At 69.5% G+C, this 229,451-nt stretch carries 201 protein-coding genes, 1 tRNA gene, 2 pseudogenes and 2 riboswitches (1 of these 206 cut by a window edge); of the genes and pseudogenes, 95 read left to right on the top strand and 109 right to left on the bottom strand.

The genetic code is table 11. From position 1 onward, the window contains the following. The first annotated feature begins 90 nt into the window (after positions 1 to 90). From aroA to bcp, 3 genes are read left to right on the top strand one after another with little or no spacing between them, the layout of a single operon-like run. Positions 91 to 1,419 carry a 3-phosphoshikimate 1-carboxyvinyltransferase gene (gene aroA / locus KYX17_RS11155; protein ID WP_243227046.1) on the top strand — a complete coding sequence of 443 codons (1,329 nt, stop codon included), beginning with the start codon at positions 91 to 93 and terminating at the stop codon, positions 1,417 to 1,419. Continuing rightward, entirely contained in the window at positions 1,416 to 2,459 is a 1,044-nt protein-coding gene (gene rsgA, locus KYX17_RS11150) for a ribosome small subunit-dependent GTPase A (protein WP_243227045.1), read from the top strand. The genes aroA and rsgA overlap by 4 nt, the downstream gene beginning before the upstream one ends. 17 nt (positions 2,460 to 2,476) lie before the next feature. Further along, positions 2,477 to 2,947, top strand: coding sequence for a thioredoxin-dependent thiol peroxidase (gene bcp / locus KYX17_RS11145; protein WP_243227044.1), 471 nt, complete (start codon positions 2,477 to 2,479; stop codon positions 2,945 to 2,947). A gap of 2 nt (positions 2,948 to 2,949) precedes the next feature. Here bcp and KYX17_RS11140 read toward each other — a convergent pair whose 3' ends face one another. After that, positions 2,950 to 3,339, bottom strand: a complete 390-nt coding sequence (locus tag KYX17_RS11140; protein WP_243227043.1) for a histidine kinase — start codon at positions 3,337 to 3,339, stop codon at positions 2,950 to 2,952. A 245-nt stretch (positions 3,340 to 3,584) separates the two neighbouring features. On the opposite strand from KYX17_RS11140, the gene KYX17_RS11135 reads away from it, so the two are divergent. Further along, the gene (locus KYX17_RS11135) at positions 3,585 to 3,833 is read left to right on the top strand and encodes a WhiB family transcriptional regulator (protein ID WP_121060093.1); all 249 of its coding nucleotides are present in this window, start codon (positions 3,585 to 3,587) and stop codon (positions 3,831 to 3,833) included. 77 nt (positions 3,834 to 3,910) lie between these two features. Here the strand turns inward: KYX17_RS11135 and KYX17_RS11130 are convergent, their stop codons facing one another. Genes KYX17_RS11130 through KYX17_RS11120 form a run of 3 tightly spaced genes read right to left on the bottom strand, consistent with a single transcriptional unit; the run spans position 3,911 to position 7,047 of the window. Beyond that, positions 3,911 to 5,404 (bottom strand): sensor histidine kinase, encoded by a 1,494-nt coding sequence (locus KYX17_RS11130; protein WP_243227042.1) that lies wholly within the window; start codon positions 5,402 to 5,404, stop codon positions 3,911 to 3,913. 9 nt (positions 5,405 to 5,413) lie between these two features. Then, positions 5,414 to 6,691: a P-loop NTPase gene (locus KYX17_RS11125; protein WP_243227041.1), complete on the bottom strand. Its 1,278-nt coding sequence runs from the start codon at positions 6,689 to 6,691 to the stop codon at positions 5,414 to 5,416. Beyond that, positions 6,688 to 7,047, bottom strand: coding sequence for a hypothetical protein (locus tag KYX17_RS11120; protein WP_243227040.1), 360 nt, complete (start codon positions 7,045 to 7,047; stop codon positions 6,688 to 6,690). The genes KYX17_RS11125 and KYX17_RS11120 overlap by 4 nt, the downstream gene beginning before the upstream one ends. Positions 7,048 to 7,427: 380 nt before the next feature. On the opposite strand from KYX17_RS11120, the gene KYX17_RS11115 reads away from it, so the two are divergent. Continuing rightward, positions 7,428 to 7,709: an excisionase family DNA-binding protein gene (locus tag KYX17_RS11115; protein ID WP_243227039.1), complete on the top strand. Its 282-nt coding sequence runs from the start codon at positions 7,428 to 7,430 to the stop codon at positions 7,707 to 7,709. 5 nt (positions 7,710 to 7,714) lie between these two features. On the opposite strand, the gene KYX17_RS11110 is transcribed toward KYX17_RS11115, so the two are convergent. Beyond that, the gene (locus KYX17_RS11110) at positions 7,715 to 8,311 is read right to left on the bottom strand and encodes a hypothetical protein (RefSeq protein WP_243227038.1); all 597 of its coding nucleotides are present in this window, start codon (positions 8,309 to 8,311) and stop codon (positions 7,715 to 7,717) included. A gap of 116 nt (positions 8,312 to 8,427) precedes the next feature. Here KYX17_RS11110 and KYX17_RS11105 point away from each other — a divergent pair, with 116 nt between their 5' ends. After that, on the top strand, positions 8,428 to 8,862 hold the full coding sequence (locus tag KYX17_RS11105; RefSeq protein ID WP_243227037.1) for an Rv3235 family protein: 435 nt from the start codon (positions 8,428 to 8,430) through the stop codon (positions 8,860 to 8,862). Positions 8,863 to 8,924: 62 nt separating this feature from the next. Here the strand turns inward: KYX17_RS11105 and KYX17_RS11100 are convergent, their stop codons facing one another. After that, positions 8,925 to 10,151, bottom strand: a complete 1,227-nt coding sequence (locus KYX17_RS11100) for a pyridoxal phosphate-dependent aminotransferase (RefSeq protein WP_283818115.1) — start codon at positions 10,149 to 10,151, stop codon at positions 8,925 to 8,927. A 140-nt stretch (positions 10,152 to 10,291) separates the two neighbouring features. On the opposite strand from KYX17_RS11100, the gene KYX17_RS11095 reads away from it, so the two are divergent. Continuing rightward, positions 10,292 to 10,750: an Lrp/AsnC family transcriptional regulator gene (locus tag KYX17_RS11095; RefSeq protein WP_243227036.1), complete on the top strand. Its 459-nt coding sequence runs from the start codon at positions 10,292 to 10,294 to the stop codon at positions 10,748 to 10,750. A gap of 40 nt (positions 10,751 to 10,790) precedes the next feature. On the opposite strand, the gene secA is transcribed toward KYX17_RS11095, so the two are convergent. Next, positions 10,791 to 13,565 carry a preprotein translocase subunit SecA gene (secA, locus tag KYX17_RS11090; RefSeq protein ID WP_243227035.1) on the bottom strand — a complete coding sequence of 925 codons (2,775 nt, stop codon included), beginning with the start codon at positions 13,563 to 13,565 and terminating at the stop codon, positions 10,791 to 10,793. 220 nt (positions 13,566 to 13,785) lie between these two features. Between secA and KYX17_RS11085 the strand changes: the two genes are divergently transcribed. Both KYX17_RS11085 and KYX17_RS11080 read left to right on the top strand, forming a co-directional pair. Continuing rightward, positions 13,786 to 14,358, top strand: coding sequence for a PadR family transcriptional regulator (locus KYX17_RS11085; RefSeq protein ID WP_243227034.1), 573 nt, complete (start codon positions 13,786 to 13,788; stop codon positions 14,356 to 14,358). 56 nt (positions 14,359 to 14,414) lie between these two features. Further along, positions 14,415 to 15,731, top strand: a complete 1,317-nt coding sequence (locus tag KYX17_RS11080) for a hypothetical protein (protein ID WP_243227033.1) — start codon at positions 14,415 to 14,417, stop codon at positions 15,729 to 15,731. Between the two features lie 63 nt (positions 15,732 to 15,794). Here KYX17_RS11080 and hpf read toward each other — a convergent pair whose 3' ends face one another. From hpf to mtrA, 5 genes are all read right to left on the bottom strand, one after another. Further along, on the bottom strand, positions 15,795 to 16,454 hold the full coding sequence (gene hpf, locus KYX17_RS11075) for a ribosome hibernation-promoting factor, HPF/YfiA family (RefSeq protein ID WP_243227032.1): 660 nt from the start codon (positions 16,452 to 16,454) through the stop codon (positions 15,795 to 15,797). A gap of 65 nt (positions 16,455 to 16,519) precedes the next feature. Further along, on the bottom strand, positions 16,520 to 17,179 hold the full coding sequence (locus tag KYX17_RS11070) for a ComF family protein (protein ID WP_243227031.1): 660 nt from the start codon (positions 17,177 to 17,179) through the stop codon (positions 16,520 to 16,522). A 93-nt stretch (positions 17,180 to 17,272) separates the two neighbouring features. After that, on the bottom strand, positions 17,273 to 18,937 hold the full coding sequence (locus tag KYX17_RS11065) for an LpqB family beta-propeller domain-containing protein (protein WP_243227030.1): 1,665 nt from the start codon (positions 18,935 to 18,937) through the stop codon (positions 17,273 to 17,275). Continuing rightward, entirely contained in the window at positions 18,934 to 20,616 is a 1,683-nt protein-coding gene (gene mtrB, locus KYX17_RS11060) for an MtrAB system histidine kinase MtrB (RefSeq protein ID WP_243227029.1), read from the bottom strand. The genes KYX17_RS11065 and mtrB overlap by 4 nt, the downstream gene beginning before the upstream one ends. A 2-nt stretch (positions 20,617 to 20,618) precedes the next feature. After that, entirely contained in the window at positions 20,619 to 21,299 is a 681-nt protein-coding gene (gene mtrA / locus KYX17_RS11055; protein WP_137416386.1) for an MtrAB system response regulator MtrA, read from the bottom strand. 149 nt (positions 21,300 to 21,448) lie between these two features. On the opposite strand from mtrA, the gene KYX17_RS11050 reads away from it, so the two are divergent. The 5 genes from KYX17_RS11050 to KYX17_RS11030 are packed head-to-tail and all read left to right on the top strand — an operon-like array spanning position 21,449 to position 26,762. After that, entirely contained in the window at positions 21,449 to 22,726 is a 1,278-nt protein-coding gene (locus KYX17_RS11050) for a glycerophosphoryl diester phosphodiesterase membrane domain-containing protein (protein WP_243227028.1), read from the top strand. Beyond that, complete coding sequence (locus tag KYX17_RS11045; RefSeq protein WP_243227027.1) at positions 22,723 to 23,358, top strand: DUF4129 domain-containing protein; 636 nt, start codon at positions 22,723 to 22,725, stop codon at positions 23,356 to 23,358. The genes KYX17_RS11050 and KYX17_RS11045 overlap by 4 nt, the downstream gene beginning before the upstream one ends. Further along, positions 23,355 to 24,497 (top strand): DUF4350 domain-containing protein, encoded by a 1,143-nt coding sequence (locus KYX17_RS11040; RefSeq protein ID WP_243227026.1) that lies wholly within the window; start codon positions 23,355 to 23,357, stop codon positions 24,495 to 24,497. Before KYX17_RS11045 ends, KYX17_RS11040 begins: the two co-directional genes overlap by 4 nt. Further along, the gene (locus tag KYX17_RS11035; protein ID WP_243227025.1) at positions 24,494 to 25,453 is read left to right on the top strand and encodes a MoxR family ATPase; all 960 of its coding nucleotides are present in this window, start codon (positions 24,494 to 24,496) and stop codon (positions 25,451 to 25,453) included. Before KYX17_RS11040 ends, KYX17_RS11035 begins: the two co-directional genes overlap by 4 nt. A gap of 1 nt (position 25,454) precedes the next feature. After that, positions 25,455 to 26,762: a DUF58 domain-containing protein gene (locus tag KYX17_RS11030; RefSeq protein ID WP_243227024.1), complete on the top strand. Its 1,308-nt coding sequence runs from the start codon at positions 25,455 to 25,457 to the stop codon at positions 26,760 to 26,762. Positions 26,763 to 27,094: 332 nt separating this feature from the next. Here the strand turns inward: KYX17_RS11030 and katG are convergent, their stop codons facing one another. From katG to KYX17_RS11015, 3 genes are all read right to left on the bottom strand, one after another. Then, positions 27,095 to 29,338 carry a catalase/peroxidase HPI gene (gene katG, locus KYX17_RS11025; protein ID WP_243227023.1) on the bottom strand — a complete coding sequence of 748 codons (2,244 nt, stop codon included), beginning with the start codon at positions 29,336 to 29,338 and terminating at the stop codon, positions 27,095 to 27,097. A 20-nt stretch (positions 29,339 to 29,358) separates the two neighbouring features. Beyond that, on the bottom strand, positions 29,359 to 29,790 hold the full coding sequence (locus KYX17_RS11020) for a Fur family transcriptional regulator (protein WP_243227022.1): 432 nt from the start codon (positions 29,788 to 29,790) through the stop codon (positions 29,359 to 29,361). Positions 29,791 to 29,873: 83 nt separating this feature from the next. Beyond that, positions 29,874 to 30,869, bottom strand: a complete 996-nt coding sequence (locus KYX17_RS11015) for a stage II sporulation protein M (protein ID WP_243227021.1) — start codon at positions 30,867 to 30,869, stop codon at positions 29,874 to 29,876. A 16-nt stretch (positions 30,870 to 30,885) separates the two neighbouring features. On the opposite strand from KYX17_RS11015, the gene KYX17_RS11010 reads away from it, so the two are divergent. Then, the gene (locus KYX17_RS11010) at positions 30,886 to 31,710 is read left to right on the top strand and encodes an RDD family protein (RefSeq protein WP_243227020.1); all 825 of its coding nucleotides are present in this window, start codon (positions 30,886 to 30,888) and stop codon (positions 31,708 to 31,710) included. Here the strand turns inward: KYX17_RS11010 and KYX17_RS11005 are convergent. Further along, the gene (locus KYX17_RS11005) at positions 31,707 to 31,916 is read right to left on the bottom strand and encodes a DUF3499 family protein (RefSeq protein WP_137416377.1); all 210 of its coding nucleotides are present in this window, start codon (positions 31,914 to 31,916) and stop codon (positions 31,707 to 31,709) included. The genes KYX17_RS11010 and KYX17_RS11005 overlap by 4 nt on opposite strands. A 58-nt stretch (positions 31,917 to 31,974) precedes the next feature. Between KYX17_RS11005 and KYX17_RS11000 the strand changes: the two genes are divergently transcribed. Next, positions 31,975 to 32,412, top strand: coding sequence for a metallopeptidase family protein (locus KYX17_RS11000; protein ID WP_243227019.1), 438 nt, complete (start codon positions 31,975 to 31,977; stop codon positions 32,410 to 32,412). 6 nt (positions 32,413 to 32,418) lie between these two features. Here KYX17_RS11000 and KYX17_RS10995 read toward each other — a convergent pair whose 3' ends face one another. The 4 genes from KYX17_RS10995 to manA form a co-directional block, all read right to left on the bottom strand. Then, on the bottom strand, positions 32,419 to 33,828 hold the full coding sequence (locus KYX17_RS10995; RefSeq protein WP_243227018.1) for a DUF5719 family protein: 1,410 nt from the start codon (positions 33,826 to 33,828) through the stop codon (positions 32,419 to 32,421). After that, the gene (locus KYX17_RS10990; protein WP_243227017.1) at positions 33,825 to 36,695 is read right to left on the bottom strand and encodes a glycosyltransferase; all 2,871 of its coding nucleotides are present in this window, start codon (positions 36,693 to 36,695) and stop codon (positions 33,825 to 33,827) included. Before KYX17_RS10990 ends, KYX17_RS10995 begins: the two co-directional genes overlap by 4 nt. Before the next feature lie 74 nt (positions 36,696 to 36,769). Then, positions 36,770 to 37,096: a WhiB family transcriptional regulator gene (locus KYX17_RS10985; protein ID WP_243227016.1), complete on the bottom strand. Its 327-nt coding sequence runs from the start codon at positions 37,094 to 37,096 to the stop codon at positions 36,770 to 36,772. Between the two features lie 168 nt (positions 37,097 to 37,264). After that, on the bottom strand, positions 37,265 to 38,428 hold the full coding sequence (manA, locus tag KYX17_RS10980) for a mannose-6-phosphate isomerase, class I (protein WP_243227015.1): 1,164 nt from the start codon (positions 38,426 to 38,428) through the stop codon (positions 37,265 to 37,267). A gap of 41 nt (positions 38,429 to 38,469) precedes the next feature. On the opposite strand from manA, the gene KYX17_RS10975 reads away from it, so the two are divergent. The 4 genes from KYX17_RS10975 (at position 38,470) to KYX17_RS10960 (ending at position 44,157) form a co-directional block, all read left to right on the top strand. Continuing rightward, positions 38,470 to 39,879, top strand: coding sequence for an O-antigen ligase (locus KYX17_RS10975; RefSeq protein ID WP_243227014.1), 1,410 nt, complete (start codon positions 38,470 to 38,472; stop codon positions 39,877 to 39,879). Beyond that, positions 39,876 to 41,183 (top strand): O-antigen ligase, encoded by a 1,308-nt coding sequence (locus tag KYX17_RS10970; protein WP_243227013.1) that lies wholly within the window; start codon positions 39,876 to 39,878, stop codon positions 41,181 to 41,183. The genes KYX17_RS10975 and KYX17_RS10970 overlap by 4 nt, the downstream gene beginning before the upstream one ends. A gap of 89 nt (positions 41,184 to 41,272) precedes the next feature. After that, positions 41,273 to 43,183: a glycosyltransferase gene (locus tag KYX17_RS10965; RefSeq protein WP_243227012.1), complete on the top strand. Its 1,911-nt coding sequence runs from the start codon at positions 41,273 to 41,275 to the stop codon at positions 43,181 to 43,183. Next, complete coding sequence (locus KYX17_RS10960) at positions 43,180 to 44,157, top strand: glycosyltransferase family 2 protein (RefSeq protein ID WP_243227011.1); 978 nt, start codon at positions 43,180 to 43,182, stop codon at positions 44,155 to 44,157. The genes KYX17_RS10965 and KYX17_RS10960 overlap by 4 nt, the downstream gene beginning before the upstream one ends. On the opposite strand, the gene KYX17_RS10955 is transcribed toward KYX17_RS10960, so the two are convergent. Genes KYX17_RS10955 through glf form a run of 3 tightly spaced genes read right to left on the bottom strand, consistent with a single transcriptional unit; the run spans position 44,142 to position 46,843 of the window. Then, complete coding sequence (locus tag KYX17_RS10955; protein WP_243227010.1) at positions 44,142 to 44,885, bottom strand: ABC transporter ATP-binding protein; 744 nt, start codon at positions 44,883 to 44,885, stop codon at positions 44,142 to 44,144. The genes KYX17_RS10960 and KYX17_RS10955 overlap by 16 nt on opposite strands. Beyond that, positions 44,885 to 45,676: an ABC transporter permease gene (locus tag KYX17_RS10950; RefSeq protein ID WP_243227009.1), complete on the bottom strand. Its 792-nt coding sequence runs from the start codon at positions 45,674 to 45,676 to the stop codon at positions 44,885 to 44,887. The genes KYX17_RS10955 and KYX17_RS10950 overlap by 1 nt, the downstream gene beginning before the upstream one ends. A gap of 30 nt (positions 45,677 to 45,706) precedes the next feature. Beyond that, positions 45,707 to 46,843: a UDP-galactopyranose mutase gene (glf, locus tag KYX17_RS10945; RefSeq protein WP_243227008.1), complete on the bottom strand. Its 1,137-nt coding sequence runs from the start codon at positions 46,841 to 46,843 to the stop codon at positions 45,707 to 45,709. An 88-nt stretch (positions 46,844 to 46,931) separates the two neighbouring features. Here glf and KYX17_RS10940 point away from each other — a divergent pair, with 88 nt between their 5' ends. The 3 genes from KYX17_RS10940 to KYX17_RS10930 are packed head-to-tail and all read left to right on the top strand — an operon-like array spanning position 46,932 to position 50,085. Beyond that, complete coding sequence (locus tag KYX17_RS10940; protein ID WP_243227007.1) at positions 46,932 to 47,822, top strand: glycosyltransferase; 891 nt, start codon at positions 46,932 to 46,934, stop codon at positions 47,820 to 47,822. Between the two features lie 38 nt (positions 47,823 to 47,860). Beyond that, positions 47,861 to 48,997 (top strand): NAD(P)-dependent oxidoreductase, encoded by a 1,137-nt coding sequence (locus KYX17_RS10935; RefSeq protein WP_243227006.1) that lies wholly within the window; start codon positions 47,861 to 47,863, stop codon positions 48,995 to 48,997. Then, on the top strand, positions 48,994 to 50,085 hold the full coding sequence (locus KYX17_RS10930; protein WP_243227005.1) for an acyltransferase: 1,092 nt from the start codon (positions 48,994 to 48,996) through the stop codon (positions 50,083 to 50,085). Before KYX17_RS10935 ends, KYX17_RS10930 begins: the two co-directional genes overlap by 4 nt. Here the strand turns inward: KYX17_RS10930 and KYX17_RS10925 are convergent. Then, positions 50,055 to 50,813 (bottom strand): glycosyltransferase, encoded by a 759-nt coding sequence (locus KYX17_RS10925; protein WP_243227004.1) that lies wholly within the window; start codon positions 50,811 to 50,813, stop codon positions 50,055 to 50,057. The genes KYX17_RS10930 and KYX17_RS10925 overlap by 31 nt on opposite strands. Before the next feature lie 44 nt (positions 50,814 to 50,857). Here KYX17_RS10925 and KYX17_RS10920 point away from each other — a divergent pair, with 44 nt between their 5' ends. Beyond that, positions 50,858 to 52,084, top strand: coding sequence for a polysaccharide biosynthesis protein (locus KYX17_RS10920; protein ID WP_243227003.1), 1,227 nt, complete (start codon positions 50,858 to 50,860; stop codon positions 52,082 to 52,084). Positions 52,085 to 52,087: 3 nt separating this feature from the next. Here KYX17_RS10920 and KYX17_RS10915 read toward each other — a convergent pair whose 3' ends face one another. The 4 genes from KYX17_RS10915 to KYX17_RS10900 are packed head-to-tail and all read right to left on the bottom strand — an operon-like array spanning position 52,088 to position 56,126. Continuing rightward, positions 52,088 to 53,020: a glycosyltransferase gene (locus tag KYX17_RS10915; RefSeq protein WP_243227002.1), complete on the bottom strand. Its 933-nt coding sequence runs from the start codon at positions 53,018 to 53,020 to the stop codon at positions 52,088 to 52,090. Beyond that, positions 53,017 to 53,418 (bottom strand): DUF2304 domain-containing protein, encoded by a 402-nt coding sequence (locus KYX17_RS10910; RefSeq protein WP_243227001.1) that lies wholly within the window; start codon positions 53,416 to 53,418, stop codon positions 53,017 to 53,019. The genes KYX17_RS10915 and KYX17_RS10910 overlap by 4 nt, the downstream gene beginning before the upstream one ends. Then, positions 53,415 to 54,170, bottom strand: a complete 756-nt coding sequence (locus KYX17_RS10905) for a glycosyltransferase family 2 protein (RefSeq protein ID WP_374208938.1) — start codon at positions 54,168 to 54,170, stop codon at positions 53,415 to 53,417. Before KYX17_RS10905 ends, KYX17_RS10910 begins: the two co-directional genes overlap by 4 nt. 12 nt (positions 54,171 to 54,182) lie before the next feature. Further along, on the bottom strand, positions 54,183 to 56,126 hold the full coding sequence (locus KYX17_RS10900; RefSeq protein ID WP_243226999.1) for a DUF6541 family protein: 1,944 nt from the start codon (positions 56,124 to 56,126) through the stop codon (positions 54,183 to 54,185). Positions 56,127 to 56,233: 107 nt separating this feature from the next. Here KYX17_RS10900 and rfbA point away from each other — a divergent pair, with 107 nt between their 5' ends. Both rfbA and rfbB read left to right on the top strand, forming a co-directional pair. Then, positions 56,234 to 57,103, top strand: coding sequence for a glucose-1-phosphate thymidylyltransferase RfbA (gene rfbA, locus KYX17_RS10895; protein WP_243226998.1), 870 nt, complete (start codon positions 56,234 to 56,236; stop codon positions 57,101 to 57,103). Next, on the top strand, positions 57,103 to 58,101 hold the full coding sequence (gene rfbB, locus KYX17_RS10890; protein ID WP_243226997.1) for a dTDP-glucose 4,6-dehydratase: 999 nt from the start codon (positions 57,103 to 57,105) through the stop codon (positions 58,099 to 58,101). Before rfbA ends, rfbB begins: the two co-directional genes overlap by 1 nt. Before the next feature lie 64 nt (positions 58,102 to 58,165). On the opposite strand, the gene KYX17_RS10885 is transcribed toward rfbB, so the two are convergent. The 8 genes and pseudogenes from KYX17_RS10885 to KYX17_RS10850 all read right to left on the bottom strand — a co-directional run bounded on the left by KYX17_RS10885 (position 58,166) and on the right by KYX17_RS10850 (position 66,183). After that, positions 58,166 to 59,386 (bottom strand): ABC transporter ATP-binding protein, encoded by a 1,221-nt coding sequence (locus tag KYX17_RS10885; RefSeq protein ID WP_243226996.1) that lies wholly within the window; start codon positions 59,384 to 59,386, stop codon positions 58,166 to 58,168. Position 59,387: 1 nt separating this feature from the next. Then, positions 59,388 to 60,296 (bottom strand): ABC transporter permease, encoded by a 909-nt coding sequence (locus tag KYX17_RS10880; protein ID WP_243226995.1) that lies wholly within the window; start codon positions 60,294 to 60,296, stop codon positions 59,388 to 59,390. 75 nt (positions 60,297 to 60,371) lie between these two features. Continuing rightward, a pseudogene (locus tag KYX17_RS10875) lies at positions 60,372 to 60,932 on the bottom strand (dTDP-4-dehydrorhamnose 3,5-epimerase family protein); the annotation flags it as partial. Continuing rightward, a complete protein-coding gene (locus KYX17_RS10870) occupies positions 60,932 to 61,795 on the bottom strand; it encodes an NAD(P)-dependent oxidoreductase (protein ID WP_249223549.1) in 864 nt (287 codons plus the stop codon). The gene KYX17_RS10870 and the pseudogene KYX17_RS10875, both read right to left, overlap by 1 nt. 139 nt (positions 61,796 to 61,934) lie before the next feature. Then, positions 61,935 to 63,062: a glycosyltransferase family 2 protein gene (locus KYX17_RS10865; protein WP_243226993.1), complete on the bottom strand. Its 1,128-nt coding sequence runs from the start codon at positions 63,060 to 63,062 to the stop codon at positions 61,935 to 61,937. Next, on the bottom strand, positions 63,059 to 63,235 hold the full coding sequence (locus tag KYX17_RS10860; protein WP_243226992.1) for a hypothetical protein: 177 nt from the start codon (positions 63,233 to 63,235) through the stop codon (positions 63,059 to 63,061). The genes KYX17_RS10865 and KYX17_RS10860 overlap by 4 nt, the downstream gene beginning before the upstream one ends. Before the next feature lie 303 nt (positions 63,236 to 63,538). Beyond that, positions 63,539 to 65,911 (bottom strand): hypothetical protein, encoded by a 2,373-nt coding sequence (locus KYX17_RS32280; protein ID WP_243226991.1) that lies wholly within the window; start codon positions 65,909 to 65,911, stop codon positions 63,539 to 63,541. Continuing rightward, entirely contained in the window at positions 65,908 to 66,183 is a 276-nt protein-coding gene (locus tag KYX17_RS10850; RefSeq protein WP_243226990.1) for a hypothetical protein, read from the bottom strand. The genes KYX17_RS32280 and KYX17_RS10850 overlap by 4 nt, the downstream gene beginning before the upstream one ends. A gap of 425 nt (positions 66,184 to 66,608) precedes the next feature. Here KYX17_RS10850 and KYX17_RS10845 point away from each other — a divergent pair, with 425 nt between their 5' ends. Next, a complete protein-coding gene (locus KYX17_RS10845) occupies positions 66,609 to 67,208 on the top strand; it encodes an HAD-IIIA family hydrolase (protein WP_243226989.1) in 600 nt (199 codons plus the stop codon). Here the strand turns inward: KYX17_RS10845 and KYX17_RS10840 are convergent. The 11 genes from KYX17_RS10840 to KYX17_RS10790 all read right to left on the bottom strand — a co-directional run bounded on the left by KYX17_RS10840 (position 67,193) and on the right by KYX17_RS10790 (position 79,648). After that, positions 67,193 to 67,774, bottom strand: a complete 582-nt coding sequence (locus tag KYX17_RS10840) for an SIS domain-containing protein (RefSeq protein ID WP_243226988.1) — start codon at positions 67,772 to 67,774, stop codon at positions 67,193 to 67,195. The genes KYX17_RS10845 and KYX17_RS10840 overlap by 16 nt on opposite strands. 27 nt (positions 67,775 to 67,801) lie before the next feature. Then, on the bottom strand, positions 67,802 to 69,223 hold the full coding sequence (rfaE2, locus tag KYX17_RS10835) for a D-glycero-beta-D-manno-heptose 1-phosphate adenylyltransferase (protein ID WP_243226987.1): 1,422 nt from the start codon (positions 69,221 to 69,223) through the stop codon (positions 67,802 to 67,804). 112 nt (positions 69,224 to 69,335) lie between these two features. Continuing rightward, positions 69,336 to 70,580 (bottom strand): glycosyltransferase family 9 protein, encoded by a 1,245-nt coding sequence (locus KYX17_RS32025; protein WP_243226986.1) that lies wholly within the window; start codon positions 70,578 to 70,580, stop codon positions 69,336 to 69,338. Further along, the gene (locus tag KYX17_RS10825) at positions 70,577 to 72,847 is read right to left on the bottom strand and encodes a glycosyltransferase (RefSeq protein WP_243226985.1); all 2,271 of its coding nucleotides are present in this window, start codon (positions 72,845 to 72,847) and stop codon (positions 70,577 to 70,579) included. The genes KYX17_RS32025 and KYX17_RS10825 overlap by 4 nt, the downstream gene beginning before the upstream one ends. 2 nt (positions 72,848 to 72,849) lie before the next feature. Beyond that, entirely contained in the window at positions 72,850 to 73,776 is a 927-nt protein-coding gene (locus KYX17_RS10820; RefSeq protein WP_243226984.1) for a glycosyltransferase family A protein, read from the bottom strand. Between the two features lie 22 nt (positions 73,777 to 73,798). Next, positions 73,799 to 74,905 (bottom strand): glycosyltransferase, encoded by a 1,107-nt coding sequence (locus KYX17_RS10815; protein ID WP_243226983.1) that lies wholly within the window; start codon positions 74,903 to 74,905, stop codon positions 73,799 to 73,801. A gap of 60 nt (positions 74,906 to 74,965) precedes the next feature. Then, a complete protein-coding gene (locus KYX17_RS10810) occupies positions 74,966 to 76,441 on the bottom strand; it encodes an LCP family protein (RefSeq protein ID WP_243226982.1) in 1,476 nt (491 codons plus the stop codon). Next, positions 76,438 to 76,905 carry a 5-(carboxyamino)imidazole ribonucleotide mutase gene (purE, locus tag KYX17_RS10805; RefSeq protein ID WP_243227294.1) on the bottom strand — a complete coding sequence of 156 codons (468 nt, stop codon included), beginning with the start codon at positions 76,903 to 76,905 and terminating at the stop codon, positions 76,438 to 76,440. Before purE ends, KYX17_RS10810 begins: the two co-directional genes overlap by 4 nt. Before the next feature lie 108 nt (positions 76,906 to 77,013). Next, positions 77,014 to 78,150 (bottom strand): 5-(carboxyamino)imidazole ribonucleotide synthase, encoded by a 1,137-nt coding sequence (locus KYX17_RS10800; RefSeq protein ID WP_243226981.1) that lies wholly within the window; start codon positions 78,148 to 78,150, stop codon positions 77,014 to 77,016. A 74-nt stretch (positions 78,151 to 78,224) separates the two neighbouring features. Beyond that, positions 78,225 to 78,782: a PH domain-containing protein gene (locus tag KYX17_RS10795; protein ID WP_243226980.1), complete on the bottom strand. Its 558-nt coding sequence runs from the start codon at positions 78,780 to 78,782 to the stop codon at positions 78,225 to 78,227. A 71-nt stretch (positions 78,783 to 78,853) separates the two neighbouring features. Then, positions 78,854 to 79,648, bottom strand: a complete 795-nt coding sequence (locus KYX17_RS10790) for a biotin--[acetyl-CoA-carboxylase] ligase (protein ID WP_243226979.1) — start codon at positions 79,646 to 79,648, stop codon at positions 78,854 to 78,856. Positions 79,649 to 79,807: 159 nt separating this feature from the next. Here KYX17_RS10790 and KYX17_RS10785 point away from each other — a divergent pair, with 159 nt between their 5' ends. Both KYX17_RS10785 and KYX17_RS10780 read left to right on the top strand, forming a co-directional pair. Further along, entirely contained in the window at positions 79,808 to 81,397 is a 1,590-nt protein-coding gene (locus tag KYX17_RS10785; protein ID WP_374208937.1) for an acyl-CoA carboxylase subunit beta, read from the top strand. Beyond that, a complete protein-coding gene (locus KYX17_RS10780; protein ID WP_243226977.1) occupies positions 81,394 to 81,621 on the top strand; it encodes an acyl-CoA carboxylase subunit epsilon in 228 nt (75 codons plus the stop codon). The genes KYX17_RS10785 and KYX17_RS10780 overlap by 4 nt, the downstream gene beginning before the upstream one ends. Positions 81,622 to 81,883: 262 nt before the next feature. Here the strand turns inward: KYX17_RS10780 and KYX17_RS10775 are convergent, their stop codons facing one another. From KYX17_RS10775 to KYX17_RS10760, 4 genes are read right to left on the bottom strand one after another with little or no spacing between them, the layout of a single operon-like run. Next, positions 81,884 to 82,930 (bottom strand): hypothetical protein, encoded by a 1,047-nt coding sequence (locus KYX17_RS10775; protein ID WP_243226976.1) that lies wholly within the window; start codon positions 82,928 to 82,930, stop codon positions 81,884 to 81,886. Next, a complete protein-coding gene (locus KYX17_RS10770) occupies positions 82,927 to 84,165 on the bottom strand; it encodes a sensor histidine kinase (RefSeq protein ID WP_243226975.1) in 1,239 nt (412 codons plus the stop codon). The genes KYX17_RS10775 and KYX17_RS10770 overlap by 4 nt, the downstream gene beginning before the upstream one ends. Then, positions 84,155 to 84,817: a response regulator transcription factor gene (locus tag KYX17_RS10765; RefSeq protein ID WP_243226974.1), complete on the bottom strand. Its 663-nt coding sequence runs from the start codon at positions 84,815 to 84,817 to the stop codon at positions 84,155 to 84,157. Before KYX17_RS10765 ends, KYX17_RS10770 begins: the two co-directional genes overlap by 11 nt. 4 nt (positions 84,818 to 84,821) lie before the next feature. Then, on the bottom strand, positions 84,822 to 86,102 hold the full coding sequence (locus KYX17_RS10760; RefSeq protein ID WP_243226973.1) for a class I SAM-dependent RNA methyltransferase: 1,281 nt from the start codon (positions 86,100 to 86,102) through the stop codon (positions 84,822 to 84,824). A 77-nt stretch (positions 86,103 to 86,179) separates the two neighbouring features. Between KYX17_RS10760 and KYX17_RS10755 the strand changes: the two genes are divergently transcribed. Then, complete coding sequence (locus KYX17_RS10755) at positions 86,180 to 86,833, top strand: nucleoside triphosphate pyrophosphatase (protein WP_243226972.1); 654 nt, start codon at positions 86,180 to 86,182, stop codon at positions 86,831 to 86,833. 99 nt (positions 86,834 to 86,932) lie between these two features. Next, positions 86,933 to 88,699, top strand: coding sequence for a biotin carboxylase N-terminal domain-containing protein (locus KYX17_RS10750; RefSeq protein WP_243226971.1), 1,767 nt, complete (start codon positions 86,933 to 86,935; stop codon positions 88,697 to 88,699). A gap of 247 nt (positions 88,700 to 88,946) precedes the next feature. Here the strand turns inward: KYX17_RS10750 and KYX17_RS10745 are convergent, their stop codons facing one another. Next, complete coding sequence (locus tag KYX17_RS10745; RefSeq protein WP_374208936.1) at positions 88,947 to 90,407, bottom strand: NAD(P)H-quinone dehydrogenase; 1,461 nt, start codon at positions 90,405 to 90,407, stop codon at positions 88,947 to 88,949. Between the two features lie 89 nt (positions 90,408 to 90,496). Between KYX17_RS10745 and KYX17_RS10740 the strand changes: the two genes are divergently transcribed. The 8 genes from KYX17_RS10740 (at position 90,497) to KYX17_RS10705 (ending at position 97,760) form a co-directional block, all read left to right on the top strand. After that, the gene (locus KYX17_RS10740) at positions 90,497 to 91,330 is read left to right on the top strand and encodes a purine-nucleoside phosphorylase (protein ID WP_243226970.1); all 834 of its coding nucleotides are present in this window, start codon (positions 90,497 to 90,499) and stop codon (positions 91,328 to 91,330) included. Continuing rightward, entirely contained in the window at positions 91,327 to 93,000 is a 1,674-nt protein-coding gene (locus tag KYX17_RS10735; protein WP_243226969.1) for a phospho-sugar mutase, read from the top strand. Before KYX17_RS10740 ends, KYX17_RS10735 begins: the two co-directional genes overlap by 4 nt. Further along, positions 92,997 to 93,590: a GNAT family N-acetyltransferase gene (locus KYX17_RS10730; protein ID WP_243226968.1), complete on the top strand. Its 594-nt coding sequence runs from the start codon at positions 92,997 to 92,999 to the stop codon at positions 93,588 to 93,590. The genes KYX17_RS10735 and KYX17_RS10730 overlap by 4 nt, the downstream gene beginning before the upstream one ends. 366 nt (positions 93,591 to 93,956) lie before the next feature. Next, entirely contained in the window at positions 93,957 to 94,931 is a 975-nt protein-coding gene (gene trxB / locus KYX17_RS10725) for a thioredoxin-disulfide reductase (RefSeq protein ID WP_155048605.1), read from the top strand. Further along, positions 94,928 to 95,254 (top strand): thioredoxin, encoded by a 327-nt coding sequence (gene trxA, locus KYX17_RS10720; RefSeq protein ID WP_243226967.1) that lies wholly within the window; start codon positions 94,928 to 94,930, stop codon positions 95,252 to 95,254. The genes trxB and trxA overlap by 4 nt, the downstream gene beginning before the upstream one ends. Beyond that, on the top strand, positions 95,251 to 96,339 hold the full coding sequence (gene arsB, locus KYX17_RS10715) for an ACR3 family arsenite efflux transporter (protein WP_155048603.1): 1,089 nt from the start codon (positions 95,251 to 95,253) through the stop codon (positions 96,337 to 96,339). The genes trxA and arsB overlap by 4 nt, the downstream gene beginning before the upstream one ends. Further along, positions 96,336 to 97,340, top strand: coding sequence for a metalloregulator ArsR/SmtB family transcription factor (locus KYX17_RS10710; RefSeq protein WP_243226966.1), 1,005 nt, complete (start codon positions 96,336 to 96,338; stop codon positions 97,338 to 97,340). Before arsB ends, KYX17_RS10710 begins: the two co-directional genes overlap by 4 nt. 15 nt (positions 97,341 to 97,355) lie before the next feature. Continuing rightward, on the top strand, positions 97,356 to 97,760 hold the full coding sequence (locus KYX17_RS10705; RefSeq protein ID WP_155048601.1) for an arsenate reductase ArsC: 405 nt from the start codon (positions 97,356 to 97,358) through the stop codon (positions 97,758 to 97,760). Between the two features lie 64 nt (positions 97,761 to 97,824). On the opposite strand, the gene KYX17_RS10700 is transcribed toward KYX17_RS10705, so the two are convergent. Beyond that, positions 97,825 to 99,159 (bottom strand): NAD(P)-binding domain-containing protein, encoded by a 1,335-nt coding sequence (locus tag KYX17_RS10700; protein WP_243226965.1) that lies wholly within the window; start codon positions 99,157 to 99,159, stop codon positions 97,825 to 97,827. Between the two features lie 83 nt (positions 99,160 to 99,242). Here KYX17_RS10700 and KYX17_RS10695 point away from each other — a divergent pair, with 83 nt between their 5' ends. From KYX17_RS10695 to KYX17_RS10665, 7 genes are all read left to right on the top strand, one after another. Then, positions 99,243 to 99,584, top strand: a complete 342-nt coding sequence (locus tag KYX17_RS10695) for a helix-turn-helix transcriptional regulator (protein WP_155048599.1) — start codon at positions 99,243 to 99,245, stop codon at positions 99,582 to 99,584. Then, positions 99,584 to 100,141, top strand: a complete 558-nt coding sequence (locus tag KYX17_RS10690) for a GNAT family N-acetyltransferase (RefSeq protein ID WP_155048598.1) — start codon at positions 99,584 to 99,586, stop codon at positions 100,139 to 100,141. The genes KYX17_RS10695 and KYX17_RS10690 overlap by 1 nt, the downstream gene beginning before the upstream one ends. Before the next feature lie 409 nt (positions 100,142 to 100,550). Then, positions 100,551 to 100,910, top strand: a complete 360-nt coding sequence (locus tag KYX17_RS10685; protein ID WP_243226964.1) for a helix-turn-helix transcriptional regulator — start codon at positions 100,551 to 100,553, stop codon at positions 100,908 to 100,910. Continuing rightward, a complete protein-coding gene (locus tag KYX17_RS10680) occupies positions 100,907 to 102,823 on the top strand; it encodes a heavy metal translocating P-type ATPase (protein WP_374208935.1) in 1,917 nt (638 codons plus the stop codon). Before KYX17_RS10685 ends, KYX17_RS10680 begins: the two co-directional genes overlap by 4 nt. Beyond that, positions 102,823 to 103,431, top strand: a complete 609-nt coding sequence (locus tag KYX17_RS10675) for a cadmium resistance transporter (protein WP_036297875.1) — start codon at positions 102,823 to 102,825, stop codon at positions 103,429 to 103,431. Before KYX17_RS10680 ends, KYX17_RS10675 begins: the two co-directional genes overlap by 1 nt. Then, complete coding sequence (locus tag KYX17_RS10670) at positions 103,428 to 103,958, top strand: signal peptidase II (RefSeq protein ID WP_243226962.1); 531 nt, start codon at positions 103,428 to 103,430, stop codon at positions 103,956 to 103,958. Before KYX17_RS10675 ends, KYX17_RS10670 begins: the two co-directional genes overlap by 4 nt. 11 nt (positions 103,959 to 103,969) lie before the next feature. Continuing rightward, positions 103,970 to 104,287 carry a hypothetical protein gene (locus KYX17_RS10665; RefSeq protein ID WP_058631820.1) on the top strand — a complete coding sequence of 106 codons (318 nt, stop codon included), beginning with the start codon at positions 103,970 to 103,972 and terminating at the stop codon, positions 104,285 to 104,287. On the opposite strand, the gene KYX17_RS10660 is transcribed toward KYX17_RS10665, so the two are convergent. From KYX17_RS10660 to KYX17_RS10645, 4 genes are all read right to left on the bottom strand, one after another. After that, on the bottom strand, positions 104,288 to 106,141 hold the full coding sequence (locus tag KYX17_RS10660; RefSeq protein ID WP_243226961.1) for a hypothetical protein: 1,854 nt from the start codon (positions 106,139 to 106,141) through the stop codon (positions 104,288 to 104,290). It lies immediately after the preceding gene. 101 nt (positions 106,142 to 106,242) lie between these two features. After that, a complete protein-coding gene (locus tag KYX17_RS10655; RefSeq protein ID WP_058631822.1) occupies positions 106,243 to 106,578 on the bottom strand; it encodes a helix-turn-helix transcriptional regulator in 336 nt (111 codons plus the stop codon). Then, positions 106,568 to 107,686 carry a tyrosine-type recombinase/integrase gene (locus KYX17_RS10650; RefSeq protein ID WP_243226960.1) on the bottom strand — a complete coding sequence of 373 codons (1,119 nt, stop codon included), beginning with the start codon at positions 107,684 to 107,686 and terminating at the stop codon, positions 106,568 to 106,570. Before KYX17_RS10650 ends, KYX17_RS10655 begins: the two co-directional genes overlap by 11 nt. A gap of 462 nt (positions 107,687 to 108,148) precedes the next feature. Next, the gene (locus KYX17_RS10645; protein ID WP_243226959.1) at positions 108,149 to 110,059 is read right to left on the bottom strand and encodes a transcription antiterminator; all 1,911 of its coding nucleotides are present in this window, start codon (positions 110,057 to 110,059) and stop codon (positions 108,149 to 108,151) included. A 159-nt stretch (positions 110,060 to 110,218) separates the two neighbouring features. Here KYX17_RS10645 and KYX17_RS10640 point away from each other — a divergent pair, with 159 nt between their 5' ends. From KYX17_RS10640 to KYX17_RS10610, 7 genes are all read left to right on the top strand, one after another. Further along, positions 110,219 to 110,542 (top strand): PTS sugar transporter subunit IIB, encoded by a 324-nt coding sequence (locus tag KYX17_RS10640; RefSeq protein WP_243226958.1) that lies wholly within the window; start codon positions 110,219 to 110,221, stop codon positions 110,540 to 110,542. Positions 110,543 to 110,559: 17 nt separating this feature from the next. Further along, positions 110,560 to 110,835: an HPr family phosphocarrier protein gene (locus tag KYX17_RS10635; protein ID WP_137416332.1), complete on the top strand. Its 276-nt coding sequence runs from the start codon at positions 110,560 to 110,562 to the stop codon at positions 110,833 to 110,835. Between the two features lie 11 nt (positions 110,836 to 110,846). Beyond that, complete coding sequence (gene ptsP / locus KYX17_RS10630; protein WP_243226957.1) at positions 110,847 to 112,526, top strand: phosphoenolpyruvate--protein phosphotransferase; 1,680 nt, start codon at positions 110,847 to 110,849, stop codon at positions 112,524 to 112,526. 36 nt (positions 112,527 to 112,562) lie between these two features. Then, a complete protein-coding gene (locus tag KYX17_RS10625) occupies positions 112,563 to 114,251 on the top strand; it encodes a PTS mannitol transporter subunit IICB (RefSeq protein ID WP_243226956.1) in 1,689 nt (562 codons plus the stop codon). A 116-nt stretch (positions 114,252 to 114,367) separates the two neighbouring features. After that, positions 114,368 to 114,799 (top strand): PTS sugar transporter subunit IIA, encoded by a 432-nt coding sequence (locus KYX17_RS10620; protein WP_243226955.1) that lies wholly within the window; start codon positions 114,368 to 114,370, stop codon positions 114,797 to 114,799. Continuing rightward, entirely contained in the window at positions 114,796 to 115,941 is a 1,146-nt protein-coding gene (locus KYX17_RS10615; protein ID WP_243226954.1) for a mannitol-1-phosphate 5-dehydrogenase, read from the top strand. The genes KYX17_RS10620 and KYX17_RS10615 overlap by 4 nt, the downstream gene beginning before the upstream one ends. 90 nt (positions 115,942 to 116,031) lie before the next feature. Further along, positions 116,032 to 116,799, top strand: a complete 768-nt coding sequence (locus KYX17_RS10610; RefSeq protein ID WP_243226953.1) for an alpha/beta hydrolase — start codon at positions 116,032 to 116,034, stop codon at positions 116,797 to 116,799. A gap of 279 nt (positions 116,800 to 117,078) precedes the next feature. On the opposite strand, the gene KYX17_RS10605 is transcribed toward KYX17_RS10610, so the two are convergent. The 9 genes from KYX17_RS10605 to KYX17_RS10565 form a co-directional block, all read right to left on the bottom strand. Continuing rightward, positions 117,079 to 117,993 carry a hypothetical protein gene (locus KYX17_RS10605; protein ID WP_243226952.1) on the bottom strand — a complete coding sequence of 305 codons (915 nt, stop codon included), beginning with the start codon at positions 117,991 to 117,993 and terminating at the stop codon, positions 117,079 to 117,081. Positions 117,994 to 118,451: 458 nt separating this feature from the next. After that, positions 118,452 to 119,567 carry an adenosine deaminase gene (locus KYX17_RS10600; protein ID WP_243226951.1) on the bottom strand — a complete coding sequence of 372 codons (1,116 nt, stop codon included), beginning with the start codon at positions 119,565 to 119,567 and terminating at the stop codon, positions 118,452 to 118,454. A 30-nt stretch (positions 119,568 to 119,597) separates the two neighbouring features. Further along, the gene (locus KYX17_RS10595) at positions 119,598 to 120,890 is read right to left on the bottom strand and encodes a thymidine phosphorylase (protein WP_243226950.1); all 1,293 of its coding nucleotides are present in this window, start codon (positions 120,888 to 120,890) and stop codon (positions 119,598 to 119,600) included. Beyond that, positions 120,887 to 121,288 carry a cytidine deaminase gene (locus tag KYX17_RS10590; RefSeq protein ID WP_137416324.1) on the bottom strand — a complete coding sequence of 134 codons (402 nt, stop codon included), beginning with the start codon at positions 121,286 to 121,288 and terminating at the stop codon, positions 120,887 to 120,889. Before KYX17_RS10590 ends, KYX17_RS10595 begins: the two co-directional genes overlap by 4 nt. 30 nt (positions 121,289 to 121,318) lie before the next feature. Beyond that, positions 121,319 to 122,623, bottom strand: a complete 1,305-nt coding sequence (locus KYX17_RS10585) for an ABC transporter permease (protein ID WP_243226949.1) — start codon at positions 122,621 to 122,623, stop codon at positions 121,319 to 121,321. Continuing rightward, positions 122,620 to 123,933, bottom strand: a complete 1,314-nt coding sequence (locus tag KYX17_RS10580) for an ABC transporter permease (protein ID WP_243226948.1) — start codon at positions 123,931 to 123,933, stop codon at positions 122,620 to 122,622. The genes KYX17_RS10585 and KYX17_RS10580 overlap by 4 nt, the downstream gene beginning before the upstream one ends. Next, complete coding sequence (locus KYX17_RS10575) at positions 123,930 to 125,444, bottom strand: ABC transporter ATP-binding protein (protein WP_243226947.1); 1,515 nt, start codon at positions 125,442 to 125,444, stop codon at positions 123,930 to 123,932. Before KYX17_RS10575 ends, KYX17_RS10580 begins: the two co-directional genes overlap by 4 nt. A 103-nt stretch (positions 125,445 to 125,547) precedes the next feature. Beyond that, the gene (locus tag KYX17_RS10570; RefSeq protein WP_243226946.1) at positions 125,548 to 126,672 is read right to left on the bottom strand and encodes a BMP family protein; all 1,125 of its coding nucleotides are present in this window, start codon (positions 126,670 to 126,672) and stop codon (positions 125,548 to 125,550) included. 172 nt (positions 126,673 to 126,844) lie between these two features. Then, complete coding sequence (locus KYX17_RS10565; RefSeq protein WP_243226945.1) at positions 126,845 to 127,960, bottom strand: mannose-1-phosphate guanylyltransferase; 1,116 nt, start codon at positions 127,958 to 127,960, stop codon at positions 126,845 to 126,847. Positions 127,961 to 128,189: 229 nt separating this feature from the next. Here KYX17_RS10565 and sdhC point away from each other — a divergent pair, with 229 nt between their 5' ends. The 7 genes from sdhC to trpS are packed head-to-tail and all read left to right on the top strand — an operon-like array spanning position 128,190 to position 134,932. Continuing rightward, on the top strand, positions 128,190 to 128,624 hold the full coding sequence (gene sdhC / locus KYX17_RS10560; protein WP_243226944.1) for a succinate dehydrogenase, cytochrome b556 subunit: 435 nt from the start codon (positions 128,190 to 128,192) through the stop codon (positions 128,622 to 128,624). Beyond that, complete coding sequence (locus KYX17_RS10555; RefSeq protein WP_243226943.1) at positions 128,624 to 129,067, top strand: succinate dehydrogenase hydrophobic membrane anchor subunit; 444 nt, start codon at positions 128,624 to 128,626, stop codon at positions 129,065 to 129,067. Before sdhC ends, KYX17_RS10555 begins: the two co-directional genes overlap by 1 nt. 46 nt (positions 129,068 to 129,113) lie before the next feature. Next, positions 129,114 to 130,943: a succinate dehydrogenase flavoprotein subunit gene (sdhA, locus tag KYX17_RS10550; RefSeq protein WP_243226942.1), complete on the top strand. Its 1,830-nt coding sequence runs from the start codon at positions 129,114 to 129,116 to the stop codon at positions 130,941 to 130,943. Between the two features lie 2 nt (positions 130,944 to 130,945). Beyond that, entirely contained in the window at positions 130,946 to 131,725 is a 780-nt protein-coding gene (locus KYX17_RS10545; protein ID WP_243226941.1) for a succinate dehydrogenase iron-sulfur subunit, read from the top strand. A gap of 43 nt (positions 131,726 to 131,768) precedes the next feature. Further along, on the top strand, positions 131,769 to 133,001 hold the full coding sequence (locus tag KYX17_RS10540; protein WP_243226940.1) for a YihY/virulence factor BrkB family protein: 1,233 nt from the start codon (positions 131,769 to 131,771) through the stop codon (positions 132,999 to 133,001). 36 nt (positions 133,002 to 133,037) lie between these two features. After that, positions 133,038 to 133,886, top strand: coding sequence for an exodeoxyribonuclease III (locus tag KYX17_RS10535; RefSeq protein WP_243226939.1), 849 nt, complete (start codon positions 133,038 to 133,040; stop codon positions 133,884 to 133,886). A 41-nt stretch (positions 133,887 to 133,927) separates the two neighbouring features. Further along, the gene (gene trpS, locus KYX17_RS10530) at positions 133,928 to 134,932 is read left to right on the top strand and encodes a tryptophan--tRNA ligase (protein ID WP_308220868.1); all 1,005 of its coding nucleotides are present in this window, start codon (positions 133,928 to 133,930) and stop codon (positions 134,930 to 134,932) included. A gap of 421 nt (positions 134,933 to 135,353) precedes the next feature. Here trpS and KYX17_RS10525 read toward each other — a convergent pair whose 3' ends face one another. Both KYX17_RS10525 and KYX17_RS10520 read right to left on the bottom strand, forming a co-directional pair. Further along, positions 135,354 to 136,193 (bottom strand): type IV toxin-antitoxin system AbiEi family antitoxin domain-containing protein, encoded by an 840-nt coding sequence (locus KYX17_RS10525; protein WP_243226938.1) that lies wholly within the window; start codon positions 136,191 to 136,193, stop codon positions 135,354 to 135,356. A gap of 413 nt (positions 136,194 to 136,606) precedes the next feature. Continuing rightward, positions 136,607 to 137,338: a FadR/GntR family transcriptional regulator gene (locus KYX17_RS10520; RefSeq protein ID WP_243226937.1), complete on the bottom strand. Its 732-nt coding sequence runs from the start codon at positions 137,336 to 137,338 to the stop codon at positions 136,607 to 136,609. A 134-nt stretch (positions 137,339 to 137,472) separates the two neighbouring features. On the opposite strand from KYX17_RS10520, the gene KYX17_RS10515 reads away from it, so the two are divergent. The 10 genes from KYX17_RS10515 (at position 137,473) to KYX17_RS10470 (ending at position 148,062) form a co-directional block, all read left to right on the top strand. After that, positions 137,473 to 138,729, top strand: coding sequence for an alpha-hydroxy acid oxidase (locus KYX17_RS10515; protein ID WP_243226936.1), 1,257 nt, complete (start codon positions 137,473 to 137,475; stop codon positions 138,727 to 138,729). Positions 138,730 to 138,750: 21 nt separating this feature from the next. Beyond that, positions 138,751 to 139,317, top strand: coding sequence for a GNAT family N-acetyltransferase (locus KYX17_RS10510; protein WP_243226935.1), 567 nt, complete (start codon positions 138,751 to 138,753; stop codon positions 139,315 to 139,317). A gap of 31 nt (positions 139,318 to 139,348) precedes the next feature. Continuing rightward, positions 139,349 to 140,212 (top strand): Fpg/Nei family DNA glycosylase, encoded by an 864-nt coding sequence (locus KYX17_RS10505; protein ID WP_243226934.1) that lies wholly within the window; start codon positions 139,349 to 139,351, stop codon positions 140,210 to 140,212. 64 nt (positions 140,213 to 140,276) lie between these two features. Continuing rightward, a riboswitch (FMN riboswitch) is annotated at positions 140,277 to 140,424 on the top strand. Positions 140,425 to 140,490: 66 nt separating this feature from the next. Next, on the top strand, positions 140,491 to 141,546 hold the full coding sequence (gene ribD / locus KYX17_RS10500; protein ID WP_243226933.1) for a bifunctional diaminohydroxyphosphoribosylaminopyrimidine deaminase/5-amino-6-(5-phosphoribosylamino)uracil reductase RibD: 1,056 nt from the start codon (positions 140,491 to 140,493) through the stop codon (positions 141,544 to 141,546). After that, on the top strand, positions 141,546 to 142,175 hold the full coding sequence (locus KYX17_RS10495; RefSeq protein WP_243226932.1) for a riboflavin synthase: 630 nt from the start codon (positions 141,546 to 141,548) through the stop codon (positions 142,173 to 142,175). Before ribD ends, KYX17_RS10495 begins: the two co-directional genes overlap by 1 nt. Continuing rightward, positions 142,172 to 143,443: a GTP cyclohydrolase II gene (gene ribA, locus KYX17_RS10490; protein ID WP_243226931.1), complete on the top strand. Its 1,272-nt coding sequence runs from the start codon at positions 142,172 to 142,174 to the stop codon at positions 143,441 to 143,443. The genes KYX17_RS10495 and ribA overlap by 4 nt, the downstream gene beginning before the upstream one ends. Continuing rightward, positions 143,440 to 143,913 (top strand): 6,7-dimethyl-8-ribityllumazine synthase, encoded by a 474-nt coding sequence (ribH, locus tag KYX17_RS10485; RefSeq protein ID WP_243226930.1) that lies wholly within the window; start codon positions 143,440 to 143,442, stop codon positions 143,911 to 143,913. The genes ribA and ribH overlap by 4 nt, the downstream gene beginning before the upstream one ends. 50 nt (positions 143,914 to 143,963) lie before the next feature. After that, positions 143,964 to 144,317: a Fe-S protein gene (locus KYX17_RS10480; RefSeq protein ID WP_243226929.1), complete on the top strand. Its 354-nt coding sequence runs from the start codon at positions 143,964 to 143,966 to the stop codon at positions 144,315 to 144,317. 196 nt (positions 144,318 to 144,513) lie between these two features. Beyond that, positions 144,514 to 145,953, top strand: coding sequence for an MFS transporter (locus KYX17_RS10475; RefSeq protein ID WP_243226928.1), 1,440 nt, complete (start codon positions 144,514 to 144,516; stop codon positions 145,951 to 145,953). Between the two features lie 213 nt (positions 145,954 to 146,166). Continuing rightward, a complete protein-coding gene (locus KYX17_RS10470; RefSeq protein WP_243226927.1) occupies positions 146,167 to 148,062 on the top strand; it encodes an ABC transporter ATP-binding protein in 1,896 nt (631 codons plus the stop codon). Positions 148,063 to 148,209: 147 nt separating this feature from the next. On the opposite strand, the gene KYX17_RS10465 is transcribed toward KYX17_RS10470, so the two are convergent. Beyond that, positions 148,210 to 150,090, bottom strand: coding sequence for a phosphoenolpyruvate carboxykinase (GTP) (locus KYX17_RS10465; protein ID WP_243226926.1), 1,881 nt, complete (start codon positions 150,088 to 150,090; stop codon positions 148,210 to 148,212). Positions 150,091 to 150,214: 124 nt separating this feature from the next. Here KYX17_RS10465 and KYX17_RS10460 point away from each other — a divergent pair, with 124 nt between their 5' ends. After that, positions 150,215 to 151,651, top strand: a complete 1,437-nt coding sequence (locus tag KYX17_RS10460; RefSeq protein ID WP_243226925.1) for a helix-turn-helix domain-containing protein — start codon at positions 150,215 to 150,217, stop codon at positions 151,649 to 151,651. Positions 151,652 to 151,721: 70 nt separating this feature from the next. On the opposite strand, the gene KYX17_RS10455 is transcribed toward KYX17_RS10460, so the two are convergent. Genes KYX17_RS10455 through KYX17_RS10445 form a run of 3 tightly spaced genes read right to left on the bottom strand, consistent with a single transcriptional unit; the run spans position 151,722 to position 155,665 of the window. After that, positions 151,722 to 153,008: a monooxygenase gene (locus tag KYX17_RS10455; RefSeq protein ID WP_243226924.1), complete on the bottom strand. Its 1,287-nt coding sequence runs from the start codon at positions 153,006 to 153,008 to the stop codon at positions 151,722 to 151,724. Beyond that, complete coding sequence (locus KYX17_RS10450) at positions 153,005 to 154,231, bottom strand: acyl-CoA dehydrogenase family protein (RefSeq protein WP_243226923.1); 1,227 nt, start codon at positions 154,229 to 154,231, stop codon at positions 153,005 to 153,007. The genes KYX17_RS10455 and KYX17_RS10450 overlap by 4 nt, the downstream gene beginning before the upstream one ends. 12 nt (positions 154,232 to 154,243) lie before the next feature. Continuing rightward, entirely contained in the window at positions 154,244 to 155,665 is a 1,422-nt protein-coding gene (locus KYX17_RS10445) for an LLM class flavin-dependent oxidoreductase (RefSeq protein ID WP_243226922.1), read from the bottom strand. Between the two features lie 207 nt (positions 155,666 to 155,872). Between KYX17_RS10445 and KYX17_RS10440 the strand changes: the two genes are divergently transcribed. The 4 genes from KYX17_RS10440 (at position 155,873) to KYX17_RS10425 (ending at position 160,139) form a co-directional block, all read left to right on the top strand. Next, positions 155,873 to 157,186 (top strand): sugar ABC transporter substrate-binding protein, encoded by a 1,314-nt coding sequence (locus KYX17_RS10440; protein ID WP_243226921.1) that lies wholly within the window; start codon positions 155,873 to 155,875, stop codon positions 157,184 to 157,186. After that, positions 157,179 to 158,096: a carbohydrate ABC transporter permease gene (locus KYX17_RS10435; protein ID WP_243226920.1), complete on the top strand. Its 918-nt coding sequence runs from the start codon at positions 157,179 to 157,181 to the stop codon at positions 158,094 to 158,096. Before KYX17_RS10440 ends, KYX17_RS10435 begins: the two co-directional genes overlap by 8 nt. Further along, positions 158,089 to 158,931, top strand: a complete 843-nt coding sequence (locus KYX17_RS10430; RefSeq protein ID WP_243226919.1) for a carbohydrate ABC transporter permease — start codon at positions 158,089 to 158,091, stop codon at positions 158,929 to 158,931. Before KYX17_RS10435 ends, KYX17_RS10430 begins: the two co-directional genes overlap by 8 nt. A gap of 230 nt (positions 158,932 to 159,161) precedes the next feature. Next, on the top strand, positions 159,162 to 160,139 hold the full coding sequence (locus KYX17_RS10425) for a type IV toxin-antitoxin system AbiEi family antitoxin domain-containing protein (protein WP_243226918.1): 978 nt from the start codon (positions 159,162 to 159,164) through the stop codon (positions 160,137 to 160,139). Between the two features lie 104 nt (positions 160,140 to 160,243). On the opposite strand, the gene KYX17_RS10420 is transcribed toward KYX17_RS10425, so the two are convergent. Further along, on the bottom strand, positions 160,244 to 161,716 hold the full coding sequence (locus KYX17_RS10420; protein WP_243226917.1) for an NAD-dependent succinate-semialdehyde dehydrogenase: 1,473 nt from the start codon (positions 161,714 to 161,716) through the stop codon (positions 160,244 to 160,246). A gap of 280 nt (positions 161,717 to 161,996) precedes the next feature. On the opposite strand from KYX17_RS10420, the gene KYX17_RS32275 reads away from it, so the two are divergent. Both KYX17_RS32275 and KYX17_RS10410 read left to right on the top strand, forming a co-directional pair. After that, positions 161,997 to 162,434, top strand: coding sequence for a MarR family winged helix-turn-helix transcriptional regulator (locus KYX17_RS32275; protein ID WP_243226916.1), 438 nt, complete (start codon positions 161,997 to 161,999; stop codon positions 162,432 to 162,434). Next, the gene (locus KYX17_RS10410) at positions 162,431 to 163,135 is read left to right on the top strand and encodes an NAD(P)H-dependent oxidoreductase (RefSeq protein WP_243226915.1); all 705 of its coding nucleotides are present in this window, start codon (positions 162,431 to 162,433) and stop codon (positions 163,133 to 163,135) included. Before KYX17_RS32275 ends, KYX17_RS10410 begins: the two co-directional genes overlap by 4 nt. A gap of 167 nt (positions 163,136 to 163,302) precedes the next feature. Here the strand turns inward: KYX17_RS10410 and KYX17_RS10405 are convergent, their stop codons facing one another. The 4 genes from KYX17_RS10405 to KYX17_RS10390 all read right to left on the bottom strand — a co-directional run bounded on the left by KYX17_RS10405 (position 163,303) and on the right by KYX17_RS10390 (position 167,402). After that, positions 163,303 to 163,950: a pyridoxamine 5'-phosphate oxidase family protein gene (locus KYX17_RS10405; RefSeq protein WP_243226914.1), complete on the bottom strand. Its 648-nt coding sequence runs from the start codon at positions 163,948 to 163,950 to the stop codon at positions 163,303 to 163,305. Continuing rightward, positions 163,947 to 164,732 carry a creatininase family protein gene (locus KYX17_RS10400; protein ID WP_243226913.1) on the bottom strand — a complete coding sequence of 262 codons (786 nt, stop codon included), beginning with the start codon at positions 164,730 to 164,732 and terminating at the stop codon, positions 163,947 to 163,949. The genes KYX17_RS10405 and KYX17_RS10400 overlap by 4 nt, the downstream gene beginning before the upstream one ends. Continuing rightward, positions 164,729 to 166,051: an FAD-binding oxidoreductase gene (locus KYX17_RS10395; protein ID WP_243226912.1), complete on the bottom strand. Its 1,323-nt coding sequence runs from the start codon at positions 166,049 to 166,051 to the stop codon at positions 164,729 to 164,731. The genes KYX17_RS10400 and KYX17_RS10395 overlap by 4 nt, the downstream gene beginning before the upstream one ends. Positions 166,052 to 166,187: 136 nt before the next feature. After that, on the bottom strand, positions 166,188 to 167,402 hold the full coding sequence (locus KYX17_RS10390; protein WP_243226911.1) for an amidohydrolase family protein: 1,215 nt from the start codon (positions 167,400 to 167,402) through the stop codon (positions 166,188 to 166,190). Between the two features lie 118 nt (positions 167,403 to 167,520). Between KYX17_RS10390 and KYX17_RS10385 the strand changes: the two genes are divergently transcribed. Beyond that, a complete protein-coding gene (locus KYX17_RS10385; protein WP_243226910.1) occupies positions 167,521 to 168,498 on the top strand; it encodes a PDR/VanB family oxidoreductase in 978 nt (325 codons plus the stop codon). A gap of 15 nt (positions 168,499 to 168,513) precedes the next feature. Here KYX17_RS10385 and KYX17_RS10380 read toward each other — a convergent pair whose 3' ends face one another. The 3 genes from KYX17_RS10380 to glyA form a co-directional block, all read right to left on the bottom strand. Next, positions 168,514 to 169,830 carry an amidohydrolase family protein gene (locus tag KYX17_RS10380; protein WP_243226909.1) on the bottom strand — a complete coding sequence of 439 codons (1,317 nt, stop codon included), beginning with the start codon at positions 169,828 to 169,830 and terminating at the stop codon, positions 168,514 to 168,516. Positions 169,831 to 169,978: 148 nt separating this feature from the next. Next, a complete protein-coding gene (locus KYX17_RS10375; protein ID WP_243226908.1) occupies positions 169,979 to 170,863 on the bottom strand; it encodes a bifunctional methylenetetrahydrofolate dehydrogenase/methenyltetrahydrofolate cyclohydrolase in 885 nt (294 codons plus the stop codon). A gap of 138 nt (positions 170,864 to 171,001) precedes the next feature. Continuing rightward, positions 171,002 to 172,276 carry a serine hydroxymethyltransferase gene (glyA, locus tag KYX17_RS10370; protein WP_243226907.1) on the bottom strand — a complete coding sequence of 425 codons (1,275 nt, stop codon included), beginning with the start codon at positions 172,274 to 172,276 and terminating at the stop codon, positions 171,002 to 171,004. A gap of 36 nt (positions 172,277 to 172,312) precedes the next feature. Next, a riboswitch (ZMP/ZTP riboswitch) is annotated at positions 172,313 to 172,396 on the bottom strand. 96 nt (positions 172,397 to 172,492) lie between these two features. Here glyA and KYX17_RS10365 point away from each other — a divergent pair. The 4 genes from KYX17_RS10365 to KYX17_RS10350 all read left to right on the top strand — a co-directional run bounded on the left by KYX17_RS10365 (position 172,493) and on the right by KYX17_RS10350 (position 177,074). After that, positions 172,493 to 173,980 (top strand): family 20 glycosylhydrolase, encoded by a 1,488-nt coding sequence (locus tag KYX17_RS10365; RefSeq protein WP_243226906.1) that lies wholly within the window; start codon positions 172,493 to 172,495, stop codon positions 173,978 to 173,980. Further along, complete coding sequence (nagA, locus tag KYX17_RS10360; RefSeq protein WP_243227292.1) at positions 173,977 to 175,125, top strand: N-acetylglucosamine-6-phosphate deacetylase; 1,149 nt, start codon at positions 173,977 to 173,979, stop codon at positions 175,123 to 175,125. Before KYX17_RS10365 ends, nagA begins: the two co-directional genes overlap by 4 nt. Before the next feature lie 213 nt (positions 175,126 to 175,338). Continuing rightward, a complete protein-coding gene (locus KYX17_RS10355) occupies positions 175,339 to 175,713 on the top strand; it encodes a YrdB family protein (RefSeq protein WP_243226905.1) in 375 nt (124 codons plus the stop codon). Continuing rightward, positions 175,710 to 177,074 carry an FAD-binding oxidoreductase gene (locus KYX17_RS10350; RefSeq protein ID WP_243226904.1) on the top strand — a complete coding sequence of 455 codons (1,365 nt, stop codon included), beginning with the start codon at positions 175,710 to 175,712 and terminating at the stop codon, positions 177,072 to 177,074. Before KYX17_RS10355 ends, KYX17_RS10350 begins: the two co-directional genes overlap by 4 nt. Positions 177,075 to 177,182: 108 nt before the next feature. On the opposite strand, the gene nagB is transcribed toward KYX17_RS10350, so the two are convergent. The 6 genes from nagB to KYX17_RS10320 form a co-directional block, all read right to left on the bottom strand. Beyond that, positions 177,183 to 177,962, bottom strand: coding sequence for a glucosamine-6-phosphate deaminase (nagB, locus tag KYX17_RS10345; RefSeq protein WP_243226903.1), 780 nt, complete (start codon positions 177,960 to 177,962; stop codon positions 177,183 to 177,185). Beyond that, a complete protein-coding gene (locus tag KYX17_RS10340; protein ID WP_243226902.1) occupies positions 177,955 to 178,881 on the bottom strand; it encodes an ROK family protein in 927 nt (308 codons plus the stop codon). Before KYX17_RS10340 ends, nagB begins: the two co-directional genes overlap by 8 nt. Beyond that, positions 178,878 to 179,720 (bottom strand): carbohydrate ABC transporter permease, encoded by an 843-nt coding sequence (locus tag KYX17_RS10335; RefSeq protein WP_243226901.1) that lies wholly within the window; start codon positions 179,718 to 179,720, stop codon positions 178,878 to 178,880. Before KYX17_RS10335 ends, KYX17_RS10340 begins: the two co-directional genes overlap by 4 nt. Continuing rightward, positions 179,717 to 180,676 carry a carbohydrate ABC transporter permease gene (locus tag KYX17_RS10330; RefSeq protein ID WP_243226900.1) on the bottom strand — a complete coding sequence of 320 codons (960 nt, stop codon included), beginning with the start codon at positions 180,674 to 180,676 and terminating at the stop codon, positions 179,717 to 179,719. Before KYX17_RS10330 ends, KYX17_RS10335 begins: the two co-directional genes overlap by 4 nt. A 136-nt stretch (positions 180,677 to 180,812) precedes the next feature. Further along, positions 180,813 to 182,081: an extracellular solute-binding protein gene (locus KYX17_RS10325; protein ID WP_243226899.1), complete on the bottom strand. Its 1,269-nt coding sequence runs from the start codon at positions 182,079 to 182,081 to the stop codon at positions 180,813 to 180,815. Between the two features lie 63 nt (positions 182,082 to 182,144). Further along, the gene (locus KYX17_RS10320; RefSeq protein WP_243226898.1) at positions 182,145 to 183,344 is read right to left on the bottom strand and encodes an ROK family transcriptional regulator; all 1,200 of its coding nucleotides are present in this window, start codon (positions 183,342 to 183,344) and stop codon (positions 182,145 to 182,147) included. A 176-nt stretch (positions 183,345 to 183,520) separates the two neighbouring features. Here KYX17_RS10320 and KYX17_RS10315 point away from each other — a divergent pair, with 176 nt between their 5' ends. After that, on the top strand, positions 183,521 to 184,972 hold the full coding sequence (locus KYX17_RS10315; RefSeq protein WP_243226897.1) for a L,D-transpeptidase family protein: 1,452 nt from the start codon (positions 183,521 to 183,523) through the stop codon (positions 184,970 to 184,972). A 56-nt stretch (positions 184,973 to 185,028) separates the two neighbouring features. On the opposite strand, the gene KYX17_RS10310 is transcribed toward KYX17_RS10315, so the two are convergent. After that, entirely contained in the window at positions 185,029 to 187,245 is a 2,217-nt protein-coding gene (locus KYX17_RS10310; RefSeq protein WP_243226896.1) for an NADP-dependent isocitrate dehydrogenase, read from the bottom strand. 181 nt (positions 187,246 to 187,426) lie between these two features. Between KYX17_RS10310 and KYX17_RS10305 the strand changes: the two genes are divergently transcribed. The 3 genes and pseudogenes from KYX17_RS10305 to KYX17_RS10295 all read left to right on the top strand — a co-directional run. After that, positions 187,427 to 187,879: an N-acetyltransferase gene (locus tag KYX17_RS10305; RefSeq protein ID WP_243226895.1), complete on the top strand. Its 453-nt coding sequence runs from the start codon at positions 187,427 to 187,429 to the stop codon at positions 187,877 to 187,879. A 257-nt stretch (positions 187,880 to 188,136) separates the two neighbouring features. Further along, on the top strand, positions 188,137 to 188,979 hold the full coding sequence (locus tag KYX17_RS10300) for an endonuclease domain-containing protein (protein ID WP_243226894.1): 843 nt from the start codon (positions 188,137 to 188,139) through the stop codon (positions 188,977 to 188,979). A 131-nt stretch (positions 188,980 to 189,110) separates the two neighbouring features. Further along, positions 189,111 to 189,356, top strand: a pseudogene (locus KYX17_RS10295) (acetylxylan esterase); the annotation flags it as partial. A gap of 35 nt (positions 189,357 to 189,391) precedes the next feature. Here KYX17_RS10295 and KYX17_RS10290 read toward each other — a convergent pair. The 4 genes from KYX17_RS10290 to KYX17_RS10275 form a co-directional block, all read right to left on the bottom strand. Beyond that, positions 189,392 to 191,203, bottom strand: a complete 1,812-nt coding sequence (locus tag KYX17_RS10290) for an ABC transporter ATP-binding protein (protein WP_243226893.1) — start codon at positions 191,201 to 191,203, stop codon at positions 189,392 to 189,394. Continuing rightward, positions 191,200 to 193,008, bottom strand: a complete 1,809-nt coding sequence (locus KYX17_RS10285) for an ABC transporter ATP-binding protein (protein WP_243226892.1) — start codon at positions 193,006 to 193,008, stop codon at positions 191,200 to 191,202. Before KYX17_RS10285 ends, KYX17_RS10290 begins: the two co-directional genes overlap by 4 nt. Before the next feature lie 293 nt (positions 193,009 to 193,301). Next, the gene (locus tag KYX17_RS10280; RefSeq protein WP_243226891.1) at positions 193,302 to 193,793 is read right to left on the bottom strand and encodes a methylated-DNA--[protein]-cysteine S-methyltransferase; all 492 of its coding nucleotides are present in this window, start codon (positions 193,791 to 193,793) and stop codon (positions 193,302 to 193,304) included. Continuing rightward, positions 193,790 to 195,280, bottom strand: coding sequence for an AlkA N-terminal domain-containing protein (locus KYX17_RS10275; RefSeq protein ID WP_243227291.1), 1,491 nt, complete (start codon positions 195,278 to 195,280; stop codon positions 193,790 to 193,792). The genes KYX17_RS10280 and KYX17_RS10275 overlap by 4 nt, the downstream gene beginning before the upstream one ends. A 538-nt stretch (positions 195,281 to 195,818) precedes the next feature. On the opposite strand from KYX17_RS10275, the gene KYX17_RS10270 reads away from it, so the two are divergent. Then, positions 195,819 to 197,243: an NAD(P)/FAD-dependent oxidoreductase gene (locus KYX17_RS10270; RefSeq protein WP_243226890.1), complete on the top strand. Its 1,425-nt coding sequence runs from the start codon at positions 195,819 to 195,821 to the stop codon at positions 197,241 to 197,243. Between the two features lie 90 nt (positions 197,244 to 197,333). Here KYX17_RS10270 and purH read toward each other — a convergent pair whose 3' ends face one another. The 3 genes from purH to KYX17_RS10255 are packed head-to-tail and all read right to left on the bottom strand — an operon-like array spanning position 197,334 to position 200,884. Continuing rightward, complete coding sequence (purH, locus tag KYX17_RS10265; protein ID WP_243226889.1) at positions 197,334 to 198,941, bottom strand: bifunctional phosphoribosylaminoimidazolecarboxamide formyltransferase/IMP cyclohydrolase; 1,608 nt, start codon at positions 198,939 to 198,941, stop codon at positions 197,334 to 197,336. Between the two features lie 32 nt (positions 198,942 to 198,973). Continuing rightward, the gene (purN, locus tag KYX17_RS10260) at positions 198,974 to 199,564 is read right to left on the bottom strand and encodes a phosphoribosylglycinamide formyltransferase (protein WP_243226888.1); all 591 of its coding nucleotides are present in this window, start codon (positions 199,562 to 199,564) and stop codon (positions 198,974 to 198,976) included. 9 nt (positions 199,565 to 199,573) lie between these two features. After that, on the bottom strand, positions 199,574 to 200,884 hold the full coding sequence (locus KYX17_RS10255; protein WP_243226887.1) for a DUF6350 family protein: 1,311 nt from the start codon (positions 200,882 to 200,884) through the stop codon (positions 199,574 to 199,576). Positions 200,885 to 200,995: 111 nt separating this feature from the next. On the opposite strand from KYX17_RS10255, the gene KYX17_RS10250 reads away from it, so the two are divergent. Beyond that, the gene (locus KYX17_RS10250; protein ID WP_243226886.1) at positions 200,996 to 202,444 is read left to right on the top strand and encodes an NCS2 family permease; all 1,449 of its coding nucleotides are present in this window, start codon (positions 200,996 to 200,998) and stop codon (positions 202,442 to 202,444) included. Positions 202,445 to 202,543: 99 nt separating this feature from the next. Here the strand turns inward: KYX17_RS10250 and KYX17_RS10245 are convergent, their stop codons facing one another. The 4 genes from KYX17_RS10245 to KYX17_RS10230 form a co-directional block, all read right to left on the bottom strand. Then, a complete protein-coding gene (locus KYX17_RS10245; protein ID WP_243226885.1) occupies positions 202,544 to 202,984 on the bottom strand; it encodes a nitroreductase family deazaflavin-dependent oxidoreductase in 441 nt (146 codons plus the stop codon). Positions 202,985 to 203,067: 83 nt separating this feature from the next. Further along, complete coding sequence (gene sucD / locus KYX17_RS10240) at positions 203,068 to 203,970, bottom strand: succinate--CoA ligase subunit alpha (protein WP_243226884.1); 903 nt, start codon at positions 203,968 to 203,970, stop codon at positions 203,068 to 203,070. 27 nt (positions 203,971 to 203,997) lie between these two features. Then, a complete protein-coding gene (gene sucC / locus KYX17_RS10235) occupies positions 203,998 to 205,164 on the bottom strand; it encodes an ADP-forming succinate--CoA ligase subunit beta (protein ID WP_243226883.1) in 1,167 nt (388 codons plus the stop codon). A 100-nt stretch (positions 205,165 to 205,264) separates the two neighbouring features. Next, positions 205,265 to 206,794: an FAD-dependent oxidoreductase gene (locus KYX17_RS10230; protein ID WP_243226882.1), complete on the bottom strand. Its 1,530-nt coding sequence runs from the start codon at positions 206,792 to 206,794 to the stop codon at positions 205,265 to 205,267. Between the two features lie 100 nt (positions 206,795 to 206,894). Between KYX17_RS10230 and KYX17_RS10225 the strand changes: the two genes are divergently transcribed. Beyond that, positions 206,895 to 207,563 (top strand): TetR/AcrR family transcriptional regulator, encoded by a 669-nt coding sequence (locus tag KYX17_RS10225; protein ID WP_243226881.1) that lies wholly within the window; start codon positions 206,895 to 206,897, stop codon positions 207,561 to 207,563. A gap of 139 nt (positions 207,564 to 207,702) precedes the next feature. Here the strand turns inward: KYX17_RS10225 and KYX17_RS10220 are convergent, their stop codons facing one another. Beyond that, positions 207,703 to 208,851: a pyridoxal phosphate-dependent aminotransferase gene (locus tag KYX17_RS10220; RefSeq protein WP_243226880.1), complete on the bottom strand. Its 1,149-nt coding sequence runs from the start codon at positions 208,849 to 208,851 to the stop codon at positions 207,703 to 207,705. Positions 208,852 to 208,945: 94 nt separating this feature from the next. Here KYX17_RS10220 and KYX17_RS10215 point away from each other — a divergent pair, with 94 nt between their 5' ends. The 3 genes from KYX17_RS10215 to KYX17_RS10205 all read left to right on the top strand — a co-directional run bounded on the left by KYX17_RS10215 (position 208,946) and on the right by KYX17_RS10205 (position 212,458). After that, entirely contained in the window at positions 208,946 to 210,169 is a 1,224-nt protein-coding gene (locus tag KYX17_RS10215; protein WP_243226879.1) for an acyl-CoA dehydrogenase family protein, read from the top strand. 71 nt (positions 210,170 to 210,240) lie between these two features. Continuing rightward, positions 210,241 to 211,416 (top strand): AI-2E family transporter, encoded by a 1,176-nt coding sequence (locus KYX17_RS10210; protein WP_243226878.1) that lies wholly within the window; start codon positions 210,241 to 210,243, stop codon positions 211,414 to 211,416. Positions 211,417 to 211,450: 34 nt separating this feature from the next. After that, a complete protein-coding gene (locus KYX17_RS10205) occupies positions 211,451 to 212,458 on the top strand; it encodes an ATP-dependent DNA ligase (protein WP_249223528.1) in 1,008 nt (335 codons plus the stop codon). 4 nt (positions 212,459 to 212,462) lie between these two features. Here the strand turns inward: KYX17_RS10205 and ligD are convergent, their stop codons facing one another. From ligD to KYX17_RS10190, 3 genes are all read right to left on the bottom strand, one after another. Further along, the gene (gene ligD / locus KYX17_RS10200; protein ID WP_243226876.1) at positions 212,463 to 213,485 is read right to left on the bottom strand and encodes a non-homologous end-joining DNA ligase; all 1,023 of its coding nucleotides are present in this window, start codon (positions 213,483 to 213,485) and stop codon (positions 212,463 to 212,465) included. A 74-nt stretch (positions 213,486 to 213,559) separates the two neighbouring features. Then, positions 213,560 to 214,588: an SseB family protein gene (locus tag KYX17_RS10195; protein WP_243226875.1), complete on the bottom strand. Its 1,029-nt coding sequence runs from the start codon at positions 214,586 to 214,588 to the stop codon at positions 213,560 to 213,562. A gap of 44 nt (positions 214,589 to 214,632) precedes the next feature. Further along, complete coding sequence (locus KYX17_RS10190; protein WP_243226874.1) at positions 214,633 to 217,059, bottom strand: ATP-dependent helicase; 2,427 nt, start codon at positions 217,057 to 217,059, stop codon at positions 214,633 to 214,635. A 277-nt stretch (positions 217,060 to 217,336) separates the two neighbouring features. On the opposite strand from KYX17_RS10190, the gene KYX17_RS10185 reads away from it, so the two are divergent. After that, positions 217,337 to 217,412 (top strand) — tRNA-Met (locus KYX17_RS10185). Between the two features lie 124 nt (positions 217,413 to 217,536). On the opposite strand, the gene KYX17_RS10180 is transcribed toward KYX17_RS10185, so the two are convergent. The 5 genes from KYX17_RS10180 to KYX17_RS10160 all read right to left on the bottom strand — a co-directional run bounded on the left by KYX17_RS10180 (position 217,537) and on the right by KYX17_RS10160 (position 225,929). Further along, complete coding sequence (locus KYX17_RS10180) at positions 217,537 to 220,914, bottom strand: glucodextranase DOMON-like domain-containing protein (protein ID WP_243226873.1); 3,378 nt, start codon at positions 220,912 to 220,914, stop codon at positions 217,537 to 217,539. A gap of 71 nt (positions 220,915 to 220,985) precedes the next feature. After that, the gene (locus tag KYX17_RS10175; protein ID WP_243226872.1) at positions 220,986 to 222,707 is read right to left on the bottom strand and encodes an alpha-glucosidase; all 1,722 of its coding nucleotides are present in this window, start codon (positions 222,705 to 222,707) and stop codon (positions 220,986 to 220,988) included. After that, the gene (locus KYX17_RS10170) at positions 222,704 to 223,633 is read right to left on the bottom strand and encodes a carbohydrate ABC transporter permease (RefSeq protein WP_243226871.1); all 930 of its coding nucleotides are present in this window, start codon (positions 223,631 to 223,633) and stop codon (positions 222,704 to 222,706) included. Before KYX17_RS10170 ends, KYX17_RS10175 begins: the two co-directional genes overlap by 4 nt. Then, the gene (locus KYX17_RS10165; RefSeq protein ID WP_243226870.1) at positions 223,630 to 224,565 is read right to left on the bottom strand and encodes a carbohydrate ABC transporter permease; all 936 of its coding nucleotides are present in this window, start codon (positions 224,563 to 224,565) and stop codon (positions 223,630 to 223,632) included. The genes KYX17_RS10170 and KYX17_RS10165 overlap by 4 nt, the downstream gene beginning before the upstream one ends. A 59-nt stretch (positions 224,566 to 224,624) precedes the next feature. Further along, positions 224,625 to 225,929 (bottom strand): extracellular solute-binding protein, encoded by a 1,305-nt coding sequence (locus KYX17_RS10160; protein WP_243226869.1) that lies wholly within the window; start codon positions 225,927 to 225,929, stop codon positions 224,625 to 224,627. Positions 225,930 to 226,334: 405 nt separating this feature from the next. On the opposite strand from KYX17_RS10160, the gene KYX17_RS10155 reads away from it, so the two are divergent. After that, positions 226,335 to 227,228: an ROK family protein gene (locus tag KYX17_RS10155; protein ID WP_243226868.1), complete on the top strand. Its 894-nt coding sequence runs from the start codon at positions 226,335 to 226,337 to the stop codon at positions 227,226 to 227,228. A 176-nt stretch (positions 227,229 to 227,404) separates the two neighbouring features. Here the strand turns inward: KYX17_RS10155 and ykgO are convergent, their stop codons facing one another. Beyond that, the gene (gene ykgO, locus KYX17_RS10150) at positions 227,405 to 227,527 is read right to left on the bottom strand and encodes a type B 50S ribosomal protein L36 (RefSeq protein ID WP_243226867.1); all 123 of its coding nucleotides are present in this window, start codon (positions 227,525 to 227,527) and stop codon (positions 227,405 to 227,407) included. Between the two features lie 77 nt (positions 227,528 to 227,604). Between ykgO and KYX17_RS10145 the strand changes: the two genes are divergently transcribed. Next, positions 227,605 to 228,588 (top strand): GTP-binding protein, encoded by a 984-nt coding sequence (locus KYX17_RS10145; protein ID WP_243226866.1) that lies wholly within the window; start codon positions 227,605 to 227,607, stop codon positions 228,586 to 228,588. Here KYX17_RS10145 and pntB read toward each other — a convergent pair whose 3' ends face one another. Continuing rightward, positions 228,589 to 229,451 carry the 3' portion of a Re/Si-specific NAD(P)(+) transhydrogenase subunit beta gene (gene pntB / locus KYX17_RS10140; protein ID WP_243226865.1) on the bottom strand. The gene runs 538 nt beyond the window's last position, so 863 of the gene's 1,401 nt are visible here — the last part of the coding sequence; its start codon lies off the right edge, out of view; it ends in the stop codon at positions 228,589 to 228,591. It lies immediately after the preceding gene.

Below are 229,451 nucleotides of genomic sequence, written 5' to 3'. Positions count from 1 at the left end.
GCCCGCGAGCGACCTTCGGGCGCTCGAGCACGGCATTCATGCGCGTCCTTCCTTCACCGTCGATCGGAACGGTTCAGTAGGGTGGAACCGATGAGCGACGAGCGCTATTCCCCCGATCTCGCCGGCTGGGCCGCACCGACCGCGCCCGCGACTGTGCGCGCGGTCGTCCAGGTGCCCGGCTCCAAGTCGCTGACCAACCGCGAACTCGTGCTTGCGGCTCTGGCCGACGGCCCCGGCATCCTGCGCGCACCGTTGCACTCCGACGACTCCGCACGGATGTTGGAGGCCCTCACCGCCCTCGGTGTGGGCATCGAGCGGATCGAGGGATCGGGCCCCTTCGGTGACGACCTGAGGATCACGCCCGCGACCACGGCGCCCGCCGATGTCGTCGTGGACTGCGGTCAGGCCGGCACCGTCATGCGCTTCGTGACACCCCTGGCCGGCTTCGCGCGGGGCGACGTGACCGTCACGGCGCACGAGAGCGCACTGCACCGGCCGATGGGCGAGATGATCCGAACTCTTCGCGAGATCGGCGTCGACATCGACGATGCCGGCACGTGGTCGTTGCCCTTTCTCGTGCGCGGGCGCGGGCATGTGCGCGGCGGCGAGGTGACGATCGACGCGAGCGCGTCCAGCCAGTTCGTCTCCGGCCTTCTGCTGTCGGCGGCTCGGTTCGACGTGGGTCTGCACCTGCGACACGAGGGCGGGCGTCTGCCCTCGATCCCGCACATCGACATGACCGTGGAGTCCCTCGCGCACCGAGGCGTACATGTAGAGCGCCCGGCGCCGGGCGAGTGGATCGTGCCGCCCGGACCGATCCGCGCGAAAGACATCGCCATCGAGCCGGACCTCTCCAATGCGGCTCCGTTCCTCGCAGCGGCGCTGATCACGGGCGGCGAGGTGACCGTGGACGGATGGCCCGCCCACTCCACGCAACCGGGCGCCCAGCTGCCCGAGCTGCTGGCAGCGTTCGGTGCGCGAAGCAGCCGCCGTCACGGAAGTCTGACCGTCGCCGGCGGCGACGCCATCACCGGCGTCGATCTCGACCTCTCGGCCGTCGGGGAGCTCGCTCCGACCCTCGTCGGCGTCGCGCTCCTCGCGGATGCGCCCTCCACGTTCGTCGGCATCGGTCACCTGCGCGGCCACGAGACCGACCGCCTCGCAGCGCTCGTGCACAACGTCCGCGCTCTGGGCGGAGACGCCGAGGAGCTGGACGACGGCATCCGCGTCACACCACGGCCCCTCACCGGTGGACTGTGGCGCGCGTTCCACGATCACCGCATGGCCACCACCGGCGCATTGGTCGGGCTGGCCGTGCCCGGAGTCGTCGTCGACGACATCGCCACGACGGCCAAGACCATGCCAGAGTTCCCCGAGTTGTGGCAGCGCATGCTCGCGGGCACGGAGTCCGCCGGGTGAGCTGGCTGCCCCCGGACGACGACGAGGAGGACCTCGCCTACGACGAGTCCGCCTTCCGCGCGCGCCCAAACCCCAAGGCCAACAGACCGCGCACGAAGCGCCGACCCGCCCACTCCGACGCACGCATCGCGCGCGTCCTCGGCGTGGACCGCGGTCGCTATCAGGTGCTCGTCGACGAGGACGAGCCCACGGAACGCGAGATCGTGGCCACGCGTGCGCGGGAGCTGCGACGCACCCCGATCGTCACCGGCGACCGCGCGCGCGTGGTCGGTGATGTGAGCGGCACGGAGGGCACACTCTCACGGATCGTCGGCATCGAAGATCGCACCACACTCCTCCGGCGCAGCGCCGACGACACCGACCAGGTGGAGCGCGTCGTGGTCGCCAACGCCGATCAGATGCTCGTCGTCGTGGCCGCCGCCGACCCCGAGCCGCGTGCGCGCCTGGTCGACCGCTATTTGATCGCGGCGCTCGATGCCGGGATTCGGCCGCTTCTCGTAGTGACCAAGACTGATCTCGCCGACCCCGCGCCCTTCCTGTCGCACTTCGACGGCATCGACATCGAGGTCTTCACGAGCGCCCGTGGCGAGATGCCGGTCGAACGCATCGGCGCGGCCCTGATCGGTCACTCCACCGTCTTCGTCGGTCACTCCGGGGTCGGCAAGTCCACACTCGTGAACGCGCTCGTGCCGGGGGCCAGGCGTGCGACAGGTCACGTGAACGAGGTCACCGGACGCGGGCGCCACACGTCGAGTTCGACGGTGTCGCTGCGCTACCGGGGCGACGGCGGATCGGGCTGGGTGATCGACACGCCAGGCGTGCGCTCCTTCGGCCTCGGCCACGTGGACCCGGCCAACATCCTGCGCGCCTTCACCGACCTGGCCACCGTCGCGGAGGACTGTCCGCGCGGCTGCACCCACCTGCCCGACGCGCCGGACTGCGCGATCATCGCCGCGGTCGCCGAGGGCAAGCTCGGCCCCAGCGGCGCGGCACGCCTGGACTCGCTGCAGCGACTGCTGACCACGTTCGGCGGCCGCTGAACGCCTACCCTGGAAGCATGACTCAGCTGCAGCCCGGCGACATCGCCCCCGACTTCACGCTCCACGACCAGGACGGCACCGCGGTCTCGCTTCAGGAGTTCCGTGGCCGCCCCGTCATCCTCTACTTCTACCCCGCGGCGATGACGCCCGGGTGCACGACGCAGGCATGCGACTTCCGCGACAGCCTCTCCTCGCTCACGGCTGCCGGGTACACCGTGCTCGGGGTCTCCCGCGACTCGTCGGAGAAGCTGCGGACGTTCCGCGAGCGCGACGGTCTCACCTTTCCGCTGCTGTCCGACCCCGATCACGCCGTGCACGACGCCTACGGCGCATGGGGCGAGAAGACGAACTACGGCAAGACCGTCGAGGGCGTCCTCCGCTCGACGTTCGTGATCGACGCGGACGGCCGCATCGCGCAGGCGCTGTACAACGTCAAGGCCACCGGCCACGTCGCCCGGCTCCGCAAGCTCCTCGGCATCGACGGCTGAGATCAGTCCTCGCGCCGGGCGTTCTGAGCCGCCCGGCGCGCCGCCGAGACCAGCAGCACGAGCACGATCACCGCGGGAACGCCCAGCTGCAGCCCATTGAGCGGATGTCCGTACGTCCCCGTCACGGCGCCGATCGCGACCGCGAGCACCAGCAGCTGGACCACGATGCCCCCCGAGCGCCCGCCGGATCTGCCGCGTGCCGCGGCGACGCCGAACCAGGCGACGAGCGCGGCCCCGATGAGAGTCAGCACGAGAAGAGCGATCGCCGTCGCCGGGGATGCGGTGTCGCCCTGGGCCAGCGCGACGAGCTGCCAGACCGCGAGCCCCGCGAGAGCGACGCCCTCCAGGACGACGAGTCCACCCGCAACCAGGCTCAGCAGATCGTTGCGCATGACACCTCGGGAGTTGTGGGAATGGACAGTATTCGGACGCATGCAGTTGGTGACGGGACACAAAACAACCGGTGAACCCTTGATTCACCCTGGTCACTGTGGAACCATTGACGACGTCGTGTGCTCCCACAGCGGCGTGGGGCGAGCTCAAGCTCGCACATCACACAGGGTACCGGACCCCGATCCGGGCTCTTTCACAACCCACCCGTTCTCACCATTTTCCGACGCCTGAGGAGCAACATCACATGGATTGGCGCGACAAATCAGCCTGCCTGACCGTAGACCCGGAGCTGTTCTTCCCGGTCGGTAACACCGGTCCGGCGGTCGACCAGATCGAGAAGGCCAAGTCCGTGTGCGCACGCTGCACCGTCACCGAGATCTGCCTGCAGTACGCGCTCGAGACCGGCCAGGACTCGGGCGTCTGGGGAGGCCTCTCGGAGGATGAGCGTCGCGCCCTCAAGCGCCGCGCCGCTCGCGCCCGCCGCGCCTCCTGAGCACTCCGACACCCGTCGGATTCCGCATCCGCCGTTCCTGCGCCGACAGGCGCCAGGTGTCGGCGGATGCGTCGTTCTCAGACTTCGCCTCGGTCGATGTAGCGCAGCGGGATGTCGATCGTGACCTCGGTACCGCGGCCCATGATCGTGTGCCAGTCGATGGTGCCGCCCAGTTCACCCTGGATCAGGGTGCGCACGATCTGCGTGCCCAGTCCCCGGCCCACCTGACCTTCGGGCAGACCCACCCCCGTGTCACGGACACGGACCTCGAGGTTGTGGTCGGAGCGTTCGGCGGCGATCTCGACCTCGCCCTCCTGCCCGGCGAGTCCGTGCTCGACGGCGTTCGTGACGAGCTCGGTCAGAGCGAGCGCAAGCGGGGTCGCGTACTCGCTGGGAAGCGTGCCGAAGGACCCGGTCTTGCGGGTACGAGCCCGCGTCGTGGGAGCGGCCGCCACTTCGGCGACGAGCTTCAGCACCCGTGAGAAGACCTCGTCGAAGTCGACGTTCTGCGTGAGTCCCTCGGAGAGCGTGTCGTGCACCACGGCGATCGCCGAGACGCGCCGGGTGGCGTGCGTGAGTGCGTCACGGGCCTCATCCGAGTGCGTGCGGCGAGCCTGGATCCGCAGGAGCGAGGCGACGGTCTGCAGGTTGTTCTTGACGCGGTGATGGATCTCGCGGATGGTCGCATCCTTGGTGATCAGCTCCTGATCCCGGTGGCGGAGCTCGGTCACATCACGGCACAGCACGATCGCGCCGATCCGGTTGCCGTGGTCGCGCAGCGGAATGGCCCGCAACGCCACCGTGACGCCTCGCGCTTCGATGTCGACCCGCCACGGCGCGCGGCCGGTGGCGACGACGGGCAGCGACTCGTCGAACTGCCTCTTCTCGGGGAGGATCTGCGTGATGACCTCCACGAGCGGCTCACCCTCGAGCTCGTCCTCGAATCCCATCCGGTAGAACGCGGACAGTGCGTTGGGGCTCGCGAACGTGGTGAGTCCGTCCACGTCGATCCGGATGAGGCCGTCCGACGCACGAGGCGCGCCGCGCCGCGGCGACGCGGGTGCGGCGACGTCGGGGAACTCCCCCGTCGCCACCATCCCGAACAGATCGTCGGCGCAGTCGTTGAACGTGATCTGCTGGCGGGAGGGCGTGCGGGCCTCACCGAGGTTCGTGTGGCGCGTCAGGACGCCAAGGATGCGGGCCGGAGAGTCCGCCCCGGCGCGAGCGCGGACCACGGGGACGGCGCGCACACGCGTGGGAGTCTCCTCGAACCAGTCCGGCGACGCGGAGTCGACGATCCGGCCGGTCGTGAAGGCCTCACGCACCTGGGCACGCCATTGCGGCCGGACGCGGTCGCCCACGATGTCGCGGTAGAAGAGCGTCGCCGCGCCGGAGGGACGTGTATGCGCGACGGCGATGAAGGTGTCGTCCTCCGTGGGCACCCACAGCACGATGTCCGCGAAGGCGAGATCCGCCAGGAGCTGCCCGTCGCCGGCCAGCCGGTGCAGCCACTCCACATCGGCGGGATCGGAGAAGCCGTGCGCGTAGACGAGATCGCTGAGGGTCGACACCCCTCCACCCTATGCGGAGGCGACCAATCGCTCGTGCGGACTTCGACGACCGCGGCGCTCGCGTCGGGTCGCGGTGACCGGGACCGGCGGAAGCAGCGCCTCCCCGACGATGCGCCGGATCGCCGAGACCATCGCGGACCTCCCGGCCACCTCGGCGGCGGGCCGGGCGGCGAGCATCGCCGCATCCGCCGCCCTGCGGTCCTCGGGCACGAACCACACGTCGCGGATGTCTGCATACCGCTCCAGCGTTCGGCGAAGCTGCCCGCGCGCGTCGATGCCGACGCCGCCACGACGGAGCCGGTTCACGACGACGGTCAGCGGCGTCGTTCCGATGACCGCCCGCAACTCCCCCACCGAGCGCAGGAAGCGCGCGACCGAGACCGGATCGGCGGCGAGGACCGCCACGACGTGATCCGCGGTCTCCAGCGCGGCCAGCGTCGCGGCGTTGCGGCGAGGGCCCGCGATCACATCGCTCACGATCTCCTCGTCCCGCTCCAGGGATGCGGCGACGTCGACCACGGTGTGCTCGGCCCATCCGGCGCAGGCGGCGAGCGCGGCACGCACGCGCTTGTCACTGAGCTCGGGCCACCTCGACGGGCGGTTGATACCCGTGAGCACGTCGACGTCGGCGCCGCCGAGGGGCACCGAGATGCGCTGGAGCTCGATCTCGTCCAACGCGTCCAGTTCGGCCTGGCGGCATGCGACCGCGAATCCAGGCCCTTCGTCCGGAAGACCGAGGGCCATGGCCAGGGACGGCGCATGCGCGTCCGCATCGACGAGCGCCACGTGACGGCCGCCGCGGGCGAGCTCAGCCGCGAGACCCACGGCGATGGTGGATCGCCCAGGGGCGCCGTGCGCGCCCCAGACGGCGATCAGGCGGGGCCCGGCGACGGCCGGCCGGGCGACGGCCGACGCCGACGCGGTGGCGAGGGCGGCCGCCACATCCCGCGCCGAGCCGGTCGCCGGAACGGGTGAGGCGAGACCGAAAGCCGCCGCCAGACGGGCGGCGGCCGCATCGTCGCCGAGCGGCAGGACGCGCACGCCCCGCGCGTCCGCGAGGGTGACGGTGTGAGCCGTGAGCTGGTCGACGCGCGCGGCGAGCACCAACGTGTCGGCAGTAGCGAGGAGCGCGGACAATCCCGCATCCGGTCCCTGACCGACCGCGACTGTCGCCGCGAACCTGTCCGGAGGATAGATCGCCACCTCGCGGGCCCCGTCCAACAGCAGCTGCTCCCGCAGTGCGAGGGCGGCAGGCTGCGCGAGGACGAGCACCACGCGCGTGATCACGACGCCCCCTGCGCGGGGACCACCGAGAGCGTCGCCTCACCCGCCAGCGCCGCGAGCACATCCGCCACGGACTCACGAGGAACGACGAGTTCGACGGAGGGCGCGTTGGTCGCCATCACGGAGTCGCTGCTCGCCAGCGCCGCGACCGCCGCGTCGGCGACCAGGATGCGCGGAGCCTGCCGCACCCCCTCCTCGTCGAGCGGGGCGGCCCACACCTCCACCGGCGTCCCGACCTCGACCGACGCGGGGATCGCCGTGCTGCTGGGGACGACGATGGTGGTGGTGCGGACCTCGGACGGGGCTCCCACGGCCGCCGCGGGGATGAGCTCGCCGGCCGGAATCGTGCGGGTCGCCACGGCGTCGGGGGCAGGGTGTCCCCCGACGCGTACGCACCTTCGAGCGACCCCAGGGCGACGTCGACGACGCGCAGTTCCGAGGGCGAGATGCTCTCGCCGGGTACGATCGTGCGGGTCGTCGCGTAGACGGGGACCGTCTGCCGCGACGATGCGACGACGAACCAGACGCCCGCGATCGAGACGAGCACGAGCACGACGCCGATCACAAAGCGCGCGTCCGCCCAGAGCGCGCGGGGACGCTGGCGGGGCGTGACCTGAGCTGTCATGGCGTACATGCTGACCGAGGCCGGGTCGGGCCGTCGGATCTTATCCACAGCACTCTTATCCACATGGCGCGCCGCCGCGCCGAGGTGTCGGAACGGCACCGCATAATTGAGGGCATGCCCGACACGACCCCGCCCGAGGGCCGCCTCCTCGCCCCGGCATCCGTTGCCGAGGCACTGGCGGTGTCGGTCGATGAGGTCATCGCGTTGGTGATGGAAGGAAGGCTGCGCGGCGTCCGCGTGGGCGAGAGCCGCCAGTGGCGCATCGAGGAGGCCAGCGTGTCGGATTACCTCGACGACGAAGCCGAGGACGCCCGCCGGATGGCGCTGTGGCGTCAGTCCAATGCGGCCAGTTTCCCCGAGCTCTGGGGTCACGGGCGCGTCCGCAACCCCGACTGAACTCCTCAGAGCACGTCGGCGCCCTCCCAGCGCACCCAGGACAGCGCGGTGAACGGGACCAGACGGTAACCGCGGACCGTCGCTGAACGACGCGGCTCATCGATGTCGTGCAGTGCGAGGTCCAGGTGATCCGCCCCCGCCCGGTCGATGGTCCCCGCCACAGTGCGCGTTCCCACCTGCATCGCGACGGGAACGCGTCGACGCGCGAGATCGCGCAGGACGAAGCCGATTCCCATACGTTCCGAGACGCCCACCCGCGGCGACGGATGCGGCCGGGCCGCGCGCAGGAGGTCGCCCTCTCCCACCCCGACGGCCGCCACCGCTGCCACCGGGACGAGGACGCTGCGTCGCTGCACCTCGAGTCCCATCCAATCGGCGCCGACCGCGACGAGCATCCCGGTCAGAGCATCCGCGGCGACCAGATCGACGACGAGGTCGGGGCGTTGCGTCTCATCCGTGCGGGCGAGGACGAGGAGCCTCTCACGCAGCGTGACGCGCGACAATCGCAGCCGCTCGGCCTCCGTGTCCAGGACCGCGCGCTCCGCTTCCCACTCGGCATCGAACTGCCCCTGCAGGTCTTCGAAGAAGCGTTCCCAGCGCACGCCGCGAGATTAGACCGATACCCCGCCAATCATGAGAAGTTTTCCACAAACCGTTTCTGACCTGGCCGAACTGCTCTACTGATCCCGCTCAGGATCCCCATTCATGTGAGGCCCAGATGGTTCAGATCGCCACCGGCGCGACGCGCCCCGAACGCAGCTTCATGCGCTTGTCCGCCGACTTCTTCGCGCCGCAGCCGACATCATCGTCCGAGCTGCCCGATCCCGTGCCGCTGGTGCGCAACCTCACCAACGGCGTGCTCGAGGCTCTCGCGGGGGTTCGCGACATCGATCAGCTCGCGCGATGGATGACCGAGGACACCTACCGCGCGCTTCTCACGCGTGTGAACCTCGCCACCCGCGCCCGCAGCGCGCGAGGCGTCGCCGCCGCCCGCCCCGTGCACTCGATCCTGAGCGTGCACCACTCGGAGCCCGCCGATGGCGTCGTCGAGGCGGTCGTGGTCGTCGCCGGTCCCGCACGTACCCGCGCGGTGGCCGTCCGCCTGGAGGGCATGGACCGGCGCTGGCGGGCCACGTCGCTCGCGCTCCTGTGAGAATGCTCTCATCGCCAGCGGGTTGCTGAACGCCGGTCGCGGGTGACCCGCCGGCTCCCGGACTACTGGCGGTAGGACGCCAGGAAGTTGCCGAGACGCTCGATGGCCTCCGAGATCACTCGGGCCTCCGGGAGGGTCACGATCCGCAGGTGATCCGGGGTCGGCCAGTTGAAGCCCGTCCCGGGCACGAGCAGGATGTGCTCGGCCACGAGAAGATCGTGCACGAGCTTCGCGTCGTCGCGGATCTCATGCACCTCCGGGTCCAGCCGCGGGAACGCGTACAGCGCACCGGCGGGCTTGACGCAGGACACTCCCGGAATCGCCTCCAGGCCCTCCCACGCCGCATCCCGCTGCTCGTGCAGGCGCCCGGTCGGAGCGATCAACGCATCGATCGACTGGACACCCGACAGCGCCGCCTGAACCGCGTGCTGTGCTGGGACGTTCGGGCACAACCGCGTGGATGCGAGCAGGTTGATGCCCTCGAGGAAGCCGCGCGCGTGCTGGCGAGGTCCGGTGATCACCATCCACCCGCTGCGGTACCCGGCGACACGGTAGGTCTTGGACAGGCCGTTGAAGGTGAGGCAGAGCAGGTCGGGCGCGAGCGTTGCCAGCGGGATGTGGCGGGCGCCGTCGAACAGGATGCGGTCGTAGATCTCGTCGGCCAGCAGCAGGAGCGAGTGCTCGCGGGCCAGTTCCACGATCTGTGTCAGCACCTCGCGGGTGTACACCGCCCCCGTCGGGTTGTTGGGGTTGATCACGACGATCGCCTTGGTGCGGTCGGTGATCTTGGATCGGATGTCCTCGATGTCGGGCTGCCAGCCGTTCTGCTCGTCGCAGACGTAGTGCACGGGCGTGCCGCCGCCGAGGCTCGTCATCGCCGTCCACAACGGGTAGTCCGGTGCGGGGATGAGAACCTCGTCGCCCTCGTCCAGCAGAGCCTGCATCGTCATCGTGATCAGCTCGGAGACGCCGTTGCCGAGATACACGTCGTCCGGGGTGAAAGGGGGAAAGCCCGGCTCCTGCTCATACCGGTACACGACGGCGCGGCGCGCGGACATGATGCCTTTGCTCTCGCTGTACCCGTGCGCGGAGGGGATCGCGTCGATCATGTCGCGCACGATCTGGAACGGCGCATCGAAACCGAAGACCGCCGGGTTGCCCGTGTTGAGCTTCAGGATCGTGTGCCCTTCGGCCTCGAGCCGGTCGGCCTCCACCAGGGCCTCGCCGCGGATCTCGTAGAGGACATCCTTCAGCTTCCGGGACTGATCGAGGGGGCGCAGCGAACTCATCCGATCAGGATAGTCCGGGCGGGGCCGGGCCAATCCGCATCCGCTGGCACGACTGGCGGTTCCCGCACGTCATTCGACGGTTCTCACACAATCGCCGCCGATACGGTGAAGAGGTAACACCCCGTACCCGAAGGACTCCCATGGCCGCACGCGATCATCTCGACGACACCTCCAAACGCATCATCGAACAGCTTCAGGAGAACGGGCGCCGCTCCTACGCCGAGATCGGCAAGGCCGTGGGGCTCAGCGAGGCTGCCGTGCGACAGCGGGTGCAGCGGCTGACGGATTCGGGGATCATGCAGGTCGTCGCCGTCACCGACCCGATGCGGCTCGGCTTCCACCGCCAGGCGCTCGTGGGCCTGCGCGTCAGCGGCGACAGCCGCGCCGTCGCTGCCGAACTCGAGCAGATCTCCGCCGTCGACTACCTCGTGCTCACCGCCGGAAGCTTCGACATCCTGATCGAGGTGGTCTGCGCGTCCGATCAGGACCTCGCCGATCTGCTCAACGCCCGCATCCGGACGATCCCCGGCGTCATCTCCTCGGAGACGTTCGTCTACCTCGAGGTGCGCAAGCAGTCGTTCGACTGGGGCACGCCCTGAACGAGCGAGCGCCCCGCATCCTGCGGGGCGCTCGCTTCTCTCACTTCTTCTTCGCTCTGCGCTGCGCCCGGTTCTGGGCCTCGGGCTGAGAAGCCTCGGTGCGCTGACCGAACGCGCCGCGCGGGGCTTCCGCGGCGGGCGGCGCCGCAGCGGCTTGACGCGCGCGACCCGTGGCCGCCTTCTGCACCTGGCCACGGTCGTTGCGCACCTCGACGTCGCCGTCCTCGGTGGGAGCGCTGTACTCGAGCCGCTGGCCTTCGACCGAGGGGGCGACCAAGCCCTTGGCCTCGACCTCGGTGTGCTCACCGTCCGGGCGACGCACCTCGACCTCGAGGTTGAAGAGGAATCCGACGGACTCCTCCTTGATCTGACCCATCATCGCCTGGAACATCTCGTAGCCCTCGCGCTGATACTCGATCAGCGGATCGCGCTGAGCCATCGCGCGAAGTCCGATGCCGTCCTTCAGGTAGTCCATCTCGTACAGGTGGTCTCGCCACCGGCGGTCGAGCACCTGCAGCACCACGCGGCGCTCGAGCTCGCGCATCGCCTGCTCGCCGAGCTGCTCCTCGCGGGCGGCGTACGCGATGGACGCGTCGCTGCGCAGCTCCCGCTTGAGACCGGCGGGGGTGACGCGGCCCTTCTCGCCCGCCTCGGCGACGACCTCGTCGATCGTCACGCCCACGGGGTAGACCGTCTTGAGCTCGGTCCACAGGGCGTCGAAGTCCCAGCTCTCGGTGTGCCCGCTGCCGGTGTGGTCGTCGACGATCGCATCGATCGCGTCCTCGATGAACTTCGTGACGCGCTCCTGGATGTCGTCGCCGTGCAGGATCTGGCGGCGGTCCGTGTAGATCGCCTCACGCTGACGGTTGAGCACGTCGTCGTACTTCAGGACGTTCTTGCGCATCTCGGCGTTGCGCGCCTCGACCTGGGCCTGCGCGCTCTTGATCGCGCGCGAGACCATCCCGGACTCGATCGCGACGTCGTCGGGGAAGTTGGTGCGCGCGAGGATCGCCTCGGCGGCGCCGGACTGGAACAGCCGCATCAGATCGTCGGTCAACGACAGGTAGAAGCGGCTCTCGCCGGGGTCGCCCTGGCGACCGGACCGACCGCGAAGCTGGTTGTCGATGCGGCGCGACTCGTGGCGCTCGGTACCGAGCACGTACAGACCGCCGGCCTCGACGACCTTCGTGGCCTCTGCCGCGACCGTGTCACGCACCTGCTGGTAGACCTCGTCCCACGCGGCCTCGTACTCCTCGGGGGTCTCGACCGGGTCCAGGCCCTTGCTCTTCATCTCCTGGACCGCGAGGAACTCCGCGTTGCCGCCGAGCATGACGTCGGTGCCTCGACCGGCCATGTTGGTGGCGACCGTGACGGCACCCAGGCGTCCGGCACGGGCGACGATCTCCGCCTCACGGGCATGGTTCTTGGCGTTGAGGACCTCGTGCTTGACGCCCTTCTTGGCGAGCAGACGCGAGAGGTATTCGCTCTTCTCGACGCTCACCGTGCCCACGAGCACGGGCTGACCCTTCTCGTGACGGGCAGCGATGTCCTCGACGACCTGGGCGAATTTGGCCTGCTCGTTCTTGTAGACGAGGTCGGGCTGATCCTTGCGGATCATCGGCTTGTTCGTCGGGATGGGCACCACGCCGAGCTTGTAGGTCGACATGAACTCGGCCGCCTCGGTCTCGGCGGTACCGGTCATGCCGGAGAGCTTGTCGTACAGGCGGAAGTAGTTCTGCAGCGTCACCGTGGCGAGCGTCTGGTTCTCGGCCTTGACCGGGACGCCCTCCTTCGCCTCGATCGCCTGGTGGATGCCTTCGTTGTAGCGGCGCCCGACGAGGATTCGGCCGGTGTGCTCGTCGACGATCATGACCTCGTCGTTCATGACGACGTAGTCGGTGTCGCGCTTGAAGAGCGCGAGTGCCTTGATCGAGTTGTTCAGGAACGAGATGAGGGGCGTATTGGCCGACTCGTACAGGTTATCGATGCCGAGGTAGTCCTCGACCTTCTCGATGCCGGGCTCCAGCACACCGATCGTGCGCTTCTTCTCGTCCACCTCGTAGTCGACGCCGGCCTCGAGCGTGCGCGCGATCTTCGCGAACTCCGCGAACCAGCGGTTCGCCTCACCCGAGGAGGGCCCGGAGATGATGAGCGGCGTGCGGGCCTCGTCGATGAGGATCGAGTCGACCTCGTCGACGATGGCGAAGAAGTGGCCGCGCTGCACGAGGTCTTCCTTGCGCCATGCCATGTTGTCGCGCAGGTAGTCGAAGCCGAACTCGTTGTTCGTGCCGTAGGTGATGTCGGCGTTGTACTGCTCGCGGCGGACCTCGGGCGTCTGGCCGGACACGATGGTGCCGGTGGTCATCCCCAGCGCGCGATACACGCGACCCATCAGCTCGGCCTGATAGCTGGCGAGGAAGTCGTTCACGGTGATGACGTGCACGCCCTCGCCCGCGATGGCGTTCAGGTAGGCCGCGAAGGTCGCCGTGAGGGTCTTTCCTTCACCGGTCTTCATCTCGGCGATGTTGCCGAGATGCAGCGCCGCGCCACCCATGATCTGGACGTCGTAGGGCCGCTGGCCGAGCGTGCGCTTGGCGGCCTCGCGGATCGCGGCGAAGGCTTCGGGCATGAGTTCGTCGAGCGTCTCGCCCGCCTGATAGCGCGCGCGCAGTTCCGCCGTCTCGCCGCGGAGCTCCTCGTCCGTGAGCTGCGTGTACTCCTCTTCGAGTGCGCCGACGGCTTTCACGACCTGCTGGAGGCGGCGGATGACGCGGCCTTCGCCGGCGCGGAGGAGTTTCTCGAGAGGGTTGGCCACGTGGCATCTCCATCTGTCGGGTGGGCGTGCTTCTGCCCAGTCGTGCCCGGAGTCCGGGCACACCGCCCCCATGTTATCCGTCTGTGACCTCCGAGAGCACGACGAACGACGGGTTCAAAGCCATTGCCCACCCAGTCGCCGCCGCGCGGCGCGCCGTGAGGACGCCCCGGACGTTTCCGAGTATGCATATATGCGTCCCCCGCACCTCCGAAGGAGCCCCATGTCGGTCAGGCAGTCACTGCTCGCGATCCTCGCCCAGGGCGCGTGCTACGGCTACCAGCTGCGCGCCGAACTCGAGCGGCGCAGCGGGTCGGACTGGACCGTGAACGTCGGGCAGATCTACAACACGCTCGACCGGCTCGAGCGCGATGGCCTCGTGGTCAAGGGCGCCGTCGACCCACAGGGCCACGTCTACTACGCCGCGACCGAGGCGGGCATGGCGTCCGCCTCGGCATGGTTGCTGCGCGCGCTTCCGACGGCGAGCGGTGCGCGAGACGAGATCGCGACCAAGATCGCGCTCGCGGCGACGCTGCCGGGCGTGGATGCGGGCGCCGCGGCCCGCGCGGAGCGGGATGCGGCCGCCGAGCGGCTCGCCCGCGCACGGGCGGCCGCGATCGAGGAGCACGACCTGGCGCGCTCGATCGCGCACGAGGCGCGCGTGGCTCGAGCGGAAGCAGAGTTGCGGTGGTTGGAGCGTGTCCTCGAGCGGCTGGCGGCGATCCCCGAAGCCTCGCGCGTGCAGCCGATCTCACAGTCGCGCCCGCGCCGGGGGCGCCCCGCGCGGATCGCGTGAGCGTTCGATCCGCTCACGCTGAGAACAGCCACATCCACCGCGCCTAGGATCGAGCCATGGCCGGTTTCTGGGGTAAGCGCAAGCGCGAGCAGCAGGCCGAGATCGACGCGCAGGACGCGGATCTCGCCCGTCGCGCGCAGCAGAGTCTCGTCGCCGCGGACGAGCGCATCCGCGCGACGACGGAAGAGCTCGCCTTCGCGGAGGCGGAGCTGGGCGAACGCTCGACGAAGGAGCTGCGCGAGGCGTTGCAGGCGGTGCGCACCCACCTCGGCGAGGCCTTCCAGCTGCACCAGCTCAACCACGACGAGATCCCCGACACCCCCCAGGAGCTGCGTACCCGCAACGCGCGGATCGTGCAGCTGTGCGAGTGGGCCGAGGACCTGCTCGACGACCGCACCTCCGCGCTGGCGGGCGCGGTCGCCCGCATCCGACAGGCGCCGCAGGTGCTCGCCGGCGTCCGGGCGGATGCCGAGAGGCTGCGGGAACGCGTGCCCGGCGCGCGCGAGGTGGTGGAACGTCTGCGGCAGCGATACTCTCCCGCCGCTCTCAGCCAGATCGAGAATGCCCCCGCCGAAGCGGAGCAGGTGCTGACCTTCGCCGCCCACAGCGCGGAGGTCTCGGTGCGGCGTCGGGAGGCGAATCGCGCCGAGGAGGCCAACATGGCCCTCGAAGCCGCGACGGAGGCCGTGCGGCGGGCCGAATCGCTCCTGGACGGCGTGGAGGACTTCGAGATCGAGGCGCTGCGCGCCGAGTCCACCCTCGCGGAGGTCATCGCGGACTCGCGCGACGACATCATCCGTGCCCGGTCGCTGCCGACCAATCCCGAGATCCAGCAGGCGATGACCGATTTGGAGAGGGCGCTGGCCGCGCTCCCGCCGGCAGGCAGCCCCGCCGACCCCTTCACGCAGCTCTCGCAGCTGCGCGCCGCCAACACGGCGCTGGACGAGGCGGTCGCCAAGGCACGCCGCCGTGCCGAGCACCCACTCCCAAGCCCCGCGCAAGTCCGCCACGCCGTCGACGACGCCGAGCGGCAGATCGCTGTCGCCCGCAGCCTCATCAACGGGCACAGCGGCTGGATCGGCGCCGACGCGCGCACGCGTCTGGCCGAGGCGGAGCGCACGCGACTCGAGATCGACGCCCTCCCCGATGAAGAGGACTCCCGCGAGAGCGCTCTGCAGCTCGCGCGTCGCAGCGGACAGCTCGCCAGCGAAGCACTGCAGCTTGCCCAGCGCGACATCGACTCGTCTCGCCCGCGCCACGACGATTGGGGCGGCTACGGTCGCGGCGGTCGCGGCGGCGGCATGGGCGACGCGATGGGCGGCATCCTGGGAGGCCTCGTCATCGGCGGCCTCCTAGGCGACATGTTCGACTGACGCTCTCACCGACACCGCGAAGGGGCCGCCCCTGTCCAGAGGCGGCCCCTTCGTGCTCTGTCGTCAGGAGGCGACGCGTGCGGGCTGCGCGAGGGTGTCGAGAGAGATGACTCCGTAATCCCATCCCTTGCGGCGGTACACGACGCTCGGCTGGTCGCTGCGCGCGTCGATGAAGAGGAAGAAGTCGTGTCCGACCAGCTCCATCCGGTCGACGGCGTCCTCGACGCTCATCCATTCGGCGTCGAACTGCTTGGTGCGGATGACGACGGGCGTGTAGTCCTGCTCGTCCTCGGCCCCTGTCAGCACGGGCACCTCGCCCGTGGCGACAGCCTTGAGCACATCGACGGATGCGGGCTGCACATCGATTCCGGCGATCTCGCCCGTGCCCTTCTCGTAGTGGGCACCACGCGGATGGTTGCGGGCGTCGACGCGCTTGTCCTTGGCCCGGCGCACCTGCTCGCACAGCTTGTCGACGGCGAGGTCGAGGGCGGTGAACTTGTCCCCGTCGACCGCCTCCGCGCGGATGACCGGTCCTTTGCCGGTGAGGGTCAACTCGACGGTGGAGTCCTCGTGAGCACCGTTTCGGTATGCCCGGTGGGTCACCTTGACCTCGAGTCCGGCGGCCCGCGGCGCGATGTTCTCTATGCGGCTGGACTTCTCGTCCACGACAGAGCGGAAACGGTCCGAGATGCCGACGCCCACGCCGACGATGTTGGTTTCCATCCTTGACCTCCTTGTTCCGGTCCACCCGGTCAAGGGCGGACCTTCGTCGCCTTGTCACCCCCACGCTAGCCCGGGTTCATGTCCGTGTCACGAACGAATCCGGTGCGGCGCGTATGAGCGACGCAGGCGACTCCCATGACCTCGGCCCCCGCCTCCCGGAGCGCCCGCGCGGCCTCGCCGACGGTCGCTCCCGTCGTCACGACGTCATCGACGATGACGACTCGTCGGCCGTCCAGCCGCCGGGTCGCGCGCAGGCTTCCGGCGACGTTCTGCGCGCGCTCGGCGCGGCCGAGCTCGCGCTGATCGCGTGTGCTCCGGATGCGGCGGAGCACCGCCAGCGCCGGCAGGCCGCTGCGACCGAGGATCGCCTCCACCACCCGGTGTCCGCGCCGCCGGAACGCCGGCGCGGAGGTGGGGATCGGAACGAACACCACCTCCGCGGCATCCGGGAACCCGCCGGCCGCGACCGCGGCGAGCGCACTGGAGAACGGCCGCACGAGCCCGGTGCGTCCCTCCTCCTTGAGGGCGCGCAGTGCGCGGGCCGGTCGGTCGGCGAAGTCGAAGGCCGCGTGGACGACGAGGCCCGACGCCACCACGTGGCGGTGCGGCCTCGGCGCGGCGAGCAGCTCGGCGCACGTCTCACACAGCGAGCTGTCGGGGGTGCCGCAGCCCGCGCAGTCGACGGGCAGGATGAGGGCGAGGGCGGCGGAGAGGGCGGCGATCACCCCACCACCGTGCTCCGCGAAGGCCATCGCGCGGCGACGGCACTGTCTACGACGAGCGCGACGCGCCGCTGACGGCCTCGTGGGGAGGACGACTCAGTCGGCGTCGCCCTGCTGCGTGGCGAGCACCTGGACTCCGGTGGCGGTCTGCACCCAGTTCGACTGGCGACGCACGTAGAGGGTGCCGTCGGCCGCGAGGATCCGCACGGCCGCCGGCGAGTTCGCGCCGGAGATGGCGACCGCATCCACCGGCGCGTCGACGACGGTGGCGGCTCCCCCCACGACCTGCTGCACGAAGACGGGTGCGGACGCTTCGCCCGACACGACACCGATCGTCGTCGTGTCGAGCCACGCCAGCCCGTGCGTGGGTGCGTCGACCGTCGTCAGCGACACGGCCGGCCCCAGCGCGCTCGGGACACCGGCAGAGTCCCGCTCGACGCCGGCCACGACCAGCATCGACCGGCCGCCGGCGGTGAGCACGGCCGCCATCCGACTGCCGTCGCGGGAGATCTGCATCGCGTCGATGAGACTCGCCCCCCAGGCCGACGGCACCTCGATCACGGTGCCGTCGGTCGCCGTCGCCCGGACGCGGGTCGGATCGGCGGCGGGGACCGTCCAGATGATGCCGAAGGGATCGATCGTGGGCGCGAGAACACCTGCGCGCTCGTCGACCACGCGGCTCACGCCGGCGTCGGTGATCTCCGCCGCCGATCCGTCCGGGAGCAGGACGGCGGCGGCGCTGCGGCCGACCCCGAGCTGCACGGCCGTCGGCTCGGCCTCGATGAGCGCGGAGGACAGTCCGGGCAGCGGCGTGAGCTCCCCGGACAGGAGGTATCCGAACCCGTCCGCATCGCGCACCAGCGCCCGCGAGTCGACGAGCGTGGAGCGCGTCGGGATCCGCGACGCGTTCACCCGCGCGCCGTCGACCTGCATCTCGACAGCGGTGACCTGGGCGGTGACCAGGCTCGCGGAGAGCTGGGTCTGCATCCGGTCCAACGTGACCTGATCCAGCCCAAGCGCCTGCTCGCTGAGCTGTGCCTGCGCGACGCCGTTGGTCAACGGCACGGAGGGGACGAGCGTGACGTTGTCGGGGAAGGCGGAGACGACGGATGCGGCCAGCCAGGGCGAGGGCTCGCCGTTCACGACGGCCGCCGCGATCCGTGTCAGCGCGTTCGTGGTGGGAAACCAGCGCACGTCGGGAACCAGGTACCGCCAGGTCGGGTCGAAGTACATGACGTCGTAGGAGCGGAACACGTTGCGGAACAGATCCTCGTCGAGCACGATCCCGTCCGGCGCGTGCGTGATGCGCCACTCGCCGTCCGCCTGCTGCGCAAGCGAGAACGGCAGCGGGACGCTGGCGCCCTCGTCCGACAGCGTGTAGGTGCCGGCCTCGTCGATCGTCGCCTGCGGGGTGACATCGAGCACGATCTCGTCGTCGACCTCGGTGTAGCTGCGGTCGGCGAGCACGTCGACGATGACCCCCGCCTCCGGCTTCCACTGATCGCGGTAGTCCTCCGAGAGGAACTGGCGCGCCACCTGCCAGTTGTCCTGCGGCCCGGATGCGGCGCGCACGAAGCCGTCGACGATCTGCCGGGCCGTCGCGCCGGGCTGCGGGCCGTCCGGACGGTAGATCACGTCGGGCGCCGTGGAGTCGGAGCCCAGCTGCGGGCCCGGCTGCACCGTTCCCGTCGTCGGCAGACCGGCGCACGCGGTCAGCACGAGCGCGAGGGCTCCCAGCCCAGCAATGAGGATCCGTCTCATGTGGACTCCTTGCCTCGCAGCGCGCTGTCGACGTCGATCGGCTGTGTGAGCCCGAGGTCGTCGAGGCCGTCGCCCTCCGGAGCCAGCGACAGCGGCGAAGAGGCCGGCTCCGCGCCGGCGCGGCGCGGCAGCGTCAGCACGAAGTTGGTGCCGACCCCCGGCGACGACCAGACGCCCAGCGTTCCGCCGTGCAGGCGGGTGTCTCCCAGGGCGATGGCCAGGCCCAGTCCGGTGCCGCCGATCGTCCGCTTGCGCGACGGGTCAGCGCGCCAGAAGCGGTCGAAGACACGCTCCTGGTCTTCGGGCCGCATGCCCATCCCGTAGTCGCGCACACCCACGGCGACCGCGTCCTGATCCGAATCCACGGTGACGACGATGGGCCGGCCCTCGCCGTGCTCGATCGCGTTGCCCAGGAGGTTTCGCACGATCCTGCGCACCCGGCGCGGGTCCATCTCTACGGGCGAGTAGCCGCCCGGCGCCACGAGACGTACATCGCTGCCGTGCTGTTCGGCGAGCTGGTGCATCTGAGCGACGACGTCCTCGGCGAGATGCGCGAGGCTCGTGGGCTCGAGTTCGAGCTGCACGGATCCGGCGTCATAGCGGCTGATCTCCAGCAGGTCGGTGAGCAGCGTCTCGAACCGCTGCACCTGCGCGTGCAGGAGCTCTGCGGCGCGGGTGCTCACCGGGTCGAAGGCCTCCCGATGGTCGTTGAGCACGTCGGCGGCGAGACGGATGGTGGTCAACGGTGTGCGCAGCTCATGCGAGACGTCCGAGACGAAGCGCTGCTGCACGAGCGAGAGCTCCGCCAACTCCTTGATCTGCGCCTGGATGCTGTCGGCCATCGCATTGAACGAACGGCCGAGCGTGGCGATCTCGTCCTCCCCGTGCACGTCCAGCCTCACGTCGAGCCGACCCGCCGCGAGCTCCGCCGACGTGTGCGCCGCCTCGCCGATCGGCACGGTGACCGAGCGCAGGACGAACCACGAGATCCCGGCGATGATCGCGATGAGGGCGAGACCCACGACCCAGAGGGTGCCCTGCACGAAGCCGAGGGTCTGATCGGCTGCGGCGAGATCGTAGGCGATGTAGAGCTCATATGCGCCGACGCCCGCGACGTTCAGCTGCTGCCCGACGGCGATCCCGGGCACCACGCGCCCCGAGGCATCGGTGAGCGCGATCGACTGCCACCACTGCACGTCGGCGTCCGAGCGCACCTTGTCGCGCAGCGCGTCCGTGATCTGGCCGTCCCAGTTGCCGCCGCCGAGGACGAAGTCCTGCGGCGCGGTCGCCGAGGGGGTCTGGTCGACGCGGAACATCGCGACCAGGTCCGAGTCGGACTGGCGCCCGAGGCTCGCCATGACGCTGTCGACGACGTTGCGCACCTGGGCGCTGTCGCCCTGCAGGGCGGAGTCGAGCGTCGCCTGCGCGGCGGTCGTGGCGCGGCGGGCATCACCCAGCACCTGGTCGCGACGCGACTGGAAGAGGTCGTTCTGAATCGCCAGCGCCATCCAGACGCACGCGACGAGGATGGCCAGAGTCGACAGGGCGATCGTGAGCACGAGGGTGCGGAAGCGCAGCGATCGCTGCCACGAGCCCAGCACCCGCGACGGCCACGTGCGCCAGGCGCGCAGTTCGCGCCGCAGCCGCACGGACGGCCGGGGGGCGGTCGCGGCGGGCATCCTCAGCTCGCGGCGCCGGCGCGGTATCCGACGCCGCGCACCGTCGTGACGATCTTCGGGTTGTCGGGGTCGAGCTCGACCTTCGCGCGCAGCCGCTGGACGTGCACGTTCACGAGTCGCGTGTCCGCCTTGTAGTGATAGCCCCAGACCTGCTCCAGGAGCATCTCGCGGGAGAAGACCTGCTGCGGCTTGGACGCGAGTGCGACGAGCAGTTCGAACTCCAGCGGCGTGAGCGGGATGGGAGTCGATCCCCGGCGCACCTCGTGGGCGGCCACATCGACGGTCAGGTCGCCGATGCGCAGGCTCTCCCCCGCATCCGTCGCAGCCGGACGAAGTCGGGTGCGGATGCGGGCGACCAGCTCTTTCGGGTTGAACGGCTTGACGATGTAGTCGTCGGCGCCCGACTCGAGGCCGGCGACGACGTCGGCGGTGTCGGTGCGCGCGGTCAGCATGATGATCGGAACGCCGGACTCCGCGCGCAGGCGGGTGCAGATCTCGATGCCGTCCATACCGGGCAGCATCAGATCGAGCAGCACGAGATCCGGGCGCTCGGCGCGGAAGGCGTCGACCGCCTGGGCGCCGTCGGCGCAGAAGACCGTCTCGAAGCCCTCGGTGTCCAGCACGATCCCGATCATCTCGGCCAGCGCCGTGTCGTCGTCGACCACGAGAATGCGTGATGTCATGAAACGCGTTCTTCCTTTGCGTCCGCTCGGCGGCCGGGTTCCACCGATGCCCCCGTGCGCCCCTTCAGAGTAGTCCACACCGGACCCGGCGCTCACGAGCGCTCACCCAGGTGTGTCACGATGAAGGCGATGACGACCGCGAGGAGATCATGACGACCGCGCAACCCGGATGGATGCCCGCTCCGCGTGCCGGAATCGTCCCGCTGCATCCGCTGACGTTCGGAACCGTGCTGGGGCGCTCCTTCGTCGCCCTGCGGCAGAACCCCCGTGTGCTGCTGGGGTTCGCTCTGGGCATGCAGATGGCGACGTATCTGGTGCTGCTGGTCGCGGTCGGCGGCATCGCCTTCGCCAGCTTCTCGCGGCTCGCCACCGTGCCGGTGTCGAGTCCCGACTACCCCGACCTGTTCGCGGGCGCGACGGCCATCACCGTGATCTCCAGCGTGGTGCTCGGCATCGCGAGCTCCGCGCTGACGGTCATCGTCCAGGGCGTCGTCGTGGCGGACGTGGCACACGGCGTCGTCGCGGAGAAGCTGACGGTCGGCGCCCTGTGGCGGCGGATCCGGCCCGCGTTCTGGCGCTTGTTCGGCTACACCCTGCTGTCTTCGGGCGCCGTGCTCGTCGCCGTGGCGGTCCTGGCCGCCGCCGCCTTCGCGCTCGGCCTGCTCGCCCTGGCCGCGGGGATCATCGTCGCCATCCTGTTCTTCCTGGCCGCGATCCCCCTCGCCTTCTGGCTGACGACGCGACTGTTCCTCGTCACGCCGATCCTGGTGCTCGAGGATACGGGCGTCTTCGCGGCGATCGCCCGTTCCTGGCGCCTCACCCGCGGCAGGTTCTGGCGCACCCTCGCGACATGGTTCGTCATCCAGACCGGCTTCGGAATCATCACCCAGATCGTCGTGGTGCCGCTGAACTTCTTCAGCGGCATGTTCGTCGGCGTGCTCTCCCCTACGGGCGACCCGAACGTCACCGCGGTCGTTGGCACCGTCGGTGTCAGCCTTGTGGTGCAGATGGTGTCGCTGCTGGTGCAGTCGATCGCGCTCGTCGTGAACGCCACGGCGGCGTGCCTCGTCTACGTGGACGCGCGCATGCGCACCGAGGGCCTCGATCTGGACCTGCAGTCGTACGTCGATCAGCGTCAGATGGGCGCGGGCGTCGCCGATCCCTATCGGTGGCACGTCGGCCGGACGGTGGCGCCGCCCGTCGCCTGGCCGCCGCAACCCGCTCCATGGCCTGGTCCCTCCCCGGCCCCGCAGGCGTACGGCTACGGCCCGCCTCCCGCGTACACGCCGCCCGGGGTCGATACACCCGCACCGACCGCCGCCGATGTGCCGCCTGCCGCCGCTCGGCCCGCGAACGAGCATCCGCCGGCAGGGCCGCCCGCCGCGACCGACTGGGCTCCGCCGCAGGCGGGCCCGGAACAGCGGTGATCCTCGCCGCGGCCGCGCCGTTGATCCCCGACGGCGACGAGGCCAGACGTCTCGCCGAACGAGAGCTCGCAGACCCGAGCTATCGCGCGGCCGAGCCGACCCCGTTCGACCGCATCGCCCGCGCCATCGGCGACGGCATCGCCAAGCTGTTCACCGGCGACGTGGATGCGGCCTGGGCGCCGCTGGTGGCGATCGGCGCGCTGCTGCTGGTCGTACTCCTCGTCGTGCTCGCCATCGTCATCTGGGGACGACCGCGCTCCCGAGGTCTCGTCCGCGCCGCCCGCGGGGAGCTTTTCGGCGATCCCGTGACCGCCGGGTCAGGCGAGCTGCGGCGCACGGCGACCTCCCTCGCCGAGCGCGGCGACTGGCAGGCTGCGACCGTGGCCGCCGTGCGAGCACTCGCTCGCGGGCTCGAGGAGCAGCAGCGCGTCACTGTGGCGCCCGGGGCGACGGTGACGTCCTTCGCCCGATCCGCCGGCGCCGTGTTCCCGGAGGAGGCTGCCTCGCTCATCGAGGTCGCACACGACTTCGATGACGTCCGCTATCTGCGTCGGCCGGGCAGCCGCGACGCCTACGAGCGGGTTCGCGCTCTCGACGATCGGCTCTCCCGCGCCTCGGCGGCGCACCGATGAGCGTTCGACCCCGCCTCGCCCGCGCCCGCACCTGGGCCGTGATCGGCGCCGTCATCGTGGTCGTCGGCATCATCGGCGCGGTCGTCTCCGCCAACATGCGCTTCAGTGCATACGACAGATACGACCCGGAGGATCCCGGCCCCGACGGGGTGCGCGCACTCGCCCGCATCCTGTCCGATCAGGGCATCGACGTCGTGGTGACGCGCGACGTCGCCGCAGCGGAAGCCGCTCTCCGGGACGGCGGGAGCACCCTCGTGCTGCCCGACTCGCCGCTGCTGTCGGACACGCAGCTGACCTCCTTGGCGACGGCCGCGGACTCGGTGGTCGTGTCGGATCCGCGCGCCCGTTCGATCCGGCTTCTCTTCGACGGCAGGGTCCAGGGATACGGCACCGCCGCTGCCGTGGAACCCGAATGCGATCTGCCCGTGGCACGGCGCGCGGGAGCGGTCAGCGTCGGGGCGACGTTTGCCGCACCGGATGCTGTCGGCTGCTACCCGGTCGATGACGCGTTCGGCCTACTCTGGCAGCAACGAGGGAACGCGACGCTCGCCGCCGTGGACGGGTCGGTTCTCTTCACCAACGAGCACCTCGCCTCCGACGGCAATGCGGCTCTGGCGCTCGGTCTGCTGGGCGCGCACGATCGCCTGGTGTGGCTCGTACCGGCTCTCTCGGCCGGTTCCGGTACGTCGGGCGCGACGCTGGGAGAGCTGACCCCGCCGTGGGTGACGCCCGCGATGGTGCTGCTGGGCGCGACGGCTCTGGCCGCCGCGATCTGGCGCGGCCGCAGATTCGGTCCGCTCGTGCACGAGCGGCTCCCGGTGACGGTGCGCGCCGACGAGACCACGCGCGGTCTCGGCCGGCTCTATGCCCGCGCCGGCGCGCGCGATCATGCTGCGGCGCTCTTGCGAGAGCGCGCCCGCGAGCGCGCGGCCGTCGCACTGTCCGTGCCGCATGGCGCCGACGCCACGGCGATCGCCGATGCCGTCGCTGCCGCCACCGGCATCCCACCCGCGCGCAGCCGTGCCCTGCTCGGCGACGAGCCTGTCCCCGACGACAGGTCACTCGCCCGCCTCGCCGCAGACCTCCGCGCCCTCGAGGCGCGACTGACCCCGTCCGGCCCGCGAAAGGAACCGCAATGACCGAGAACTCCGACGACGCTCTGCGGATGGCGATGCACGGCGTGCGCACCGAGATCGGCAAGGCCGTGGTGGGACAGGACGGCGCCGTGACAGGTCTTCTGGTCGCGCTCCTGGCTCGCGGCCACGTGCTGCTGGAGGGTGTGCCCGGCGTCGCGAAGACGCTGCTCGTACGCGCGTTCAGCCGCGCGCTCGGGCTCGACACGCACCGGGTGCAGTTCACCCCCGACCTGATGCCGGGAGACGTCACCGGATCGCTCATCTACGACGCCCGCTCCGGCGAGTTCGAGTTCCGTGAGGGTCCGGTGTTCACTCAGGTGCTGCTCGCGGACGAGATCAACCGCACACCCCCCAAGACCCAGTCGGCACTGCTGGAGGCCATGGAGGAGCGCCAGGTCTCCGCCGACGGCGTGACCCGTCCACTTCCGACACCGTTCCTCGTGGCGGCGACCCAGAACCCCGTGGAGCACGAGGGCACCTACGATCTGCCCGAGGCGCAGCTCGACCGGTTCCTGCTGAAGCTCCGCGTCGATGTGCCCGAGCGGGACGCGGAGGTGCAGGTGCTGCGCCGTCACGCGGACGGGTTCGACCCGCGCGCGCTCGACGCGGTGGTGCCGGCCACGGATGGTGCGGGCATCGCCGCCGCCCAGCGCGCGGCCGCATCCGTCGAGGCCTCCGACGACGTGCTCGGATACATCGTCGATCTGGCGCGGGCGACCCGCGACGCTCCGTCGGTGCAGCTGGGCGCGAGCCCCCGCGCCGCGACCGCTCTGCTGGCCACCGCGAAGGCGTGGGCCTGGCTGGGCGGTTACCCGGCCATCACGCCGGATCACGTGCAGACGATGCTCACCCCGACCTGGCGCCACCGGCTGCGCCTGAACCCCGAGGCGGAGTTCGAGGGCGTCACCGTGGACGGCGTGCTCACCTCGATCCTCGCCCAGACGAGGGTTCCGATCTGACGTGTTCGTCACCGGCCGTCTTCCGATCGTCGTCGCCGGCGGTCTCATCCCCTTGGTGCTGCTGTCGGCCGTGGCAGTGCCGGCTTGGGCGGTGTTCGGCGTATGGCTCGCCCTCGTCGTCGCGGCGGTCGCGGTCGACACCGCGCTCGCGCCCAGCCCCGCCGACCTGAGCGTGGCGCGGTCCCTCCCCGCGCGCGCCCGGCGCGGCGAGGTCGCGCTGAGCGAGCTGCGCCTGACGAACCCCGGCAGCCGCGCGGTGAGGGGGTGGGTGAGAGACGCCTGGCAACCGACCGCCGGGGCTCCTACGACTCGCGCGCGCATCGACGTCCCCGCCGGGGGCGCCGTCACGCTCCGCGCGTCGCTCGTTCCGCGTCGGCGCGGTGAGCTCACGAGCGACTTCGTCGTCGTGCGCTCACTCGGCCCTCTCGGCCTCGCCGGCCGGCAGCAGCGCATCGATGCGCGCGGAACGCTGCGTGTTCTGCCTCCGTTCTCGTCGCGCCGCCATCTGCCGTCCCGTTTGGCGCGCCTGCGCGAGCTCGACGGCGAGACGAGCGTCCAGGTGCGCGGGCGCGGCACGGAGTTCGACAGCCTGCGCGAGTACGTCCGTGGCGACGATGTCCGCTCGATCGACTGGCGCGCCACGGCGCGCTCCGGCACGACGATGCTGCGCACGTGGCGTCCGGAGCGCGACCGGCACATCGTCGTGGTGATCGACACCGGTCGCACCGCCGCGACCCGCGTCGACGACGGTGTGAGACTCGATGCCGCGATGGAGGCAACCCTGCTGCTCGGCGCGCTCGCCGCGCGCGCCGGGGATCACGTGCACCTGGTGATGATGGATCGCGTCGTGCGGGCGCGCGTGAGCGGCGTCGACGGCGCTGCGCTCGTGCCTGCGCTCGTTGATGCCATGGCACCCGTCGAGGCCCAGCTGATCGACACGGACTGGAGCGAGGTCGCGTCCCTGGTGCGCAGGTTGACGGTGCGCCCCGCCCTGGTGGTGCTGCTCACGGCGCAGGACGACCCCGCCGCGGCGCGCGGCTTCCTCGCGGCCCTTCCCACGCTGACCGCCCGCTCACGAGTTCTCGTGGCATCCGCATCCACCGTCGAGGACGCCGACGACGACACCGCGACGACGGATGCGGATGCGGCCTACGCCTGGGCCGCGACGGAGCACGTCCGTCAGGACGGCGAGCGCGTCGCGGCGGCGATCGGACGCACGGGTGCTGTCGCCGTGACGGCGGATGCGGCATCCCTCCCGCCCCGCGTCGCCGACCACTACCTCGCGCTCAAGCTGCGCGGCCTGCTCTGAGCTCAGGCGCCGTCGAGGGCCGCCGATCGCGCGCGGAGCGCTCCGCCCCCTCGCTTCCCCTGTCACAGATCGACGCGCGCGGCTCGATCTCTGACAGGGGAAGAGTCTCTGTCTCCGTTCCGCCGAAGCTCTCGGTCACGCGAACGCGCCACACTTTTCCGCATCCGCGACAGCGATTGACTATGGCGGATGCGGAAACCTGGCGCATCTGCGCATATGCGACGCAACTCGGGCACGCGGATGTGACCCCCGCGGACAGGCGGACGGCCGCGCCGCGCGGAGAACGCGGAACGCCCCTCCGCGCCGGGCGGAGGGGCGTTCCGGGTTGGGGATCAGACGAGGTCGAAGCGGTCGAGCTCGGTGACCTTCGTCCACGCCGCGACGAAGTCCGTCACGAACTTCTCGGTCGCGTCGTCCGAGGCGTACACCTCGGCGAGCGCGCGCAGTTCGGAGTTCGAGGCGAACACGAGGTCGGCCCGCGTGCCGATGCCGACCAGCTCGCCGGTGGCGTCTTTCGTGCCCTGGAACGCGTGGGATCCGGGGTCGAGGGGCTTCCACGTGTTGCCGAGCTCGAGCAGGTTCACGAAGAAGTCGTTCGTGAGCACACCCACGCGGTCGGTCAGCACGCCGTAGCGCGATCCGTCCCAGTTCGCACCGAGCACACGCAGGCCGCCCACGAGCACCGTCATCTCCGGCGCGCTCAGGGTGAGCAGGTTGGCCTTGTCGACGAGCAGGTACTCGGCGGGAAGCGACGGGCGCCCCTTGAGGTAGTTGCGGAAGCCGTCGGCGGCCGGCTCGAGGAACGCGAAGGAGTGCTCCTCGGTCTGCTCCGCCGTCGCGTCGGTGCGTCCCGGACGGAACGGCACCTCCACGATCACGCCCGCGTCGGCCGCGGCGCGCTCGACCCCCGCGTTGCCGGCGAGCACGATCAGATCCGCGAGCGAGACCCGGCGACCCGCCGCCTCGAACTCTGCCTTGACCTCTTCGAGGACCGCGAGCACCTTCTGCAGCTGAGCGGGGTTGTTCACCTCCCAGTCCTTCTGCGGCGCCAGGCGGATGCGGGCGCCGTTGACGCCACCGCGCTTGTCGCTGCCACGGAAGGTGGATGCCGCCGCCCACGTCGTCGACACCAGCTCGGACACGCTCAGCCCGGACTCGAGGATGCGGGACTTCAGCGCGACCGCATCCGCTGCATCGATCAGGTCGTGATCGACGGGAGGCACCGGGTCCTGCCAGATCAGATCCTCCTCCGGCACCTCGGAACCGAGGTAGCGGACCTTCGGCCCCATGTCGCGGTGGGTCAGTTTGAACCATGCGCGGGCGAAGGCGTCCTGGAACTCATCGGGGTTCTCGAGGAAGCGCTTGGTGATCTTTCCGTACTCCGGGTCCACGCGCAGAGCGATGTCGCTCGTGAGCATGCGCGGCTCACGGCGGCCGTCCGAGTGCGCCAGCGGCACCATGTCGCTGCCCGCGCCGTTGGCGGGACGCCACTGCCAGGCGCCCGCAGGGCTCTTGAACAGCTCCCACTCGTAGGCGTACAGGATGTGCAGGAACTCGTTGTCCCAGCGCGTCGGGTGATAGGTCCAGGTGACCTCCAGCCCGCTCGTGATCGTGTCGTCACCCTTGCCGGTGCCGTGCGCGTTCTTCCAGCCGAGCCCCTGCTCCTCGATGCCCGCGGCCTCGGGATCCTCCGCCACGTTCTCGTCGGATGCCGCGCCGTGCGTCTTTCCGAAGGTGTGGCCGCCGGCGATGAGCGCGACCGTCTCCTCGTCGTTCATCGCCATGCGGGCGAACGTCTCACGGATGTCGCGCGCCGAGCGCAGGGGGTCGGGCTCGCCGTTCGGGCCCTCCGGGTTGACGTAGATGAGTCCCATCTGGACGGCCGCGAGCGGCTTCTCCAGCTCGCGGTCGCCCGAGTAGCGCTCGTCGCCGAGCCAGGTGGTCTCGGGGCCCCAGTAGACGTCGTCGTCGGCCTCCCAGACGTCGGCACGTCCCCCGGCGAATCCGAAGGTCTTGAAGCCCATCGACTCCAGCGCCACATTGCCGGCGAGGATCATGAGATCCGCCCACGAGATCGACTGGCCGTACTTCTTCTTGACCGGCCACAGCAGGCGGCGCGCCTTGTCGAGGTTCACGTTGTCCGGCCAGCTGTTCAGCGGTGCGAACCGCTGCTGACCCTGCCCGCCGCCGCCGCGTCCGTCCGTCACGCGATAGGTGCCGGCACTGTGCCAGGCCATGCGGATCATCAGCGGGCCGTAGTGACCGAAGTCGGCCGGCCACCAGTCCTGCGACGTCGTCATGACCTCCAGCAGATCCTGCTTGACCGCGGCGAGATCCAGCGCTTCGAAAGCGGCCTTGTAGTCGAAGTCCTCACCGAGAGGATTGCCCACGACCGGGTTCTTCGCCAGCAGACGCAGGTTCAGCTTCTTCGGCCACCACACGCGGTTCGCGGAGCCGGCGGTGGGATGCGGCAGCGCACCGTCGGGCTCGGCGTCGATCGGCGAGGGCCCGACGGGCAACCGCGTCTCGTCGGCACCGTCGTGGGGTACAGGGCAACCCGTCGTGATGTCGGACATCTGTTTCCTTTCGTGGGGGATCATTCGCTCTGGGCGGCACATGCCGGACACATGCCCCAGAAGGTCACCTCGGCAGCCTCGACCGAGAAGCCATGCGTCTGCTGGGGATGCATGCACGGCGCCGCTCCCGCGACGCAATCCACATCCTCGACGCGGCCGCAGCCGCGGCAGACGAGGTGGTGGTGGTTGTCGGCGACGCGCAGCTCGAACAGCCCGGGATGACCCGCGGGTTCGATGCGCCGGGCCAGCCCCGCGTCGACGAAGTCGCCGAGCGCGTTGTAGACCGACTGCATGCTCGTTGCGGGCAGACGCTCGCGCACGCGAGCGAACACCTCGTCGGCCCGGGCGTGCGGCAGCGCGTTCAGCGCGTCGTAGACCCCACGCCGCGTCTCGGTGACACGAAGGCCCGCGTGACGCAGGGCGATCTCTGTCTCGACGGATGCGGGGGCCACCCCCGTATCCTGACATTGTTTTGATCTATTCAAAAATACGACACGCCCACGAGCGGGTGAACGATCGCTGAAGCCGTTCCGGCTCAGCCCGCGACGAGCTCGGCCTGGCCGATGTCGTCCTCGTCCAGATCGCCCGTCTGGCCACGCCGCGCGGCCCGGCGCCCGGCCACGAGCATGTAGAACAGGAAGACACCGAGCGCCAGGGCTCCGAGCACGAGCTTCACGGGCCACGGCCACGGCTGGGGGGTGACGTAGGCCTCGACGACCCCCGACAGCGCGAGGGCGAAAACCAGGCCGATCGCGACGGTGGCGAGCGAGCGACCCGCTGCGGCCAGCGACTCCCGTCGCGACCGCGGGCCGGGCGCCACCCATGCCCAGAAGACGTGGAGCCCCGCCGCCGCAGCGACGAACACGCTGGTCAGCTCGAGCAGGCCGTGGGGAAGGATGTACGCGAAGAACACGTCGAGCCGGTCGAAGGATCCCATCACCGCTGCCGCGGCGCCGAGACCGACCGCATTCTGGATGACGACGGAGACCGGCCAGATACCGGTGATCCCGAACAGGACGCACTGCGCCGCGATCCAGGCGTTGTTCGTCCACACCGTGCCGGCGAACACGGCCGCCGGGTTGTCGGAGTAATAGGCGACGAACTCATCGTTCGCATACGACGAGAGTTGCGCGTCGGAGCCGAGGGTCGCCACGAGAGCGGGATCCGACGAGATCCACAACGCCACGAGCGCCGCGACCAGGACGAAGGCGCCCGCGACGGCGAGTGTCGTCCAGCGCACGCGGTACAGCGCCGCGGGCAGTTGGTCGAGGAAGAACTGCGGGATGCGACGGAGCAGATTCCCGTCGCCCGCGGTGAGCCGCAGGCGGGCACGGGCGAGCACGAGCGACAGGTGATCGGCCTGCGGACTGCGCCCGGCAGCCGTCTTCAACTCGGCCAGATCCGCGGAGGCCGCGCGGTAGCGCATCACGAGCTCGTCGGCCTCGGCCCCGCTCAGACGCCGACGGCCGGCCAGCTCGTCGAGACGCTCCCACTCGGACCTGTGGGCGGCCGTGAGCGCGTCGAGGTCCATGTGTTTCACTGTAGCCATGCCCTCCGCCGTGACGATGGTCGAGATCGGTCAGGACGAGATCCTCACCGGCGAAGCCGTCGCGCTCGACGTCCAACCGGCGGGGTTCTTCCTGCGCCTGGCGGGGGCCGCCATCGACATGGTCGTGACCGTGGCCGCCGCCCTCATCGTGATGCTGGCGCTCGGGCTGACCGGGGTCCTCTCCGCAGCTTCGGGATTCGGTACGATCCTCTCGATCCTGCTGGCGGTCCTGCTGCTGGTCATCGCGCCCACGACGATCGAGACCGCCACGCGCGGACGCAGTCTCGGCAAGCTCATCGTCGGCGCGCGCATCGTCCGCGCCGACGGCGGGGCGGCGGGATTCCGGCAGGCTCTGATCCGCTCTCTCGTCGGAGTTCTGGAGATCTGGTTCACCCTCGGCGCCGTGGCGGCGCTGACCGGGATGTTCACGCCGCGCGCACAGCGTCTGGGCGACCTCATGGCGGGCACCTTCAGTCAGCGCACGCGCACCGGACGCCTCCCGGCCTTCGAGCCGCAGGTGCCGGCTCCCCTCACCGATTGGGCCCGCATCGCCGACGTGGCACCGCTGCCGGCGCCGGTCGCGCGGCGCCTCGCCCGGTTCGTCCGGCAGGCGGAACAGCTGCAGCCGGGGGCGCGCCGGATGCTGGCCGCGCAACTGGCGACGGAAGCGGCAGCATCCGTCTCCCCGGTTCCGGCCGCGGATCCGGAGCTGTTCGTGCGGGCTGTCGCGGCGCTGCGCTTCCAGCGCGAACTGTCGGCCATCCGCTCGCGCGATGCGCGTGCCGCAGCGCTCCTGCCTGCGCCCAGGGAAGCCCGCGACTAAGAGGCGCGGAGCGTCTCGTGACGCACGACCAGCCATCCCTTGGGCACCGACAGTCGCTCGGTGTGCACCTGGCACAGATCGTGCGCGTGCGGATCTCCGGCACGTCCGAGCGGACCCACCGCTGCCATCTGGTCGGCATAGTCGTAGGTGAGCGTCGCCACCGCTTCACGCGCGCACGCGACCTTGGAGCACTGACGTTCCTGCACGGTGCGACCCTAACGCGCCCCGGGGACGCCGCTGGTGCGCCGCGCCTAGGATGGTCAGATGATCCGCCGCCGGTCGCGCCCCGCACCCGCAGCCCCCCGTCCCGAACGTCACGGACGCCACGGCCGGCAGGGCCGGAGCGCGGTGGTGCGCCCACCGCTGCCGCCCCTGGAGACGCGCGTCGACCGGTTCGACCTCGCCGTCGGTTCGGTCGCGGAGTTCCTCCGTGGAGCGTGGCCGGAGCTGCGCGAGGTGCGCTTCGAGATGGCCGACATGCCTCCGGCCGCGGATGCCGATGGCATCCCGCGCTGGAGCGTGCTCCCCGACGAGAAGCGCATCGTGCTCTACCGGCTGCCCATCGAACGTCTCGCGCACCTGCACCGCAACGACGACGCCCATCGGCGCATGATGATCGAGAGCTGCGTCTTCCGCGCGGCTGCCGAGTTCCTGGGGCGCGACCCGTGGGACCTGGGCCCCGATCGCTTCCGCTTTCTCTGAGCGGACTCAGGGGCGGACGATGATCTCCGACGCCGCCGCATCCGCCGGCCACACGGGGAACGCGCTGATCGCGCCGTCCGCGAGGTAGCTCACGGACGCCCGGACCGGGTTCGAGGTGTCGATGCGGTACACCGCACCCGGCTGGACCGGCACGGATGCGGTGTCGCCCGCCGCGACGCTGACCCGCTCGGTCTGGGTGGCACCGCTCAGCGGCGTCAGCACGACATCTGCGGAACCGACCGTCGATCCCGCCACCACGAGCAACGGCGACGGGCCGTCCGATACGGCGACGACGCTCGGGTCGACGATGGCCTCGGCCGCGGTGTACCAGGCGAAGTCCGCACCGTTGCTGAAGCTCGTCGTCTGCCACACGGCGCTGACGACGGCCGAGCTGGCCTCGACGCGCACGGTGTACGTCCCGGCCGGCAGACCGGCGAGGTCGAGCTCGGTCGGAAGGTCCGCGCCGAGCGGAACATCCTGCGTCAACGCGGTGCGGCCCGTGTCATCCTGGACGGTGACGGTGGCTGTCGCCGCGGCGCCAGGAGCGAGCAGCCGCAGAAGGGTCGTCGCGCCGGCGGAAGCCGCATCGACCGCGCTCTGCGGGACACGCACTCCGGGGATCACCTGCTGCGTGGCGGAACCCACGATCACGCCGCTCTGCTCGATGCCGCCGGTCAGCAGGGTCCGGGAGAGGCTGGATTGCAATGCCGCAGCGACCGGCGCACCGGAGGCGGTGACACGCACGACGGGCGCGCCCTCGCCGACCGCGAGCGCGGCCAGCGGCACGAGCCGTTGCGTGTGGGCGTCGACGCGGAGCCCGCTTCCCGACGGCGGGGTGGAGGCGCCGGTCGCGCTGTACAGCGTGAGATCGACGGTGGCGGCGACATCCGACGGGTTCGAAAGCAGGATGACATCCGCCGAGCCCGTTGTGGTCGCACCGGCGACGAGCCACGACTCGATGAGCGGGGGCTGACACGCGGAGGCGGCGAAGCCGCGAAGATCGTCGGCGGCTGCCGAACCGCTCGATGATGCGGCGGCATCCGATCGTGTCGCGTCCACAGGCGGGGCGACGAACACGAGGTGCCCGTCGGAGCCGACGACGTCAGGGTCGCTCGGCTCCGTGGTCTGCTCGAGCGTCGCGCCGTCCGATCCCGACACGGTGGCCGTCGGCGCCGCGCTGGCGATCTGGCCGGCCTGCGTGGCGTCACGGCCGAGGGCGAGCAGCGGCCCGGCGCAGGCGAGCACCGTGTCCGCCGGCGTGGGCGTCACGCCCACCGCGAGCGGCTCGTGTGTGTGCGTGGGCCAGTTCGCGGCCACACCGACGCCCACCGCGCCGACCATGCCGACGGCGAGGGCCGCGCCGACGACGAGCCGCGTACTGGTGGCGGCCCAGCGCCATGCCCGCTGCCTGCTCATACCTGCTCCTCCCGCGAACGCGGTCCGACGGTGCGCGGAGTGCGGCGAGCCTCACGGCGCGACGCTGCGGTGGGGAACGAGAGCAGCAGGGCGATCGCGACGACCACGAGCTGCACCGCGGCGACCGCCCACCCCTGGCGAACCAGCTCCGCGCTCGGCGCGGGCCGCTCGGCCACATCCGTCGTCACGCGCCAGAGCGTGCCCTTCGGCGTCGCGCCGACGACGTCGAGATCGTCGCGCTGATCGAGGGCCGTCTGGGCCGAGAGGCGCAACGCGCGCGCCGCGTCGCTCTCGTCGGATGTCTCGGGAGCCACGACGATGAAGCGGATTCCGGCGGCCGCGACGCGTGCGACGACGTCCTCCGAGGTCGACGTCACCAGATCGGCGGTCAGCTCGGCCACTTCCCGGTCGGATGCCGAGGCGACCGAGCGGGTCGCGTCCAGCGTGGAGCCGCCCGACAGTGTTTCGCTGCCGCCCCACACGACCTGGGCGGCGACGGAGCCGTCGGCCAGGGGGGAGATCACGATCGTGCCGACATTCGAATCGTCGCGCCCCTGCGCGGCGACGTAGGCGGGCAGTGTGGACGGCGAGCCGCTCTGCAGCTCGCTCTGTCCCCGGCCCATCGCGGTGACCGAGGGAACGGCCAGGAGCGCGAGAGTACCGATGACGGCGACGGCGCCGAAGACGCGCAGGCCGCCGGCGCGCGCCGGAACGCCCGAGTCGAGCGTGAGGGTTGCGGCCGCGACGATCCCCAGCCACGCGAGACTCAGCGCCGCACCCGGCCACAGTGCGACGGGAGTGCCCCGGGTGTCGACCGACACGGCGAAGCCCACGGCCGCGAACGCGGTGGCGATGCCCAGGAGCGCGATCACGAGCAGAACACCGGCCACCATCCACCGCGGGGTCAGCAGCGACAGCAGGGCGAGCACCGCGAGCGGGGCCACGAGCACGACCACCGCGGTCACGAACGGCGCGATGGTCGTTGAGCCGAGCAGACCGGCCCAACCGGCGAAGTCCGTGCTCGGGAAGCCCGTCGCCAGCGCGAAGCGGCCAGCGGCATCAGCTCCCGCCTGCGGTCCCGCCCACACCGGACCCGGATCGGCGACCAGACCCCACACCGTCCCGCCGTGCAGCTGGGCCCAGATGAGGGGGGCGAACAGCGCCAGCGCGGGCACGCCCGTCCAGACGATCTGTCCCGCCCCGCGACCGCCGCGTGCGACCACGACGAGCATCATCGCCAGCATCCAGACCAGGATCAGTGCGGGAGCCAGCGACGGCGCGCACGCGAGCACGCCCGCCAGGAGCAACGACGCCGCCCCGGCGGCCGCCCATGACCGATGGGCCACCGCGCCGGCGTAGAAGAGCCACGGCAGCAGGAGGTGCACGATGACACCCGTGGGGCGGCCGTCGACGAGCGCGGACCAGAAGGTGGGCGCGAGCGCCCAGGCGACGGCGGCGGTGTTGCGCAGCAGCGAACGGGACGTGAGGCGTGTGGCCGCGAACCAGCCTCCCAGCACGGCGAGCGGCAGTGCAGCGAGCCACAGCACGATGAGGATCCGCGACGGATCCGCCGGCCAGAGCGAGCCGAGCAGCGCCACCACGGCGGCGAACGGATCGGCCGGTCCCGCCACGCCCAGGCCAGTCGCTCGGGCGCCGAACGCCGCGTCGGCCCAGAGCTGGCCGAGCGTCGCCCGCAGCGGCTCGAGTGCGCCGCCGCCGAGAGCCGGCCATGCCAGGAGAGCGGGGAACGCAGCCGCCGAGACGACCAGGCCGGCCAGCACGAGCCAGGCGCCGCCGCCCGTGAAGAAGTGCAGCTCGCCGCGCACCGGTCGATTCATCGCGTCGGCGTCGGCATCCGCGTCGAAGCGCTGCCGGAGCGCGGACCGGGTGATGCGCAGGAGGGAGAGCTGCGACCATGCGACGCTGCGCGAGCGACGGATGACACCTCGGGATGCGGCGATCGCGCCCCACCGGAAGAAGGCGACGATCGAAGCGCCCCACTCGGGCAGCACCCGAGAGGGCTGCTTCGCCACCAGCAGCGCCGCGGCGCGCCACAGCGCGAGCGGGATGAGAGACAGCAGATGCAGCGGCACCGCCGCAGCCGGGGCGTACGACAGGCGGCGGTGGATCTGCGCGAGCCGACGCGCGTAGGCGCGACGGCGACGGGCGCGCCGCGTCGGGGCGACGGGCAGGCCCGCGACGCCGTCACCGGCAACCGCCACCCGCGCGGTGGGCACGAGGCTCACCCGGTGACCCGCCAACCGGGCGCGCACGCCGAGATCGAGACCCTCGTCGGCCCCGCCGAGAGCGGGATCGACGCCGCGGAGGGTGCGCCACAGGTCGGCGCGCACGAGAAGCCCGCGCACATCGGCCCCGAGAACGTCTTCGTCACCGTCGTGCTGGCCCTGATCGAGTTCGTCCTGAACCATCTCGACGGCGCGGCCGAACGTCGTCATCGTCACACCCAGCGACGCGATGCGGGCGGGCTCGTCCCACTCCACCAGCTTGGGGGCGACGACGGCGACCGAGGGCGCGCGCTCGAGTCCGGCGAGCAGGCGCTGCAAAGCCTCCGGCTCGGGTGCGGTGTCCTGGGCGAGAAGCCAGACGAACTCGCCGCTGATTCGCACCGAGGCCAGGCGCACCGCATCGGCGAACGACGTCGAGGCGCCGGCGGTGATCACGCCTTCGGCGCCGGATGCCGTCACCAGCTGCGTCAGCGCGGAGTCCCCGCCGCACAGCACGATGGTGAGCGCGTCGACCCTGCGGGTCTGTGCGGCGAGGGCGGACAGCGTGCGCTCGAGATGCGCCGCGGCGGCCGTACGCCCTTCAGGGCGCACAACGAGGAGAGCGTGGACACGGGCCGACATGACTGAGTCAGCCTAAGCACGAGTTCGCGGCACGCGAGGTGCACGCGCCGCAATCGGTGATGTCGATAGGGCGTTCAGCTCACACGACGCTTGAGTTTGCGACGCTCGCGCTCGCTGAGTCCGCCCCAGATCCCGAACCGCTCATCATTGCGCAGCGCGTACTCCAGGCACTCGTCGCGAACATCGCACGTGGTGCAGATGCGCTTCGCATCGCGGGTGGAGCCGCCCTTCTCGGGGAAGAACGCCTCAGGGTCGGTCTGCGCGCACAGTGCGTCCGTCTGCCACGACAGCGGATTGTCGTCCTCGACCGGGGCTTCGCGACGGACGCCCGGGACCCCGAGGAAGACCGGATCGACGTGCCAATTGTCGGGAACGCCTGAGCGGTACGGTGCGCTCGCCATGTGCTCTCCCCACGATCTCGAATCACGCCCCGCGGTGGGCGGGTGCCTAAATTACACAGGTGTGATTCGAGGAAAGCAAGTCGCGGATCGTAAACCCTCAACCCACGCTTTAATCTTCGCGACGCGCCGTCGGCGTGTCGATGGAGCGGATTCGTTACGAGCCGGCGATCAGCGTCCCGGCATCGCGAGGAACAGCTCCCCGGTACCGGTGATCTCGAGGTGCTGCTCGTCGGGCGTGGCGAACGCCGCGGCACCCGGCGCGAGTTGCACCCGTGCATCCGCAGCCGCCACGATCGGCGCACCGACGGTCGCCACGGCGATGGCGGGACCGCGCAGGCGCACGCGACGCACGTCCCCCTCGTCCACGCTCACCCGCAGCAGCTCGAAGTCGGTGATCCCGGGCGCGAAGACGTCGACACCCGGCTCTCCCACGATCGCCGGCAGCCGCGGCGCGTCGCCGGGTGTCGTATCGAGGATGCGCAGCAGCTCCTCGACATCGATGTGCTTGGGTGTCAGCCCCCCGCGCAGCACGTTGTCGCTGGCGGCCATGATCTCGACCCCGAGGCCGGAGAGGTATGCGTGCAGCACACCGGCCGGGACGAAGATCGCCTCGCCGCGCGCCAGCACGACGTGGTTCATGAGCAGCGCCACCACGACGCCCGGATCGGACGGGTACGCGTCGGCGATGCGCGTCAGTGCGGCGAAATGGTCGGTGGGTGTCGTCTGGGCCGCCTGTCGCACAGCGGCGATCACCCCGTCCACGACGCTCTGCGCCTGGCCGGAGAGCAGCCAGCCGAGAGCGTCGCGCAGCGCGGAGGCTTCGTCGGACCCTTGCAGCGCCCGGTCGAGAGCCGTCACGCCCTCGTTCTGGACGAGGGTCGCGAGGATCTCCCGGGTCGCGCCGAGGGGACGCAGGCCGGCAAGCGCCTCGAAGCGGTCGCTGACAGCCACGATCACCTCGGGCTTGTGGTTGTCGTCCTTGTAGGTGCGGTGCGCCGCATCCCGCGGGATGCCCGCAGCTTCCTCCCGCGCGAAGCCTTCCACCGCCTGCTCGCGCGAGGGATGTACCTGGATCGACAGGGGCGAGCCCGCGGCGAGCAGCTTGAGCAGATACGGCAGTCGCATCTTCGGGCCCGCGCCGGGGTCCTGCGCATCGAACCAGGCGTCCAGCGTCATCCCGAGGGAGGGCAGCTCGGCGGGCGAGCCGGGGTGGTCACCGAACCAGACCTCGGCTTCGGGCGCTCCGGAGGGCTCGCGTCCCTGCAGGTCTGCGATGAGATGGGAGGATCCCCAGGAGTAGTCGCGGGGGACGTTGGTCAGCTCGGCCAGCACACCCCCAGCCTAGAAGGGTCGCGGGCTAATCTGGGGGCATCATGGCCGTCCGAACCCAACACCCGGCGGGTCCCGCCCCCGCGCCGCCGGTGCGCGAGCGCACGGGACACCTGCTGCTGCGCGCGTGGTGCGTCTTCGTCGTGTTCCAGGCGATCGCGGGCACCGCATGGACGCTGGCCTTCGGGGTCGCCGTGTCGACCGCGATCGTGGTCGCCACCGCGGTCGTCTCCCTCGTGGTGTGGCTCCTGCTCCGACCGCCGGTCGACGTGCGGCGCCTGCCGTGGTTCGTCCTCGCCTACGGCGTCTGGGCGGCGGCCTCGCTCATCTGGTCCGCGTGGCCGGGGACGACCGGCACCACCCTCGCGCTGTGGCTGATCACGACGGGCCAGGGCCTGTTCGTGGCGGCGATGCTCACCTGGCGCGAGATCATCGCCGCCATCTCGGCCGCACTGAAGTGGTCACTGGGACTGTCGCTCGTCTTCGAGCTCGTCGTGTCGCTGTTCGTCCGGCGTCCCATTCTGCCGGGGTGGGTGCTTCCGGAGCGGGGCGTGAAGTACGACCCGATCGTCTACTGGTCCCGCAACAACCTCTTCGATCTCGACGGGCGCATCCAGGGCATCCAGGGCAACGCCAACCTCCTCGCCGTCGTCGCACTGCTCGGGCTGATCGTCTTCGCCATCCGCTGGGCGGCGCGTGCCGAGCGACGCTCCTCCGCGATCGTCTGGATCTCCATCGCGGCGCTGTTGTTCGTCCACGCAGGTTCCGCGACCGCCTATCTCTCGGCGGCCGCGGTCGTCGTCGTGCTCGTGACGGTGTTGCTCATGCGAACCGTCACCAGGCCAGGCGGGCGCACCGTGTACTACGTCGCGTACGCCGGGGTGGCGCTCGTCGGCGCCGCGATCCTCTTCTTCGCGCGCGACACGCTCTTCACGGCCCTCGGCCGGTCTGCGGATCTCACCGGACGCGAGGGCATCTGGGAGCAGGTGCTGGCGCGAGCCGGCGAGCATCCCCTGATCGGATGGGGCTTCGCCTCGCCGTGGTTGCCGTGGGACAGCCACTTCGACGGCTGGATCGTCGACCACGGCGAGACGGTCATGCAGGCGCACAACATGTGGATCGACATCTTCCTGCAACTCGGGGTGATCGGCGTGCTCCTGATGGCGGGCGTCTACGCGACCTTCATCTGGCGCGCCTGGTTCTTCGCGATCGACCGCCCACGATGGGACCTGCGCGATGACCGCCCGTACTCGCCCTTGACGCTGCTGCCCACCCTCGTCGCCACCGTTCTGCTCGTGCAGGGGCTCGCCGAGTCCGGCCCGCTGGTGGTGTGGGGCTGGATGCTCATCGTGCTGTTCGGACTCAAGGTGCGCCAGTCGCCGCTGCTGGGCGTCGGCCCCGCGGAGACGTCGTGGCGCATCGAGCGCGGCGACCCCGTGACGGATCAGGGATGATCGCCGCCGCTTCGTCCGGCATCGGCGAACTGCTGCGCTCGGCCCGGATGGCGCGCGCCTTCACCCTTCTCGTCTTCGGCACGACCTTCGGCGCCTTCGCCATCGAACGTCTCATGGGCCGGGTGACCTACGTGACGATGGTCGCGGGGCTCTGCGCTCTCGCCGTCGCCATGCTCATCGCGCGCCGCGGGGAGCTGTCGCCGCTGCGGCTGGCATCCGCGACCCTGGCCCTCTTCCTCGGATGGACGCTGGTGAGCGTCTTCTGGTCGACCGACCATCCGAAGTCCCTCATCGGCTGGGTGGCGCTGGCGGCACTCTCCCTGCTGGGCGTCACGATCGCTCACGTGCGCGACACCCTCCAGACGGCGCGGGCGCTGGGAGATGTCATGAGGTGGCTGCTCGCCATCTCTCTGGGCGTCGAGATCCTCTTCGGCATCCTCATCGACATGCCCTTCCCGCTCTTGGGCGTGCAGGGGCTCATCGCCGAGCTCGGACCCGTGCAGGGGATCTTCGGCACCCGCAACGCGCTCGGCTTCGTCGCCGTGCTGGCGTTGATCACCTTCCTCGTCGAATGGCGAACCTCGTCCGTGCGTCCCGGTGTCGCCGTGTTCTCGGTGCTTCTCGCGGGCGGTCTGGCCGTGCTCAGCGACTCCCCCACGGTGATCGTGATCGCGCTGATCGTGGGGCTGGCGACGCTCACGCTCATGGTCGTGCGCCACACCCGGCCCGAATCGCGGCCCATGCTGCAGGCGACGCTCGCCGGGATCGTCGTGGTCGCCCTGGCGGTCGCCTACGCTGCCCGCGGCCCCATCATCGCGATGCTCGGCGCCGGCAGCGACTTCTCGACGCGCGCGGATCTGTGGAACACGATCCTCGACTACGTCCGGTATTACCCGGTGCAGGGATGGGGCTGGTACGGCACCTGGTCCACGACCGAGTTCCCGTTCCTCTCGATCAATGTCAGCCTCGGCGAGCGCCATGCATCCGCACTCAACGCCTACTTCGACATCCTCCTGCAGGTGGGATGGTTCGGACTGCTGCTGTTCGCCGGTTTCTGCGTCGTCGCGCTCGTGCGGTCGTGGCTCGAGGCGAGCAACCGCCGCGCCGTGGTGTACACCTGGACCCCCCTGATCCTCACCGCGCTGCTCATCGATTCCGTGTTCGAGAGCTTCACCCTCTTCGGATACGGATGGCTCCTTCTCGTCGTATGCGCCAGCCGTGCCGGGCAGTCGCGATCGTGGCGCGACCGCATCGACAGCGGTGACCCGATGCCGACCGTCCTTCCGGAGGAGCCTGGTCGCTGAGCGCCCTCAGGGTGGTTCACGAGGTCGAGCCGGTAGGATCGTGCTCCGGCTCTACGTAGCGCGCCGCCGACCGAACCGGAGATCCACCCGTGCCGCATGTCCTACAGAAGGTCGTGTTCCCGCTCGACCGCGACCCCGACCTCCTGCCGCTCTACGCGGATCCCGAGACCTGGTCGGTCATCGACGACGAGCCCGTGCGGGTCTCCAATCGAGCGCAGCTGACGAACATCCTGGGCCGCACCCGTGCGCGTGTCGTCAGCGGCCGCCGCGTGTCGTTCGGTACATACTTCAACGCCTTCCCCGCGTCGTACTGGCAGCACTGGACTCCGGTTCGCGACGTGGCACTCACCGTGCGCACCCAGGGACCCGCGACGATCCTGCTCTACCGATCGAACGGCAGCGGCACCAAGCAGCGCATCGAGACGCGCGAGGTGGACGGCGAGGCGACGAGCACCTTCCACGTCACACTCGACCAGTACAGCGACGGCGGCTGGATCTGGTTCGACATCGCCGCCGACGAGAAGGCGATGACCTTCGAGGGCGCCGAGTGGACCACCGAGACCGCTCCGGTCCGCCACGGCAAGGCCTCGATCGGCATCACGACATACAACAAGCCCGACTACTGCGTCGAGACGCTGCGGAGCCTCTCCGACGCCCCGGATCTGCTGGAGCTGCTCGATCGTGTCTTCGTGATCGACCAGGGCACGCAGCATGTCGCCGACGAGGACGGCTACACCGACGTCGCCGCCGCGCTCGGGGAGACCCTCGCCGTACTGACCCAGCCCAACCTGGGCGGATCCGGCGGCTTCGCGCGTGCCATGAGCGAGACGCTGGCCCGGCCGGAGAGCGACTTCATCCAACTCCTCGACGACGACGTGCGCATCGAGCCGGAGTCGGTGCGGCGCTCCGTCGTCTTCGGGCGCTACGCGTCGACTCCGACGATCGTCGGCGCACACATGTTCGACCTACTCGATCGCCCCAAGCTGCACGCGTGGGCCGAGGTCGTCGACGAGGCGCCCTTCATGTGGCGCGCGCTGTATCAGGAGAAGCTCCCGCACGACTTCAGCGTCGCCAACCTCCGCCAGTCCCCCATGCTGCACATGCGTTTGGACGCGGACTACAACGGATGGTGGATGTGCCTCATCCCGCTCGAGATCATCCGAGAGATCGGCCTCTCGCTGCCCGCCTTCATCAAGTGGGACGATGCGGAGTTCTGCCTGCGCGCGGGTGAGGCGGGCTTCCCGACGGTGTCGATGCCGGGCGTCGCCCTGTGGCACGTCTCCTGGGTCGGCAAGGACGACTCGATCGACTGGCAGGCGTACTTCCACGCCCGTAACCGGATCGTCGCGGCGCTCCTGCACTCATCGCTGCCGGGCGGCGGCACCCTCCTGCGACACAGTCGCCGGTTGGATCTCAAGCACCTGATGATGATGCAGTACTACCCCGTCGCGCTGCGGCATCGGGCCATCCGCGACGTGCTGTCGGGACCGGCGCACATGTGGGCGAATCTCGCCACGGCGATGCCGGCAGCTCGAGCCCTCGCAGCGGACTACCCCGAGACGGTCGTGCACACCGACAGCGGCGTGCCGTTGCGCTCGCGACGGGGCCGGCAGGTGTTTCCGCTGCGCCGCCGTCACGAGTACGACAACCCGACCGGCTGGCGCCTGCGGTGGTTCACCGCTTCGACGATCGCGTCACACTGGCTCCGCCCGACGCCCCACGACTCGGGACGACTGCCCGAGGTCGAATACGGCAAGGAGGACGCACACTGGTGGCGGGTGCCGCTGGTGGACAGTGCCATCGTGAGCGCGGCGAACGGTTCGGGCAAGAACGTGTACGTCCGCGATCGCGAAACGTTCCGCCGCATGCTCGTTGAGAGCGTACGCCTCCACCGACGCCTGCGCCGGGAGTGGGCCGGTCTTTCTCGCCGATACCGTGCCGCCGCATCCGATCTGACCAGCGTCGAGCGCTGGCGTACCGTCTTCGAGGACAACGCATGACCGCTTCGCTGCCGGGGTTCGATCCCGCCACGGCCACGATCACGATCGTGACCTACAACCGTTCGGCGCTGTTGACCAGGCTGCTGACGAGCATCGAGGCCATGGATCCCAAACCAGGGCACGTCGTGATCGTGGACAACGCGTCCACCGACGACACGACCGCGGTGGTCGACTCCTTCCGGGGCCGCATCGCCACCGAGATCGTCTATCGCCGCCTGGAGACCAACACGGGCGGTTCGGGCGGGTTCAGCGAGGGGATGCGGGTCGCGTATGAGCTCGGCTCGACGTGGATCTGGCTGATGGACGACGATGTCGAGGTCCTCCCCGACGGCCTCGCCCGCATGGGCGGGTGGGCCCCTCGCTTCAAGAGCATCCAGGGCCGGCGCTACGACTACGACGGCAGCGAGTTCTACTGGCAGTACCGCGTCGCCGACCGGATGGGCATTCCCATCCCCTTCGCCCCGGCCGGCTTCGACGATTCCGGGTACAAGGAGATGAACTCCGGCTGCTTCGAGGGCATGTTCATCCACCGCGACATCGTTGGACAGATCGGTCTGCCCGATCCCCGCTTCTTCATCTACTGGGACGACCAGCTCTACGGTTGGCTCGCCTCGCGCGTCACGACCTCGGTCATTGTCGACGAGTTCGTGCTGCGCCGCACTCGCGAGATCAAGCAATGGGACATGGGCATCCGCCACATGAACGCGTCCAGCGACGCGTACCGGTACTACATCATGCGAAACCGCGCCTACATCAAGCGCTACTACCGCACGCTGGGGGTCTACAACCCGGTCCTGTTCGGGCTGGGCACGGCGATGACCTTCGGCAAGGAGCTCATCCGCCTCGTGGTGGTCGAGCGGAAGGTGCGCGGGACGAGCCACCTGGTGCGGGGGCTGCGAGACGGGCGCAAGATCGGGCGCGATCGGTCCTGGCGGCCGATGCCGCCGCTGGTGCAGACTCAGCCCGCCGCGTAGTCCTCGTTGTAGCGCTCCAGCACGCGTTCGATGGGCGCATCCATCTTCAGTGTCCCCTTGTCGAGGTAGAGGCCGCGCGTGCAGAAACGGCGGAGGTCCTTCTCGTTGTGGCTCACGAAGAACAGGGTGCGTCCTGCGGCGAGCAGCTCGTCGATGCGGCGGTAGCACTTCTCCCGAAAGGCCTTGTCACCCACCGCGAGCACCTCGTCCACGAGGAGGATGGGCTCGTCGAGCTGCGAGACGACGGAGAACGCGAGACGCACCTTCATCCCGTTCGACAGATGCTTGTACGGGGTATCGACGAAATCGTGCAACTCGGCGAAGTCGATGATGGAGTCGAAACGCCGCGATACCTCGGCTCGGCTCATCCCGTGCAGCCCCGCCGTCAGCCGCACGTTCTCGCGCACCGTGAGATCGCCGACGAAACCGCCCGTGATCTCGATGAGCGGGGCGACGCCGCCGTTCACTCGCACGGCGCCTTCATCGGGAAGCAGGACGCCGGCGACGAGCTTGAGCAGCGTCGACTTGCCCTGTCCGTTGCGACCGACGACGCCGATCGACTCACCGGGGCGCACGGTGAAGCTGACACCGCGAAGCGGCCAGAACTCACCGGGCCGCGCGCGGCGGGATGCGCCTCCGAAGAGATCCTTGAGGCTGCGGCGCCCCCGCCGATTGCGACGAAAGCGCACCCCCAGCCCGTCGACGTCGATCGCCAGTTCCGCGGGCATCACAACTCCTTCAGCACGGGTCGCTCGAGACGTCGGAAGACCAGGATGCCGAGTCCGAGGATCGCGAGGCTGACCAGGGCTCCGGTCACCACCGAGAGGGTGTCCCACTGGTCGGGGAAGAAACCTGCGCGATAGAGCGTGAAGATGCCGGCAAGAGGGTTGAACGCGGCGACCTCGCGAAAGCCCCCGGGAAGATCTGACACCCCGTAGATGATCGGCGAGGCGTAGAACAGGGCGCGCAGGATGAGGCGGGTCGTCCGCTCCAGGTCACCCCAGAGCACACACAGCGGGGCGACGATGAGCCCGAGGCCGACCAATAGCGCCGTCTGCAGCAGGACCGCGAGGGGGAAGCACAACAGCCCCCAGCCCACCGTCGCCCCTCCGAAGACGGCGAACAGCACGAGCACCGGGATCGAGCACAGGAACTCGACGCCCTTGCTGAGCACGATGCGATTCACCCAGATGGAGCGCGGGATCGCGGTCGATCTCACGAGTCGGGCATCCTTGTTGAAGGCGCGGGTGAAGTCGGTGACAGCGGCGTTGAACCACACCCAGGGCAGGAGCGCCGTGATGAGGAACACGATGTAGGGAGTCTCGCCCACATCCCGCCCGAAGACCTGCGTGAAGACGAACCAGTAGATCACGCTCATCACGAGCGGATCGAGCACAGACCAGAGGTATCCCAGCGCGCTGGTGGCGTAACGGACCTTCAGGTCGCGCGCCGACAGCAGCCACAGGGAGTGGAGGTAGCGCCGGGGTGACCCGGGCGCACCCACGGTGGTCGTGGTCATCAGAGGAGTCTACGAACCGGACGCGCGCCCTCAGGCGAGTGTGTTGTTCCACATGGACAACGCCGACCCGATGGCCATGTGCATATCGAGGTACTGGTAGGTGCCCAGGCGGCCACCGAAATGCACGTCGCGCTCCCCCTTGGCGAGCTCTCGGTAGGCCAGGAGCCCCGCCCGGTCCTGCGGGGTGTTCACCGGATAGTACGGCTCGTCCTCGCGGTGGGCGAACCGGGAGAACTCACGGACGATGACAGTGCTGTCCTTCGGGTAGCGCTCGGCCCGTTCGGGGTGGAAGTGCTTGAACTCATGGATGCGGGTGTACGGGACGTCCGCGTCCGCATAGTTCATGACGCTCGTGCCCTGGAAGTCGGAGATGTCGAGCACTTCCTGCTCGAAATCCAGTGTCCGCCACGACAGCGCCCCTTCGGCGTCGTCGAAGTATCGGTCGATGGGGCCCGTGTAGACGATCGGCACCTGTCCGACGACGGCACGCTTGTTCACCGGCTGGGATTCGTCGAAGAAGTCGCAGTTCAGCTTCACCTCGATGTTCGGGTGGTCGGCCATGCGCTCGAGCCACGCCGTGTAGCCGTCGACCGGCAGCCCCTCCCAGGTGTCGTTGAAGTAGCGGTTGTCGTAGGTGTATCGCACAGGAAGGCGCGAGATCACCTCGGCCGGAAGGTCTCTCGGGTCCGTCTGCCACTGCTTGGCCGTGTAGTCGCGGATGAACGCCTCGTACAGGGGGCGGCCGATGAGTCCGATCGCCCGCTCCTCGAGGTTCTGCGCCTGCTTCGGGTCGAACTCCCCCGCCAGCTCCTGCACCAGCGCACGCGCTTCGCCCGGGGTGTAGGCGGCCTGGAAGAACTGGTTGATCGTGCCGAGGTTGATCGGCAGCGGATACACGACTCCCTTATGGGTCGTGTAGACGCGGTGCACGTAGTTCGTGAAGGCCGTGAACCGGTTGACGTACTCCCACACGGTCGCGTTCGAGGTGTGGAAAAGGTGTGCACCGTACTTGTGCACCTCGATGCCTGTTGTCGGCTCGTCCTCGGTGTACGCGTTGCCGCCGATGTGGTGACGACGCTCAATCACGGTGACCTTGCGGCCCGCCGCGGCGGCGCGCTCGGCGATGGTCAGGCCGAAGAAACCGGAGCCGACGATGAGGAGATCCATGGGGTCACGGGTTTCTGGACGGGCGCTGCGCGCGACGGACGACGGGCTCTCCATCCTATCCGCGGTCGTTGCGTAGGCTGAGGACGCCATGACGCTCGACATCTTCATCCCCTACTGGGGGGATCCCGCGCTGCTGAAGCAGACAGTCGCATCCGTGCTCGCACAACGTGATCCGCAGTGGCGGCTCACCGTCATCGATGACTGCTATCCGGACGCCTCGGTCGCGGAGTGGTTCGCACAGATCACGGATGAGCGGGTGCGTTACCTGCGCAACGATACGAACCTCGGAATCACCGAGAACTATCGCGAGGCCGTGCGTCTCGCGGACGAGCCCCACATGATGCTGCTGGGCTCGGATGACCTTCTGCACCCCGAGTACGTCGGCCTCATCTCGCAGACGATCCGCGCCGTCCCGGGTGCGGACGTCGTGCAGCCGGGCGTGGACGTCATCGACGAGAACGGGGATATCGTGACGCCGCTCGCGGATCGGGTCAAGCAGCGCCTGCTCGCGCCACGACGGGGCGAAGGAGTCGCGGTGCTGCGCGGCGAAGCGATGGCGACGAGCCTCATCCGAGGCGATTGGCTGTACTGGCCGTCACTAACCTTCCGCACCGCCGCTCTGAAGAGGACGGACTTTCGGGAGGGGCTGCCGATCATCCAGGACCTCGCGCTGCTGATGGATCTCGCCTTCGCGGGGGCAACGCTGGCCTACAACCCGACGGTGGCCTTCTCCTATCGCCGACACAGCGCCTCGGCGTCTCAACGCACGATCCTCGACGGAACCCGTTTCCGCGACGAACGCGCCTACTACCGCCAGGCTCACGATCTGGCTGCCGCCCGAGGATGGACGCGCACGGCGCGCGCCGCCAGGCTGCGAACGATCTCTCGCCTGCATGCGCTGACGGAGCTCCCCGGCGTGATCCGAAGCCCGTCCCCCGCCGGACTAAGATCGACTCTGTCTCATGTGTTTTCGCTGTGACTCCAGCCCGTTCCTATCGACCGTCTCCGGGAGCACCGATGTCTGAACACGTCCTCATCACCGGGGGTGCGGGCTTCATCGGATCGCGGCTGGCGGCCCGTCTGGCCCAGGCCGGGCATGAGGTCAGCGTTCTCGACGCCTTGATCCCGCAGGTGCATGGCGAGGATCCCGAGACGACGTCACCGATGCTGCGCTCACTCGACGGCGTCGCGAGCGTCATGCACGGCAGCGTGACGTCGGAGGCAGATCTGCGCCGCGCCCTCGCGCCTGCGACCGTCGTGGTCCACCTCGCCGCGGAGACCGGCACGGGACAGTCGATGTACGAGATCGACCGGTACTGCGAAACCAATGTCGGCGGCACCGCGAAGCTGCTCGACGTGCTCGCCAACGATTCGCACTCAACGCGTCGCATCGTGATCGCATCGTCTCGCTCCATCTACGGCGAGGGGGCGTACCGCACCGCGGACGGACGCATCGTGTACCCGCCGCATCGCGCCGACAGCGACATGGCGGTCGGAGACTTCGAGGTGCATCTGAGCGGTGAGGGCGCCCTCGAACTCATCCCGACCGCGGAGGATGCGAAGCTTCATCCTTCTTCGGTCTACGGCATTACCAAGCAGACGCAAGAGGCCCTCGTGATGACGGTGGCCCCCACCATCGGCATCGAACCCGTCTCGCTGCGGTATCAGAACGTGTACGGGCCGGGTCAGTCGCTGAAGAACCCGTACACCGGAATCCTCTCCATCTTTTCCACGCTCATCCGTCAGGGCAAGGAGATCAACGTCTTCGAGGATGGCCGGGAATCCCGCGACTTCGTCTACGTCGACGACGTCGTCGAGGCGACGTTCCTGGCAGCGACACACCCTCGCGCGGCGGGTGAGACCTTCAATGTGGGCTCGGGGGTGGCAACGACGGTTAACGAGGTGATCGAGGCCCTCTTCGCCGCCTTCGGCACGCGGGTCCCTACGCGGGTCTCGGGCAACTATCGCCTGGGCGACATCCGTCACAACGTCGCCGACACGACGCGCATCTCCGAGATGCTCGGTTTCGTCCCCGCGACGCCGTTCGCCGAGGGTGTGCGGCGGTTCGTCGACTGGGTCCGCTCCGAGCCCGTCGACGACGACGGCTATCAGCGATCACTCGACGAGATGTCGGCGCGGAATCTCCTGAAGTGAGCACCGCGTCCACCGGCGCGTTCCCGTACCGCCACAACTCGCTGAACCTGTTCCGGCTTCTGCTTGCGGCCCTCGTGCTCGTGGCCCATGCCTACTACATCGCGGGCGTGGGAAGCGGCCCGAGTTTCAACGGCGAGAATCTGGGCGGATGGGCCGTCGCCGGATTCTTCGTGATCAGCGGCTTCTTGATCACCCGCAGCCGTTTCCGTACGCGCGCCGGCGACTATCTGCTGCACCGCGTCGCCCGCATCTTCCCCGCCTACATCGTCTGCCTCCTGGTCATCGCGGTATTCTTCGCCCCGCTCGCGTTGATGATCAAGCAGGGCAACCTCGGCGGGCTCCTCTCGACCGCCCCGAATCCCCTCGAATACGTGTGGAGCAACATCACGCTGTACATCCGCGTGTATGGGATCGGAACCACGCTCAGCGGCGTGCCCTATCCGGATGTGTGGAACGGTTCGCTGTGGACGCTCTACTTCGAGTTCCTGTGCTACGTGATCACCTGGCTACTGGGAGCCCTCGCGATCTACCGTCGATCGATCGTGGCTGTGGGCACCGTCTGGGCCGGCAGCGTCGTGGTTCGCGCGATCACGGTGCTGTGGACGACCGGCGGCCTCGACAACGACTTCTTCCAGTTCGCGCGTCTCTTCTCGTTCTTCGCCGCCGGCGCGCTCGCCTTCATGATCATCGACCGCTGGGGACTCAATCGATGGGTCGGACTCGCCAGCATCCCGCTGGCCGCCCTCTGCATCGTGTTCGTCCCGGACGTCGGCGGGCAGCTGGGCGCGCCTCTGCTCGCCTACGCCCTCTTGTACCTGTCCACCGTGGTTCCGCAGCCGGGATGGATCGCACGCAACGACGTGTCCTACGGGTTCTACATCTATGCGTGGCCGGTACAGCAGCTCACCTACCTCGCCGGGGGGATGAAGCTCGGCTTCTGGCCGTACGTGGCAGTGACCGTGGTCGTCACCTTCGTCTTCGCGTGGGCGAGCTGGGTTCTCGTAGAGCGTCCTGCTATGGCTCGCGTCAGGCCCCGCACCGTTCGCGCCGGTGACATTCAGGCCCCGACCGCACCCCCGCCTGCCTGAACGCCGCGACGACGCCGGGCCTCACCCCATAGCCGCAGCATGAGCAGGCGCGAGCGCAGCGCCGCGCGAACCCCTCGCGGCGAGGAGCTCGACGCATTGGAGTCGTGCACCCGTCGACGCACCGTCACGCCGTCGACGTGCGCCAGACGGCGCCGCGCGTTGGCCGCGGTCGCGATCCACAGATCGTGCGACTCACGTAACCCGTCGGGGAAGGGCAGCAGATAGTCGAGCGCCGAGTGACGCAGAGCCATCGCACACCCGTAATAGGGCGCCACGCCGGCGAAGATGGCGAGCTGCCGCCGGATCGGAGAGCGGGTACGCGACAAAACCCACGGCTTGCCGGTCAACGGGGATGCCAGCGGCGCACCGGTACCGAGCATCTCGAGATTGGAGGCGACGACGTCGGCGCCAGCGAGCGCGGCGACGAGCCGGGCACGACGACCGGGTACCCACTCGTCGTCCTGGTCGGACAGCATGAGGACCTCGCCCCGCGCTTCGGCGAGCGCCCGCCCGAAACTGGCCACGTAGCCGGCATTGCGCTCCTGAGCGATCACGCGAACACGGTCGTCCTCGATGCCGCGGACGATCTGCACAGTGTCGTCGCTGCTCGCATCGTCGACCACCACGACCTCATCGTCAGGGCCCAGTTCGGCAAGGATGGACCTCAGCTGATGCGCGACATACGCGGCCCCGTTGTAGGTCGCCATACAGACGCTCACGGTCGTCATGTCGGCACTCATCTCTTGTTCCATCCGCGAATAGACTTCTGACGATGCGGTCTTTCATTCTCCGCCTCGCGGGATTCGCGGGCGCACCGATCATCTCGGCGCTCGCACCCTTCATCATACTTCCGGTGATCTCGCGGTTCGTCGGCGACGGCGGTTGGGCGAACATCAACTCTGGCCAGGCCATCGGCCTGCTCGGGATGGTGGGCGTGCTGTTCGGCTGGAGCGTCATCGGGCCCGTGCGGGTGGCACGCACGACCGACGCGCACGAGCGAGCGGTCATCCTGTCAGAGAGCCTTCGTTCCCGCGCGTTCACGGCGTTCCTGGTCGTTCCGCTCGCCGGCGCGGTGACGTACCTCGTCTGCTCCCCCGACTACCGCACCGAGTCCGTCATGATCGCGGTCGCGATGACGCTCGGCGGGTTCACCCCGGCATGGTTCTGCATCGGGGAGGGCAACCCACGGGCACTGATGCTCTTCGACGGCGTCCCCAAGCTCACCGCCTCCGCGCTCGCCTTGCCGTTCCTGCTCCTGACGGGTCAGGTGTTCTGGTACCCGGTGCTTCTCGTGTTGCTGACCGTTCCGGCCTTCGCCGTGCACGCGCGTCTGGTACGCACCGGCCACGACCCCGCGGGTGTCCCGGCGCGTCCCACGCGCCAGGTCCTGACCTCGCTCGTGCCGACGGCGGCCATCGATGCTGCGGGCAACGTCTACGGCTCCACAGGGATTCCCATCGCCACGGTCGGACTCTCCGCAGCGGCGGCGAGCTCGTTCGCCTCGACGGACCGCGTCTATCGCATCGGGCTGCTCGCGGTCATCGCCGTGGGCAATGCCTTCCAAGCCTGGGTGCTCGACCCCCACGCCGTGAACCGTTCACGCCGTCACGTGATCGCCTTCGCCGCACTCGGCGGCCTCGGCGCCGTCGGCGGGACCGCGATCGCCGTGCTCGGCCCCTGGGCCACCGGGGTTGTCTTCGGCGCCGCAGTGGCCGCCGCGCCGCTGCCGAGCGCCCTCTTCGGAGCCGCATTCTTCTTCATCTCTTGCGGCACGCCCTTGATACGGAATGTGCTGATCCCCGCGGGTCGCTTCCGGCTCGTGTTCACCGCCACGATCTGCTCGGCTGTTGTGGGCGTCACGACCATGCTGATCGGCGCCGCGCAGGGCTCCGCGGACGGGGTCGCGCTCGGCGTCGCCGTCGCGGAGGCGGTCTCTGTGATGATTCTGGTGCTGCCAGCGTGGCGCCAGTTCCGCCGGGAGTCCTCGGCCGCGTCCTGAGCGTCAGGCTTCGCGCGCGCCCCAGACGATCTCGGCCGCCACCTCCTGCAGCTCGGGCGACATGCGCCCGCCCCGCCCCCGTCCCCCATCGCGCCAGCCACTCCGGTACAGCATGAACAGCGCCCGGCGCGGCCGGGCGAGCATCAGGGCGTTGACGAAGTGAATGACCTCCAGAGCCGTATCACGCAGCACCCACCCCGGCGCGCTGCGCAGATAGAGCTTGTTGATGACTCGTCGATTGCGCACTCGGTAGTAGTACCGGAACGGCGAGCTCAAGGTGACCACATCCGGAATGCCCGGGAGCCGGATACGTCGACCGAACAGCTCGCGTGCGTACTGACGGCCCAAGGCGTGGCCCAGGGCGAGCCCCGGCGCCGCTACACCGACCAGTCCCGCGGCGGCGCACCGCAGCTCGAACTCGGTATCGACGAGATCGATGAACAGGTCCTCGCGCAGCAATCCCACGCGTTCCCACGTCGAGCGCGGGACGAGCATCCCCGACTGGATCGAGTGGCGCGTGCGAAGGACGTCTCCATCGCGCTCGTGCACCTGGCTGACGCCGGCGAAGCGCTCCGGGACCACGAAGGCGACCGGCACTCCCGCACGTTCGGCCTCCGCGAGCGCGCGCAGCAGGGCATCGACGAAGCCCGGTGAGATGGTCGAGTCCTGATCGAAGGTGAGCACGGCGGAGGCTCCCGCATCGAGAGCGTGCCGGACCCCGCGATTCAGCGCCGCGCCGATGCCGCTGTTCTCATCTGCGCGCAGAACCCGCGCGCCGACCGACTCCACCTCGGCCCAGAGCGGTTCCCAATCGGGGCCGCTGCCGTCGTCGACGACGACGATCCGCTGCGCGACCTCGGCAGCCGCCGCACGAACCGCATCCACGAGATCCGAATCGGGACGGAATGCGGAGAAGACGATCCACGTCTGCGTCACGACGAGGAGTCCGACAACGGGTCGCGGTCATCGTGCGCCCCGGCCTCGAGCGCGTCGATGCGAGCAGCGAGCGCCGTCAGCTCAGCCCTGCTGATGGCGGCTTCCTCGGCGAGCCGACGGATTTCTTCCTCCGCCTGCGAGAGCTCCCATGACAGGTGTAGCGCGACCCCGAGCAGCAGAACGATCGCGAGCGCGAATAGCAGGTTGGCGGGCAGCTGGACGCCTAGCGCAGCGGTAAGCCACAGCAGGAGCTGCGGGAAGACTCCCAAGACCAGGACGACCACGCCGATCACCAGCCACAGGACCGCGTACTTCTCACGCAGCCGGCGTGTCAGCAGCAGCCACATCACGACGACGATGATGAGCAGGGCGAGAGCGATGGCGGCGAAGATGATCATGAGGGCGCCCCCTGCAGTTCGCTGGGGTGGATGGCTCGAGAGCCGCGGAGCAGAGCCAACCCGAGAGCGAAGACGGAACGCAGCAGATACACGGTCGAGCCGATCGGCCCCTGACTCGGCCGTCCGTGAGCCCGGGGACGCATCGCAACGGGAACCTGGGTCACCTTCAGTCCAGCGTGCACCGCAGCAACCAGGGAATCCAGAGTGTCACCGAGGTACTCCGCGGGGTAGTAGCTCACGTACTGATCGATCGCTCTACGGTTCGCCGCCCGGAACCCGCTCGTGACATCGGTGAGCCGCGTACCGGCGGCGCGGGATACGACTCTGGCGAGGAACACCATCGCCCAGCGGCGCGGTCCGCGCACCTCGTAATCGCCCACCTCGGCGAAACGCGCGCCGATCGCGATGTCAGCGTCCTCCAGGCCGGCCAGGACTCGTGCGATGTCCGCAGGGTTGTGTTGGCCGTCCGCGTCGACCTGGATCGCCTGGGCATAACCGTGCCGCTGGGCATAGGTGAAGCCGGTCTTCATCGCGCCGCCGACGCCGAGGTTGAACGGCAGATTGAGCACTGTCGCGCCGGCAGAACGGGCCACCGCGACCGTATCGTCCGTGGATCCGTCGTCGATGACGATGACGTCATAGTTCGGGGATGCTGACCGGATCTCGCTCACGGTGGTACCGACGCTTCGTTCCTCGTTCCACGCGGGAACGATCACCAAAACACGCGCGCCCGAAGAACCCATCAGGACCATTCTAGAGGCCGACTATCCGGCCGGCGAGCATCCGGTCAGCTCATACAGGCGAGCATCGCCCTGCTCGTCGACGAGAGTGAGCTGCGTCGAATCGCGCACGCCAGGGTATCCCTCGATGGGGCCGTGGACGCCCACCGTCCCGAAATCGAGGACGTACCGGACATCGTCCTCATCGGCGGCCTCGCATGCGGCGGCATCGAAGTGCCCCGTGCGCAGCGCCTCCACGATCCGCGTGCGCGCGTCGTCCATCTCCACGAGCGTGTGAGGCAGCAGCACCCGGCGATCAGCGAGGGCGTAGGCCAAACCGGCACCCGCGAACGGATCCCCCGCCACGACGGCCGTTTCGGGCACCTCATCGTCGAGGCGGCTGAGGAGCGCGTACTCGTCGGTGGATACGAGGGCGGAGTCCGCCGTCATCCGGTAGGGCAACGATGCCCACTCGACGGCTCTCGGGACCGCGCCGATTTGCGCGAGGGCGACCAGAGCCACGGCGGCGACCATCCCCGCCGCCACCCGGAGCGCCCGTGGGAAGGAACGGCCTGCATCCCCCTTCATCCGCGTGTCGAGCCACGCCCACGTCCGCGCCGCACCGAAGGCAGCGAGCGGCAACAGTGCGACAACGAAGATCGCCGCGAGTCGGGGGGCGTTGTTGTACCAGCTCCCGGTGAAAGCGTCACGGAGGTTGCCGAGCGGCAGCGCGACGACGACGACGTAGAGCCATGCACCGATGGCGTACATCCCCAACATCAGCCATGCATCGCGCGTGCGGTCGATGACCGCCCAGACGGCACCCAGGACGACGAGCACCGCCACGGCATAGGCAGGGACCTGATACCACATGGAGCCGGAGAGCGCCGTGATCACCGCGTCGCCCATGGACTGTGAGAGCGGCCATCCGCGCGCTTCCAGCGGAGGTCGGAGGACCTTGAGCAGCAGGACACCCGCGACCAGGTAAGAGAGGAAGCCGGCGATCGTGAGCGCGCGGCGACGCCATCCTCGACGATGCAGCCCCCGCAGCATCACAGCACACGCCATGGGCGCAGACAACGCCAGGAGCGCGACGAACGCCCCGGGATGAGCGAGCGACATCCCCGCGACCGCACCGGCGAAGACGAGCAACCACCATCCGGGGGCCAGAGGTGGCGCATCCCGCGCGACGGCGAGCATCGCCGCCGTCACCGCCAACGCGAACGGCAGCAGAGCGAGCCCGTACAGCAACGGGTACAGCACTCCGTAGTCCAACAACAGGATGGGAAACGCCGGCACCCCGGCGGCGACGGCACCGGCGGCAACGGACACGGCTGGCGTGGCTCCGGCGAGGGTGCGCGCGAGAAGGACAGCTCCAACAGGCCACACCCCCGCAGCGACCACGATGATCATCGCGTTGGTCGCGACAGGAATCGTCACGCCGGTCAGCTGGACGATGAGAGCGACGACGCCATGCCAAGCTGCCGGGTAGAACGCGAGACTGCCGCTGGGGCTCGTCATCAGACCCAAGTGCAACGACGAGGCATTGGCCGTGTCGAGCACGTAGCGCACACCGTTGAGGTGGAAGACGTTGTCGAAGGTCTGCGAGAAGCTGTCAGGCGAGCCGAGGATCTCCGCGCATCGCCACGTGAGGACCGCTGCCGGCAGAGCGATGGCGACCAGCGCCCATCCGTCGAACCGAGGCGCACGGCGAAGAGGACGAGACCGCCGCCTTTCGGCGACGAAACGCACCGCCCCCGCGGCACCGCCGATCAGCAACGCCACCGCGACAACGGGCACGAGCGACCAGCTAAGACCCGCCCACGGAGCGATGACAGCGGCGCCGGCGGCGATCGTGGCGAAAAACGCCGGCGCGGCAGCGACCAGCCACAGCCCTCGCAAGCCGACCGCCCAGGCCACTCCGCCGCCGATCACAGCGCACATCGCGAGCAGGACGCCGATGGCGCCGATGAGGTCTAGCCAGGTCACAGGTTCTCCACTCACGGCACGGCACGGTCGCAGTCAGGATATCGAGGCCCGTCGGCCGGTTGCTGGGAGCCCACGGCCGCGCGAAGGCTCATGGCAGGATAGGAGATGTGAAGGGCATCATTCTGGCCGGGGGTTCGGGGACGCGTTTGCATCCGATCACGTTGGGCGTATCGAAGCAATTGATCCCGGTGTACGACAAGCCGATGGTCTATTACCCGCTGTCGACACTGATGCTCGCGGGGATTCGGGACATCCTGATCGTCACGACGCCGCATGATGCACCGTTCTTCGAGCGGCTGCTGGGCGATGGTTCGCAGTTCGGCGTGTCGATCACTTTCGCTGTGCAGCCGTCTCCTGATGGGTTGGCGCAGGCGTTCACGATCGGGGCGGACTTCATCGGCGGCGAGAAGGTGGCGCTCGTTCTGGGTGACAACCTGCTGTATGGGCCGGGGTTGGGCACGCAGTTGAAGCGGTACGGCGACGTGGACGGTGGCGCGGTGTTCGCATACTGGGTCGCGGAGCCCTCGGCATACGGCGTGGTCGAGTTCGATTCGGCCGGCAAGGCGGTGTCGTTGGAGGAGAAGCCGGCCGAGCCGAAGAGCAACTACGCGGTTCCCGGGCTGTACTTCTATGACAACGATGTGGTGGAGATCGCGCGTTCTCTCGCGCCTTCGCCTCGGGGTGAGTATGAGATCACCGATGTGAACAAGGCGTACCTTCAGGCGGGGAAGCTGCAGGTCGAAGTCCTTCCGCGCGGCACGGCGTGGCTCGACACGGGAACGTTCGACCAGATGACCGACGCGGCCGACTATGTCCGCACGATGGAGCGTCGCACCGGGCTGCGTATCGGAGTGCCCGAAGAGGTCGCGTGGCGTCAGGGCTTCCTCAACGATGACGAACTGCGCGAACGCGCCGAGAAGCTCGTGAAGTCCGGATACGGCACCTACCTGCTCGAAACCCTGGAAAGGGGACGTTGATGTCCAAGCTCCTCGTCACCGGCGGAGCCGGGTTCATCGGTTCGAACTTCGTGCACCATGTGGTCGAGAACACGGATCACGAGGTGATCGTGCTCGACAAGCTCACCTACGCCGGCAACGAGGCGTCGTTGGCGGGACTTCCCGAGGACCGGGTGCGGCTGGTCGTCGGTGATATCGCGGACGCGGCCCTGGTGGACGAGTTGTTCGCTCAGGTGGATGCGGTGGTGCATTACGCGGCCGAGTCGCACAACGACAACAGCCTGCACGATCCGCGTCCGTTCCTGGACACGAACATCATCGGCACGTACACGCTGCTCGAAGCGGCCCGCAAGCACGACAAGCGGTTCCACCACATCTCCACCGACGAGGTCTACGGCGACCTCGAACTCGACGACCCGGCACGCTTCACCGAAACAACGCCCTACAACCCGTCATCCCCGTACTCGTCCACCAAAGCGGGATCGGATCTGCTGGTGCGGGCATGGGTGCGTTCGTTCGGGGTCCGCGCGACAATCAGCAACTGCTCCAACAACTACGGCCCGTACCAGCACGTCGAGAAGTTCATCCCCCGCCAAATCACCAACGTGATCCGCGGCATCCGCCCCAAGCTCTACGGGGCGGGCGAGAACGTGCGCGACTGGATCCACGCCGACGACCACTCCTCCGCCGTGCTCACCATCCTCGACAAAGGCGTCATCGGCGAGACGTACCTCATCGGCGCCGACGGCGAGAAGAACAACAAAGACGTCGTCGAACTCATCCTCGAGACCATGGGCCAGCCCGCCGACGCGTACGACCACGTCACCGACCGCGCCGGCCACGACCTGCGCTACGCGATCGACTCCACCAAACTCCGCACCGAACTCGGCTGGGCCCCCGCCTACAGCGACTTCGAAACCGGACTCGCCAACACCATCGACTGGTACCGCAACAACGAAGCATGGTGGGCCCCCACCAAAGACGGCGTCGAAGCCTTCTACGCCAGCAAGGGACAGTGAACGAACGGCGGCTCGCTCAGCGCTCAACCGCTTGTGCGAGCCGCCGCATGACGGCCGGTCTCGTTCAGATACTGGTGTCGACGTCGATACGCACGTAGCCGATCGCGCGCGGGTCGGGCTCGACGTTGAAGGAAGTGGCCTGCGTCACGTTGTGCAGCGTCTGACCGCGGTCGTCCATCAGCGTCGCGTTCACAAAGTACTTGCCCCCTCCGAGCTGCGGACGACGCAGCTGGAACGCGAGGACACGTTCGCCGTTGATCGTAGGCACCGACATCTTGAGCCAGTCCGTGCCGGTCGCGAAGACTTTCTGGCCCAGAGCGTCGTCGATCTGAATGCGACAGATCGCCGACTCCAGTCCCTCCGCCGCGATTGTCAGAGAGATCTCGATGTCATCCCCCGAACGCGCGACCTGGACGCCGTCTTCGCGCTGGACCGTGGCGGACACCGCCGTGATGGCACCCTCCGGCCGACGGTCGAACGATCCGCTTGCGACCTTCTCGGCCACACGGCGCTCTTCGAGCAAGTCCCGGAACCGGGCGACGGCAGCGGTGGGATCGCCGTCGAAGACGACCCTCCCCTTTTCGAGCAGGACACAACGCTCACACAGCTCCGTGACCTGGTCGAGCGAGTGGCTCACGAGAATGATCGTGCGCCCCTGCTTCTGGAAGTCGCGGATGCGATCCATGCACTTGCGCTGGAACGCCTCATCCCCCACCGCAAGAACCTCGTCGACGAGAAGGACGTCCGGATCGGTGTGCACCGCGACCGCGAACGCCAGCCGCACGTACATGCCGGATGAGTAGAACTTCACCTGCGTGTCGATGAAGTCACCGATCGACGCGAAAGCGACGATGTCGTCGAACTGAGCCTCCGTCTCCTCGCGACTCAGCCCCAGAACCGCCGCGTTGAGAAAGACGTTCTCGCGACCCGTCAAGTCGGGATGGAACCCCGCGCCCAGCTCGAGCAATGCGGCAAGGCGCCCGCGCCGACGCATCGTGCCCTTGGTCGGTTCGAGGATGCCCCCGATGACCTTCAGGAGTGTGCTCTTTCCCGAGCCATTGTGGCCGATGAGCCCGATGGTCTCGCCGGCATTGATGTCGAGAGTGACGCCCTGCAGCGCCCAGAAGTCTTGACGGTGCCGGCGCCCGGCACGTCCGAGGGTGACGATGCGCTCCTTGATCGAGGAGTCTTTGCGGATGGTGAACCGCTTGTGCACATCGTCGATGCGCGCGACCACCGGGCGCGCGCGCGCCTCGTCCGACGACAGAACAGCAGAGTCGGGCATGTCACAGCTCCTGAGCGAAGTTACCCTGCAGACGCAGGAAGATGCGGTGACTGACGAACAACAGCACGATGCCCACCAGTATTGCGACGAGCATGCGGACCATGAGTCCCCCCGGCGTCTCCACCGCATCCCCGGCGACCCAGAACGCACGCTGGAAGCCGAGGACCGCCAGTGTGAGCGGGTTGTTCGTGTACACCTCGAGCAAGACGGGCGAGGTCACGAGCGACTTCACCATCTCCCACGAGTAGACGATCGGGCTGGCCCAGAAGAGGAGCATCGTGATCACCTCCACCAGGTACTGCGTGTCGCGCAGGTACACGTTCACAGCACTGCACAGCAACGCGAACGCGGTGCCGTAGACAACGATGAGCACCAGGGCCGGCACGAAGTAGACGATCTCCCAGTGCAGCGGCGGCTTGAGCACCAGGAAGGTCGCCCCGAGCAGCACGAGAAGCTGGATGCCGAAGTTGAAGAGGGCCGACCCCACGCTCGAGAGCGGGAAGACCTCTCTCGGCAGATACACCTTCTTCACCAACCCGCCGTTGCTGAGCACCGAACTCGTTCCGCCGACGACGATCTCCGTGAACAGGCCGATCACCGACAGGCCGGAGAAGATGTAGACCGCGAAGTCCGGGATGCTCTCGGCAGCACGCAGGAACTGCCCCATGACCACGAAGTAGACGGCCAACTGGACCAGAGGTCGCACCAAGGACCAGAAGAAGCCGAGAGCCGAGTCCTTGTACCGTGCCTTGAGATCGCGCCGCACCAGAAGACTGAGCATCTCGCGATGTGCGAAGACGTTGCGGATGGCGCTCCACCCTGATCCACCGCTGGCCGCCCCCACGGCATCGAACGGCAGTGCCGACAGCCGCCGATATCGCGACGCGGCTTGCTCGTTTGCAGACTCCATCATGCCAATTCTATGACGTGGGCCGTCGCGACCCGGGGACGAACGGTCGCGCCCAGAGCAACCGTGAGGCGTTCACAGGGGGACGACATCGGCGAGGCGCGGGTGCGCCCGGTCCTTGTCGGACAGCTCCGCCTCGGACAGCGGGATCGGCCACTCGATGGCGACTGTCTCATCGGCGAGGTTGAGAAACGAGTACTCGCCCACCTTGTCCGCGCTCCAGTGATCATTGACGAGGTAGGTGTAGGCGGTGTTCGGCTCGAGCGTCTGGTAGGAGTTCCCGACGCCGCGCGGAACGTAGATCGCGGTCGACGGGTCGAGCTCGGCTGTCACGACACGTCCGAAACTCTCCCCCGCACGCAGGTCCACCCAGGCACCGAAGACCGAGCCGAAGGCGATGGAGATGAACTTGTCCCATGGCTCGGCATGGATGCCGCGCGTGGTGCCGACCGCATCATTGAACGAGATGTTGTTCTGAACCGGGCCGAAATCGGGGAGCCCCAGTTCCATCATCTTCTCGCGCTGCCAGTTCTCCTTGAACCAGCCTCGATTATCGCCGTGTACCGGTAGATCAAACAGAACTACCCCGGGGATCGCGGTCTCATGCACTCGCAGGGCCTTGCCGTACTCCAGTGCCATCAGTTCTCCTTCGCAAATGGTGACGCGGCCATCAGCGCACGGATCGCTGCGGCATCCGCCCAGATGCCGGGCGAATCGTAAGGCCGATCGGGAAACGCACCGTACTCGAGCGAGATCGGCAGCCCGTTCTCGAGGATGAACCGCTCGACGCGGTCGGCGAGCGACTCGGGCACCCCCGAGCCCGTGTTCAGAACACCTGTCACGCCCGGCGCCGTCGCCGCGACCGCGATCTGCCGGCCCAGCTCAGCCACGTCGATGAAGTCGTAGAGGCTTTTCCCGGTCGTGAACGGGAATGTCGTCTGCCCGCCATCGGCCGCGTCCAGCAGCTTCGCGAAGATTGAGCTGTTGCGTCGGTCGTCGCCGAGGATGTAGTAGGCCCGCAACCACACATACTCGATCCGGTCCCCGATCGAGAGCAACGTCGAACGACGCAGCGCGTCCTTTGCGATCCCGTACAGAGTCACCGGGTTGGTCGGCACCTCCGCCGTGATCGCACCTTCCCAGTAGCCCACCTCGTGCATCGTCCCCAACGCCGCCACACGGCGCACGCCGAGATCGGCCAGGGTAGTCAGAAAGCGGTAGTGCGCGGACAGGTTGGCCATGTGCGAGGACGCGTTGTGCACGAACCCGTCCTGCCACGCCAGGTGCGCGACAGCAGCAACCTCGTCCACCGGCAGGATGGCCGTGAGATCGAACGAAGGGTCGAGCACATCGGCTTCCACGATCTCCGCACGAGGATCAATCTCGCCGTTTCGAGCCTGGCGTACGAGCGCGACGACGCGGTACCCGAGATCGGCGGCGGCGCTCACGACATGGCGTCCCACGTATCCGCCCGCGCCGGTGACAACCAGTGCCTGAGCCATCTTTACCCTTCGTGCCCGCTCGTGACGGGCAACCTCATGACGACCACGTCGCCAACGCAAATAGAGACTACTGAAACGCTCCTGAACGCGTCGTCAGCGACGACGGCACCGTTCCAGCTCGCCGTGCGAGGAAACCGCTTTACAGTTCAAGCGGATATCCGTACCGGCCGGCTCCCTCCCACTGGGCGGGGCTGATGTTGGTATAGACAGGGCTCGTGTCGCCGAAGTAGCGCCGAACAGCCCCGAGGACATTGACCGAATCAGTGTCGATGTCGGCCGTGAACCCGCACCAGTGCGCCGTGCACAGCTCGTGCTCTGCGGATCGGATCGCAACCGCGACGACGCCCTGATCGACATCCTCCCAGTCGCGTGACGAATTGATCACGGCGTAGCCCCGCTCGGCGGCCGCATGACGCACGATTGCCTCGACAGCCCGTCGCTTGGCGTGATCCAGCTCGCCGGAGCGCAGGAAGCCGTCGACATTCCACTGGAACATCGGCGTGCGGTGATCGACGATGCCCTGGTTGCGCCAGTCTGCGATCTCCTTGCCCGAGACAACGCCCGCAGCCAGGGTAGATCCGCGGCCCGCGTGATAGACGAAAGCACCTTGGGCGAGCAGATGGCTGTATCCAGCACTGTCCGCACGGGCGGACCAGTCCGATTCCTCGCCGTAGCCGCGCCCGAAGACCGGGTCCATGAGCCCGACGGTATCCAGCACAGCGACCGGCACCATCATGGCGAAAGATATCCCCGCGGGCACGCGGAGCGCCGACGCACCGAACTCTGCCGACAGTGCATCACCGATGCGGTCCACGACGTCCTGCGACTCGACGAACAGCTCGACGCCATTGGGTAACGAGTAAGGGTCGACGTTCGTGGACCATGCCGTGACCGACGCCGCATCGGTGGCCCGTGTCGCTACGTCGAAGAGAACCTTCACGGAGTCCTTCGAGTAGATGACGTCGGAGTTGGAGATGACCGCGTAGTCGTAGCCGAGCCGCTGGGCCGTCGCGAGTCCGAGGTTCACGTTTCGTGGGATGCCGAGGTTGCGAGGCGTGCGGTAGTACGTCGCGCCCGCGGACTGCGACAGCTCGGAGAGGTACTCGCTGAACCCGGGCTCCGGGCTCGCGTCGTCCAGAACGAGCACGTCGAGCTCGAAGCCCGGGTGCGCAAGCCGTGAAATCGACTCCAGCGTGCGCGCAGCGAACGCACGACCGTTGTAGAAGGTGACGGCGAGAAGAACGCGAGCAGGTTGCGTCTGACTCACTGCCCGGTCATCCGCTTCGCCCGACGCGCGAGAGCGTACAGAACGTGGTTCTTACGGAAGATGTACTCCAGACGCCTCCGCGGGTTCATCGAGCGCTTGAGCCTGACGATCTCGCTCTCCAGCGTCGCGATGCGCGCCTCACGCGCCACCATGGTCTTGGTCAGCTCGATCACCCGAAGATTTGCCGCTTCGACATCCCGGAGCGCCCGTTCGAGCGAAACCGCGTCAACGACCTCGGGCGACAGTTTCTGGGGTTCCCCCATGGCTTACAAACCTCTCGTACGTGTGAGTGGACCGCACCCTGCAGGTCCCTGCGGAACCAGGACTTCGGTCGGGCACTCTCGCAGGATTCGAGGCCCGCCGACGACCACCAATTCGCGACGGAAAGTGGCGCAGCGCGGCATCTGAACGTGCGCGAGTGCGCTCGTTAGGTTATCACCGAGCCTGCGGCCTCCCCTGACCGATGCCTCGGGAGATCACCCGCCGGCGGAAATCGTCCCGCCCTGGAACTGCTGCGACACGCTGTTGCCGGAGACCACGGCGGCCCCGATCGGAAGGCCGTATGCACCGTCCGCACCGCCGTTCGCGTTCCATCGGCCCACGATCGGCTCGGCGACGGCGCGCACGCCGGTCGACGGGGACCAGACGATGGCGCCTCGCTCGAAGCGCTGACCGCACCAGCGACCGTTGCAGGAGTCCGCCGCCAGCGGCAGACCCAGCGAACCGGTCGGTCCGCCCGACGCCAACCACTGATCGCGGTACTCGCCGTAGACCGCGACCACGCCGTTGGACGGCGAGCCGACAAGAATGCCACCGTCAAACGGCTGCGAGCAGGTCACCGCCGAGCACGTTGCCGCGGCGGTCGGAGCGCCCAGACGACCCGAGCCCGACCCCTGCGCCTGCCACGGAGCCAGGAACCAGTTCGACACTGTGATCATGCCGTACGTCGGCGTCCATGCGAGGACCCCCCGTTGGAACGACTGCGCGCAGTTCCGCCCGTTGCAGGAGTCCCCCGCCAGCGGCAGACCCAGCGAACCGGTCGGTCCGCCCGACGCCAACCACCGATCCCGGTACTCGCCGTAGACCGCGACCACGCCGTTGGACGGCGAGCCGACAAGAATGCCACCGTCAAACGGCTGCGAGCAGGTCACCGCCGAGCACGTTGCCTCCGCAATCGGGGAGCGCAGCTGACCCTGCTCGAATCCACGCGCGGCCCAGGCATCCAAGAACCACGACGTCGTGGCGATACTGCCGCGCGCAGGGGACACGTCGATGCGCGCACCCTGGAAACGTTGGAAGCAGGCGCCCGCAGTATCGCAGGAGGCCGGAGTGACGGGTCCGCCCACGGCGGACACCCCACCGATCGCGAAGAACTTCGTCGCGATGACTGCGGGCACGACCTCTGCGTGATCGCCGCCGGAGACGATCAGCCCCCCGTCGAACCGCTGCGTGCATCCGGCGCGGACGCAGACGGCGTCGGCTGACGGATAGCCGAGGGAGCTTCCCGCCATGCCCGCCGCGCTCCATGCGGCGAAGACGGCGCCCGTCACCGAGGTTGCCGCACTGCCGGAAAAGAGTGCTCCACGCGCGAACAGCTGGGCGCACTGATTGCCGGTGCAGACCTCGGGACCGCGCGCGCCGCCCAGGCTGAGGCCGCCGGCGGACAGCCACGTCGATGCGACATGGCTTCCGACGAGGTTGCCCCCCACCGCGTCGGCGGCGATGACCCCTCCGTCGAAGGATTGCGAACACGTGCCGTCCGTCGCACACACGACCACGCCGGTCGGCATCCCGGCGTTGCCGTCGACAAAGCCGATGTTGCGCCACATCGTTTCGATGACGGTCGGCACTCCGAACACGCCGCGACCGGGGAACCAGAAGATCGTGCCGCCGCGGAACGCCTGCTGACAATAGCGGCTGTTGATGCAGACAACATCTCCGGTGGGCGCGCCGAGTATCCCGTTCACGCCTCCGAGCGCCGCCCAGGTGTCCGCGTACGCGCCGCTGACGCGCTCCGCGGTCGGGTCGCCGAACCAGTCGGTGTAGAGCCGCCAGAAGTTTCGGTTGCCGTAGCTCGAGCAGAAGTCGCCCGTGCCGTAGAGGTTGTTCAACGCAGCTTGGTTGGGCGTGTACGGAGTGTAGATGTAAAGGGCGCGCGTCGCGTCGTTCTGGATGTACACCCGCTTCGTGCCACAGACCCGATTGTTATCGGGCGGCGTGGCCTGATAGAGGATGTTGTTCCAGCCAAGCTGGTATCCGAACGACCGGGGGTTCTTTATGTAGACCTGGAACTGCTTCGCGGCACCGTAAATCTGGTAGAAGAACCCCGCGAACTGCGGGTCACACGCGGCGCCGTCCGGGCACCCCTGTCCGAGAGCGGCACTGTAGTTGCGAGGAGTCGGCGAGCTGGCGGTGACCAGCCCCTGCTCCTTCTGGAGCATGACGAGGATGACCTTGGGGTTGATCCCGCACGCCTGCGCCACAGCCACCACGAGCTGCGCGGCGGTCATCGTGCCACCCGAGTAGGCATTGCAGTAGTTGTTCGCCGGCATCGCCGGCGTCGACTGCGCCACATAGTCCTTCAAGCAGGGCATGCCATTGCTGCCCGCGCATGACGAGAGCTTCGAGTTCAGGAAGGCTTGCGCGTCGCTGGCCGTCATGGACTGGGAATCGAAGAAGTTGCGGTCCGAGATCAGATAGCCATCCTGAAAACTACTCGCATCCGCCGCGACGGCCGCAGGTGCCGCGGGGGGAAGGATGACCGCCGACAAGGACGCGACGACCGCGACGACAACTCCGAGAATCGCTACGACGTAGCGAGGGTGGCGGCTCTGCCTTTTCACACTCACGGCTGCGTGACGGTGACGGGGTCGGACGACACCTGCGTCGCGGCGGAGCGATAGCTCAACACCAGGGTCCATGACCCCGCGGGGGCAGAGATCTCGATCAGGCCGCAGTTGACCGCTGCGGGAGTCGCCTGGGCGTCGATGGCTCCCGTGAGCACCCGGCCGTCGGTGGCGGTCGCCGTCAATGTGCACACGCCGTCGACCCCGCCGTCACCGGTGACGAGACCCGAGGCGTAGATGCTGGCTCCGTCGGCTCCCGAGCTGACGATCGTCACGCTAGCCGGTCCTGCCGGTGTGGGCTGCGGATCCGGGATCACCTGATCGGGAGACGAGGAAGAAGGAGTCGGCGTCCACGCAGAGGAAGCCGTCGGCGTCGGTTCAGCTGTCTTGGTCGGGGTGGGAGTCGGCACGGAGGACGCAGCGGCGCATCCGGCGAGGACGCCCACGAGCAAGCCCGCGCTCACTGCGACTGTCGCGACCCTCCGACGCGAGCGCCACACAGGGGCAGCGTTGGCAAACGAAGAGTCGTGTCCCATGATCACTCCACCAGTATCGGCGGACACACACCGATACGCACTCAGCGACACGATGTCGGGACCTTCGCACGCCCGCGCCGGCTGATCGCATGACGCTCGGTAGCCGCACGATCGGCCAGAGCGCCTTGTCATGCGCCGGCTTGAAGGCGCGGTAGCGTCGAGGCATGATGTCGGATGCCATGGCGGAGCTCGTACAGCAACGCTCGGAAGGGCAGTGGTGCCTCTTCGTCGACCGCGACGGCGTCATCAACCGGCGCATCATGGCTGGGTATGTCCTGGACTGGACCGGATTCGAGTTTCTTCCCGGCGCCCTGGACGCGCTCCGCTCGCTTGCGAGGTGGGCGCCGCGCATCGTTGTGGTGACGAATCAACAGGGCGTCGGCAAGGGCCTCATGACGACGGAGAAGCTCGAAGAGATCCATCAGCGGATGATCGACGCCGTCAGGCACGCGGGCGGGCGAATCGACGCCGTGCAGACCTGTCCGCATCTGGCGTCCGAGGGCTGCACGTGCCGTAAACCCTTGCCAGGGATGGCGATGGCGTATCTGAACGCGCACCCCGACGTCGACGGCTCATTGAGCATCATGATCGGTGACACCGATTCGGATGTCGAGATGGCTCGACGGTTGGGCGCCGCCACCGGCGGCTGCCTGGCCGTGCGCATCGACGACGTAGCGGACCCGCACGCGGACCTGACGTTCGCTGGGCTGGCCGAGTTTGCCGCCTTCGTCGACGTCGCGCGCACGTCTTACTCTGTCGAGTAGCCGAACCCGTCTTCGATCGCCTGCATGAGCGAGTGGATCACCACGAGCTCCGATTCCTGGATGCGGTCCGCCCAGCGACTCTCACCCAACGCGAACGACACGTCCGCCACCTCGGAGATCGCGGTTCGTGCGGGACCGGATGAGGCGACGACCGCCCCGCCGGCCGCCTTCATCGCCTCTGCGGCGCGCAGGACGTTGGCAGACTTCCCGCTCGTGCTCAACGCGAGCAGCACATCACCCGGACGCGCGAAGGCCTCAATGAACTTCGAGAACACGTATTCGTATCCGTAGTCGTTCGCCACGCATGTCAAATGGGAGGGGTCGGAGATCGCGATCGCCCGCAGCGGCGGACGGTTGGCGCGGAATCGCCCGGTCAGCTCCTCGGCGAAGTGCTGCGCATTGGTCATGGAACCGCCATTGCCACACGCAAAGAGAGTGCCCCCGCCCTTGAGGCTCGTGACCATCAGGCTGGACGCACGCTCGAATGCGAGCTCGAAGTTCTCGTCACTCGCGAGCGCGGTCATGCGGGCCGCGTTCTCGAGGAGATTGTCTGCGACAACACTCATGCCGTTCACCTTCCCGTTCGCGCCGCGTCACCCGCGGCGAACTTGCTGCCCCTGCGACAGCCTCGTCGTGGAGACGCCGTCGAGGAGGGATACGATATGCACCGTCCCACCCCATGCCTTGGCGTCGTCGCCGCCGACAACTTCGTCGGGGCGATAGTCAGAGCCCTTCACGATCACATCCGGCTGGATCGCTCGGATGAGCTCGCGCGGTGTGTCCTGCTCGAAAACGGTCACGAAGTCGACGTAGCGCACGGCATCGAGCACCGCCATCCGGTCCGCCTGGGGCTGCAGGGGCCGCGACGGGCCCTTCAGCCGCGAGGTGGAGGCGTCGGAGTTGACGCCGACGACCAGCACATCACCCAGGCCGCGCGCTTCCTTCAGCAGGCTGACGTGGCCCGCATGCAGCAGGTCGAAGACGCCGTTGGCGAAGACGACCCGTTTGCCGGCCGCCTTCTCGACCGCGACCAACTGCGAGAGCTCATCCCAGTCCTCGATCGTGCCGGGCCGGTCCTCGGGCGCAGACTCGACGAGCAGTTCGTTGAGCAGGTCGGCTGCCGTGACGACGGCCGTTCCGGGGCGCCCACACGCGATACCCGCCGCCATGTTGCCTACCTGCACCGCCTGAAGAATCGTCATCCCGCTCGCGAGACCGACGGCGATGCCTGCGATCATCGAATCGCCGGCGCCGGACACGTCGGAGACGAGTCGGGCGCGCGTCGGAATGCGAGTGCGGGAGTGCGCCTCGATCACTTCGACACCGATGGCCGACAGCGACACAGCGAGGGCGCCGATACCGTCGACGAGAAGCCGCCGCGCAATGACATCGAGACTCTCTTCATCGGGCGCCGTCGCCGCCAGACCCGCCATCTGCGAAGCCTCGGCGAAGTTGGGCTTGACCACCGCCGCGCCACGATACTTCGCGATGTCGTCCGACTTGGGATCCACGATCACCGGAACACTGTGTCGCTGGGCCACGTCGACGATGCGGGCCACGAGCTCGGCGTCGAGCATGCCCTTGGCGTAGTCGGAGATGACGACAGCGGTGGCTCGCGACCTTTCATCGAGGGCGGATGCGAGCGCCGCAATGACGTCGTCCGCACCGTCGCCGTCGAGGGCGGTCGTGTCTTCGCGGTCGAGTCGGACGATCTGCTGCTGACCCGCGACGACGCGGAGCTTCTCGATGGTCGGCGCGTCTCCTCTGCGAATACGCGCAGATACCACGCCCGCCTCCGCGAGGATGCGATCGAGCTCGCGACCGGAGGCGTCCGGCGCCCAGGAGGCGATCAGTGTCGTGTGCGCCCCCAACGCCGCGATGTTCACCGCGGCGTTGGCCGCGCCGCCTGCGACACTGCGATCCTGACGTACCTGGAGGACAGGGATCGGGGCTTCAGGGGAGATCCGGTTGACTGCCCCATCTACGTACCGGTCCAACATGGCGTCGCCGATCACGATGACCTGCGTGGTCTCGAATTCGAGGAGATGGCGCGGGGTGATCGATGACGAAGAGAGCATGGATGGTTCCAGATCTGGATTCGAGGAGGACCGAACGAGACTATCCGACTCAGCTCGCGGCGCCCTGAAGCAACCCCGTTATGGCCGCCGCCACGTCTGCCGGTCGCACCTGGCGTATGCAGTGCGGATGGTCGGCGACGCATTCCTCGGCGCAGCCGGCCGTCGGAGTGGCGGGTTGGAGCACGGCGCTGCGCGCGGACCACGGCCCGAATCGCTCGGGTGCGTTGTCGCTCCACGGCGAACCGCTCTCCGGATGGCACGTGACGACGACGACCGGGAGATCGATGGCGCTCGCGATGTGCTGGAGCCCGGAGTCATTGCCCAGGAAGACGTGCGATCGGGCGATGGCCGCGGCGCTCTCGCTGAGCGAGAGTCCGCCCGCGAGGTTGACGGCGGGAACGCCCCGCTCGCGCAGAAGCTCCGCGAGACGTACCGCGCGCTGAGCGTCGACCTCGCCGCCGAGGATCTGCACGGTGATCGAGCCGCTCTCGCCGAGCGCCGATACCGTCTCGTTCACGTCTTCGACGGGCCACTGGCGCTTGGCGTCGCGCGCACCGATTCCGACCGCGATGACCAGGCCCGGATCCGCGGGCAACGGCGCCATCTGCGCGACACGTCTCGCGTCGGCGTCGTCGAAGAGCTCGTAGCCGATCGCCTGCTCGTGATGCTCCGGCCAGGCGAGCCCCAGGCGTTGCGCAACACGACGCAGCTGATCCACGGTCAACAGAGGAACGTCGCCCCGCTCGATCTCGTCCGTGAGCAGCTGAGACTGGTCACCGAACCATACGGGCTCGCGATCGGGAACGGGCGCGAATCCCACGACCGAGCGCGCGCGCGAGGCGACCGCGAGGTACCGCACGGGAGTGTCGTCGAAGTCCCAGCGCGGCAGTACGGCGAGGTCGTAGCCCCGTAGGCGGAACCGTCTCAGCGCCTGTCGCGCGGTGAGGATCTGCCGCTTCGGCGCCGATCCTTCGGTGATCGGTGTCCACTCGATGACCCGGTCCACCGTCGATGCGGCGTGGAACATCGTCGCCGGCCCGGGCTTGACCACGAGGTGGATCACGGCTTTCGGCCACTGCAGACGCATCGCCGCCAGCAGCGCCAGGGTGGTGGCGGTGTCACCGATCTCGTCGCTGCGTAGTATGGCGACGCGACGCGGCGTCTTCGACGGGTCCCAGGGGCGCCTCCGCACGGAGCCGAACAGACGCCGGAACAGTCGCGGCGAGAGCGGGTCACGGTGGCGAATCGCGTTCGCCGTCCACACGATCCGTCGGAGCAGGTTACGTGGCCTCACCGATCGAGTCTATCGATCCCAGGGCTCACTGCCTCGGCCGCCGCGGCGAGCACGGCGGCACGGGCGTCGAACGAATGCTCCTGTCGGACAGATTCGCTGATCTCTTCGAGTCGCCGTCGGCCAGGGAAGATCGTGTCCGGATCGGCTCGGAGAAGCTCGACGAGGTGCTCCGCGTCGCGGTACGTCACCACCGCTCCCTGAAAGATCTCCTCGATGCCGTGGACCTGCTCCGAGATCACACGTCCGCCCACGGCGACAACATCGAAGGGGCGCATCGCGATGAAGCCTTCGCGGCGCATGGCCGGCCACTGGTCATTGAGCACGATCGAGGCGCGCTCGTACAGTGCGGGGAGCTCGTCATTGGCAACGGATTCTGCGGTGATGACGGATGCGGGTACGAACGGACGCCAGTCAGGGCCGTAGACCTTGACGTCGATGCCGGCGCGAACGGGCGCCACGACGCTGGGCCGCGGGATGCCTCGCGCCGTGCCCACGAAGACGATGTCGTCCCCGCGCGGCAGCCCGCGCGGGGTGAACTTGTCGGTGTCGGTGCACTCCAGCAACGGTTCGACCGGGATACCCCATCGTTGTTCGGCTCGAGCTGCCCACGGCACGGATGCGGCGAAGACACGATCGAACTGCTCCAGCTCGGCTCTCGTGATCTCGTCCGGATGGCTGATGATCCACTCGAGGTTCACTCCCGAGTCGGGTGGCTGGATGCGGTACGGGCCGCGCACGACGACGTTGACGTCGTCCAGGTAAGCGGTCTTCCTCCTGGCGGCGCCGAACGCGTCGACCACGACGATATGACCGGCCCGGCGCAGGGCGGCGGCGAGCCCCTGCGCGAAGTGGGTGTCGCCCCACACCTCGCCACGTCGGCCTGCTGGAGAGCAGATCTTGATCGCCCACCGTTGCTGTGAAGCGCCACGGCGACGCACCGCCAGCGTGGGCACGGCCGCGTCCTGATCGAGTCTCCATGTGCGCACCGAGAAACCCGCCTCCGACAGGATTCGCTCGATCCGATCGCGTTCATCGCGGCGCACAACCCGCCGCGCCCGATCGATACGACGGCGCCGGAAAGCATGTTCGGGCTCATCCAACACGGGAGCGACGGTCGGCAGCGCGATGCACCGTGGCATACCGTCCCAGACGATGTCGGAGAGGTCGTCCGCTCGCGCGGCGTCGAAGGCTGCTCGCGCGGCCGGTCGCGGCATGATGAACGAGCGCCCCAAGGGTCGAGGGACCTCGACCTGGTCTCCGAGACGCATCACGTCCTCGTGGGGATGGTCGCCGAGCACGATGCACTCGCCGCCGACGGCGCCCACCCATCCGATACCCACGCCGCACGATGTGCCGTTCGCTTCGCGATGCGCGGGGACGACACAGACTCCTGCCCCCGCGTGGCCGACGAGCTCGTCGAACTCCTGGTCGCTCACTACTGCACGTGCGTCGAGAGCCGCCACGAGGGGCGCCGCACCCGCCTCGACCGCGTCGGCGACGACCTGGGACCAGATCGCGTCCGACGGGTACGAACGCAACCGGATGCCCGGCTGCATGCGAGCGAGCAGAGCCGCTGTCAGCCACTGGGAGGCATCGACGTCGACGAGCGCGATGGTGGCGGTCACTCGCGCGTCGGCGACGAGATCCGACACCTGTTGCAGCTTGCGCGCATACCCTCGATCCCTGCGTTGCACGACGCGGACCAGGTCGACCTCGCTCTGCGCGCAGGCGGTCGGACTCACGAAAGGCCGACCCCGGCGCCACTGACGCACCGCATCGATCGCCTCGGTGCGCAGCTCAACGACGGTGAACTGCCGAGAAGCTCCCGGCGCCGCGAGCAGGATGCGAGCATCCTGCCGCCGCCAGACATCCTCGAGGGCCGCCGGCTGATCGCCCGTTCCCTCGCGGGCAAACGCCACCGCATCCCACAGCGGATGCACCTGCACGGTCACGCGGTCGCTCAAGAGGTACGCATACAGCGCCGGCACGCGGAATACTTCCGGCAGCGTTCCGCCGGCGTGGATCTCGTCGAACAGCGGATTCAGACTCAGACCCCGACGAAAACCCACGCTGACGTAATGCACGATCGCCGCATCCCTTGGGAGAGCGCGCACACCGAGCTGAGCAGCGTAGAAGGCGGGATCGACGAGGTGCGAACGCCGAATGACACGCCACCACCACAACCTGTCGCCGGCCCGGACGATGGGGCCGAGCACCGGCACCTCCCGAAGCGCCCGCACGATGCGACGCAGCCCCTGCACAGACACCCTCAACGTCCCGCGTGCCCGCGGCGCAGCCGGCGCAGCCGCCGCCATAGCGGATGGCGGTCGTAGATCGCCGTGACGATCTCTTCCCGTTGACGTGCGAGTTGAGCCTCCAGCTCCCGCGCGAACTCCTCACGAAGACGCCGCTCCATCGCAGCGAGATACAGCGGAACCCCGGCCCCGTTCTTCGCCACCCACGCCCGCAGCGCCGCATCCCGGACGGCAGCATCGTCGCGCTCGTGCGCACCGGCCAACTCGAACATGCTGTTGGCCTCGGCACCGACCGTGTCCGGCCGCTGGGTCCAGAACGCGAGCGGCTCACCGGCCAGGAACCCGACGGAATGCACTGCCGTCACCCGCAGATAGAACTCCCAGTCCTCGACCGTCTCGAGCGATTCGTCGTAGTACCCCAGCTCGTCGTGCAGCGAGCGCCGGTACAGGAACGAGATCGGGACGGCGCGGTTCACCTCGAGAAGGCTCGAGAAGGTCACGGCGGTCATCCCGCGCCAGAACGGTTCCCGCCCGTACTCCACCCAGCGTGCGCCGTCGCGGCGTTCGTAGACGATCTCCGTCGCCGTCATCACCCCCGCATCCGCCGGATGCGCATCGAGGTACTCGACCGTCCGCGCGAGGAACGTCGGGGCCCAGCGATCGTCGTCGTCGTGAAGGATCACGAACTCGGCCTCCGTGCTGCGCAGACCGAGATTGGCCGCCGCGCACCGCCCGCCGGGAGCTGCGGTCTCCGCCACCCGCACCCGCCCGGCCACGGAAGACGCGGCCACGGTGTCGGCGACCGGTGCGGCAGCGCCCCGGTCGTTCACCACCACGATCTCGGCGTCCTGATATGTCTGCGCCGCGACGTCTGCGAGCGCACGGGCGAGGAACTCGGGACGGTCCTTCGTGCGGACGATGACGGCGACGCGCGGGTTCACGACATCAGCCTATCGACCGGCGCTACAGCTCCGAATGCAGGGCCCAGACGCGCTCGGCGTGGTCGCGCCAGGAGAAGGCACGACCACGATCGGCGGCGCGCACCGCGTACCGCTTTCTGCTCTCCTCTGAGGCGAGCACCTGCCCGAGCGCGTCCGAGAAGGATTCGACCGGGGCGATCAGCGCACCGTCGAGGAGCACCTCCTCGTGAACGTCCGAGGCCATCGCCACGAGAGGCACGCCGAGCGTCAGCGCCTCGACCGCTCGCCACGGGAAGGCGCTGAGCGCCGAGGGCGCGATCACCGCCGTCGCGACGTCGAACACGGACGCCCGGTCGGGCGCGTCGAGGTGCGTGTGCACGCGGACGCGCTCGGCTGCGAGCCCGGCGGCTGCGGCGAGGTCGAGAACCCGCTGCTCCGACCCGGGAAGCGCGTCCATCACCACGACACCTTGATCGCAGCCGTGCGAGCCGATCGCAGAGAACGCGGTAGCGAAGGCGGCGTCGTCGCACCGGGACCCGGCGACGACGATGACCTCCTCCCCGACGCCGAGTTCACGGCGCCGGCCGACCGCATCCGAGGGCACGGTGAACCCGCGGGGCGCCGCCCCCGGGATGACCCGCACACGTCCCGCCAGCCGCGGCGCAATCTCGGCGAGCTTGGCGGCGAGTGCATGGGTGGGAACGACGACGGCGTCTGCGAACTTCTCTGCGCGGCGCAGCAGCGCACGCTGGGAGGCGACGGCGGCGCGGGGAAGATCGCCGGGGATCTCCCAGGCGCACAGCTCCCACAGCGTCACGACGGTCTGGTCGTTGTCGTTGACGCGATCGTGGCGCACCAACGGCGCGAGCAGACCCGGCGCATGGATGAGCCCTCCGCCGATCCCCGGTGTGATGCCGAGCTGCCACGACGCGCTCAATGCGGGTCGCGCCAGAGGCGCGCGCCAGACGTCTGCCAGTCCGGCGATCTCGGCCGCAGCGCTCTCCGCGCCGGCCGGCACGATCGCGCCGACCGCGCATCCGCGCGGCGCGGTCGCCACGAGAGCGGCAGCGATCTCGCGCGCGGCCTCGGCGGCGTCCGGATCGACGACATCGATCAGCTGATCGAGCACGAGGCGGAGCGTGACGGTCATCCTTCGAGACTACCCATCCGTTCACGCCCGCTTCTGGGAGGACGCCGCGTCGGTACGCTGTCAGCCCTCCCGAGTCGGGGAGGGCGTCGGCGGATACAGGGCTTGCTGCACGAGCTGATGCACCTTGTCGTAGTCGGGATGGCGATCGTCGATACCGCCCTGAGGCGTCAGCTCGATCGAGGTAACGGGTTGTTCCTTCGCCTTAATGGCGAGCTCCACGAAGTACCCGAGCATGGTCTGCGGGATGTCCGTCTTGACGAGGTGCGTGCCCGCTGCGGCGACGTCCTGGAACCGGCTGAGCACGTTGCCCGGCGTGAACTGCGCGAGGATCGCCTCCTGCAGCTGACGCTGGCGCAGCATCCGGTCCCAGTCGTTCGTCGTGTAGCGCGAACGGGCGTACCACTGGGCGGTGTCGCCATCCATGTGCTGCTCGCCGGGCTCGATCCACCCGATCGCCCACTCCTCGGCACTCTGACCCTCGTAGGCGGGCCCGCCGCCCTTGGGCAGTCGCTCGCTGACGGTGATGTCGATACCGCCCAGCGCATCGATCAGAGCGGCGAAACCATCCATGTCGATGAACGCGTAGAAGGGGATCTGGATGCCGAGGATGCCCTCGGCGGCGTCCTTCGTCGCCTCGACCCCCGGCTCGGAGCCGTTGGCGACCGCATCCGGATAGATCGAGTCGCCGTCCTGGCAGACCTCGACCTCCGTACGCAGCTGGTTGATACCGCTGCCCCACCCGCAGGTGGCGCTGGGGTGCGATTCGTGGCCGTTGGGGTACTTGTCCTGCATCGGCCCGGGAGCGAACGGGAAGTTCGGCATGTCGCGCGGGATTCCGAAGATCGTCGTCGCGCCGGTCTCCGCATTGATCGAGACGACCGAGATGCTATCGAAACGCATGGAGTCGCGGCCTTCCCCGCTGTCGGCACCGAGCAGGAGGATGTTGTAGTACCCGTCGACGGGTTCCACGGCGGGCCCGGTCTGCGTGAAGACGGCGCCGAGCGCGTCGCGTGCGGCACCGACCGAGTTCGACGCCCAGACCGCTCCCGAGCTCGCGAGCACGAGCGCCCCGATGGCGACGATCGAGGTTGCAATTCGCGCCCAGGGCTGGACTTTCACGAGTCGGACCAGACGGAGCGTGTCGATGGTCAGGATGATCCACAGCCCCGCGTAGAGGAACAGGATCCCCTGCACGATCAGCATGGGCACAGGGCGCAGCAGAGCGAGCCACCCTGGAACCCAGGCACCCGTGGCCAGATCGACGAAGGTACCGACATCGACCAGCGCGATCGCCGCGCAGATGACGGCGAGCGCCCACAGCAGCAGCGTGGCGCCGAGGCCGAACCGTCCGAGCCGACGGTTGCCCGCCAGCACCTGAGCGGAGCCCGGCACCAGGAAGTTCAGCACCACGAGCCACCACGCGCGACGCGTCATCACGGCGCGCGACGAGCTGTCTGGGTAGCGGAGCGGGTACGGGTTCACCACCGGCGGAGCCGCCTGCCGTCGCCCGGGGCGAGGCGGGCTCACCGCACTCACAACGAATCCTTCAGCCGCTGGTTCTTCTGCTCGACGATCCGCTCGAGCTCACGTGCGTACGCCTCCACGCGCTCGGCGATGCCCTCGTCCGATGCGCCCAGGATCCGCGCCGCGAGGAGTCCGGCGTTGCGCGCCCCGCCGATGGAGACGGTCGCGACGGGGATCCCCGCCGGCATCTGGACGATGCTGAGCAGCGAGTCCAGTCCGTCCAACGTCGCGAGCGGAACCGGGACACCCACGACGGGCAGCGCGGTGACGGAGGCGAGCATCCCGGGCAGGTGCGCTGCGCCGCCGGCACCGGCGATGATCACCCGCAGCCCGCGCGAGCGTGCCTCGACGCCGTAGCGGTGCAGCTTCTGCGGCGTGCGGTGCGCCGAGACGACCTCGACCTCGTGCGGGATCTCGAACTCGGTGAGAGCGGCCGAAGCCTCGCTCATCACACGCCAATCCGAGTCGGAGCCCATGACGACGCCGACCAGGGGCGCCTCGGAAGAATGCAGCGGCCGGGTCACCCGTCAAGGCTAGGCGGCGTCACTGGAAGATCACCGCAACGGCGCGCGAGGTCGGACCCGTCAGTCCAGGAAGTGCGCGGCGGCGGCCCGCGCCTCGTAGACCACGTCGTCGAGGTCGTCGCCGGCGACGTTCACGTGCCCGACCTTGCGCCCCGGGCGGGGTGCCTTGCCGTACGTGTGCACCTTCGCAGCCGGATGCGCGGACATGGCGGCGTCGAAGCGGTCCTCGAGCGTCCCCTCGGCGGGCCCGCCCAGGATGTTGATCATCACCGACCACGGCGCACGCACGCGTGCAGCGCCCAGCGGCAGATCGAGCACGGCACGCAGATGCTGCTCGAACTGGCTCGTGACGGCACCGTCCTGGCTCCAATGACCGCTGTTGTGCGGGCGCATCGCGAGCTCGTTGACGAGCAGTCGCTCATCCGTGGTCTCGAAGAGCTCCACCGCGAGCATGCCGGTGACACCGAGGCCCTCCGCGATCGCGAGGCCGATGCGCTCGGCCTCCGCGGACAGTCGGCCCTGCGCACCGGGCGCGGGTGCCACGACCTCGGCGCAGACGCCGTCGCGCTGAACGGTCTCGACCACCGGGTACGCGACGATCTCGCCGGAGGGCCGCCGCGCGACCTGCTGCGCGAGCTCGCGGCGGAAGTCGACGAGCTCCTCGACCAGGAGGGCTCCGCCACGGGCGTCTTCTGCCAGGGCGGTGAACCAGTCCTGCGCCTCGGTCGCCGCCGACACCACACGCACGCCCTTGCCGTCGTAGCCGCCGCGCGGCGTCTTCACGACCGCACGATGACCGTGGTCGTCGAGGAACTCCTGCAGCTGGTCGGCATTCTCCACGCGCGCCCAGTCAGGCTGGGGCATGCCGAGCTGCGCCAGTCGCTCGCGCATCTCGAGCTTGTCCTGGGCGAACCGCAGCGCATCGGGACCAGGATGCACGGCGACGCCGTCGGCGACGAGAGCGCGCAGCACGTCCTGCGGCACGTGCTCGTGATCGAAGGTCAGCACATCCACATCGCGGGCGAAGGCGCGCACCGTCTCCAGGTCGCGGTAGTCGCCCACCGCCGTCGCGGCGAGCGCCGCGCTCATCCCCTCGGACTCGGCCAGCACCCGGATCTCGAGTCCGAGCTCCGCCGCCGGAGCGATCATCATCCGGGCGAGCTGTCCGCCGCCCACGACTCCCACGCGCACCGCCATGATTCCCCTTCCGGACGCTGACCATTCTTCCTCACGCCGGCGCCGACCGCGGGCGCCGCGGGGACGACGGCCGATCAGGCAGGGGCACCGGGCGGCGCGGGAAGCGGCTGCGCATCGCGGTGGGCGAGGATCTGGTTGACCTCGACCTGGTCGACGAGCACCTCGTGCACCAACTGCGCCTGCGGGATGCGGCGGATCACCAGAGGCTCGTCCACCCCGTCGTCGAGGATCAACGTCCCGGTGCGCCAGAGCCGCTGCAGGGGCCCCCGGCGCACTGTGATGCGATAGCCGCGGACGTGGCTGAGCTCGCGCGAGCGGCGACCGAACGCGCCCGAGCGCTCGATGACGCGACGGGTCGTGACGGTGTACGTGTGCGAGAGCCAGGCGAGATAGGGGATGACGACCAGAACCAGGACGACGAGTCCGGCTGCCGACAGCAGCATCCAGTCCTCGAACGGCGCCGGGAGGTTCCCCAGGAAGTATCCGACGGCTCCGGCGACCCCGATGAGCACGAGCGCGCACCAGAAGAGCCGACGGGCGTGCCGCCGCGTGCGCACGATACGACGCTCCGGCGCCGCGACACCGGGTGCGGGCGTCGGCGGGCGGACCCCGAATCCGGTCGGCTGCGTCACGCTCCCATTGTGCCCTGGACCGCCGGGTAGACGCGGCTCACACGCCCGCCGCCAGGCGACGGATGCGGCGCTCAGCGCACGTGCGTGACGTCTCCCGCCGCCACCGGCACCTCTGCGCCGCCGGAGGATACGACCAGACGCCCCTCGGCATCGATGCGCTCGGCGCGACCTTCCAGCGTGGTGCCGTCGGGAAGCGACACCGCGACGTCGCTGCCCAGAGTCGTGCAGGTGGACTCGACGGCGGCCTGCACGCCGGCCGCGACGGCGTCGCCGTCCGCGGCGATGAGCGCCGAGAGCAACTCGTCGAGATCCTTCAGGTAGTCCGCCAGCAGACGGTCCTCATCGGCCTCCTGGCCCAGAGCGGCGAAAGACACCGCCGTGGCCACGGGCAGATCCACCCGCGGCATCCGCGTGTTCACCCCCGCACCCACCACGACCGCGTCGAACTCGCCGGGCACCGCCTCCGCCAGGATGCCGCAGATCTTCTGCCCCTCCACGAGCACATCGTTGGGCCATTTGAGCCCCACCGCCTGCGGGATGCCACGCAGCTGCGCGGCGATCGCGCGCGTCATCGCGACGCCCGCGACGAGAGGGATCCATCCCCGCGCGTGAACCGGCAGAGCGCCCACGCGCACCACGACCGAGACCGCGAGAGCCGTGCCCGCCGGTGTCACCCAGGTACGATCCAGCCGCCCGCGACCCCGGCGCTGGTCGGTCGTCACCAACACGGAGAGGTGCGGCCATCCGGCGTCGTCCGCCAGGACGGCCGCGACGACATCCGCGTTCGTCGAGTCGGTCGTCTCGACGACCTGCACCCGGGGGCTGACGGCGGCGGCGAGCGGGTATCCATCGGCGGGGATCGGCATGCGCCTCACCCTACTCGCGGGCCCGGATGGCGCTCCCCCGTTGACAGCCGAGCCTCGCAGCTCACGGCGCCGACATCGGAGACAGACGACAGCGGATGCGGTACACACCTGTCGACACCCTCCAACGCCAGCGGAGACGGCGCCGATAGGGTGGAACGCGTGACGGACAGCCCCGACCTCTCGACCACCGCCGGCAAGATCGCCGACCTGCGCCAGCGCTACCAGGAAGCGGTCGTTGACGCCGAGAAGAACGCCCAGATCAAGCAGCACGCGAAGGACAAGCTCACGGCGCGCGAGCGCATCGAGCTGCTCGTCGATCACGGCAGCTTCGTGGAGATGGACGAGTACGTGCGTCACCGCACGACGGCCTTCGGGATGGAGCGCTCGCGTCCGTACGGCGACTCCGTCGTGATCGGCACCGGCACCATCCACGGCCGCACCGTCGCCGTGTACGCGCAGGATTTCTCCACCTTCGGCGGCTCGCTCGGCGAGGTGGCGGGCGACAAGATCATCAAGATCATGGAGTTCGCGCTGCGCGCGGGCTGCCCCTGCATCGGCATCCTGGACTCGGGCGGCGCCCGCATCCAGGAGGGCGTGGTGGCGCTGGGCAAGTACGGCGAGATCTTCCGACTGAACACCGCTGCCTCCGGCGTGATCCCGCAGATCTCGCTCATCATGGGCCCTGCGGCCGGTGGGGCCGTGTACTCCCCCGCACTCACCGACTTCGTCATCATGGTGGACAAGACGAGCCAGATGTTCGTCACCGGCCCCGACGTCATCAAGACCGTCACGGGCGAGGACGTCGGGATGGAGGAGCTGGGCGGTGCCCTCACGCACAACACCCGCTCCGGAGTGGCGCACTACCTCGCCGACGACGAGGACGACGCGATCGACTACGCCCGCACCCTGATCGGCTTCCTCCCCGACAACAACATGTCGGAGGTGCCGGGCTACGAGGGCGTCTTCGAGTTCGAGACGACGGATGCCGACCGCGCACTCAACACGGTCATCCCCGACTCCCCGAACCAGCCCTACGACATCCACCAGGTCATCGAGCACGTGGTGGATGACGGCGAGTTCCTCGAGGTCCAGCCCTTGTTCGCGCCGAACATCGTGATCGGCTTCGGCCGCGTCGAGGGCCGCACGGTCGGCGTGATCGCCAACCAGCCCTCGCAGATGGCGGGCACGCTCAACATCGATGCGGGCGAGAAGGCGAGCCGCTTCGTGCGGTTCTGCGACGCGTTCTCGATCCCGATCGTCACGCTCGTGGATGTCCCGGGCTATCTGCCCGGCACCGACCAGGAGTGGACGGGCGTCATCCGCCGCGGCGCGAAGCTGCTCTACGCATACGCCGAGGCGACGGTCCCCCTCGTCACCGTGATCCTGCGCAAGGCCTACGGCGGTGCCTACATCGTGATGGGCTCCAAGCAGCTCGGCGCCGACGTCAACCTCGCCTGGCCCACCGCGGAGATCGCCGTCATGGGCGGGCAGGGAGCGGTCAACATCCTCTATCGGGGCGAGATCAAGCGGGCCGAGGAGGCCGGCGAGGATGTCGCCGCGGTGCGCACGCGCCTCGCGAACGAGTACACCTACAACGTGGCATCCCCCTTCCTCGCGGCGGAGCGCGGCGAGCTGGACGGGATCATCGAACCGGCTCAGACCCGCGTCGCGATCGCCAAGGCGCTGCGCTCCCTGCGCGGCAAGCGTGCCAGCCTGCCGCCCAAGAAGCACGGGAACATCCCGCTATGACCCTCGAGGAACCCGGCGACGCACTGCGAATCGAGGTGCGCAGGGGGAACCCCGACGACGTCGAGCTCGCCGCGGCGATCGCTGTGGTCGCCGCCGCCTACCGGCAGGAGGAGCAGGGTGCGGTGGCCGCGGAGCCGGCCCGACGCTCCGCGTGGTCGCTGTCGCAGCGCGGGCTGCGTCAGCCGCTGCGGCGCGACGCCGGATGGGGCGGATTCAGCGGCTGAGCCGCGCCGCAGGGGCACGTCGCAGGTGTCCCCCAAAGTACCTACAGACACTGCGCGCACCGCTTTCGCATACTGGAGGAGCTGGAACGCATCTTCGCGTTCGATCGGCCCGTTGACCGTCAGGGTGCACCAACCGGGTTCGATCTTGCGGGTGGTTTTCGGGTAACCACTCGCCCGGAGACGAGGGGCGAGCGACTCGCCGCCCCTCGTCTCCTTTCCTTTTGCCGGTGCGCGTGCGCAGCCGGCTGCCGGATCACGGACCTCAGCTCGCCGGGTGCTCGATCTCGCGCCACAGATCGACGCTGTCCTCGTCGGACAGACCGAGCGTCGAGGAGGCGCGCCCGACGACGGTGACAGCCACCCGATCATCGGGCGACGTGCGGATGTAGAGACGTTCGGATCGCGCCGAGCGCAGTGTCTGCGCGAGTTCGGCGCGGATGATGTGCAACTGCTCCTCGGCGAGCCCGTCGAGGCCACCCTCGTCGAACATGGTGACCATCGCACCGCGTCGGCGCGCCGCATCCAGCGCCGCGCGCACGTCGGCGTCCAGCAGGCGCGGCCCTCGCAGTTCATCGCGCAGCCGCCCTTCGGCGATGCGGGCATCGGTGCGCTCGTCCTCCGAGAGGCGACCGCCCGTCGCGATCGTGCGCGCCAGGACGGGACCGGCGACCGCCAGAGCGCGCTGCACCTGGATGCGACGCTCCCGCTGCTGGGAACCCTGCGCCGCTTGCACGGCCGATGCGGTGCGCTGCAGTTCGCCGAGCCTCTCGGTGTCGCGCGCCGCGCGGTCCAGCGCGAACGTGAAGAAGTGGGCTCCGGTGACCCAGACCACTGAACCCACCAGCCCGAGACCGAGCGCGGGGACCGGTCCCAGGAGCACCATCGACCATCCCGCGAGCACGGCGGTGCCGCTCCACGCGGCCCATGGCCGGCGGCGGATGACGAGGATCGTCATGAGCGCGCCGAGTCCTCCGATGTACCAGGTGGCGTACTGCTCCGTGCGCGCCTCGGGCGGAATCGCCGCGGAGATGAGCGGCGGCAGCACCATGGAGACCAGGAGCGCCGCCACGCACAGCCACATCGGCAGCCGGTCGCTGCCCCGGGCGACGGTGATCTCCTGGCTGCGCGTACGCAGCCCCGAGGTCATCCCCCAGAAGATGCAGAACCAGGCCACGACGAGGAAGAGGATGAGCGCCGTCCACAGCAGCAGCGGCTCGCGGACCGGACCGGTGATCCAGGAGGCACGCGCGACGAGGAAGCCGGTGAAGGCGACACCGAGCATCATGACGACGAACCGGATGCTGATCACGGGCGCACCGCCCGCCATGTCATCGTCACTTGGGTGCCTTCCTCGGAGGAGACCACCTCGGCACTCCCGCCGAACGCGCTCACGCGAGCCAGGATGGAGGCGCGGATCCCGAGCCGATCGGCCGGCACCTCGTCGATGTCGAAACCGGGGCCGCGGTCGGAGACGACGATGACGACGCGACCGGGTTCCGCGCTTCCGCTCACGCGCACCTCGAGCCCCGCGCCCGCGGCGTGCTCCACCGCGTTGGAGATGGCTTGGGCTGCGGCGAGCGCCAGCGCGCGGGCGACCCGACCGGGCACTTCAGGGGTGTCCGGGTCGAGATCGACGACGAGTTCGGCCGGGCACTGCGCGTCGTCGATCGTCCGGCGGATGTCGGCCACGATCGCCTCGGCCGGCACGGGCGCATCGCTGCCTTCGCCCACGTCACGGTCGGTGTTGGCCAGCCGGGTCAGCGCTTCGCGTGCCATGGACACCGCAAGGTCGCTCTCCCGAGGCGTGCGAGCGCGCTCCGCGGCCAGCAGCGCCGCCAGCACACTGTCGTGCATGAGCGCGGCCACCGCGACACGCTCGCGTTCCGTCGCGTTCACGGCGGCGGCTTGCGCGTACGAGCTCACGGCACGCAGTCGCCGCTCGTCGATCGTCGAGGACGCGGTGCGAAAGGTCCACGCGAGCATCATCAGGACGCTGCCCAGGATGAGGGAGAACGAGGTGTCCAACGACACCGCGATCCACGCATCGGCCACGAAGCGCAGCTCGATCATCCGGACGAGTCCGTAGGCGAAGGGCAGGAGCACGGTGATCGCGACGTGCGCGGGCCGGGGGAACACGATGACGCTCGCCACCGTGGCGACGGTCACCAGGAAGTAGATCCACGGCTGATACGTGATCGCCGTCTCGGAGCCGGCCGTCGCCCACGGCCAGACGGCGAGGGCGACCGTGTAGGCCACGACGAAGAAGCGGCCGCCGAAGAGCGTGAAGCGACCGCTGAAGAACGTGATCTCCATCACCACGAAGGGGACGAAGACCACGAGCATGAGAGCGAGCCCCCACCCGTCCCGGACGTCCTGCGAGCCCAGGGCCGCGAAGAACGCCTGCGCACCGAGCGCCCCGAACGCGAGCGCCACCGACACGGCCATCACGCGCTCGACGCGCTCCCGCGTGAACGAGGCGATGCCGGGGATGCCGGTGTTCTCGAACTCGTCCCGGAGGACGCGTAACGGTCGGCTATCGGTCATGGGCGCCCACGGACTGCTCCGTGAGCAGTCCGTCCTCCAGCGCGCGCCGCAGCAAGTCGACCTTGGTGGGGGCGGGTCTGCCGACCTCCACGTACTTCACGCGGATGCGCGTGATGTTCTCCTTCGCCGTCGAGAAGGCGATGCCCAGCCGATCGGCCACGATCTTCAGCGGGAGTCCCGCGGCGTAGAGCTTCAGCACCTCGCGTTCGCGCGTCGACAGCTGAGCGTCGGCGAAGGCGCGGTCTCCCTCGATCGCGCTGGCCCACTCGACGGTGTTCAGCACGTCCCCTCTGGCCACCGTCGCGATCGCTCCCACGACGTCCGAGATCGGCGAGGCCTTGCTGATGACGCCTGCAGCCCCCGCGAGCAGGGCTTCGCGCACAGATGCGGGCCGATCGGCGACGCTGTAGATGATCACCGCCGAGCCGTCATCCGTCAGCCGGGTGACGTTCTCGGTGACCGTGGTGCCGTCCCCGAGCGTGAGATCCAGCACCACGACATCCGCCTGCTCGCCGCCGTCCGCACGCCACGCGAGGTAGGAGGTGACGGATGCTCCCGAGTAGACGACATCAGTCGTGCCGGTCCGCGCACAGGCGGCCTCCACCCCGAGCCGCACCGACTCGTGGTCGTCGATGAAGGCGACGCGCGTCATGCGCTCATGCTAGCCGTGCGTCCGTTCGCCGAAGGGCCGCAACCGCTTCGACGTGGTGGGAGTGCGGGAACAGGTCGACAGCGCGCACCGTCTGAGCCTCGTACCCGTGCATACGGAACTCCGCGAGGTCTCGGGCGAGAGCCACCGGGTCGCACGCGACGTAGACGATGGCGGCCGGCTCGAGGCCGGCGATCGCGCGCGCGGTGTCTTTCCCTGCGCCCGAACGGGGCGGGTCGAGCACGACGACGCCTCGCGCCAGTCTCGCGCGCTGATCGATGCTCGCGTTGTCGGCGAGCTCGGCCACCCAGCGCTCCACGCGCGCGGTCTCGGCCCTCGCCCCCACCCACTGCGCCAGGTTGTGTCCCGCATGCTCGGTCGCGCGCGCGTTGGACTCCACGCTCGTGATGCGCGCGGAGGGCCCTGCGACATCCCCGATCGCCGCCGCGAGCAGCCCGACGCCACCGTACAGATCCAGGTGCCACCCCTCCGGGTCGACGCCGACATCGTGGAGCGCGTCGCTCACGAGCGTCGTCAGAGTGCTCGCCGCCAGGCGGTGCACCTGCCAGAATCCGCCCGCATCCACGCGGAACGCGCGCTCGCCCACCCGCTCGGTGACGACCTCGGCGCGCGGCGCTCGCGGCGGGCGCGTCTCGGGTCGAGCGATCACTCGCACCCGGCCGTCGGCCGGCTGGACGAGATCCACGCGCCCCGGCCGCGCACCCGACAGCCCCGCCGCCGCCTCCGCGATGGCCGCGGTCGCCAACGGCAGGTCCCGAACGGGGACGACGCGGTGACTGCGCGCGCCGAAGGGACCGATGTTCCCCTCCGCGTCGACGTGCAGGCTCACCCGCGTGCGCCATCCCGTGCCGTCCCCGCTCTCGGCGTCGCCGGTCGCACTCGGATGAGCCGGCTCCATCGTGGCGGGAAGCGACAGCCGTCCGATGCGCGCCAGGGCATCCTCGAGAACGCGGAGCTTGAGGGCCCGCTGTTCCGGGAGGACGATATGGCCGAAGTCCGCACCTCCGGGCCGGTGCTCGGCGGGCACCGACAGATCGGCCTGCGCCCAGACGTGCGGCTGCCGGTGCGGCGATGCGTCGAGGACCTCGACGACCTCCGCCCGCCAGAAGGATCTCTTGGACGTATCGGTCAGGCGCACCCGCACGCGCTCCCCCGGCAGGGTGTCCGGCACGAACACGACACGCCGCTCGTCACCGTGCCGGCCGACGAAGACGCCGCCGTGGGCGACGTCGGTGATCTCGAGCTCGAGGTGCGTTCCGGCATCCATCCTTCGAGCTTCGCACACGCCCGCCCGGGAGCGCTCTCCTCCGGGGCCCGCGGGCGGCGAGCGTCTACCGTGGAGGGATGCGCGTGCTCCTGGCTTCGACATCGCCCGCCCGTCTCATGCTGCTGCGCCAGGCGGGCATCGAACCGCGTACCGCTGCTCCCGACGTCGATGAGGAGGCGGTGATCGCGGCCGTCGAGGCCGCAGAAGGGCGCACACTCACCCCCACCGAGCACGTGCTGCTGCTCGCCCGGCGCAAGGCCGCGGCGGTGGTCGCGGCTCTCGAGGAGGACGGGGAGGACTTCGACGGCCTCGTGATCGGCGGCGACTCGATGTTCGAGCTCGCCGGCGAGATCCTCGGCAAGCCCTACACGCCGGAAGCCGCGACGGCCCGGTGGCGCGACATGCGCGGCCGCACGGGTGTGCTGCATTCCGGGCACAGCGTGATCCGGCTCACCCCCGGCGCAGCGCCCGTCGAGGCGCACGCCGTCGCCGCCGCGTCGGTGAGCTTCGCCGCGGACGTCACGGATGCGGAGATCGCCGCCTACGTCGCGACGGGCGAGCCGCTGCTCGTCGCCGGCGCTTTCACCGTCGACAGCCTCGGCGGCCCCTTCATCACGCGCGTCGAGGGCGACCCGTCGACGGTCGTCGGAATGTCGTTGTCCACGCTGCGGGCCCTGTGCCGCGAGCTCGGCGTGGTGTGGACCGATCTGTGGGGACCCTCCAGCGGCTGAACCCGCGTCGGGACTGTTGTAGGTTCTCCCGAACAGATTTATTTGTTCTTGTGGAGTTCGGTCAAAAAGACCCGGCGAGCTCTCGCTAGGCTGGCACTCATGCCTCGCATCGCCAAGGTCCTCATCGCGAACCGCGGCGAGATCGCCGTACGCATCATCCGCGCCGCCCGTGACGCCGGAATCGCGTCCGTCGCGGTCTACGCCGACCAGGATCGGGATGCGCTGCACGTGCGTCTCGCCGACGAGGCGTACGCGCTCGAGGGCACCACGGGCGCCGAGACGTACCTGTCGATCGAGAAGATCCTCTCGGTCCTGCGGCGCGCCGGAGCCGACGCCGTGCACCCCGGCTACGGCTTCCTCGCCGAGAACGCGGACTTCGCCCGCGCGGTGATCGGCGCCGGCGCCACCTGGATCGGCCCGTCGCCCGACGCGATCGAGGCGCTCGGCGACAAGGTCACCGCCCGCCACGTGGCCGAGAAGGTCGGCGCACCGCTGGCCCCCGGCACGCCGGGGCCCGTCTCGGGCGCCGACGAGGTCGTCGCCTTCGCCCAGCAGTACGGACTGCCCATCGCCATCAAGGCCGCTTACGGCGGCGGCGGCCGAGGCCTCAAGGTCGCGCGCGAACTCGACGAGGTCGCGGAGCTCTTCGAGTCCGCCACCCGCGAGGCGATCACCGCCTTCGGCCGCGGCGAGTGCTTCGTCGAGAAGTACCTCGACAAGCCGCGCCACGTCGAGACGCAGTGCCTGGCGGATGCCGCCGGCAACGTCGTCGTAATCTCCACGCGCGACTGCTCGCTGCAGCGCCGTCACCAGAAGCTCGTCGAGGAGGCGCCGGCGCCGTTCCTGACCGAGGAGCAGAACCGCATCCTCTACGAATCCTCCAAGGCCATCCTCCGCGAGGTCGGCTACCTCGGTGCCGGCACCTGCGAGTTCCTCATCGGCGCAGACGGGACGATCTCCTTCCTCGAGGTCAACACGCGCCTGCAGGTGGAGCACACGGTGTCCGAGGAGGTCACCGGGATCGACCTCGTCCGCGAGCAGTTCCGCATCGCCGAAGGCGAGCTGATCGGCTACGACGACCCGGCGCCCATCGGCCACTCGATCGAGTTCCGCATCAACGGGGAAGACCCGGGTCGCGGGTTCCTGCCGCAGCCCGGCCCCGTGAAGGTCTTCAAGACCTTCGGCGGCCCCGGCATCCGTCTCGATTCGGGCGTCACCGCCGGCGATGTCGTCTCGGGCGCGTTCGACTCGCTCCTGGCGAAGCTCATCGTGACCGGCCGCGACCGCGCGGAGGCGCTCGCCCGCGCCCGTCGCGCCCTCGACGAGTTCGAGGTCGCCGGCCTGCCCACGGTCATCCCCTTCCATCGCGACGTCGTGCGCCAGCCGGCATTCACCGCCGAAGACGGCGTCTTCGGCGTCTACACGCGCTGGATCGAGACCGAGTACGTGAATGAGATCCCCGCGTGGGACGGTGAGCTCAGCGACATCGCACAGCCCGAGCAGCGCCACACGGTCGTGGTCGAGGTCGGTGGCAAGCGGCTCGAGGTGAGCCTGCCCGACCGGATCGCCGCCGCGCCCGCGCAGACCGGTCGCCCCGCGGCCGTGCCGCCCTCGCGCCGCTCGCACCAGACGACCGCCAATGCGGGCGCCTCGGGCGATGCTGTCAAGGCGCCGATGCAGGCCACGATCGTCAAGGTCGCCGTCTCGGAGGGCCAGCAGGTCGTCAAGGGCGACCTCGTCGTGGTCCTCGAGGCGATGAAGATGGAGCAGCCCATCCAGGCTCACAAGGATGGCGTGGTCGGGGCGATCAACGCCGCGGCCGGCACGACGGTCTCCGCGGGGCACCAGCTCCTCACCATCAACTGACCCGCGCGGGCCGCCGCCCGCCCGGGTGCCCGAGTTGCGTCGCATGTGCGCAGATGCGCCACTTTTGCGCAGTTGCGACTGTCATTTTCTGTAGCGGGTGCGCAGAAGTGGCGCGGCCTCGCGTGCGCGCAGCGCGGCCTCGCGTGCGCGCAGCGCGGCCTCGCGTGCGCGCAGCGCGGCCTCGCGTGCGCGCAGCGCGGCCTCGCGTGCGTGGGTCCTCAGGATGCGGCGGGGCGCCGCATCCGGATCAGTCCTCGTCTTCGGTGGCTGGCTCGATCACGTGCATGGCGCGCATCGCGTCGGTCACGGAGCCCGAGAGCGACGGGTACACGGTGAACACGCGCGACACCTGGTCGACGGTCAGACGGCGCTCCACAGCGATGGCGATCGGGTAGATGAGATCGGATGCGCGCGGGCCGACGATCGTGCCGCCGATGACCGTTCCGCTGCCCTCGCGCGCGATGATCTTGACGAAACCGTCCTTGATGCCCATCATCTTGGCCCGCGGGTTGGCCGCGAGCGGCATCTTGCACACGACGCCGTTGATGGCGCCGTCGCGGATGTCCTTCTCCTGCCAGCCCACCGTCGCGATCTCGGGCGCGGTGAAGATGTTGGCGGCGATGCGTCGCTGCTCGAGCGGGATGACGACGTCTCCGAGCGCGTGGAAAATGCCCGTGCGCCCCTGCATCGCGGCCACCGAGGCCAGCGGGACGAAGGTCGTGCAGTCCCCCGCCGCGTAGATGTTGGGCACCGAGGTGCGTGCGACGCGGTTGACGCGGATGTGGCCGGACTCCGTCGTCTCGACACCGGCCTCCTCGAGACCGATGCCCGCCGTGTTCGGAATGGACCCCACGGCCATGAGACAGTGGCTGCCCTCGATCGTCCTGCCGTCGGCGAGCGTCACGCGGACGCCGTCACCGGTGTTCTCGGCGCGCTCGGCACGCGCCTTGGCCAGCAGCGTCATGCCGCCGCGCGCGAACACCTTCTCGAGCACCGCCGCGGCGTCCGCATCCTCACCGGGAAGAACCTGGTCACGGCTGGAGACGAGCGTCACCTTCGCGCCGAGGTTCATGTAAGCCGAGGCGAACTCCGCACCCGTGACGCCGGAGCCCACCACGATGAGGTGCTCGGGGATGGTCTTCATGTCGTAGAGCTGGGTCCACGTGAGGATGCGTTCGCCGTCGGGCTTCGCCGTGGCGAGCTGACGCGGGGAGGCACCGACGGAGACGACGAGCGTGTCGGCCTCCACCCGGTCGAAGTCCGTGCCGCCGGGGCCGGTGGAGGCGACCACGGCGCCGGGCCCGTCGAGGCGGCCGTGGCCCGAGATGATGCGGACGCCGGCGGACACCAGCGAGGCGCGCATGTCGTCGGACTGCTGACGGGCGAGCGAGAGCAGCCGCTTGTTCACGGCGGCGAGATTGATGGCCACCTGCGGCTGCAGGGGCTTTCCGGTGCCGTCCTTCGCGAACAGCTGCACGCCCAGATCGCTCGCCCCGGCGATGGCGACGGCCGCATCCGCCGTCGCGATGAGGGACTTCGAGGGAACGACGTCCGTGATGACCGCCGAGCCGCCCACGCCGGCGCGTTCCACGAGCGTCACCTCCGCTCCCAGCTGGGCCGCCGCCAGCGCCGCCTCGTAGCCGCCGGGGCCACCACCGATGATCGCGACGCGCTGGGCGCTCTCGAAGCTCGCAGACATGGGGCTCATTCTCTCCCGCGACAGTGCGCGCCGACGAATCGGCGGATGCGACGAGCGTCGATGTGGCCCGCGGGGCCTCGGGTTCATAAGGTGGGGTCATGGCAACGACCCCCCTCAACCCGCTCGACGACCCGGCAGCCGATCCCTTCGAGATCGCGCGCCGCGCCGCGGACGACATCGCACGCCTCACCGGCGTCGCCCAGCACGACATCGCCCTCACGCTCGGTAGCGGCTGGGGCAAGGCCGCGGATCTCATCGGTGAGACCGTCGCGACGATCGATGCACCGGAGGTCACGGGCTTCAGCAAGCCGGCGCTGGAGGGCCACGTCGGAACGCTCCGGAGCGTCCGGACGCCCTCGGGCAAGCATGTGCTGGTCATCGGTGCGCGCACGCACTACTACGAGGGCCACGGGACCCGCCGCGTCGTGCACAGCGTGCGCACGGCGGCCGCGACCGGCGCCCGCACCATGGTGCTCACCAACGGCGCCGGCGGCATCAAGGAGCACTGGAAGCCGGGAACGCCCGTGCTCATCAGCGACCACATCAACCTGACCGCGGACTCGCCGCTCGAGGGCGCGACCTTCATCGACCTCACCGACCTCTACTCCACGCGCCTGCGTGATCTCGCGCGCACCGTCGATGCGAGCCTGGACGAGGGCGTCTACTGCCAGTTCCGCGGGCCGCAGTACGAGACGCCGGCAGAGGTTCAGATGGCCAAGATCATCGGCGGCCACATCGTCGGCATGTCGACCGCGCTCGAGGCGATCGCCGCCCGCCAGGCCGGGATGGAGGTGCTGGGCTTTTCTCTCATCACCAACCTCGCCGCGGGCATCTCCCCCACCCCGCTCAGCCACGCCGAGGTCATCGAGGCCGGTCGTGAGGCGGAGCCGGTCATCTCCGACCTCCTCGCCCGCGTGATCGGCCAGCTGTGAGCGCCGCCGTGGAGGCCGCCCGCGCGTGGCTCGCGCAGGACCCCGATCCCGAGACGCGCGAGGAACTCACCGACCTCCTCGCGGCGGCGGACGCGGGCGACGCATCCGCTCTCGCCGATCTCGACGACCGCTTCGGCACCCGCCTCGCGTTCGGCACCGCCGGGCTCCGCGGCGAGCTCGGTGCGGGCAGCAATCGGATGAACCGCGTACTCGTCGCGCAGGCGGCTGCAGGACTCGCCGCCTATCTTTCGGCGAACGCGCCCGCCGGTCACACGCCCCGCGTGGTGGTGGGCTACGACGGACGCCGCAACTCCGACGTGTTCGCACGCGACTCGGCGGAGATCTTCGCCGGGGCGGGGCTCGACGCCGTGCTCCTGCCGAGGCTCCTGCCGACACCGGTCCTCGCGTTCGCGGTCCGTCATCTGAAGGCGGATGCGGGCGTCATGGTCACGGCGAGCCACAACCCGCCGAACGACAACGGCTACAAGGTGTACCTCGGCGGGGCGGACGACGGGTCTCAGATCGTGCCACCGGCCGACGGCGAGATCGCGGCGCAGATCTCCCGCATCGCGACGGAGGTCCCAGCGAGCGAGATTCCCCGCTCGCTGGGATACCTCACCGCATCCGAGGAGGTCGTCGAGGCGTACGTCTCGGCCACGGCCGCCGTCGGACCCGCGTCCGCCGGCGCCGACGGGTTGCGCTGGGTCTACACCGCGATGCACGGCGTGGGCGGCGAGACTCTGGGTCGCATCGTCGCCGCGGCCGGGTACCCCGAACCCGTTCAGGTGGCCGCGCAGGCAGAGCCGGACGGGCGCTTCCCGACCGTCGCCTTCCCGAACCCGGAAGAGCCCGGCGCGATGGATCTCGCCTTCCAGACGGCGCGGGACGCGGATGCGGAGCTCATCATCGCCAATGATCCCGACGCGGACCGCCTCGCGGTGGCGGTGCCCGACGCGAATGCCGAGGGCGGCTGGCGCCGTCTGACCGGCAACCAGATCGGGCTGCTGCTCGGCTGGCGTGCGGCGCGCAAGGCTGCCGAGGCCGGCGCCTCCGGAACGCTCGCCTGCTCGCTCGTCTCCTCCCCCGGATTGCAGACCGTCGCCGAGCACTACGGCCTGGGCTTCGTCGCAACCCTCACCGGCTTCAAGTGGATCTCGCGCGCACCGGGCCTGATCTTCGGTTTCGAGGAGGCGCTCGGATACCTCGTGAACCCCGAGACCGTGCGCGACAAGGACGGCATCTCGGCCGCCGTGGCGGCGCTGGAGCTCGCGAGCGAGGCCCGCGCTGCCGGCAAGACGCTGCAGGACCTGCTCGATGAGTTCGACCGGACGTTCGGGTTCTTCGCGAGCGATCAGATCTCGGTGCGGGTGCAGGATCTCGCCATCATCGGCACGATCATGGCGAGCCTGCGGGCGGATCCCCCGTCGCGCATCGGCGACGCGAAGGTGAAGGGGGTCGAGGACCTCAGCGAGGGCTCCGAGACGCTCCCGCCGAGCGACGTGCTTCGCTACACGCTGAAGGGCGGCTCGCGCGTGATCGTGCGCCCCTCGGGCACGGAGCCCAAGCTGAAGGCGTATCTCGACGTCCGCGCGGATTCGGCGACGGATGCGGCCGAACGCATCGCCGCTCTGAGCGACGGAGTGCGGGCGCTGCTGGACGCCCGTTCGTGAGCGACTGGTCCGATGCCCCGCTGCTCGAGAACGCCCACGTGCGTCTCGAGCAGCTGGGACCCCAGCACGCGGACGACCTCGCGGCGGCCGTCGCGGTCGACGAACTCTGGCGCACCTGGTACACCCGCATCCCTTCGCCAGACGGCATGCGGGACGAGATCGACAGTCGCCTCGAACGGCAGCGCGCGGGCCTCGTCGCCCCGTGGGCGATCGTCTCCGCGCGAGACGGCCGCGCCGTGGGCATGACGACCTACCTCAACCTCGACGAGGCCAACCGTCGGCTCGAGATCGGCTCGACGTGGATCGGGCGCGCCTCCCAGGGTGTCGGCATCAACCCGGCCGCGAAGCTCCTGTTGCTGGAGCGCGCCTTCGACATGCTCGGATGCGGCGCGGTCGAGTTCCGCACCCATTGGCACAACCATCAATCCCGCGCGGCGATCGCCCGGCTCGGCGCCAAGCAGGACGGCGTGCTGCGCAACCACACGGTGTGGGCCGACGGCACGATCCGCGACACCGTCGTCTTCTCGATCATCGACGGCGAGTGGCCGACGGTCCGCGCCGCCCTGACCGCCCGTCTCCGCCACCGCTGACGCCCCGCATCCGCGCGTCGCGCGTCCCCGCGCCCCTCGTCGCCGCATCCGCCTCGTCGCCGCGGCCCCCTGGTCGCCGCGGCCCCCTGGTCGCCGCGTCCGCTCGTCGCGATGTCCGTGTCTCAACCGTTCACGTGATGGGCGCGTACAACGTGCACGAATGAGACACGCAGCGCCCGCACCCCATCCGTGTTACTGGTAGGTCCGATTGTTGATGAGTGCACTTTTCGCGCACGGTTTGTCGACGATATAGAGGTTCGCGCTCGGAGGGCATTGGGGGCCCCTGCCAGAGCGGGGTGGGTGAACATTCGGTGACGAAGCCGGCTTGGACTCGCGGATTGATTCGATAGATGTCAATATAGATGCATGTCGAATCAAGAGGTGGAACTGGTCATCGTCGGGTCAGGTCCCGCCGGATACACTGCGGCTGTCTACGCAGCACGTGCGGGTCTCGCGCCGGTCGTGATCGCCGGCTCGGTGACGGCGGGCGGTGCGTTGATGACGACGACCGAGGTGGAGAACTTCCCGGGCTTCGTCGATGGCGTGCAGGGGCCGGAGCTGATGGAGTCGATGCGGGCGCAGGCCGAGCGGTTCGGCGCGCAGATCGTCTACGACGACGCGATCCGCCTTGATCTCGACGGCGACGTGAAGACCGTTGAGACCGGTGCTGGCGAGACGTACCTGGCGCGGGCGGTGGTCCTGACGATGGGATCCGCGTATCGCAAGCTCGGCCTTCCTGAGGAGGAGCGCTTGTCCGGGCACGGAGTGTCTTGGTGCGCGACGTGCGACGGGTTCTTCTTCCGCGACAAGGAGATCTCCGTGATCGGCGGCGGGGACTCGGCGATGGAAGAGGCTCTGTTCCTCACTCGGTTCGCGTCGAAGGTGACCATAGTGCACCGCCGGGACGAGTTCCGGGCGTCGAGGATCATGGCGCAGCGCGTGCTGGAGGATCCGAAGATCGAGGTCGCCTGGAACAGCGAGGTCGCCGCGATCCTCGGCGACGAACAGGTCACCGGGCTCGTGCTGCGCGACACCGTCACCGGGGCCGAGCGCACGCTCGACGCGACGGGGGTGTTCGTCGCGATCGGGCACGATCCTCGCTCCGAGCTCGTCGCGGGCCAGGTAGACACCGACGCGGACGGCTACGTTCGTGTCGCGCACCCGTCCACGCGGACGAACCTGGCCGGGGTGTTCGCGGCCGGGGATCTCGTCGATCACACGTACCGGCAGGCGATCACCGCCGCGGGCACCGGCTGCGCGGCCGCGCAGGACGCCCAGCACTACCTGTCGAACCTCGCACCCGCCACCCTGCCCGAGCCCGTCCTGGAGGTCTCCGCATGAGCACCGTCACCCCCGTCACCGACGCCACTTTCCAGGCTGAAGTGCTCGAATCCGAGCTGCCCGTCGTGGTCGATATCTGGGCGACCTGGTGCGGGCCGTGCAAGGCGATCGCCCCGATCCTGGACCAGCTCGCCGGCGAGCACGCGGGCCGGGTGAAGATCGTGAAGCTCGACGCCGACCAGAATCCCGAGACTGTGGCCGCGGCCCGCGTGACCTCGATCCCGACCCTCGGCTTCTACCGGGACGGGGAACGCGTCGACACGCTGATCGGCGCGCACCCGAAGCCCGTCTACCTCGCGAAGATCGAGGAGCTGCTCGCATGACCGACGCTTTGACCCGTACCGCCCCGAAGAGGCTCTCCACCCTAGACAAGTGGCTGCCGCTGTGGATCGGCCTCGCCATGGTCGCGGGCCTGCTGCTCGGACGTTTCGTGCCGGCTCTTTCGGGGCTGTTGGCGAAGCTCGAGGTCGGCGGGATCTCGATCCCCATCGGCCTGGGCCTGCTGGTGATGATGTACCCGGTCCTGGCGAAGGTCCGCTACGACAAGGTCGCCGCCGTCACCGGGGACAAGAAACTGCTGGTCTCGTCGCTGGTGCTGAACTGGCTGGCCGGCCCAGCCGTGATGTTCGCCCTGGCCTGGTTGTTCCTGCCGGACCTGCCGGAGTACCGTACGGGGCTCATCATCGTCGGGCTGGCGCGGTGCATCGCGATGGTCGTGATCTGGAACGATCTGGCCTGCGGCGACCGCGAGGCGACGGCGGTGCTCGTCGCGATCAACTCGGTCTTCCAGGTCGTGATGTTCTCGGTGCTGGGCTGGTTCTATCTCACGGTGCTGCCCGGCTGGCTGGGCCTGGACGCGCAGGGCCTGGAGGTCTCCGTCTGGCAGATCGCGCTGAACGTTCTCGTCTTCCTCGGCGTGCCGCTGGTGGCGGGCTTCGCGTCGCGATGGATCGGCGAGAAGCGCCATGGCCGCGCCTGGTACGAGGAGAAGTTCCTGCCCGCGGTCGGCCCATGGGCGCTGTACGGGCTGCTGTTCACGATCGTGCTGCTGTTCGCGCTGCAGGGCGATGCGGTGCTGGCGAAGCCCCTCGACGTGGCGCGGATCGCGCTGCCGCTGCTGGTCTACTTCGGCCTGATGTGGTTCGCGGGGCTGCTGCTCGGCAAGGGCCTCGGCCTCGGCTACGCACGGTCGACGACGCTCGCGTTCACCGCGGCGGGCAACAACTTCGAGCTAGCGATCGCGGTCGCGATCGGCACCTTCGGCGCGGCCTCCGGACAGGCCCTCGCCGGAGTCGTCGGCCCCCTGATCGAGGTGCCTGTGCTCGTGGGCCTCGTCTACGTCTCGCTCTGGGCCGCCCGGGCCTGGTTCCGCACCGACCCCTACGCCGTCGAATCGAGGACGTCATGACCGATACCGCCGTCATCTCCAACACGGAGGCGTGCGCGCCGTCCGCGACGCATGCCATCGGCACCGAGGCCGCGACCACCGTGGCCGGCGCGCTCAAGGCGCTCGCTGATCCGCTGCGTCTGCGGATGCTCTCCGCGATCGCGATCGACCCTCGCGGAGAGTCCTGCGTGTGCGACCTCGCCGAGCTCGCCGAGGTGTCGCAGCCGACGGTCTCCCACCATCTGAAGGTGCTGAAGGAGACGGGGATGCTGCTGTCCGAGCGGCGGGGTACCTGGGTGTACTACCGCATCGCGCCAGGCAAGCAGCGCGCCGTCGCGGCTCTCCTTGACGCGTTCGCTCCCGCCGCAGCCGCCATGGACGAGCCCGAAGACACCGCAGCACGGGCCGAGGCCTTGCAGCAGACGGACACCCGCGTGACCCGCCTCGCCGAGGAACTCGCGGACGAGCTGACCGGGCTGAACCGTGATCTCGTGGTCGCGATCGTGCGCGAGTCCTACGCGGGCCTGGTGCGTTCAGCGAAGCTGACGGCGCACATGATCCCGCTGACCGAACGGTTCGCCCGGCAGCGCCTGGCCGATCTGACCAGAGATCGGGTGACAGCGGTGCCGCAGGTACTGTTCGTCTGCGTGCAGAACGCGGGCCGCTCGCAACTTGCCGCCGCGATTGTCAACCAGCTCGCCGGGGGCAAGGTCATCGCCCGCTCCGCCGGGTCGACGCCTGCGGCGGATGTGCACCCGCACTTGCGCTCTCTGCTCACCGAGATCGAAGGCGAACAGCTAGCGGGGGATGCGTTCCCGAAGCCGCTGACCGACGACGCGGTGCGCGCCGCGGACGTGGTGGTGACGATGGGCTGCGGCGACGTCTGCCCGATCATCCCCGGGGTCCGCTACGAGGACTGGGCCGTCGGAGACCCAGCGCTGGCCTCGCCCGAGGGCGTCGCCGCGATCCGCGATGACATCGAGGGCCGCGTCCGCGAGCTCCTCGCTACTCTCACCGACTGACTGAAGGAAACTGCCATGACTGACCAGAAGCCCTCCGTCCTTTTCGTCTGCGTCCACAACGCCGGACGCTCCCAGATGGCCGCCGGCTGGCTCCGCGAGCTCGCCGGTGACCGCGTCGAGGTCCGCTCCGCCGGATCCATGCCCGCTGACCAGATCAACCCCGTCGCCGTCGAGGCGATGCGTGAGGTGGGCATCGACATCACTGCGGAGCAGCCAAAAGTGCTCACCACCGAAGCGGTGCAAGACTCCGATGTCGTGATCACGATGGGCTGCGGCGACGCCTGCCCGTTCTTCCCGGGCAAGCGGTATGAGGACTGGAAGCTCGACGACCCCGCCGGGCAGGGCATCGAGGCGGTTCGTCCCATCCGCGACGAGATCAAGGGCCGCGTCGAGACCCTTCTCGCCGACCTCCTGGGCTGAGCAGTACCGCACGTGCGAAGGGGCAGGAACCGTCTGGTTCCTGCCCCTTCCTGTTGTCCGCGATTCAGCGGCCAGCTGGTGCCGTGCCGAGCTGGATGAGCTGGGGGCTCGACGCGCAGCACGACCCGGCGGAAGACTCCTGGTCGGGAGCGTCGAACAGGCCGGAGCCTCCGCACACGCCCGTGTCCGGGAGGACGAGGTCCACGCGCTCGGCGGCCTCGCGGTCCCCGGCGATCGCGGCGACGACGCTGCGCACCTGCTCGAACCCGGTCAGGGCGAGGAACGTCGGCGCACGGCCGTAGGACTTCGCGCCCACGATGTAGAAGCCCGGCTCGGGCTGCTCGAGGTCGGCTGCGCCGGTGGCCCGCACGGAGCCGCACGAGTGCACGTTCGGATCGACCTCCGCAGCGATCTTCGACGGTGCCTGCAGGCGCATGTCGAGGTCGAGACGGATCTCGGAGAGGAAGGACAGGTCGGGGCGGAACCCGGTGGCGACGAACACCCGAGCGGCAGGTGCGAGCCGGCGGCCATCTTCTGCCACGAGCGCCGCCTGGCCGCCGTCGATGACGACCCGCTCGGAGCGGAACCCGGTCACGAGATCGACGAGCCCGTCTTCGACGGCCTTCTTCGCCCGCTGGCCCAGCGCGCCGCGCTCGGGCAGCTCGTCGGCGCTGCCGCCGCCGAAGGTGTTGCCGACCGCGCCGCGACGCAGCACCCAGGTGATCCGCGTCCCCGGCTCACGCTTGGCCACCCTGGACAGGACCCCGATCGTCGTCGCCGCGGAGTGCCCGTTGCCGACCACCACGACGTGCTGGCCCGCCAGGGGGCTGGCGTCCTCGATCGCGGGCATGCGGTGCTCCAGGAGCCCAGCTTCGACCGCTGCCCTCTCACCGAGGGCGGGAAGACCGTCAGCGCCGGCGGGGCTGGGTGTCCGCCAGGTGCCGGAAGCGTCGATCACGGCACTCGCTTCGATCCGCTCCTCGGTGCCGTCGGCGCGCGCGACGTGGACGACGAAGGGCTGCTCGGCGCGGCCCGCGTCGACGGAGAGGTCCCGGCCCTTGCGGCCGACGCCGACCACGCGAGCTCCGTAGCGTACGCGGTCACCGAGGGCGTCGGCGAGGGGCGCGAGGTACTGATCGATCCACTGCGCGCCGGTCGGGTAGCCCTGAGTCGGGGCCGACCACCCGGTGGGCTCCAGCAGGCGTCGCGACGCGGCGTCGGTGAGCTCGGTCCACGGAGAGAACAGGCGGACGTGGCCCCACTCGGCCACCGCGGAGGCAGCCGTGTCGCCGGATTCCAGGACGATCGGGTCGAGCCCGCGCTCGAGCAGGTGAGCGGCGGCGGCCAGTCCCTGCGGACCGGCCCCGATGACGACGACAGGATTCACTGCGACCTCCATGCATTGACGTTCTTCGATGCGTTGACAGGAACGATCCTGTCCTTCATATCGACAGATGTCAATACGTCGGGCAGAATGGAGCCATGAACGCACTGCCCGCCACCATCGCCTCTTCCGCTGGGGCGTGCTGCGCCCCCGGCCAGGCGATGGACGACGGCACGGCCCACGACCTCGCGAAGGTCTTCAAGGCCCTCGGCGACCCGACGCGGGTGAAGCTGCTCTCGATGATCGTCGGCAGCAGCGCCGGCGAGATGTGCGTCTGCGACCTCACGGACCCCGTGGGCCTGTCGCAGCCGACCGTCTCGCACCACATGAAGCTGCTCGTCGAGGCGGAACTGGTCACCAGGGAGCAGCGCGGGAAGTGGGCCTACTACCGGCCTACCACCGGCACGCTCGCCGATGCGGCGAAGGCGCTGCTGGGCTGATGGGAGCGGTCGGGCTCCGGCCGATGGTCGAGACGGACTGGCCCGCGGTCGAGAAGATCTACCGCGCCGGGATCGCGACCGGCCACGCGACGTTCGAATCCGAGCCGCCGCCCTCCTGGGACGTGTTCGCAGCGGGCAAGCAGCCCGGTCTCATGCTCGTCGCGGCGGATGGACCGACGGTCGTCGGCTGGGCGGCCGCAGGCCCCGTCTCCGCCCGCGCCGTGTACCGCGGCGTGGTCGAGCACTCCGTCTACGTCGCGCCGCAGTCGTCGGGCAGAGGCGTCGGGCGTCTCCTGCTGGAGGGGCTGATCAGCGCCGCCGAGCACACGGGCATCTGGACCATCCAGTCCTCGGTATTCCCCGAGAACACGGCCAGCCTCCGCCTCCACGAGCGAGCGGGGTTCCGCCAGGTCGGCCGGCGCGAGCGGATAGCGCTCATGGAGCACGGCCCGCTCGCAGGCCAGTGGCGCGACACCATCCTGCTCGAACGACGCGCGGACGTGACGAGTGTAGGTGCACCTGTTCATAAGCCGGGGGCCGAGCGGAGCCCTGGATAGTCCGTCCAATCGCCGCTGGCGAGACGCGACCATGCGGCTGCGGAGGCGGGGGTGATGCCGAGCAGGTCGGAGACGATCCGCGGGTGCATCCGACGGGTGAGATCGATCAAGGCCGTGGTCCGGGCGCTTCCTGAGCGAAGCCCCTGTTCGCGGAGACGTCGACTGAGCGGGCCGGGTGTGAGATGGAGCCCGGGGTTCCGTGGATCACCACGGACCTCGGATACTCGCAGGCCCCCGTCGTCGTTGTCGACGAGCAGGATCACTGGTCCGGGTTCCAACCCGACGAGATCATACTGGTAGCGCCGACTGTTGTTGAGTTGCGTATTCAGCGGCTTCCGACTCTTCTCCCAATGAATGGTGGGGAACTGATCACCAATGATTGATCAGCGCTTGCTGTATAGTTCAGTACATGCTGACTATTGCTTCGCGCCTCGACGTCATGAACCGGCTCGGCCGGGCCATGGCGGACCCGACGCGCTCCCGGATCTTGATGACTCTGCTGAACGCCCCGAGCTATCCAGCCGTGCTCTCGCGCGAGCTGGAGCTGACCCGCTCGAACGTCTCGAACCACCTGACGTGCCTGCGTGACTGCGGGATCGTGGTCGCCGAGCCTGAGGGTCGCCAGACGCGCTACGAGATCGCTGACCCGCATCTTGCGGCTGCGCTCGTCGCGCTCGTGGATGTGACGCTGGCGGTCGATGAGCACGCGCCGTGTGTGGACTCGTCGTGCACGGTGCGGGGCTGCTGCGGTACAGGGGCGGACGCGTGAGCGCGGCGTGTAGCTGCGAGCACGAGCCTGCCACTGCGGCGGAGGATGAGACCGAAGAGGTGGAGCGGCCCTGGTGGAGGGACCGTGGGATCATGGTGCCGGTCTTCTCCGGTGTCGCGTTCCTGGCTGGTCTGATCCTTGAATGGTCCGGGCTCGAGATCCCGGCGCTCGTACTGTTCTGGATCGGCCTGCTGCTGGGCGCGTCGACGTTCACTCCTGGCGCGATTCGGAAGCTGTTCAAGGGCAAGCTCGGGATCGGGCTGCTGATGACGATCAGCGCGATCGGCGCGGTCATCCTCGGCTATGTGGAGGAGGCCGCTGCTCTGGCGTTCTTGTACTCGATTGCTGAGGCGCTTGAGGACAAGGCGATGGACCGTGCCCGTGGCGGCCTGCGGGCGCTGCTGAAGCTCGTGCCGGAGACGGCGACCGTGCTGCAGAGCGGCGTCTCTGCGCAGGTGCCGGCGAGGGAGTTGACGGTCGGCCAGGTCATGGTGGTCCGCCCGGGCGAACGGATCGCAACCGACGGGATCGTCCGCTCTGGCCGCTCAAGCCTGGACACCTCGGCGATCACCGGGGAGTCGATCCCCGTCGAGGTCGAGCCCGGGGACGCGGTGTCGGCCGGCGCGATTAACAGCTCCGGCGTGCTGGAGGTCGAGGCGACCGCGGCCGGTACCGATAACTCGCTTACGACGATCGTGGAGTTGGTCGAGAAAGCGCAGACGGAGAAGGGCGAGCGTGCGCGTCTCGCGGACCGGATCGCCCGCCCGCTCGTACCCGGTGTGCTGATTCTCGCAGCGCTCGTCGCGATCATTGGGTCACTGCTGGGCGACCCGGAGGTATGGATCACTCGTGCGCTCGTCGTGCTGGTAGCGGCCTCTCCGTGCGCGCTGGCGATCTCGGTGCCGTTGACGGTCGTTGCCGCGATCGGCGCGGCGAGCAAGTTCGGCGTGATCATCAAGTCCGGCGCGGTCTTCGAGCGCTTCGGCACGCTCCGGCACGTCGCGGTCGACAAGACCGGCACCCTGACCCGTAACGAGCCCGCGGTCACCGCGGTCCTCACTGCGAACGGCATTGCCGAGGAGCAGGCGCTGGCTTGGGCGGCGGCTCTGGAGCAGCACAGCACGCATCCCCTTGCGGCGGCGATCACCGCTGCAGCCCCGGGTGTTCCCGTGGCCGCGGATGTGACCGAGCAGGCCGGGCACGGCATCGACGGCACCGTCGATGGCGCTCGTATCACGGTCGGCAGCCCCCGCTGGCTCGACGCCGGCGAGCTCGGCGACCGGGTTGCAGGGCTTGAGGAGCAGGGCATGACTGTCGTGATCGTGCACCGCGACGAGGCACCGGTCGCGGCGATCGGCGTCCGCGACGAGCTGCGTCCGGAAGTCCCCGAGGTGATCCGCACGCTTGCGGATCAGGGCGTCGGCATGACGATGCTCACCGGGGACAACGCCCGCACCGCTCGTGCGCTGGCTGCGCAGGCCGGGATCGCTGATGTGCGCGCGGAGCTGCGCCCTGAGGACAAGGCGACCGCGATCGGCGAGTTGTCGAAGGCGGGATCGGTCGCGATGATCGGTGACGGCATCAACGACGCCCCGGCCCTGGCGTCCGCGGACATCGGCATCGCGATGGGAGCGACCGGCTCCGATGCGGCGATCGAGTCTGCGGACGTGGCCTTCACGGGTCATGATCTGCGGCTCATCCCGCGGGCGTTCGATCACGCGCGGCGGGGCCGGCGGATCATCAACCAGAACATCATCCTGTCCCTGCTGATCATCACCGCACTGCTCCCGCTCGCGCTCTTCGGGGTCCTGGGGCTCGCGGCTGTCGTCCTGGTCCACGAGGTCGCGGAGGTCATCGTGATCCTCAACGGCCTGCGCGCCGCACGCACCCGCACACCACGAATGGAAAGCTGATGCTCGCAACCATCGGGTCGGCGATCGGCCTGTTCGCGGCGACCAACATCGACGACATCGTCGTGCTCACCGTGCTGTTCCTCGCCTCCAGCCGGGGAAAGCCGCGACCGTGGCAGATCGTCGCAGGCCAGTACCTCGGGTTCATCACACTCGTCGTGATCAGCGTGATCGCCGCGCTCGGTCTCACGATCGTCCCGGACGAATGGGTCGGCTTCCTGGGTCTGATCCCGCTCGGCATCGGCATCTGGACGCTCATTCGCGGCCTGCGCCGTAACGGCGACGACGATGATGACGACTCCAAGATCACCGCGGTCGGACTATGGGGGGTCGCCGGGATCACGATCGCCAACGGGGCCGACAACATCTCCCTCTACACGCCGATCTTCCGCACCAGCTCGCCCGGCGACGTCGCGGTCATGATCGTCGTGTTCCTGATCCTCGTCGCCGTCTGGTGCGCTGCCGGGCGACTGATCGGCACCCACAAGGCCGTCACCGAAACGCTCGAACGTGTCGAGCACTGGCTCGTCCCCGTCGTGTTCATCGGCCTGGGCCTGTTCATCCTCATTGAATCCGGCGTTATCGTCCGTCTCTTCGAGGCCCTCGCATGACCCCGGACACGAATACCGACGTTGAGTCGGCATCGGCGTCGGGAGAGCGTCCGCAGAGAGGACGCTGGCGGCTCACTGCCTGGGCGCTTCTGATCGCCGTGGTCGTCGTCGTGATCGATCAGGGAACGAAAGTGTGGGCCGAGGCCACCCTGTCGGAGCACGAGCGCATCCCGCTGATCGGCGACCTGTTGGGCCTGCAGCTCGCGTACAACCCCGGCGCGGCGTTCTCCTTCGGGGAGAGCTTCACCTGGGTGTTCGCTCTCATCGCCGTCGCGGCCACGGCCACCGCGATCGTGCTCGCGTTCCGGGTCCGACGCCCCGGGTGGGCGATCGTGATCGGTGCGCTCGGCGGGGCCGCTGCTTCGCACGCCGGCGACCGGCTTTTCCGCCAACCAGGATTCGCCCGGGGGCACGTCGTCGACTTCCTCGCCTACGGCAACTGGTTCATCGGGAACCTCGCCGACATCGTGATCGTCACCGCTACGATTGCCGGAGCGCTCCTGATGCTCCGCGGCACCGAGAACTGAGAGGGCCAACCATGGAGATCACCCTGCAGTACTTCGACGGCTGCCCGAACTGGGAAGTACTCGACCGCCGGCTTGCTGAGCTGCTCGACGGTCGATCAGATATCCGCGTCACACGACAGTTGGTCGAGACCGCCGAGGACGCCGAGCGCCTCGGATTCCACGGGTCACCGACCGTCCTCGTCGACGGCGTCGATCCCTTCGCCGACGAGCACACGCCGGTCGGGCTCGCCTGCCGGGTGTTCCGTACCCCTGCCGGGCTGGGAGGCTCTCCGACCGTCGAGCAACTGCGCGAAGCGATTTCCGGCCCGGCTCTGACGGGTGATGCTTGATCAGGGGTGGGTGGAGCGGAGAGCCGGGTAATCGGACCACTCGCCACCGGCGAGACGCGACCATGAGGCAGCGGATGCCGTCGTGATGCCGAGGAGATCCGAGACGATCCGGGGATGCAGTTGCCGGGTGAGCTCGATGAGCGCTGTCGTGCGGGCGCTCCCGGCAAGCAGGCCTTCGGCGCGAAGGCGACGGCTGAGCGGCCCCGGGGTGAGGTGACGGCCCGGGTTACGGCCGGGGAACAACCACCCTTCAGGATGGCCCTTTGTGGCATCGACGAGCTCGACGATGGCGTCGCCGAGGATCGCGGGGACCTCGATCGGCTCGGCCCCGACGGTGAGCGTCACGGGCCGCGAGCTCGTGTCGACCTGTGCCCGGGTGATCGTGACGATGCGGGTCAGCTGGATCCCGTAGAGCAGCACGAGGAGACCCGCGGCCCGGGTCTTCGGGTCCATGTCGGCATCGGACAGGAACCTGCGAGCCATCTGCCATCGGTGATCAGAGGCGTAGTCTCGCCCCTCGAGGCGATGGGCTCGAAACTCGACCCGAAGGGTGCTCAGCCGGTGTTTTCGCAGCCAGCGAGTGAACGGTGCCAGCGCGTCGCGTTGGCTAGGCGAATCGGTCAGATACGCGTCGAGTAGGCGCTGCGGGAACGTCGCCAGCGTCTCCTGCTGCGCCCGGATCTCCCCGAGGAACGCGGCGCAGTACTTCAGTGCAGCCCTCTGCCTCTGGAAGCCGGAAGCAGGGCTGGACGCGCTGCGCAGTGTCCGAGTGGATCGGAGGAGCTCCCAGGTGCAGTAGCGGCGCAGGATCAGCCGGTCCTCGGGATGGTCGATGCCACCGAGCCAGTCGTTGAGCCAGTGGTCGAAGCGCGTGCCCTCGACGTCGAGCTCCGGCAGCACGCCGGAACGGACCAGCAGTGAGAGGAGGAACGCGACCGACTGTCCCGACCGGGCTCGGGTGATGATCGCCTCGGCGGTGAGCGGCAGGGTCCCGTCCGCGAGCTCGCGGAGCACCATCGCGCACTTGCTCTTGTGCAGCCAGCGTTCGAGCGACGCCGCTTTGCCATGGTGCGTGAGCAGATAGTCAGCAAGCGGGTGGAGATCCTCACGGATCTCTCCCGCATCGTCGGCGAGCAGCTGTTGGATCGCGACGGGCCGGCGGCACTCGACGCAGAGGTGATGTTTGCGGATTTCCTCGATCGAGCCGCATCCAGGGCAGGCCATCGTGATCGGAGTGCCCGCGCAGTCGGCGCAGACCTTCTGGCCATTCATGAACCCGGTGAGGAACACTCTGCGCGCGCACTCGGGACAAGGTTGGGGTCTGCGCATCGCGTAGTAGCAGCGCGCGCATACTCGTCGTCCGTCGAGGTGCGAGGCGACGCGGCCAGGTTCTCCGCAAAGACCACAGGTCTTGATCGGTGCGGTGTAGCAGGCCAGGCAGACGAGTTCCGGGCGACGGACGACGATGGTCGCGTGCTGACCGCACCGCGAGCAGTCGCCGAACGATCGAGGGTCGGCTCGCCAACAGTCACGGCAGAAACGCTGTCCGTCGATGGTGCGCTGCACGGGCCGGACCCGGCCACAGGACGCGCAGGAGACGGACCGGGCCTTCCGCTCGCATCGGGAGCAGTGCCGACCACCGCCCGGCGTCTTGTGGGGCATTCTCACCGCGCGTCCGCAGGACTCACACGTCGGCAACACCACCCGGCTCGCCCCTTCTTTGACCAGCGCATGGGCCAGATTCTGAACGGTCGCTGGCACGTTCGCATGCTGCCCCTCCAGGACTCCGGGCTGCTTGATCAGCGCGAGCTCAAGAAGCCGCTGCGTGAGGGGTACTGGCGCGACCGTATGCACGATCTCAGTGAGTCGCTCGGGAGAGATCTCGGGAACGAGAGGGCGGACGAGAGCGACGACTTCAGCGACTCGCGGCAGCTGCGGAGGCTTGGCCACCGCGGCTACTTCGTACGCGGCCGACGGATCGCCGCGCGAACAGGACGGAGATCACCGATCGCCCCCCGTGTCGCCTCCTCACCCACCGCCACCGGGGTCGAGGCCTCCCGGCGAGTGATCGTCACGAGATCGTCGAGCGAGCACTCCAGCGCATCGCACAACGCCGCCAACACGTCGAGACGCACCCGCTGGGGCGGCTGAGTCACCAGCCGATACACCTGCTCCCGGGACAGGTCGATGCCGCGCTCTTCGAGTAGGGGTTTCAGTTTGGAGGTCTGGAAGATCCCGCGCGACGCCATCACGCTGCGCAGATTCCAGCCGGTGTCGAGCTCAACGGTCATCAGCTTCTCCTTCGATGAGGGCCTTCAGCGCTTCGGCGAGCACACGGTTCTTGTAGTCCGAGCTGACGGAGGCGTAGATCGAGGTCGTCGAGGCATGCATATGCCCGACCTGCTCTTGGACGAATCGATCGGCGTACCCGAACTCCAGAAGGTGTGTGACATAGGAGTGCCGGAGGCTGTGCAACGTCAGGTCCTTCGACAGGCCGGCTTCATCACGCAACTCTGCGAACCTCCGATCGAGATACCCAGCAGACAGACGCGTGCGGCGCTCGGTCACCCAGAGCGCGTCGAGGTCGTCTCCGGGCGCGAAACGGGCCCGGGCCTGCTCGAGCCATTGCTGCATGCCGGGGACCCACCAGTCGAATTCCGGCACCAGCAGCACCGTGCGACGTCGTGGCGCGCCACCGCCCGCCGCCTTCGCCCATCGCACGTGGACCGCGCCGTAGCGGCCCCACTGGCGCATCTTCGCGTTGTGGTGCAAATCGACGGTATCGAGCATCACCGCCTCAGTGCGGCGCAGACCGAACGCGTAGACCGTCTTCAGCAACTGGGCATCCCGCAACGCGCCGAGCGCACCCTTTCGCCCGGAACTCACGAGCAGCTCGACGCGGGCGTCGGCCGTATCGAACAGGCGCTCGATCTCGTCGTACGTGAACGGGCGACGCTCCCCATGGCCTTCGAACTCGAACCGGTGCGCCACGGTGTTCCACGGCAGGCACACCTGCGAAGGGACCTCCCCAAACTCGCGATCGCAGATCTCCATCCAGTCGTACAACGGGTTCGTGAGGTAGTCACAGAACCCACGGATAGACCCATGGTTGGCGCGCATCGTCGACAACGTCCGAGTGCGACCGCCAGACTGAGCAGTGAACTCATCCACATCCGCGACAGTCCACCTCCAAGGCGGTTTGTCCACGAAATCACGGAACCGTGTCACCGTCGCCGTCCGGTTCCGGATCGTCTGCTCACGGAGCCCGCGCGACAGCTGCTGGTTCCGCCAACCATCGATCATCGCACTGAAAACCTGCGCTTCCGGGTTCGCCAGTGCGACGTTCGATGCTGACGTGATCAGCCGAAGCGCCGCTGGAGAAGCCTCAAAATCTTGCATTAGATGCAACAAAGTATGGGACAGTGCATCACTGTGTCAACCCAGATCTCCGCATCCGCGAGATCACGCTGTTATGGTCGGAACACTTCGACACCGAAGGAGCCGAATAGGTATCGATTGCAAGCACGGACAGTTGCATTCACTGCAACATGCGAGGGTTCTCAACCGTTCACGTGATGGGCGCGTACAACGTGCACGAATGAGACACGCAGCACCCGCACCCCATCCGTGTCTCAACCGTTCACGCCAGGGGCGCGCCGAGCGTGCACCCATGAGACACGCAGCGCCCGCACCCCATCCGTGTCTCAACCGTTCACGCGAATCCCCCCCGGAAACCTGAACGATTGAGACACGCAGGACCGCACCAGGCGCTCACACGCCGCACCGCACCAGGCATCACACGAAGGGTCGCGCGCGGTGCGCAGGCGGGTCGGAAGGCGGGCCCGCGCACGAGGCGCACGCTCAGCCGTCGATGACGGCGACGAGCTCGTCGAGGAAGGCGGAGAAGTCGGTGCCGCGACGCACGATGCGCTGCACGGAATCACGCTCGCTGAATACCTCGACGAACTGCTCGAACACAGTCTGGAAGGCTTCGCGATCGGTCTCGGAGAACGCCGCGAGCGCGACGACCTGCACCCGGGAGTCCCCCCACGGCATCGGCGGGTCGGCGATACCGATCGCGATGGCCGTACGCACCGCGGTCATCCCGATCGCGTGCGGTACAGCGAGGGCGTCGGTGAACGCCGTCGATGACAGGTGCTCGCGTTCGATGGCCCTCTCGACGTAGTCCGCGTCGATGATGCCGCGTTCCACCAGCAGTCCGCCGAGCTGGCGGATGGCGCCCTCCTCGCCCTCGGAAGCATCGAGCCCGCGCACGAACGATGCCGCATCGAAGTAGCGCTCCAGCTCGGCACGCAGCCGCGCGAGGCGGCGTCCACGGCGGATGCGGCCGGCGACGGCTTGCACGCGCTCGATGTCGCTGGGGGTCAGGAACGGCTGGATCCGCACGAAGCGCTCCCCCGACACGGGCGCATCGATCGTCGTCAACACGAGGTCGGTGTCGATCGCTGCCCAGTCGGGATCGACCCGCGTCTCGACGTCGACGACCTCGATGGCCTGGCCGAGCGAGCGGTCCACGCTTGAGCGCAGCAGCTCGTGGAGCTCGTAGTAACCCGGGCAGACGATGGTCGCGGTCAACAGGTTGTCGGATCGACGGCTGCGCTCGAGCTGCCCGCCGACGTGCATCGCGATGTACGCGATCTCGTCGTCCAACAGCGGGATGTCGAGGCGTTCCTGCAGCCGGCTCGCGATGTAGACGGCGACGTCGAAGATCATCGGGTACGTCGACTTCAGCGAGCGGGTCAAGGGGTTCCGTGACCACGCGTTCTCCCGGGCGCGAAGCCGCAGGTTCTGCACGTGCAGGCTGAGACGCTGCACGAACTCGGGCGCGAGGATGTCGACGAGAAACTCGGATGCGGCCTCCGCCACCACCTCGCTCACCACCTGCTCCACCTCCGCGTCCAGCGGTGTCCGCGCCGAATCGGCCGCACCGGGGGCGACGATGCGCGTGAGCACGATCGTCGCGAGGTGGATCGTGTCTCCCGTACCCAGACGCACGCCCAGATGCTCCTGGGCGAGCTCATCGATGACCCGGGCGATCGCCGCCTGCGCATCGGTCGGCGTGGTCGCCGCCTCGTCCAGCGCGCGGCCGAGCGAGACCCGATCGGCCGAGATCGCGATGTGCATCAGCACATCGGCGATGCCGAACTCGTTCACGTAGTAGCCCAGCTCGCTCAACCGAGCGACGAGCTCCGCCTTGAACTGGCCGAACGCGCGCGGCGCGACGGAGCCCTCACCCAGGGTGCGCCGCAACGCCGAGAGGTCGAAGGCCCCCTCATCCATCTCGTCGTGCACGAGGCGACTGAGCAGTCGGCGCTGTGCGGCTTCGGAACCGACGAGCCGCGCACGGGATGCGGAGCGCTCCAGCACCAGCTCCGTGCCTCCCAAGAGCCCCCGCACCCGGCCGAGATCGGACTCGAGCGTGGCGGGGCTGACGAAGAGCCGGTCGGCCGTTTCGAAGACGTCGATACCCTCATCGCCGGCGAGCAGCGCCCGCACGATCGTGTGGAGTCGGTCGCGCGGGGTTCCCGCATCCGCCGGGTGATCGCGCAGTGTGACGGCCGCCTCCGCGCCGGCGCGGTAGCCCAGCGGACCCGATTCGACGGCACCGGCAGCACGCGCGTTCAACGCGGTGACATAGCTGCGGATGCTGCGCGGCGTCACGCCGAGCAGGTCGGCGAGGGTGCCGGCGGTGATCCAATCACGCTCGCGGACCAGGATGCCCAGCACCCTGTCCTGTCGCGCTCGCGTCACGTCACCCTCCGAGATCCCGGCTGGCACCGGCAGTCCATTCCATCACGTGGGCGACAGGACCGGTCCGCCCTGCCGCGGCGATTTCCGCTCGGGGCGGAAGAACCTCTGGTTGCCGCGCTCTCGGGTGGTTCACAGGATGGAGAGGAAGGAGGCGGGTCGATGAGGATCCTGGTGGTGTGCGGCGCTGGTGCGTCGAGCACATTCGTGGCACAGCGGCTGCAGCGAGCGGCGGTGTCCGCCGGGCTCGATCTCCAGGCCGAGGCCGTACCGCACGTCGCGTTGACGACGCGGATCGGCGAGGCGGAGCTTGTCCTGATCGGACCGCACCTGACCCAGTTGGCGGACAGCATCCGAGAGGATGCGGCGCGCCACGGAGTTTCTGTGATCGTCCTGCCCGAGGACATCTTCACGGACCGAGACGGTCGGCGAACGCTCGACCTGATCACGAACCATGCAGCGTTGCTGTCCGGCCCCACGGCCTGAGAAGGAAAGGCACCCACATGTCCCTCGCAACCCGAACCGTGCGCATCGGCTCGTCGCACGGCCTGCACGCCCGCCCCGCGAAGCTCTTCGCTCAGGCGGCCAAGGATGCGGGCGTCCCGGTGACGATCGCGAAGGACTCAGGGGCGGCGACGAACGCCGCCAGCATCCTCGGCGTCATCTCGCTCGGTCTGGACTACGGCGACTACGTGACCCTGACCGTGGACGGCGGGGATGCGGAAGCGATCCTCGACCGCCTCGCGGACCTGCTGACCACCGACCACGACGCCGCCTGAGGAGAGACACCATGAGCACCACCATTCCCGGAGTCGGTATCGGACTCGGCGTCGCGCAGGGACCCGTCGCCCGCATGGCACCGCCCCTTCCCGCGCCCGCCGATGAGCCGTCGACGCTCGATGTCGCGGCCGAGACGGCCCGCGTGAGAGAGGCCGTCGCGGCCGTCGCCCGCGAGCTGGAGCAGCGCGGCGCCACTGCCGGCGGTGCCGCGCAGGACGTCCTCGAGGCCCAGGCGATGATGGCTGAGGACCCGGCACTGGAGTCCGAGGTCGACACCCGTCTCGCCGCCGGCGCCACGGCCGAGCGCGCCGTGTACGACGCGTTCGCGAGCTTCCGCGACACCCTCGTCGCCGTCGGCGGCTACCTCGGCGAGCGCGCCGCGGACCTCGACGACGTCGCCCAGCGCGTGATCGCCCGCCTGCAGGGCGTCGCCGCGCCCGGACTCCCCGAGCCCGGGCATCCCTATGTCCTGGTCGCGACCGACCTCGCCCCCGCCGACACCGCTCTGCTGGATCTCGACCAGGTGCTCGCGCTCGTCACGAGCGAGGGCGGGCCCACCTCGCACACCGCGATCCTGGCCCGCGAGAAGGGCATCGTCGCCATCGTCGGCGCCGCCGGCGCCGCGGACCTCGTCGACGACCAGGTCGTCATCGTGGACGCTGCCGCAGGCGTGGTCACCATCGACCCGACCGAAGAGGAACTGCGTCGCGCGCAGAACCGCGCCGATGCGCGCGCCGCCGCCGCATCCGCCCCGATCACCGCGGGCGCTCTCGCCGACGGCACCGCCGTGCCGCTTCTGGCCAACCTCGGCAACCCCGAAGGTGCCGCCGAGGCGGTCGCGCTGGGCGCCGAGGGGGTCGGCCTCTTCCGCACCGAGTTCCTCTTCCTCAGCTCCGCCAACGCCCCCACGGTCGCGCAGCAGCGGGAGTCGTACACGCGCCTGCTCTCCGCGTTCCGCGGCAAGAAGGTCGTCGTCCGCGCGCTGGACGCGGGCGCCGACAAACCGCTCGCGTTCCTCAACGACGCACACGAAGAAAACCCTGCGCTCGGGCTCCGAGGCTTGCGCGCCCTCCGCGCGAACGAGGACATCCTGCGCGAGCAGCTCACGGCCCTGAGCGAAGCGGATGCGGCCGTCGCCGCATCCGGCGAGCCTGCCGACCTGTGGGTCATGGCACCGATGGTCGCCACCGTCGAGGAGACGACCTACTTCGTGGCGCTCGCTCGCGAGTTCGGCATCAAGACGGCCGGCGTCATGGTCGAGGTCCCCTCGTCCGCGCTGCTCGCCGACCGCGTGCTCAAGCACGCCGACTTCGCCTCCATCGGAACGAACGACCTGACCCAGTACACCCTGGCCGCCGACCGTCTACTGGGCTCCGTCGCCGGCTTCCAGGATCCGTGGCACCCCGCGGTGCTGGGACTCATCGGCATCACCGGTCGCGCCGGCAAGGAACTCGGCAAGCCGGTCGGCATCTGCGGTGAGGCGGCAGCCGACCCGCTGCTGGCCGTCGTCCTGGTCGGCCTGGGCGCGACGAGCCTTTCGATGGCCCCGACGGCCCTGGCGGACGTGCGCGCCACACTCCTGAACTACAGCCTCGAAGATGCCCGCCGCATCGCCGACGCCGCCCTGGCCGCCGACGACGCCGCATCCGCCCGCGACGCCGCCCGCGCGGCCGCAGCCCCCATCCAGTAACACCCCTTCACGCAGAAAGCAGAAAGAGACAGTCTCATGACGACGACGTCAGCTCCGGTCAAGCAGCCGGGAGGCGCCCGGGTCGCGGTCCAGCGATTCGGCACATTCCTGTCCGGCATGATCATGCCCAACATCGCGGCCTTCATCGCGTGGGGCTTCATCACGATGCTGTTCATCCCCGCCGGGTTCTTCGGCGCGGACAGCCCCTTCGGGTGGCACTGGTACCCCGTCTCCGAGATCATCGGCGGCGGCGGCGACTCCGCCATCATCGGCTGGAACGGCGCCATGACCGCGCTCGCCCAGGGCGACGGTGGCACCTTCCAGGCCTACGCGGGTCTCGTGGGCGCCATGGTCACCTACCTGCTGCCGCTGCTGATCGCCAACACCGGAGGCCGCATGGTCTACGGCGAGCGCGGCGGCGTGGTGGCCACCATCGCCACCATGGGTGTCATCCTCGGCACCAACATCCCCATGTTCCTCGGTGCGATGATCATGGGCCCGATCGCGGCCTGGATCACCAAGCAGATGGACAAGATCTGGGACGGCAAGATCAAGCCCGGCTTCGAGATGCTGGTCAACAATTTCTCCGCCGGCATCCTGGGCATGATCCTCGCGATCATCGGTTTCTTCGCCTTCGGCCCGGTCTTCCTGGCCATCAGCGACGGCCTCGGCGAGGCGGTGAACTGGCTGGTCTCGCTGAACCTGCTGCCGCTCGTGTCGATCATCGTCGAGCCGGCCAAGGTGCTGTTCCTCAACAACGCCATCAACCACGGCGTGTTCACCCCGCTCGGCATCCAGCAGGCGGATGAGGTCGGCAAGAGCATCCTGTTCCTCATCGAGGCCAACCCCGGCCCCGGCATCGGCCTGCTGCTGGCCTTCTCGTTCTTCGGAGTGGGCATTGCAAAGGCCTCGGCTCCGGGCGCTGCGATCATCCAGTTCTTCGGCGGCATCCACGAGATCTACTTCCCGTACGCGCTGAGCAAGCCCGTCACGATCCTCGCTCTCATCGCGGGCGGCGCGGCCGGTGTCACGACCAACATGGTGCTCGGCGGCGGTCTCGCCTTCCCCGCGGCCCCCGGCAGCATCATCGCGGTCGGAGCCGCGGCGATCGGCCCGGGTGTCGGCAACCTGCTGATCGTGTTCCTGTCCGTGATCGTCGCGGCAGCGGTCACCTTCATCCTGACCGCGATCATCCTCCGCGCCTCCCGCAAGCGGGACCTCGCCGCCGAGGCCGATACGTTCGGCGCGGCGATCGCCCAGACCGAGGCGAACAAGGGCAAGTCCTCCGCCGCGATGGACGCCCTGCGCGCCTCCAGCTCCTCGGATGCCGCTGCCGCCCGCGACGCGAACGAGGCGCTCGACAAGCTCGAGACCGAGGTCGAGACCGGCGGCCAGGCCGACGGCGGGCTGCTCACCACGACGAAGATCACCCACATCGTCTTCGCGTGCGACGCCGGGATGGGTTCGTCCGCCATGGGCGCGAGCGTGTTGCGCAACAAGATCAAGAAGGCGGGCGTCGAAGGCGTCACAGTCACCAACAAGGCGATCGCGAACCTCGACGGCAGCGAGGACCTGGTGATCACCCAGAACCAGCTCACCGACCGCGCGCGCAAGCAGACGCCGGGAGCTGTGCACGTCTCGGTCGATAACTTCATGAACTCTCCGAAGTACGAAGAGGTCGTGGACCTGGTCGTCGATCAGCAGAAGGATGGTCAGCAGGGCTGACCCCACAGGATGCGGGTCGCACACCTCGTGCGGCCCGCATCCGTGTCCGGCGGGCACGAGATGCTTGCCGGCGCCGTGAGCAGGCAGCGCGCGGCAGGAACGGGAAAGGAAGAATCATGGCAGTTCTCGGTATCGGACAGGTGCGCATCCACTCGGGCGGCGCGAGCCGCGATGAGGCCATGCGCGAAGCGGCCGACATCCTCGAGTCCGCGGGAGCGGTCACGGGCAGGTACTTCGACGCCATGCAGCAGCGCGAGCAGGCCGTCTCGACCTACATGGGCAACGAGCTCGCGATCCCGCACGGCACCAATGAGACCAAGGACGAGATCCTCGCTTCCGGTCTGTCCGTCGTCCGCTACGACGGCGGCGTCGACTGGGACGGCAATCCCGTGTCGTTCGTGATCGGCATCGCCGGCAAGGGCGACGAGCACCTCGACATCCTGTCGCAGATCGCGCTGCTCTTCTCCGACGAAGACGACGTCGCGCGCCTCAAGGCCGCGTCGACGCCCGAGGAGCTCTACGAACTGCTCGCGTCGGTGAACGCATGAAGGCCGTCCACTTCGGCGCCGGCAACATCGGGCGCGGCTTCGTCGGCCTCCTCCTGCACGAGGGCGGCTACGAAGTGGTGTTCTCCGACGTGTCGGCCGGGCTCGTCGATGCGATCAACGCGGTCGACAGCTACACGGTTCACGAGGTCGGCGACGGCGGCACGGACGTCGTGGTCACCGGCTTCCGCGCCCTCAATAGCGCCGAGGACCCCCAGGCTGTCGTCGACGAGATCGCGTCGGCCGACGTGGTCACGACCGCGGTCGGCCCCACGATCCTGAAGTTCGTGGCCCCTCTCATCCGCGCCGGGCTCGCCCAGCGCGACGAGAGCCTCGCGCCCCTGCAGGTCATGGCCTGCGAGAACGCGATCGGCGCGACCGACCAGTTGCGCGCGCACGTCCAGGAGCAGGCCGGTGACGACTGGGCGGCGCTGTCCGCGCGCGCCGTGTTCGCCAACACCGCCGTCGACCGCATCGTGCCGGGGCAGCCGGCGGATGCGGGCGTCGACGTCGTCGTGGAGCCCTTCTACGAGTGGGCGATCGAGAAGGCGCCCTTCGGCGGCGCGCTGCCCCGCATCCCGGGCGCCCACTTCGTGGACGATCTGGCACCGTACATCGAGCGGAAGCTCTTCACCGTGAACACCGGTCACGCAGCGACCGCCTACCACGGCGCACGCGCGGGCATCGAGCGGATCTCGGATGCGCTGGCCGAACCGGAGATCGCGGCGGCCGTCTCCGCCACACTCGCCGAGACATCCGCGGTGCTCATCGCGAAGCACGACTTCGCACCCGACGAGCTCGCCCGCTACCGGGAGACGATCCTCTCCCGCTTCCGCAACCCGGCCCTCCCCGACACGGTGTGGCGCGTCGGCCGTCAGCCGCTGCGCAAGCTCTCGCGCCACGAGCGCTTCGTCGGCCCCGCCGCGGAGGCGGCCGAGCGCGGCCTGTCCACCGAGGCTCTCGTGGCCACGATGGGCGCCGCGCTCTCGTTCTCCTCCCCCGAGGATCCGGAGGCCGTCGAGCTGCAGCGTCTGCTCAGCACGAAGAGCGCCGCCGCGTTCACGACCGAAGTCACAGGGCTCGAGCCGCAGCATCCGCTGTTCGAAGCCGTGCGCGACGTCGTCGCAGCCCATCAATCGGCCTGAGCCATCGATCTCGCGAGCCCCGCTTCCGTCGGCCGTGACGGAGGCGGGGCTCGCTGCATTCTCCCGGAGAGCTGCCCCTAGCCTGGAGCAGTGAACGACCCCGCACCGTCTCGTCCTCGCCGCCGCGTCCGTCGCGTCCTGACGTGGTCGTTGGGCAGTCTGGGCGCTGTCCTGGCTGTCGCGGTGCTGGGCGTGCTCGTCTGGGGGCAGGTGGGAGTCATGGCCGCAGAGCCCGGGCCTCTCGCCGCGGTCCGAGCCGACTCGGCGATCGCGGTCGACGAACTGGGCGGCGCGATCGTGCTCTCCCCCGCATCCGGTTCATCCGAGGTGGGGCTCGTGTTCATCCCCGGCGCCAAGGTCGAGCCGATCGCGTATGCCGCCCGGCTCGCCGGTCTGGTCGACGATGGCATCACCGTCGTGATCACCCGCCCCTGGTACAACCTCGCGTTCCTGGACCCGCGGCCGCTCGACGCATTCACTTCGCTGGCGCCCGGTGTCGGCACGTGGATGGTGGGCGGCCACTCGCTCGGCGGCGTGCGCGCCTGCCAGCTCGCGACGGATGCGGACGCACTCGTGCTCTTCGCCTCGTACTGCGCGACCGACATCTCCGCCACGGGGCTGCGCGCGCTCAGCATCGGCGGAAGCGAGGACGGCCTGTCGACACCGGAGAAGATCGAGGATGCTGCGCCCCTCCTCCCGGCCGACGCGGAGTTCGTCGAGATCGACGGGGCTTCGCACGCATCCTTCGGCGCCTACGGACCGCAGGCGGGCGACGGCACGCCCACGATCGGCGAGGCGGAGATGACCGCGCGCGTGACGGAGCTCGTCACCGGCTTCGCCGCCTCCCTCGCTCGCTGACCACCGCGCTCGGCGTCGGCCGAGGGCGGTCACGGCACGGTCTCGGCCCCCGCATCCCGCATCCCGTGTCTCACTCCTTCACGCTCCGGGCCCCGCGCGCGTGCACACCTGAGACACGCACCTCACCCGTCACCTGCGTGTCTCACCGGATCACGTGGCACACCCCCGAACCGTGCACGGTTGAGACACGCACCTCGCCCGACCCCACCGTGTTCCGCTCCTTCACGCAGCGCGCCTCGAAGGGGTGCACACCTGAGACACGCAGCGAGCGCGCCGGGGTCAGAGAGCGGAACGCCGACCGTGGTCCTTCCAGCCCTGCGCGGTGAGCGCTGCACGCACCTTGGCAACCGCGATTCCCGGATCGGGTGAGAGGTGGTGATCGAGGATGCGGACGAGGTGCCACCCGGCATCCCGAATGGCATCCCAGCGATCGGCATCGCGGCGGAACTGCGTGACGCTGAAGGCATGCTGGCGCCCGTCATACTCCACGGCCACGCGGTATGCAGGAAACGACTCATCCAGCCGTGCGATGATGCGTCCCTGCGCGTCTCGAAGCGGCGCGTTCAGCTCCGGCTCCGGCAACCCTGCTCGCACCAACACCAGGCGCAGCAGGGTCTCGCGCGCCGACTCCGACCCCTCGCGTATCAACGACAGCGGCTCACCGAGAACATCCCCGCGCATCCGCAGCGCTTCGGTCTGCAGCGCGTGGATGGTGGTGAGGGGCCGGTCGCGGCGCACGAGGTGGTCGGCGGCGACGATGAGGTCATCCGTCGTCCAGGTGCGTGATGCCTGCACCCAGGCCCTCTCGGGAGCCTCCACCGGAAGCTCACCGACCCGGCGGATATCAGAGTCCCTCTGCTGTAGGCGGTGACCCCGCACCCCGCGCGTGCGTGGCGGAGAGGACGGCCGATGCACCGAGACGTGCACCGCACGCGCATCTTGCGGCGGCACCGCGGCTCCGTACAGCGCCAGCGCGGTGGAATGGCTGAAGAACTGCCCCTCGCCAAGGCGGGGCAGGTACCAGTGGCACAGAAGCATGAGCTCGTCGATCTCCGGGTGCGGCTCCGACCGCTGCGCACGGACTCCGTGGAACGGTGCGATGAACCGGCTCCCCTGGAGAACCCCGCGCCCGATCCCCGCCTCACGTGCGGATCGATACGAGAAGGCGGATGCCGGGAACGCCGCTTCGGTCATCCCACAGATGCCATCACGCCAAGGCGCCGCCTCTCTGCGCGCTCACTCGCATCGTCGGCGACCCGCCGGTCAGACGGAGTTGGGGAGGGGGCATCGTGTCGGCGGCCACGCGCCGTGTCTCAGTCGTTCACGATCGAGAGGCACTGAAGGTGAATCAATGAGACACCCGTCCGGCCACCCGCATCCACGTCTCACACGTTCACGCCCGACGCCCCGAAGCGGTGAACAATCGAGACACGGAGCGAGAGCGGCGACAGGTACCCGCATCCACGTCTCAGTCGTGCAGGCCCTGCGCGCCGAAAACGTGCACAACTGAGACACGGAGAGTTGGAGCCACCAGACTCCCGCGTCCGTGTCTCACCGGTTCACGCTCCACGTCTCGAAACGGTGAACAACTGAGACACGGAGTGGACGAGCGCCGAGCCCAGGCCACCGGGGCGGCAATCTGGCATCGAGGCTCAGCGATCGAAGCCCTCGCTGATGAGGTCGATCAACTCCTCGCGCTCCTCGACCGGCAGGAAGACGCCCGCGGCGGCGTTGATCTGGAACGTCTCGAGGTCGTCGAGGCCGTAGTCGAAGGCCTCCGCGAGCAGGGCCAGCTCGCGTGTGAGCGACGTGCGGCTCTGCGTGCGGTTGTCGACGTTCACGGTCACCGCGAAACCCAGCTGATACAGCAGGTCGAAGGGGTGATCGGCCATCTCATTGCCCCACGCCGCGATCGCGCCGGTCTGCAGGTTCGAGCTCGGCGAGAGTTCGAGCGGGATCTCGCGGTCGCGCACCCAGCGCGCCAGATCGCCGAAGACGACCTCCACGACATCACCCTCGCGCGAGACGACCTCGAGATCCTGTGCGATGCGCACACCGTGGCCGAGACGAAGCGCGCGGCCGTCCAGCAGAGCCGAGCGGATGGAGTCGAGTCCCGCCGCTTCGCCGGCGTGGACGGTGACCGGGAAGAACTGCGCGGCGAGGTAATCGAAGGCGGCACGGTGACGCGACGGCAGGAAGCCGTCCTCGGGACCCGCGATGTCGAAGCCGACCGCCCCGCGATCACGGAAGGCGACGGCGAGCTTCGCGATCTCCAGCGAACGGTCGGTGTGGCGCATCGCGGTGATGAGCTGGCCGACGCGGATGTCGTGTCCGGCATCCGCCGCCGCATCCTCGCCTTCCTCGATACCCTCCTGCACCGCGTCGACCACGTCTTCGAGCGAGAGCCCGCCGGACAGGTGCTGCTCGGGCGCCCAGCGCACCTCGCCGTAGATCACACCGTCGGCGGCGAGGTCCTCGACGAACTCCCGCGCGATCCGCGTCAGGTTCTCCCGCGTCTGCATGACCGACGTCGTCAGGTCGAAGGTCTTCAGGTACTCGACGAGAGAACCGGAGTCGCTCGATTCGGCGAACCAGTCCGCCAAGTCGTCGCCGTCGCTCTCGGGCACGGGCAGGCCCGCGGCGTCGGCGAGCTCGACGATCGTGTCGGGCCGCACCGCGCCGTCGAGGTGGTCGTGCAGGGAGATCTTCGGCAGGCTCCGCAGCGACACTCCGTCAAGGGTGGCGTCGCCGTGCTGGTCGATGGGCATAGGGGGTGCTCCTCGCGGATCGCGGTTGACTCAGGCGGTGATGCGTTCGGCGACGCGGGCGGATGCGGCAGGTGCCGCGTCGCCGATCTCCCAAGCCCCCTCGAGCGCCTCCAGGGCGCGTGGGAAGCGGGCAGCATCCTCCGCCGACAGGGTGAACAGCGGGTGACCGGCCTCGACGCGCTCCCCGAGTTGCGCGTGCAGATCGATGCCGGCCGCGTGGATCACGGCGTCCTGCGGACGCGCCCGCCCCGCCCCCAGCCGCCACGCGGCGATGCCGAAGGGCAGCGCCTCCAGGCGCGTGACGACGCCGGAGCTGGGTGCGAGCACCGTGTGCGTCTCACGCGCCACCGGCAGCGCCGCATCCGGGTCGCCGTCCTGCGCGATGATCATGCGACGCCAGACGTCCATGGCCCGGCCGTCCTTCAGCGCCGCCTCGACGTCCGCGTCGGGCTGACCGGCCAGCGTCAGCATCTCGCGGGCGAGGGCGACGGTCAGTTCGACGACGTCGGCAGGGCCCCCGCCGGCGAGCACCTCGACCGACTCGCGCACCTCGTTCGCGTTGCCGATCGCCCGACCCAGCGGGCTGTTCATGTCGGTGAGCAAGGCCGTCGTCGCGACGCCGGAGTCGTTGCCGAGTGCGACCATCGTGCGCGCGAGCTCGCGAGCTCTGTCGATGTCCTGCATGAAGGCGCCCGAACCGAACTTCACGTCGAGGACGAGGGATGCGGTGCCCTCCGCGATCTTCTTCGACATGATGCTCGACGCGATCAGCGGGATGGCCTCGACGGTGCCCGTGACATCACGCAGCGCGTACAGGCGCTTGTCGGCGGGTGCGAGCCCCGAGCCCGCGGCGCAGATCACCGCGCCGACGTCGTCCAGCTGCGCGAACATCTCGTCGTTGGACAGGGCTGCGCGCCACCCGGGGATCGACTCGAGCTTGTCGAGCGTGCCACCCGTGTGCCCGAGGCCGCGTCCCGAGAGCTGCGGCACCGCGACGCCGAATGCCGCCACCAGCGGCGCCAGCGGAAGGGTGATCTTGTCTCCCACGCCGCCGGTGGAGTGCTTGTCGACCGTGGTCTTGGCCAGCGCCGTGAAGCTCATCCGCTCGCCGGAGGCGATCATCGCGTCGGTCATCACGCGGATCTCGTCACGGCTCATGCCGTTCAGCAGCACTGCCATCGCAAACGCGGACATCTGCGCATCCGTCACATACTCGCGCGTGTACGCGTCGATCATCCACCGCAGCGCCGACTCGTCGACACTACGGCCGTCGCGCTTGGCGCGGATCACATCGACGGCGTCGAACGGCTCGACGGCGCTCATCGGCGGTACTCCTCGAGGTCACGGGGACCGAACGCGTCGGGGAGCACCTCGTCGATCGTGCGGATGCCCGACACGGTCTCCAGCAGCATCCCGGGCAGCGCAAACTCGTTCAGCAGCTGGCGGCAGCGCCCGCACGGCATGATCGTCTGTCCGTCGCCGTTCACGCACACGAAGGCCACCAGCTGGCCGCCGCCGGTCATGTTCAACTCCGAGACCAGGCCGCACTCCGCGCACAGCCCGACGCCGTAGGACGCGTTCTCGACGTTGCATCCCGAGACGATCCGCCCGTCGGTGACGAGGGCGGCGGCTCCCACCTTGTAGCGGGAGTACGGGGCGTAGGCGCGCTGCATGGCCTCGGTCGCGGCGGTGCGCAGCTCGTCCCAGTCGATGTCGGTCACGGTGTCCTTTCGAAGAAGCGGATGCGGGCGTCAGCCCTTGATGTACGGCTTGCCGGAGGCTGCGGGCCCCCGGATCTGCCCCGCAAACCCTGCGACGGCCAGGATCGTCACGACGTAGGGCAGCATGAGCATGAACTCGCTGGGGATCGGCGTCTTGAGCACCGTGAGCAGGTTCTGCAGGTTCGTCGCGAACCCGAACAGCAGCGCCGCGAGCGTGGCGCGAATCGGATCCCACCGGCCGAAGATGACGGCGGCGAGGGCGATGAAGCCGAGGCCCGCGGTCATGTCCTTGCCGAACTGCGGCACCGAAACGAGGGTGAAGTAGGCGCCGCCGATGCCGGCGATGGCTCCCGCGAGAGACACGTTCCAGAACCGCGAGGCGTTGACCTTGATGCCCACCGTGTCGGCTGCCTGCGGATGCTCGCCGACGGCCCGCAGACGCAGGCCCCACCGGGTGCGGTACAGGCCCCAGGCGACGAGGGCGACCGTGATGAACATCAGGTACACGATGAACGTCTGGTTGAACAGGACCGGTCCGATGACGGGGATCTCGCTGAGCCCCGGGATCTGCAGGCGGGTGAAGCGCTCGGGGCGGTTCAGCTGGTTCTCATTCGGTGCCAGCAGGGCGCCGTAGAGGAATCCCGTCAAACCCGTGACGAGCACGTTGAGCACGACACCGACGATCACCTGGTCCACGAGGTACTTGATCGCGAAGGCGGCCAGCACGAAGGAGACCAGAACGCCGCCGATCATCGCTCCGATGAGCCCGATGAACGGGTTGCCCGTGATGCTCGACAGGAGCGCCGCGGAGAAGGCCCCGAGCAGCAGCTGACCCTCGATGGCGACGTTGACGACGCCGACACGCTCGCCGATCACGCCGCCGAGGGCGCCGAAGACCAGCGGGACCGACAGCGACACGGCGCCGAAGAGGAGGCTGGGAACGGGGACGAGCCCGTCGGCTCCGGCCCAGACGAGGAACGCGAAGACGCCGAGGACACTGAACGCGATGGTCAGCCAGAGGGGCTGACGGCGATACGACCAGGCGAGCCAGAAGGCGACGAGCGTCAGAACCACCAGCACGGCCCACACCAGCCACGAGGTCACGGCCGTGGGCACGCCCACATCCGCGAGCGCGAGCGCCTGCGAGGGGTCGCCCAGGCGGAACGACGACGTGCCGTCCCTCGGGGAGAGGCCGAACAGCGCGGCCAGAAGGGCGACGACCGCGGCCAACACGATGGGGGCCTTGAAATGCCGCTGCTTGACGACCGCGAGGTGGATGGTGCCGTCACTCTGCTCGCGCTGCGCCGTGGCGTTGTCGTGGATCGGAGCGCTCACGCGGCCACCGCCTTCTTCGCGGCCTTGGCTCGCGCCTTGGCGGCCTTCTCGGCATCGGACTTGGGCAGGAAGAACACCGCGCGCAGCAGGGGCGGTGCTGCGATGAAGAGCACGATGAGCGACTGCACGACGAGCACGATGTCGACCGGGATCCCCTGCGCCTGCATCGAGAAGGATCCCGCCTTCAGCGCCCCGAACAGGATGCCGGCGGCGAACGTCCCCCACGCACGGCTGCGTCCGAGCAGCGCCACAGTGATGGCGTCGAAGCCGATGCCGGCATCGATCGTGGCGCCGAATCCGGTCGTCACGGTTCCCTGGATCTGGTTCATCGCCGCGAGGCCGGCGAGACCACCCGCGAAGAGCATCGCGTAGATGTAGAGGCGATCGACGCTCATGCCCGCCGCACGCGCAGCGTGCGGGTTCTCCCCCACCGCGCGCAGACGCAGCCCGAGGCTGGAGCGCTCGATGAGCCACCACACGAAGACGGTCGCCGCGATCACGACGACGAAGCCCCAGTTGAGCTGCGGGAACTGCGGCCCCAGCAGATCGGGGAACTGCGCCGACTCGGGCGTCGGCTTCGTAATGGGCTGGTTGGTTCCGTCCATCTGGAGCAGACCGGGCGTGCGCAGCATCCACAGCAGCAGGTAGTAGGCCACGTAGTTGAGCATGATCGTCAGGATGACCTCGTGCGCGCCGGTGCGGGCCTTCAGCAAGCCGACCAGGCCACCCCACAGCGCGCCGCCGACGATGCCGGCGATCAGCGTGATCGGCAGGTGCAGCCACAGCGGCAGGTCGAGGTTGAAAGCGAACAGTCCCGCGAACATGGCCGCGATGAGCATCTGACCGCGAGCACCGATGTTGAAGAGTCCGGCACGGAAGGCGAGCGCCACGCCGAGACCGGCGGCGATGAGCGGAGTCGCGAAGCCGAGGGCGTTCGTCAGCGGTCGGATCTGCGCCGCGAAGTCGGCGCCGCGGGAGTTGAAGATCGCCCCGCGGAACAGCGCCTCGTACCCGTTGTAGACGGCCTGCCAGACCGCCACGAACGTGTCGCCGGGACGCGCGAAGAAGTAGCCCGATGCGGCCTGCACGTTCTCGTTGGTCACGGCGATGAGGATGCCGCCGACGATCATCGCGAGCACGATCGCGAGCAACGTCGTCACGGCACTGCCGCGCATCAGCTCGCGCAGGAAGATGCCGGACCGCGTCGGCCCGATGTCTTCGCCGGTCAGCGGACCTGTCGCGCGTGGCAGCTCGGCATCGCCGTCGCTCTTGCGCGCGCTTCCGTCGCTCGTGGGCGTCGAACCGCTCATGCGGCCACCTCCGGGTCGGTTGCGCCGGCCATCATGAGGCCGAGAGTGTCACGGGACGTGTCGCCGGGCACGATGCCGACGATGGTGCCGCGATACATGACGGCGATACGGTCGGCGAGGGCGCTGACCTCGTCGAGCTCGGTGGAGACGACGACGATCGGGATACCCGCATCCCGCGTCTCGATGATGCGCTTGTGGATGAACTCGATGGAGCCGACGTCGACGCCGCGGGTGGGCTGCGCGACGACCAGCAGGCGCAGGTCGCGGCTCATCTCGCGCGCGATGACCACCTTCTGCTGGTTTCCTCCCGACAGCGTGCCCGCGGGGGTCTCCGGCCCGCGGGTGCGGATGTCGTACTCCTGGATGCGGTCGCGTGCGAACGCGTCGAGGGCGCGGCGGCGCAGGGTGCCGCCGCGGGCGAAGGCGGGGTCGGACGAACGGTCGAGCACGAGGTTCTCGGCGACCGAGAAGCCGCCGACCAGGCCGTCCTCCTTGCGATCCTCTGGAACGAACCCGACGCCTTCGTCGAGAATGGCTCGCACGCTCTTGCCGACGAGTTCGGTGCCGTCGAGGCTGATCGAGCCCTCGACACGCGCAGCGAGTCCGACGATCGCCTCGACGAGCTCTGTCTGGCCGTTGCCCTGGACCCCCGCGACCGCGAGCACCTCTCCCGGGCGCACGTCGAAGTCGACGCCGTCGACCACGATCGCACCCGTGGCGGTGAGAACGCGCAGCCCGCTGACCTTCAGGCCTCCCTCACCGAGCGTGGGCGGCTCCTTCTGGACGGTGAGCTCGACGGCACGACCGACCATCAAGGAGGCGAGTTCCGTGTTGGTGGCGGTCGGCGACGCCTCGCCGACGACCTTGCCGAGCCGGATGACGGTGATACGGTCCGCGACTTCGCGGACCTCACGCAGTTTGTGAGTGATGAACACGATGGAGGTGCCCTCGTCGCGCAGCTGACGCATGATCGCCATGAGCTCGTCGGTCTCCTGCGGCGTCAGAACCGCGGTGGGCTCGTCGAAGACGAGCACCTTCGCGTCGCGCGAGAGCGCCTTGATGATCTCGACTCGCTGCTGGACGCCGACCGGGAGGTCGCCCACGAGCGCGTCGGGGTCGATCTCGAATCCGAAGCGCTGCGCCACCTCGCGCACGTGCGTACGGGCGGCGTTCAGGTCGAGACGTCCGAGCGCCTTGGTGCTCTCGTGCCCGAGCATGACGTTCTCGGCGACGGTGAAGACGGGGATGAGCATGAAGTGCTGATGGACCATGCCGATACCGGCGGCCATGGCATCGCCGGGGCCGCGGAAGTTCTGGACCACATCGTCCAGCAGGATCTCACCTTCGTCGGCGCGATACAGGCCGTACAACACGTTCATGAGGGTCGACTTGCCTGCGCCGTTCTCCCCCAACAACGCATGGATCTCGCCGGGCCGGACCACCAGATCGATGTGGTCGTTGGCGACGAGGCTGCCGAATCTCTTGGTGATCCCGCGGAGCTCGAGCTTCATAGATGCACCCTACCTGGGGGGAAAATGCCTGTCGAAAGGCGTCGGAACGGGACTCGGGGCGAGCGGCTGGAAAGCCACTCGCCCCGAGGTGGTGCGGTTCAGATCAAGAACCGGCGGGAGAGTTCTTCGAGGTCACCGTGATGGTGCCCGCGACGATGTCGTCCTGGAGCTTGGTCAGCTCGTCGGCGAGGCCCTCCGGCAGCTGCGACTCGAAGTCGTGGAAGCTCGAGAGCTTCACGCCCTCGTTCTTCAGCGTGCCGACGTACGGCGTCGGGTCAAACTCGCCCTTGGCCGCGGCGACGGTCGCGTCGTAGACGGCGACGTCGATCGCCTTCATGATCGAGACCAGCGTGATGTCGGCGACGCTGTCGTCGGCGACGGCGAGGTCGCTGTCGACACCGAGCATGAGCGTGTTCTTTCCGCTGTCGGCGATGGCCGCCGCGGCGCTCTTGTAGATCGGTCCACCCACGGGCAGGATCACGTCGACGCCCTGGTCGAGCACACCCTGAGCCGTCTGCTTCGCGGTGTCGTTCGCGTCGAAGCCACCGGTGAACGAGCCCTCCTGCGTGTCGACGTTCCAGCCGAAGAGCTGGACGTTCGCGCCCTTGTCCTCGTTGTACTTCTCGACGCCCATGGCGTAACCGTCCATGAAGACGGCGACCGAGGGGATCTGCATGCCACCGAAGGTGCCGACCTTGTTGACGCCGTCCTTGGCGGACCAGGCAGCGGCGGCGTAACCGCCGAGGTATGCGGCCTCGGCCGTGTTGAAGACCAGCGGCTTGATGTTGGGCGCGTCGGTCTTGCCGTCGTAGTCGGTGTCGGCGTAGTCGTCGATGATCGCGAAGTCGAGATCCGGGTTCGCGTTGGCGGCCTCGACGGTCGCGGCGGCGAGCTTGAAGCCGACGGCGATCACGAGCGTGCAACCCTCGGAGATGGCGGTCTGCATGTTCGGCGCGTAGTCGTTGTCATTGGTCGACTCGAACTCGAGCGGGGTGACGCCGAGCTCCTTGGCCGCCTTGTCCATGCCGTTCTTGGCCGACTCGTTGAACGACTTGTCGTCCCAGCCGCCCGCGTCGGAGACCAGGCACGGCTTGAAGCCGTCGACGACGTCGGATGCGGAGCCGCTCGTCGTTTCGGTCGTGGGGGCGGAACCACAGCCGGCCAGCAGCACCGCGGTGGCCGCGATCGCCAGGCCGCTGAGCAGCGCCTTGGTCGTCGTCTTCTTCACGAGTCCTCCATCAAGAGACGTGGGAATGCCCCGGCAGTTCCGGGGACGGATGCGGCAACGTTACCCAATGTGACGCGCGCACAACGGGCCGAGCGGCAGGCCGCAACGCAATGGTTACAAACGGCCCGTGACGCGCGTCTCGTCCGGCTGCGGCGCGGCGCCGCATCCGGTGTCAGAGCACGTCGCCGCGGCCGTTGAGTTTCAGCGCGTCGACGACCTGCTTGACCCGCTGCGCGTGCTCGGTCGTGGTGACCAGGAGAGCATCGGGGGTGTCGACCACGACGATGTCCTGCACGCCGATGAGGCTGATCACGCGCTGCGTCTGCGTCACCACGATGCCGCTGGAGGCGTCGGAGAGGATCCGCGCGTGCTCGCCGAGCACGGCGAGGTCGTTCTTCCGGCCGTTCGAGACGAGCTTGGTGAGGCTCGCGAAGTCGCCCACGTCGTCCCAGTCGAAGTGGCCGGGGATGACGGCCAGCTTGCCCTTGGCGGCGGCGGGCTCCGCGACCGTGTAGTCGATCGCGATCTTCTTCAGGGCGGGCCAGATGCGATCGACGGCCGGGCCGCGGCGATCGCGGTCGTCCCAGGCATCCGCCAGTTCGACCAGACCCGCGTGCAGCTCGGGCTCGTTCGCCTCGATCTCTGCCAGCAGCACATCCGCGCGCGAGATGAACATGCCGGCGTTCCACGAGTAGGCGCGATCGGTGAAGTACTCGCGCGCCGTGGCGAGATCGGGCTTCTCGACGAATCGCTCGACGAGCGCCGCTTCCGGGGCGCCGTCGATGATGAGTTCGTCGGCCTTCTTGATGTACCCGAACCCGGTGGACGGCTCCGACGGCTGGATGCCGATCGTGCAGATGTATCCGGCGCGAGCCACCGCGACCGCCTGGCGCACGGCGAAGTCGAAGACCCGCGAGCCCTGGATCACGTGGTCCGCGGCGAACGAGCCGATCACGACGTCGGGCTCGCGCCGCACCAGAATGGCCGCGGCGAGGCCGATCGCCGCGGTGGAATCGCGCGGCTCGGATTCGAGGAACACGTTCTTGTCGGGGATACCGGGCAGTTGCTTCTCGACGGCGGCGCGGTGCGCACGCCCGGTGACGACCGCGATCCGGTCGTGGCCGGCCAGCGGCTCCAGACGGTCCCAGGTGTCGCGCAGCAGCGTCTGTCCGGAGCCGGTCAGATCGTGCAAGAACTTCGGAGCGTCGGCCCGCGAGAGCGGCCAGAGCCGGCTGCCGATGCCGCCGGCCGGAATGACGGCGTAGAAACCCTCGATCTCATTCCCCATACCGGACACCCTATCCGTCGCATATGTCGCGCGAATGTCGGCGGCCGAACGCTCAAGCCACCGGCGCCACCGGTCCATTTATCTCGACGTCGAGATTGTTAGGTTCGCCTAAAGGGCGCCGTCCTGCTGCGGCGAATACACTGTCGGCAGCGCCCGCGTGACGCAGGGGACCAGCAAAAACCCCGAAGGGCAAACCCTGCCCCACCGTGTTCGATCAGGGAGGACGACCGTGGCTGCACCGGCACGCGTCACACCATCGCTCGCTCAGACGACGTCCAAGACGCCGCGCGGAACGCTGTACCGCGGCAACGAGGGCATGTGGTCGTGGGTGCTGCACCGCATCACGGGTGTGTCGATCTTCTTCTTCCTCCTCGTGCACGTGCTCGACACCGCCCTCATCCGCGTCTCCCCCGAGGCGTACGACGCGGTCATCGGCACCTACAAAAACCCGGTGATGGGCATCGGCGAGGTCGTGCTCGTCGCGGCGATCGCGTACCACGCCTACAACGGCCTGCGCATCATCGTCGTCGACTTCTGGTCGAAGGGCGCGCGCTACCAGCGTCAGCTCTGGTGGATCGTGCTGGGTCTGTGGGCCGTCACGATGCTCGGCTTCGCGCCGCGCCACCTCATGAACGTCTTCGCCGCGACGGGAGGCGGTCACTGATGAGCGCGACGATCGCCGATCCCCGCAGCCCGTTCTCCGCCCCCCGGCGCAAGGGCCCCAACCTCGAGAAGTGGGGCTGGGTCTACATGCGCGCCTCGGGTCTCGTGCTCGTGGTGCTGATCTTCGGACACCTCTTCGTCAACCTCCTGACGGGCGACGGCATCCACCAGATCGACTTCGCGTTCGTCGCAGGCAAGCTCTCCTCGCCGTTCTGGCAGTGGTGGGATGTCGCGATGCTCTGGCTCGCCCTCATCCACGGCGGCAACGGCATGCGCACGATCGTCAACGACTACGTCACGCACGCCACCACGCGGCGCGTTCTGGTCTGGGCGATCTGGATCGTGTCGGGCTTCCTGATCCTGCTCGGCACGCTCGTCGTCTTCACCTTCGACCCCTGCCTCGGCGTGACCAGCGACAGCGTGCTGTGGGAGGTGTGCCAGTAGGCACACCGCGTCCCACGGATCAGAACAGACAAGAGGAATCCCACCTGTGAGCACTCACTCCACCGCGGACACCGTCGTCAAGGACGGTGTCTACTACCACCAGTTCGACATCGTGATCGTCGGCGCCGGCGGCGCCGGGATGCGGGCGGCGATCGAGGCCGGCCCCGGCGCGAAGACCGCCGTCATCTCCAAGCTGTACCCCACCCGCTCGCACACGGGTGCGGCGCAGGGCGGTATGGCCGCGGCCCTCGCCAACGTCGAAGAGGACTCCTGGGAGTGGCACACCTTCGACACGATCAAGGGCGGCGACTACCTCGTCGACCAGGATGCGGCGGAGATCCTCGCCAAGGAGGCCATCGACGCGGTCATCGACCTCGAGAACATGGGCCTGCCGTTCAACCGCACCCCCGACGGCAAGATCGACCAGCGTCGTTTCGGCGGCCACACCGCCGACCACGGCAAGAGCCCGGTGCGTCGCGCCTGTTACGCCGCCGACCGCACCGGCCACATGATCCTGCAGACGTTGTTCCAGAACTGCGTGAAGCTCGGCATCAACTTCTTCAACGAGTTCTACGTGCTCGATCTGATCACGGTCGAGGACGAGGGCGCCACGAAGGTCGCCGGCGTCGTCGCCTACGAGCTCGCCACCGGTGACCTGCACGTGTTCCAGTCGAAGGCCGTCGTGTTCGCCACGGGCGGCTTCGGCAAGATCTTCAAGACCACCTCCAACGCCCACACCCTCACCGGTGACGGCGTCGGCATCGTCTGGCGCAAGGGACTCCCGCTGGAAGACATGGAGTTCTTCCAGTTCCACCCGACCGGCCTCGCGGGTCTCGGCATCCTCCTCACCGAAGGAGCGCGCGGCGAAGGCGCCATCTTGCGCAACGCCTCGGGCGAGCGTTTCATGGAGCGCTACGCGCCGACCATCAAGGACCTCGCGCCGCGCGACATCGTCAGCCGCTGCATGGTGCAGGAGGTCGAGGAGGGTCGCGGTGCCGGCCCCCACAAGGACTACGTGCTCCTGGACTGCACGCACCTGGGGGCGGAGGTTCTCGAGACCAAGCTGCCCGACATCACCGAGTTCGCCCGCACGTACCTGGGCGTCGATCCGGTCGTCGAGCCGGTCCCGGTCATGCCGACGGCGCACTACGCGATGGGCGGCATCCCGACCAACATCGAGGCCGAGGTCCTGAGCGACAACGAGACCGTCGTCCCCGGTCTCTACGCCGCGGGCGAGTGCGCGTGCGTCTCGGTGCACGGCTCCAACCGCCTCGGCACCAACTCCCTGCTCGACATCAACGTGTTCGGAAAGCGCGCCGGACGCAACGCGGTGAAATACGTCCAGAGCGGCGCGGACTTCGTCCCGCTTCCGGAAGACCCGGCCCGCGAGGTGCGCGAGATGATCGAGGGCCTGCGCAACAACCCCGGCACCGAGCGCATCGCGGTGCTGCGCAAGACGCTCCAGGACGAGATGGACCGCAAGGCCCAGGTGTTCCGCACCGACCAGTCCTTGGGCGAGGTCATGCTCGTCATCGCCGAACTGCGTGAGCGCTACAAGAACATCCACGTCGACGACAAGGGCAAGCGGTACAACACCGATCTGCTCGAGGCGGTCGAGCTCGGCTTCCTCCTCGACATCGCCGAGGTCGTTGCCGTCGCCGCGCGCAACCGCAAGGAGAGCCGCGGCGGCCACATGCGCGACGACTACCCGACGCGTGACGACGAGAACTACATGAAGCACACGATGTCCTACCTGTCGGGCGATGCGCACTCCTCGCACCCGGAGGACCACATCCGCCTCGATTGGAAGCCGGTCGTCTTCACCAAGAACGAGGCCGGGGAACTGCGCTACCCGCCGCTGGAGAGGAAGTACTGAGCATGGCCGCCACCGCCATCGCCGAGACCACCACCGAAGCCCCCGAGGTGCAGGAGACCAACGACTCCGGCATCCAGGCGTTCCTGGTCACCTTCATCGTGCGCCGGTTCAACCCGGAGCTGGACGACGAACCGCGCTGGGTCGACTACGACGTCGAGGTCTACTCCACCGACCGTGTGCTCGACGCCCTGCACAAGATCAAGTGGGAGGTCGACGGTTCGCTCGCCTTCCGCCGCTCGTGCGCTCACGGCATCTGCGGCTCGGACGCCATGCGCATCAACGGTCGCAACCGCCTCGCCTGCAAGACGCTGATCAAAGACCTCGACATCTCGAAGCCGATCTACGTCGAGGCGATCAAGGGCCTGCCGCTGGAGAAGGACCTCATCGTCGACATGGAGCCCTTCTTCGCGTCCTACCGCGAGGTGCAGCCGTTCCTGATCGCGAACTCCACGCCCGAGAAGGGCAAGGAGCGCGTGCAGTCGATCGTCGACCGCGAGCGCTTCGACGACACCACGAAGTGCATCCTCTGCGCCGCGTGCACCTCGTCGTGCCCCGTGTTCTGGACCGACGGCCAGTACTTCGGCCCCGCCGCCATCGTCAACGCACACCGCTTCATCTTCGACTCCCGCGACGACGCCGGGGATGTGCGTCTGGACATCCTCAACGACAAGGAAGGCGTGTGGCGCTGCCGCACCACCTTCAACTGCACCGAGGCCTGCCCGCGCGGCATCCAGGTGACCAAGGCGATCGCCGAGGTGAAGCAGGCGGTCCTTCGCGGCTGACCGGATGCGAAGCCTCGCCGCCCGATCTCGCTAGGGTGAGGGCGTGAGGCGAGCTGCGGAGGAACACGCCGACGTGCGATTCGTGCTGCCCCAAGACGAGAGCTCCTTACGCGAGCGGTGGGATTCGGCGCAGGCGAACCTGCGCGAACGTCTGGATGAGCCGATCGAGAAGGCGACGGAACTCACCCGCCGCACCCTCGCATGGTTCCCCATCCGGGTCTGGCGGCACTTTCTCCAGCACAACGGCTTCCTGCTGGCCGCCGGCGTCAGTTACCAATCCCTGTTCGCGATCTTCGCCGGCATCTACCTCGCGGCCGCGGCGGTCGGGGTCTGGCTCGGCGGCGACGACGCGGCCGTGCACCAGCTGATCGACATCGTCAACAGCTACATCCCCGCCCTCATCAGCGAGAGCGGACTGGTCAAGCCGAGCCAGGTCGAGGCGGTCGCCTCGCAGAGCAGCGGGGGCCTGCTGCCGGTGACCGGAGCGATCGCGCTCGTGGTGGTCATCTGGACGGCCATCGGGTTCATCACCTACACCCGTCGCGCGGTGCGCGACACATTCGGCCTGCCCTTCGACTCCCGCAGCTACCTGATGCTGAAGGCGCGGGACCTCCTGGCCGCCGCACTGTTCGGCATCGCGTTGCTCGCCGGCTGGATGCTCGTGCAGATCACCACCTGGGCGCTGGATCTGCTGGCCGGCATCCTGCAGTGGCAGCCGGACTCGACGTGGTCGACCATCCTCGCGCGCGCGCTCAGCCTGGTGGTCGCGTTCCTGGTCAACGCTGTCGCGCTCGCCCTGCTCTTCCGTTTCCTGACCGGCGCGTCGCTGCGTTGGCGCCGCATCTGGCCGGGGTCGATCCTCGGCGGCGCTGCTCTCGCCCTGCTGCAGGTGGGCGCCGGTCTCCTGCTGCGATACACGCCGAGCAACCCGCTCATCGCGACCTTCGCCATCTTCATCGGGTTCCTGCTGTGGTTCCGCATCACCGGCATCGTGATCCTCGTGGCCGCGGCGTGGATCGCGGTCTCCACATCCGATCGCGACCTGCCGCTGGTCGAGCTGAGCGATGCCGAGCGCGAAGCACTGGAGCGACGAGCGCTGTCGGTCGCTGCGCAGGTGCGCCTGCGCGAGGCGCGCGAGCGCGCCCGTGACGCGTCATGGTGGCAACGCCCCGCCGCCCGGCGCCGCGTCCGGCGAGCAGTGCAGGAACGGGATGCGGCCGCCGCCGCGGTCGCGGCGCTCACCACTCGGCCGGGGTTGCGGCACCTCCTCGACTGAGCATCCGTGTCGGTGACCCCGGATACGCTGAAAGGCGTGTCACGAACCCTCCGCATCGCCTCAGTCAACGTCAACGGAATCCGCGCCGCGGTGAGAAACGGCATGGCGGGCTGGCTCGACAGTGCCGATGTCGACATCCTGACGCTGCAAGAGGTGCGCGCCGAGCTCGCCCATCTGGAGAGCGCGCTGCCGGGTTGGGAGCTCGTACACGACGAGTCGCTCACCAAGGGGCGCTCCGGAGTGGCGGTGGCCAGCCGCATCCCGATCACCGCATCCCGCATCGAACTCGGCGACGAGAGCGTCGACTCTCGCGGCCGGTGGATCGAGGCCGACGTCGAGGTCGACGGCGAGCATCTCACCGTGGTCAGCGCCTACGTGCATTCCGGCGAAGACGGCACTCCCCGGCAGGACGCGAAGTACGGATTCCTCGATGCGATGAGCGTGCGCCTCGTCGAGCTGGCGCAGAACGACGCGCTGGCGCTCGTCACCGGTGACCTCAACGTCGGGCATCGTCCGTTCGACATCAAGAACTGGCGCGGCAACCAGAAGAAGGCGGGCTTCCTCCCCCGCGAGCGCTCGTACTTCGACCGTTTCTTCGGCGACGCGGGCTCCCTGGTAACCGGCGTCGACGGGGTCGAGGGCGTCGGGCTCGGCTGGGTCGATGTGGGGCGCCGCTTCGCCGGCGAGGTGGACGGCCCGTACACCTGGTGGTCCAATCGCGGCCAGGCCTTCGACAACGACACCGGCTGGCGCATCGACTACCACATGGCCACTCCCGCCCTCGCGGCGCGCGTTGCCGATTACCGGGTCGCGCGGGCCGCGTCCTACGCCGAACGGTGGAGCGACCACGCTCCCGTGGTCGCCGACTACCGTCTGGGCGTCTGAGGGGCGCCGGCGCACCGCATCCGGGTCCGTAGAATCGACGTGTGAGCAAAGCGCGCCTGTACTCCGGAATGCAGCCCTCGGCCGACTCCCTCCAGATCGGCAACTACATCGGGGCGCTGCTGCAGTGGCGCGACCTGCAGGAGTCGTACGACGCGTTCTTCTCCGTCGTCGATCTGCACGCGCTCACGCAGCCGAACGACCCGGCCGAGCTCCGCGCGAAGACCCGGCGCACGGCCGCCCAGTACATCGCGGCCGGCATCGAGCCCTCCAAGTCGGCCCTGTACGTGCAGTCGCACGTTCCTGCGCACGCCGAGCTCGCCTGGGTCCTGTCGACGATCACCGGCTTCGGCGAAGCCGGCCGCATGACGCAGTTCAAGGACAAGTCCCAGCGCTACGGCAGCGACGCGACCAACGTGGGCCTGTTCACCTACCCGGTGCTCATGGCGGCCGACATCCTGCTGTACCAGACCAACGTTGTGCCTGTCGGCGACGACCAGAAGCAGCACGTCGAGCTGACCCGCGACTTGGCCGAGCGTTTCAACGCGCGCTACGGCAAGACCTTCACTGTGCCGACCCCCGTCATCCAGCAGGACACGGCCCGCATCTACGACCTGCAGAACCCGACGTCGAAGATGTCGAAGTCCGCGGAATCCGACGCGGGCGTGCTGTGGCTGCTGGACGACCCGGCGGTGAGCGCGAAGAAGATCATGCGCGCGGTGACCGACTCCGAGGGCGTGGTGCGCTACGACCGCGAGACCAAGCCCGGCGTCTCGAACCTGCTCGTGATCTTCGCCGCCCTCACGGGCCGCCAGATCCCCGCGATCGAGGACGAGTTCGCGGGCCGCGGCTACGGCGACTTCAAGAAGGCGCTGGCCGAGGTCGTCGTGTCGGAGTTCGGCCCGGTGCGCGAGCGCGCCTTGGCCATGCTCGACGACCCCGCCGAACTCGACCGCGCCCTGGCCGTGAACGCGCAGAAGGCCTCGGCGGTCGCGGAGCAGACCCTCGGCGACGTCTACGACCGCATCGGCCTGCTCCGCCGCAGCTGACACCGTGGCCGCCAGCGGCACGGCGGCCCGACCTCGGACAGCTGTGCCGGGCCGTGCGCGGGCAACCGTGCCGGCCCGCACCACCGGACGCGACCGCTTCTGCCGGCCCGAACTCCTGCAAACCCGCCTCCTGAGCTCCCCGCCAAAGCCAGACGTGACGGATTGCAGGAGTTCGGGCCGCCGCTGGCGCACTCCGTAGCCCGGCGCGGGCGTCGGCATGCTCACCGCGTGGGCGGGGTCGCCTCGACCGCACCCGGCACGAACTCCTGCGAATGCGCACCGCTCCGGCCGCCACGCGTCCCCGTAGCCCGAAGTTGCAGGAGTTCGGGCTCCCACCGGTTGGCGCCCGCGCGTAGCGGGTATCGGAAGCGCGCCGACCCGCGCTCGAGCCTCCAGCTCGGTCAGCCGCGCGCGGCAGCGCTCAGTCGCTCGAGGCGCGGGAGCTTCCGCGAGGTTTGCGTGCGAGAACCGCACCGAGAGCGGCACGCACCGCATCCGGTCGGTGGAAGACATCCTCCGCAAGGATGCGGAGGGTGACGTATCCCAACTCGGCTGCGGCGAGGTCGCGGCGCCGGTCTCGGATCTGCTGTGCCACGTCGCCGTGGAACGCGCGGCTGTCGCACTCGACGATGAGCCATCCGTCGACGAGCAGATCCACCCTCCCCACGCCCCGAAGGCTGATCTGCAACGAGGGACGGTAGCCCATGCTCCGCAGCATCAATCGCACCAACGTCTCTGAGCCCGCTTCGGCTCGTGCGTCGATGAGCTTTCGCAGCGGCCGGTAGCGCCGGGGAAGTCGGTCGAAGACGCGATCAAGATCGTCGCCATCAATCAGGCCCAGGTGCAGGGCGCTGTCGAGGCTCGCGACGGCGACCCTCGGCGGCTGACAGCGGCATGCCTGGGCGAGTGCCTCCACCAGATCAGCCTGGAGGTCGGCGCGGGCGCACGCGGACTCGCGCCAATGCGCCCGTATTCCCCGGTGACGCCGCGGCAGGCGCGAGTCCGTGCGGTCGAACTGCAGGTGGACGTCGTCCGCGGACAGGACGAAGACGCCGAATGCGCCGAGCAGCGAGACACAGTCGAGACGACCGCCCGACCTGGCAGCGACGAGGTGAGACTCGTGAACACCTCCCCAGACGTATCGCCCTCGTCGCACCCGGATGAGGTCGCCGCGGTCGAGCGCGTGCCGAATCGTGGCGCGGGTGTAGCCGCGGAGTCGAAGCTCAGCAGTGCGCAGGTAGGAGGGGGAAACCAGCAGCATCCCGATAGCCTCACGGCCATTACGGACCGACCTGCGCCGAGACCATCCGACGCGAGCAACTCGCCGCGCAATCAGGCCGGTGGAGAACACCCCCGGAGCGGGATGGTCGCGATCGCGACGAGTGAACGGGCCGAACTCCTGCAGACATGGTGCCCCGTGGCGGCGGAGAGCACCCCACGCCGGATGTGCAGGAGTTCGGTACGGAGGGACGTGCAGGAGTTCGGTACGGACGGACGGACCGGAGGTGGCGGTGGCGCCGGCTCCGCCGAGGAGAGCCCGCCCGGCCCGAACTCCTGCAGAACCGCGTCCCCGGTACCCGGAGAAGCACCCGGGGACGGATGTGCAGGAGTTCGGGTCGGGACAGGAGCCCGTGCCGCGAGCCGTCTCCAGTCAGAGCCAGCCGCGCCGCGGGATCAGCCGCCGACGAGGGCGTCGACGGCGAAGCGGATGTGGCGCTCGGCGAGGTCGGCGGCGGCAGCGCCGTCGTGTCGTTCGATGGCGCCGAGCAGCTCGACGTGCTGCGTGTGCAGCACCGCAGCCAACTGCTCCCAGTCCGCGTAGTCGCGCAGGGCCTCGAGGATGCGGCCGCTCAGCGACTCCCGGATCGCGACCGTCATCGATGCGACGAGCCGGTTGCCGCCGGCCTGCGCGATCGCGACGTGGAACGCCGTGTCGGTGTCGTTGTACTCCGCAGGACCGAGACCTGCGACCGCCCCGGCTTCCAGCACGGCGCGGATCGCCGCGATGGCGTCGGCATCGGCGTTGCGCGCGGCGAGTTCGGCGCTCGAGCGTTCGAGCACGATGCGCGCCTCGATGACATCGGGGTAGGGGTAGTTCGCGAGAGCGGCGTGCAGCCGCAGGAAGCGGGTGAGCGCCGCATCCGGCAGCGCGGCGACGAAGGTCCCCGCATCTGCGCCCGCTCCGACCTGGGCGCGCAGCACGCCCTGCCCTTCGAGAACACGCACGGCCTCGCGGACGCCGGCCCGACTCACACCCAGGCGCGCGGCGAGCTCGCGCTCCGAGGGAAGCGGATCACCCACCTGCAGCGAACCCGCCATGATCTGGTCCTCGATCGCCTGGATGACGAGTTCGTGCGCGCGGCTGCGCTGCACAGGTGCCCATTCCGGGGTGCGCTGATCTGTCACCGGGGTATCCTCTCGCCTTCGAGCCGAACGCAACCGGCGGGTTGACGTCGCCGAAGCCGGGGTCTACTGTACCGCAGAGGTCAGACCAATAGATAGGCCCTCTGCGCCACGTACTCCCACCTCGAAGGACGACGATGAGTCCCGTCAGCCGACAACTCCCCCACCCGCGCGAACTGCTCGAATTCATGCAGTTCAAGACGCCGGATCTGAACGCAAAGCGTCGCCGCCTCTCTGCGGCGCTCACGATCGACGACCTCCGGCGCATCGCGAAGCGCCGTACTCCGAAGGCCGCCTTCGACTACACCGATGGCGCCGCGGATGGGGAGATCTCGCTGCAGCGGGCCCGCCAGGCGTTCCGCGACATCGAGTTCCACCCCTCGATCCTGCGCGACGTGTCGCGCGTCGACACCAGCACGACGATCTTCGGGGGCCCTTCCACCCTCCCCTTCGGCATCGCACCGACCGGCTTCACCCGTCTGATGCAGACGGAGGGCGAGTACGCAGGCGCCGCCGCCGCCGGGGCCGCCGGCATCCCCTTCACCCTCTCGACCCTCGGGACGACGTCGATCGAGAACGTGAAAGCAACCAATCCGCACGGGCGCAACTGGTTCCAGCTGTACGTCATGCGCGATCGCGACATCTCCTACGGCCTCGTCGAACGTGCCGCCAAGGCAGGCTTCGACACCCTGTTCTTCACCGTCGACACCCCGGTTGCGGGTGCGCGTCTGCGCGACAAGCGGAACGGGTTCTCCATCCCGCCCCAGCTCAGCATCGGGACGATCGTCAACGCGATCCCCCGCCCCTGGTGGTGGTTCGACTTCCTCACCACGCCGAAGCTCGAGTTCGCGTCGCTGACCACGACCGGCGGCACCGTCGGCGAACTGCTCAACAACGCGATGGACCCCTCCATCTCGTTCGAAGACCTCGACATCATCCGTTCGCTGTGGCCCGGAAAGATCGTGATCAAGGGCGTGCAGAACGTTCCGGATGCGCGCAAGCTCGTCGATCTCGGCGTCGACGGACTCGTCCTGTCCAACCACGGCGGCCGCCAGCTCGACCGGGCGCCCATCCCCTTCCATCTGCTGCCGGAGGTGGTGCGCGAGGTCGGACGCGACACCGAGATCGCGATCGACACCGGCATCATGGACGGCGCCGACATCGTCGCCTCGATCGCGATGGGCGCGAAGTTCACCCTGATCGGCCGCGCCTACCTGTACGGGCTGATGGCCGGCGGGCGGGCTGGTGTCGACCGGGCGATCGCCATCCTGGCCGAGCAGGTCGAGCGCACGATGAAGCTGCTCCAGGTGAGCGAGCTCGCCGAGCTGACCCCGGCTCACGTGACCCAGCTGCAGCGCCTGACGCCGCGGTCCACGGGCGCCGTCCGGGTCTGACGCGCAGGGTAGCGTGACGGGATGCTGCCCGTCGCCCTTCACACCGCAAGGCTCGAACTGTCGGCGCCGACCGCATCCGACGCCGACGCCATTTACGAGGCTTGTCAGGACCCGGCGATCCCGTTCTTCACGACCGTCCCCTCGCCGTACCCGCGTGAGTTCGCCGATCAGTTCGTGGCGCAGGCCATCGAGCGCTGGGAGGAGCTCTCGCACGCCACGTGGGCGATCCGCCTCGACGGCGCGCTCGTGGGAATGGTCGGCCTGCACGATCTGCAGGACACAGAATCTGCGGAGCTCGGCTTCTGGGTGACGGCCGAGGCACGCGGTCAGGGCATCGTGCGAGAGGCATCCGACGCGGTCATCGACTGGGGTTTCTCGACCGACGCACTCGATCTCGTGCGCGTGGAGTGGCGCGCGGCCGTGGGAAACACGGCGTCCGCTCGAGTGGCGCAGGCGCTGGGCTTCCGGTTCGAGGGAACTCTGCGTCAGGTCCTGCGCAACGGCCACGGCCAGCGCAGCGACGGATGGATCGCGAGCCTTCTGGCGACGGATGATCGCACGCGGCAGGAGTGGCCGATAGCCCTCTGACGGCGTCGGCGGTGCATGGCAGGATGGCGCCATGCCCGAGATGCCGGAGGTCCAGGGACTCGTCGACTTCCTCGGCGCGCGCCTGAACGGCCTCGAGATCACCCAGGCACGGATCACCGCGATCTCCGCACTGAAGACCTACGACCCGCCCATCGAGGTTCTCATCGGGGCTCACGTCGACACCGTCGCCCGCCGCGGCAAGTTCGTGGACATCGCGACGGATGCGGGCGCGCACCTCGTGTTCCACTTGGCGAAGGCGGGCTGGTTGCGCTGGCACGACACCCTGCCCACGACGGTGATCAAACCGGGCCGCTCCCCCATCGCGCTGCGCGTAGGGTTCGCCGACGGCTCGGGGTTCGATCTCACCGAGGCGGGCACGAAGAAGTCGCTCGCGGTGTCTGTCGTGCGTGAGCCGGCGGATGTTCCCGGCATCGCCAGACTCGGCCCCGACCCCCTCGATCCCGCCTTCACGCGCGATGTGCTGGCGACGCTCCTCGCCGGTCGCCGCACGCAGATCAAGGGGGTTCTGCGGGATCAGTCGATCGTCGCAGGAATCGGCAACGCCTACTCCGACGAAATCCTCCACGTCGCACGGCTTTCGCCGTACGCGCTGGCAGCCACGCTCGACGACGCCGAGATCGACACGCTGTACTCCGCCACGATCGACACCCTGCACGACGCGGTGGAGGCCGCATCCGGCAAGCCTCCTGCGGAGCTGAAAGACGCCAAGCGGCGCGGGATGCGGGTGCACGGCCGCCAGGGCCAGACGTGCCCGGTGTGCGGCGACGTCGTGCGGTCGGTGTTCTTCGCCGACAACTCGCTCGAGTACTGCGCGACGTGCCAGACCGGCGGCAAGGTGCTGGCGGACCGACGCCTGTCGCGCCTGCTGAAGTGAGATGCGTGTCGGTGCATGTCCGGGAATGAAACGGACGATCCGGCGTTGACTACACTCAGTGCAGAACGTGCTCCGGGGTCGGTGAGAATCCGAACCGGCGGTGAGAGTCCGCGAGCGTGATCCTTCGCGAGGAGGGGATCGCCGATCCGGTGGAATTCCGGGACCGACGGTGATGCGACACAGGTCGCGAGTCCGGATGGGAGGCGCACGAGCGCTCAGCGGCGTGTCCGCGAGCTTCAAGACGGCTACCCGGAGCCCGCCGATCAGGAGGCCCGAGCATGCCGGTGAGCGAGACCGAGGAACGCGCGATGGCGCGAGCGCTGGAGCTTGCCCGGCGAGGCCCCATGGGGGTGAACCCGCAGGTGGGCGCCGTGCTCCTCTCCCCCGAGGGCGAGGTGATCGCCGAGGGCTGGCACCACGGCGCCGGAACGGCCCACGCCGAGGTCGACGCGCTCTCGCAGGCCGATCCGGATGCGGTGCGCGGCGCGACGGCCGTGGTCACCCTCGAGCCGTGCAACCACACCGGCCGCACCGGTCCGTGCGCTCTCGCGCTCATCGAAGCGGGTGTCGCCCGGGTCGTCTACGCGATGAGCGATCCCACCCCGACCGCATCCGGAGGTGCCGAGCGGCTGCGCGCGGCGGGCGTCGAGATCGAGTCCGGCGTCCTTGCCGACCAGGCGCAGGAACTGCTCGCCTCGTGGAGCGAGGCTCAGCGGCTCGGGCGCCCGCACGTGACCCTGAAGTGGGCGCAGAGTCTCGACGGTCGCGCGGCGGCGGCCGACGGCTCCAGCCAGTGGATCACCGGCTCCGAGGCACGCGAGGATGTGCACCGCCGGCGCGCGAGCGCCGACGCGATCGTCGCGGGCACCGGCACCGTCCTCGCGGACGATCCGGCTCTGACCGCTCGCGCGCCCGACGGCGAGCTGAGGCCGACGCAGCCGCGACCCGTCGTGATCGGCGAACGCGACATCCCCGCCGACGCCGCCGTGCGCCGCCACCCGAAGGAGCCCTGGCACCTGCGCACGCGCGATCTGCACGAGGCCCTGGCCACCCTGCACGAGCGGGGTATCCAGCGGGTGTTCGTCGAGGGCGGCCCCCACCTGCAGAGCGCTCTGCTGCGCGAAGGTCTCGTGGACGAACTGCTGACCTACGTCGCGCCCGTGCTGCTGGGCGGCGACCGCGTCGCCCTCGACGACCTCGGCGTCGGCGACATCTCCCAGGCGCGCCGCCTGCTGCTGATCGAGACCCGCCGACTCGGCGACGATCTGCTGCTCATCTCGCGGCCCGCCGCATCCGCCGAAGAATCCGCCTCCGTCACAGAAGGAGCCCACTGATGTTCACCGGGATCGTCGAAGAGATCGGCACCGTCACCCGGACGGAGCCCTCGGGCGACGGCGTGCGCCTCACGGTGACCGCGCCGCGCGCGGTGTCGGATGCGGCGCACGGCGACTCGATCTCCGTCTCGGGCGTGTGCCTCACGGTCGTCGATCAGGGCGAGGACTGGTTCACCGCCGACGTCATGCGCCAGACGCTGGACGTCACCGCGATCGGCGGTGTCACCGCGGGCACGCCCGTCAACATCGAGCGCGCGACGGCCGCCGGCGGACGACTCGGCGGCCACATCGTGCAGGGCCACGTCGACGGCACGGGCCGCGTGCTCGAGGTGCGCCCCGGCACCCAGTGGCGTGTCATCCGCATCTCGCTGCCGGCGGAGCTCGCTCCGCTCGTCGTCGACAAGGGCTCGATCGCCCTCGACGGCGTCTCGCTGACGGTGAGCGCGGCGAGCAATCCGTCGGCCGAAGAGGCGTGGTTCGAAGTGTCTCTCATCCCCGAGACGCTCGCGGCCACGACTCTCGGCGAGCGCGTTCCCGGCGACATCGTCAATCTGGAGACCGACATCCTGGCACGTCACGTGCAGCGACTGCTGGCCTTCGCCCCCGCAACGGAAGGTGGCTCGCGATGAGTCTGAGTTCCATCCCCGAGGCCCTGGAGGCCCTCGCCGCCGGTCGCCCGGTGATCGTCGCCGACGACGAGAACCGCGAGAACGAGGGCGACGTGATCCTCTCGGCGCAGCTCGCGACCCCCGAGTGGATCGCGTGGACGGTGCGCTGGTCGAGCGGCTTCATCTGCGCCCCCATGCCCGCGGAGTGGGCGGACCGCCTGGATCTTCCTCCCATGGTCGAGGTGAACCAGGATGCGCGCGGCACCGCGTACACGGTGAGCGTCGACGCCGCATCCGGCGTGACGACCGGTATCAGCGCCGCCGACCGGGCGCACACCCTGAACGTGCTGGCGGATCCCGCGTCCGCGCCCTCGTCGGTGAACCGCCCCGGCCACATCCTGCCGCTGCGCGCGGTGGACGGCGGCGTGCGCGAGCGCGGCGGCCACACGGAGGCTGCTGTCGACCTCATGCGGCTGGCAGGGCTCGAGCCCGTCGGTGCGATCGCCGAGATCGTCGACGAGGACGGCAGCATGATGCGACTTCCCGGGCTCATGGCGCTCGGCGAGCGCGACGGCATCCCCGTGATCACGATCGAGCAGCTCGTCGGCTACCTGGACGAGGTGGATCCCCGCGAGGAGCCCTCGGCCGCGTCCTCGCACCGTCGACGGGTGAGCCTGCGCGCCGAGGCGACCGTCCCCACCTCGCACGGCGAGTTCCGCTTCCTCGCCTACAAGGACCGTGTGACGGGCACCGACCACCTGGCCGTCGTCAAGCGCGAGCTGGACGACGCGCCGCTCGTGCGCGTGCATTCGGAGTGTCTGACCGGCGAGGCTTTCGGTTCGCTGAAGTGCGAGTGCGGTCCCCAGCTGGATGCGGCGCTCGACCGCATCGAGAAGGACGGCGGCGTCGTCGTCTACATGCGCGGACACGAGGGTCGCGGCATCGGCCTCATCAACAAGCTGCGCGCGTACAACCTGCAGGAGCGGGGCCTGGACACCGTCGACGCGAACCTGGCACTGGGTCTTCCCGCCGACGCGCGCGACTACGCCGCCGCCGCGGGCATCCTCGCCGACCTCGGCGTCGAGCGGGTGCGCCTGCTGACCAACAACACCGACAAGGTCACGCAGCTGCGCGCCCTCGGCCTCGACGTCGTCGAGCAGGTCCCGCTGCTCGTGGGGGTCGGCCCCAACAACCACCAGTACCTCGCCACCAAGCGCGACCGGATGGGACACATCATCGCGGACGAGGACCTCACCGAAGCGCTCGCGCAGATGAAGGAGAACCGATGAGCGGCCACGGCGCCCCCCAGCAGACCGAGATCGACGCCCGCGGCCTTCGTGCCGTCATCGTCGCCGGCACCTGGCACGAGACGATCAGCGACGGCCTCATCGCCGGCGCGGAGCGGGTGCTCACCGCATCCGGCGCCGACTACACGCTCGTGCGCGTCGCGGGTTCCTTCGAACTCCCCGTCGTGGCCAAGGCAGCGCTGGAGTCCGGCGCCGACGCGGTCATCGCTCTCGGTGTGATCATCCGGGGCGGCACACCCCATTTCGAGTTCGTCTCCTCGGCCGCCACCGACGGCCTGACCCGCGTCGCCCTCGACACCGGCAAGCCCGTCGGCTTCGGGGTGCTCACGCTCGATGACGAGAAGCAGGGACTCGATCGCGCGGGGCTCGCCGGCTCGAAGGAGGACAAGGGCGCGGAGGCGGCGGATGCGGCACTGCGCACCGCCCTCACGCTTCGCGCACTCCGCGGCTGAGCGGTTCAGGAGGACGAACCTTCAGTAATACATAAGGTATGGTGGCGGGCATGGAGATCCTGCGTCACATCGTCGTCCTCGTGCACCTCGTCGGCTTCGCCATCCTCTTCGGAGCATGGGTCGTGGAAGCCGCCAGCCGCCGCATCCGCGTCACTCGCCTGATGAGCCTCGGCATGACCATCGCGGCGGTCGCCGGCCTGGCCCTCGCCGCCCCGTGGGGCACCGATCACGACATGAACTACGTCAAGATCGGCGTCAAGCTCGTGGTACTGCTCATCATCGGTGCGCTTCTCGGCATCGGTGCGGCCCGCCAGCGTCGCACCGACGCGCTGCCCGCGGCCATCTTCTGGCCGATCGGCATCCTCACCCTCGCCAACGCCGCCATCGCGGTCATCTGGCGCTGAGGAGTTCGCGTCCCGGCCCACCTCGGCGCCGGGACGCGAACCTGGGCGTAAACTGTGTGTTCATGCGCCGGCGACACCGCCGACGCCCCGGTGACCCAGCGATGTGACGCCCGGTGCACCACCCCCGCCCGAGCACTCGCCGCCGGCGCGTTCCCACGAGGACGCCTCTCGCTCTTCCGACAGGTCTGTCCTCCCCATGTCTTCTGCCACCGCAACGGCTCCCGCGAACTCCCGCGCCCGCGTCATCACCGCGAGCCTCGTGGGAACCACCATCGAGTTCTACGACTTCTACGCCTACGCCACCGCCGCGGTCCTCGTCTTCCCGATCCTCTTCTTCCCGACCGGGGACGACACCACCTCGCTGCTCGCCTCGTTCGGCGTCTTCGGCGCCGCGATGATCGCTCGCCCCATCGGGGCGTTCGTGTTCGGGCATTTCGGCGACCGCTTCGGTCGCAAGGCGACCCTCGTCGCGTCCCTGCTCACGATGGGGGTGGCGACCTTCCTCATCGGATGCCTGCCCACGTACCAGGTGGTCGGCTGGTGGGCGGCGCTGCTGCTGCTCGTGCTGCGCCTGGCTCAGGGATTCGCACTCGGCGGCGAATGGTCGGGCGCGGCGCTGGTCGCGACCGAGAACGCACCGAAGGGCAAGCGGGCCTGGTACGGCACCTTCCCGCAGCTCGGTGCCCCGATCGGCTTCATCATCGCGAACACGATCTTCCTCGCGATCAACTTCGCCCTCCCGCATCCCGACGGCACCGCACAGCGCTCCGAGGCATTCCTTGCCTGGGGGTGGCGTGTGCCGTTCCTGTTCTCGGCCGTCATGGTGATCATCGGCCTCTGGGTGCGTCTGCGCCTGGTCGAGTCCGACACGTTCCAGAAGGCGGAGAAGAAGGGCGCGCTGCGCAAGTTCCCGCTGGGTGAGGTCATCCGGGGCCACTGGCGTCCGCTGATCCTCGGCACGTTCATCATGCTGGCGACCTACGTGCTGTTCTACCTGATGACGAACTTCACGCTCACCTACGGCACCAAGCCGACCCTCGCGGGGGCGGAGGCGGCGGCGCAGGCATCCGGCACGGCCTTCGACGCCGCGGGCTACATCGCGGGACAGGGCTTCGGGTACATCGACTTCGTGATCATGCAGATCATCGGTGTCGTGTTCTTCGGCGTCTTCACGCTACTGTCGGGACCGGTCGCCGACGCCATCGGGCGCCGCAAGCTCCTCATCTGGATCACGTCGGCGATCATCGTGTTCGGCCTCACGTTCAACCTGTTCCTGCTGCCGATGACCGACCCGAAGTTCACGGGCGCGCTCACGCAGGCGTTCCTCGTCTTCGGGTTCATGCTGATGGGTGCGACCTTCGGGCCGATGGGCGCGCTGCTGCCGGAACTCTTCCCGACGAACGTGCGCTACACCGGCTCGGCGATCTCGTACAACGTCGCCTCGATCCTCGGTGCGGCCGTCGCCCCCTCGATCGCGCTCGGACTGTGGGCCGCCGCCGGCGGGCAGCCCTGGCTCGTGGGTCTGTACCTGTCGGGGTCGGGCGTGCTGACCCTCATCGCACTGATCCTGTCGAAGGAGACGCGCGACATCGACTACGACGAGAACCTCGGGCTCGGCGAGACCGCGTCGCTCTAGCCCGCCGCGTCCTCTCGGTTCCCTCTTCCGCGAGACTGCATCTTCGTCACGAGATCACGGGTAAACCCCGTGATCTCGTGCAAAAGATGCAGTCTCGCGGTCTTGGGGGCGAGGGATGCGGGGGAGGGACGGATGCGGTGCCCCGCGGCGGCGACCGGGGTGCGCGAGCGGAGGTACGGTCGAGGGAGGAAATCCCGCCGATCGAGGTCGCCTATGTCCAGCCCCGCTCCCGCCCGCCGCAGTCCGTTCGCGCGCCCCAAGAAGGATGACGGGCCGCGCGCCAGCCTGCGCCAGCTGCTGCCGTTCCTCTTCGAGCACAAGCGGGTGCTCGTGGTGGTCACCGTGCTCAGCATCGTGGCCGCGGTCACGACGCTCGCGCAGCCGCTGCTGGTGGGCGAGCTGATCGCCCGCGTGCAGGCGGACGAGGCCCTCGGACTGCTCGTGTGGGGTCTGGTGGCGCTGGTCGTCGGCTCGTCGCTGGTCTCCGGCTATCAGCACTACCTACTGCAGCGCACGGGCACCGCGGTCGTCTTCTCGAGCCGTCGCCGGCTGATCGCCCGCATCCTGCATCTGCCGATCCGCGAGTTCGACGCCCGCCGCACCGGCGACCTCGTCTCGCGAGTGGGAACCGACACGACGCTGCTCTACGCGGTGCTCACGCAGGGGCTCGCCGACTCGGTGGGCAACGTGCTGATCTTCGTCGGCGCGGTCATCGCGATGCTGCTGATCGATCCGCTGTTGCTCCTGCTGATCCTCGTCGTCATCGGCGCCTCGATCGCCGTGGTGGGCGTGCTCAGCGGACGCATCCGCCGCGCGACGCGCGAACAGCAGGAGACGGTGGGCGAGCTCGCCTCGGGCGTGGAGCGCGCGGTGAGCTCGATCCGCACCGTGCGCGCCGCCGGCGCCGGCGACCGCGAGCAGGCGAGCCTGGAAGGTGTGGCCCAGCGCGCGTACGGCAGCGGCGTGCGCGTCGCGAAGGCCTCCGCTCTCGTGGTGCCCGTCGCCGGGGTCGCGCTGCAGCTGTCGCTCCTCGTCGTCCTCGGCGTCGGGGGCTTTCGCGTCGCCTCGGGCGCGATCACGATCGCCAGCCTCGTCACCTTCGTGATGTTCCTCTTCTTCCTCGTGCAGCCGCTCGGCTCGTTCTTCGGCGCGATCACCTCGGTGAGTCAGGCGCTGGGTGCGCTCGGCCGCATCCAGGAGGTCCTCGACCTGCCGACCGAGACGCAGGACGACGCCCAGATCGCAGCCCACGCCGCCCCGCCGACGGATGCGGACGCCACCGACATCGCGGTGGAGTTCCGCGACGTGCACTTCCGCTACCCTGCGGCCGTCGCCGCCGCCCGCGCCAAGACCGAGGCGGAGGCACGTGCCCTCCTCGAGGTGGCCCGTGTGGACACCTCTGCGCTCGAGGCTGTCGTGGACGACGAGGGTGACGTGCTGCGCGGTGTCTCGCTGCGCGTGCCGCGGGGATCCCGCGTCGCACTGGTGGGGCCTTCGGGCGCGGGAAAGAGCACGACTCTCGCCCTCATCGAGCGCTTCTACGACCCGACGGCGGGCGCCATCCTGATCGGCGGCCGCGACATCCGCACGCTCGATCGAGAGGAACTGCGCGCTCAGCTGGGGTACGTGGAGCAGGACGCTCCGACGCTCGCGGGCACCCTCGGCGACAACCTGCGTCTCGCCTCCCCCGACGCGAGCGATGAGGCGTGCGAGGCGGTCCTTCGCGCCGTGAACCTCGGCGAGGTGTTGGACCGCTCCCCCGAAGGGCTCGCCGCGCCCGTCGGCGAGGGCGGTGTGATGCTCTCCGGCGGTGAACGCCAGCGTCTGGCGATCGCTCGCGCACTGCTGGCTGCTCCCCCCATCCTGCTCCTGGACGAATCGACCTCGTCGCTGGACGGACTCAACGAGCAGCGGATGCGGGAGGCGATCGACGCCGTCGCCGAGGGACGCACCCTCATCGCGATCGCCCACCGACTCTCGACCGTCGTCGACAGTGACCTCATCGTCGTGATGGACCACGGCCGGGTCGTCGGCGCGGGGACGCATTCCGAGCTCGTCGCCGAGGTGCCCCTGTACCGCGACCTCGCCAAGCACCAGCTCCTCGTCTGACGCCGACGGCACCACCTGTTCGAGAGACCCGAAACGCGGCCGATCGCGCCGCCGCGCGACATCCCACGTCCCTCGAACACAGCGCACCCCCGTTCGAGGGACCCGACGCGGGCCCTCGAACAACCGCGGGGGCCCGCGAGCGAGTACTCAGGCGCGAGTGAGGCGGTAACGCAGGGAGTCGAGCTCGGCGCGCAGAGCCGACGGGATGCGGTCGCCGAACGTGTCGAAGAACTCCTCCGTCAGCTCCGCCTCCGCCAGCCACGACTGCGGGTCGATCGCGAACAGCTCCGCCAGATCCGCGTCCGTGACATCGGTGCCCGCGAGGTTGAGGTCCTCGGGGCGGGGCAGTCGTCCGATCGGGCTGGGCTCGGCGGGCACCTCGGACTCGAGGCGGCGCACGATCCACTCCAGCACACGCACGTTGTCGCCGAAGCCGGGCCAGAGGAACCGGCCGTCGGCGCCGCGGCGGAACCAGTTCACCTGGAACACCCGCGGCGCGCGGTCGAAGCGGAGCGAGCCGCCCACCTTGATCCAGTGCGCGAAGTAGTCCGCCATGTTGTAGCCGCAGAAGGGCAGCATCGCGAACGGGTCGCGACGCAGCTCTCCCACGGTCCCCTCCGCGGCGGCCGTGCGCTCGGACGAGATCGTCGCTCCGAGGAACACGCCGTGCGTCCAGTCCGTGGCCTCGACGACGAGGGGCACGTTGGTGGCGCGGCGGCCGCCGAACAGGATCGCGTCCAGCGGCACGCCCTCCGGCGTCTCCCAGTCCTCGGCGACCTGCGGGCACTGCGCGGCGGCGACCGTGAAGCGCGAGTTGGGGTGCGCGGCGGGTCGTCCGGACTCCGGCGTCCAGGGGTTGCCCTCCCAGTCGATCAGCTCCGCCGGAGCCTCGTCGGTCAGGCCCTCCCACCACACGTCGCCGTCGGGGCGCAGCGCCACGTTCGTGAAGATCGTGTTGCCCCACAGCGTCTCGACCGCCGTGGCATTGGTGGACACGCCCGTGCCCGGCGCCACACCGAAGAAGCCGGCCTCCGGGTTGATCGCCCACAGGCGTCCGTCCTCACCCGGCCGCAGCCACGCGATGTCGTCGCCGAGCGTCTCGACGCGCCATCCCGGGATGGTGGGGCGCAGCATCGCGAGGTTCGTCTTGCCGCACGCCGACGGGAACGCCGCGGCGACGTGGTAGCGCTTGCCCTCGGGGCTGATGACTCGGATGAGCAGCATGTGCTCGGCGAGCCAGCCCTCGTTGCGCCCGATCACCGAGGCGATGCGCAGCGCGAAGCACTTCTTCGCGAGGATCGCGTTGCCGCCATAGCCGGAGCCGTAGGAGTAGACCTCGAGCGTGTCCGGGAAGTGGACGATGTACTTGTCGTCGTTGCACGGCCACGCGACGTCGGCCTCGCCGGGCGCCAATGGAGCACCCACCGAGTGCACGGTGCGCACCCAGTCGGCGCCGTCCGCAATCTGCTGCAGCACAGCCGTACCGACCCGGGTCATGATGTTGATCGACACGACGGCGTACGGCGAATCGGTCACCTGCACGCCGATGTGCGAGAGCGGACCACCGACCGTGCCCATCGAGAAGGGGACGACGTACATCGTCCGCCCGCGCATGGAGCCGGCGAACAACGCATCGAGCTTGCCGCGCATCGCGGTGGGATCCGCCCAGTTGTTGGTGGGACCCGCATCCTCCTCCTTCTCGGAGGCGATGAAGGTGCGCCCCTCGGTGCGCGCGACGTCGCTCGGGTGTGAGCGCGCGAGGTACGACCCCGGACGCCACTCCGGGTTGAGCTTGATGAGAGAACCCGCATCCACCATCGAGCGCAGCAGCATGTCGTTCTCAGCCTGCGATCCGTCGATCCAGTGGATGCGGTCGGGCTGGGTGAGGGCGGCGATCTCGTCGACCCACCGGGTCAGCGCGGCCATGCCGGGCCCGGATGCGGCCGGACGAGCACCGTAGGTCGTCGCCGTGCGCGCGGCGGTGGGGCGCGCGGGGGCGCTCGAGGTGTAGCTCTCAGCAAGGGCCATGATCACTCCAGTCGACATCAGCGGCGTTCAGAACGTGGGTTCCCTGCAAGAATGGCGCCCCGACCTCCCGCTTTTCAGAACAGAGCAGTCGAAAGAGTGTCGGTTCTTTCGCTATTCTCAAAACATGCCCTCGACGACCATCGAACTGGCGACCCTCGGTCACCGCATCCGTCACTTCCGCACGGCGGCGGGGCTCACCCTCGATGAGCTCGGGGCCGCCGTCGGTGTCGCCGGCAGCCACCTGAGCCTCATCGAGAACGGCAAGCGCGAGCCGAAGCTGTCGCTGCTGCAGGAGATCGCGGCGGCCACCGGTACCCAGCTGGCCGCGCTGCTGTCGACCGAGCCCCCGAACCGTCGCGCGGCGCTGGAGATCGAACTCGAGCGCGCGCAGACCTCGCACGCGTTCCGGCAGCTGGGCCTGCCGCCGATCCGGGTCACGAAGGCGCTCAGCGACGAGACGATCGAGACCGTGCTGGGACTGCACCGCGAGTTGCAGCGCCGCGAACGCGAGGCGATCGCGACGCCGGAAGAGGCCCGCCGCGCCAACACGGACATGCGGTTGCGGATGCGGGAGATGAACAACTATCTCCCCGACATCGAGAAGCTCGCCGAGAAGCAGCTCAAGTCGGCCGGTCACACCTCCGGCGCCCTCACGCACCGCACCGTGAGCATCATGGCCGAGCAGCTGGGCTTCGAGCTCATCTATGCGGGCGACCTGCCCGCATCCACCCGGTCGATCACCGACCTCGAGAACGGGCGGATCTACCTGCCGCCGGCCTCCATCCCGGGCGGCCACGGCCTGCGGTCGATGGCGCTGCAGGCGATGGCGCACCGGCTCCTGGGACACCAGCCACCCAAGGACTACGCCGAGTTCCTGCAGCAGCGGCTGGAGATCAACTACTACGCCGCGGCGTGTCTCATGCCGCCGGCGCCGGCGGTCGCGTTCCTGCAGCAGGCGAAGAAGGACCGCAACCTCGCCGTGGAGGACTTCCGTGACGCATTCGGTGTCACGCACGAGGCGGCCGGGATGCGGATGACGAACCTGCTGACCGAGCACATCGGCATCCGTCTGCACTTCCTGCGGGTCGCCGGCGACGGCGCGATCTCACGTGTCTACGAGAACGACGACCTGCCGCTGCCGATGGATGTGACGGGCGCGGTGGAGGGGCAGATCGTGTGCCGCAAGTTCGCCGCCCGCGCCGCCTTCGCGGAGCAGAACCGCACGACGGAGCACTACCAGTACACCGACACCCCGTCGGGGACGTTCTGGTGCTCGACGCAGACCGGCACGACCCACGACGGCGAGTTCTCGATCACGGTGGGGGTGCCGTTCGACGACGCGAAGTGGTTCCGTGGCCGCGAGACGGCGAAGCGGGCGACGTCGCAGTGCCCCGACGAGGCGTGCTGCCGCCGCCCGTCGAGCGAGGCGGCCGAACGATGGGAGGGGCGCGCGTGGCCGAGTGCCCGCGTGCACATGCAGATGTTCACGCCGCTGCCGCGCGGCGCCTTCCCCGGCGTCGACGACAACGACGTGTACGACTTCCTCGACCGGCACGCCTGACCCTCCGCGCGAGCGAGTATCCGTTCGCCGAGTGCGCATCCGATGGAGTGCTCACTCGGCGAACGGATGCTCACTCGGCAGTCGACGGTGTGCCGACCGCCCAGAGAGCCTGGGGAAGCCGGTCGTGCAGCACCCACTCCCCCACCCAGCGGTTCTTGTACAGCACCGGGTTGTGGCTGGACACGGTGCGGGCGTTGCGCCAGTGCCGGTCGAGGTGCGCCCCGCGCGCCGTGGCCGAGGCCCCCAGGGTGTCGAACAACCGCGAGGTGAGCTGCTGCACCGCACCGGTCGCGAAGGACTGGGCTTGCGCGGCCCGAATCTCGGCGAGCCCCGCCAACCGACGCGCGCGGTCGACGGCCACCTCATCGCCGGGCCGGTCGCGCGCCTCCAGCGCCGCCCCGTAGGCATCCTCGATCGCCTCCGCGACGGCGGCGACACTCGCGTCGACGGCGAAGGCGGATGCGGCGAGCTCGCCCAGCAGGGCCTGGATCTGCGCGTCGTCCTGCACCCGAGCCGCCGTGCCATGGCTGTAGACGCGGGATCGTGCGCGCACGGCGGCGGCCGCATCGGCGACGGCTGCGTGCGCGATCCCGGCCAGCACGGCCAGCAGGACGAGCTGGTAGAGCCCGGTCTGGTACGCGAACCGGTCGGCGACCGGGAGGACGTCCACGGGCTCCACGACAGCGTTCTCGAAGACGATGGTGCCCGTTCCGGTGAGGCGCTGGCCGAAGCCGTCCCAATCGTCGACGACCGTGACACCCGGCTGGTCGAGCCGCACCAGCGCCGCGACGTCCACACCGTCGGAGAGGCGATGCGCAACGGTGTCGGTCCACTCGGCGAAGATACTGCCGGTCGTGTAGAACTTTCTGCCGTTCAGGCGAAGCACGCCGTCCGCATCCGTCGAGAGCTCCGCGCCCGCCCGCGACGTGGTCGAGCCGGCGGCCTCGCTCCAGGAGTTGCCGCTGATCTCGCCCCCGGCGATGCGCTCCCGCCACCGCCGCGCGAAGCCCGCATCCGTCGTCGTCAGCGTCTGCTCGACGAGCGCGATGTGGCCGCGCAGGATCTGCGGGATGTTGGCGTCGGCCGCGGCGATCGCCACGAGCAGCCGCGTGAAGGTGGGCCAGTCCAGCCCCAGCCCGCCGTCGGCGAGGGGCAGGCGGGCCCTCCCGAGCCCCGCTTCGCGGAGGGACGCGACGGCGTCGCGAGGAAGCTCGCGCGCGAGGTCGCGCCCTCCTGCACCCTCGGCCACGGCGTCGACGATCGGGCGGAACCGCGCCTCGATGCCTGCCGGCAGACGTGCCCAGAGCTGGTCGTCGATGTGCGTGCGGGCACCGGCCGCCACGGATGCCGTGCTCATGTGTACAGGGAGATCGGCTGGACGGCGCCGGTGAGGAAGTGCGCCCCCACCTCGAGCTTCTTGTAGTCGACCGGGTCATGGAGGGAGTGGGTGCGGATATTGCGCCAGTGCAGATCGAGGCCGACGCGGTTCGCCGTCGAGCTCGTTCCCGTGGCCTCGAAGACGCGGTGGGCGACGTCGGTCGCCGTGTCGCTGGCCACGACCTTCAGCTGCGCGATCTCGATCGCTATCTCGGCGCGGTCCTGGGCGGTCACGTCGGCACCCCGGGAGATGACCTCGTCGAAGCGCCGGTTGACGCGGTCGGCGAGTGCCTCGACCGCGGCGGTGCGAGAGACGAGCTCGCCGTACAGCCGCCGTACGAAGGGGTCGTCGCTGTAGGTCGCGACGCCCGAGAGGAACCACGAGTTGGCCCTCGCATTTGTCAGTTCGCGCGCCTGGGCGAGCGCGCCCTGCGCGATGCCGAGGTAGAGGTTTCCGAACACGAGCTGGATCGCGGGTGTCACGAAGCTCTGGATCGGCTCGTCGGTGCCGAATCCCAGGAGGCGCTCCGGCTCCACCCGCACATCGCGATAGGTGACGGTGTTGCTCGCCGACAGCCGCTGGCCGAGGTTGTCCCAGTCATCGATGAGCTCGACGCCCGGGTGACCGTACGGCAGCACGAGGAAGGCGAACGCGCCCGCATCCGGACCGTCCTCGACGACGGCGTTGATCAGCAACGCCTCGCCGACACCCGACCCGGTCGAGTACCGCTTGAATCCGTTCAGCCGGTAGCCGTCGCCGTCGACCGTGAGCGAGAGGTTCGGGTCGACGGGGTTCACCGAGTCGCCCCAGATCCAGCGCCCGGCGATCGTGGCGCGGAACCAGCGCTCGCGCTCCGCCGGCGGTGCGACGAGAGCGATGTTGGCCTCGTTCACGTAGTGGTAGCCGAGCACCTGTGCGATGGAGGCGTCGCTGCGCGCGAGGATGCGCACCGCGCGCAACGCGCTCTCCCAGTGGGCGCCGCCGCCCCCGTACTCGGCGGGATCGAGCAGGGTCGTGAGCTGCGCATCCTTGAGGAGCTGCGCTTCGGCGAACGGCTGTGCGTTCGCACGGTCGCGAGCGAGCGCGTCGAGGGCGAGGCGCTCGGCGACGGATGCGGCGACCGCATCCCAGTGCGCGAGTTCGGCCGCATCCGCGGTGCCGTGGAAGTGGGTGCGGGCGGGGGTGAGAGTCGGTGACGTCATGGCGGTTCCTTCTCAAGCGGGAGTGGAGACGAGGGATGCGGAACTGTCGGCGGCGCTGGGGGCGCCCACGTACGCTCCGCGGTACGCGTGGGCGGGATGCCACCCGGCGATGACGGGGTCGCCGGTGAGCCGCTCGCGGAGCGTTCCGCCGATCCGGCCGCCGTCATCGAGGCGTCCGCGGCGGCGCAGCTCAGGAACGAGGAGCTCGACGATGTCCTCGAACGTGCCCGGGGTCACGACGTACGCGAGGTTGAACCCGTCGACCCCGCCGACCTGGATCCAGCGCTCGAGCTCGTCGGCGACGGTGGTGGGGCTGCCGACGATCACGGCGCCGATGCCCCCGATCCCGACGTACTCGGCGATGTCGCGCGGCGTCCACGCGCGTGTGGGATCCGCCTTCGTGAAGATCGAGAGGGCGGAGCGCGCCGCATCCGTGTCGACGTAGGTGAGCGGCTCGTCCGGATCGAGCGTGGACAGATCGATGCCCGACCAGCCGCCGTAGAGCGCGAGCGCTCCCTCCAGCGAGACGTAGGAGCGGTAGTCGGCGTACTTCTCCTGCGCCAGCTCGTCGGTCTCGGCGACGATCACCGTGGCGAGCGTGAGGATCTTCACCGAATCGCGGGGGCGCCCGATCGCCTCCGCCTTGTCACGGATGCTGTCGGTCGTGCGACGGGTCAGCTCCGGGCTGAGGCCGTTGATGAAGATGGCCTCGCCGTGCCGCGCGGCGAACTCCTGCCCGCGCGGCGACGCTCCCGCCTGGAAGATCACGGGCGTGCGCTGAGGAGAGGGCTCGCCGAGGTGGATGCCGGGGACGTCGAAGTGGGTGCCGTGGTGGCGGATCGGGTGCACCTTCTCGGGGTCGGTGAAGACACCGGCCTCGCGGTCGCGCACGGCGGCTCCGTCCTCCCACGACCCCTCCCACAGCTTGTAGGCGACATCGAGGAACTCGTCGGCGATGCCGTAGCGGTCGTCGTGGGCGATCTGGTCGCCCAGGCCCAGGTTGCGTGCCGCGCTGTTGAGATACGACGTCACGACGTTCCAGCCCACGCGGCCGCCCGTGAAGTGGTCGAGGGTGGTGAGCGTGCGCGCCAGCGAGTAGGGATGCTCGTACGTCGAGGCGATCGTGACGCCGAAGCCGAGCCGTTCGGTGACGGCGGCCATCGCCGGAATTTGCAGGAGCGGGTTGCCCACGGGGATCTGGGCGGCGTCGCGGAGCGCGGGTGCCGCGGAGTCCCGGTAGACGTCGTAGACCCCCAGCACATCGGCGAGGAAGATCGCGTGGAAGCCGCCGCGCTCGAGCAGCTGGGCGAGCTCGGTCCAGTACGCGAGCCTGTTGTACTCGTCGGCGCGGTTGTCCGGGTGACGCCAGAGCCCGGGGGCCTGGTGCGTGACGCAGCTCATCTCGAACGCGTTGAGGATGAGGGGCTTGCTCATCATCCGTCCTTCCTGCCGGCGGGCGCCGTACGGCCGGAAAACTAGCAGCGTGATTCGGGCCCGCCCACGTCGGACCGACACACGCGTTCATGCGGCATCGCGCATGACGTTTCCTTACGATCCGCGGTGCACAGCCGCGGACCCCCGTGCAGGATGGCGGACCGTGCGGCCCACAGCCCGCACTCTCCCCCACCCGAGAGGCCCGTCATGTCCGCTTCCTCCCGCCGCATCCTGCGCCGGCTCGCCGTCCCCGCAACGCTCGCGGTCACCGCCCTCGCCCTCGCATCCTGCGCGGGCGGATCCGCTGCGGCGGACGGCGGCGACAAAGAACTCACCGTCCTGCTGATCTCATCGCACGAGGGCGCGTCGAAGCTGCTCGCCGAGCGCTACGAGGCTGAGACAGGGGTCAAGATCAACCCCGTCATTGTGCCCTACGACGAGATCGGCAACACCCTCGCGCTCGATCAGCAGTCGGGCGCGAACACGATCGACGTTGCCGCGCCCTGGTACGTCTCGATCGGCGACCTGGCCGATGCCGGCGCCATCCAGGACCTCACCGATTGGGTCGACAGCGACGCCGACCTGAAGACCGACGATTTCATCCCCTCGATCTACGATCCGTACAGCCTGGTCGATGGACGCCGGTACGGGCTCCCGTTCGACGGCGACACGCACGTGCTGTTCTACAACAAGGAGATCCTGGCGCGGAACGGCTTCACCCAGCCGCCCACCACCTGGGACGAGTACATCGAGCAGTCCCGCACGATCACCGCGAACGAGAGCGCGAACGGCGTCTACGGCAACGTGATCTTCGGTCAGAAGTCGCCGCTCATCCTCGGCGCCAGCTTCGCGAACCGTCTCGCAGGATTCGGCGGCGAGTTCGTCGACGCCGACGGCAAGCCCGTCATCAACTCCCCCGAGGCGATCGCCGCCGCCCAGTCGCTCACCGACGCCCTGCCCTCCGCCTACCCCACCCCCGCCGAGACCGCCTTCGGCGAGGGCAACTCGGCCTGGTACGCGGGGCACGCGGCCTTCATCGAGAACTGGACCGACCTCGGGGTGGGGTCCGAGACCAACCCCGACTCCACGGTCAAGGGCGAGTGGGGCGTGACGCTGCTGCCGGTCGGCGGCGACAACACGACCTCCCGCGCCTCCCTCGTCGCGGGCTTCACATGGGTGGTCGCCGCGAACACCCAGAAGACGGATCTCGCACGCGACTTCATCGCCTGGGCGTCATCCAGCGACGTCAACAAGGAGCTCCTCGTCGCGGATCCCCAGACGGGTATCGATCCCAACCGGATCTCCTCGCTCGAGAGCGAGGCGTACGGCACCGCATACCCCGACCTGCAGCGCGTGAACCGCGCCACGCTCGACGGCGCGCTCGCCTGGCCGACCGGAAAGAACGCCACGCAGGCCGCGGAGGTGCTGACGGACGAGCTGGCCAAGCTGGTCGCGGGCGAAGTCACCGCCAAGGAAGCCCTCGACGCCACCCAGGCGGAGTGGGAAGAGCTCCTTGGCTGACACTCTCACGCCCGTGCGCCCGCGCCGCACCCCTCGGGGTCCGGCGTGGGCGCACCGCGCGCTCGTGGCACCCAGCGTCCTGGCCCTCGTCGTGCTGGGCGTGTATCCGCTGCTGTTCATCCTCGGCGCGGCGTTCACCGACTCCTCGCTCGGCCGGCCGTTCCAGGAGTGGGTGGGCACCGAGACCATCGAGAAGGTGCTCGGGGATGCGGATGCGGTCGCCACCCTCGGTCGCACCCTCGTGTACGCCCTCGGGGTGTCGGTGGTGAGCCTCGCGTTGGGCGTCGTGGCTGCGCTCGCGCTTCACGGCGCGGTGCGCAGCGGCTCCCTCGTGCGCACGCTCCTGCTGCTGCCGCTCATCACGCCCCCGGTCATCGTCGGAACGCTGTGGAAGCTCGTCTACAACCCCGGCGGCGGGCTCCTCGCGACCGTGCTCGGGTTCTTCGGCGCTCCCCGCGACGCGATCGCCCCGCTCTCCTCCACCACGTGGGCACTGCCCGGCATCGCACTCGCGGATGTGTGGGAGTGGACGCCGCTGATCGCCCTGCTCGTGTTCACGGCGCTGCTCGCACAGGACGCGCAGACGCTCGAGGCGGCGCGCCTAGACGGCGCGCACGGGTTCGCCCTCTTCCGGCACATCACGCTCCCCGCGATCTCGGGCGTGGTCGCGGCGGCCTTCTTCATCCGCCTCGTGCTGGCGTTCAAGGTCTTCGACCTGGTCTTCATGATGACCTCGGGAGGTCCGGGCCAGGCCACGACCACGACGTCCTACCTGATCTATCAGGCGGCCCTGCGCGAGTTCGACCTCGGCAAAGCCGCCGTCATCACCCTGCTGCTCGCCGTCCTCGTGACCGTCGTCACCCTTCCCTTCGCCCTCGTGGCGCGCAGATTGCAGGCCAACCATGAGTGAGCTCCTCGTCTCCCGGCGTCCGCGTGCGTCTCGGCGCAGCATCCTGGCCACTGTCGTGCTCGCAGCTCTCGTGCTGTTCTTCGTGGTGCCGTTGCTGTACCTGGTGTCGGTATCGCTGATGGGCCGCAACGAGACGGGTCAGGGCGTGCTGATCCCTGCGGTGCCGCAGTTCTCGAACTGGGCCGAGGTGCTCACCCAGTCGGACCTGCTGCGCGGCATCGCGAACTCCCTGATCGCCGCGATCGGTGGCGCCGTCGTCTCCCTGCTGATCGCGCTGCCGGGCGCGTGGGCGATGGTGCGCTTCCGCACCGGCGGCGCGACGCTGGCGGGCACGATCATGAGTCCGTGGCTGCTGCCGCCGATCGTCGCGGTCGTGCCGCTGTTCACCCTGCTGCGCCTGCTCGGTGCGAACAACACGCTGTGGGGTCTGACGCTGGTCTACGCCCTGGTCAATGTGCCGGTCGCGATCTGGCTGCTGGAGGGGTTCCTGCGCAAGCTCCCGATCGAGATCGAGGAGGCGGCGCGGATCGACGGCGCCGGCTCCGTCCGCGTGCTGGTGTCGGTCGTCGCCCCGCTGGTCGCGCCCGCGCTCGTCGCGGTCGGCATCATCGCCGGGGTGCTGAACTACAACGAGTTCCTGCTCGCGACGTTCCTGACCCAGTCGCCGGATGCCCGGACCCTGCCCGTGGTCCTCTCGCTGTTCTACGGGGAGCGCACCCCCCATGTCGGCAAGATCGCGGCCGCATCCGTCATCGGGGTGATCCCCGTCTTCGCGGCCGCCGTGTTCCTGCAGCGCTGGCTCGTCGGCGGCCTCACCTCCGGCGCGGTGCGCTGACGCCCGGCCCCGCGCCCGAGCGAGCACCCGTTCGCCGAGTGAGCATGCAATGGGGTGCTCACTCGATGATTGGATGCTCACTCGGTGAGCTGAGCCCGCGCGCGGTGAGCCGCAAACGGTGGCGGATGCGGCGACCGACCGCTCCTCCCGCATCCCTTGTCCGCGGCGAGCTGTACACACGTCATGCAGCGCCCAGCACGGCCCGCCGTTCCTTTGCGGAGGGTTGTCGAATGCTGCCCTCGTTCGACGACGCTATCTTCACCCGCCGGGATGCGCTGGCACGCGGCGCCTCGGACACGACGCTTCGCGCGGACCGCGATCGGGGCAGGCTCGACCGTGTGCGGCCGGGCGTCTACGCCGCCGCCTCGGCATGGAAGGACCTCGCATCCGAGGAGCGCGCGCGCTGGGCTGCCGCTGCCGCGCACGAAGCGGGCAGAGGCGCTCCGATCGTGTTCTCGCACCTGAGCGCCGCGGCGCTCTGGGGCCTCCCGCTGTTCCGCATCCGCTCAACGCGTGTCCACGTCACGGTCGACGGCCCGGCGAGGTCCACGCCGCAGGTCTTCCGTCATCGACTGCCACTCCCGCCAGCGGACGTGGTGTGGCTCGAGTCCGGTTGCCTCGGTGTGACCACGCTGGCTCGGACGGTCGCCGATGTCATCGCCACGGTACCGCTCGAGGCGGGCGTGTCCCTCGCGGATGCGGCTCTGCGCACAGTCGCGACGGACGGGACTGGCGCGATCCATCTCGAGCGCGCTGAAGGTCTTCGTGAGGAGATCACCGACCACCTCCGTCGTCGAACCGGGCGACGCGGCATCCGTGCGGCCCGCTTCGTGACGGAGTTCGCGGATGCACGCGCGCAGCTGCCCGGCGAGAGCGTGAGTCGTCTTCTGCTGCGGCAGCTCGGCTTCGCCGACCCGCGGCTCCAGGTCCCGGTCATGGGCCCGCACGGCGCCGACTACCTGGTCGACTTCGACCTCGGTCCGGTCTGGGGCGAGTTCGACGGTGCCCTCAAGTACACCGATCCGCGCTTTTTGAACGGCCGCACGCCGGCTCGCGTGCTCGCCGACGAGAAGGAGCGGGAGGACTGGATCCGCGGCGTGACCGGCAAGCGGATCGTGCGCTGGCAGATGGCTCACCTCGCCACGGCGTCGGCCTTCCGCCGCCACCTCGCGGCCTGTGGCGTGCACCCGGTGCGCCCGGCCTCGTGACGACAGGACCGAGCGAGCATTCGTTCATCGAATGAGCATCCAATGGAGTGCTCATTCGGCAATCGGATGCTCTCTCCGCGACAGCAGCGCGGGGCCGCGGGCGCTCAGGCGAAGGGATTCGGGGTCAGCGTGTACTTGGTCTGGAGGTACTCGTGGATGCCTTCGGCCCCGCCCTCGCGGCCGAGGCCGGAGGACTTCCACCCGCCGAAGGGCCCGGCTGCGTTGGAGACGACACCCATGTTGAGCCCCATCATCCCGGTCTCGAGGCGCTCGATCATGCGCTGACCGCGGGCGAGGTTCTCGGTGAAGACGTAGGACACCAGTCCGTACTCGGTCGCGTTGGCGAGCGCGACCGCCTCGTCCTCGGTGTCGAAGGGGACGATCGCCAGCACCGGCCCGAAGATCTCCTCACGCAGGATGTCGCTTCCCGCCGCGACGTCGGAGACGACCGTCGGCTCGAAGAAGGTGCCCTCGCCCTGGATCGCCGACCCGCCGGTGCGCACGCTCGCACCGCGTGAGACCGCATCCGACACCAGAGCCGCAGCCTTCGCGACGGCACGATCGTCGATGAGCGGACCGATCGCCACGCCCTGCTCGGTGCCGCGGCCGACCCTCATCGCCTGAACCCGTTCCGTGACGCGACGGGTGAACTCCTCTGCGACGCTGCGGTGCACGAGGAAGCGGTTCGCGGCGGTGCACGCCTGGCCGATGTTGCGGAACTTCGCCGCCATCGCGCCCTCCACGGCCTTGTCGAGGTCGGCGTCGTCGAAGACGAGGAAGGGTGCGTTGCCGCCGAGCTCCATCGAGGTGCGGAGCACGCCGCCGGCTGCCTGCTCGAGCAGCTTCACGCCAACCGGCGTCGAGCCCGTGAACGACAGCTTGCGCAGGCGCGGGTCGCGGATGATCGGTTCCGACACCGCGCCGGAGTGCGACGTGGTGATGACATTGACCACGCCGTCGGGCAGACCCGCATCCTGCAGCAGCTGGGCGAAGTACAGCGTCGTCAACGGGGTGAGCTCGGCCGGCTTGATGACCACCGTGCATCCGGCGGCGAGCGCGGGGGCGATCTTGCGCGTGGCCATCGCGAGCGGGAAGTTCCAGGGGGTGATGAGGTAGCACGGCCCGACGGGGTGCTGCGAGACGATCATGCGGCCGGTGCCCTCGGGGTTGGCGCCGTATCGTCCCTGCACGTGGGCGGCCTCTTCGCTGAACCACCGCAGGAACTCGCCGCCGTAGACGACCTCGCCACGAGCCTCCGCGAGCGGCTTGCCCATCTCGATCGTCATGAGCAGCGCGAACTCCTCCTTGCGCTGCTGCAGCAGGTCGAACGCACGGCGCAGCAGCTCGGCCCGCTCACGTGCCGGGGTCCGCGACCACGACTCGAACGCGTCGACGGCCGCATCCAGTGCTGCGGCGCCGTCTGCCGCCGTCGCGCTCGCGATCGTCTTCACGACCGCGTTGGTGGCGGGGTCGCGCACGTCGAGCGTCCGGGCGTCGGATGCGTCGCGCCACGCGCCGCCGATGAGCAGCTGCGAGCGGACGCGGGCGAGCAGGTCGGTCTCGGTGAGTGCGGTCATCTCGGCTCTCCTCGGTTGGGTCATCCCGCCGTCGGGACCTGCCCATTCTCATCCGCCGCGGAGCCCCGAGCATTCGCCCGCACGGCGCGCCCCCGCATCCGGACTCGCCGCCGCGTACAGACCTCCGGCGCCGGCATCCGCGTCGCCGGTCGGAGATTCGCGCCGACGTCGGAGGATCCGGCACGTACCCTCCGACGGGACGCGCATTCTCCGACGGTCGCGCACAGACAAAACGTGTCAACTGGTTGACTCACTGCGTGTCAACTGGTTGACTCAGGATGTGACCGACCGGATCTCCTTCACCCTGCACGAGCTCGTCGCGACCATCGACGCGTTCGCGGATGCACGTCTGCGCAGCGGCTACGGGATCTCGATCGGCGACTTCATCTACCTCGCCACGATCGCCGATCAGCAACCGCTCGATCTGACCTCGCTGGCGCGGTGCCTCATGGTCACCAAGGCCGCGGTCAGCAAGCGGATGCCGCATCTCGCCGAGGCGGGGTGGATACGCACCTCGAACGGTCCGGGGCGCCGCATCCTCGTCGGCCTGACGGATGCGGGCGCGAGCCTCGTCGAGCGCGCCGGGGGCGAGCTCGACGGCGAATTCATGAGCCTGTTCGACGATCCGCGCCTGATCGACACCGGAGTCGATCGCGCTGTGCTCGCCCGTCAGCTGGAGGTGCTGACGGAGCTCGTCCGAGAGAAGGAGACCCCGTGAGCACCAGGATCGTCGTCATCGTCGGCACTCCGCTGCCCGACACTCTCAACCACGCCCTCGCCCGCTCGTACGCGGATGCGGCCCGTGCCGCGGGGGCGGAGGTCCGCGTGATCGACCTCGCGGTCGAAGAAGCTCCCGCCCATCCGCGCACGCCGGGCGCGGTGCGGATGCCCCGCACGTCCGACGACGCACCGCTGGATGCGGTCGCGGCGCGAGCGATCGAGGACATCGCGTGGGCCGAGCATCTCGTGTTCTTCTTCCCGCAGTGGTGGGGTACGTATCCCGGCGCCCTCAAGGTCTTCATCGACCGCGTGTTCCTGTCGGGGTTCGCGTTCCGCTATCGCCCGACCGGCCCCCTGTGGGACAAGCTGCTCACCGGCCGCACCGCCCGCATCGTCATGACGATGGACTCGCCTCGCGCGTGGAACGCGATCGTGTACCGTCACGCCGCGGAGACGAGTCTGCGAAACGCGGTGCTCGGATACTGCGGCGTGCGCACGATCGGGGTGACCCGCTTCGACCAGGTGCGCCACCGCAGCGACGAGACGCGTCGGGCCTGGATCGCCCAGGCAGGCCGCCTGGGCGCGCGGGATGCGGGGCGCCCAGTCCGACACCGCATGCCCGCGGGAGCGGGAGCGGGGGCCGGTGCGGGGGCCGGTGCGGGGGCCGGTGCGGGGGCCGGAGCCGGAGCCGGCGTCTGACCGGCCTGGGCGCTCGCTCGGTCGGAGATTCACGCGAATGTCGGAGGATGCAGCGCGGATCCTCCGACAATGCGCACATTCTCCGACCGGCGCGCGGCCCCGGCGCGCGGCCGGGCGCGCGGCCCGGCGCGCGGCCCGGGGCGCGCACCTCGAGCACGCGGCACGACTCAGCCCGGCAGGTGCCGGCAGATCCAGCCGCCGCCCTCTTCGCGCACGTACTCGAGGCGACGGCTCGCGGCGGTGGGGTGCGAGGTCCAGAACAGCAGGCGCCGCGGCCGCACCGCGTAGCCGATCCAGCCGTCGGGCTGCGCCGGATGCGGGTTCGCCGCGGCGAACGCGGCCCACTGCCGCTCCCGGCGCGCACGAGGCTGGCGGGCGTACTCGGCGGTGTTGAGCCACGCGAGCTGGCGCAGGTAGTCGGAGCGGCCGGCGTAGGCGCGCGCGATCTCATCCTCCTCCGCCACGGCGGCGGTCCCCTGCACGACGAGCTGGTGCGTGAAGCCGGGCCACAGCACGGTCAACGCGACCCGCGGGTTGAGGCTGAGGTCCCGCACCTTCCGGCTCGCCGCATCCGTGTGGAAGAAGAAACGCTCCCCGTCGAACTCCGTGAGCATGACGGTGCGCGCGCGAGGGAAGCCGTCCTCGTCGACCGTGGAGAGCGTCATCAACGCGCGCTCCTCACCGTCGCCGGGCAGCCACGACGCCGCGAGCGCGAGCGGATCGCGCGGCGGGTCGTCGGCGTGCACCGGGTCGGTGGCCACGTCGATGCGCGGCACCCGGAGGGCGACGATGTCGGATGCGGGAGGGTCGGTCATGCGAACTCGAATCCGTCGATCTCGATGAGCGCCTCCGCCACGAAGTCGACGCCGGCCTCGAAGATCCGCCGCCCGTCCTCGGCGTTCGCGCCGGTGGGATCCCCGATCACGCCGTCGGCGCCGAAGTCGTCGCTCGTCCATCCGAACATCACGGGCTTGGCATTGAAGCCGATGTGGGTCAGCCCCGCGACGCGCTCGGGCACATTGCGTGGCGGAAGCTCCTCCGCCACGAGGTGCGGCGCGAGGTGCATGACGACCGATGTCTCCCCCCAACCGGCATGGATGCCCTGACCGAGCTCGTCGGGCCGGCCGTCCCGTCCGTCGCCCGCGACGCCCGCACCCGAGCCCATGGAGAACGAGCGCAGCCCGAATCGGCGGCGGAGCTCCCTGTTGACCCAGCCGAGCAGCATGACGTTGCCGCCGTGTCCGTTGACGAAGGCCACCGTACGCACCGGCGTCTGCGCGATGGAGCGGCCGATCTCGATGAGCTGCTGCAGCAGGGTCGTCCCCTCCATCCAGAGGGTTCCGGGCGCCCAGTAGTGCTCATCGGACTTCGCGTACGCGAGCGTCGGGAGCAGCCACGCATCCACCCCCTGCGCGGCGACGCGCTCGACGGCAGCGGTCGCGACCGCCTCGGCGATCAGGGTGTCGGTGCGCAGCGGCAGGTGCGGACCGTGGTGCTCGATCGCCCCGATCGGCACGACGGCGATCGATCGGTCGCTTGTGGCCGCGACCAGTGCCGGCCCGGAGAGGTCGTCCCAACGCCGCGACACCGCCGTCATCGGATCGCCCCCTTGGTCGGGCCGGCGTAGTCGGGGTTGAGCTTGCCCGGGTTCAGCAACCCCTGCGGGTCGGTCTGCCGCGCAAGCTCCACCGTCTCGGCGAGGCGGAAGTCGACGTTCCACTGGTGCGGGTTGTGCACGCCGACGCCCAGTTCGCCGAGTCGTTCGATGCCGGCGTAGACGGCCTCCGGGCTCTCGTAGACGCCCGCCAGCATCCCGATCGGAACGGTGTGGCCCGCCTCGATGTGCAGCTGGCCGCCGGGGTAGACGGCGTGCACCTCGTCGATGCGCTCCACCAGCGCGTCACCGGACACCTCGACGTGGAAGTACACGCCCGGCTCGGACTTCTGCAGCCACTCGATCGGGTGGTTGTAGCTGAGCACGGAGATGGCGGCGCTGACGCCCGGCCCCTCCCGCACATCCTCGATCCGCCCGCCGGCCTGCTCGATGAGGGCGATCGCGTCGTCGAGGATGCCGGCGTCGGCGATCATGCGCAGTGAGCTGCGCCCCGCGGGAAACGCCTGGTCGGGTGGCAGCTGGGCGGTGATGTGCGGGGTGTCCGCCGACACGAGTCGCGGCGCGGGGGTCATCCGACCGAGCGTCCGCAGCACGGACAGGGCGCCGGAGAAGTCGGGGAACGAGGCGTAGAGACCCCGCCACTCCTGCAGCGGCTCGAGGCGCACGGTGGCGCGGGTGATGATGCCCGCGGTGCCGTAGTTGTGCACGAAGCCCTGCGCTTCGTCGCCCTCCACGTGTCGCAGGGCGCCGCCGGATGCGGGCGTGGCGACGTCGAGCGCGAGCACAAACCCCATGTCGTTCGAGCCGTGGGCGATGGTTCCCGTTCCACCGGAGCCGCCCGCGAGGAATCCGCCGATCGTGGTGTGCACGGTCGACGGGTACATCCACAGCTGCTGGCCGGCCGCGCGGGCGGCGGCCTCGAGCGCGTTCATGGGCGCGCCCGCATCCGCCGTGATCCAGCCGTCGCCCACCTCGACGATCGTGCGGGCGCGCGAGGTGTCGAGCACGAGTCCGCCCGGCATGGGGATCGCCTGACCGTAGTTGCCGGTCCCCTTGCCGCGTGGCGTGATGGCCACACCGTGACGTGCGGCGAGGCCGACGACGTCCGCGATCTCCTGAGCGGTCGTCGGGAAAGCGACCAGGTCGGCGATCCCTAACGGCAGCAGCTCGGCGATGATCGGCGACATCCGCGCACCGTCGACAGACGCCTTCTCGCGCTGACGCATGTCGCTGGAGACGCCGCGCGGACCCAGCAGGTCGCGCAGCTCCGCCTCGAGGGCGGCGTAATCGGGTGCGGTCATAGGAATCCTCCTTCGCGTGCATCTCCCGACGAAGGAGCGCGACGAGCCGGGTGATGAGTCACTCGCCGCGCAGAGGCCGTGGCCCGCGATCATCATGCGCCGCTCATGTTTCGCGCACGCAACACGCGGTTTGCGATCAGGGGGCGGCGACCCAGCCCTCGGTCGCGGTGGCCGCCACGATGCGCCCACCGCGGATCACGAGGCGATCCGCCGGCGCTTCGGCGATCGCCTGCACGAGCGAGTCCGCGCGCACGGCGAGCAGATCCGCGCGGGCGCCGACCGCGACTCCCGCTTCGGGCAGCCCCATGACCTCCCTCGCACCGGTGGACACCGCGGTGTACGCCTCGCCTGCGGTGAGGTGCGCGGCGACGACGAGGAGCATCGCGGTCTCCAGCGCGTCACCGCGGCCGAGCGGGTTGAACGGGTCGCGCACGTTGTCGGCGCCGGCGGCGAACCGCGCACCCGCGGCCAGCAGCGCCCGGGCAGGCGCGATGCCGCGGGGCGTCGCCACGGGGACGCCCCACCCCTGCAACGACAGGTTGGTGATGGGGTTGGCGATGATGCCCACGCCCGACGCGACGACCTCGGCGATGACCTGATCGCGCGCGGGCTCGTCGAGGGTGCCCAGTCGCACACAGTGCCCCGCGGAGCGGTTCTGCGGCCACCCGCGGGTGCGTCGGGCGTAGGCGTCGAGGGTGACGGCGGCCGCGAGTCCCTCATCCGTGTGCAGGTCGACGGGAACGCCTCGGCGCTCGGCGACATCGAGCAGGCGGTGGAGGTCCGCGATCGGATCGTCGGCGAGGTGCGAGGCCCCTCCGACGGCATCGGCACCCGCATCCAGTGCCGCCTCGAGGTGCGCGGTCGACACGTCGGGGCCGGCGAGGGCGACGATCTCGATGTCCACGAGTGCGGCCAGCTCCTCCCGCACCGCCACGAGCGCCTCCACACCCCGCAGTGGCTCATTTCCCAGCAGCACGTCGACGTGCGTGCGGATGGCGGTCGTGCCGTTGCCGAGCATCCGGAGCACCTGCGCGCGAGCCCGCGCGGCCGCGTCCGCCACCGTCATCGTCTCGGCGTAGACCCGCCACGCCGAGATCGCGGCGCGCAGATCGCCCATGGGCGAGCGGATGGCGTCCCAGCTGAGCGCCTTGTCGAGGTGCGCGTGCGGCTCTGCGGCCGCGGGAAGGAGCACGTATCCGGAGAGGTCGCGCGCACCGGCTGCGAACACGGGATCCGCCGGCGTCACGGCGGCGACACGGGCGTCCTCGATCACAACGTCGACGCGGGAACCGTCCGCGAGTGTGGCCCCCGCGATCCGATCGATCATCGTGGACTGCGGCGACTCGGTCATGGTGCTGCCTCTCCGGCGCCGTCCGGCACCAGCGCCGACCGTATCCGGCTCGCGTTTCCCGCCGGTAACGCGTCTCGCGTCATCTGCTCGTCACACGGGCCGATTAGCGTGGCGCGCTGTGAGTTACTTCAGCGACGTCGAACGCGATCTCGTCGTGGTGGAGCGCACAGCGCTCGCCGACGACGTCGTCGCCTTCGACCTGGCGTCTCCGAACGGGCGCGATCTGCCCGCGTGGACCCCCGGATCCCACCTCGACGTGATCCTTCCGGATGCCGACGGCACCGGCCCGGTGGAGCGCCAGTACTCGCTGTGCGGCGACACGGCGGAGCGCGGGCGATGGCGCATCGCGGTGCTGCGCGAGACGGGCGGGCGCGGCGGATCCGTGCGCGTGCACGACGAGCTCGAGGTCGGCACGCGTGTGCGTGTGCGCGGACCCCGCAATCACTTCCCGTTCGAGCTCTCCCCCGGCACGCGCTATCGGTTCGTCGCGGGTGGGATCGGCATCACGGCGATCCGAGCGATGGCCGCCGCGGCCGAGACCGCCGGCGCGGAGTGGGAGCTGGACTACGCGGGGCGCTCACGCGCCAACATGGCGTTCGCCGCGGAGCTCGCCGAGACGTACGGCGACCGCGTGCGCATCCACGCCGGCGACGAGGGCGCCCGCCTCGACATCGACGCGCTGGCCGCATCCGTCGACGAACGCACGGCCGTGTTCGCGTGCGGCCCGAAGCGGATGCTGGACGCGCTGGATGCGGGTGTGGACGAGCGTGCGCTGCACGTCGAGCGATTCGAGGCCAAGGAGTTCGGGGCGCCGGTGTGGCCGGACCCGTTCGAGGTGGAGCTGGCCATGAGCGGCGATGTCGTCGTGGTCGCTCCCGAGCAGTCGGTGCTCGACGCGATCCGCGAGCAGTCACCCGACACACTCGTGCTGTCGAGCTGCCGCCGCGGCACATGCGGCACGTGCGAGGTACCGGTGCTCGAGGGCGACATCGAGCACCGGGACTCGGTGCTCACCCCGATCGAGCAGCGTGACTCGACCGTCATGATGGTCTGCGTCTCGCGGGCGGCGTGCGAACGGATCGTGCTCGATCTCTGAGCGCGCGGACGCTGCTCAGCGGCCGACCCGCGTGCGCAGCCGTTCGACGATCTCGCGCTCGTCACCCTGCACGAGACGGTAGTCGCGCACGACCACACGCCCCGCGACGATCACGTGCCGGGGCCTGCGTCCGGGGGCGGTCCAGAGCAGTCCCGCCACGGGGTCCGCGACACCCGCATCCGCCACCGTGTCCACGTCCCAGACGCACACGTCCGCGGCCGCTCCCGGCCTCAGGTGGCCGAGCTCGGGCCGGCCGAGCCCTGCCGCCGAACCGGCCGTCGCCATCTCCAGGACGTCTCGCGCGTCGAGCTGCGGCCCCACGAGCGCCGACACCTGCAGCGCCAGCCGTGCGTCGGCCAGCAGGTGTCCGGCGTCGTTGGAGCCGCCGCCGGAGGTGCCGAGCCCCACGCGGATGCCGGCATCCCGCATCCGCGCGACGGGCGCGATGCCCCATCCCATCGGCACGTCGCAACCCGGGGCGTGCGTCGCGGTGACGCCCGCCGCGGCCAGGCGGTCGATCTCGGCGTCGGTCACATCGCAGAGGTGCGCGATCGTGACATCGGGTGCGACCCAGCCCCACTCCTCCAGGAGGTCCAGGGGCCGCCGGCCGTAGCGCTCCAGCGCGATCTGGGTGTCGACCTGCTCGTTCGCCTGCGTGCGACGGCGAAGTCCGTACTCGCGCGCGACCGCACCCAGCGCCCGGAACGTCTCCTCACCATCGGAGTGCACGCCCGCGGGCCCCACCGCGAGCTGCAGCATGCCGTCGGCGCGCACCCCGCCCGCATCCGGCGTGAGGAAGTGGGCGGCGATGGCGCGCGCGCTCGCCTCCGCCGCCTCCGGAGCGTCTCGGGCCGAGCCCCGCACGAAGACGAGCCTGGCGCCCAGCTCGGCGGCCGCATCCGCCACCGATCGGGCGATCGCGACCGTGTCGTCGACGGGATGCGGCGAGCGCGCCGGGTCCGGCCAGTTCAGCTGGTGATCCGCCACCGTCGTCACCCCGCTCAACAGCGACTCCGCGATGCCCGCGGCCGCCGTGGCCCCGGTGAGGGACGCGTCGATGCCGGCGTCGGCGTAGGCGGCCGCCATCGCCGGCAGCCAGTCCCGCATCGGCACGCCGCGGGTTGCGGGCAGCGTGCGGAAGCCGGTCTGCAGGAGATGGTGGTGCGCATTGATCAGTCCCGGCGTCACGACGCAGCCCGACACATCGAGCTGCTCGCCCATCGCCTCGGCCGGCGCGGATGCCGACACCACTCCGCCGTCGAGCACGAGGTCGCCCTCCCGCTCGGTCTGACGATCGACGAGGATGCGGCGTGCGCCGCGCAGGGTGAGCATGGCCCGATCGTCTCAGTCCGAGATCACCGGCAGGTTACCGCGGGCGCGCGTGCACAGCTCCGCCACGAACCGCTCCTGGACCGTCTCCATCCGCCGGAGCCCGCAGCATCGGCTGAGTTGCGTCGCGACTGAGCTGTGCCGTGGCGGGTCAGAGCCCCGCCGCGCGCTCCGCGGCCTCGACGACGTTCGTCAGCAGCAGGGCCACCGTCATCGGGCCCACGCCGCCGGGGTTCGGTGACACGTACCCGGCGACCTCCACGACGTCGGGGTGCACATCGCCGTAGACGATGCTCTTGCCCGTCTCCGGATGCGTCTCGCGCGTGACGCCGACATCCAGCACCGCCACCCCCGCGCGCAGGTGCTCGGCGCGCACGAGGTGCTTGACGCCGGCGGCCGCGACGACGACGTCCGCCTGCGCGAGGTGGAACGGGAGATCCGCCGTGCCGGTGTGGGTGAGGGTCACGGTCGCGTTGATGTCGCGGCGCGTCAGCAGGAGCCCGATCGAGCGGCCGATGGTGACGCCACGACCGACGACGACGACGTGCTTGCCCGCCAGGTCGTAGCCGTTGCGCTGCAGCAGCTCGATCACACCGCGCGGCGTGCACGGCAGCGGCGAGGTGATCGGCGTGTTCACGTTCAGCACCAGGCGGCCGAGGTTGGTCGGGTGCAGGCCGTCCGCATCCTTGTCGGGGTCGATCCGTTCGAGGATGCGATCCGTGTCGAGGTGCTTCGGCAGCGGCAGCTGCACGATGTAGCCGTGGCAGGTCGGGTCGGCGTTGAGCTCGTCGATCAACGCTTCGACGTCTTCCTGCGTGGCATCCGCGGGAAGCTCACGCTGGATCGAGTTCATCCCGATCGCGACGGACTGCTTGTGCTTCATTCCCACGTACAGCTGCGAGGCGGGGTCCGCCCCCACCAGCACCGTGGCGATGCCGGGAACCACTCCCCGCTCGGCGAGCGCCGCCACGCGCGCGGCGAGCTCTTCCTTGATCGCGGCCGCGGTGCGGACGCCGTCGAGTGTGATCGCGGTCATTATCGTCTCCTCTTCGAGCCCGCCCCGAACACGCGCCGGCCTGCGCGAGGAGCGCAGCGTCGCGACCGAGGGTACTCAATCACTATGCACGTAGGGATACGGATGCGGCAACACCCGGTGCTGCCGCATCCGTTCCGATCACTGCTGCAGGTCGGGGTACAGCGGGAACGCGGCGGTCAGCGCGGCGACGCGCGTGCGCAGCGCCGCGACGTCGGCGCCGGGAAGCAGCGCGAGCGCGATGATGTCGGCGACCTCGGTGAACTCGGCGTCGCCGAAACCGCGGGTCGCGAGCGCCGGCGTGCCGATGCGCAGACCCGAGGTGACCATCGGCGGACGCGGGTCGTTGGGCACCGCGTTGCGGTTGACCGTGATGTGGATCTCGTGCAGGAGGTCTTCGGCCTGCTTGCCGTCGATGGCCGCCTCGCGGAGATCGACGAGAACCAGGTGCACGTCGGTGCCGCCCGAGCGCACCGCGATGCCCGCATCCTTCACGTCCTGCTGCGCGAGCCGGTCGGCGAGGATCGCCGCGCCGCGGACCGTGCGCTCCTGGCGCTCCTTGAACTCGGGGGTCGCCGCGAGCTTGAACGCGGTCGCCTTGGCGGCGATCACGTGCATGAGCGGACCGCCCTGCTGGCCCGGGAAGACCGCGGTGTTGATCTTCTTCGCGAGATCCTCGTCGTTCGTGAGGATGAAGCCCGAGCGGGGGCCACCGATCGTCTTGTGCACGGTCGAGGAGACGACGTGCGCGTACGGAACGGGGTTCGGGTGCACACCCGCGGCGACGAGGCCGGCGAAGTGCGCCATGTCCACCCAGAGGTACGCACCGACCTCGTCGGCGATCTCGCGGAAGCGCGCGAAGTCGAGCTGGCGCGGGTACGCGGACCAGCCGGCGATGATGACCTTCGGCTTGTGCTCGACGGCGAGGCGGTGCACCTCGTCCATGTCGATGACACTGGTCTCGGGGTCGACGCCGTAGGCGACGATGTTGTAGAGCCGGCCGGAGAAGTTGATCTTCATGCCGTGCGTGAGGTGACCGCCCTGGTCGAGCGAGAGGCCCAGCAGCGTGTCGCCGGGACGGGCGATCGCGTGCAGCACCGCCGCGTTGGCGGAGGCACCGGAGTGCGGCTGCACGTTCGCGAAGCCGGCACCGAAGAGGGACTTGGCGCGGGCGATCGCGAGCTCCTCGGCGACGTCCACCTCTTCGCAGCCGCCGTAGTAGCGGCGGCCGGGGTAGCCCTCGGCGTACTTGTTGGTGAGCACGGAGCCCTGCGACTGCAGCACCGAGACGGGCACGAAGTTCTCGGACGCGATCATCTCGAGGTAGCCGCGCTGACGCTCGAGTTCGCGCTCGAGCACCTGGGCGATCTCGGGGTCGACCTCTGCGAGGGGGGCGTTGAAGTACGGGTCGGTCATGACTCTCCCTGACGACGGTTTCGGACAGATGGGTTCCGTATCGGCCCAGGCGTACGGCCGAATACCGTGTCGGTCGCTCCCCGGTGGTCATCCACCTCAACGCCAGTCGCGACGGCATCGAGCATACCGGACGTGGACGCGAGGCACACCTGAACGCCCGGCACCGCCGCGGCGAACACGTGGTGCACCGGAGGCGGGTTTGTTAAGGTTCCTTACATGTCAACCGGCCTGGTTCCGCGACCGGCGTCCGTCGCCCTCGGCGACGGCGCGTTCGCGGTCACGGAGGCGCTCTCCATCGCCGGTGAGGCGGGTGCGGTCGCTCTCCTGACCGGACGACTGCGCCGCCGCACGGGACTGTCGCCGGTCACCGCCTCGGACGGCGCCGTCCGCCTGCGCATCGACGGCGAGGGTGCGGCGGAGTCGTACCGGCTTCGGATCGATGCGGACGCGGTGGAGCTCACCGCATCCGATGCCGCCGGCCTGCAGCACGGCGTGCACACGCTGCTGCAGTTGCTGGCACCGACCCGGCAGGGTTGGGTGTGGCCGGCCGTGGTGATCGACGACGCACCGCGGTTCGTCCACCGCGGGCTGATGCTCGACGTCGCCCGGCACTTCTTCGCCGTCGACGTCGTCGAGCGCCTCCTCGATCGGATGGCGGAGCTCAAGCTCAACGTGCTGCACCTGCACCTCAGCGACGACCAGGGGTGGCGACTCGCGCTCGATTCGCGACCGCGGCTGGCCGAGCACGCCTCGGATTCGGCGGCCCTGGGCGATGCGGGCGGCTGCTACTCGCGCGCCGATTGGCAGCGGATCCTGGATGCGGCGGCCTCGCGTCACATCACGGTGATCCCCGAGTTCGACGTGCCGGGACACACGCACGCCGTGGGGCTCGCGTACCCCGAGATCGCGCACGTTCCCGTCGTCAGCGCCGAGCTGGAGGAGACGGCCGCGCAGTTCGGCGGCGGTCTGCCCGTCGCGGGGCAGGCGTACACCGGCTTCGGCGTCGGCTTCTCGTCGCTGCGCATCGGCGATGCGGAGACGAGCGCATTCCTGCGCGACGTGTTCACCGAACTGGCCGCACTGACGCCGGGACCCTTCCTGCACGTCGGCGGCGACGAGGCCCTCGGCACCTCGCGCGACGACTACGACCAGGCGCTCGCGGAGGTCACCGCGCTCGTGGCGTCGCTCGGCAAAACCTCCGTCGCCTGGCACGAAGCGGGCAGCGCCGCGCACCTCGCGGGCGGAACGATCGGGCAGTACTGGGGCTTCGTGCGCCCCGTGGACGGCACCGACGAGAAGGCCCGCGGCTTCGTCGAGCGCGGCGGAGGCCTCATCCTCTCCCCCGCCGACGCGGTGTACCTCGATATGAAGGACAGCGCCGACTGCGCCCTCGGGCTCACGTGGGCGAACGGTCCGACGCCGCTGCGCCGCGCCTACGACTGGGAGCCGAGCGAGGTCGTTCCCGGCATCCGCGAGGACCAGATCCTCGGCGTCGAGGCGGCGCTGTGGACGGAGACGATCCGCACGGAGGAGGACATCCAGCAGATGGTGTTCCCTCGCCTCGCCGCGGCCGCCGAGGTGGCGTGGTCGCCGGGTGCATCCCGGTCGTGGGAGAGCTTCCGCGAGCGTCTGGCGGATCTCGCGACCCGGTGGGATGCCGATGGGCTCGCCTACGGCCGGATCGACGGCGTGCCGTGGCGGTGAGCGTGATCGTCCACTCGGTACGGATCGTTGACGGCGGCCGCGAGACGCCGGACGGCTGGGTGCGATGGGAGGCGGGCCGCATCACGCATCGGGGCACGGGCGACGGCTGGCGCGAACACGCGAGCGACGTGCTGGTCGATGCGCGCGCCGAGGCGGGCCCCGACGCGGTGCTCACCCCCGGATTCATCGACCTGCACGGTCACGGCGGCGGCGGTCGCTCCTACGAAGACGGACCGGATGCGGTCCGCGCCGCCCGGGCACTGCACCGCGCGCACGGCACGACTCGCGCCGTCCTCTCGCTCGCCACGGCGACGCTCGGCGACCTCGTGGAGCGGCTGGAGACGATCGCGGAGCTGGCCCGCACCGATCCCGACATCCTCGGTTCCCATCTGGAGGGTCCCTTCCTCGCACCGAGTCACCGGGGGGCGCATGCCGGCGACCTGCTGCGCGCCCCCGACCCCGAGACGCTCGACAGGCTGTTGGCGGCCGGCGACGGCACGGTGCGCCAGGTGACGCTCGCGCCCGAGCTTCCCGGCGGCCTCGACGCCGTCCGGCGGATCGTCGCGGCGGGTGTCGTCGCGGCGGTCGGTCACACCGCAGCCGACGCCGCCCTCGCCGCCGAGGCGTTCGATGCGGGAGCGACGGTGCTCACCCACGCCTTCAACGCGATGCCCGGGCTCCACCACCGCTTCCCCGGACCGGTGGGGACGGCGCTCGCGGACGACCGCGTCGTGCTGGAGATCATCGCCGACGGCGTGCACCTGCATCCGGACATCGTGCGGATCGCCGCATCCGCCGCCGCGGGGCGCGTCGCGCTCGTGACCGACGCGATGGCCGCCGCCGGTGCCGCCGACGGCGCCTACCGCCTCGGCGCGCTCGATGTGGAGGTCGCGGGCGGCATCGCGCACGTGGCCGGCACCGACACGATCGCCGGTTCCACGCTGACGCAGGATGCGGCGCTGCGCGTCGCGGTGACGGCGGGGGTGGCGCTGCCCGCCGCGGTGCACGCGCTCACCCAGACGCCCGCGCGCGTGCTGGGGCTCGATCACCTCGGAGCGCTGGAGCCCGGCCGCCTCGCCGACGCGGTGCTGCTGACCGCCGACCTGCGGGTCGCCGGGGTGTGGCTGGCCGGCGAACCCGTCTGAGGCCGCCGGGCGCGCTCCCGGCCCGCCTCGCCACCGCCGAGACGGCATCTTGATCACGAGATCACGGTGTTTACCCGTGATCTCGTGCCCAAAGTGGGCCCACGCAGCCGGCGGCTCCGCGCCCGCGCGGCGGGCGTGAAGGGGCTGTGGGGACAGTCTCGTGGGCGAAGTGCCGGGAAGGGCTCGCGCTGGGCGCCCGCGTAGAATGGCGGAGTGAGCACCCCTTCGTCCGCGCCTCTGCCCGCCGGCACGCGCCCCGCACTGTCCGCCCTCGACGTGGTGGCGTTCCTGTGCGAGATCGGCGGCATCGTCGCCCTGGCGATCTGGGGCTTCGCGACGTGGGCATTCCCCTGGAACCTCGTGGTGGGCATCCTCACCCCGGCCGCAGCCATCGTGCTGTGGGCACTGTTCGTCTCCCCCCGTGCGGTGTTCGCGGTGCACCCCTTCGTGCGCGCGGTCGCGGAGCTGCTCGTCTACGCCGCCGCGACTGCCGCCCTGTGGTCGCTCGGCCTCACCTGGATCGGCATCGCGTACGCGGTCGTCGCGGTCACGGTGGGCCTGGTCGTCGGACGCCGCCGCTTCGCATGACCGCATCGGTCGTCGGCCTGCTGCGCGAGGCGCTCGGCGACCGGGTCGACACGACAGAGGCCGCCCTCGAGGCGGTCCGCGCCGACAAGTCCGGGCACGCCGCCCGAGGCCACGCCCTCGCCGTCGTTCATGCCGAGAACGTCGAGGACGTCCAGGCCGTGCTGCGCATCGCACACGCCACCGGCACCCCGGTCGTGCCGCGCGGTGCCGGTACCGGCCTCGCGGGCGGCGCGAATGCGGGCGACGGCCGGATCGCCCTGTCGCTTGCTCGGATGAACCGCATCCTCGAGGTCCGTCCCGATGACCTCCTCGCCGTCGTGGAGCCGGGCATCGTCAACGCCGACCTCAACGCCGAGCTCGCCCGCCAGGGGGCGTGGTGGGCGCCCGACCCCGCGAGCCGCGCGATCTCGACCGTGGGCGGCAACATCGCGACCGGTGCGGGCGGGCTGCTGTGCGCCAAGTACGGCGTCGTGCGCGATGCGGTCCTCGGCGTCGATGTCGTCCTCGCGGACGGCGAGCTCGTGCGCCTCGGCCATCGCAGCGTGAAGGGCGTCACCGGCCTCGATCTGACCTCGCTCATGATCGGGTCCGAGGGAACGCTCGGCGTCGTCGTGGGCGCCACGCTCAAGCTGCGACGCCTGGTCGCCGGGCAGACGCACACGCTCACCGCATCCTTCGCCGACGTGCGCGCCGCAGCCGCGGGCGCAGCCGCCGTCACCGCCTCGGGCGTGCAGCCGGCGATCATGGAGCTCATGGATGCGGCGAGCCTCGCCGCCGTGCACGCGCTCCTCTCCCTCCCCGCCCCCACCGGCCGCGAGAGCCTGCTCACCGTGCAGACCGACGGCCCCACAGCGGCCGACGACGCCGCGCAGATCGCACAGGTGCTCGAGGGCGCGGCCGGCCGGGTGCGCCTGGCCGCGGACGAGGCGGAGGGCGAGGCGCTGCTGCAGATGCGGCGATCGCTGCATCCGGCCATGGAGCGCCTCGGCACGACGCTCATCGAGGATGTCTCCGTGCCGCGATCCGCGCTGCCGGCGATGTTCGACGAGATCGTGCGGATCGAGCGCGACTACGGACTCACGATTCCCACGGTGGCGCACGCGGGCGACGGGAACCTCCACCCCAACTTCGTCTTCCAGGGCCCGGAGGTGCCGGACGTCGTCTGGCGCGCGGCCGACGACCTGTTCCGTTCCGCGCTGCGGCTCGGCGGCACACTCACCGGCGAGCACGGGATCGGTGTGCTCAAGCGACGATGGCTGCGCGACGAGCTCGGCGCACGCCAGTGGGAGCTGCAGCGCGACATCAAGCGGGTCTTCGATCCCACCGGCATCCTGAATCCCGGCGTCGTCTTCGCCGACTGAGGCGGCCATGTCCCACGTGCCGCAACTTTGACCCCGGTTCTCTGCGGCAAGTGGGACATGCGATGCGGCACGTGGGACATGCGATGCCGGAAGTGGGACACCGAGCGGTCAGAGTCCCTGCCAGTCGGGCTTTCCCTCCCAGCTAGCGCGGTAGTAGTCCGCCAGGCGCAGACGGGATGCGGCGGCCTCGTCCACGACGACGGTGACGTGCGGATGCAGCTGGACCGCCGACCCCGGGACCATCGCCGTGACCGGGCCCTCGAGAGCCCCGGCGACCGCATCCGCCTTCTCCTGCCCGAAGGCGAGGAGCACGAGGTGCCGAGCCTCGAGGATCGTGCCGAGACCCTGCGTGATGCAGTGACGCGGCACCTCGGAGGCATCGGCGAAGAACCGGGCGTTGTCCTCGCGGGTCTGCGCGGTCAGGGTCTTCACGCGCGTGCGCGACGCGAACGACGAGCCGGGTTCGTTGAACCCGATGTGCCCGTCGGTGCCGATCCCCAGGATCTGCAGGTCCACACCGCCGGCGTCACGGATCGCACGCTCGTACTCCTCGCCCGCCGTGGCGATCCCCGCCTGGCGGCCGTCCGGCACGCGGATGCGGGCGGGGTCCAGCCCCAGCGGCTCGACCACCTCGCGCGCGATCACCGAGTGGTAGCTCTCGGGATGCGAGGGATCCAGACCCACATACTCGTCGAGCGCGAAGCCGCGCACCCGCGCCACATCGAGATCCCCGATGCGCTCGCGCAGCGCCTCGTACACCGGCAGCGGCGTGGAGCCCGTGGCCAGTCCCAGAACGGCGTCCTCCCGCATCCGGATCAGCCGCACGATCTCGTCGGCGACGATCGCGCCGCCCTCCTGCTTCGACGCGACGATGACGACTTCAGCCACGTGCGCTCACCTCCTGCTCGATTGCTGTTCCTCCGACGATGGCCGCTCCGACCGCCGCTGCCGGCGAACCGGCCGGTAGCACCCGCATCCGATCCGCCAAAGCGAGCGAACGCAGGAACGGGGATGCGGCGGCGCTGCGCTCCAGCTCGATGCGGACCTCCGGGAGCATCCGGTCGCCGAGCGCGGTGAGGCCTCCGCCGAGGACGACCCGTTCCACGTCGGCCGTCAGCACGAGGATGCGCACGGCCGCAGCGACCGCGCGGGCGAGATCGCGGCGGATGACGGCGGCGAGCGGATCGCCCGCGTCCGCGGCGTCGAAGACGTCGCGCACCGGGAGGGCGGCGGGGCGTCCCCATCGGTCGGCGATCGCAGCTCCTCCGGCGAGCGCCTCGATGCATCCGCGACCGCCGCAGCGGCAGAGCGGGCCCTCGGGATCGATGCTGATGTGCCCGACCTCCCCGGCCGACCCTCCGGCGCCGCGCCAGAGCGCACCGCCGAGCACGATGCCGGCCGCGACGCCGGTGCCGAGGTTCAGGAACGCCAGGCTCGCCCCGGGCGGCTCCAGCGCCGCGGCTCCGAGCGCCGCCGCCTTGACGTCGTTCTCGACGTGCACGGGCAGCCCCAGCCGGGGAGCGACAGCGGCGGCGACGTCGAGATCCGCCACGCCGAGGTTGAGAGCGTGGGTCACACGCCCCGACCCCGAACGCACCTGACCCGGCATCCCGATCCCGACCGACGAAAACTGCGCGGCGTCGATGCCCGGCAGGGTGCCGAGGGCGGCGACGGCGTCGGCGACGGTCTCCACCACGCCCACCGGACCCCAGAGGGTCGCGAGCCGCACCGAGGCGACCACCTGATCCCGGGCGTCGACGACCACCGCATCGGTCTTGGTGCCGCCGACGTCGAGTCCGACCCTCATCCCTTCACCGCGCCCGAGACCAGTCCCCCGGTCATGCGGTGCTGCACGATGAGGAAGAACGCGACGACGGGCAGCGCCATCAGGGTGGAGGCGGCCATGACCACGGACCAGTCGGTCGCCTTCGTGACCTGCACGAACGCGCGCAGCCAGATCGGCAGGGTCTGCGGATCGGGGCGGGTGAGGATGACGAGCGCGAACACGAACTCGTTCCACGCCTGGATGAACGCGAACACACCGGTGGCGACGAGGCCCGGTGCGAGCAGCGGGAAGGTCACCCGCCAGAAGGCCCCGGTCCTGCTGCAGCCGTCGATCATCGCCGCTTCCTCCAGCTCCGCGGGCACGCCTTGGACGAAGCCGCGCAGGGTCCAGATCGTGAACGGGAGGACGATCGCGATGTAGACGAGGCTGAGGCCGGCGATCGTGTTGACCAGCGCCCAGCCGTCGAGCACGCGGAAGGTCGAGATGATCATCGCCTCCGCGGGGATCATCTGCACGACGAGGATGGCGACGACGATGCTCTTGCGGCTGCGGAAGCGGAACCGCGAGAGCGCGACCGCCGCGAGGAACGCGAACAGGAGAGCCGCGACGAGGGTGATGCCCGTCACCGTCACCGAGGTGCCGAGCGCGCCGAGGAACCCGCCCTCACCGAGCGCCGTCGCGTAGTTGCGCAGCGTGAACTGGTCGGGCCAGAAGTGGGGCGTCTCACCTCGCACGGCGGATGCGGGCAGCAGCGACGTGTTGACCATCCAGTACACGGGGAACACCGCGCAGATGATCACCACCAGGGCGGCCAGATTCAGCAGAACCCGGCCGGTGCGGGTGCGTGCGCGCGTGGTCATGCCTCCTCCTGACGGAGCATGGAGCGGATGTAGTAGCCGGAGATCACGAGCATGATCGCGACGAGGATCACCGAGATCGCGCCGCCCGAGCCGAGGTCGCCCGAGGCCATCGAGACGCTGTAGATGTAGACGCCGATGGTGTTCGTGTCGGCGCGGACGCCGCCGATGGTCTGCAGGGCGTAGATCTGGGCGAACACGCGCAGGTCCCAGATGACCTGGAGGATCAGGAGCACGACGAGGATCGAGCGCAGGTACGGGAAGACGATGAGCCGGAAGCGCGAGAAGGCGCCCGCTCCGTCCAGCTGCGCGGCCTCGAGCACTTCGTCGGGCACCTGTCCGAGCCCGGCGTAGACGGAGAAGGCGACGAAGGGGATCGCGCCCCACGTGATGATGATGGCCGCCACGGCGAAAAAGCTCAGCGGGTCGATGAGCCAGCTGTGGCCGGTCCAGTCGGTGCCCGTCAGCTGGGTGAGCGCGTAGTTGACGAGGCCGTACTGGGTGTCGAAGATCCAGCCCCAGACGATCGTGGCGGTCAGCGCCGGCATCGCCCAGGCCAGCAGCAGCGCGACAGAGACGGCCGTGCGCATGACGCGGCCGAGCTTGGTCATGAGCAGCGCGACCAGAACGCCGAGGACCATCGTCGCCGCGACGCAGACCACGCACAGCAGCACGCTGCGCGCGAGCACCTGCCAGAATCCCGAGTCCGTGAGCACGGCGATGTAGTTGTCGAGACCGACGAAGGAGGGCGGTGCGCCGAAGATCTGCGCACGGCCGAACTCCTGGAACGACATGACCACCATCTGCACGAGCGGCCAGCCGATGAACACGGCGAGCATGACCAGCGCGGGCGAGAGCAGCAGAAGAGGTGTGAGTGCCAGGCGCCGCCGGCGGCGCGGATCGGACGGGGGCCCGGACGCGATGACCGCGTCGACGGGCAGCTCGGTGGCGACAGCCATGGTGACTCCTGAGAACGGATGGGGGATGCTCCCCGCGAACGCCCGGCACGAGCCGGTCGCCCCGCGAGGAGCGCAGCGACGAGTCGAAACGCGGAGTCGAAACCCGAGACGATTCGACTCGTCGCTGCGGGGTGGATCAGCCGTTGAGGATGGATTCGATCTGCTCGTCGGCAGCGGCCGCGAGCGAGGCGACGTCGCCCCCACCGGCGATGTTGACGAACAGGTCCTGCATGATGCCCTGCGCCTCCACATCCGCCCAGTTCGGGGATGCCGGCGTGAGCTTGGCATTGGCCGCAGCCGAGGCGATGACGGAGGCGAGCTCGGGCGTGGCGGCGGCGACCTTGTCGCCCAGCGACGTCTTGGCGGGCACGAGGCCCGCCTCGGCCAGGATCGTCTGATACTCGTCGCTCAGCATGATCTCCAGCGCGGACTTCGCCAGCTCCGGGTTCTTCGACTTGGCGGCGATGCCGACGTTCGAACCGCCCGCGAACACCTGGGCGGCACCGCCCTTGGCGCCGGGCAGAGCGAACTCGCCGGTCGTCTCGGCGACCGCGGTCGCCTGCTTGTCCTCGTCGGCGACGATCGACCAGTAGGCCCAGCTCGGCGCGGAGTAGGTCGCCGCCTGCTGCGTGCGGAAGGGCACCCATCCCTCGGTCTCGTCGCCGTCCTTGGGCGCCAGAGACGCCTTCGTCATCAGCTCCTGCACCTGCTCGAGCCCGGCGATCGATTCGGGGCTGGACAGCTGGGCGTCCCAGCTGCCGTCATCGCTCTGGACGGCGACCTCGCCGCCGTTCTCCCAGATGAAGGGAAGCCCGTTGTACCAGTCCTTGCCGGGGAAGTACACGCCCGAGACGCCGGGGAGGGCCGCCGCGAGGGTCACGCCGTTCGACACGTACTCGTCGAGCGTCGTCGGCACCGAGACACCGGCCTGCGCGTACTGCGCCGTGTTGTAGAACACGACGCGGGAGCCCGAGTAGTAGGGGGCGGCGTAGAGCTCGCCGTCCCAGCTGCCGGCCTCGACGAATCCGGGCAGCAGGTCCGAGCCGCCCAGCTCCTCCTCGATGTCGCCCAGGCTCAGCAGCGCACCGCTCGAGGTGAACGCGGGGGCCTGCGTGTTACCCATCTCCACCACGTCGGGGCTGTCGTTGGACGACAGGCTCGTGGTGAGCTTGTCGACGAGCCCGGTCCACTGCTGCTCCTCGATGACCAGCGTGGATCCGGGATTCTGATCCTCGAACGTCTTCACGAGATAGTCGCGGGCATCCTGAGGGGTGTCGGTGCCGACGAGCCAGACTCGGATCTGGGCGCTGCCGCCGCTCGACGTGCCGCCCCCTGTCCCCGCGCATCCGGCAAGCGCAATCGCCGATGCGCCCATCAGGGCGACGGCTGGGAGGAACTTCTTCATGTGCTGTCCTCTGTTCTCGATGATGAGACCGTGAGCACCGGCGGCGCTCCCGGGAAGGTCCTGTCAGGAGACGCCGAGCGTCGCCGACAGGACCATGACGGCCGCACCGCGCAGGACGATGTCCTGGCCCTGCTCCGTCATCCGCACCCGGACGCCCTCGTGGAAGGGGGCGAGTGTCCGCGTGCGGAGGGCCTCGGCGGTGGCCTGCGCAAGCACACCGCCGAGGAGTTCAGGGGGGCCGGAGAGAACGATCTCCGACAGATCGAGGGCGCCGACGACCGGGGCGAGCGCGATACCGAGCCGCTCCCCCGCATCCCGAAGGACCGTGTCGCGCTCGCCGGGGGCGGCCGCATCCGCTCTGGCCGTCAACGCCGGCACGGACAGCCACGCCTCGAGGCAGCCGACCTTGCCGCACGCGCAGAGCGGGCCGCCGTCGGTACCGACGGTCACGTGACCGATCTCGCCCGCGGCGAAGCGGCTGCCGCGCATGGGCTGACCGCCGGCGAGCAGGCCCGACCCGACACCACTGCCGACCTTCACCAGCAGCACGTCGTCGCCGGAGCCGCCGAACGTGTACTCCGCCAGCACGGCGGCGTTCGCGTCGTTGGCGACGAGCACCTCGAGACCGAGCGCCTCGCTCAGCACTCCCTCGAGGTCGAAGCCAGCCCACCCCATGTTCGGCGCCGTGAGCACGATGCCGCGGTCGTCGATGACGCCGGGCGTGCCGACCCCGACGCCGAGCACGGGGGCCTTCGCGTCGGCCACGAGCCGCTCGGCGAGTGAGATGACAGCTGCCAGAACCTCGGATGCGGCGGCCGGATGCGGCGTCTCGGCGCGCGCGACGATGTCGCCGTCGAGAGTCAGGACGGCACCGATGAAGGCATCGCTGCCTGACAGATCGAGCCCGATGATGCGGTGACCGGCCCGGTCGACGTCGACGAGCATGGCCGGCTTGCCGGGGCGGCTGCCCTCACGCATCCCCTTCTCGACGACGAACCCGTCGCCGATCAGTTCGGCAACCAGGTCCGAGATCGTCACCCGGGTGAGTCCGGTCTCCCGCGACAGATCAGCGCGGCTCATCGCACCGCGGTGGAACAGCGTCTGCAGCACGAGCGAGCGGTTGTGTCCGCGTGCATGCTCGGGCAGGACCTTGACTCCCGTGCGCAACGCGCGTCCGGGGGCGAAGGCGCCGCCACGAGTGGTCGTGTGGGTGTGCGCGGACTCCGAGAGGGAAGCGCCGCGCTGCACTTCCGATGCAGTCATGTTTGTTAGTACACCTTACGAACAAACATGATGCAAGCATCCTGCGCGCTCGTCACACGACTGTTACACGGCGCCGTAATCGGAACGTTGTCGGAGATCGGAGTCTGACCACGCCTTTATCAGACTTGCTCGCGTACCCTGGGAAGACACAGCACACGATGCACGGGGGTGAGAGTGTGACGGATCTGGTAACCGGACCGCACGCACAGAACGACACGGCGGCGGACGCCACCGACGCCGGGTCCGGCGACGGCGCGACGCCCGTCTACGCGTGGGCGCCCGAAGAGCCCAAGCCTCGCAAGCGCCACCTCGGTCTCTGGATCGGCATCCCCTCGGGCGTCCTCGCGATCGCGGCCGTCACGGCGTCGCTCGTACTCATCGCTCCGGGCACCGCTGTCGCCGGCGTGCCGATCGGCGGCTTGACCGTCGGCGGTGCAGCCGACGCACTGTCCTCCCGCCTCGCCAGCGCGACGGTGGTGCTCGACACCCCCGACGGCGAGGTCACGGTCACCGGCGCCGCGCTCGGTGCGTCGATCGACGCACGCACGATCGCCGAGCAGGCCTTCGACGCACACCCCCTGTGGAACGTGACCCAGTGGAACTCCGAGCCGCTCGTGGCGGACGTGACGCTCGACCCGGCCGTCGCCACCGAGGCCCTTCGCGAGGTGGCCCCCGGTGCGTACACCGACCCCGCCGATGCGACGGTGACGTTCGACGCCGCGACCGCCACCTACGTGTCCTCGCCCGAGAAGGTCGGAGAGGGCATCGACCTCGAACAGGTGCGCACCGCCCTGTCCGAGGCGTTCTCCTCCGGCGGCGGTCGAGCCACGATCGAGGCCTCCATCGTTCCAGTGGATCCCGCCATCACGACCGCGGATGCCGAGGCCTCGGTCGCACGACTGAACGGCATCCTCGACACGATCGGCTTCTACGTCGGCGAGGAGCGCACCGTCCCTGTGGACCGCGCGCTCGCGGCATCGTGGCTGAAGCTCGGCACCGAGGACGGCAAGCTCACCCTCTCCGCCGATGCCGACGCCATCCAGCAGACGGTCGCCACGCTGGCTCCGCTCGTGAACCGCGCGCCCATCGACGCCACCGTCGTCACCAACGCCGCCGGCGACGTGCTCCGCGACCTCACGCCGGGCGCCGCGGGACGCACGCTCGGCGACACGTCCCAGGTGGCCGACGACTTCGCCGCTCAGCTCGCCGCCGGCGACGCGGTGTATCAGCTGCCGGTGACCGAGGCTCCGTTCGCCACGACGGCGCTTCACCGCTACTCCGACGTGAACCTCAGCACGCAGCGGGCGACCTTCTACGAGAACGGACAGGTCGTCAACAGCTGGCCGATCTCGTCCGGGCTCGGCGCGAACGCCACTCCGACGGGCGAGTTCACCGTGTTCGCGCACGTGCGGATGCAAGACATGGGCTGCACGCCCACGTCGACCTACTGCACCAAGGACGTCCCCTGGGTCACCTACTTCGCGCCGGACATCGGATTCCACGGCACCTACTGGCACAACAACTTCGGCAACCCGATGAGCCACGGCTGCATCAACATGCCGATCGACCAGGCGGCCTGGGCCTACGAGTTCCTCTCCAAGGGTTCCGAGGTCTCGGTCCACTACTGAGCCGCACGAAGAGGGGGCCGGATGCATCCGCATCCGGCCCCCTCTTCGTTGCGATGTCAGATCGCGTCGATGATGCGGTTCAGCGTCGCGGACGGACGCATGACCTCGGACACGAGGTCCGGGTTCGGGTGGTAGTAGCCGCCGATCTCGACGGGCTTGCCCTGTACAGCGAGCAGCTCGGCGACGATCGTCTCCTCGGCCGCCGCGAGCTCGGCAGCGATCGGCGCGAACGCGCTGGCCAGTTCCGCATCCGCCGACTGCGCAGCGAGCTCCTGCACCCAGTAGAGCGCGAGGTAGAAGTGGCTGCCGCGATTGTCGATCGTGCCCAGGGCGCGACCGGGCGACTTGTCGTTCTCGAGGAACGTGCCGGTCGCGGCATCCAGCGTGTCCGCAAGCACCTGCGCACGGACGTTGCCGGTGAAGGTCGCGAAGTGCTCGAAGGATGCGGCGAGCGCGAAGAACTCGCCGAGCGAATCCCAGCGGAGGTAGTCCTCGGCCAGCAGCTGCTGCACGTGCTTGGGCGCGGAGCCGCCGGCACCCGTCTCGAAGAGCCCGCCGCCGGCGAGCAGCGGAACGATCGAGAGCATCTTGGCGCTCGTGCCGACCTCGAGGATGGGGAACAGATCCGTCAGGTAGTCGCGCAGGACGTTGCCGGTCACCGAGATGGTGTCCTGACCCGCGCGCAGGCGCTCGAGCGAGAACAGCGTCGCCTCGGTCGGCGCGAGGATCTCGATCTGCAGGCCCTCGGTGTCGTGCTCGGCGAGATAGGTGCGCACCTTGGCGATGAGCTGCGCGTCGTGCGCGCGGCCCTCGTCGAGCCAGAACACGGCGGGAACGCCGGTGGCGCGAGCACGCGTCACGGCGAGCTTCACCCAGTCGCGCACGGCGATGTCCTTGGTCTGCGTCGCCCGCCAGATGTCGCCCGCCTCGACCGCGCTCTCGAGCACGACCTCACCCGCGGAGGTGACCACCTGGACGACACCGCCGGAAGCGATCTCGAACGTCTTGTCGTGGCTGCCGTACTCCTCGGCCGCCTGCGCCATGAGTCCCACGTTCGGGACGGTGCCGATCGTGGCAGGGTCGAGCGGGCCGTGGGCGATGACATCCTCGATCACGGCCTGGTACACCCCGGCATAGGACGAGTCGGGGATGACCGCGAGCGTGTCGTCCTCGCCGCCGTCGACGCCCCACAGCTTTCCGCCGTTGCGGATGAGCGCCGGCATGGACGCGTCGACGATCACGTCGGAGGGCACGTGCAGGTTCGTGATGCCCTTGTCGGAGTTGACGTACGACAGGCGCGGACCCGAGGCGATCGCCTGCTCGAACGCCGCGGCGATCTCGTCGCCCTTCTCGAGCCCCGAGAGTCCGGAGAGGATCGCGCCGAGACCGTCGTTGGGGGTGAGTCCGGCGGCGGCGAGCTGGTCGCCGTAGCGCGCGAAGACATCGGCGAAGAACGCCTTGACGACGTGGCCGAAGATGATCGGGTCGCTGACCTTCATCATCGTCGCCTTGAGGTGTACGGAGTACAGCACGTCGTCGGCCTTGGCTGTCGCCAGCGTCTCGGCGAGGAATGCGTCCAGCGCCGCGGCCGACAGGAACGTCGCATCCACGATTTCACCCGGAAGCACCTTGAGGCCGGACTTCAGCACGGTCTCGGTGCCCGCCGCATCCACGTGACGGATGGTGAGGGTGTCGTCATCGGGCGAGACCCAGGAGATCTCGTTCGAGCGGAAGTCGTCGTGTCCGAGGGTCGCGACGCGGGTCTTCGAGCCCTCGGCGAACGCCTTGTTGCGGTGCGGATGCTTACGCGCGTAGCTCTTGACCGCGCCGGGAGCACGACGGTCGCTGTTGCCCTCGCGGAGCACCGGGTTCACCGCGGAACCCTTGATCTTGTCGTAGCGCGCGCGGACGCTCTCCTCCTCGACGCCGTTCGGCTCGTCGGGGTAGTTCGGGATGTCGTAGCCCTGCGCCTGCAGTTCGGCGATCGCTGCCTTCAGCTGCGGGATCGATGCCGAGATGTTCGGCAGCTTGATGATGTTCGCCTCCGGCAGGGTCGCGAGCGCGCCGAGTTCGGCCAGCGCATCGCCGACGAGCTGCTCGGGGGTGAGCTGCTGCGGGAAGGCTGCGAGGATGCGGCCGGCGAGCGAGATGTCGCGCGTCGCGATCTCGACCCCCGCCTGGCCGGCGACGGCACGGACGATGGGAAGGAAGGATGCGGTGGCGAGTGCAGGAGCCTCGTCGGTGTGCGTGTAGATGATCGTGGAATCAGGCACGGATTTGTCTCTCCATAGAGGCGTCGAGGGTCAGCCGCCAGCCTATCGCACCCGGTCCGGTTATCTCGATGTCGAGATATCTTCCCGGCCCGATGACCCGGCTCCCGCCGCATCCGGGCCTCGGAGTTCACACGGCCCGCATCCCTCCCCGCGGGCGGGCGGCAGGCGTTAGCCTGTGACCATGACCGAACTGCGCCTCGAAGAGCTGTCGGCCGCGACGATCGTCGCCGTGAACAACATGTCCCTCAAACCCGGGCAGGAACAGTTCCTCGCCCCCGTGAGCTACGGGGTCGCGGCGACCGTGATCGACCCGCGCACCAGCTGGCAGCGCGTCGTGCTCGCGGGCGACGACGTCGTCGGGTTCGTGAGCGCCAACTTCGACGAGCACGAGACGCAGGAATGGTTCCGCTCGGTCCTCTGGCGCATCAACGTCGACGCCGACGACCAGGGCCAGGGCATCGGCCGCTTCGCCATCGAGGGGCTCACGAACGAGGCGCGCGAGCGAGGGATGGACCACGTCGACGTCATCTACGAGGCAGGCGAGGGCGGTCCCGAGGCGTTCTTCCGCCGCGTGGGCTTTGAACCCGTCGGCGAGACCGAGTTCGGCGAGGTCGTCGCCCGCATCGCGCTCTGAGGGCCGCGGCCGCCGCTGTGCGCGGCGGCCGCCGGACACGGGTCGGCACTGCGCGCGTGGTGGCTGCGGGCGGTGCACGCGCGTCGGAGATCTGAACGGACGTCGGGGCTTTCGGCCGGAATCCTCCGACGCGAGGGCGAATCTCCGACCGGAAGCCCGGACCGCCCTTCCCTCCCCCGTGGCCGCGTCCCCGCGTGTCGCGCACTTCCTGTGCGGAACCCGCCCGCGCTGCGACGCACGCCGCGGATGCTGGCGGGATGACTCTCGAAGACTGGTTGAGGTCACAGGGCGGCCTGGCTCATCGAGCGCTGGCCGCTGACGCCGGGTACGGCGCCCGGCAGGTGCGTGCGCATGCCGCGGCCGGCCGCATCCGGATTCTGCGCCGCGCGTGGATCGCGACGGATGCTGCGCCCGCCGATCTCGCGGCCGCCGCCGCGGCGGGTGGGCGGGTGGCATGCGTGTCCGCCGCGCGCCATCGGGGATGGTGGCTGCCCCCGCTGGTCGACCCCGCCCTGCACCTGCATCTGCCGCCGCACGGGCGTTCCGGAGACGTCCCCGCCGGAACCATCGCGCACTGGAGCGTGCCCATCGCCCCCGCAGGCCGCTTCGCCCTCGTCGAGTCCGCCGAGGATGCGCTGCGCCATGTGGCGGCGTGCCTCTCCCCGGAGGCCGCGCGCATCGTATGGGAGTCGGCCGTCCGGGCGGAGGGGTTGTCGGTCGAGGCGCTGCGACTCGTGCGATGGCGCTCGCCCGCCGCATCCGCCCTCGCGCGCGAGGTGACGGGACTGTCGGACTTCGGGTTGGAGACCGTCTTCGTCGTCCGGCTGGGCCCCTGGGGACTGTCGATCCGGCAGCAGGCGGTGATCGCCGGGCATCGGGTGGACGTGCTGATCGGCGACCGGCTCGTCATCCAGCTCGACGGATTCGCCCATCATCAGAGCGCCGCCCAGCGAGGCCGCGACATCGCCCACGATGCCGAGCTGCGGCTGCGCGGGTACACCGTTCTGCGCTTCGGCTACGCCCAGGTCGTCTACGACTGGCCGGCCGTGGAGCGCACGGTCGCCCGCGCCGTCGCCGCCGGTCTGCACCTCGCCCGCTGAGCGCACGTGCGTCGGAGAATCACCCCGATGTCGGAGGATGCGGGGCGGATCCTCCGACATTCACGCGAATCTCCGACGCGCGATGACGGACGCGGCGGGATGCGGCCGGCGGCGGATCGCCGCACCGCCACACCGAGGAGCGGGTGTTCACGACGCTCTCCTACTTCGACGGCGTCAACATGGCGCGCCGCTCACACGCGCCCGCACTGTTCTCCACCGCGCTGCACGATCAGACATGCCCGCCCTCCACGGTCGTCGCCGCCCGCAACCACTACGCGGGCGAGGCCGACATCGAGGTCTATCCCCACAACCAGCACGAGGGCGGTCTCATGTACCAGTGGCTGGTGCAGGCGGAGTTCCTCGCCGCACGCGTGTGAGTTCGGGATGCGGCGGGGCGCCGCATCCCGAACCGTCACACGAGTGAGTCGCGCCAGGCGGCATGCAGCCGCGCGAACGTGCCGGAGCCGCCGATGAGCGCCTCGGGCGCGTCGTCCTCGACGATGCGCCCGTGCTCCATGACGAGCACGCGGTCCGCGATGGCGACCGTGGAGAGGCGGTGCGCGATGATGATGGCGGTGCGATCGGCGAGGAGCGTTCCCAGAGCCGACTGGATCTGGCGTTCGCTCGGGATGTCGAGCGAGGCCGTCGCCTCGTCGAGGATCAGCACCGCCGGGTTCGCGAGGAACGCGCGCGCGAACGAGATCAGCTGACGCTGTCCCGCCGACACACGCCCGCCGCGCTTGTTCACGTCGGTGTCGTAGCCGTCGGGGAGCGCCTCGATGAACGCGTGCGCACCGACGGCCATGGCCGCATCCCGCACCTCGTCGAGGGTCGCATCGGGCTTGCCGAGCGCGATGTTGTCGGCGACGGTGCCGCTGAACAGGTACGCCTCCTGCGTGACCATCACGATCGCGCGGCGCAGGTCCGCCGAGCCGAGCGTCCGCAGGTCCACACCGTCGAGCGTCACGGAGCCGCTGGTCGGGTCGTAGAAGCGGGAGACCAGCTTCGCCAACGTCGACTTGCCCGCCCCCGTCGTGCCGACCAGGGCGATCGTCTGCCCCGCGGGTACGTCGAGCGAGAAGTCGGGCAGCACCACGCGCCCGTCGCCGTAGCCGAACGCCACATCGTCGAAGCGGATCGCGCCGCGCGGCTGCGCCAGTGCCACCGGATGCGCGGGCTCGGGAACCGTGGGCTCCTCCTCCAGCACGCCCGATACCTTCTCGAGCGCCGCCGCGGCCGACTGGTAGGAGTTCAGGAACATCGCCACCTCCTGCAGCGGCGAGAAGAAGTTGCGCACGTACAGCACGGCCGCCAGCAGCACACCGATCTCCAGCGCTCCGCCGGCGACGCGGATGCCGCCCAGGAGCAGGATCGCGCCGAGACTGAGCGTCGAGATCGCCATCAGTCCGGGTTCGAACGTGCCGAACAGCCGGATGGAGCGCATGTTGACGTCGCGGTACTGCTCGCTCAGCTCACCGAACTCCGCGTCGCCGCGCTTCTCCTTGCGGAACGCCTTGACCGCGCGGATGCCGGTCATGGTCTCCACGAAGTGCACGATGACCTTCGCGCTGATCACGCGCGACTCGCGATAGACCATCTGCGAGCGGCGGTAGAACCAGCGCATGAGCAGTGCGAGCGGGATGCCCATGACGATGAGCACGACGCCGCTCTGCCAGTCCAGCAGCAGCAGCGCGATGAGCGTGAAGGCACCGAACAGCACGCCCGAGACGAGTTCGTTGAGCCCGCCGTCGAGCAGTTCCCGGATCGTGTCGAGGTCGCTCGTCTGGCGCGAGATGATCCGCCCAGACGTGTACGACTCGTGGAACTCCAGGCTGAGCCGCTGCGTGTGGCGGAAGATGCGAGTGCGAAGGTCGAGCATGACCGCCTGCGTGAGCCGCGCAGCGACGACGGCGTACCACCCGATGAGGGCTGCTCCAAGCAGCCCGGACGCGAGATAGACGGCCACCACGCCGATCGTGGGCAGCCAGTCCATCTCGTTCACCACCGCCGGCAGCGCGTTGTCGATGCCGAACGCGATCAGCGCCGGTCCCACGACCCGCAGCGCCGTCGAGACCACGAGTACGACGGCCGCGAGCACGAGCTTCGCGCGCAGCGGGCGGATGAGGGAGCCGAGCAGGCGCATCGAGCGACGCCGGATCTCGCGGCTCTCCGCGCGCGTGTAGTCGGAGCGATCCTCGCCGCTGGTTCCCGTGACGGTACTCATCGCGCCTCCTCCTTCTCCTGCTCGTCCAGACTCGAGATCACGTGCCGGTAATGCGCCGAGGAGCGCATCAGCTCGCTGTGCGTACCGACGGCGGTGACGCGACCCTCCTCCAGAAGCGCGACGCGATCCGCGAGGGCCACGGTCGAGGGCCGGTGGGCGACGATGAGGGCGGTCGTGTCCGCGAGCACCCGGCGCAGCCCCTCTTCCACGCGCGCTTCGGTGTCGACGTCGAGCGCCGACAGCGGGTCGTCGAGCACGAGCACCGATGGCCGCGCCGCGACCGCCCGCGCGAGCGCGAGACGCTGCCGCTGCCCTCCCGACAGGCTCAACCCCTCCTCACCGATGACGGTGTCGACGCCGGCGGGCAGTCGTTCCACGAACTCCGCTTGGGCGACGTCGAGGGCTTCACGCAACACGCGCTCACCCTGCGGCGAGGCCGCATCCAAGTCGTCCCGGCCGAGCAGAACGTTCTCCCGCACGGACGAGGAGAAGAGTGTCGCCTCCTCGAACGCCATCGAGATGTGGGTGCGCAGTTCGTTCAGGGTGAGGTCCCTCACATCGACGCCGTCGAGCGTCACGCGCCCGCCGGTCACGTCGTACAGACGCGTCGGCAGGGTGGTCAGCGTGGTCTTGCCCGAGCCGGTGAGCCCGACGAGCGCCATCGTCTCCCCCGGCTCCAGGGCGAGGTCGATGCCGTCGAGCAGGTCGCGCTGCGCCTCCGGGGCATCCTGGTATCGGAAGTGCACGTTCTCGAAGACGAGTCGCCCCCGCGGGCTCTCGAGCGAGACCGGCTTGTCCGGGTCGTCGATCGTGACCTCTTCGTCGAACACCTCGAACACGCGGTCGGTGGCGGTGCGCGCATCCAGGAGGAAGGAGAAGAGGAAGCCGATCGACTCCATGGGCCAGCGCAGCACCGTCGCCATCGCGAAGAACGCGAAGAGCTGAGCCACAGAGAGCTGGCCGAGCTGAGCGAGCACGATCCCGGCCGCCAGACACAGCGCGAAGGCGATCTCGGGCAGCAGCACGAGCCAGAACCAGATCAGCCCGATGGCCGTGGCCTTTCGCAGCTCCGTCTGGCGCAGCGTCTCGGCCTGACGCGCGAACTTCGCCAGCGCGTGGGATCCCCGACCGAACGCCTTCAGCACGCGGATGCCGTGCACGCTCTCCTCGACGGCGGTGGCGAGATCGCCGGCCTGGTCCTGGCTCTGGCGGGCGAGCACCCCGTACTGCTTCTCGAAGCGATATCCGGCGTACCAGAGAGGCGCGGAGCACAGCAGGAAGATCGTGCCGAGCGCCCAGTGCCACTGGAACAGCAGCACCGAGCCGAGCGCGATCGTCAGCACGTTGACGACGAGGAGGATCACGCCGAAGGCGAGCCAGCGGCGGATGAGGCTGATGTCCTGCATCATGCGGCTGAGCAGCTGACCCGACTGCCACCGGTCGTGGAAGGCAACCGGGAGCCGTTGCAGCCGCGCGGCGAAGCCGGTGCGCAGGGCGTACTCGACCTTGGTCGACGGCGCGAGCACGAACCACCGCCGACCCCAGACGAGGGCGGCTTCGGCGAGCCCGAGCCCGATGACGGCGAGCGTGCCCCAGAGGATCTGCGTCGGGTCCGCGGAGGCGATCGGACCCGCGACCACGGCCTCGAGCACGAGCGGGATCATCAGGGCGACGACGCTGGCAGCGAGCGCGCTGACGGCGCCGAGCACCAGCGGGCGCAGCACGGGACGCACGAACGGCAGAAGCCTCGCGAGGGCGCGAAACGTAGACGGTTCGGTGGACGAGCGAGAGGGTGTGGAACTCATGATCCTCGAGGAGAGCGTGCGACGGCGAGGCCGCAGAAGGGTGAGCTCGCAACGCAGAGGTGCGATGGCTCGGAGAGGGAGAAGGCCGCTCGCAGGCGGCAGGCGGCAGCTACGCGAAGCGCGCGGGCACCGCGAGGACGGCGGGGTGTTCCGCAATGGCGAATGCCTGAGTCATATCGTCCTCCTCGAGTGCACGGATGCCGCGGCGAGCGCTCGCGACAGCCCTCCAGCCTATGCTGTGTGCTCGCTGAGTTCAACGACCAATTCCACGCGGGCATTCCCGCGCGCGCGGATCAGGCGGCTTCGCGGGCGAGCAGGCTGCGCTTGACCTCGATGCCCCACGCGAAGCCGCCCATCGCGCCGCCCGTGCGCAGCACGCGATGGCACGGCACGAACAGTGCCGGTGCGTTACGCGCGCAGACGGATGCGGCGGCGCGCACCGCACGAGGGCTTCCCAGCGCCGCGGCGAACTCCGCATACGTGAGGGGCTGCCCCGGCTCGATGCGCCGCAGCATCCGCCAGCCGGCGAGCTGTCCCGCCGTGCCCGTCTGGTGCACCTCGACCTCGTCGATGGCCCGCACGTCTCCGCTGTAGTAGGCGGCGACCGCATCCAGGGCATCGACGGCACCCTCGATGATCTCGGTGGGCCGGTCCGCCGCGCGCAGGCGCGCGACGATCACCTCGTGGTCGTCGCTCCAGCCGGAGGCGAGCACGCGCTGCCGATCATCGACGAGCGCCGTGAAGGCTCCGTCGGGGGTGGTGATGGTGGCGATGTGCGCGGTCATGCGATGCGGCTTTCGTTCGGGAGCTGGGTGGGACGGGTGATCGGCGCGGGAACGGCGGCGACGGCGGCCCAGAGGTGCGCGGTCAGGTAGCTGCGCCAGGGCGCGGCGCGCACAGCCCACGCCGTCAGGGCGCGTGGCTCGGCGGGGAGTCCGAGCCGGGCGGCGCCGGTGCGCACGGCGACGTCGCCGGGAAGGAACACGTCGGGGTCGCCCGTCACCCGCATCCGCACGTAGTCCGCGGTCCACGGGCCAATCCCGGGCATCGCGAGCAGGGCCGCACGCTGCTCGTGCGGGTCGCCGCCGGCGTCGAGGATGAGCGAGCCGTCGGCAAGCGCCGCGGCGGCGCCGACGATGGCCCGGATGCGGGCGGCCGGCCCGCGCAGCACCTCGGCGCCGTGCTCCGCGATCGCCGCCATCGTCGGGAAGAGCAGGTCGGTGCCTTCGTGGGCGGGCACCCGCTCCCCCAGGTGCTGCGCGAGAGCGGCGAGGGCCGTGCGCGCCGCGGCCACCGTGATCTGCTGGCCGACCATCGCGCGGATGAGCATCTCGTGCGGGTCGGCGGCGCCGGGGACGCGGATGCCGGGAAGAGCGCTCACCCGGGCGGCGAGCTCGGGGTGGGCTGCGAGCGCCTGATCGACGGCGAGGGGGTCCGCATCCAGATCGAACAGTCGACGAACGCGCGTGACCAGCTGCGGCAGGTCGGCGAGCTGCGAGAGGCGGGCGCGCAGGCGCAGTGCGTCGCCGTCGCGGCGCACCTCGAACCACGCGGAGCCGCCGGCAAGACGCAGGGTGCGCGCGAAGGTGGTCGCCGTGAAGGACTCCACTCCCGGGAGCGCGCGGGCCGCCATCCACGCGAAGATGCCGCCGTCGTCGATGGGTCGCCGGTGCGCGAGGAGGAGGTCGATCTCGCCGGGAGCCGCACGGTTCTCGGTTCTCCGGCGCGCGCGCAGTGCGAGCGGCGTCATCCCGAACACCTCGCGGATGGTGTCGTTGAATTGCCGCACGCTCGCGAAACCGGCGGAGAAGGCGACGTCCGCGACGGGGAGGTCCGTGCCGACGAGGAGCATTCGCGCCGTGTGGGCACGGTGGGCGCGGGCGAGTGCGAGGGGCGACGCGCCGAGCTCGGCGGTGAGGATGCGGCCGAGCTGCCGGGTCGAGTAGCCGAGCCGGTGGGCGAGCCCCGGCACACCCTCGCGCTCGATGACGCCGTCGGCGATGAGCCTCATGGCGCGCCCGGCGACGTCGCCGCGAAGGTCCCATTCGGGCGACCCCGGCGCGGCCTCGGGCAGACAGCGCTTGCAGGCGCGGTAGCCCGCCTCGTGGGCGGCGGCGCTCGTGGGGTAGAACGTGACATTCTCCGGGCGCGGCGTGCGGGCGGGGCAGCTGGGACGACAGTAGATGCCGGTGGTGTGCACCGCGGTGACGAACTGACCGTCGAAGCGCGCGTCCCTGGCGTCGATCGCGCGGTAGCGCTCGTCGAAGGTCATCGCGGGGGTGGGCACGTCCCCAGCCTGTCACGCCTCCCCGACACCGGCTCGCGGTTTTCGGACACCACAGCGCCGGCCCCCGCCGCCTGCCCCCGAGGTGGTGTGCCCCTTGCCCGAGTTGGTGCGCTCCTGCCCGAGGTGGTGTGCCCCTTGCCCGAGTTGCGTCGCATATGCGCAACTGCGACAGGTTCCCGCATCCGCGACAGGAATAGCCTGTCGCATCCGCGCAAAGGTGTAGCGGATGCGGCGCGCCGCCGCCCACGCTCCGTCGGGTGCGGCGAACCGCCGCGATCCGGGAGACCGACGTGCGGGGACGAGCAAGACGGTGGGAGCCTAGCCGGGCTACACAAGTGCGCAGATGCGCCAGTCATTTCCTGGCGCACCTGCGCAAAAGTGGCGCACCTGCGCATATGCGACGCAACTCGGGCACCGGCCGACGCGGCACGGGCGCCGGACTCCCCGCCGGTGCAGCACACGCACCGAGGCCGGGAACGCAAGCGGCGGCCCCGGGGAGGATGTGACGGAGTAGCGTCACAGCATGAGCGAGCAGACCTACGACCTCATCGTCATCGGCGCCGGCCCCGTGGGCGAGAACGTCGCCGACCGTGCCGTGCAAGGCGGACTGTCCGCCGTGATCGTCGAGAGCGAGCTCGTGGGCGGTGAGTGCTCGTACTGGGCGTGCATGCCCTCGAAGGGACTGCTGCGCGCGGGGGCGGTGCTGCGCGAGGCCCGCGACGTCGACGGCGCGAAGCAGGCCGTGTCGGGCGCCCTCGACGTCGCCGGGGTCCTCCGCCGACGCGACACGCTCACTCACGACTGGAACGACTCCTCGCAGGTCGAGTGGCTCTCGAGCGCCGGCATCGACCTCGTGCGCGGCCACGGCCGCCTCGTCGGTGTCAAGCAGGTCGAGGTGACGGATGCGGACGGCAACACCACACGTCTGACCGCCCGTCACGCCGTCGCGGTCTGCACCGGCACCGCGGCCCTTCTCCCCGAGACCCCGGGCCTTGCCGACATCGCGCCCTGGACGAGCCGCGAGGCGACCAGTGCCCAGGAGATCCCCGCATCCCTCGCCATCATCGGGGGCGGCGTGGTCGCCGCGGAGATGGCCACTGCCTACGCGGACCTCGGCGCCGAGGTCACCCTCGTCGTTCGAGGTGCACTGCTGGCCGCGAACGAACCCTTCGCGGGCGAGCTCGTCGGCCGTGCCCTCGAGGAGCGGGGCGTGCGCATCCTCCGCCACACCAACGTCGTGTCGGCACAGCGCGTCGGCGACGAGAAGGAGCTCGAGCTGTCCGACGGGACCCGCATCCGCGCCGCCGAGGTGCTGGTCGCGACCGGGCGGGTGCCCCGCACCGAGGATCTCGGACTGGATGCGGTGGGACTGGTTCCGGGCGAGTGGCTCGCCGTCGACGACACCATGCTCGTGACGGGGACCGACTGGCTGTACGGGGTCGGCGACGTCAATCATCGGGCCCTGCTCACGCACCAGGGCAAGTACCAGGCGCGCGCCGCGGGCGACGTCATCGCCGCGCGCGCGACCGGCAGCGCCGTCGACGACGCCCCCTGGGGAACGCATGTCGCGACGGCCGACCACGAGGCCGTTCCGCAGGTCACCTTCACCGATCCCGAGGTGGCGTCGATCGGATTCACGGAGGCCTCTGCGAAGGCCGCGGGGCGCCGCATCCGGGTGCTCGACTACGACCTCTCGTGGATCGCCGGCGCTGCCACCCGCGCCGATGACTACCGGGGTCAGGCACGCGCGATCGTCGACGAGGATGCGGGCACGATCATCGGCGCGACGTTCGTCGGCGAGGATGTGGCCGAGCTGCTCCACTCGGCGACGATCGCCGTCGTGGGCCAGGTGCCGATCGCCCGCCTCTGGCACGCCGTGCCGTCGTATCCGACGCTCAGCGAGGTGTGGCTGCGACTGCTCGAGGCGTACGGCCGCCCGAGCGCCTGAGCTTCCTCCCGCGGGAGAACAACCGCCCCGCAGGACGATCCGATCGGAATCGTCCTGCGGGGCGGCGATGTCCTGCGACAGCGTCGGGACTCAGTGGTAGAAGTGGCGCTCGCCCGTGAAGAACATGGTCACGCCGCGCTCGCGCGCAAGCGCGATCGTCTCGTCATCGCGCACGGATCCGCCCGGCTGCACGATGGCGGACACGCCCGCATCCAGCAGAACCTGCGGTCCGTCCGAGAACGGGAAGAAGGCGTCGGACGCGGCGACGGAGCCGACCGCGCGGTCTCCCGCGCGCTCGACGGCGAGGCGGCACGAGTCGACGCGGTTGACCTGACCCATGCCGATGCCGACGGTGGCGGAGTTCTTCGCCAGCACGATGGCGTTGGACTTGACCGCGCGACATGCCTTCCACGCGAAGATGAGGTTCGTCATCTCCTCGCCGGCGGGGCGCTCGCCCGCGACGAGCTCCCAGTCGGTCGCGACCGACTCGATGTCGTCGGGGAAGCGGTCGGCGTCCTGCAGCAGCAGACCTCCCGAGACGAGCCGCACGTCCGTGCGCTCCTGCTGCCAGTCGGCCGGCAGCTGCAGCACGCGCAGGTTCTTCTTCAGACGGAACAGCCCCAGCGCCTCCGGCTCGAAGCCCGGGGCGACGATCACCTCGGTGAAGATGTCGCGCAGGTTCTCCGCCATCTTCAGCGTGACCGTGCGGTTCGCGGCGATCACCCCGCCGAAGGCCGAGACGGGATCGCACTCGTGCGCCCGCAGGTGCGCGCTGGCGATCTCGTCGAGCGCGTTGGGCGCCGACACGGCGATGCCGCACGGGTTTGCGTGCTTGATGATCGCCACCGCGGGCTTGACCATGTCGAAGGCGGCGCGCAGTGCCGCATCCGCATCGACGTAGTTGTTGTACGACATCTCCTTGCCCTGCAGCTGCAGCGCCTGCGCGATGCCGTGCCCGCCAGTGCGGGTGTAGATGGCCGCGCGCTGATGGGAGTTCTCGCCATAGCGCAGCGTCGCGAGCCGCTCGGCCTTGATCGTCAGGTGCGCGGGCAACTGCTCGCCCTCCGCGAGGGTCTCATCGGCGAACCACGTCGCCACCGCGCGGTCGTAGTTCGCGGTGTGGGCGAAGGCGCGCGCCGCGAGCTCCTTGCGCTGCGCGAGCGAGGTGCCGCCGGCGGCGATCGCCTCGATGATCGCCGGGTAGGACTCGGGCGAGACGACGATCGCGACGTTGGCGTAGTTCTTCGCCGACGCGCGCACCATCGCGGGGCCGCCGATGTCGATCTGCTCGACCACGGCGTCACCGGATGCACCGGATGCCACCGTCTCGACGAACGGGTAGAGGTTGACGACAACGAGCTCGAAGGGCGAGATGCCGAGATCGGTCAGCTGCTCCTCGTGGTGCGCGAGGCGGAGGTCTGCGAGAAGGCCCGCGTGCACGCCCGGGTGGAGGGTCTTCACGCGCCCGTCGAGCGATTCGGGGAATCCGGTCACGCTCGACACGTCGACGACGTCGTACCCGGCGTCGCGGATGGTCTGCGCGGTCGAGCCCGTCGAGACGATCTCGACGCCGGCGGCGACGAGCGCTTCGGCCAGACGCAGCAGGTCGGTCTTGTCGCTGACCGAGACGAGCGCGCGGCGCACGGGGACGACGTCGCGGTCGCGGTAGAGGGACGGATCGTGGCTGGGCCCGGCCATGGGACTCCTCGGGGTGGGGCGGTTGCGGTGGGTCAGACGGCGGATGCGGTGAGATCGAGCTCGCCGATCGCGATGCGGCGGACGACGTCGATGAGCAGACGTCGTTCGACGGGCTTGATGCGTTCGTGGAGCGCGGACTCGTCGTCGCCGGGGCGCACCTCGATGCGTTCCTGGGCGAGGATCGGGCCCGTGTCGACGCCGTCGTCGACGACGATCACGCTCGCGCCGGTCTCCGTGGCGCCCGCCGCGATCGCGTCGCGCACGGCATGGGCACCGGGGAACTCCGGCAGGTAGGCGGGGTGGGTGTTGATCAGGCGCGGACTCCACGCAGCGACGACCGCGGGCGGCAGCAGGCGCATCAGACCCGAGAGGACGACGAGATCGGGCTGCCAGACACGCAACTGCTGATCGAGCTCCTCCCCCCAGGCCTCGCGCCGGTCAGCGCCCTGCCAGGGGATGACGAAGCTCGGGATGCCGAACTCCTCGGCGTGGGCGAGGCCGGAGGCTTCGCGGTCGGCGCCCACCACGATCACTCGAGCGGGGAAATCGGCTTCCGCCGCGGCCTCGAGCAGGGCTCGGAGATTCGAGCCGGTGCCGGAGATGAGAACGGCGACCGTGAGCACCCGCACAGTCTAGTCGCGCGCCGCATCCGCCCGCTCGGCGCCGTCATCCGCGCCTCCGTGCACGCCCGTCAGGCGCGCGATCGCACCCGCGCCTCCCTCGGAATCCACGTCGCCGCGTCGACGCGGCGAGAGCAGCAGGATCGCCGCGCCGAGTCCCACTTCGACGCCCACGGCCACTCCCACCGCGAGAGCGTCCGGGCCGACAGCGGACAGCCGCCCGGGCCCCATGCTGCCGCTGGCCAGGATCGCCATGAGGGCGGCGGCGAGGGCAGCGAGAGCGGCGATCGACAGCGTCAAGGTCACGAGGATGCCGGTGCTCTCCGCATCCGCGGTCGAACCGCGCGGGTTCAGGCGCGATCGGGTGGCCCATCCCGCGACGACGCCCACCGCGATCGGGAGCAGAGCGAACAGCAGGTACCAGCTGCTCGCCCCCTCCGGCAGCACGCCCAGGATGGGTACGCCCGGCAGCACGCCGAGCTGCGTGCCCGCGGGCGAGACCACGCTGCCCGCGCCGAGGCCGACGCCGGGTCCCGCGACGAAGGACAGCGCCCAGACGAGCAGAGTCGGCAGGTACAGCAGCTGGGCGAGCGCGAGGACGGCGGCGCCGCCCGCGTCCAGGTTGCCCGCCTGAGAGAGCGCGACGATGTTCGGAGCGCGCACGACGAGGGCGACGCCGAGAACGGCGGCGCCCACGGCGACCAGCCCCGTCACGGCGATCGCCCCGCCGCGCACGGCGAGCTCCGGCACCTCGGGCCAGGCGCCCCGGGAGCGATCGAGCCGAGCCCGCAGGGCGTCGACGGGCCCGTCATCGCCGTCGGTCCACGCGCGGTGAAGGGCGCCCGCGATCACGCCTGCGGCGTAGTAGGCGGCGGGATAGCAGATGGCGCGCCACAGGTCGGTGCCCGCCAGCGGCGCCTGCGAGGTGAGGGCGATGCCGGCGGCGAGGGCGGCGAACACGAGCGTTCCGGTGAGCGCGCCGCTCCACGGCGCCCCGGCACGCCCGGCGCGGGCGCCGGAGCGGCCGCCGAACAGCAGCGTGAACGCGGCGAAGGCCAGCGGGGCGAGCGAGAGCGTGAAGCTCGCGAGGGAGGGATCGATGCCCAGCTCGGCGACGTAGATGTCGGGGAGCGTGATCGCGACGGGAACCGAGTGGCCGAACTGCCAGATGGTCGCGGCGCTCTGCCAGATCGCGGAGAGATCCCCAGAGCCGAACGCGACGAACCAGAAGACCATCAGCGGGGCGCCCGCGACGGCGAGGCCGACGGCCGCCGCCACGAGGGCGTCGAGGGCGGAGAGGAGAAGGACGAGGACGCGTTGCATGGCCCCCCGACCCTACCCAGCGGACCTTTGCACGGCCGTCCCCCACGCCGCCGCGATCTGCCACGGCTGTTCCGCGTCGCGCAGCGGGCCGCATCCGACTACTCTCGTCGAGTGCAACACCCCCGTACCACCAGCGCTTCGTCCTCCTCCCCCGGCCGTCTCGACCGCTTCTTCGGCATCACGGCGCGCGGCGCCACCGTGGGCGGCGAGATCCGCGGCGGCATCGTCACCTTCGTGGCGATGGCCTACATCGTCCTGCTCAACCCGATCATCCTGTCCGGCGGAACGGATGTGGCCGGCAACGCCCTCGGCTTCGCCCAAGTCGCCGCGACCACCGCGCTCACCGCCGGCGCCATGACCATCCTCTTCGGGTTGGTCGCCCGGCTGCCGTTCGCGTTCGCCGCGGGCCTCGGCATCAACTCGTTCCTGGCCGTCAGCGTGGTGGGCGAGGTCACCTGGCCCGAGGCGATGGGCCTGGTGCTCATCAACGGCCTCCTGATCGTGCTGCTGGCGGTCACAGGCCTGCGACGGCTCATCTTCGATGCCGTGCCGATGGCGCTGAAGACCGCCATCACGGTCGGCATCGGCCTGTTCATCGCCTTCATCGGGTTCGTCGACGGCGGATTCGTGCAGAGCACGGGCCTCGCGTCGCCTCCCGTCGGCCTCGGCGTCAACGGTTCGATCGCGACCGTCCCGACGCTCCTGTTCGTGCTCACGCTCGTGACCATCGCGATCCTTCTTGCCCGCAAGGTCAAGGGCGCGATCCTCATCGGTCTCGCGGGCGGCACGGTCGTCGCGGTCATCGTCGAGGCGATCTGGCACCTCGGCGCCCGCGCCGACGGCAACGCCGGCGGATGGGGGCTCAGCGTGCCCGAGATCCCGGCATCCATCTTCAGCCTGCCCGACCTCAGCCTCGTGGGCCAGGTCAGCTTCGGTGCCTTCGACCGCATCGGAGTGCTCGCGGCCGCGATGCTCGTGTTCACGCTGCTGTTCACGAACTTCTTCGACGCGATGGGAACGATGACGGGCCTCTCGCGCGAGGCGAACCTCGCCGATGAGCGAGGCAACTTCCCGCGCCTGCGCTCCGCGCTCGTGGTCGAGGGCCTCGGAGCCGTCGCGGGCGGACTGACCTCGTCGTCGTCCAACACGGTGTTCATCGAGTCCGGCACCGGCATCGGCGAGGGCGCCCGCACGGGCCTCGCGAACCTCGTGACCGGCGGACTCTTCCTGCTGGCCATGTTCGTGACGCCCTTGACCACCATCGTGCCGAGCGAGGTCGCCTCGGCCGCCCTGGTCGCCGTCGGCGCACTCATGATGAGCCAGATCCGCCACGTCGATCTCACCGACGTCTCGGTGCTGATCCCGGTGTTCCTGACGATCACCGTCATGCCGCTGACGTACTCGATCGCCAATGGCATCGGCGCGGGCTTCGTCAGCTGGGTCGTCATCCGCTCGCTGTCGGGCCACGCCCGCCGCATCAGCCCGCTGCTGTGGATCGTCGCCGCCGGCTTCGTCGTGTTCTTCGTGCGCGGACCGATCGAGGCGGCCCTCGGCGGCTGATCCCCCACCTCGACGCCGAGCGAGCATCCGTTCGTCGATTGAGCACTCAATGGGGTGCTCACTCGGCGAACGGATGCTCGTTCGCGTGTGTGCGGGCGCTCAGGCCTCGCGCGGCTCCAGCACGAAGATCGCGATCTGACGGTCGGTCTTGGTCTGGTAGACGGCGTAGTCGGGCCACACGGCCACCGCGCGTTCCCACCACAGCTCGCGTTCGTCGCCCTCGAGCTCGCGCGCGGTGTAGTCGCGCTTGACGGCGCCGTCCTGCAGCTCGACGTGCGGATGCTTGCGGATGTTGTTGCCCCAGGCGGGCTCGTCGGGCGCCCCGCCCTTGGATGCCACGACGAGGTAGTCCCCGTCGTGCTCGACGCGCATGAGCGCGGTCTTGCGCAGGCCGCCGCTCTTGGCGCCGACGGTGGTCAGCACGATGATCGGAACGCCGCGCAGCTCACCGCCCTCCGCGCCGTTGGTGGCTTCGTAGAGCTCGGCTTGCGACCGGGCCCACTCGGACGTGCTCGGCTTGTACTCCCCTGTCAGCGGCATGCGTCCAGGCTACTGCGGCGGGACACGACGAAGGGCGGATGCGGGGGCCTCGGCCGCCCGCATCCGCCCTTCGTGAGGGGGCCTTACAGGCCCTGGATGATCTCGCGCATGAGCGCGGCGGTCTCGGACGGCGTCTTGCCGACCTTCACACCCGCGGCCTCGAGCGCTTCCTTCTTGGCCTGCGCGGTGCCCGCGGAGCCCGAGACGATGGCGCCGGCGTGGCCCATCGTCTTGCCCTCGGGGGCGGTGAAGCCGGCGACGTAGCCGACGACGGGCTTCGTGACGTTCGCGCGGATGTAATCGGCCGCACGCTCTTCGGCGTCGCCGCCGATCTCGCCGATCATCACGATCGCCTTGGTCTCGGGGTCGGCCTCGAACGCCTCGAGCGCATCGATGTGCGTCGTGCCGATGATCGGGTCGCCGCCGATGCCGATGGCGGTCGAGAAGCCCAGGTCTCGCAGCTCGAACATCATCTGGTACGTCAGCGTGCCCGACTTGGAGACGAGGCCGATCGGGCCCTTGCCGGTGATGTTGGCGGGCGTGATGCCCACGAGCGACTCACCGGGGGTGATGATGCCGGGGCAGTTCGGACCGATGATGCGGGTCTTGTTGCCCTTCTCGATCGCGTAGGCCCATGCTTCGGCCGAGTCACCGACCGGCACGCCCTCGGTGATGACCACGAGCAGCGGGATCTCGCTGTCGATGGCCTCGATCATGGCGTCCTTCGTGAACGCCGGCGGAACGAAGGCGATGGAGACGTCGGCGCCCGTGGCCTCGATGGCCTCGGCGACGGTGGCGAAGACCGGCAGCTCGACCGGGTTGCCGTCCTTGTCGGTGTGCGAGACGGTCGTGCCGGCCTTGCGCGCGTTGACGCCGCCGACGACCTGGGTGCCCGCCTTCAGCATGAGGGCGGTGTGCTTGGTGCCCTCGCCGCCGGTGATGCCCTGGACGATGACCTTGGAGTCCTTGTTGAGGTAGATCGACATGTCTGTGTCCTTATCCGATGCGGGCGATCAGGCGGCGGCCAGCTCGGCGGCCTTGTCGGCGCCCTCGTCCATGCCTGCGGCGAGGGTCACGAGCGGGTTGTTCGCGGCCGCGAGAATCGCGCGACCCTCCTCGACCTGGTTGCCGTCGAGGCGCACGACGAGCGGCTTGGTCGCGGCGTCGCCGAGGATCTCGAGCGCCTTGACGATGCCCTCTGCCACGGCGACGCACGAGGTGATGCCGCCGAAGACGTTAACGAAGACGCTCTTGACCTGCGGGTCGCCCAGGATGACGTCCAGGCCAGCCGCCATGACGGTGGCGGAGGCGCCGCCGCCGATGTCGAGGAAGTTGGCGGGCTTCACGCCGCCGTGGTTCTCGCCCGCGTAGGCGACGACGTCGAGCGTCGACATGACCAGGCCCGCTCCGTTGCCGATGATGCCCACCTGGCCGTCGAGCTTGACGTAGTTGAGGCCCGCGGCCTTCGCCTTGGCCTCGAGCGGGTCGGCCGCATCCTTGTCCTCGAGCTCTTCGTGCTCGGGGTGGCGCACCTCGGTCGCGTTGTCGTCGAGGGTGACCTTGCCGTCGAGGGCGATGATGTCGCCGTTCCCGTCGAGGATGAGGGGGTTCACCTCGACGAGGGTCGCGCCCTCGCCGGTGTACACGGCGTAGAGCTTGACGAAGACGTCGGCGACCTTCTCGACGAGCTCCTCGGGGAAGTTCGCCGCGCGGGCGATCTCGACCGCCTTGGTCTTGTCGATGCCGGTGAGGGCGTTGACCTCGATGCGCGCGAGAGCCTCGGGCTTCTCGACCGCGAGCTGCTCGATCTCCATGCCGCCCTCGACGCTGGCGAGCGACAGGTAGGAGCGGTTCGAGCGGTCGAGCAGGACCGAGAAGTAGAACTCCTTCTCGATCGAGGCACCTGCGGCGACCATGACCCGCTTGACGACGTGGCCCTTGATGTCGAGGCCGAGGATCGCCTTGGCCGCCTCGTACGCCTCGTCGGGGGTCTTCGCGACCTTGACGCCGCCGGCCTTGCCGCGACCGCCCGTCTTGACCTGCGCCTTGACCACCACGACGCCGCCGAGCTTCTCGGCTGCCGCCTTCACCTCCTCGGGGGTGTCCGCGACGATACCGGCGAGCACCGGCACCTCGTACTTCTCGAAAAGGTCTCGTGCCTGGTACTCGTACAGATCCACTGGGCTTCCTTCGCTGGTCCGAGGGAGGGTGACGCAAAACGTCTCGACGTCGAGATATCGACCAGTCCCCCAGCCTACTCCCCGTGCGGGAGTGCTCCGTTCACGCCTGTGCAGACGAGGGCGGCCGCACGCGCCGCAGATCCGACAGCGCCGGACCCTCGATGCGGCGCCCGTCGGGCGCGAAGCGCGAGGCGTGCAACGGACAGTCCCACGTGCACTCGGCGTCGTTCCAGTTCAGCACGCCTCCCAGGTGCGGACAGACCGCGGAGACCGCTCGCACCTCGCCATCGACCCGCGAGACGCCGACGGGGCGCCCCGCATCCGAACCGACGACGCCCTTCCCCTCCGACGGGATGCGAGGCGGATGCCGGAGCGCCCCCGCCCACCCCTGCACCGCGTGAGCGCCGACCTTGGCGTTCTCCGCCGCACCCTTGGCGAGATCAGCGGGCACGGTGATGCGGGTGCCGAGCCGCCGCATCCAGTCGGCGCGCTCGCTCTCGGCGATGCCGTCGATCTCCGCGGCGATCCGCAGCGCGGCCGCGGGGCCGTTGGTGAGGCCCCACTTCGCGTATCCCGTCGCAAAGCGCACGCGTCCGCCCGTGCGCGGCATGACGCCCACGAACGGGATCAGGTTGTGGGAGGTGTAGTCCTGTGCCGACCAGCGGTGGGTCGGCACCGCGCCCGGCACGTGGCGCCTCGTCCACGCGATCAGCTCCGCCACCCGTGCGCGTTCGGACGCGGCACGCCCGACCGGGTGTCCGCCGCCACCGACGATCAGCCGCGTCTGCTCCCACCGTCCGTCGCGTTCGGACACGGTGCGCACCGACCTGCTCGGCGCGTCCGCGGCGAGGAACATGCCCTCGGGCAGCGCCACCTCGTCCGGCACGGCGAACGCGACGGCGTACGAGCGCATCGCGGAGACCTTCGCGAAGTACAGGCCGCGATCGAGCACGGCCGCCCCCGTGGCCAGCACGATGTGCTCGGCCGTCATGTCGCCGCGCGCGGTGTGCACCGTCGGCCGACTCGAGGTGGAGACCCCCGTCGCCCGCACGCCGGTGTGCAGCGTGCCGCCCGCGGCGAGGAAGGCGAGCGCGAGAGCGTACGCGGCCGCATCCGGATCCATGCCCAGCTGGCCGTCCAACGCGACGGCGGAGCGAGCGGGGAAGGGCAGATCGAGCTCGTCGGCCGTGGCCCACCGCACCGGCAGTCCGGCCTCGTGAGCGGCCTCGAACTCCTCGCGCACACGGGAGCGGCCGGCGTCGTGCTGTGCGTACGTGAACGCGGTGCGCGCCTCGTAGGGCAGGCCCGCACGATCGGCGAACGATCGCAGCCAGAGCTGCCCGTCGAGGTTCGCCTGCGCATAGGCGCGGACGAGCGAGGGCGAGTGGTGGGCGCGGAGCGTCGACAGCTGCGTCCCCTGCAGCAGCGACACCTTGCCCGTGTTCGCGCCCGTGGCGAGCCCCGCGACCTCGCGCGCCTCGAGCACCACGACCTCGTGCCCGGACTCGGCGAGCAGCAGCGCCGTGGCGAGCCCGGTGATACCCGCCCCCACCACGACGACCTCGTGCTCACCGGGGACGAAGGGCGTCGAGGGGACGGTGCGAGCGTGCTGCTTCCAGAGGGGATCCATGCGGCGCAGTCAACGCTCACCGCGGTCGGTGTCCTCGGGGCTTGACACGGCGACGGAGTCGACGGTCCGGTACGGGAGCGGGTCTAGGCTTGCTCCGCAGATGAGCGAGACAGCTTCCCCCTCAGCCGCGCGTGACGATGTCGTCGCCGCGGCCCTCGACCTGTTCGCACGGCAGGGTTTCGAGGCGACCTCGGTCGACCAGATCGCTCAGGCCGCCGGCATCTCGCGCTCCACGTTCTTCCGCCAGTTCGGCGGCAAGGACGACGTCGTCTTCGCCGATCACGAGCTGTTGCTCGACAAGCTCCGCACCTACCTCGCCCGACCGCACGAGAACCCGTGGGAGGCGGTCTGCGAGGCCTCGATGCAGGTCTACCGCCACTTCGCGGCAGACCCCGAGCTCGCTCGCCGGCGCTACACGGTCGTGCGCGACGTGCCGGCGCTGCGCGACCGCGAGATCGTCACCGTCTTCCGCTACGAGCGGCTCTTCGACGAGTACCTGCGCACGGCGCTTCCCGGCCTCGATCCGCTGGACGCGGTGAGCTTCGCGGCCCTCGTCACCGCCGTGCACAACCACGTGCTGCGCCGCCTCCTGCGCGGACCCAAGAAGGTCCCGGCCTCGGCGCTGCGCCAAGCCCTCGACGACTGCCTCGACAAGTTCGGGGTCGGCTCCCACGCATCCCAGGCGCCCGACGACGTCGTGGTCGCTGTCTTCCCGCGCCGCATGCCGGCCGCGGAGGTCGCCCGACGCCTGGGCGACAGCCTGCGCTGAGCACCCGCTCTCTCGGGCGCCGACCGGTGCGACGTCTGCACGATCCGCGGTGCAGGAGTCACGTGACGTGACGGATGCGGCGCCGGATCCCGCATCCGCCGTGCACGGGTCGCGGCACCCGCGCCGCGGCGCGTATGGCTCAGGGAGCGGGAAGCAGGGACAGCCCGTGGATCAGGTCGCCGCGCGAGGCGGCGGCGCACACGCGCACCCACCCCTCGCCCGAGGCGCCGAACGCGGAGCCGGGCGCGAGGGCCACGCGCTCGGTGCGCAGGAACTCCTCCGCCCACGCGCCGACATCGCCGCCGGTCGCGTGGCGCAGATCGATCCACAGGTAGAAGGCGCCGTCGGGCACCCGATAGGCGATGCCGCGCTCATCCAGCAGCGCTGTCGCCGCATCCAGGTTCTGCCGGTAATGGGCGCGGGCGAGCGCGATGTTGCTCTGGTCACCGGCCAGCGCGGCCACGCCCGCGCGCTGATCGGGCGCCGCCACGCACGCGATCATGGCCTCCTGCACCGTGCGCAGGGTCTCATCCATGCCGAGCGGCGTGATGAGAAAGCCCACCCGCACCCCCGTCATCGCGTACGACTTCGAGAGGGAGAACACGCCCAGCACCCTCGGCTCGTCGCTGAGCGCGTCGAGCGCTGTCAGGCTCACGTGCGGGTCGCCCCACGTCAGTTCCGCATACACCTCGTCGCTGATGATCCAGAGGTCGCGCCGGCGCGCGAGTTCGAGGATCCCCCGCGCGAGCTCGCCGTCGATGACCGTGCCGAGCGGGTTCGACGGCGAGTTCACGACGATCGCGCGCGTGCGCGGCGTGATGAGCGCCTCGATCCGATCCAGCTCCGGCAGGAAGTCCACCTCCGGACGCAGCGCGTACGGCACCGGTACCGCGCTCAGCATCCGCGGGCTCATCGAGAACGTCGTGTACCCGGGATCGGGCACGAGCACCTCGTCGCCGGGGCCCAGAACCAGGCCCATCGCCTGGTGCAGCGCCTGCGTGCCGCCCACGGTGACCCAGACCCGCTCCGGCGACAGAGCGACGCCGTGGTTCGCGGCGAAGCGGTCGGCGAACGCCTGGCGCAGCGCCGGGATGCCGGCGTTGGCCACATAGTCGGTCTCGTCCGCCTCCCAGGCACGCGTGGCCGCCTCGATGATGTGCGCCGCGACGGGCACATCGGGCTCGCCGACCGCGAGCATGGTGACGTCGTCGAGGGTGAGCGCGATCTCGAAGATACGACGGATGCCGCTGGGAGGAACGGATCGCAGGTGGTCGCTGAGGGCCGGCACCCGCTCAGGCTAACGCGTCACGGCAGCGCATCCGCACCGTGGAACTGAGTGCCAGAGTTGGCGGCACAGCGTCCCACGCGACTATCGTGTGCGCATGACTTCTCTGCCGGGCGACACCGCTGCCGCCTATGACGTGACCGCGCGGCTGGACACCGACTACTACGCCGTGTTCGCCGACATCCCCGCCGCCGACCGGGAGGTCTGGGACCGCGCGAAGGCCTATGTGGACGAGGTCGGCGATCGCATGGTCGCCGCCTGGGACGACAGCTCCTACCCGCTGGATCTCGTCACCCGTCTGGGCGAGCTCGATCTGTACAACGACGGCATCGACCACCCTCGGCTCACGCACTTCTCCCCGCTGGCCGCGGGTCTGGTCAACATGGAGGTGTCGCGGGGCGACGGCTCGCTCGGCACGGTGATTGCGGTGCAGGGCGGCCTCGCTCTGCGCACCCTCGCCCTGTTCGGCTCCGCCGCGCAGCAGGAGCGGTGGCTCGAGCCGCTCGCCCGCGGCGAGGTGCTCGGCTCCTTCGCGCTCACCGAGCCCGACCACGGATCGGACTCGGTCTCGCTCGAGACCGTCGCCCGCCGCGACGGCGACGAATGGGTCCTGCGCGGCGCGAAGAAGTGGATCGGCAACGGCGCGTCCGGCGGCATCACGTTCGTGTGGGCACGCGTGGACGACGCCACCGCCGAGGAGCACGGCGCGGTGCGCTGCTTCCTGGTCCCGCAGGAGACTCCCGGCTACACCGGCACGGTGATCACCGGCAAGGCGTCACTGCGCGGCATCCACCAGGCGCAGATCGCGCTGGACGACGTGCGCCTGCCGGCGGATGCGGTGCTGCCCGGCACCCGCAGCTTCAAGGATGCGTCGACGGTGCTGTACTCCACCCGCTCCGGCGTGGCGTGGTCGGCGCTCGGGCACGCCATGGCGTGCTACGAGACCGCGCTCTCGTACGCGCAGCAGCGGGTGCAGTTCGGCAAGCCCCTCGTGAAGTTCCAGATGGTGCAGGAGCGGCTCACGCAGATGCTCGACGAGCTGACGGCGATGCAGCTCTACTGCCGTCGCATGGCGGACCTCGAGACCTCGGGAGCGCTGCGGCCGACGCAGGCCTCCCTCGCGAAGTACCACAACACCCGCGCCGCACGTCGCATCGCCCAGACCGCGCGCGATCTCATGGGCGGCAACGGCATCCTGTTGGAGAACCGGGTGATCCAGCACATGGCCGACATCGAGGCCATCCACACCTACGAGGGCACCGAGAGCGTGCAGGCCCTGCTCATCGGGCGCGACATCACGGGCACCGGCGCCTTCGTCTGAGTGCACTGTCGCCTCGGCATCCGCGCGTCAAGACGCAGGCGCCGGTCGGATGCGGCCGATACGGTCGTCGCATGGGACTGTTCCGCCGCGCACCGCAGGAGGTGACGCTCACCTCCCGCGAGGTGGAGCTCACCGCACACCGGGCTCCCTGGAGCCTCTGGGGCGATGCGCTCGGACGCCTCGCGATCCGCGGGCTGCAGATCATCGTGATCGTCGCCATCCTGGCCGGAGCCATCTGGGGCATCCGTCAAGTCACGGTCGTCGTCATCCCCCTCATCCTCGCCCTCATCTTCGCCTCCGCCTTCGCGCCGGTCATGACGTGGATGCGGCGCCGGGGCGTGCCGTCGATCCTGGCCACCCTCCTCACCCTGCTCACCGTCGTCGTGCTGCTCACCGGGCTCGGGTGGATCATCGTGTGGGCGATCCGCGATCAGTGGGACGACCTGTCGTCACAGGCGCAGGGCGGCTTCCAGCAGCTGCTCGACTGGGTGCGCACGCTGCCGTTCGCCCCGACCTCGGCGCAGATCGACGACTGGATGGGGCAGCTCGGCGACTTCGTGACGAGCGCGCAGTTCGGCAGCGGGGCTCTCGCGGGCGTCAGCGCCGTCGCGAACTTCGTCACGGGCCTCGTTCTCATGGTCGTGATCCTCTTCTTCTTCCTCAAGGACGGCCCGCGGATGTGGGAGTTCCTGCTGCGCCCGTTCCACGGCGCGTCCTACGTGCGCGCACGCCGCATCGGCGACAAGTCGGTGCAGGTGCTCGGCTCCTACGTGCGGGGAACGGCGGCGGTGGCGTTCGTCGACGCGGTCGGGATCCTCATCGGGCTGCTCATCCTGCAGGTCCCGCTGGCGATCCCGCTGGCGGTGCTGGTGTTCCTGCTCGCCTTCATCCCGATCGTCGGCGCCGTGACGGCGGGCGCGCTGGCGGCTCTGGTCGCACTCGTGGCCAACGGGCCGGTCATCGCCCTGATCGTCGTGGGAGTCGTCGTCGCCGTCAACCAGCTCGAGGGCAACTTCCTGCAGCCGGTGCTCATGGGCAGGTCGATGAAGCTGCACTCGTTCGTCGTGCTGGTGGTGCTGGCCGGCGGCACCGCGATCGGCGGCATCCTCGGCACCCTGCTGGCCGTGCCGCTGACCGCCGTCGTCTGGGGCATCATCCAGGTCTGGGACGGCCCCGACACCCCGGCGAAGTGGGCGAGGCCCAAGAAGCGCGAGCAGCGGGTCGCCGCGGGCGACGCGGGCGCCTGAGGAGCACATCGTGCGGTACGAGATCCCCGCTCCCATGCTCGCCAAAGCGGTGAAAGACGTTCCGGATGCGGCGGGCTGGAGCTTCGAGCCCAAGTGGGACGGCTTCCGGGTGCTCGCGGCGTGGGACGGGGAGAGCGTGGAACTGGGATCACGCGGCGCGAAGCCGCTCACCCGGTACTTCCCCGAACTGGTCGAGGCGCTGCCGCGGGTGCTGCCGGAGCCGTGCCTCATCGACGGCGAGATCGTCATCCCGACGGGGCCTCGCGGCGCGCAGCGGCTGGACTGGGAGGCGCTGAGCCAGCGCATCCACCCCGCCGCCTCCCGCGTCACGAGACTCGCCGACGAGACGCCCGCCCTGCTCATCGCCTTCGACCTGCTGGCCCGCGGCGACCGCGATCTCCGCGACGCTTCGTTCGCCGAGCGCCGCGCCGAGCTCGAGGCGCTGCTGGCGGGCATCGCGCCGCCGGTCCACCTCACACGCACGAGCGACGATCCCGCCACAGCACGGCGCTGGCTGGCGGAGTTCGAGGGCGCGGGCCTCGACGGCGTCATCGCCAAGCGTCTCGACGACGTCTACCAGCCGAACAAGCGCGCGATGCTGAAGATCAAGCACGCCCGGACCGCCGATGTCGTGGCCCTCGGGTACCGCGTCCACAAGAGCGGCGAGGGGGTCGGATCGCTCCTTGTCGGCCTCTTCGACGACGACGGCGCGCTGCGCAATGTGGGCGGTGTGTCGGCGTTCACGGATGCGCGGCGCCGGGAGCTCGTCGACGAGCTGGCGCCGCTGGTCGAGCGCGACGAGTCGGGCCAGGCGGTCAGGGGCGAGACCGAGCGGTCGCGATTCGCCGCATCCAAGGACGTCTCCTTCGTGCGGCTGCGCCCGGAGCGTGTGCTCGAGGTGCGCTACGACCAGCTCGAGGGGATGCGGTTCCGTCACACGGTGCAGTTCGAGCGCTGGCGTCCCGACCGCGAAGCGTCATCCTGCACCTTCTCGCAGCTCGAGCAGGTCTCGGCCTACGACCTCGGTGACGTGCTGGACTGACGCATCACTCTTCCGAACGCGCACGGCTGGGCTGCACGCGCGGCGGTTCTCCCGGCATCTTCGGGAACTCGGGCGGGAAGGGCAGCTCCCCGAGGCCCTCGTCGAGGTCGCGCTGCCACCACTCGAGCAGGGTGTCGATGCGTCCGGGGTGACGGGCGATGTGCTCCCACGGGTCGCCGATCTCCGCGAGGCGGCGTGGCACGGTGCGCACCGTGAAGGCGTGGGGATCGACGGTGGGCAGTTCCTCCCACGTGATGGGGGTGGCCACCGTGGCATCGGGCAGTGCCCGCGGGCTGTAGGCGCCCGCCATCGTACGATCACGGTTGGTTTGGTTGAAGTCCACGAAGATGCGTTGTCCGCGCTCCTCCTTCCACCAGTTCATCGTCACCCGCTCCGGCTCGCGCCGGGCGAGCTCCCGGCCCGCGGCGATCGCCGCATGGCGCACGTCGAGGAACTCATGCGTCGGCTCGATCGGGCAGAAGAGGTGGATGCCGCGGTTGCCGCTCGTCTTGATCCAGGAGTCGAGGCCCGCCTCCGCGAGCACGTCGCGCATGAGCGGCGCGACGGCGGCCGCATCCGAGAAATCCGTGCCCGGTTGGGGGTCGAGGTCGATACGCAGCTCGACGGGGCGATCGGGGTCGGCGGCGAGCGAGGCCCACGGATGGAAGACGACCGTGTTCATCTGCACGGCCCAGACCAGCGCCGCGGGCTCGGTGAGCACGACCTGCGGATGACTGCGCCCGCTGTTGTAGGTGACAGTCACCGCATCCACGTAGTCCGGGGTGCCCTTGGGCGGGTTCTTCGAGAAGAACGACTCGCCGTCGATGCCGTCACGGAACCGCTCGAGAGACACCGGCCGGTTGCCGTTCGCACGCAGGAACGGCTCAGCGACGGCCAGGATGTAGTCGACGAGCTCGCGCTTCGTGATGCCCGCCGCCGGCCACACTTCGCGCGACGGGCTCGAGACGGATATCTCCCGATCGCCGTCGGGCCCCGGGACGATCACGGTGGTGCGTTCGCTCGCCATGACCCGACCCTAGGGGCGACAGCTCGCGCCCCGCATCCCCTTGCGCGCGGGAACCTCGTCCCTCGAGGCGGGCGTCAGGCGCCGAGGGCGAGCACCGGCGCGAGCTGCGCGCGGCTGAGGCGGATCCAGGGTCCTGCGGGATTCACGATGACGCCGGAGATGCCGTCGTCCGAGCGCAGCGCCCGGGCGAGCTGTTCGGGAGTGACCTTCGCGGGCTGGTCTCCGCGGCCCAGAGCGACGAGCTCCAGCGGGTGGGAGAAGAGCTCGAGGATGCGCTCGCCCTCGGTCGTGCGGAGCTCGGCGATGCCGATGCGGTCGCCTTCGCCCCGGCGGGCGGCGACCCAGACGGGCGCGTAGGTCAGCGCGTCGGCGATGTCGCCGGCCGTCTCGTCGGTGCGGTCGGCGGCGAGCAGCGTCTTCACCGCCAGGTGCGGGTCGAGGTCGGCGAGGGCCTTCTCGATCAGAGGCTTCGGCAGGATGGCGGAGCCGGGGCGCGAGGCGTGGTCGACGGCGATGCCGCCGAAGTCGCCCGCGACGATCTGACGCAGGAGGCTGATCACGGGCTGTGCCAGCGCGGAGGTGGACGCGTCGCCGTCGGCACGCACCGCATCCTGCAGCGCCCTGCCGCTGGAGTACACGAGCATGTACTTCTGCTCCTGGTACGTGATGACCGAGGTCGGCAGATTGTCGCCCTTGGCGAGGAGTTCGCGGGCGTCGCCCTGCACGCGGATGTAGACGTGGCCCTGCAGCAGCTGGCGCGCGACGTTCATGAGTTCGACCGGCTGCGCCTTCTCGGGGAGCGCCGCGAGGGCGTCGCGCAACAGGACGTTGTCGCGCAGCCCCGGCACGGTCTCCAGGTCTTTCGACGCCTCTGCGGCGGGAGAGGCGAGGTGCGGCGGCCTGGCGGCAGCCATGGCCGAGACGCCATCCGGCAGGGCCGGGGCGGCGTCCGGCGTGCGGTTCTCACCGAAGGTGCTGACCGAGATCGGCACGTGGGGGACGTTCTCGGTCGGTGCCTCCGGCGTCGCCTCGGCGGCAGCGGACGCGGCCGCATCCCGTTCGGGTTCTTCGGAGGGCTTGGGTCGGCGCGAGAAGAGTGCCATCGGGCCAGCCTAACCGCGCGACGCGGGGCGCGCCGGGGCGCGACTCAGATCTTCTCGATCGGCGCGATCTTGATCAGCAGCTTCTTGGCTCCGGCGCTGTCGAAGCGCACATGCGCGATGCGCTTGGCACCTTCGCCGGTGACCGCATCGATGCGCCCCTCACCGAAGTCCTCGTGCCGGATGCGGTCGCCCGCGGCGAGTTCGAGCTCGCTGTTGTCGCGCACCTTCGCGGGGATCTTGTTCGCGAAGCGCTCGAGCGAGGTCGACTTGGGCAGCAGCGGCGGGTTGTCGTCACGACGCGAGCCCCACCCGCCGGGCCGGCGGGCGTTGAGGGCGCGCGACTGCGAGCCGCCGCGCGAGTTGACGTCGCCGGGCGACTGGCGCCAGTCGATGAGCTCCGCGGGAATCTCCTGCAGGAAGCGGCTCGGCATCGCCACCGTGACCTCGCCGAACTGGGCGCGGGTCATCGCGAGGGTGAGGTGCAGGAGCTTGCGCGCCCGGGTGACGCCCACGTAGAAGAGGCGGCGCTCCTCGGCGGGGCCGCCGGGCTCGTTGGCCGAGATGCGGTGCGGAATGAGGTCTTCTTCGACGCCCGTGAGGAAGACGGCGTCGAACTCGAGGCCCTTCGCGGTGTGCAGGGTCATGAGCGAAACGGAGCCCGATGCGTCATCGAGGTCGTCCGCGTCGGCGACGAGTGCGACCTCGGTGAGGAAGTCGCTGATGGTGCCCTGCGGGTTGTTGCGGGCGAACTCGCGCGCCACGGCGACGAACTCGTCGAGGTTCTCCAGGCGGGCCTCGTCCTGCGGGTCACGGCTGGCACGCAGCGCGTCGGAGTAGCCGCTCTTGCTCAGCAGCAGCGACAGCGCCTCGGCGACGGCGGTGGGCGGCGCATCCTGACCTTCGGGCAGCAGCAGCGCCGTCGCTTCGGTGAGCACCCGGTCGAGCTGCGTGATCGCCGCCTGGATCTTGGGCCCGACGCCCAGCGCCTCCGGCGAGGCGAGCGCCTCGCGGAAGGTGATCTGGTTGTCTTCCGCGAAACGGGCGATGGCCGTCTCGGTGACGTCGCCGATGCCGCGCCGCGGCTTGTTCAGGATGCGGCGCACCGCCATCTCGTCGGCGGGATTGGCCACGGCGATGAGGTAGGCGAGCGCATCCTTGATCTCGGCGCGCTCGTAGAACTTCGTGCCGCCCATGATCTTGTAGGGCAGGGCCGAGCGGATGAAGATCTCTTCCAGCGCGCGGGACTGCGAGTTGGTGCGGTAGAAGACGGCGATGTCGGAGTACGCCGTGCCGGCCCGGTGGATCTTCTCGATCTCGTCGGCGACGAACTGGGCCTCGTCGTGCTGCGAGTAGCCGGTGAAGCCGACGATGAGCTCGCCCGCGCCCACATCGGTCCAGAGCTTCTTGTCTTGCCGGTCGAAGTTATTGCGGATGACCGCGTTGGCGGCGGAGAGGATGTTCTGGGTCGAGCGGTAGTTCTGCTCGAGCAGCACGACCTTCGCACCGGGGAAGTCGCGCTCGAACTCGCTAATGTTCCGGATGTCGGCGCCGCGGAAGGCGTAGATCGACTGATCGGAGTCGCCGACGACGGTGAGGGATGCGGCCTCCACCTCGGGCGCCGTATCGGGCTCGAAGATCATCATGCCGCCCGCGGAATACGACTCCCCCTCGCCCGACACCGGGCGGGTGAGTTCGCGGATGAGGGAGTACTGGGCGTGGTTGGTGTCCTGGTACTCGTCGACGAGGATGTGGCGGAATCGGCGACGGTAGGTGTCGGCCACCTGCGGGAAGGCGCGGAAGAGGAAGACCGTCTGGGCGATCAGGTCGTCGAAGTCGAAGGCGTTCGCGCGACGCAGCGCCCGCTGGTAGTCGCCGAAGACCTCGACGAAAACCCGCTCGGCGGGGTCGCTCATGTTGGCCTGGCGCGCGTAGCCCTCCGCATCCTGCAGCTCGTTCTTGAGCTTGGAGATGCGGCTCTGGACGGCGGCGGGCGTGAGACCGAACGCGTCGGCCTCGTGCTCCTTCACGAGTCGCTTGATGAGCGCGCGCGAGTCGCCCGAGTCGTAGATGGTGAACGAGCTCGTGAACCCGAATTGCTGCGCCTCTCGGCGGAGGATGCGGACGCAGGCGGAGTGGAAGGTCGAGATCCACATGCCGCGTGCACTGTCGCCCACGAGCTGCTCGACGCGCTCGCGCATCTCCCCCGCCGCCTTGTTCGTGAAGGTGATGGCCAGGATCTGGCTCGGCCATGCCTCGCGCGAGCGCAGCAGCGAGGCGATGCGGTGGGTGAGCACGCGGGTCTTGCCGGAGCCGGCGCCGGCGACGATGAGCAGCGCCGGCCCACGGTAGATGACGGCCTCGCGCTGCGGGCCGTTGAGGCCGACGAGGAGGTCGGCGTCGGGACGTGCGGAATCGCCGGCGGGGCGAGCGCCGTCACCGCCGATGATGAGGGGCGTGGAGGCGTCGGTCATGTCCCGTCAAGTCTAGGCGCGACCGCCGACACCCGCCCGGGTCGGCGGTCGCGCCCGCCCCCTTCTGGCGCTGATGCCGGGACATCTGCACGGCCGACGGTGAGGGGGTCACCACATCCGCCCCATGCGACCACACCAGCCCCACCGATCGTGCAGGCGTCGCAGGGTGGCGGTGCGGAGGGCCATGCTGCACCCGACCTTGTGACGCGGTGACGCACGGGGTCATCTTGCGACATGCACTGCCGAGGGTCGGAATCCCGGGTTAACGTCGAGGCATCGCGGCGATCCGGGTGGTCCCGGGCTCCGGTTCATACCCGGAAGCGTTGCGGGTTCGACTCCCGCCGTCGCGTCCACTCCCAAGGGGCCGCGATCCCCGAGTTTTCAAGGAATCGCGGCCACTTCGCCCCGCTCGGCGATGACCGCCTGGACGCCAATTGGACAGACCCTCAGCACATCGCTGCGTACGGTGCGGTCGATCTACGGCCGACGGCGTTCCAGACGGGAGCGGGTGTAGCGCAGTGCGGCTCCACCCACGAGGGTCAGCAGCGCGAGCGCCGTCAGTAGCAGGATCGGCACGTCGGTGCCGGTGACGGCGAGCGTTCCGGTCGGTGCGGCGGCCGCCGTCACGGTGAGGTTCGCCCATGCCGAGCCCGACGCCGCTCCCCTCACCTCGACGCGGTGCGCCCCCGGTGGCGTGTCGCGAGGGACCGTGACGACGATCGAGAATGCGCCCGAGGCGTCCGATGCGGCGACGGCGAGGTCCACGGGGTCGGAGTGCAGCGTCACCTGCAGCGACTCGGTCGGTGCGAAGCCCGCGCCGGTCATCGTGACCTTGCCGCCGGCTGCAACGGTTCCGCCCTCGAGAGCGATCGTCGGGACCGTTCCCGGATCGGTCCCGGGGTCCGTGCCCGGGTCGGTACCCGGGTCGGCGGCACGTTGGAGCACGAGGTAGGGCGCGATCACCGGACCGCGCGTCCAGTCCATGACCTCGGCCTGCGACGTCTCACCGGTGAAGAGGTCGAATGCGTTCGAGTCGGACGTGTCGGTGTCTCGCGAGGGGTTCTGGTCGGTGAAGCTTCCTGCTCCGCCGCCGCCGCGGTACGGGCCGACGAAGTCGGGGCAGTCGACACCCTGCGCGCACTCCGCGCTGTAGACGGGGCGCACGTTGCCCACGCCCTCACCGTCCTCTGCGTCGCTGAACATCGCAACCTGGTACCCGGTCGCGGCCAGGTCGCTCCCCGCGAAGACTGCAGCCGGTACGGTGGCGATAATCGACCCACTCGGGTCGACGTCGAGGCTGACGGCGCCGACGCGCCGGTGGTCGGCGTCGTAGACACCGCCGCCGAACGCAGCATCCGCGTACCGGCCGTCCGCAACGATCGCGTGCGTCCAGGCGCCCTCTGTGAAGGTGTTGGTACCGGGCAGCATGGGCGTCACCGAGGTCGACGAGCCGTCACGCAGGTAGATGTTGACACGCTGGGTGCTCATGCGCGAGCCGCCCCAGGGGTTGTGGATCTCGCCGTGCGTCGCCACCACGAATCGCACGAGGTCGCCGTCCCGATACACATCCAGGCCCGTCAGGTCGAAGCTGCCGGGGTTGAAGGCGCCGTCGGTCGGATAAGTGTATGTGCCCGGCCCGTTGTCGTCGCCGACCGGATCCTCGACCGAGCCGAGCAGGGTGCCGAGCGCCGTGAGAGTGCGGCGCTCGACCGTCTGCACGCCGTTCTGCCCGGTCGCCACCACGACAACGCGGTTGGTGATGTCCGTCAGGACGACGCGCGCCGAGAATGAACCGTCGTCGACGGCCGCTGCCGTGGCGACGCCGTTGACCGTGACGTTCACCGTCGGAGCATCCGTCGTTCCGCGCACGACGATCTCCCGACTCGGGACGACCGAACCGTCGACGAGACCGTCGATCGTCAGCGCCGGTGCCACCCCGGTCGGGGCGTCATCGCTCGTGGCGTCCCAGCTGTCCCACGTGTCGGCGTCGAAGTTCAAGCGGCCCAACTCGTCGCTGGCCCAATTGTCACCGGCCTTCAGAATCGGCACCCCGCCGACGGAGTAGTCGTGCAGCAGCAGACCGTCGCGATCGTTGGTTTCGTTTCCGATCGTGACCTTGGTGCCGGACGTGTCGGTGTACCGCTTGAGCAGGCTCGCCTGCGAGCTCGCGTCGAGATCGTTCCACGCGTCGACCTGGAAGCCGTCGATCGTGATGTTCTCGGTGTTCGAGAGCGCGAAGATGCGGATGCCGCAGTTCAGCATGCCCTCGACGCGTGTGTCCGTGAATGTCATGTTCTTCACCGTCGTCGCGACGTCGGCGCGATCGGTGGCCCCCATGTCCTCCCAGTGACTGGAGGAGTTGAACACACACGTGTTGTACTTCGCGTCCTTCCAGTACATCCGGTTGTGGATGATGTCCGTATTCGTCACCGAGACGTCGTCAATATCGCGCGGCACCCAGCCCCACTGGATGACGGGTCCGTTCTCGTTCTTCCAGATGACGGTGTTCTCGATGTGGACGTCGCTGTGATACATCTTCAGCACGTCGTCGTTGGCATGGAAGAACGTGTTGCTCATCCGTCCGCCGTCATAGAGTTCGATGCCGTCGGTCTGCCAGTACCAGCTGCCGACCTGCTTGTAGTTCTGCACCGTCATGCGGAAGTCCTCCACGCCGACCTCGACGCGGTCGTCTCCGCTGCCCTCGTGGGCGTACACGACGAACGAGTGGTAGGGGGGCGACGCGATCGTGACCCCCTCGAGGTCGAGGCTCTGGCCGGTGTTCGAGGACTCGAACTGCAGCATCTTCACGCACTCGGCGTGGCAGTTGTCGAAGGTGCTGTGCTGGTACCCGATGCGCGTGTCGGGCTCGTAGACGTACTGTTCACCCGAGAGCACGCCGAGTCCCGTCACCCGGTAATCGGTCTGCGTGTCGTGGACGAACCGGAAGGCGCCCTTCACGTAGGCACCTGGTGCCAGGTAGACCCATCGGACGTTGGCCGGCAACTGAGCGTGGTAGTCCGAGCCCATGTAGTAGGTGCCGGGTTCGAAGTAGACGATGTCGGCGGTGACGTCGTCGAGATCGTTCACCAGCCCTTGCGCGGGTCGATAGATCGTGCCGGATGCCTCGGTGGGGATCAGTCGCTCGGCGTCGGCACCGGTGCGGGTCGGGTTGGCGAAAACCATCAACGAGTTCTGCGGCTCGGTGTGCACGGCCCGGTTGCCCGTCGAATCGGTGGTGAGCGCCCCACTCGCGCCGCTCAGGTCGTTGTACGCCGTGAACAGCTGAGGGTCGAACTCGACGGAGAATCGCAGGCCGTCTGCGCTGAAGGGCACCCTGACGCGGACAGTGGAGCTGTCGACGAGTACCTTCTCGAGCTTCAGGTCGGTCGGACGGATCGTCACCTCGTCGATCGAGCTGATCGTCTCGCCCGTGGTCAGGCTCACATCGACCCAGACGTCGGTCGAGTACTCGAAGCTCGACCAACTCATCGTCAGGTCGGCATCGGCAGAGAACTCCGCGCCGTCCTGCTCGTCGTAGCCGATCTTCCCAGCGCCCGAACGCGGCACGCTCATGTAGACGAACGAGCTGTACGCCGTGCCCGGATCGGCCGCGGTGGCGACGGATGCCTCGTAAAAGCTCGACCTTCTGACCTGGCCGTCCGCGACCGGCCCGGTGGTCGCGATCGTGTCGTCGTGTCCCCAGGTCGTAAGGTTCGTGGTGGCGGCAGGCGCCACGACGGTCGGCGCCGGGACAGCGGGTGCAGCGGATGCCGCGGGGGCGGGGAGGGTGAGCAGCGAGCCCAGGAGCGCGGCGATGCCGAGCATCCCCCATCGAGCGTGTGACGTGCGGCGCATGCGTTTGGTTTCCTTCATAACAGCGTTGTCGTGATGGTGCGCGGGCGCCTAGCACCCTGAGCGATGTCGGCCTAGTCAGTGCTCGTGGAGAGCACGCGCGCCTCCCAGGGCCGCAACGTCGCCAGCTCGACCTCTGGCAGGTTGGCGAGTACGACGGCTGCGTTCGACCAGCGCGCGGGGGTGGTGAACGCACGCGGCACATCGGAGAGGTTGACCACGACCAGAAGCCCGTCGTCGCCGAGCGTGCGCTCGAAGGCGAAGATCGCGGGGTCTCCGGCATCCACGCGCACGAAGTCGCCCCTCGCGACGACCTTCCGCTCGTGGCGCAGGGCGATCAGCCGACGGTAGTAGTTGAAGACCGAATCGGGGTCGTCGTATTGCGCCTCCGCGTTCAGCCACGCGTGATTCGGGTTGACCCCGATCCACGGGGTGCCGGTGGTGAAGCCGGCTGAGGCAGAGCCGTCCCACTGCACGGGGGTGCGCGCGTTGTCACGACCGTTTCTGCGCATACCGTCGAGCACCTCGTCGGCGACCAGACCCAGCTCGCCAGCCTGCGCGTAAAAGTTCAGGCTCTCGACATCCCGGAAATCGGCGAGGGTGGGGAACGACCCGTTGGTCATGCCGATCTCTTCGCCCTGATAGATGTAGGGCGTGCCGCGCTGCAAGTGCAGCATTGTGGCAAGCGCGGTCGCCGACGCGCGCCAGTGCTCCCGGTCGTTGCCGAAGCGCGACACCGTGCGGGGCTGGTCGTGGTTCGAGAGGTACAAGCTGTTCCACCCCGTGTCACCCAGGGCGTCCTGCCACTTCGTCAGCGAGGCGGCGAGCGCCCCCGGGGCCAGGGGGCGCGGGTCGAACTTCGAGGATCCATGGTCGAGCCCGACGTGCTCGAACTGGAAGACCATGTTCAGCTCGCGTCGTGCGGGATCGGTGGTCAGCAACGCCTCCTCCGTGGTCACTCCCGGCATCTCGCCGACGGTAAGGAGCGCATCTCGACCGTCGAACACCTCGCGCCGCATCTCTTGCAGGTACTCGTGCAGCCGCGGCCCGTGGGCGTAGTGCGCAAAGCCGTCGCCGCGGCCGGTGCGCTCGCCGGCCTGAGCGTCGGGCAGCGAGGTGTCTTTGGAGATCAGATTGATGACGTCCATCCGGAACCCGTCGACGCCGCGGTCGAGCCACCAGCGCATCATGTCGTGGACGGCGGCGCGCACCTCGGGGTTCTCCCAATTGAGGTCGGGCTGCTTCGGGTCGAACAGGTGCAGGTAATACTGCTGCGAGGCGTCGTCCCACGTCCACGTCGGCCCCGAGAAGAACGACTCCCAGTTGGTGGGCTCCGCACCCGACTCACCCGGGCGGCGGCCCTCGCGCGCGTCGCGCCACCAGTACCAGTCGCGCTTGGGGTTGTCGCGCGACGAGCGTGACTCGACGAACCAGGGGTGCTCGTCGGAGGTGTGGTTGACGACGAGGTCCATGATGAGCTTCATTCCGCGAGCATGGAGGTCGGCGATCAGTGCATCGAGGTCGGCGAGCGACCCGAACAGCGGGTCGATGCTGCGGTAGTCGCTGATGTCGTATCCCGCATCTGCCTGGGGGGAGGCGTAGACCGGCGAGAGCCAGACGACGTCGACACCGAGTCGCTCCAGGTGCTCCAGCTTTCCGATGAGGCCGCGGATGTCGCCAACGCCGTCGCCGTTGGAGTCGGCGAAGCTGCGGGGATAGACCTGATAGACGACGGCGGAGCGCCACCATTCGGTTCCGATAGCGGGGACGGACGAGAGTGCCGAGCTGAGACTCACTTGATGGCTCCGATGTTGACACCGCGCATGAGGGTGCGCTGGAAGATGAGGAAGAAGATCAGCGCGGGCAAGATGCCGGCGAGGGATGCCGCGGCCAGCGCCGTCGGGTCGCTGGTGTATTGGCCGCTGAGAGCACCAAGGGCGACCGATACCGTCTGATTCGCGGAGCTGGGCAGAAGCACGAGCGGCAGGAAGAAGTCGTTCCACGTCCAGATGAAGAAGAAGGTCACGAGCACTGCGAGGGTCGGTCTCGTCAGCGGCAGGACGATGTGCCAGAGGACCTGGCGCCGCGACGCGCCGTCGATGCGCGCGGCCTCGAGTACCTCCGGAGGGAAGGAGCCGAGCACTGAGGAGAGCATGTAGGTGCCGAAGGCACTCTGCAGCACGGAGAGGATGATGATGATGCCGAGCTTGGTGTCATAGAGACCCGTGTCGCGCGAAAGAATGAACAGCGGATAGACCAGCGCCTCCTGGGGGATCGTGAAGGCGAGCATGAAGACGGCGAGCACCCACACACGACCCCGGATCCGGCCGATCCCGATGGCATAGGCGCTCAGCAGGCTGATGAGGGCTGCGATGATCGCGACGCTGCCGCTGATGAGGACGCTGTTGAGCAGCTTCTGGGTGAAGTCGATGCCCGTCCAGAAGGAGATGATCGCCGAGAAGTCGAGCGTCGTAGGAATGCTCATCGGCCCTTCGGCGATGTACTCCGGCGCCGGTTTGAACGCGTTGATCAGGGCGAGCCAGAACGGGAACAGCATCAGCAGGGCGATCACAGCGAGAAGCGCGAAGACGATCCATCCGCTGACGCCGCGTCGGCGGCGCCGGGTGGTGTCGACCTTCGCGCGTCGGCGGCGACGTCGCGGTGCTGCGGCCGATTCGAAGGCCTCGTCGGCGTCGATGTTGTCGGGAGCCAGGGCGGTCATTTCTCGAACCCTTCCGTGCTGCGCGTCTGGAACATCAGCATTCCGACGGCGACGATGGTCACCACGAGCGCCAGGACGGTCGCGACTGCGGCGCCGTAGCCGACCTGGGTGGTGGTGAAGAAGTTATAGAAGGAGAAGTACGCCGGAACGATCGTGCTCGTGCCGGGCCCGCCCTTGGTAAGGACGAAGATCGGGGCGAACACCTTGAGCGCCGCGACGCTCGTGGTGATGATGACGACGGCGATCTCGGGCCGCAGCTGGTTCACGGTGATCACACGGAAGCGTGTGAACCACCCTGCCCCGTCGAGTTCGGCGGCTTCGTAGAGCGACGGGTCCACGCGGGAGAGGCCAGCCATGAAGATGACGACGGTGTAGCCGATCTGCAGCCAGATCAGCACATTCATCACGGAGTAGATGGCGATGTTCGGGTCGCCAAGCCAGTTCTGCGCGAGGTGGCCGAGGCCGACGGCCTCCAGCATGCTGTTGATGATCCCGTACTCAGGCTGGTACATCCATTTCCAGAGCACGCCGGCGACGGCGATGGGGAGGATCTGCGGCAGGTAGAAGAGTGCACGCAGGACGCTCGAGGATCGCGCGCCGAACCGCGGCGCGATGTAGTCGAAGAGCACCGCCGCCACGAGAACCCCGAAGGCGGTGGGCACGATCGCCATGGCGAAGATGAAGGCGATGCTGTTGCCGAAGGATGCCCAGAACGTCGGGTCCTGGAACAGTCGCACGTAGTTGTCGAATCCGATGAACTGCGGGGTTCCGACGCCACGGTAGCGCGTGAGGCTGAGATAGAGATTCATCCCGAAGGGAATGAGGACGACGGCGGCGAAGCCGATCGCACCGGGGAGGAGGTACCCCCAGTAGCCCCCGGCGGGCTCTAGTGCGGATCGACGGCGGCGGCGGGGTGCCGTGGCGACGGACATGTCAGACAGCTTTCGATCGGGAGGGCGCGGCGGCACGCGGCCGCCGCGCCCGGAGTGTGTCAGTGGCCGGCGTCGGCGCGGCCCTGGTCATAGGCGGTGCGGATGCTTTCGACAACCTGCTCAGGGGTCTTCGAGCCCTGCACCAGCTCGGTGTTGTTCTGGACGAGGATGTCGTTCAGTCCCGCCACCGGCCAGTCGGGGTACCAGGCCAGGCCGCCGTCGGTCGCGTTCTGCAGTTCGGCGAACCGCTCGCTGAGCAGCTTGCCGATGGGCGAGGTGATGGCATCGGCGTCGGCGGCGACGGGAACCTGTCCCTGCTCGCCGAGCATGTTCTGGATCTCGTCACTCATCGTGATCTCGATGAAGTCGTATGCGAGCTCCTTGTTCTTCGCCTTCTGAGGCACGACCCACAGGTTGCCTCCGGAGCCCGGGTGCAGGTCGTTGCCCGGGAACAGGAACTGGTCGAACTCGAAGTCGGTGATGTTGTCGGCGAACGGCCCGCCCCACCATGTGCCCGAGTAGAAGAGCGGGTAGTCGCCCGCTTCGAAGGCGTTGCCGGCGTCCTGCGCAGGAATGCCGGTCGAGTTCTTGCTGATGAAGCCCTTCGCCGTCCAATCGGCGACCGTTTCAGCCGCCTGCTGCCATGCATCCCAGTCGACGTCGCCGTCGAAGCGCTGGTAGGCGGCCAGGGAGTCCTCGTTCATGTGGGCGAGGGCGAGGGCGTACAGCAGGTGCGGCCCGGGGTAGTCGGCCGATCCGAGAGCGAGCGGCGTGATGCCGTTGTCGACGAAGACTTGCATGTCGTCTTCGAGTTCGCTCAGCGTCGTGGGCACGGTGAGCTTGTACTGGTCGAAGAGCGACTTGTTGTACCACATGGACACGTACTCGCCGTAGTTGGTCACGCCGTAGCGCTGGCCCGAGCCCATCAACCCGTCCTCGTAGAGCCCGACGTCCTGCACCGAGCTGGAAAGGTCCCACTTGCGGTCCCTCGCGACGTCGGTGAGATCGGTGAGCAGCCCCGCCTGCGAGACGACGCCTGCAGTGGCGTTGCCCTTGAGGTATTCGAGGACGTCGGGCGCGTCGCCGGAGTCGAGCAGGAGCTGACCCGACTGCTGCATCTGTTCGTAGGTCTTGAGCTCGAAATCGACCTTCACGTCGGGATGCTGCTCTTCGAAGATGTCGATCGCCTTTTTCCACGCGGCAGAGAGGGCGGACTCGTCGTTCTCCCACCACCAGACTTTCAACGTCTTGCCATCGCCGGTATCCCCCGCGCCTGAGCCTCCCGAGCATCCCCCCAGAGCGAGCGCGGCACCGACCGCGGCAGCAATCACCGCAACGGCCTTCGCCTTGCGAGTCGTGAACACATTGACCTCCCATGGTCCTTGGTGCGTGCTACCCACCGTCGGGCGCCTAATATGTTTATCGCGAACGTATTAGCTCGTCAAGTCCTCCCGAATGATACATTTCTGGCAGGTTTTACTCTTTGAATGAACGTATTGCGAGGGCGCATGAGTACCGACCCCGATCCCATGTGGGGGCCTGATGCCGGGGCCGCACTTCCCGTCGCCGTCGAGGTCCTGCGCCGCGGACCGATCTCCCGCGCCGAGATCGGTCGTCGCCTGGGACTGTCCCACGCGTCGCTGAGCCGCCTCAGTGCGCCACTCATCGACCGCGGAGTGATCATCGACGTCGGCGAGCACAACAACGGACGAGTCGGCCGCCCCACGCGACTGCTCGACGTGGACGCCTCGAAGCACCACTTCCTCGGGATGAAGATCCGCGAGAACGAGATCGTCGCCGCGGTCACCAACATGCGAGGCGATATCGTCGCCCACTCGATCACGCCGCTGCTCGAGCCGCATCCCCCAGCACTGGTGTCGCGCGTCGCAGAGGTTCACCGTGCGGTATCAGCGGAGCGGGCGATCACCGGCATCGGCATCGGGGTGGGAGGGGCGGTGCACAAGCGCCGGAGCGTCATCAGCGCCAGTTTTCTGGGATGGCGCGACGTTCCGCTCGCCGACCTCGTCGAGTCGGCGACCGGCGCTCCAACCCTCGTGGAGAACGACGTCGTTGCCCTGTGCGAGTACGAGGATTGGTTCGGCGCTGCACGCGAGGACGACCGTTTCGCCGTCATCACGCTCGGAATCGGCACGGGGTTCGGCCTCGTCGTCAACGGCCAGCCGATCGTGAACGAAGACTATGGCATCGGACTCGTCGGACATTGGCCGATGGATCCGACGGGGCCGTTCTGCGATCAGGGCCACCGCGGATGCGCAGCGGCGCTCCTGAACTCCGATGCGATCGCCCGCTACGCGACTGAAGTCTTCGGGACGCAGACATCCTTCGATGAGGCGGTGCAGAGCGCGGCGGAGGGCCATCCCGGCGCACTGCGGATCGTCGAGCATGCCGCGCAGGGCCTCGGCATCCTTATCGCAGCCGTCTGCAATCTCACGCTTCCTGAGCGCATCATCATCGCCGGAGAGGGGGTTCGCCTCGCGGACATCGGCTGGCATTCGCTCCTGCGCTCGATCCGCGACCACCGGTCCCCCCGCGCCCACATGCCTCCCATTGATCTGGCAAGCGGCGACAATGTGGAGTGGGCCCGAGGCGCAGCAGTGCTGGCTATTCAGGCGTTTGCTCTGGGACGGTTCTCCGGCATCTGACGCCCCCTACCCGCGCGCACTTTCGCGCAACCCACGACTCGTGCGTGGGATCGATGCGATAGCAGTCGGACTCGGTGGCGAACCGCCCCGCGCTCGCGTGACGAACCGCAACGGGTGAGTGTGCGCCGTCGCGTGCGAACTACCTCAGCCTGGATACATAGCGACCCGCCGGCGCGTCAGCCTTGTCGCCCCTTGAAGCGCGGATTCAGCTTGTTGATGACGAACACCTTGCCGCGTCGGCGCACGACCTGGGCGCCGGGCTGGTTCTTCAGGGACGTGAGCGAGGCACGGACTTTCACAGCGACTCCTTATTGATAACGGTTCTCACTAACAGGTTATGCTGGGTGCTCCGCCCGAGCAACTGGAGAGGACCGGCATGGAATCGATCCCTGTCGCCATCACCGGGGTGTGCGCACCCGAACGCCACCTTTTCGCCGAACGCGCCGCCGCGGTGCTCGACCGCCGACTGGTGTGGGCGTACGGCGGCCCGCGACAAACGACCTCGCACCGTCCGCGGGGATTCTGGGCCGGAGGCGGCGATCAGCTCGCGCTCTTCGACTGCGCGACCGACCTCGATCCGCTGCACTTCAGCGGCGCATTCGACACCCCGCCCGCGATGGTGTGCGTCGTCGACGCCCCGCACATGGTCCAGGACCTGCGGGACGGCTCCGCCCTGCGCTCGGACGCGCTGCCCGGCGACGACCGCGGCGATCACGGCGCCCGCGCACGGCAGGCGGCGGCGTTCATCGAGAGCGCGCACGTCATCGCCTTCGTCAACTGGGAGGGCGTCGAGACGGCGCGGCTCGCGATGCTCATGGCGCTCGCCTCGCATCTGAACCCTCTCGCCCGCATCCGTCTCACGCGAGACCCGCACGAGGACGCCCGCGCGGCGCTCGCGACGGACACCTCGACTCCCGTCGGCGAGCGCGCGGGGTGGGTGCGGATGCTGAACGAGGAACACGATCCGCACATGACGGATCGCCGCGTGACGACGTTCCGTTACGAGCAGCTCCGCCCCTTCCACCCCGAGCGGCTCGTCCGCGCCCTCGACCACGAGATCGACGCGCGCAGGTGGGGACTCGTCCTGCGCTCCGTCGGCTTCTGCCGCCTGGCGACGCGCCCGGGCATGCTCGCACGCTGGGAGCAGGTCGGCTCCGCCATGTGGCTCGACCCGCTCCACACCCGCGACACCTTCAGCTGCATCGGGCAGGAGCTCGCCATCACGGGGCTCGATCTGAACGCGGCGGCGGTCGCTCGGGCCCTCGATGGCGCTGCCCTGACGGATGCGGAGATGGATGCCGGACCCGACGCCTGGGAGCGGTTCACCGACCCGCTCCCCTCCTGGCCGGTCCAGGCGTGATCAGAGCGCGCGCAGGATGTCCTCCACGCGCTGCTTCGCGTCGCCGAACAGCATCTGCGTGTTCTCCCGGAAGAAGAGCGGGTTCTCGACGCCCGCGTAGCCGGATGCCATCGAGCGTTTGAAGACGACGACCTCGCGCGCCTCCCAGGCCCGGATCACGGGCATCCCCGCGATGGGGCTGGAGGGGTCCTCGGCCGCCGAGGGGTTCACGGTGTCGTTGGCGCCGATCACGAGCACGACCGAGGTCTGCGCCAGGTCGTCGTTGATCTCGTCCATCTCCAGCACGATGTCGTACGGCACCTTCGCCTCCGCGAGGAGGACGTTCATGTGCCCGGGCAGACGCCCGGCGACGGGATGGATGCCGAAACGCACCTCGATCTGCTTCGCCCGCAGTCGCTCGACGAGCTCGGCGACCGGGTACTGCGCCTGCGCGACGGCCATGCCGTATCCCGGCACGATCACGACGCTGTCGGCATCGGCGAGCATCTCCGCCACCGCCTCCGCATCCGTCTCGCGATGCTCGCCGGCTTCGGCCGACGCTCCGGATGCGGCCGGCGCACCGAACCCGCCCGCGATGACGGCCAGCAGCGAGCGGTTCATCGCCTTGCACATGAGGAACGAGAGGTAGGCACCGGACGATCCCACGAGCGCACCGGTGATGATCAGCAGATCGTTGTCGAGGAGGAATCCCGCCGCGGCCGCGGCCCAGCCGGAGTAGCTGTTGAGCATCGAGACGACCACGGGCATGTCGCCGCCGCCGATCGAGGCGACGAGGTGCCAGCCGAGTGCCAGGGCGAGGGCGGTCACCGCGATCAGCAGCGCCAGCGTCGGAGTGATGACGTACCAGACGGTGAGTGCGGCGA

The sequence above is a fragment of the Microbacterium sp. CIAB417 genome (assembly GCF_022788845.1).
The sequence above is the reverse complement of the archived record's forward strand: the minus strand, read 5'-3'. Positions and strand labels throughout refer to the sequence as shown.

Excerpts from the sequence above, each read along its gene's own strand:
- KYX17_RS10620 (WP_243226955.1), top strand. The coding sequence starts at position 114,368 with ATGGCAGTTCTCGGTATCGGACAGGTGCGCATCCACTCGGGCGGCGCG.
- KYX17_RS10270 (WP_243226890.1), top strand. The coding sequence starts at position 195,819 with ATGAGCGAGCAGACCTACGACCTCATCGTCATCGGCGCCGGCCCCGTG.
- KYX17_RS10670 (WP_243226962.1), top strand. The coding sequence starts at position 103,428 with ATGACCCCGGACACGAATACCGACGTTGAGTCGGCATCGGCGTCGGGA.
- KYX17_RS10870 (WP_249223549.1), bottom strand. The coding sequence starts at position 61,795 with ATGGCTCAGGCACTGGTTGTCACCGGCGCGGGCGGATACGTGGGACGC.
- KYX17_RS10985 (WP_243227016.1), bottom strand. The coding sequence starts at position 37,096 with ATGGCGAGCGCACCGTACCGCTCAGGCGTTCCCGACAATTGGCACGTC.
- KYX17_RS10285 (WP_243226892.1), bottom strand. The coding sequence starts at position 193,008 with ATGAGTTCCACACCCTCTCGCTCGTCCACCGAACCGTCTACGTTTCGC.
- KYX17_RS10440 (WP_243226921.1), top strand. The coding sequence starts at position 155,873 with ATGTCCGCTTCCTCCCGCCGCATCCTGCGCCGGCTCGCCGTCCCCGCA.
- katG (WP_243227023.1), bottom strand. The coding sequence starts at position 29,338 with ATGTCCGACATCACGACGGGTTGCCCTGTACCCCACGACGGTGCCGAC.
- KYX17_RS11080 (WP_243227033.1), top strand. The coding sequence starts at position 14,415 with ATGGCCGGTTTCTGGGGTAAGCGCAAGCGCGAGCAGCAGGCCGAGATC.
- bcp (WP_243227044.1), top strand. The coding sequence starts at position 2,477 with ATGACTCAGCTGCAGCCCGGCGACATCGCCCCCGACTTCACGCTCCAC.
- KYX17_RS10480 (WP_243226929.1), top strand. The coding sequence starts at position 143,964 with ATGGAGATCCTGCGTCACATCGTCGTCCTCGTGCACCTCGTCGGCTTC.
- trxA (WP_243226967.1), top strand. The coding sequence starts at position 94,928 with ATGAGCACCGTCACCCCCGTCACCGACGCCACTTTCCAGGCTGAAGTG.
- sucD (WP_243226884.1), bottom strand. The coding sequence starts at position 203,970 with ATGTCGATCTACCTCAACAAGGACTCCAAGGTCATCGTCCAGGGCATC.
- KYX17_RS10545 (WP_243226941.1), top strand. The coding sequence starts at position 130,946 with ATGGCCGCCACCGCCATCGCCGAGACCACCACCGAAGCCCCCGAGGTG.
- KYX17_RS10840 (WP_243226988.1), bottom strand. The coding sequence starts at position 67,774 with ATGAGTGTTGTCGCAGACAATCTCCTCGAGAACGCGGCCCGCATGACC.
- KYX17_RS10635 (WP_137416332.1), top strand. The coding sequence starts at position 110,560 with ATGTCCCTCGCAACCCGAACCGTGCGCATCGGCTCGTCGCACGGCCTG.
- KYX17_RS10210 (WP_243226878.1), top strand. The coding sequence starts at position 210,241 with ATGGGACTGTTCCGCCGCGCACCGCAGGAGGTGACGCTCACCTCCCGC.
- KYX17_RS10790 (WP_243226979.1), bottom strand. The coding sequence starts at position 79,648 with ATGCCGATCCCCGCCGATGGATACCCGCTCGCCGCCGCCGTCAGCCCC.
- KYX17_RS10190 (WP_243226874.1), bottom strand. The coding sequence starts at position 217,059 with ATGACCGACGCCTCCACGCCCCTCATCATCGGCGGTGACGGCGCTCGC.
- KYX17_RS10640 (WP_243226958.1), top strand. The coding sequence starts at position 110,219 with ATGAGGATCCTGGTGGTGTGCGGCGCTGGTGCGTCGAGCACATTCGTG.
- KYX17_RS10920 (WP_243227003.1), top strand. The coding sequence starts at position 50,858 with ATGCGGTCTTTCATTCTCCGCCTCGCGGGATTCGCGGGCGCACCGATC.
- glyA (WP_243226907.1), bottom strand. The coding sequence starts at position 172,276 with ATGACCGACCCGTACTTCAACGCCCCCCTCGCAGAGGTCGACCCCGAG.
- KYX17_RS11085 (WP_243227034.1), top strand. The coding sequence starts at position 13,786 with ATGTCGGTCAGGCAGTCACTGCTCGCGATCCTCGCCCAGGGCGCGTGC.
- KYX17_RS10280 (WP_243226891.1), bottom strand. The coding sequence starts at position 193,793 with ATGACCGCGCACATCGCCACCATCACCACCCCCGACGGAGCCTTCACG.
- KYX17_RS11115 (WP_243227039.1), top strand. The coding sequence starts at position 7,428 with ATGCCCGACACGACCCCGCCCGAGGGCCGCCTCCTCGCCCCGGCATCC.
- KYX17_RS10340 (WP_243226902.1), bottom strand. The coding sequence starts at position 178,881 with ATGAGGGTCGGACTCGACGTCGGCGGCACCAAGACCGATGCGGTGGTC.
- KYX17_RS10350 (WP_243226904.1), top strand. The coding sequence starts at position 175,710 with ATGACCGCATCGGTCGTCGGCCTGCTGCGCGAGGCGCTCGGCGACCGG.
- KYX17_RS10375 (WP_243226908.1), bottom strand. The coding sequence starts at position 170,863 with ATGACCGCGATCACACTCGACGGCGTCCGCACCGCGGCCGCGATCAAG.
- ligD (WP_243226876.1), bottom strand. The coding sequence starts at position 213,485 with ATGGCGAGCGAACGCACCACCGTGATCGTCCCGGGGCCCGACGGCGAT.
- KYX17_RS10960 (WP_243227011.1), top strand. The coding sequence starts at position 43,180 with ATGACCGCTTCGCTGCCGGGGTTCGATCCCGCCACGGCCACGATCACG.
- KYX17_RS10145 (WP_243226866.1), top strand. The coding sequence starts at position 227,605 with ATGGAATCGATCCCTGTCGCCATCACCGGGGTGTGCGCACCCGAACGC.
- KYX17_RS10290 (WP_243226893.1), bottom strand. The coding sequence starts at position 191,203 with ATGAGTACCGTCACGGGAACCAGCGGCGAGGATCGCTCCGACTACACG.
- KYX17_RS10425 (WP_243226918.1), top strand. The coding sequence starts at position 159,162 with ATGCTGCCCTCGTTCGACGACGCTATCTTCACCCGCCGGGATGCGCTG.
- KYX17_RS11065 (WP_243227030.1), bottom strand. The coding sequence starts at position 18,937 with ATGAGACGGATCCTCATTGCTGGGCTGGGAGCCCTCGCGCTCGTGCTG.
- KYX17_RS10950 (WP_243227009.1), bottom strand. The coding sequence starts at position 45,676 with ATGACCACGACCACCGTGGGTGCGCCCGGGTCACCCCGGCGCTACCTC.
- KYX17_RS10525 (WP_243226938.1), bottom strand. The coding sequence starts at position 136,193 with ATGCTGCTGGTTTCCCCCTCCTACCTGCGCACTGCTGAGCTTCGACTC.
- KYX17_RS10420 (WP_243226917.1), bottom strand. The coding sequence starts at position 161,716 with ATGACCGCACTCACCGAGACCGACCTGCTCGCCCGCGTCCGCTCGCAG.
- KYX17_RS10665 (WP_058631820.1), top strand. The coding sequence starts at position 103,970 with ATGGAGATCACCCTGCAGTACTTCGACGGCTGCCCGAACTGGGAAGTA.
- purH (WP_243226889.1), bottom strand. The coding sequence starts at position 198,941 with ATGGCCGGGCCCAGCCACGATCCGTCCCTCTACCGCGACCGCGACGTC.
- KYX17_RS11095 (WP_243227036.1), top strand. The coding sequence starts at position 10,292 with ATGGCCGCACGCGATCATCTCGACGACACCTCCAAACGCATCATCGAA.
- hpf (WP_243227032.1), bottom strand. The coding sequence starts at position 16,454 with ATGGAAACCAACATCGTCGGCGTGGGCGTCGGCATCTCGGACCGTTTC.
- KYX17_RS10705 (WP_155048601.1), top strand. The coding sequence starts at position 97,356 with ATGACTGACCAGAAGCCCTCCGTCCTTTTCGTCTGCGTCCACAACGCC.
- KYX17_RS10320 (WP_243226898.1), bottom strand. The coding sequence starts at position 183,344 with ATGACTGCATCGGAAGTGCAGCGCGGCGCTTCCCTCTCGGAGTCCGCG.
- KYX17_RS10205 (WP_249223528.1), top strand. The coding sequence starts at position 211,451 with ATGCTCGCCAAAGCGGTGAAAGACGTTCCGGATGCGGCGGGCTGGAGC.
- KYX17_RS10580 (WP_243226948.1), bottom strand. The coding sequence starts at position 123,933 with ATGAGCGGTTCGACGCCCACGAGCGACGGAAGCGCGCGCAAGAGCGAC.
- KYX17_RS11100 (WP_283818115.1), bottom strand. The coding sequence starts at position 10,151 with ATGAGTTCGCTGCGCCCCCTCGATCAGTCCCGGAAGCTGAAGGATGTC.
- KYX17_RS10910 (WP_243227001.1), bottom strand. The coding sequence starts at position 53,418 with ATGATCATCTTCGCCGCCATCGCTCTCGCCCTGCTCATCATCGTCGTC.
- KYX17_RS10925 (WP_243227004.1), bottom strand. The coding sequence starts at position 50,813 with ATGACGACCGTGAGCGTCTGTATGGCGACCTACAACGGGGCCGCGTAT.
- KYX17_RS10505 (WP_243226934.1), top strand. The coding sequence starts at position 139,349 with ATGCCCGAGATGCCGGAGGTCCAGGGACTCGTCGACTTCCTCGGCGCG.
- KYX17_RS10305 (WP_243226895.1), top strand. The coding sequence starts at position 187,427 with ATGACCGAACTGCGCCTCGAAGAGCTGTCGGCCGCGACGATCGTCGCC.
- KYX17_RS10470 (WP_243226927.1), top strand. The coding sequence starts at position 146,167 with ATGTCCAGCCCCGCTCCCGCCCGCCGCAGTCCGTTCGCGCGCCCCAAG.
- KYX17_RS11105 (WP_243227037.1), top strand. The coding sequence starts at position 8,428 with ATGGTTCAGATCGCCACCGGCGCGACGCGCCCCGAACGCAGCTTCATG.
- KYX17_RS10940 (WP_243227007.1), top strand. The coding sequence starts at position 46,932 with ATGACGCTCGACATCTTCATCCCCTACTGGGGGGATCCCGCGCTGCTG.
- KYX17_RS11050 (WP_243227028.1), top strand. The coding sequence starts at position 21,449 with ATGACGACCGCGCAACCCGGATGGATGCCCGCTCCGCGTGCCGGAATC.
- KYX17_RS11010 (WP_243227020.1), top strand. The coding sequence starts at position 30,886 with ATGCCCTCCGCCGTGACGATGGTCGAGATCGGTCAGGACGAGATCCTC.
- KYX17_RS10400 (WP_243226913.1), bottom strand. The coding sequence starts at position 164,732 with ATGACGGCGGTGTCGCGGCGTTGGGACGACCTCTCCGGGCCGGCACTG.
- KYX17_RS10685 (WP_243226964.1), top strand. The coding sequence starts at position 100,551 with ATGCTGACTATTGCTTCGCGCCTCGACGTCATGAACCGGCTCGGCCGG.
- KYX17_RS10325 (WP_243226899.1), bottom strand. The coding sequence starts at position 182,081 with ATGAAGAAGTTCCTCCCAGCCGTCGCCCTGATGGGCGCATCGGCGATT.
- KYX17_RS10255 (WP_243226887.1), bottom strand. The coding sequence starts at position 200,884 with ATGCAACGCGTCCTCGTCCTTCTCCTCTCCGCCCTCGACGCCCTCGTG.
- KYX17_RS10180 (WP_243226873.1), bottom strand. The coding sequence starts at position 220,914 with ATGCGCCGCACGTCACACGCTCGATGGGGGATGCTCGGCATCGCCGCG.
- KYX17_RS10170 (WP_243226871.1), bottom strand. The coding sequence starts at position 223,633 with ATGACCGCCCTGGCTCCCGACAACATCGACGCCGACGAGGCCTTCGAA.
- KYX17_RS10475 (WP_243226928.1), top strand. The coding sequence starts at position 144,514 with ATGTCTTCTGCCACCGCAACGGCTCCCGCGAACTCCCGCGCCCGCGTC.
- KYX17_RS10905 (WP_374208938.1), bottom strand. The coding sequence starts at position 54,170 with ATGGTCCTGATGGGTTCTTCGGGCGCGCGTGTTTTGGTGATCGTTCCC.
- KYX17_RS10390 (WP_243226911.1), bottom strand. The coding sequence starts at position 167,402 with ATGACCGAGTCGCCGCAGTCCACGATGATCGATCGGATCGCGGGGGCC.
- KYX17_RS10245 (WP_243226885.1), bottom strand. The coding sequence starts at position 202,984 with ATGCCGCTGACAGGGGAGTACAAGCCGAGCACGTCCGAGTGGGCCCGG.
- ribD (WP_243226933.1), top strand. The coding sequence starts at position 140,491 with ATGCCGGTGAGCGAGACCGAGGAACGCGCGATGGCGCGAGCGCTGGAG.
- KYX17_RS10595 (WP_243226950.1), bottom strand. The coding sequence starts at position 120,890 with ATGAGCGCCGTCGAGCCGTTCGACGCCGTCGATGTGATCCGCGCCAAG.
- glf (WP_243227008.1), bottom strand. The coding sequence starts at position 46,843 with ATGGATCTCCTCATCGTCGGCTCCGGTTTCTTCGGCCTGACCATCGCC.
- KYX17_RS10760 (WP_243226973.1), bottom strand. The coding sequence starts at position 86,102 with ATGGATGCCGGAACGCACCTCGAGCTCGAGATCACCGACGTCGCCCAC.
- KYX17_RS10575 (WP_243226947.1), bottom strand. The coding sequence starts at position 125,444 with ATGAAGCTCGAGCTCCGCGGGATCACCAAGAGATTCGGCAGCCTCGTC.
- KYX17_RS10995 (WP_243227018.1), bottom strand. The coding sequence starts at position 33,828 with ATGAGCAGGCAGCGGGCATGGCGCTGGGCCGCCACCAGTACGCGGCTC.
- KYX17_RS10380 (WP_243226909.1), bottom strand. The coding sequence starts at position 169,830 with ATGCTCACCCTGCGCGGCGCACGCCGCATCCTCGTCGATCGTCAGACC.
- KYX17_RS10695 (WP_155048599.1), top strand. The coding sequence starts at position 99,243 with ATGAACGCACTGCCCGCCACCATCGCCTCTTCCGCTGGGGCGTGCTGC.
- KYX17_RS10880 (WP_243226995.1), bottom strand. The coding sequence starts at position 60,296 with ATGGAGTCTGCAAACGAGCAAGCCGCGTCGCGATATCGGCGGCTGTCG.
- KYX17_RS10430 (WP_243226919.1), top strand. The coding sequence starts at position 158,089 with ATGAGTGAGCTCCTCGTCTCCCGGCGTCCGCGTGCGTCTCGGCGCAGC.
- KYX17_RS10155 (WP_243226868.1), top strand. The coding sequence starts at position 226,335 with ATGAAGATCCGCGAGAACGAGATCGTCGCCGCGGTCACCAACATGCGA.
- KYX17_RS10335 (WP_243226901.1), bottom strand. The coding sequence starts at position 179,720 with ATGACCACGCGCGCACGCACCCGCACCGGCCGGGTTCTGCTGAATCTG.
- rfbB (WP_243226997.1), top strand. The coding sequence starts at position 57,103 with ATGTCCAAGCTCCTCGTCACCGGCGGAGCCGGGTTCATCGGTTCGAAC.
- KYX17_RS10845 (WP_243226989.1), top strand. The coding sequence starts at position 66,609 with ATGATGTCGGATGCCATGGCGGAGCTCGTACAGCAACGCTCGGAAGGG.
- trxB (WP_155048605.1), top strand. The coding sequence starts at position 93,957 with ATGTCGAATCAAGAGGTGGAACTGGTCATCGTCGGGTCAGGTCCCGCC.
- KYX17_RS10955 (WP_243227010.1), bottom strand. The coding sequence starts at position 44,885 with ATGCCCGCGGAACTGGCGATCGACGTCGACGGGCTGGGGGTGCGCTTT.
- KYX17_RS11035 (WP_243227025.1), top strand. The coding sequence starts at position 24,494 with ATGACCGAGAACTCCGACGACGCTCTGCGGATGGCGATGCACGGCGTG.
- KYX17_RS10215 (WP_243226879.1), top strand. The coding sequence starts at position 208,946 with ATGACTTCTCTGCCGGGCGACACCGCTGCCGCCTATGACGTGACCGCG.
- aroA (WP_243227046.1), top strand. The coding sequence starts at position 91 with ATGAGCGACGAGCGCTATTCCCCCGATCTCGCCGGCTGGGCCGCACCG.
- KYX17_RS10455 (WP_243226924.1), bottom strand. The coding sequence starts at position 153,008 with ATGAGCACGGCATCCGTGGCGGCCGGTGCCCGCACGCACATCGACGAC.
- KYX17_RS10510 (WP_243226935.1), top strand. The coding sequence starts at position 138,751 with ATGCTGCCCGTCGCCCTTCACACCGCAAGGCTCGAACTGTCGGCGCCG.
- KYX17_RS10495 (WP_243226932.1), top strand. The coding sequence starts at position 141,546 with ATGTTCACCGGGATCGTCGAAGAGATCGGCACCGTCACCCGGACGGAG.
- KYX17_RS10655 (WP_058631822.1), bottom strand. The coding sequence starts at position 106,578 with ATGACCGTTGAGCTCGACACCGGCTGGAATCTGCGCAGCGTGATGGCG.
- KYX17_RS10395 (WP_243226912.1), bottom strand. The coding sequence starts at position 166,051 with ATGACCGCACCCGATTACGCCGCCCTCGAGGCGGAGCTGCGCGACCTG.
- ptsP (WP_243226957.1), top strand. The coding sequence starts at position 110,847 with ATGAGCACCACCATTCCCGGAGTCGGTATCGGACTCGGCGTCGCGCAG.
- KYX17_RS10935 (WP_243227006.1), top strand. The coding sequence starts at position 47,861 with ATGTCTGAACACGTCCTCATCACCGGGGGTGCGGGCTTCATCGGATCG.
- KYX17_RS10815 (WP_243226983.1), bottom strand. The coding sequence starts at position 74,905 with ATGACCGTCACGCTCCGCCTCGTGCTCGATCAGCTGATCGATGTCGTC.
- KYX17_RS10970 (WP_243227013.1), top strand. The coding sequence starts at position 39,876 with ATGATCGCCGCCGCTTCGTCCGGCATCGGCGAACTGCTGCGCTCGGCC.
- KYX17_RS10555 (WP_243226943.1), top strand. The coding sequence starts at position 128,624 with ATGAGCGCGACGATCGCCGATCCCCGCAGCCCGTTCTCCGCCCCCCGG.
- KYX17_RS10165 (WP_243226870.1), bottom strand. The coding sequence starts at position 224,565 with ATGTCCGTCGCCACGGCACCCCGCCGCCGCCGTCGATCCGCACTAGAG.
- KYX17_RS10975 (WP_243227014.1), top strand. The coding sequence starts at position 38,470 with ATGGCCGTCCGAACCCAACACCCGGCGGGTCCCGCCCCCGCGCCGCCG.
- KYX17_RS10990 (WP_243227017.1), bottom strand. The coding sequence starts at position 36,695 with ATGTCGGCCCGTGTCCACGCTCTCCTCGTTGTGCGCCCTGAAGGGCGT.
- KYX17_RS10460 (WP_243226925.1), top strand. The coding sequence starts at position 150,215 with ATGCCCTCGACGACCATCGAACTGGCGACCCTCGGTCACCGCATCCGT.
- KYX17_RS10885 (WP_243226996.1), bottom strand. The coding sequence starts at position 59,386 with ATGCCCGACTCTGCTGTTCTGTCGTCGGACGAGGCGCGCGCGCGCCCG.
- KYX17_RS10600 (WP_243226951.1), bottom strand. The coding sequence starts at position 119,567 with ATGCCCATCGACCAGCACGGCGACGCCACCCTTGACGGAGTGTCGCTG.
- KYX17_RS10565 (WP_243226945.1), bottom strand. The coding sequence starts at position 127,960 with ATGGGGAATGAGATCGAGGGTTTCTACGCCGTCATTCCGGCCGGCGGC.
- KYX17_RS11040 (WP_243227026.1), top strand. The coding sequence starts at position 23,355 with ATGAGCGTTCGACCCCGCCTCGCCCGCGCCCGCACCTGGGCCGTGATC.
- KYX17_RS10195 (WP_243226875.1), bottom strand. The coding sequence starts at position 214,588 with ATGGCACTCTTCTCGCGCCGACCCAAGCCCTCCGAAGAACCCGAACGG.
- KYX17_RS10800 (WP_243226981.1), bottom strand. The coding sequence starts at position 78,150 with ATGGCGGTGCGCGTGGGAGTCGTGGGCGGCGGACAGCTCGCCCGGATG.
- KYX17_RS10745 (WP_374208936.1), bottom strand. The coding sequence starts at position 90,407 with ATGAGCCCCATGTCTGCGAGCTTCGAGAGCGCCCAGCGCGTCGCGATC.
- ribH (WP_243226930.1), top strand. The coding sequence starts at position 143,440 with ATGAGCGGCCACGGCGCCCCCCAGCAGACCGAGATCGACGCCCGCGGC.
- KYX17_RS10770 (WP_243226975.1), bottom strand. The coding sequence starts at position 84,165 with ATGACCGATAGCCGACCGTTACGCGTCCTCCGGGACGAGTTCGAGAAC.
- KYX17_RS10605 (WP_243226952.1), bottom strand. The coding sequence starts at position 117,993 with ATGACCGAAGCGGCGTTCCCGGCATCCGCCTTCTCGTATCGATCCGCA.
- KYX17_RS10765 (WP_243226974.1), bottom strand. The coding sequence starts at position 84,817 with ATGACGCGCGTCGCCTTCATCGACGACCACGAGTCGGTGCGGCTCGGG.
- KYX17_RS10740 (WP_243226970.1), top strand. The coding sequence starts at position 90,497 with ATGGCAACGACCCCCCTCAACCCGCTCGACGACCCGGCAGCCGATCCC.
- mtrB (WP_243227029.1), bottom strand. The coding sequence starts at position 20,616 with ATGCCCGCCGCGACCGCCCCCCGGCCGTCCGTGCGGCTGCGGCGCGAA.
- KYX17_RS11000 (WP_243227019.1), top strand. The coding sequence starts at position 31,975 with ATGATCCGCCGCCGGTCGCGCCCCGCACCCGCAGCCCCCCGTCCCGAA.
- KYX17_RS10300 (WP_243226894.1), top strand. The coding sequence starts at position 188,137 with ATGACTCTCGAAGACTGGTTGAGGTCACAGGGCGGCCTGGCTCATCGA.
- KYX17_RS10445 (WP_243226922.1), bottom strand. The coding sequence starts at position 155,665 with ATGAGCAAGCCCCTCATCCTCAACGCGTTCGAGATGAGCTGCGTCACG.
- KYX17_RS10450 (WP_243226923.1), bottom strand. The coding sequence starts at position 154,231 with ATGACGTCACCGACTCTCACCCCCGCCCGCACCCACTTCCACGGCACC.
- mtrA (WP_137416386.1), bottom strand. The coding sequence starts at position 21,299 with ATGACATCACGCATTCTCGTGGTCGACGACGACACGGCGCTGGCCGAG.
- KYX17_RS10690 (WP_155048598.1), top strand. The coding sequence starts at position 99,584 with ATGGGAGCGGTCGGGCTCCGGCCGATGGTCGAGACGGACTGGCCCGCG.
- KYX17_RS10780 (WP_243226977.1), top strand. The coding sequence starts at position 81,394 with ATGACCCTCGAGGAACCCGGCGACGCACTGCGAATCGAGGTGCGCAGG.
- ribA (WP_243226931.1), top strand. The coding sequence starts at position 142,172 with ATGAGTCTGAGTTCCATCCCCGAGGCCCTGGAGGCCCTCGCCGCCGGT.
- arsB (WP_155048603.1), top strand. The coding sequence starts at position 95,251 with ATGACCGACGCTTTGACCCGTACCGCCCCGAAGAGGCTCTCCACCCTA.
- KYX17_RS10515 (WP_243226936.1), top strand. The coding sequence starts at position 137,473 with ATGAGTCCCGTCAGCCGACAACTCCCCCACCCGCGCGAACTGCTCGAA.
- KYX17_RS10230 (WP_243226882.1), bottom strand. The coding sequence starts at position 206,794 with ATGGATCCCCTCTGGAAGCAGCACGCTCGCACCGTCCCCTCGACGCCC.
- KYX17_RS10275 (WP_243227291.1), bottom strand. The coding sequence starts at position 195,280 with ATGACCTTCGACGAGCGCTACCGCGCGATCGACGCCAGGGACGCGCGC.
- KYX17_RS10675 (WP_036297875.1), top strand. The coding sequence starts at position 102,823 with ATGCTCGCAACCATCGGGTCGGCGATCGGCCTGTTCGCGGCGACCAAC.
- KYX17_RS10750 (WP_243226971.1), top strand. The coding sequence starts at position 86,933 with ATGCCTCGCATCGCCAAGGTCCTCATCGCGAACCGCGGCGAGATCGCC.
- KYX17_RS11015 (WP_243227021.1), bottom strand. The coding sequence starts at position 30,869 with ATGGACCTCGACGCGCTCACGGCCGCCCACAGGTCCGAGTGGGAGCGT.
- purE (WP_243227294.1), bottom strand. The coding sequence starts at position 76,905 with ATGGGCTCCGACTCGGATTGGCGTGTGATGAGCGAGGCTTCGGCCGCT.
- KYX17_RS10625 (WP_243226956.1), top strand. The coding sequence starts at position 112,563 with ATGACGACGACGTCAGCTCCGGTCAAGCAGCCGGGAGGCGCCCGGGTC.
- KYX17_RS10755 (WP_243226972.1), top strand. The coding sequence starts at position 86,180 with ATGCGCGTGCTCCTGGCTTCGACATCGCCCGCCCGTCTCATGCTGCTG.
- KYX17_RS11135 (WP_121060093.1), top strand. The coding sequence starts at position 3,585 with ATGGATTGGCGCGACAAATCAGCCTGCCTGACCGTAGACCCGGAGCTG.
- KYX17_RS10365 (WP_243226906.1), top strand. The coding sequence starts at position 172,493 with ATGTCAACCGGCCTGGTTCCGCGACCGGCGTCCGTCGCCCTCGGCGAC.
- KYX17_RS10650 (WP_243226960.1), bottom strand. The coding sequence starts at position 107,686 with ATGCAAGATTTTGAGGCTTCTCCAGCGGCGCTTCGGCTGATCACGTCA.
- KYX17_RS10700 (WP_243226965.1), bottom strand. The coding sequence starts at position 99,159 with ATGGAGGTCGCAGTGAATCCTGTCGTCGTCATCGGGGCCGGTCCGCAG.
- KYX17_RS10465 (WP_243226926.1), bottom strand. The coding sequence starts at position 150,090 with ATGGCCCTTGCTGAGAGCTACACCTCGAGCGCCCCCGCGCGCCCCACC.
- KYX17_RS10710 (WP_243226966.1), top strand. The coding sequence starts at position 96,336 with ATGACCGATACCGCCGTCATCTCCAACACGGAGGCGTGCGCGCCGTCC.
- KYX17_RS10615 (WP_243226954.1), top strand. The coding sequence starts at position 114,796 with ATGAAGGCCGTCCACTTCGGCGCCGGCAACATCGGGCGCGGCTTCGTC.
- KYX17_RS10225 (WP_243226881.1), top strand. The coding sequence starts at position 206,895 with ATGAGCGAGACAGCTTCCCCCTCAGCCGCGCGTGACGATGTCGTCGCC.
- KYX17_RS10405 (WP_243226914.1), bottom strand. The coding sequence starts at position 163,950 with ATGACCGACCCTCCCGCATCCGACATCGTCGCCCTCCGGGTGCCGCGC.
- KYX17_RS11140 (WP_243227043.1), bottom strand. The coding sequence starts at position 3,339 with ATGCGCAACGATCTGCTGAGCCTGGTTGCGGGTGGACTCGTCGTCCTG.
- KYX17_RS10330 (WP_243226900.1), bottom strand. The coding sequence starts at position 180,676 with ATGGCTGTCGCCACCGAGCTGCCCGTCGACGCGGTCATCGCGTCCGGG.